This window comes from Streptococcus sp. VTCC 12905 (assembly GCF_049893385.1).
GTDB classification, from domain to species: Bacteria; Bacillota; Bacilli; order Lactobacillales; family Streptococcaceae; genus Streptococcus; species Streptococcus suis_AA.
In genome coordinates, this window is sequence record NZ_JBMVJC010000001.1 from 1 (window position 1) to 169,957 (window position 169,957).

Below are 169,957 nucleotides of genomic sequence, written 5' to 3' on the forward strand. Positions count from 1 at the left end.
GAGATAAAAAGAAAAACACAGATAGTTCGGCTGAATTTCATCAAAATCAGCTTGAATCTATCTGTGTTTTTTATTTACTGGCTAGTTTTTGCCCAGCCTCGTCGTTTCCCCAAAAAAACAGAAGGAAACGAACATGGCGGATTGAGTTGGCGCTCAATCCCTTTTTCAAACTTATTATACAATAAACTAAAATTGTTTGACAATTTTTTATCTACATCATCAAAAAAGTGTTACTCCCGAGTTTGTCAGTTGAAAAACAAAAAAGCTCTCTAAATGCTATCAAATAAACGTTTTGGGAGATTTTTTGAGTTATAAATTGTGTTGTGCATGCAGTTTTTCCCTAACTTTTGAATATCTTCATATCCGACAGTTCGACAATCCCAAGTTATTCCTAATAAATGAAGTAACTTACTTGCTTCCTGGTTCTGCTTGACTATATATCCCTTGTCCCATATCTGCAGCTAACATACTGACTTAGCCTTTAACCAATCTAGTAGGCCTCATTTTCTTACCGGTAATGTAATAATGTGTATCATCAATAATTTGATAAAGCACTTTAAAAAACTAGTATACGATGTTTTTCTATCTAGACATAAATAAGATGATTTCCAATTCTATTTTAGATTCTAGAAAATAAACCTAAACTTTCGTAAATTCTTGTAGGAAGCAGATTGCAATTATATTAGCCCCAAAAGAAAGATTCAGTTTTATCAAACTGTTGAAGTTCAATCGAAAATAACAGATGAGAATACTTATGAAGACTGGCTAATAAAAAGAATGGTGGAGCTTAACAAGGCCAAGCGCGACTGGATAGAAGACATACTTTCAAGGTATGGAGACTTGGATGAGGTTGCGACAGGTCAGAGACAGATTAGTGAAGTTGATAAAGAAGATGGTAGAAAGATTCTTAACCCTTATCGAAATATGTTATTAGATACTGAAAAGCTTACAGATTCGGATCAGGAAAACTATTATTTGGATTCTCATCAAGAAATAATTTCTGATTTGGAAGATATTTTTCCACAACCTCATATCGAATAAAGTAAAACGGAAGCAGCTGTTCAAAACTGTTTCCGTTTTTTCTTTATTCATCAATCGCAAAGACCAGAACCATAATTTGGATAAATGTAAATCCTAAAATAAATGGCAGAGCTTCCCATGAAATAACATCGATCATTTCATTGACAACGACAGTTGGTCGTGTAAAAATGTCCCAGGAATTCAGTCGAGCATAGCGACCAATATGGATTGCAAAGCTAGAGAGAAAGGACAGGCCACCAATTAGGACTAGGCGGAGCCAATAGGACTTGATGGCAAAAGCGGAGAAGATAAGTCTTAAACTCTCCACGCCGCTCATGACCCCAAAGAAAATACTTGGGACATAAAGCATAAATAGAATCATACTTTCTCTTTGCCATAGAACTGTGTTGGCAAAGTGCATATGAACAATATCTGTCACCATGTAAAATGTGTTAGGATAAAAGAAAAGCCAAAGGACAACGGTGATGAATTTGATGAATCCGTTTTTAGAAAAATGGGTCAGAATGGCAAAATCTAATGAAACCAAGGCCAAAAACATATTCCATGTTAAATCAGGCGCCTTGATACCGTAACGATAGAGTCCAGCAGCGATAACAATGAAGAAAAGGTGGATAAGACAATTTTTCTTAGTAAACATAGCATACCTCTTTCTATTTGGATTACAGTGATTACAGTATAGTATAGCATAGATGGAAGAAGAATAATAATGAGAACCATTTTGTGATTTAGCTGAAATTATGATAAAATGAAGTATTGTCAATAACAGAGTTTCATTTGCTCTGAATTTGAAAGGAAAAAAAGCATGACAAAAACACCGTTTTATATCACCACACCGATTTATTATCCGTCTGGAAAACTTCATATCGGTTCAGCTTACACGACCATTGCCTGCGATGTATTGGCTCGTTACAAACGCCTTATGGGGCATGAGGTCTATTATTTAACAGGTCTTGATGAGCACGGTCAAAAGATCGAAGAAAAGGCAAAAGATGCTGGATTAACTCCACAAGCTTATGTAGACGGCATGGCGGTCGGCGTGAAAGAACTTTGGAAACTTCTTGATATTTCATATGATAAGTTTATTCGCACAACAGACGATTACCATGAACAAGTGGTGGCAGATGTTTTTGAAAAATTGCTGGCTCAAGATGATATTTACTTGGGTGAATATTCTGGTTGGTACTCTGTTTCAGACGAAGAATTCTTCACAGAAAGCCAATTGGCAGAGGTATTCCGTGATGAAAATGGTAAGGTAACAGGCGGGATTGCTCCAAGTGGACATGAGGTTGCTTGGGTATCAGAAGAATCTTACTTCCTCCGCCTCAGCAAATATCAAGATAAATTGGTTGAATTCTTCAATGCTCACCCAGACTTTATCCAACCTGATGGTCGAATGAATGAAATCATGAAAAACTTCATCGAGCCAGGCTTGGAAGATTTGGCAGTATCCCGTACATCCTTTACATGGGGAGTACCTGTTCCGTCTAATCCAAAACACGTTGTTTACGTATGGATAGATGCTCTGCTTAACTATGCGACTGCTTTGGGCTACGGTCAGGAAGAGACAGCCAACTATGATAAGTTCTGGAATGGAACTGTTTACCACATGGTTGGAAAGGACATTCTTCGCTTCCACTCTATTTACTGGCCAATCATGCTTATGATGTTGGATATGAAGCTGCCAAATCGCTTGGTTGCTCACGGCTGGTTTGTCATGAAAGATGGCAAGATGTCTAAGTCTAAGGGAAATGTTGTTTACCCAGAAATGTTAGTCGAGCGTTACGGCTTGGATCCACTGCGTTACTACCTCATGCGTAGTCTACCAGTCGGTTCTGACGGAACCTTCACGCCAGAAGACTATGTTGGTCGTATCAACTACGAACTAGCCAACGACCTTGGAAACTTGCTCAATCGTACGGTTGCTATGATAAACAAGTATTTTGGTGGTCAGGTGCCAACTTTTGTTGCCGACGTGACTGATTTTGATGCAGACTTGGCGGCAGTAGTAGCTGACAACTTGGCAAGATACCACAAGTATATGGAAGCAGTTGACTATCCACGCGCTTTGGAAGCTGTTTGGAATATCATCTCCCGTACCAACAAGTACATTGATGAAACTGCACCTTGGGTCTTGGCAAAAGAAGAAGCTGACCGCGACAAGTTGGCAGCGGTTATGGCTCACTTGACAGCAGGTCTTCGTGTGGTGGCGCACCTCATTCAACCATTCATGATGACGACGTCTAATGCCATTATGGAACAGCTTGGTTTGGGTACTGTATTTGACCTTGAAAACCTTGACTTTGCAGGTCTTCCAGCTGGTTTGACAGTGGTCGCAAAAGGCACGCCTATCTTCCCACGACTGGATATGGAAGAGGAAATCGCCTATATCCAAGCCCAAATGGGTGGCAGCTCTGCTATTTCCCAAGAGGAAGAAAAAGAGTGGGACCCAGCTGACGTAGAACTCGAAAATAAGAAAGCTGCGATCAAGTTCGAGGACTTCGACAAGGTAGAAATCCGTGTGGCCGAAGTCAAAGAAGTAGCCAAAGTAGAGGGATCTGACAAGTTGCTCAAGTTCCGTCTGGACGCAGGTGACGGTCAAGACCGCCAAATCCTGTCCGGTATCGCCAAATACTATCCAAATGAGCAGGAGTTGGTCGGTAAGAAAGTCCAAATCGTTGCCAACCTCAAGCCGCGTAAGATGATGGGCTTGCTCAGCCAGGGCATGATCCTCTCAGCCGAACATGGTGACAATTTAACACTCTTAACTGTCGATCCATCTGTGCCAAACGGCAGTCAGATTGGGTAAGATAACTCAAACACTCAGTGAATCTGGGTGTTTTTTTGCGAACTAATATAGAAAGGAGGTTCTATGTTAATTGCACTTGATGAAGATGGGCAAGTTTTTAATGTCTTGGAAAATCCTGCGCCACAAGGTCGATATTTTTGTCCAGGTTGTGGAGGCCTAGTCCGATACAAATCCGGAAAAGTTCTGCGTTCGCACTTTGCCCACGTCACCCTGCGGGACTGCCACTATTTTTCCGAGAATGAGTCCACCCAACATCTGTCACTCAAGTCTTGTCTGTACAGGTGGTTAGTCAATACCGAACGAGTTGAACTTGAAAAATGCCTGCAGGAGTTAGGTCAGATAGCGGACTTATTTGTCAATGATTGTTTAGTCATGGAAGTCCAATGTTCCAGTCTGCCGATTTCTCGTTTGCAGCTGAGGACGCAAGCCTATCGTGAGGCTGGTTATCTGGTTCTTTGGTTGCTTGGCAAGGATTTGTGGCTCAAGGAACGACTGACCAATTTGCACAAGCAATTTCTCTCTTTTAGTATGAATATGGGTTTTCACCTCTGGGAATTGGATGACGAGAAAAAAGAATTGCGGCTCCGTTACCTTATTCATGAAGACTTACGAGGTAAGGTCCACTGTCTGACAAAGGTTTTTCCATTTGGCGAGGGAAATTTATTGGAAATCTTGCGTCAGCCCTTTGCCAAGCAAATCCTATCTAGCATGACTTGTCCTATGGATGAGGATTTGCCTCGCTACATTGCTCAACAGCTTTTTTACAAATCCCCCAAATGGCTCGCTCTGCAAGCGGAGGCTTATGGACGTGGAGAAAATCTACTGACCAAGACAGTATTTGACTGGTTTCCCCACATCCGACTGCCCCGCTCTGCCATTGGCTTTGCCCAGATACAGGTAAATTTGAACTCGGTTTACCAGGACTTTGATGGCTATTATGCTAGGGTTAAAGACAAGAGAAATCAAGTCCTTTATCCACCAGTTATTTACCTTAAAAAATAATGCAATCGTTCTCACCTCCCGTTGGAAAGTGGGGCATTTTTATGTTAAAATATGGAATACGGAGGATTTATTATGTCTAAACAACGTCATGAAATTGAAGAAAAATACCAGTGGGATTTGACCACTATTTTTCCAAGCGATGAAGCTTGGGAAGAAGAATTAGCTTCATTACAAGCAGAAACTGAAACGGCAAAGGATTTTGCTGGCCACTTGCTTGATTCGGCTAAAAGTCTCTTAGATATTAGTGAAACACAACTCGGTCTCATGCGTCGCATTGAAAAACTCTATGTCTATGCGTCTATGAAGAACGATCAAGATACTCGTGAAGGTAAATACCAGGAATTTCAGGCTAAAGCCATGGGCTTGTATTCGGCCTTTTCACAGGCTTTTGCATTCTATGAACCTGAATTTATGGCTATTACTGAGGAACAGTTGAAAGCATTCATGGATGAAGAGCCAACTTTGGTGCAGTACAGCCATCAATTTGAAAAACTCTTAGCAGCTAAGGACCATGTTTTGTCACAAGAAATTGAAGAAGTATTGGCTGCTACGAGTGAGATTTTTGAATCTCCAGCTGAAACTTTCTCTGTTTTGGATAATGCAAGTATCCTATTCCCTGAAATTGCGGATGAAGAGGGACATTTGGTACCACTTTCTCACGGTAACTACATCCACTTTATGGAGTCTAAAAACCGCGACGTCCGTCAAGAAGCATATGAGGCTATGTACGGAACCTATGAGCAGTTTCAGCATACCTACGCTAAGACTCTGCAGTCAAACGTTAAGGTCAATAACCTGAAAGCACGTTTGCGGAAGTACGACTCAGCCCGTCACGCATCTCTTGCAGCCAATTTTATTCCAGAATCTGTTTACGATACATTAGTTGAGGCAGTCAACAAGCACCTCCCGCTCTTGCACCGTTATATCAATCTGCGAAAGAAACTCTTGGGTATTGACGACTTGAAGATGTACGATATGTACACGCCATTGTCAGATTTTAGCACCAAGATTTCCTATGAAGATGCACTCAAAAAATGCCAAGAAACCTTGGAAATCTTCGGTGAGGATTATTCGGCTATTGTAAAAGAAGCCTATGAGAATCGTTGGATTGATGTCCATGTCAATGAAGGAAAACGCTCAGGAGCATATTCAGGTGGTGCCTACGACACAAACGCCTTCATGCTTCTCAACTGGCAAGATAACTTGGATAACATGTACACCCTTATCCATGAAACAGGACATTCTCTTCATTCCATGTTGACTCGTAAGACTCAACCCTATGTCTATGGCCATTATTCACTTTTCTTAGCTGAAATTGCGTCAACTACCAACGAAAACCTTCTGACAGAAAAACTATTGGCAGAAGTAGAAGATGACAAGGAACGCTTTGCTATTCTCAACCATTACCTAGATGGTTTCCGTGGTACAGTCTTCCGCCAGACACAATTTGCCGAGTTTGAACAAGCTATCTATAAGGCAGACCAAGAAGGTCAAGTCTTGACGGCTGATTTCCTCAATAAATTATACGCTCAGACTAACGAAAAATACTACGGACTTTCTGCAGAAGAAAACCCAGAAATCCAGTTTGAGTGGGCTCGCATCCCACACTTCTATTACAATTTCTATGTCTATCAATATGCGACAGGTTTTGCGGCAGCATCAGCTCTCGCAAACAAGATTGTCAATGGTAGTCCAGAAGACAAAGAAAACTATCTCAACTACTTGAAGGCTGGTAGCTCAGATTATCCCCTCAACGTCATTGCAAAAGCTGGTGTAGATATGACCAAGGAAGACTATCTTAACGATGCTTTCAAAGTTTTTGAAGCACGCCTAACTGAATTGGAAGAGCTTGTTGAAAAAGGGTTACATCTCTAAAATGATTTCCTATAAGCGTTCGATTGTGATACCAGTTGCAGTCAGTATTGGTTTGGTTTTAATTGGAATTGGCTTAATGACAAAGCCGGAACCAGCATTGGTTTCGGGATTGTGTTATTTATTGCTGAGCATTCCGTTAGCATTATATGTTTATTTCTTGCGCAAACAGGGAGCTGTCTTTGTCTTGAATGAGCAGTATTTAGAATATCAAAGCAAAGCAGCAGGAGACTATCAGCGCCATTCTTTAGATGAGATTGCGGAGATTCGCTACCTTGTTTCTCCTGTCTATCGTGGCTATCAGTCGAAACGTCTGCGAATTGTAGGAAATAAGGGAGCACTACTTGCAGTCGTCAATTTGAATAAGCTTGATGGTTCAGATTTTAATGATATATACCATTTTGTAGAGCAAGTAGCACCGTATATAAAATGGGACTTTTCAAATTCATAAAGTGGAGGTACTATGTTAACGGAAGAACTGCTACAGGATATTTTTGAACTGGCGGACCTCATGTCAAATGGTGATAGGGAGCTATTTCTCCAGCTTAGAGATGTGGTTTTTGCTAGTGATCCGAATCAGATTTTAAACTCTATTGAACGCATCCTAGAACCAGATTCATTTGATGATTTCTTGGACCGTGTTGGGGAGTCTGAAAAGGAAAATCTTTGGATAATCTTGATAAAATTACTAGAGCATTTTGATTATATTTGTGTGCGTGATTATAAGGACAATCTTGAAGATTTTATCTACTTTTTTGACCGTCTTCATCAAGTCCGCAATGCAGGGATTTCTCTCAAATTGGATTCGGATGGATTAAATCCAGCTGCCTCTATTTCAGAATGGGCAAGAGTCATTGATAGCAAATATCTTGATGAACATTTTTGTCTAGGGGCAGTGGATATTGACACCGATAATTACTATCTCTTTTTCAGTAAGCAAGCGACTTTTGTTCGACTTCAAGAACTAGCTGGAAATTTAGGGTATCGAATTGATTACGCCAAAAAAATGTAAAGAAAAGGTGGGGAAACCTACCTTTTAGTGTGTTGATGAAGAAAATCTTGTCGGCTTATGATATAATGGATTCTATGGTCGAATCATATAGTAAAAACGCAAATCACAATATGCGCCGTCCTGTCGTTAAGGAAGAAATTGTGGACTTTATGCGAACACGTCAGGCGCAAAATACAGGGTTTTTGAAAGAACTGGAAGAGTTCGCTCGTCAAGAAAATATTCCAATTATTCCACATGAAACAGTTGCTTTCTTTCGGATTTTGATGCAAACCTTGCAGCCTCAAGAAATATTAGAAATTGGAACAGCTATTGGTTTTTCGGCGTTATTAATGGCTGAGAACAGTCCCAAATCACACGTTACAACAATCGATCGAAATGAAGAAATGATTGGTTTTGCTAAGGAAAACTTTGCCAAATATGATCAGCGCCAGCAGATTGAATTGCTGGAAGGGGAAGCAATGGATTTGTTACCAACTCTCCCTGATGATACCTATGACTTTGTCTTCATGGACTCTGCTAAGTCTAAATACATTGTCTTTTTACCGGAAGTATTAAAAAAGGTAAAAGTGGGTGGTTTGATTGTTCTTGATGATATTTTTCAAGGTGGTGATATCGCAAAGGACATTAAGGAAGTGCGTAGAGGACAACGAACCATCTACAGGGGTCTACAACGCTTGTTTCAGGCAACCTTAAATCATCAAGATTTGACTGCTAGTTTGGTTCCAATGAGCGATGGATTACTGATGATTCGTAAGAATAGTGCTAATATTACCCTTGAAATAGAAGAAATTTAAGAAAAATTAAAGCTTTTGTGTTATAATATAGAGGTTATTGAATAAAAGGAGACAGTTTTTCTATGAAGAAAACTAAAAAATTTCTTGCAGGAGCGGTAACTTTATTGGCTGCTGCAACTTTAGCAGCATGTTCATCAAGTGCCGATAAAGACATCATCACGATGAAAGGTAGCACCATCTCTGTTTCAGAATTTTATGATAAAGTAAAATACAATTCTCAAGCACAGCAGGTTTTGCTTTCTATGATTATTAGTGACGTATTCGAAAAAAAATACGGTGATAAAGTTTCTGCTCAAGAAGTAGATGATGCATATAATGATATGGCAGAGCAGTATGGTGACTCTTTTGCCTCTGCACTTGCATCAGCTAGTTTGACTGAGGAGACATATAAAGATCAAATCCGTACAAACAAATTGGTTGAATATGCAGTTAAGAAAGCCGCAGAAAAAGAGTTAACGGATGATGCATATAAGAGTGCTTATGAAGCTTATACACCAGAAGTAACAGCTCGTATTATTAGGTTAGATGATGAGACTAAAGCAAAAGAAGTACTTGCATCTGCACAAGCAGAGGGCGCAGATTTTGCTCAATTAGCGAAAGACAATTCTACTGATACTGATACAAAAGATGATGGTGGAAAAATTACATTTGACTCATCATCTACTACTGTTCCAACTGAAGTAAAAACCGCTATCTTCGCCTTGGATGCTGGTCAAGTCGGTGCATCAGTTATATCCGTTTTGGATACATCAACATATACAACCAGCTACTATGTTGTAAAATTAGAGTCTAAGACTGAGAAATCTGATAACTGGAAAGATTACAAAGACAAATTGAAAGAAATCATTCTTGCTGAAAAACAAGCAGATTCTACTTTTGTCTCTAACGTCATTAAGACTGCTCTCCAAGACGCGAATGTGAAAGTAAAAGACTCAGCATTCCAAAACTTGTTGTCACAATACATCACAACTGAAGAAAGTAGTTCATCTACTGAATCTTCTAGTTCATCTTCATCAACAACTGAATCTTCAACAGAATCTTCATCATCAACGACTGAATCTAGTTCATCTGGTGAATAATGAGCAACATATATTAAGATTAGATACTTGACACCTTAGTTCAGAAAATTGGCGGTTGTTGCGAGCCATCTAAGCCAAGTATTTTGCTACTTAATACTACAATTGAATAGTGGAACCTGGATTCACAGTTTAGCCGATCTATCTTTCATAAGAAATGCTTTACTACTGAATACTGGTTCTTAAATGAGAATGACAAGTCATTGAATGAAGGTGGTACCGCGGTTCTTCGCCCTTCGTTTGATTTCTTGTTATTTTTTTGAGGTGATTATGAAACAATTTCTAGTGAAACAACGGTTTACGTTTGGCGGTGAAAAATTTGACATCCAAGATAATTTTGGACAATTGGCCTATCAAGTTAAAGGAAGTTTTTTAGAAATTCCGAAACGCTTTACTGTTACCAATGACCAAGGTATTGAAATTTGTCAGATTACGAAAAAAGTGTTTTCTTTCCTGCCTCAGTTTACAATTGTTATGGCTAATGGCCATTCTTTCTATTTACAAAAGAAATTAACATTTTTTAAAGACCGGTATACGGTCGAAAATTTAGGTTTGCTTTTAGAAGGCAATCTTTGGGACCTTGATTTTCGTTTGAGAACTCCGGATGGTCAACTAGTTGCTGAAATTTCCAAAGAACTTTTTCATTTAACTTCCCATTATTCTGTAACGGTTGTAGATGATGGTTATGCTGATTTAGTTATTTCTTTAGTAGTTGCCATTGACTATGTGGAAATGATGGAAGCTGCATCTAGTTCTTAATAGTTTATCACTGAAAGTTTTTCTAAAAACAAGCAATCTATTGGTGTTGGTTCCTGTTCCCTGGAACCATATGTGTTTTGAAAACAAATTGAAATTTTTAACAAAGGAATGGTTCGGTTAGGATATTTTCGAATAAAAGCCAACCTAAAAACAAATGAAAGAAAACGTTCAGTTCAGCTAGTTAGTTAAATTGAACCCGCCCGGAAGGGTTGCTTCTTTCAATTGCTGACTTCTCAAAATATCTAAACGAAAGGAAAGGGTATCGAGTTTATTATGAAATGAACTCGGGCTACGGACTTTCCCCTCAATTATTACTATATGAAAGGAAACGTTCAATTTAGATAATTTTCTGAATTGAACCCGAGCTAAAAGCGTCGAGAAAAAAGATAGACCGACTAGTGCGCTGGCGCACAGCGTTGGTCTCCTATTTTCTTCTCGCTTTCTTAACGCTCTTGGTATTTTAATTATGCATCAATTATCTTCTGCTCAAATCCGTCAAATGTGGTTGGATTTCTGGAAATCTAAGGGACACGCAGTTGAGCCTTCTGCAAATCTTGTTCCGGTGAATGATCCGACTTTGCTTTGGATTAACTCTGGTGTGGCAACTCTTAAAAAGTATTTTGATGGTTCTGTGATTCCCGATAACCCACGTATCACTAATGCTCAAAAATCAATTCGTACCAACGATATCGAAAATGTTGGTAAAACTGCTCGTCACCATACTATGTTTGAAATGCTTGGGAATTTCTCTATTGGAGATTATTTCCGTGATGAAGCAATCGAATGGGGTTTTGAATTGCTAACTAGCCCGGAATGGTTTGGTTTCCCTAAAGAAAAATTGTACATGACATATTATCCAGACGATAAAGATTCATATAATCGTTGGATTTCACTTGGTGTGGAACCAAGTCACTTGATTCCACTGGAAGACAATTTCTGGGAAATTGGTGCTGGCCCTTCTGGTCCAGATACAGAAATCTTCTTTGATCGTGGTACTGAATTTGACCCTGAGAATATCGGTATTCGTCTTTTGGAAGAAGATATTGAAAACGACCGTTACATCGAGATTTGGAATATTGTACTTTCACAATTTAACGCTGATCCAGCAGTTCCTCGTTCAGAATATAAAGAATTACCTAATAAAAATATTGATACGGGTGCAGGTTTAGAACGTTTAGCAGCTATTTTCCAAGGAGCTAAAACAAACTTTGAGACTGACCTCTTCTTGCCTATTATTCGTGAAGTTGAAAAACTATCTGGTAAAACATACGATCCAGATGGTGATAACATGAGTTTCAAAGTAATTGCGGACCATATTCGCGCTCTTTCATTTGCCATTGGAGATGGGGCTCTCCCTGGTAATGAGGGACGTGGCTACGTTCTCCGTCGTCTTCTCCGTCGTGCTTCAATGCATGGTCAACGTTTGGGGATTTCTGGACCATTTTTATATAAGTTAGTTGAAATTGTGGGTCACATTATGGAGAGCTACTATCCTGAAGTACTTGAAAAACGTGATTTTATTGAAAAGATTGTAAAACGCGAGGAAGAGACTTTTGCCCGTACTATTGATGCTGGTAGTGGTCACTTAGATCAATTATTGGCTCAGTTAAAAGAGGCAGGGAAGGATACACTTGAAGGTAAGGATATCTTTAAACTGTATGATACTTATGGTTTCCCAGTGGAGTTAACTGAAGAATTGGCTGAAGATGCAGGATATAAAATTGACCACAAAGGTTTTAAAGCTGCGATGAAAGAGCAACAAGATCGTGCGCGTGCAGCAGTTGTCAAAGGTGGTTCAATGGGAATGCAAAATGAAACATTGGCTGGAATTACAGAATCTTCAACTTTTGTATACGGGCAAACCAAGCTTGACGCGACATTATCTGTAATCATTGCAGAAAATGAGCGTACAGAAGCAGTTTCAGAAGGTCAAGCATTATTAGTATTCAATCAAACGCCATTTTATGCGGAGATGGGTGGTCAGGTTGCCGATCGTGGTGTTGTTAAAAATGCCAATGGCGATATTGTAGCGACTGTCCTTGATGTTCAAAAAGCACCAAACGGGCAACCATTGCATAAGGTTGAGCTACATGCTAGCATTTCACTTGGTCAGGTGTATACACTTGAGCTTGATACAAAACGTCGCAATGGTGTAGAGAAGAACCATACTGCAACTCACCTGCTCCATGCAGCTCTTCACAACATCATTGGTGAACACGCAACACAGGCTGGTTCCTTGAATGAGCAAGACTTCCTACGCTTTGACTTCACTCACTTTGAAGCGGTTACGGCAGAAGAACTTCGTCGCATTGAAGAAGAAGTCAATGAACAAATCTGGAATGCTATTCCTGTTGTGACAGTAGAGACTGATATTGATACTGCTAAAGAAATGGGAGCTATGGCACTCTTTGGGGAAAAATATGGTAAAGAAGTTCGAGTTGTTACAATTGGTGATTATTCTATCGAACTTTGTGGTGGTACACATGTAAGCAATACGTCTGAAATCGGTATCTTCAAGATTTTAAAAGAAGAGGGTATTGGATCAGGTACTCGCCGTATCATCGCAGTGACTGGCCGTGAAGCCTTCTTTGCCTATCGTGACCAAGAAGATGCTTTGAAAGAAGTAGCGGTGACTATCAAATCCCCACAAATCAAGGAAGTACCAAACAAGGTTGCAAGTCTTCAAGAACAAGTTCGTGAATTGCAAAAAGAAAATGCTTCTCTGAAAGAAAAAGCAGCCGCAGCGGCAGCTGGTGATGTATTCAAAGATGTGAAAGAAGCTAACGGAGTTCGCTTTATTGCCAGCCAAGTTCAAGTTTCGGATGCAGGTGCTCTCCGTACTTTTGCGGACAACTGGAAACAAAAAGACTACTCAGATGTATTGGTGCTAGTCGCTTCTATCGGTGACAAGGTCAATGTCCTTGTAGCTAGCAAATCAAGTAATGTACATGCTGGTAATCTTATCAAAGTTCTTGCGCCTATCGTAGCAGGTCGTGGTGGTGGTAAGCCAGACATGGCCATGGCAGGTGGTAGTGATGCTTCTGCAATCCAAACACTCTTAAACAGTGTAGCAGAAAACTTATAATATCTTATTCCAAACTCCATTGGGAGTTTGGTTTTTTCTATGGCTTGTGATACAATGAAGGAAATCCATCAGCAAAAGGGAAAAGATATGAATTTATTATTTGTAATTGATGATGCTTATGTTGAACAGGTTAAAGTAGTCTTATACTCCATCGTTCAACAGATGCCAAAACAGGCATTTCAGGTGTTCTTAATGCAGCAGGTTCTTTTGAAAAAGCACTCTGAAATCAAGCGTTTTGTGGAGAATCTGGGAATGACTTATCATCCAATCGTGGTCGGAGAGGATACTTTTGCAAGTGCTCCTACAACAGACCGTTATCCTCAAACCATTTATTACCGTCTTCTTGCACATGAATTTTTACCAGAAGAAGTGGATAAAGTCCTTTATTTAGATGCGGATTTGATTTGCCTAAATGGTTTTGGGGAGCTTTATGAGATGGAGATGGGGGAGCAGTACTATGTGGCTGCTAGTCATAATGAAGATGGTAAGCTTTTAGATTATATTAATAAGCTTCGACTGAAAAATTTTGAAATGGATTCTTCTTACTTCAATTCAGGTGTTCTCTTGATGAACTTAAAAGCTATTCGTTCCCATGTGAAACGAGAGGATATTTTAAACTTTATCAAAAATAATCGTAATCGATTGATTTTACCTGATCAGGATGTACTTAATGGTCTTTATGCTGACAAGGTGATCCCGATTCCAGATGAAGTGTACAACTATGATGCACGCTACAGTTTGATTTATCAAATAAAAAGTCAGGGAAAGTGGAATTTGAATTGGGTGATTGACCAGACAGTTTTCTTACATTTTGCTGGTCGAGATAAGCCATGGAATCAAAATTATTTAGGACGTTACTCTGCTCTTTACAAATTTATTTCCAGTTTGGCACGTAAGTTTGAAGAAACTCTCTCCTAAATTTGAATTGGTTAAACCTAGAAATTTGTTGAATTAGACAAGCGGGAATAGCAAGGCGCACGTCAGGCTGAAACAGTTCACTGAACGGTTTCACTCCCCCTGACTGTTGAAGCCAATCACCCACTGCGTTGAAGTGTTGATATGAACTCTGAGAAGTGGTTCTGGTCTTGAGCCCAGCCTCTTCTCTTACGTTGAATTAAATAAATATAATTAAAATGACTTTATTCTGGATGAATGATTTTAGATGCGGGAGAGAATTATGGGAAAATGTTTGGTCATAGGATCAACAGTCTGTGATGTAATGATATATTTGGATCAACTACCGGGTCGTCAAGGAGATACGCACATAAGAAAACAAGTTATGTCTCTCGGTGGTTGTGCTTTCAATGTTGTTACTATTCTCCACCACCTCGGGGTAGATTATGATTTTATTTCACCGGTTGGCTCAGGTCTTTATGGAACATTCGTTAAAAGTGAATTAAAGAAACTAGGTATTGAAACGTCAATTGCTTTAGATGGAGAAAATGGCTGTTGCTACTGTTTTGTAGAGTCAGATGGTGAACGAACATTTTTATCGCATCATGGAGTAGAATATCGTTTTGATCCCTCTTGGTTGGAAGGACTTGATTTATCCTCTTATGAATATATCTATGTCTGTGGATTAGAATTGGAAGAGGAAACGGGGCAGCTATTGGTCGATAGTTTGACAGATTGTCCGCTTCCCATTATCTTTGCGCCTGGACCGCGGGGAAATAAAATTGCTTCAGAAAGAATGCAACAGTTACTGGATTTGTCTCCAATCTTGCATGTAAATGAGCAGGAATCAATTGATTTAACTCATGAGGTAGATGTGGAGAAGGCTACAATACAGCTATTCAATCGGACTGGCCGAGCAGTGATTGTGACCAGAGGAAAAAATGGGGCGATTGCTTTTGATGGGGGCTGGCATAAAGTGGCTAGTTTTCCAGCAACTGTAAAAGATACGATCGGAGCAGGTGATAGTCATGTTGGAGCTTTGATGGCTGCACTGGCAATCGGAAAAAACCTAAAACAAGGCTTGAAATTTGCCAATCTTGTCTCTAGCTATATCGTATCTCAGGAGGGCGTCCATCTTGAAGAGATACAGTATAAAGAATTAAAAGAGCATTTAACGAATATAGGAGAATGGGAGTGGGAAAGAACTCGACAGTCTAAAAAAAGTTCGTCAACAAGTCTTTATTTCTAGTTGTTGAGCTGAAACAGTCTATTCCTAGACTTCAATTTATGTGAGCTGACTGCCGTCAGCTTATATCTCCAACTTTAAAAGGTCTCCCAGACCTTTTAAACTCCCACCCCCGCACAGCTCAAACTGTCTGGGAGACAGTTTGAGGTTGGAGATAAAGCGAACTTTGTTCGCAACAGTCGTAATGGTCAGATTTGGAGTGTGAAACACGAACTGCTGAGATTTGCTGTGCAAATCTTATCTCCTACCTTTAACAGTCTCCCAGACTGTTAAAGCCAATCAACCACTGCGCTGAGATGTTGACACGAACTCTGAGAAGCGAGGATGGACTTTCTGCCCAGCCTCTTTTTTTATTTTTTACGAATAACTAGATAGAACGATGACAAGGTTTTATTACATTATGACTATCATCATAAACTTTTTGACAAAAATTAATGTTTTTTTGACAAAGATAGTTGTCAAAAAGAAAAAGAAGTGTTACAATGATATCGAGATAAAATGATGGAAACGAATTCATCAATCAAAAAAATAAAGAAAGAGAATATTATGAAAAAGATCAATACTATTCCCATGGCTCAATTTGTACATGTATCTGCAGTTGCCTATTTAGTTTTTGTCATACTATCAGATGTTATGAAGTGGCAACAATTGGATCATACTCAAGTGACCCTTGCCATTTGTCTAATTGTAATGACAACTGATATTTTTGAAAAAAAGAGCAAAAGAAATAGAAATGTAGCAGGAGAACAGTAATATGGAGAAATGGAAAGAATTTTGTAAGGGTGTCTATTTTGGTTTATTAGCAATTGGATTTTTTATCTTCCTCCTGAATGATTTCTATTGGTTGATGAAGGAGCCATCTTATCAAGTTGACTTCCAACTATACCTTTCTATCGCTGTTGGATTCCTTATTATTCCGTTTTTTATAAAGGTAGGTTTTGGTTTAGAGAAAAAATTCCAAAACAACTAGATAATGTCTGGGAAGGTAGATATGAATATCAATAATAAGAAAAAAACTCTTGTCGCAGTTACAGGTTTTACAAGGTGAATCCAGTTTGCCTTTCTTATTCGCTATACTCTATTCTTTCGTTCGGAAGCTCATATTCGGTTATGAAATGCCTATGGTGCTTCTTTTAATAATGACGTGTTTTTGTTGAAGTTAGACTTAGCTATTTGCAAAGAAAGGGAGAAGAAAAATGGAAGCTAAAAAGAAATTATTTGAAGTCAATATCAAGGAAAATAAGAAGTTTGTTTGGGGATTGAATATTCTTGCTGTGGCACTCATCTTTCCATTTGCGTACATATTTGGAAAGATAGGATCTTTGTTGCTCGTTGACGGTGCACAAAATCTTGAAATGGACTTACTTGAATTATGGTTAGGTTTGCTACTGTATTTTCTTTTAATAGCCGTGCATGAGGCTATCCACGGAATATTCTTCAAAGTTTTTTGTCCTGAAAATCCTGTTAAATTTGGTTTTAAATGGAAATCGGGCATGGCCTATGCGACCAGTCCAGGCTCACTCTACAATCGAATGCAAATGCTAGTAATCAGCCTGGCTCCCTTTGTTGTGATTAGTTTGGTTTTGACTATGGTAACAGGTTTAGGGATGATGAATACCTTTCTTTACTTCATGTTAGCAACCATGCACGCTGCCTCTTGTGCAGGCGATTTCTACTATACCTATCTTTTATTGGTTAAGTTTGCCAAGGGAAATATAGCTGTCGAAGACACAGAAACAGGCTTGATTATCTATCAAGCTTAGAAAGGAAATATCATGGAATATGTCTTAAAAAATCGGCTCAAGGAATTGCGAGCCAGAGATGGTCTCAATCAGACAGAGCTAGCAAAGTTAGCAGAAGTATCGCGGCAGACCATTAGCTTGATTGAGCGGGGCGAATACACGCCCTCGGTGGTCATTGCCATGCGTATAGCACAGATTTTTAATGAAAATGTGGAGAATGTCTTTCAATTAGTGGAGGTAGAAAAATGAAACAAGGAAAACAAATTTCAACAAAACAAAGATGGATGAGATATTCAGCGTATATGCTGATTTCAGCAATTTTGGGTGGCTCTATCGGTTTCTTTGGAGTATTAATCTTTAAATTCAGCCTACCTTCTTATCTCAATTTGGATAATTTTCTAATTTTTTTGAGGATTATTACATTTGTAATTTTCGCTGGAACCGTATATTTTGGTGTTAAAGCTAATCAAAATTATAAACTTTATCATTCCATTTCAGATGAGGATGAAGAACGTGTTGATAAACTATATAAGAAAATGTATCGTAACCTAGAGTACGCGACCATTTCATTCAATGTTGCTGTATCATTGACATTGTTAAATTTGGTTTTAGGATTCGGGGTCACTTTCTTAGAAGAGAGTGCAGTTATGTACGGGTCCATTCTTGACGTAGTTTTCTATGTTATCCTTCTCATCTCTCAGGTTTTTATTGTGAAACTAACTCAGAAAATTCGTGACTATAAGCTTTCTGCTTTTGCAACGGTAAAAGAGGTGAAGGAATTTATGGAGGCTATGGATGAGGGAGAAAAACAAGCTAACTACGAAATGAGTTTTCAAATCGTTTTTACTCTGAATCAAATTGTGTTACCAGGTTTGTATCTATTCCTATTTGTAGTTAGCATGCTATTGCAGGAGCGACAAATTATTGCCTTTCTAGTTGTTGCATTTTTACATATTTACATCAATGTGATGCAGGTTCGCATGATCCGTCGTTACTTTAAATAATTAAACATCAAATCCGTTGATGTGAAAAGAATAAATGACTCGGGAAACTTTTTAAGTGAGTAAATATCTGTTTCCTATCAGTTTTGTTTTTCTCAACTTAGGCAATATTTTCGGAGAATGGCTAGCTACTGGGCAGATTGATTTGTCAAACCTGAATATCCTCTTACCAGTGGTTTTGGGCTTGCCAGCTCTGCTATTGTCATTTAGTTTTCTCTTTTATTACTTCGACGTAAGTGGAAACTCCGTTTCCTTATTTCCAACTTCAAACACTCCACTGGATTGTTTGAACTCACCTTGCCTAACTCAAGTTATGCCTGTGGCTAGTTGCCTTGTACTAAAAGTAAACTAAAAGACTTTATCTTTCAACAAACGAAAAATAATTGTTTATATTAAGGAGATTGCTATGAATAGACTTGGAAATGTGAGATACTGGAATGTGGTAAAAATTGGAGGTTTCTCTTAGTGGGACTGGCTGTCGTTGCATTAAATGTTTTGAGTCAGATGGCGATGTACGCCTTACCAAATTTTGATGGGGATAATTTACTGATTGTCGCATCTTTCTTGCTGGTTGCTGTTGTTCTTGGTCTAATCTTAACGGGCAAATTAGGCCTATGGAAGGGTGAGCAGAAGTGGGGAATAGTTGCGAATATTGGTTTTGTTGTACTTACTTTTATCGTTATGTTTGGTCTGAAAATGATTGGCTGGTAATTGATAATGCTAGAAGAGGGTTATGGTCAAACGACTGCCAATCAGGAAGTCCTCAATCGTTCATGTTTGCCGACCTTACTTTTATTTATCTTTACAGGATTATTTGCTCCTGTTTTGGTGGAACTGCTTTTCAGAGGAATTGATATGGGAAAAGTCTTTGGTAAAGATTCTATTGTTGGTCTGTTGCGATGAAGTTTTCTATTTGGTCTTATTCATGTACCGACTAATATCGGATCTTGGTTTATTTATAAGTGGTATGGGCCTAGTACTAGGGCTCGCCTATCAAATTTCTGGCAAGTATACCAATGCACTCATCCTACATAGTCTCAACAATTTTATTGGATTTTTGTTTATGTTGCTAATGCAAAGTATTGGCTTGATTTAGGAGGAAAGATGGAAGTATTTTTGTGGATAGCCTTTGTTTATTTATTATTAAGCTACCTGTCAGATAGAAAAAAAGTGAAGCAGTTGCAAGTTAGGGTAAAAAAGTTGCAGAAAAATACCAAAGGAGAAAATCAGATGTCTGTTTTATTGAAAGAATTGGTCGGAAGAAAAGCCAAAATCCGCTTTGATGAAGAGTTTCTAACTATGTATGAATACACTATTTTAGCAGTTGACGAGGAATGGGTTAAAATTTCTCGTGAATTTGCGGAAGGAAAGATTGAAACCAAGTTGGTTCGAGTAGATAATATAGTCGATCTGACATTCTAGCTAAGAAAAAAAGAAGGGAAAAGGTGTCATGTTAAAATTTATCAAAAACACTGCATTATTGTTTTTATTTTTTGTTGCTTATCAAATTATTACTGGATTTTTGATGGTAGGTCCGACATTACAAGCAATTCCAGAATTTCCAGCTCAATTGATTGAGAATATGATTTGGGTTTGTGCGATTATTGGTATCGTACTCGGAATTGCATTTACAATTGTATTATGGAAATTTGTGTTTTCTCGGCAGACCATTGACTATAGTGTATCTTCATCATGGTTTCATAAGATTTATTGGCCAATTTTACTTTATATTGTATTCTTCATCGTCCAACTTTTAGTGCCAGTATCTGAAAGTCAGAATCAAACTTTGGTCATCCAATTTGTATCTGCCTACCCTTTGGTTGCGTTTTTAGCAGTCGTAGTCTTTGCACCAATATTAGAGGAGTTGATTTTTAGAGGTTTGTTGGCAACCTATTTCTTCCCCAAAATGGCTGATATGAAAACTGTGAGCTTGTATCTGATTGTAACAGGATGTTTGTTTAGTTTGGTGCATGTTCCAGCAACCATTCCACAGTTTTTGATTTATTTCACTATGGGTCTTAATCTTGGTTGGCTTTATCTAATTAGACGAGATATTCGTTATCCAATGGCGCTACATATGATAAATAATGGAATTTCCTATTTGATGATACTATTTTTGGTATAAAAAATAAGCAGCTCAGATGAACTGCTTTTTTTATGTATCTTTTTATAACCCATATAGATAATCATCATCTGTCATGGCTTCCACTTCGCCGAGCAAGTAGCCATTACCGACTTGTGAGAAGAAGTCGTGGTTAGATGTACCGGTTGAGATACCGTTCATGATGATTGGGTTTACATCATCTGCTGAATCAGGGAAGAGTGGATCTTGTCCCAAATTCATGAGGGCTTTATTGGCATTGTAACGAAGGAAGGTTAAGACTTCCTCAGTCCACCCAACTGCATCATAGAGTGAACGTGTATAGTCCTCTTCATTCTCATAAAGTTGGTAAAGAAGGTCATACATCCAGTCGCGGAGTTTGTCTTGTTCTTCGTCGGACAATTCATTGAAACCAAGTTGGAATTTGTAACCAATATAAGTTCCATGAACAGACTCATCACGAATGATTAGTTTGATAATTTCTGCAACGTTGGCCAGTTTGTTGTTACCAAGATAGTAGAGCGGTGTAAAGAAACCAGAATAGAATAGGAAAGTTTCTAGAAATACGCTGGCAACTTTCTTTTCAAGCGCCGTACCATTTTCATAAATTTCGTTAATGATTTTTGCCTTGCGTTGTAAGAATTCGTTGCTATCTGTCCATTCAAAAATTTCCTCAATCTCAGTTTTGGTATTCAAGGTTGAGAAGATAGAAGAGTAGGATTTCGCATGAACAGACTCCATGAATTGGATGTTGTTGTAGACTGCTTCCTCGTGCGGTGTGCGAATATCGTTGCGGAGAGCTTGAACACCTGTTTCAGATTGAAGGGTGTCCAAGAGGGTCAATCCACCGAAGACTTTACCAACCAAGTCTTTTTCTTCCGCTGTGAGTTTACGCCAATCATCCAAGTCATTTGATAAGGGAATCCGCGTATCGAGCCAGAATTGCTCAGTCAATTTTTCCCATGTAGACTTGTCGATTACGTCCTCAATGGCGTTCCAGTTTATGGCTTTGTAGTAGGTTTCCATCATGTTCTCTTTCTTTTTCTTGTATTTCTAATAGTATATCACAAGTAGATAGTAGCCTGTAAAAAAATCCCCCACAAGGGATTTTTAATCGAGCGCTCAATAGTCGCTTCACATCATGAACGCGACAGTGTCGTAAGGTAGCTAGCTAATCCGCCGATAGCGGTTAGCGTAGATTAGCTAGTTGGCTTGCCAACAGCTAATCTTGCTACGTCAGATCACACAACTTTCACATTGGTTTGCTCCGACTTCTTCGCCGTCATCTGTAAAGGTGCGGACGTAGTAGATTGACTTGACGCCCTTGTTGAAGGCGTAGTTACGGAGGATTGAAAGGTCACGGGTGGTTTGTTTGTTCTCCGTTTTCCATTCGTAGAGTTCTTTTGGAAGCTCACTGCGGAGGAAGAGGGTGAGGGACAAACCTTGGTCGACGTGCTCTGTTGCGGCAGCGTAGACATCAATGACCTTACGCATATCCATATCGTAGGCAGACTTGTAGAATGGAATGGTTTCTGTTGACAAGCCGGCTGCTGGATAGTAGATTTTACCGATTTTTTTCTCTTGGCGTTCCTCAATCCGCTGTGTGATTGGGTGAATAGAAGCAGAAACATCGTTGATATAGCTGATAGATCCGTTTGGTGCAACAGCTAGACGGTTTTGGTGATAGAGGCCGTCAGCTTTTACTTTTTCACGGAGGTCAGCCCAATCTTGTCCACTTGGAATGAAAATTCCTTCAAAGAGTTCTTTAACACGGTCAGATTGTGGTTGGTAATCACCCGTAACATACTTGTCGAAATAAGTGCCGTCTGCGTATTTTGATTTTTCAAAGTTATGGAAGGTTTCTTTTCGTTCCCGAGCGATATTATTTGATTCTACCAAAGTCCAATAGTTAAGGAGCATGAAGTAGATGTTGGTAAATTCTACGGCAGTTTTTGAACCGTAATCAATCAAGTTCTGAGCCAAGTAAGAATGAAGTCCCATAGCTCCAAGACCGATTGAATGCGCCTGACTGTTTCCTGCTTCAATAGATGGTACAGCAGAGATGTGTGAATGATCTGTGACATAAGTCAAAGCGCGTGTCATTGTACGAACAGAACGTCCAAAATCAGGTGACTTCATTAAGTTAACGATATTAGTTGAACCAAGGTTACATGAAACGTCTGTACCCATAGTCAAGTATTCCTGAGAGTCGTTGATAACGCTTGGTGTCTGAACTTGAAGGATTTCTGAACAGAGGTTGGACATGATAATCTTGCCGTCAACAGGGTTGCTACGGTTAGCTGTATCGATGTTGATAACATATGGATAGCCAGACTCTTGCTGGAGTTTGGAAATTTCTGTTTCCAAGTCACGTGCCTTGATTTTTGTCTTACGAATGCGAGGGTTCGCCACCAATTCATCGTATTTTTCAGTAATATCTAGGTAGTTGTAAGGGACACCGTATTCCAACTCAACTGAGTATGGGCTGAAGAGGTACATGTCTTCGTTTTTACGTGCTAATTCGTAGAATTTATCAGGAACGGTGATACCGAGTGATAAGGTCTTCACGCGAACTTTCTCATCGGCATTTTCTTTCTTAGTCGAAAGGAAGGAAATAATATCTGGGTGGAAAACATCAAGATAAACGACACCAGCCCCTTGGCGTTGTCCAAGCTGGTTAGAATAGGAGAAGCTGTCTTCGAAGAGTTTCATAACAGGAACAACCCCAGAAGCCGCCCCCTCATAGCCCTTGATTGGTGCACCAGCCTCACGCAAGTTACTAAGAGAGATACCGACACCTCCACCGATACGGGACAATTGTAGAGCAGAGTTGATAGAACGTCCGATCGAGTTCATATCGTCAGTGACTTGAATCAAGAAACAAGATACTAACTCACCACGGCGAGCACGACCTGCGTTTAGGAAAGAAGGTGTTGCTGGCTGGTAACGAAGGTGAATCATTTCATTGGCTAGGTTTAATGCCAATTCTTCGTTGCCCTCAGCAAAATACAAGGCGTTGAAGAGAACGCGATCTTCCATGCTTTCCAAGTAATAGGCGCCATCGTTTGTTTTGAGGGCATACTGATTGTAGAACTTGTAGGCAGCCATGAAAGACTTGAAGCGGAAATTTTGGTCTTTCAGGAATTGATCAATCTTGATGATAAATTCTGGACTGTATTGGTCCAAAAACTCTTTTTCAAGGTAATTTTCTTCTACTAGATAAGCAATCTTATCTAAAATATTATCAAATTGCTTGGTATTTGGGAGGACGTTTTCTTTAAAGAAGGCCTTAACCGCTTCTTGGTCCTTGTGGAGTGGGATTTGCCCATTGACAGGACGGTTGATTTCGTTATTTAAACGGAAGTAGGACACATCGCCTAGCTCTTTTAAACTCATAGTTGCAATCTCTTTCTTAATTATAGTAGGGTAGATTAGGAATTAAACCAAGGCTTTTAGTTTACCTGGTTGGAAACCAGAAAAGACATCATTTTCCGTTTCAATAACAGGTGCTGCTGAGAAACCGAGTCCTTTTACATGATCGATGAATTCAGGTTGTTCATCTAGATTGATTTCATTATATTCTACATTGTGTTGGTCCAAGAATTTCTTGGTCATTTTACATTGAACACAATCATTTTTTGAATAGATAGTTACCATTCAGTTTCTCCTTTGTCTCTCAAGGATAAAAATATCCCATTTTTGTTACTAATCTAGGATACAAAATTTTGAAGTTAAAGTCAAGGAGCTTGTTTGAATAAATCACTAAATATTGTGCAATCAATTTATCGACAACACCAAATATAGTATGCGGGCAGGCCAAAACCTATTTCTATCGTTAATTTTTGGTAGGGTTTTCAATGGTTACGCTTGATGTACAATAGTAGGTGCAGGACAAAAAATAAAGAGTATATTAGAATCAGATACGGTTGATATGATTATTAAATAGTACTCAATATGTCATATGATATAACATGTTTGGTTAGGTATTGATTGAATAAATATTACAATCTATACTATACTAAATAATAATGTTGAAAGAGGGCAGAGCAGATGAGTCTATCGTATAAAAAACGCTTACTTCATAATGAGAATGAATACTCTTACTATGCATTGAATTCGGTTGCAACCGAAAATGGTGTGGATATTCATACACTTCCATATACCATCCGAATTTTATTGGAAAGTCTTCTTCGTAAGGAAGACGGAGTTGATGTTACTAAAAATCACATTTTAGATTTATTACATTATCAGGCTTCTTCACCATCTGGAGAAGTCCCTTTTAAACCTAGTCGTGTCATTTTACAAGACTTTACTGGTGTACCTGTAGTGGTTGACCTTGCATCCATGCGCGACGCTGTTGTCAAAGCTGGTGGAAGCCCAGACTTGATAAATCCAGAAATTCCTGTTGATTTGGTCATTGACCATTCTGTTCAGGTTGACTTTTTCGGGACAGATCAGGCGCTTGAGCAAAATATCGCCTTAGAATTTAAACGAAATAATGAGCGCTATGAGTTTCTTAAGTGGGCAGAAAATTCATTTGAAAACTACCGTGCTGTACCGCCTGCAACTGGGATTATTCATCAGGTAAATATTGAATTTCTAAGTGACGTTATCATTAATAAGGATGGTTTGCTTTATCCAGACTCTATGTTTGGTACTGATAGCCACACAACTATGATCAATGGTATTGGTGTACTTGGTTGGGGTGTCGGTGGTATTGAGGCGGAAGCAGCAATGTTGGGTGAAGCATCTTATTTTCCAATTCCAGAGGTGATTGGAGTTCATTTAACTGGACAGTTACCGAAAGTAGCTACTGCGACGGACTTGGCTTTGAAAGTGACACAGCTGCTTCGTCAAGAAAATGTAGTTGGAAAATTTGTGGAATTTTTTGGACCTGGCTTATCCTCCCTTGCTCTTGCAGATCGTGCGACAGTCTCAAATATGGCTCCTGAATATGGTGCAACCTGTGGATATTTCCCAATTGATTCTGAAACCCTCAATTACATGAGATTGACCAACCGTACAGAGGAGCAAATTGAGTTAACAGAAGCATATGCAAAGGCAAATCACTTATTCTATGACAGCACAGCTATTCCAACCTATACTAAGGTACTTGAATTGGATTTGTCTACGATTGTTCCATCCATTTCTGGTCCGAAAAGACCACAAGATTTGATTGAATTGTCTAATGCTAAAAATGAGTTCCAAGCAAGTGTAACACGTGAAGTTGGTGTTCGTGGATTTGGTTTGGAGAAAGAAGAATTAGATAAGACAGCCACGGTTAAATATGCAGACGGCGACGAACTGATTCAAACAGGACATGTTGCGATTGCAGCGATTACCTCATGTACCAATACTTCGAACCCCTATGTTCTATTGGCGGCTGGTTTATTAGCTAAAAATGCAGTTGAAAAAGGTTTGACTGTTGCGAAGACTGTCAAAACGTCCTTGGCGCCAGGTTCGAAAGTTGTAACAGGCTATTTGAAAAATTCAGGTTTACAGACCTATTTGGATGCCTTAGGGTTCAATTTGGTGGGCTATGGCTGTACAACTTGTATTGGTAACTCAGGTGATTTACGACCTGAAGTAGCAGAAGCCATTAAAGATGAAGACTTATTAGTTTCAGCAGTATTATCTGGGAACCGTAACTTTGAAGGACGGATCAACCCACTGGTGAAAGCCAATTTCTTAGCGAGTCCACCACTAGTTGTTGCCTATGCTATTGCGGGTAATATGAATGTTGATTTGACAAGAGACCCACTGGGATATGATAAGGATGATCAGCCAGTCTATCTTGCAGATATTATGCCAAGTCGTGAAGAAGTTGACGCATATATTGACCAATACGTTACGCGCGATCTCTTTAAACAAGAATATCAGCAAGTTTTTACAGATAGTCAAGCATGGAATGCGATTGAAACAAAGACAGATAAGAATTATGCTTGGAATCCATCTTCTACCTACATTCAAAATCCGCCATATTTTGACAACATGCAGGAAGATTTATCTATAAAACCACTGGAAAACTTATCTGTTTTGGCTAAATTTGGAGATACAGTAACAACAGACCATATTTCGCCAGCCGGGAATATTGCCCGTCTAAGTCCTGCTGCACGATACCTAGAGGAGAATGGAATTTCTTATGTGGATTTCAACTCTTACGGAAGTCGTCGTGGTAACCATGAGGTCATGATGCGTGGTACGTTTGCAAATATTCGTATAAAAAATGAACTCGCAAATGGGAAAATTGGTGGATGGACCACGTATGAGGGAGAAATCCTTCCTATCTATGATGCAGCCATGAAATATAAGGCCGCTGGTATCGGTACTATCGTCATTGCTGGTAAGGATTATGGAATGGGTTCTAGCCGCGACTGGGCAGCGAAAGGTACAAACTTGCTTGGTGTGAAAGTTGTACTTGCTGAATCATTTGAGCGAATTCACCGTTCAAACTTGGTCATGATGGGCGTTCTACCTCTTCAATTTTTGGATGGTGAAACAGCGGAAAGTCTGGGTTTAACTGGACATGAACACTATACGATTGATTTACCAGAAGATGTAAAAGTTGGACAAGTTGTTACCGTCCATGCAAATTCTGAAAAAGGTTCAAAAGAATTTCAAGCCCTTGTGCGTTTCGACGCAGAAGCGGATATTCGTTATTACCGCCATGGTGGTATTTTACCAATGGTGGTAAGAAAAAAACTGGGGGGAAACGTATGACAGAAACGAATGGGTTAAAAGATGCGATTGCTTGCGATACGCGAATCAGCGCAATTGAAGATGACCGCTTGTCTTATGCAGGATACGATATCGCAGAGTTAATGGATAATAATGTTTCCTTTGAGGAGGTCATTTATCTACTGTGGAATTTGCATTTACCTACTCAAATTGAATTAAATTGTTTTGAGAAAAAGTTGCGTGAGGAGTATGCAATTTCTGATGCTGTCGAACAATGTATTCTGATTCAATCTCGTCGGCACTTGCATCCGATGAGTGTTCTACGTTCAACTGTGTCTCTCTTAGGTGTTTACAATGTGCATGCTGAAGAAAATTCCTTAGAGGCTTTGTATGATCAATCTATTCAAATTATGGCAAAGGTCCCAACTATCATTGCAACATTTGCTCGTTTGAGAAGAGGATTGGTTCCAATTGAACCGCGTTCAGACTTGGGATTTGCCGCAAATTTCCTTTATATGTTAAATGGTGAAGAACCTTCTGAATTGCAAGTGAAAGCATTTAGTAAAGCACTAGTTTTGCATGCTGATCACGAATTGAATGCATCAACCTTTGCTGCGCGTGTCACTGCATCAACTTTAACGGATTTGTATTCTTGTGTCACAACTGCGATTGGGACTTTAAAAGGTTCTTTGCATGGTGGTGCAAACGAGCGTGTATTTGACATGCTACTAGCGATTCGTGAAAGCGGTGATACGGAAGGATACTTGCAGGAAAAGTTGGATTCGAAAGAGAAAATCATGGGATTTGGTCACCGTGTTTATAAAACTGTGGACCCTCGCCAACAGTATTTGAAAGAAATGGCGCGTGATTTGACACTCGGAACTGACGATGAAGCATTTTATCAGTTGTCAGAGGAAGTAGAGAATTTTATTAAACACAAAAAAGGGTTGATTCCCAATGTCGACTTTTACTCTGCAACTGTTTACCATGTATTAGGAATTGATAGTGACATTTTTACTCTCATTTTTGCAATGAGTAGAATGGCAGGATGGATTGCTCATGTTCAAGAGCAACGGAAGAATAATAAGTTAATCCGTCCGCGTTCTTCCTATATTGGTAGCAGAAATCTAAAATATATTCCTATTGGAAAGAGGTAAGTATGACAGAGAAGATTAGATTGGAAAATGGAAGGCTTTTAGTGCCTGACCAACCAATTATCCCCTATATTGAGGGGGATGGGGTAGGGCAAGATATTTGGCCAGAAGCTCAAAAAGTCATCGATGCAGCAATTGAAAAAGCATACAATGGTCAGCGTTCTATTCAGTGGAAAGAAGTTCTGGCGGGTGAGAAAGCTTATGCTTTAACCGGGACGTCTTTACCTGATGAGACGTTGAAAACGATTCGTGAGCATTTGTTGGCCATCAAGGGACCTTTGGGTACACCTGTTGGAAAAGGCCACCGGTCACTGAACGTCGCATTGCGTCAGGAACTAGATTTGTTTGCTTGTGTTCGTCCAGTTCGGTATTTTCAAGGGGTTCCAAGTCCATTAAAACATCCAGAAAAAACCGATATTACTATTTTCCGTGAAAACACAGAAGATATCTATGCAGGAATCGAATGGGATGCTGGTACAGAAGAAGTTGCAACTGTCATTTCATTTCTTCAGGAGAAGATGGGAGTGGCTAAAATCCGTTTTCCAGAGTCATCAAGTATCGGTATAAAGCCCATTTCTGAAGAGGGAAGTAAACGCCTCATTCGTTCTGCTATTGAATATGCACTAAAACACCAATTAAAAACAGTAACTTTGGTACACAAAGGGAATATTCAAAAATTTACAGAAGGCGGATTCCGAAAATGGGGTTATGAATTAGCTCAAGAGGAATTTTCGAATGAGCTAGAAAATGGTTCATTGGTTATCAATGATATTATTGCGGATAACTTCTTACAACAGATTTTATTGGCACCTGAAAAATTTGATGTTGTGGCCTTGACCAACCTGAATGGAGACTATGCATCAGATGCTTTAGCTGCTCAGGTTGGAGGGATCGGCATTTCTCCTGGAGCTAACATTAATTATCAGACTGGTCATGCAATTTTTGAAGCGACACATGGAACTGCTCCAGATATTGCAGGTCAAAATAAGGCAAATCCTAGCTCAGTACTCCTGTCTGCTTGTATGATGTTAGAGTTTATGGGATGGAATGAAGCTGCTGACAAAATTATTGTCGCTCTAGAACAGGCTATTTTACATCAACAAGTGACGATTGATTTTGCCAGTGCATTAGGTGTTGAAAGCCTGTCAACTAGCCAATTTGCTGAAGCACTTATCGCTCGTTTTTAATAGAATAGAAAGGAACTCACCATTCGGTGGGTTTTTCGGCTTGAAATACTGAAAGAATAATAAAAAATTCTTGAAAATGATTTCAAAAAATGATATAATGTTCTTTGTAAGGGTTATCACATTGACTCGAAATAATTGTAAAAATAAAGGAGAAACCAACTATGGCTTCAAAAGACTTCCACATTGTGGCAGAAACAGGTATCCACGCACGTCCAGCTACTTTGCTTGTGCAAACAGCTAGCAAATTCGCTTCAGACATCACTTTGAACTACAAAGACAAATCTGTAAACCTTAAATCAATCATGGGTGTAATGAGTCTTGGTGTTGGTCAAGGCGCTGATGTAACTATTTCAGCTGAAGGTGCAGATGCTGACGATGCAATTGCAGCTATCACTGAAACAATGGAAAAAGAAGGATTGGCATAAAAAGATGACAGTAATGCTTAAAGGAATTGCAGCATCTGATGGTGTTGCCGTTGCTAAGGCATATCTACTCGTTCAACCCGATTTGTCCTTCGAAACGATTACAGTTGAGGACACAAATGCAGAAGAAGCTCGTTTAGATGCCGCTCTTACAGCATCACAGAACGAGCTTTCTGTTATTCGTGAGAATGCAGTAGCGAGCCTTGGAGAAGAAGCTGCAGCAGTATTTGATGCACATTTAATGGTACTTTCTGACCCAGAAATGGTAGGTCAAATCAAAGAAACGATTCGCGCCAAGAAAACAAACGCAGAGACTGCTTTGAAAGAAGTTACGGATATGTTTATCGCTATCTTTGAAGGTATGGAAGATAACCCATACATGCAAGAGCGTGCAGCAGATATTCGTGACGTAGCAAAACGTGTCTTAGCTCATTTGCTTGGGGTTCGTTTGCCCAACCCAGCAACAATTGATGAAGAATCTATTGTGATTGCTCATGACTTGACTCCTTCAGATACAGCTCAATTGAACAAACAATTTGTAAAAGCCTTTGTAACAAACATTGGTGGTCGTACAAGTCACTCAGCTATCATGGCTCGTACACTTGAAATTGCTGCTGTATTAGGTACTAACAACATTACAGAAATTGTTAAAGATGGCGATGTCCTGGCTGTTAACGGTATCACAGGCGATGTTGTTATCAACCCTACAGAAGATGTCATTGCAGAATTCAAAGCAGCTGGTGAAGCGTATGCTAAGCAAAAAGCTGAATGGGCATTATTAAGAGACGCTCAAACAGTGACGTCAGATGGCAAACACTTCGAGTTGGCAGCTAACATCGGTACACCAAAAGACGTTGAAGGTGTAAATGATAATGGTGCAGAAGCTGTTGGTCTTTACCGTACAGAATTCTTGTACATGGACTCACAAGACTTCCCAACAGAAGACGAGCAATACGAGGCTTACAAGGCAGTACTTGAAGGTATGAATGGTAAGCCAGTTGTGGTTCGTACAATGGATATCGGTGGTGATAAGGAGCTTCCTTACTTCGATCTACCACACGAAATGAACCCATTCCTTGGTTTCCGTGCCCTTCGTATCTCTATCTCTGAGACTGGTAACCAAATGTTCCGTACTCAGTTACGTGCTCTTCTTCGTTCATCAGTACATGGTAAACTTCGTATCATGTTCCCAATGGTTGCTTTGTTGACTGAATTCCGTGCAGCAAAAGCAATCCTTGATGAAGAAAAAGCAAACTTGTTGGCTGAAGGTGTAGCAGTTGCAGATGATATCCAAGTAGGTATCATGATTGAAATCCCTGCAGCAGCAATGCTTGCAGACCAATTTGCCAAAGAAGTTGACTTCTTCTCAATCGGTACAAACGACCTTATCCAATACACAATGGCTGCAGACCGTATGAATGAACAAGTTTCATACCTCTACCAACCATATAACCCATCAATACTTCGCTTGATCAACAACGTTATCAAGGCTGCACATGCAGAAGGCAAATGGGCTGGTATGTGTGGTGAGATGGCTGGTGACCAACAAGCTGTTCCGCTTCTTGTAGGTATGGGCTTGGATGAATTCTCTATGAGCGCAACTTCTGTACTTCGTACACGTAGCCTTATGAAGAAACTTGACACAGCTAAGATGGAAGAATATGCTCAACGTGCCTTGACAGAATGTGCAACGGCAGAAGAAGTTCTCGAACTTCAAAAAGAGTATGTTGATTTCGATTAATCATTAAAAGAGTAATAATCATCTGACATTGTTGGAGTTGTCAGATGATTATTGGCTCTTTTTTTCTATGTTTTGCATCAAAATCCGAAAGAATATTGGAAATTTTCAAAAAATTCTTGCAAATATTTTCTGACTATGTTACAATGTTCACATTATCCAGAAGGAGGGAATGAATGAAGCAGTATCAGAATTATATTGATGGGAAATGGGTTGATTCCGAAAAGAAAATAACCATTTATTCGCCGATTAATCAAGAAGAGTTGGGGAATGTTCCTGCCATGTCACAGGAAGAAGTCGACAAGGCTATGGAAGCAGCAAGAAAGGCTTTGCCAGCTTGGCGGGCTTTATCTGCATACGAACGTGCCCAATATTTGCACAGAGCTGCGGATATTTTAGAAGAACGCAAAGAAAGCATTGGTGAGATATTAGCGAAAGAAGTTGCGAAAGGGATAAAAGCATCGATTGGAGAAGTAGATAGGTCAGCTCATTTGATACACTATGCTGCTGAAGAGGGTCTACGTGTTTATGGGGCCTCTTTAGAAGGGGGAACGTATGAACCAGCTGCAAAAACAAAAATATCGTTGATTCGTCGTGAGCCTGTTGGTATTGTTCTAGCTATTGCACCTTATAATTACCCAGTCAACTTATCAGCCTCTAAAATTGCTCCGGCGCTTATCGGTGGGAACGTAGTGATGTTTAAACCACCAACACAAGGATCGATTTCGGGGTTGCTTTTGGCTCAAGCTTTTGCTGATGCAGGCATTCCAGCTGGTGTTTTCAATACAATAACTGGTCGTGGTTCAGAAATTGGTGACTATATTATTGAACATCCTGAAGTGAATTTTATCAATTTCACAGGTTCGACACCGATTGGTCAAAAAGTTGGGAAATTAGCTGGTATTCGTCCAATTATGCTTGAGTTGGGTGGAAAGGATGCAGCTGTTGTTTTAAGCGATGCGGATTTAGATCATGCAGCGAAGGAAATCGTTAGTGGGGCCTTTAGTTATTCTGGTCAACGTTGTACTGCTATTAAGCGAGTATTAGTTGTAAATGAAGTTGCAGACCAATTGGCTGAGAAACTTCAGACTGAAGTTGAAAAATTAACGGTAGGGGATCCATTTGAAAATAAGGATATTACGCCTGTCATTGATGAACAGTCTGCTGTCTTTATCGAAGGTTTGGTACAGGATGCACAATCAAAAGGGGCAGTAGAGTTAACTCCGTACAAACGTGAGAAAAATCTAATTTGGCCAACCTTGTTAGACGAAGTCACTCCTGAGATGGACATTGCTTGGGAAGAGCCGTTCGGTCCAGTGCTTCCAATTATTCGCGTATCATCTATTGAAGAAGCACTTGAGTTATGTAATCAATCAGAATATGGTTTACAGTCATCTATATTTACGAAAAACTACCCATTAGCCTTTGAATTTGCTTCAAAATTGGAGGTCGGTACTGTGCATATTAATGCTAAAACGCAACGTGGTCCTGATAATTTCCCATTCCTAGGGATCAAAGGCTCTGGTGCTGGAGTTCAGGGGATTAAATATAGTATTGAAGCCATGACTAAGCTAAAATCTGTTGTGTTTGATATACAATAAGAAAAAGGAAGTTTCCAATTAATGGATACTTCCTTTTCTCGATTATTTTGCTTGATAAAATTTATTGTGTTGGTAAATTGGATCAAATGTTAAATTGATTCCAAGCTTACGTAGGACACTCTTGTCTTCATCTGACAGAATAACGGTTGAGTGGGCTTCGCTACCATTTAATTGGCCCAATTCTTTCATGGCACTCGCCGCAATTGGGCTATCTTGTGCAGTAATCGCCAATGCGTTGAGTATTTCGCTGGCATCCAGTCTTGTATTGGTTTTATCGAGGTAATCTGATTTCAATTCCTGGATTGGGCGTATGTAGGTTGGTTCGATTAAGAGGGTTTCATCTTCGATTGCCGCAATTTGTTTGATGGCATTTAAGAGGACAGATGCAGTTGGTTTAAGTAGGTCGGATGTTTTACCTGTTACAATATCTCCAGTTGGCAACTGAATAGCAAGGGCAGGGCTAGTTGTCAGCTCTGCTTTTTCGCGCGCAGCGATAACAACCTTACGATCTGCTGGTGTCACACCGACTTCATTCATGAGGAGTTCGATTTTCTTCACAGCCTGTTCGCTAATCCGCTCTGCCTTGAAATCCACCAAGGACTGGTAGTAGCGACGGATGATTTCCTGTTTGGACGCTTCGATAGCAGCTTCTTCATTGATGATGGAATAACCTACCATGTTGACACCCATATCTGTCGGAGATGCGTATGGTGATTTACTCAAAATCCGTTCAAAGGTACGGTTGAGGACAGGGAAGACTTCGATGTCACGGTTGTAGTTGACCGCAGTTTTGCCATAAGTTTGAAGGTGGAAAGGATCAATCATGTTGAGGTCGTCCAGGTCGGCAGTTGCTGCTTCATAGGCTAAGTTTACGGGATGGTGAAGTGGTAAGTTCCACACTGGGAAGGTTTCAAACTTAGCATAGCCTGATGTTACGCCATGCAGTTGGTCGTGGTAAAGTTGGGAGATACAAGTTGCCAATTTACCTGAACCAGGTCCAGGTGCGGTGACAACGACGAGATTGCGACTAGTTTCGATGTAGTCATTTTTGCCCATACCTTCTGGTGAGATGATGTGGTCAATATCAGAAGGATAGCCCTTGATTGGGTAATGGAGATAGGACTTGATACCATGTTTTTCTAACTGCTTGCGGAAGGCATCCGCAGCTGGTTGGTTGCGGTATTGGGTAATGACGACAGAACCAACATAAATATCAATATCATTAAATGTATCAATCAAGCGGAAGACTTCTTGGTCATAAGAAATACCCAAGTCACCGCGTGCCTTAGAGTGTTCGATGTTGCTAGCATTGATGGCGATGACGATTTCTACTTGATCTTTTAACTCTTGGAGAAGTTTGATTTTATTATCAGGTTCATAGCCAGGAAGTACACGAGCTGCATGGAAATCTTCCAACATTTTCCCACCAAATTCCATATACAATTTGCCTTCAAACTGAGCAATGCGCTCTAAAATATGATCACGTTGTAAATTCAAATACTTACTTGAATCAAATGCGATTTTCTTCATCCAATAAGTCCTCCAAATGTGTATTAATCTCTGGGAAAAACAAAAAATAGCTCCCTAAAACTAGGGAGCCTTTTCTCCGACCTCTCAAAAGAGGTGCCCGAACAATACTATAACAAACTGTGCTTCGCTTGTCAAGAAAGAATCTGAGCAGAAAATATTAAATATCTATTAATATAGTTGAATGAAGAGCTTTCAGAAAAAAACTGATACTCAATGAAAATCAAAAAGACTAGCTCCAAAGGTTTGGGGAATCTTTGGAGGTTGGAGATAGAGCGAACCAAGTTCGTTTCTCCATTCGCAGATATACCCCTGCTTTAAGGTAGCAGGCTATCAAGCTCCACTGGAGCTTGACACTCATCAAATAAATTCAACAAGGTCTGCTTTTGATTTTCGAAGGGTATAAGGAGCTCAGTTCTAGGTCGGAAATAAGACGTGCGAAACAAGTCGATTTCGTGGAGTAGGGCATGCCGAAAGTGACGTTGTATCAAAGTTAATTCAAATGTCTATAGCTTAGTAGGAAATGAGGCTGAGATAGGAAGAGTGGTCGAAAATATGTTATAATATTGGGACGGAGTGTGAAAAAAATCTCCTGTTTATCAATTGCTTTGAGTTTGTATAGAAAGGAACAAATAGATGAAAGATTTACATGCAAAATTATTGACTGATTTTGGGATTGATTTTTCAGATTTGAATTTATTAGAAACGGCTTTTACCCATACTTCCTACGCTAACGAGCATCGCCTTCTAAAAATTTCACATAATGAGCGCTTGGAATTTTTAGGAGACGCTGTACTCCAGTTAATGATTTCCAAATACCTCTACCAGAAGTATCCCAACAAGCCTGAAGGAGAAATGTCTAAATTACGTTCTACCTTTGTTCGTGAGGAGTCATTGGCTGGTTTTTCTCGTGCCTGTGGCTTTGATCGGTTTCTTCGCCTTGGGAAAGGGGAAGAAAAGTCTGGAGGACGGAATCGTGATACCATTTTAGGAGATGCTTTCGAGGCTTTTTTAGGAGCTCTGCTGTTGGACAAGGGAGAAAAGACCGTAGAGGAGTTCATCCATCAAGTCATGATTCCTCGTCTGGAAGAGGGGAACTTTGAACGGGTAACGGACTATAAAACAGCATTACAGGAAATCTTACAGGTTAATGGGGAAATTGTCATTTCTTACCAAGTTGTAGCGGAAACTGGTCCAGCACACGATAAGACTTTTGAAGTGGAAGTGTCTGCGGATCAGCGTGTGATTGGACGTGGTCGTGGTCGCTCTAAGAAATTAGCTGAACAAGCCGCCGCAAAAAATGCTGTGGAGGCTAGAGCATAAGTATGTATCTTAAATCGATTGAAATGCAGGGCTTTAAGTCCTTTGCGGATAAGACCAAAGTCGTCTTTGACCGTGGAGTGACGGCTGTTGTAGGACCAAATGGTTCTGGAAAGTCCAATATCACTGAAAGTCTGCGTTGGGCCTTGGGAGAGTCGTCTGCTAAAAGCCTACGTGGAGGCAAGATGCCTGATGTTATCTTTGCAGGAACGGAAAATCGTAAGCCACTCAATTTTGCTTCTGTGGTGGTAACCCTAGATAATAGCTCAGGCTTTATTGTAAATAAAAATAAAGAAATTAAAGTCGAGCGCCATATTTATAGATCTGGTGATAGTGAGTACTTGATTGATGGGCAAAAGGTTCGTCTGCGAGATATTCATGATCTTTTCATGGATACTGGCTTAGGGAGGGATTCATTTTCTATCATTTCACAAGGGCGGGTTGAAGCAATTTTCAATTCCAAACCTGAGGAACGCCGTGCAATTTTTGAAGAGGCTGCAGGTGTTTTAAAATATAAAACTCGTAAAAAGGAAACAGAAAGTAAGCTGGCTCAGGCTCAAGGCAATTTGGATCGCTTGGACGATATTATCTACGAATTAGATAATCAGGTCAAGCCATTGGAGAAACAGGCACAAACTGCTAAGAAGTTTTTAGAATTAGATGGACAGCGCAAGGAATTATACTTAGATGTTTTGGTGGCTCAGTTGTCGCTTGGTAAGGAAAAGTTGTCGGAAAAAGAAGCCGAACTAGAATCTGTCAAAACTGAATTGACCAGTTACTACAAACAGCGTTCTGAGCTAGAGCAAGAAAACCAGTCTTTAAAAGAGAAGCGCCACCGCTTGTCAGTACAATTAGACCGCGAACAGGCAGTTTTACTGGATGTGACCAAGTTAATCAGTGATTTAGAGCGAAAAATTGAGGTCCATAAACTGGAATCTAGTCAAAACGAATCAAGTCGTCAAGAAGCGCAGGCGCGTTTGGAAAACTTGTTGACTAGACGAGAGCAGTTGGAAGAACAAATTGAACAAAAGCAGGGTGTTCTTGAGCAATTAGAGAATTCATTGTCTAGTTTGAAAGAAGATATTGCTGCGGTAAACATAGAAATTTCCTACTTTTCAGAAGATCCTGATCAGGTTTTAGATCGTCTGCGGGAACAGTACGTGGCTCTGATGCAAGAAGAGGCAGAAGCTTCAAACCGTCTGACCAAGATTCAGCAGGATATTGCCAATCAAATCAGTCTTTCTGAGAGTAAATCTGAAGACTTGGCACGCTTGCAGACGGAAAAACAAACAGCTCAAGAAGAACTTGATAAGAGTCGGAAAAGTTTAGAAGAAGCTGATCACGAGTTACGCCAGTTACTTGAGCGCTATCAGACCAAAAAATCAGAATTGGATCAAGTTCAGGCTACTTATCAGTCTGAACAAGGTCGTTTGTTTGATTTGTTGGATCAGTTGAAAGGCAAACAGGCTCGCCAATCTAGTTTGGAAGCCATTTTGAAAAATCACTCCAATTTTTACGCGGGGGTTAAGGCTGTCTTACAGGAGGCACCAAGCTTAGGAGGAATTATTGGAGCAGTCAGTGAACAATTGACCTTTGACACTCGCTACCAAACGGCTTTGGAAATTGCTCTTGGTGGTGCTAGTCAAAATGTCATTGTTGAAGATGAAGCGACTGCTAAACGAGCTATCGCATTTTTGAAAGAAAAACGGCAAGGACGAGCAACCTTCTTACCTCTGACAACTATCAAGCCACGTCAGCTTTCTGGACAGCAAATCTCTTTACTAGAATCTTCCGATGGATTTTTTGGTTTAGCAAGTGATTTGGTGACTTATCAGCCAAATTTAGATGTGATTTTCCAAAATTTGCTAGGCACTATCGCGATTTTTGATACCATTGACCATGCTAATAAGGCAGCGCGGGCAACCAAATTTCAAGTACGTATGGTGACCATGGATGGAGCGGAAATCCGTCCTGGTGGAGCCTTTGCTGGTGGTAGCAATCGAAATAACAGTACGACCTTTATCAAACCCGAACTGGATGCTCTTTTAGGAGAAATAGAAGAGCTGTCTAGCCAGTTGCAGGAGCAAGAAAGCTTGGTTGCAGCTAAGAAAACTAGCTTAGACCAGACCACAGAAGCCTTGGAAACGATTAAGGCTGAGGGGGAAGAAGCTAGATTGAACCAGCAGAGCGCAAGGATTCATCTGGAACAGGCAGAAAATAGACTGGCTCAGCTTTCAGTCCAGTATGACCTGCAAATGAGTCAGGTTAGTCCGACCATTTTGACTGAGCTAGATGAAGAAGCTACTAAGGAAGCAGCAAACGTTCAAGCTTTGAATGAGAAAAAAATTGCCTTGGAACAACAAATCAATCAAGTCCGTGATAATCGTGATAGTATTCAAGAAAGCTTGCAGAAACTACAGACTCAGAAGGGGCAACTAACTTTGGTACAGGCTGAAGCGATCAGTCAACTTCGTTTTGAACAGATAGATCTGAGACGCTTGCAAGAAGAAAAAACAACTACCGAAAAGGATATTGCTATCCTTGAAGATTTGATCAATCAGAAAGTAGTGGCTCTAGAAGATACGACTATAGAGCTTCTAGAAGAGCAGTTGCAGGCAGCATCTGATAAGCAAAGCCAGACCAATCAGATCCTAATTCGCTTAAAATTTGAATTGGAAGATATTGATGGGCAGTTTGAAGACCTGGAAAAAAGATTGCAACAAGCTCGGACTAAGAATGATGATTTGATTCGTAAGCAGGCTAAGTTAGAGGCGGATTGTGAGCAAGCGGGCGATATATTACGGACTTTACTTGGTAATTTGACCGAGCATTTTAAATTAAGTTTTGAAGCTGCTCAGTCTCAGGCCAAGGCAGTTGAAAACCTTGCTAGTGCCGAACAAAATCTTAAGAACTTGGAAAGAGCTATTCGAGCTTTGGGTCAAGTCAATTTGGATGCGATTGAGCAGTATGACGAAGTCAATAATCGTCTAACCTTCCTCAATGAGCAACGGACTGATATTTTGACAGCGCGTGATCTTCTTCTTGATACCATTCATGAGATGGATGATGAGGTGAAAGAACGCTTTAAAGTCACATTTGAAGCTATTCGTGAAAGTTTCAAGCAAACTTTCAAACAAATGTTTGGCGGTGGTTCAGCTGATTTGATTTTGACAGAGAATGATATTTTGACTGCAGGTGTTGAAATATCTGTTCAGCCTCCGGGTAAGAAAATCCAGTCTCTCAACCTCATGTCCGGTGGCGAAAAGGCACTTTCGGCCCTCGCTCTGCTATTTTCCATTATCCGAGTGAAGACCATCCCGTTTGTGATACTTGACGAGGTGGAGGCAGCCTTGGATGAGGCCAATGTCAAACGCTTCGGAGACTATCTCAATCGCTTTGATAAGGAAAGTCAGTTTATTGTCGTGACACACCGAAAGGGCACAATGGCTGCAGCGGATGCCATTTATGGGGTAACCATGCAGGAATCTGGTGTATCAAAGATTGTATCTGTCAAATTGAAGGATATGGAGAAATTATGATAAAAAAAATTTATGCCAGTGATATGGATGGTACGTTTTTACGTGAGAATCATAGCTTTGATAAAAAAAGTTTCCGACGGATTCTGGATCAGTTTAAGGAAAAAGACTATTTATTTGTGGCGGCAAGCGGGAGATCTTTGCAGAGTCTAAAGTTAGTTTTTGAAGAATTTGCAGATGAAATCGGGTTTGTTGCTGAAAATGGTTCTATTGTTGAGTATCAAGGTCAGATGATTTTTCTGGATGAACCGATTCGTCCAGAAGTTTACTTGCCTATTATTGCTGGAATTGATGCCGGTCCTTATGGAAGTAGTCGTTCCATGGTATTGTCTGGACTCGAAAACTTTTATTTGTTAAAAAATGCTGAGCCTCAATTTTTAGGAGCAATGACAAATTATTATGCTCATTTTCAATTGGTCGACTCGTTTGAAGATGTCCAGGAAAAAATAATAAAGATTAATGCCAAATTCACCCCAGATGAGATGGACCAAGCAAGATTGTGGCTCAATCAGACCTTTGAAGGTGTGACAGCCGTGACAACAGGTTTTGACAATATTGATATTATTCCTAATGGTTCAAATAAATCAGTTGGATTGAATCATTTGTGCAGTCATTTTGGAATTACAGGACGAGATGTAGTTGCCTTTGGGGATAATCAAAATGATTTAGATATGTTGGACTTTGTCGGTCTTGCCATTGCAACAGAAAATGCAAGAGAGGAAGTGAAGGCACTAGCTGATCAGATTATTGGTCATTGCAATGATGGAGCTGTACTGGCTTATTTAGAGGAGGAAGTATATGGCAATTAAAATGATTGCACTAGATTTGGATGGAACTCTTCTGACGTCGGATAAACGAATTTCAGAAGCCAATAAGCAGGCCTTGTTAGCAGCTCGGCAACAAGGTGCTTATGTTGTCTTAACAACAGGACGGCCTTTACAAGCTATTGGTGCTTTTTTGGAAGAATTAGACCTCTTAGGTGAAAATCAATATTCCATCACCTTTAATGGTGGATTGGTACAAGAAAATACAGGGCGCATTTTAGATAAAACTGGCTTCAGCATTGATGATGTTCGTGCAATTCGACAAGTAACCAATCAATTGGACCTACCTCTGGATGTCTTGTATGGAGGAGATGTTTACTCATTACCAGCGGTCAATGAATCTCTGTATCTAACGGCCAATCCTTTGCTGAATAAAATTGATGTGACAGATGAGGAGATGCCAGAAGATTTTGTCTATAATAAGGCGGTGACAGCTGTAGCAGCTGATTTTTTGGATGGACAAATTCCAAAAATTCCTAGAGAGTTGTACGATCGTTTTGAAATTTTCAAATCGCGTGACATGCTTCTAGAATGGAGTCCAAAAGGAGTCCATAAGGCAAATGGATTAGCAAAATTGATTGGGCATTTGGGAATTAATCAATCGGAAGTGATGGCCTGTGGTGATGAAGGTAACGATCTTTCGATGATCGAATGGGCTGGTTTAGGCGTTGCAATGGCTAATGCAACAGACGAAATTAAGTCTGCTGCAAACCTTGTTTTACCAAAAACAAACGATGAAGATGGCATTGCCTGGGCTATCCAACAGTATGTATTAAATGAGGACTAAGTATGGGATTATTTGATCGATTATTTGGACAAGAATCGCAGGAACAAAAACAAGTTGAAGTTGGTGAAGAAGTTGAAACGCACCAGACAGCTGAAAATGAACAAGTGGCTGTGGTTGCGACCAATTCTGATGATAGTTCAGCAGAAGGTGGAGAAGCTGTACCCTTGACTGCTGAACAAGAAGCGCAAAAACAACGGACACTTGATATGATGGCTCAGTATTATGCGGCCAAAGAAGCAGCAGCTGCCCGCGTGAAAGAGGCGCAAGAGAAAGGTTTTGATCCTGCTATTCAGACAAAACCAAAAGAAGAGCCAGTTCAAGAAATTGTACAAGAAGTACAAGAAAGTGAGCAAGACAAGTACCAGCGGACTTTGAAGAAAACAAGAACTGGATTTGGTGCAAGGCTCAATGAATTCTTTGCTAATTTCCGTTCAGTGGATGAGGAATTTTTCGAGGAGTTAGAAGAATTGTTGATTTTGTCAGACGTTGGCGTGCAAGTAGCTTCGACTCTGACTGAGGAGCTCCGCTATGAAGCCAAGTTACAAAATGTCAAGAAGACAGAGGAACTCCGTCGTGTCATCATTGAAAAATTGGTGGATATTTATGAGAAGGATGGTCAGTTTAGTGAGCAGATCAATTTCCAAGATGATTTGACAGTGATGCTCTTTGTGGGTGTCAACGGCGTTGGGAAGACGACTTCAATTGGTAAGTTGGCCTACAAATACAAGCAAGCTGGCAAGAAAGTCATGCTGGTTGCGGCGGACACCTTCCGTGCGGGGGCGGTAGCCCAGCTGGTCGAGTGGGGGCGCCGTGTCGATGTGCCTGTAGTCACAGGACCTGAAAAATCAGATCCAGCTAGTGTGGTCTTTGACGGTGTCCAACGTGCCGTAGCAGAAGGCGTAGATATTCTCATGATTGATACAGCTGGTCGCCTGCAGAATAAAGACAACCTCATGGCAGAGCTGGAAAAAATTGGTCGCATCATCAAACGGACTCTTCCTGATGCACCGCATGAAACCCTCTTAGCCATGGATGCTTCCACTGGTCAAAACGCTCTCAGTCAGGCAAAGGAATTTGCAAAGATTACCCCGTTAACAGGTCTTGTCCTGACCAAGCTAGACGGAACAGCCAAAGGTGGTGTCGTCCTTGCTATCCGTCAGGAGTTGGATATTCCTGTTAAACTGATTGGTTTCGGTGAGAAAATCGATGATATCGGTGAGTTCAAATCTGAAGAGTTCATGCGTGGACTTTTGGAAGGATTGATATAGAATGAAAAAAAGTAGTTAACTGAGAAAGTTAGCTACTTTTGTGTTTTCATTTTTTCCGCAATAAAGCCTCAATCCAGTCAGGTGCATAGGCTGAAGTACAACCTTTGGCAACTTTCATTTCAGAATATACTCCTAATTTCTGTCCGATTGCCCGCCCTTTTTCTAGATAGTCAGGATATGTAACTGCAATTTCTACCAAGCACTGGTTCATGGTCCACTGGATAAGTGGATCCGTAGTTTTTAAATGCTCATTGATATAAGTAAGTGTTTGTTCAATTTCTTGGTCTGTAGCGGTTTTTCTAGCAAAATATTTGGCCCGAAGGAACCATCCAAGTCGTTGAAAAATAGCTTGGTCTTGGGTGAGTAAGTATTCTTCCCAGTCTTTGCTATCCCTTCGTTTACTAAGAATAAGGGAGGCAAGTTTATCTAGAACATTGTGGGAGGCTTGTTTACTAATACTACTTTTTAGGTCAGAAGCTTCAAGTTGGTCTGGCTTGTTTTTGACAATTTGAATGGCTAGGTATTGAGCTTCAAGAATGCCGGTTTGCCAAAGCGGTACAAAGAGATCGGATTGATTCATGTAAGTCTTTGCGATTTTTGAGAGGGCTCCCATTGGTACACCATAATATGGCTTTGTCTCACCATTTTTATCATAGCGTTTGAGAGTTCCAGCATGGCTGGCTTCCTCGAGTTGGCTCAGAATTGTCTCTATTTCAGTCATTAAAATATTTCTCCGAAAAAAACTGGAGTAATCCAGTTTTGTACATGATTTATTATAGGAGGCCACGCTCACGATACCAAACATCCGGCGTCCATACCCACTTGCATCCGTAATGATCTAGTAAATCGAATGCGGCCTGTGGCCCCATTGTCCCAGCAGAATAGGTATGCAATGGAACCTGATTACTTGACCAAATATCGATTACCCGGTCAATCAGACTCCAACTTGCTTTTACTTCTTCCCAATGGCTAAAATTAGTGGAATCGCCATTTAAGACATCGAAAAAGAGTTTTTCATAGGCTTCAGGTGAATTGCCAAGAGCAGTAGCATTGTGACGGAAGTTGAGTTTGGCAGGAGCAAGGGCAAAGTGCGGACCAACTTCTTTTCCATTTATGGATAACATAAAGCCTTCAGTAGGCTGAATATAGATTGTCAATACATTTGCTTCAGAAGGCTGACCAAAAATATTTTCCGCATGTTTAAAGGTAATTGTAACACGAGTCCCTTTCTCGGTTAGTCGTTTACCTGTACGGAAGAAGAATGGGACATCGCGGAAACGGTCTGTATCGACAAAGAAGACACCGCTAGCAAATGTTTCAGTCTGTGAACCATCGGCAATATTAGGTTCATCTAGGTAGCTGACATAATCTTTCCCATCAATAGAACCTGCAGTATATTGGCCACGAATAAAGTTTTGTTTCAATTCTTCATCAGTTTGATGGCGAAGGTGTTGGAAAACTCTAATTTTCTCAGCTCGAACATCTTCTTCTTTGAAAGTAGCTGGTTTATCCATTGCTAAAAGTGACAGAACTTGAAGTGCGTGATTTTGTACCATATCTTTTAGTGCACCAGAATGATCATAGTAGGCACCACGGTCCTCAACCCCAATTGATTCAGCAAAAGTAATTTGGACATTATCGATATAATCACGGTTCCAGACATGTTCAAAAATAATATTGGCAAACCGAACTGCAAAGATATTTTGCACCATTTCTTTACCTAAGTAATGGTCGATACGATAGATTTGGTCTTCATTAAATGCAGCAGCCAACTCATCATTGAGCTTCGTAGCAGTTGCAAGACTTGTTCCAAATGGTTTTTCAATAATCAAACGTTCAAAACCTTGTCCGTCAACAATCTGCTCAGATTTGAGATGTTTGGCAATTGTACCGAAAAATTCCGGCGCCATAGAAAGGAAGAAGACCTTGTTGTGCTGAGTATCGTATTTTTCACACAAGTCTTCCTGCAATTTACGTAATGCTACATAATGCTCCGTATCATTAACGTCATGACTTTGATAGTAGAAATGGCTGGCAAATTCATGGGCTTGGCGTGGAGTATCTGGTAAGTCTCCAAGTGATTCAATAACAGTTTGTTCAAAAAATTCTTTGGTCCAAGGTCTTCGAGCGGTACCAATAACGGCAAAGTTTTCCCTGATATGTCCAGCCTTGTAGAGACGGAATAATGAAGGATAGAGTTTGCGTTTGGCAAGGTCGCCACTAGCACCAAAAATAGTAAACAATACATGTGATGACATAATTTCATTCCTATCTGTTGAGTATAAAAACTATTATAGCATAAATTGTCAGAAAATTCACTTTTAAGGCGAAATTATTAGAAAACACGGTAAACATATGGAGAGTCCGGTTGTTCAATCTGGACAATAGATTGCAATTCTAATGTTGGAAGATTTTGTTTCAATGAGGTATGGTAAGTAACCCTGATTATGCCTTTGGCTTTAATCCAGGTGTTATTTGAAAATGGAGTATCAGATCCAGTAGAGAGCAGGCCATATACCCCTGAGTCTGCAATGCAGTGTATAATTCCGAAGCGAAAGATGAATTGTTGATGAACATTGTCAGGATCATTATAGACAAAACCTACCATCTCAACAGTTTTTCCTGAAAATTCCGTAGGATAGTCATAGATTGCCTCCATCACCTCCATGTAATTTTCACTAGTGACAATAATCTGATCTTCAGCGAGGTAGTGATTGGCAATTTCACGCATCTGACTCTGATAGGCAGATTTTGTAAAATAAATAGAACTGTCTGGTTTGAGATACTGAACCGTCGTTCCTTCTTGCGTCTGAGTCGTCGTATCATTTTCCGCAGCTAACGGGAAATGGTAGCCTTTTGCTGCGACAGTAGTTGAATCCAAGCTGACGGTCGGGAAGAGCCAGGCAACTAAAAGTGGTATCAATAAGAGGGCTACACTGGCAAACTTGGCTGATTTCTTTGACAGATGGCTGTGTGTCTCTATCTCTTTTACCCAAATATACAATTGTACAATAGCTAATATAAAGGATAAGACCATGGATAGAAATGCTAAGTAACTATAGTGTAGGTTGATGTATTGGTTTAATTTTCCAGAGACATAAAGATACATGGTCATCTCAAAATAGCCTGCAAGAATTAAAAATCGAATCATGCCACACCTCCAAGTAGGAGACTATACCCTAGAATGACTAGAGTTATAACCGAGATAAATCCAATAATAAATTTACCTGTAAAGTAATGTTTCATCATGAGTAAATTTTTGACATCAATCATTGGTCCGATGACCAAGAAGGCCATCACCGGAGCAAAGCCAAAACTTGATAAAAGAGATGCAGCGATGAAGGCATCTGCCTCTGAGCAAAGTGAAAGAAGAAACGCCAATAACATCATCAGCAGAATGGCAGATAATGGATTGTGACCAATGGTCGTCAGGACAGCAGTTGGAATATAAACCTGAACCAAACTAGCAAAAAGGCAACCGAAAACCAGATAGCGACCCGTATCAAAAAATTCATCAATAGCATGAATAAGTGCAAAACCGACTTTTTGCCAGCTTGTCTTATTGGAATAATCATGTTGGTGATGGCTTAACTTATTTTCTTTCAGTATCGGATTTTTTACAAAGAAACCTAGAATGATCCCCAGTACGACTGAAACAAGGATTGCTCCTAAGGCACGATACGTGGCAAAAAGCATAGAATTACCAAATGCAGTATACGTTGCAAATAGTACAATGGGATTGATTACAGGAGCAGTAACTAGGAATGGGATAGCTGTGTATTGGGGAACTTTTTTCTCCAATAATCGATTGACAATTGGAACAATCCCACATTCGCAGGAAGGAAAAATAAAACCAATAAAGGTGCCAAAAAGAATGGCGAGAACCCTGTTTTGGGGAAGGAGTTTATGTACTTTCTCAGGGGTGATAAACACATCGATAAAACCAGAAATCATTGCTCCAATCAATACAAAGGGTAAGGCTTCAATGATAATAGACAGGAAAATAGCCCCTGCCTGCAGAACGGAGGTAGGAAGTTGATTGAAATCAAACATACTATTTATCATCCTGCTTCAAGTTGTTTTTTCCGGAATTTATTTTTGATTTTGGATCTGGATACTCAATTTCTTCTAGATTTTCAAATGAAGCAAATTCTTCGAGCATTTTTTCTAAATCATCTTGTCGTTTATATGTTACAGCCATGGGGCACCTCCAAAAATAATATATGCTCATTATACCTTTTTTACCCAAAAATATCTAAAAGAATCTGATTGATTTGAAGTCCAAAATATACTTAGCAACTTCAAATCATGTTATAATACTCTTATGGAAACAAGAATAACAGAATTAGTTAGCTTGCTGAATCAGTATGCTAAAGAATATTATCAATTGGATCGACCAAGTGTATCGGATGCCGAATATGACAAGCTCTATCGTGAGTTAGTTGAGCTCGAGACAGCACATCCAGAACTGATTTTACCAGATAGCCCAACCCATCGAGTGGGTGGGAAAGTATTAGATGGTTTTGAGAAATATAGCCATGTTTATCCTCTTTTTAGTCTGCAGGATGCATTTTCGCGTGCAGAATTAGAAACGTTTGATCAGCGTGTACGCAAGGAATTTCCACAGGCAAGTTATATTTGTGAGCTGAAGATTGATGGCCTTTCCATTTCCCTTACCTATGAAGCTGGAAAACTTGTTGTTGGAGCTACACGCGGGGATGGCAGTATTGGTGAAAATATTACTGAGAATTTAAAACGTGTAGCTGATATTCCTTTGACCTTGCCCGAGGCGATTGATATTACCGTTCGAGGGGAATGTTATATGCCCAAAGCTTCTTTTGCTCGTGTTAACAAACAACGTGAAGAGGCTGGAGAAGCTGAGTTTGCTAACCCTAGAAATGCCGCTGCAGGAACCCTCCGTCAATTAGATACAGCTGTCGTTGCTCAACGTGGACTTGCTACCTTTTTTTACCAAGAGGTGAGTCCATCTGATGCAGTCAGTCAATCAGAGGTTCTTCATAAGCTAGATACCCTTGGTTTTACGACAAATCACGATTATCATTTGGCAAATACCATTGATGATGTGTGGGAGTTTATTGAAAAAATGGCAGAGCGCCGAGATGATCTCCCCTATGAGATTGATGGCATAGTCATTAAAGTAAATGATTTATCTGCACAAGAAGAGTTGGGTTTTACGGTCAAGGCACCACGATGGGCTGTTGCCTATAAATTCCCAGCCGAGGAAAAGGAAGCTGAAATCTTGTCGGTTGATTGGACTGTTGGTCGTACGGGTGTCGTAACTCCAACTGCAAACCTCAGTCCTGTTCAATTAGCGGGGACGACGGTCAGTCGAGCGACCTTGCACAACGTAGACTATATCGCCGAAAAGGATATTCGTATTGGTGATACAGTTATTGTATATAAAGCAGGAGACATTATTCCAGCAGTGTTGAAAGTGGTGGACAAGTATCGTACCATTCAAGAACCGATGCCTATCCCAACTATCTGTCCAAGTTGTGCTGGTATCCTACAACATTATGAAGATGAAGTTGCCCTGCGCTGTATCAATCCTTTGTGTCCAAGTCAGTTGATGAGTAAGTTGGAACATTTTGCTAGTCGTGATGCCATGAATATTGCAGGATTGGGAACGTCTATCGTTGAAAAATTGTTCCTGTCACAATTAGTTCATGATGTTGCAGATATTTATCAATTAACGGTCAACGATTTACTGACTGTAGATGGGTTTAAGGAAAAATCAGCTGAAAAATTATATCAAGCAATCCAAAGTTCCAAAACAAATTCAGCGGAGCGCCTCTTATTTGGGTTGGGAATTCGTCATGTTGGTAGCAAAGCAAGTAAAATATTATTGGAAAAATTTGGCGATTTGGAATCGTTAGCAAAAGCTGATCAAGATACTATTGCCTCGTTAGAAGGATTAGGACAAGTCATTGCAAAGTCAATTACAACTTATTTTACTAGTCAAGGAGCTCAACAACTTTTACACGAACTTAAGGAAGTTGGGGTAAACTTAGCTTATCTTGGACAGGTAGCAGATGAAAATGCTGCCTTATCCGGTATGACAGTTGTATTAACGGGCAAATTGGAAAGAATGAAACGCAATGAGGCTAAGGCTAAATTAGAATCCTTAGGAGCGAATGTAGCTGGCTCAGTTTCTAAGAAAACAAATCTTGTTGTCGCAGGAACGGATGCTGGTAGTAAACTGGCCAAGGCACAAGAACTCGGGATTGAAATAAAAGATGAAGCTTGGCTAGAAAACCTTTAAAAGGAATGAACGATGAAAAAAAGAAAACGTGCGCGATTGATTTATAATCCGACTTCGGGTCAGGAAATTATGAAAAAAAATGTAGCAGAAGTTTTGCACATTTTTGAAGGATATGGATATGAAACGTCTGCTTTTCAAACTACTCCTGAGCCAGATTCTGCAAAAAATGAAGCAAAAAGAGCCGCACTTGATGGATTTGATTTAATCATTGCTGCAGGTGGTGATGGTACTATCAATGAAGTGGTCAATGGCATTGCTCCACTTGAAAAAAGGCCTAAAATGGCTATTATTCCTACAGGAACAACAAATGACTACGCGCGTGCATTAAAAATTCCAAGAGGAAATCCAGTCGAGGCAGCAAAGATAATTGGCAAGAAGCAGACCATTTTAATGGACATTGGCTTAGCAAAAAATAAAAAAAATGGTACTCAACAAGAGCATTATTTTATAAATATTGCAGCTGCTGGAACCTTAACTGAGCTTACTTATAGCGTTCCAAGTCAGCTTAAGACTATGTTTGGCTATTTGGCATATGTGGTAAAAGGGGCCGAGTTGTTACCAAGAGTCCAATTTACACCAGTTAGAGTGAAGCATGATCAAGGGGTATTTGAAGGATCTGTATCCTTAATTTTTGTAGCCCTTACCAACTCAATTGGGGGGTTTGAACAAATTGTTCCAGATGCAAAATTAGATGATGGTAATTTTACACTATTGATGGTTAAAACAGGCAACTTATTTGAAATTTTGCATTTAATTCGTCAGGTTTTAGATGGTGGAAAACATATCGGCAGTAAATTAATTGAGTACATTAAGACTAAGAGTTTGACAATAGAAAACCTTCAATCTACAAACAGACTGATGATTAATTTGGATGGTGAGTTTGGAGGAGAAGCGCCTGTTGAACTGAAGAATTTAGCAAATCATATTGAATTCTTTGCAGACACAGACCTTGTATCAGATGATGCCATCACACTCGATATGGATCAAATCAATCGAGAAAAAATGGCTAAACGATTTATTGAAGAATCTGATCATATGGATGAAACTATTAAAGATGAAACTATTAAATAGGTAGAAAAGATGAAAAGTCTTTTCTTTTTCTTTTAGAAATGCGAATTAAACGCTTCCAACAGCGATATTTTCTTGACAAATAGGTTTTTTAGGAGTATCCTTACATGGTATTAAATTTTAAAAGGAGAATTCGTTATGAATTTAGGCGCATTGGCCCTTGGTTTGGCCTGTCTTGGTGTAAGTATCGGTGAGGGACTTTTGGTATCTTCTTATATTAGTTCGTCTGCACGTCAACCAGAAATGCAAAGTAAATTGATGTCTGGTGTTTTCTTGGGTGTTGCCTTTATCGAGGGAACTTTCTTCGTCACTTTGGCTATGACATTCGTCTTGAAATAGTAGAAAATAGAGAAATAGAAAAGGGGGGAACCTCAATTGGAAGAAACCTTAAGCCCAACCCTTACCCTTGGTCCCGTAACCTTTGACTTGACCATGGTATTGGTTTCAGTCATTATCATTTCGGTTATTTTCTTACTTGTGTTTTGGGCTAGTCGTCGGATGGAACTTAAGCCAAAAGGAAAACAAAATGTTTTGGAATATGTTTACGAACTAACGATCAACTTTACAAAAGGAAACCTTGGTGAAGAGGAAGCAAAGCGCTATTCTTTGTTTTTCTTTACAGTTTTCACTTTTCTTTTGCTTGCCAATAATTTGGGATTAATGACGAAGTTGGAAACACCAGAGGGACAAAATTTGTGGACATCTCCAACTGCTAATATGGCATACGACTTTGGTCTTGCTGGTATAGCAATACTTTTTTGTCATTTTGAAGGGATTCGCCGTCGTGGCTTTAAAGAATACTTTAAATCTTTTGTTACACCTTGGGCAATGGCTCCAATGAATATTTTGGAAGAAGTGACCAGTCTTGTGTCGCTTGCTCTTCGTTTATATGGTAATATTTATGCCGGTGAAGTGCTTGTTTCTCTTCTTCTACAATTATCTCAACAAAATGCATTTGCATACCCAATAGCCTTTGTTCTAAACATTGTTTGGACAGGTTTCTCTGTATTTATTTCATGCTTACAGAGTTATGTATTTGTTATGTTGGTATCTATGTATCTGAATAAGAAAATAAATGGAGAGAGTGAGTAAGAGAGGGATAAATAATGACGACACAAATTACAATGCAGTCAAGTACTGTACTAGGAAATTTTATCCTCGTTACAGCATCTTTTGCAGTTTTAATTATTTTAATTCGTGTATTCGCTTGGAATAAAATTACTGGAATTTTTGAAGAACGTGAAAAGAAGATTGCAGGTGATATTGATGCGGCTGAAGAAAAATTAGCAGTTGCAGCTGACCTTGTGAAACAACGAGAAGATGAATTAGTGCAAGGTCGTATTGAAGGACAAAAAATCATTCAAGACGCAGTAGAACGTGCTAAATTGGAGAAAAAACGAATTCTTGAACAGGCTGAAGTTGAAGTGCAAGGCTTGAAAACAAAAGCACAAATGGAAATTGAATCTGAAAAACGTGAGGTTCAAGAAACACTTCGCGTTCAAGTTGCTAATTTGGCAGTCGATATTGCAGGAAAAATTATTTTTGAAGATTTGGATCAACAGGCACACAGCAATTTGATTGATCGGTATTTGGACAAATTAGGAGTCAAGTAGATGAACGCTAGAGAAAATGCCCTCGTGCAAAAGTATGCTCTATCATTTGTTGAAAAAGTCAGTGACAGTTCAGAAATTTGGAACATGTATGATCAGATTTCTGAGTTGATAACTATCATTCATGATAGTAAATTGAACCGTCTCTTATTGTCGGCTACAGTTTCAAGAGAAGAAAAAGCAGCTTTTGTACGCACTGTTCGTCAATCTAGTTATTGGCAAATCAATGATTTAATTGAAGATGTGATTCGAGATGGACATGCAGATTTACTTCTGGAAACTCTTGAACGCGCTCAACTTCAAATCAGTAAATTAAAAAATGAGTTTGATACACATATTGCATCAGTTTATCCATTAACGGAACAACAAAAATCTCGTTTACGTCAATTAGTCGAGGAACGGTTTGGTTTGCGTGTTCATAATATTGTTGAAGAACTGGATGCTTCATTATTAGGTGGTTTTGTTTTGACAATTAACCATAAAGTAATTGACGCAAGTGTTCGTACACAATTAAAGGATGTTAGAAAAAAACTATAGAAAGTGGTGTTCTTTTGATAAATGCACAAGAAATTAGCGCTTTACTAAAACAACAAATCGAAGAGTTTCAACCTAACTTTGATTATACAGAGACTGGTGTAGTTACCTACATTGGTGATGGTATTGCACGTGCGCAAGGTCTTGATAATGCCATGAGTGGAGAGCTGTTAATCTTTGAAAATGGCACCATTGGTATGGCTCAGAACTTGGAGACAAATGACGTCGGTATCATTATTCTTGGCGGATTTACAGATATTCGTGAGGGTTCAGTTGTTCGTCGTACAGGAAAAATCATGGAAGTACCAGTTGGGTCTGGATTGATTGGTCGTGTCATTAATCCTTTGGGGCAACCAGTCGATGGATTGGGCGAAATTCGCACAAGCAAAACTCGTCCGATTGAATACCCAGCACCAGGTGTTATGCAGCGTAAATCAGTAAATGAACCCCTTCAAACTGGTCTGAAAGCGATTGATGCCTTGGTACCAATTGGTCGTGGACAACGTGAATTGATTATCGGTGACCGTCAAACAGGTAAAACTTCTGTAGCTATTGATGCTATCTTGAACCAAAAAGGTCAAGATATGATTTGTATCTATGTAGCAATCGGTCAAAAAGAATCTACAGTTCGTACTCAAGTAGAAACACTTCGTCAATATGGCGCGTTAGATTATACTATTGTTGTGACAGCATCTGCTTCACAACCATCCCCATTACTTTTCTTAGCACCTTATGCTGGGGTTGCAATGGCGGAAGAATTTATGTATGAAGGCAAACATGTTTTGATTGTATACGATGATTTATCAAAACAAGCGGTAGCATATCGAGAATTGTCTCTCTTGCTTCGCCGTCCTCCAGGTCGTGAAGCATATCCAGGGGATGTATTCTACTTGCACAGTCGTTTATTGGAACGTTCCGCAAAAGTTTCTGATGAATTGGGCGGAGGTTCCATTACAGCCTTGCCATTTATTGAAACACAAGCTGGTGATATCTCTGCTTATATTGCAACCAACGTGATTTCCATTACAGATGGACAAATTTTCTTAAAAGACGATTTGTTTAACTCTGGTATTCGTCCAGCGATTGATCCCGGATCTTCTGTATCACGTGTTGGTGGTTCCGCCCAAATTAAGGCCATGAAAAAGGTTGCTGGTACCCTTCGTATCGATTTGGCTTCTTATCGTGAATTGGAAGCATTTACGCAATTTGGGTCTGATTTGGATGCAGCAACACAAGCAAAACTCAATCGTGGTCGACGTACAGTGGAAGTTTTGAAACAACCATTGCACAAACCACTTCCAGTTGAAAAACAGGTTTTGATTTTGTATGCTTTGACAAATGGATATTTGGATTCAGTTCCGATTGATGATATTTTAGCATTTGAAGAAGAGTTGTATGCATACTTTGATTTGCACTATGATAATCTTTTGGATGTCATTCGTACAACGAAAGATCTTCCAGATACGGATGAGTTGAATACTGCTATTCAAACATTCAAAGACCAATCAATCTTTAAATAAAGGAGTATAGGATGGCAGGTTCTCTTAATGAAATCAAATTAAGAATAGCATCAACCAAGAAAACCAGTCAAATCACAGGTGCCATGCAGATGGTTTCTGCATCAAAGTTGGCGAAATCAGAGCAGTTGTCGAAATCATTTCAGATTTATGCTAGTAAAGTTCGGGCGATTACGACGGATTTGTTACGTGGTGAACTAATGACATCAGATACTAGTAATCCGATGCTCATTCGACGTCCTATTCAAAAAGTGGGTTATATTGTCATCACCTCAGATAGTGGCTTAAAAGGTTCTTATAATTCTAGTATTTTAAAAGCTGTTATGGAAATGATTAATCAGGACCATCAGTCAAATGGAGAGTTTGAGATTATTGCTATTGGGGGGATGGGTGCTGATTTTTTCCGCGCACGTGGTATCAACCCTGTGTTTGAATTGCGTGGAATTGCTGATAATCCTAGCTTTGAAGAAGTCCAAAAAATCATTTCTAAATCTGTAGAAATGTATAAAAATGAGCTGTTTGATGAACTTTATGTTTGTTACAATCATCATGTAAATAGTTTGACTAGCCAAGTACGTGTACAGCAAATGCTTCCTGTTGAAGATTTAGACCATAATGAAGTAGATGGCTATACGGCGACATTTGAATTGGAACCAAATCGTGAAATGATATTGGACCAATTGTTGACTCAATACGCAGAATCAACCATTTACGGGGCGCTTTTGGATGCTAAGACTGCTGAAAATGCTGCTGGTATGACTGCGATGCAGACTGCGACAGATAATGCGAAGAATGTTATTTCGGATTTAACAATTCAATACAATAGGGCGCGTCAGGCTGCTATTACTCAGGAAATCACTGAGATTGTTGCCGGCGCATCAGCTCTTGAGTAGGTTAGGAAAAGAGGAAATAGAATGAGTTCAGGTAAAATTACTCAGGTTGTTGGTCCTGTTGTAGACGTCGCGTTTGCAGCAGAAGATAAACTTCCTGAGATTAACAATGCACTTGTTGTATATAAAAATGATGATTCTAAACAAAAAGTTGTGCTAGAAGTTGCACTGGAGCTTGGTGACGGGGTTGTTCGGACAATTGCTATGGAATCAACTGACGGATTGACTCGTGGAATGGAAGTGCTTGACACAGGTCGTCCGATTTCAGTTCCAGTTGGCAAAAAGACGCTTGGTCGTGTCTTTAACGTTTTAGGGGACACAATTGACCTTGAGGAACCGTTTCCGTCAGATTTTGAGCGTGAACCGATTCACAAAAAGGCTCCTTCTTTTGATGAATTATCGACTTCAAATGAAATTTTGGAAACAGGTATTAAAGTTATTGACCTTTTAGCTCCATATCTTAAAGGTGGTAAAGTTGGACTTTTCGGTGGTGCCGGTGTTGGGAAGACAGTTCTTATCCAAGAATTGATTCATAACATCGCTCAAGAACATGGTGGTATTTCTGTATTTACTGGTGTTGGTGAGCGTACTCGTGAAGGGAACGACCTTTACTGGGAAATGAAAGAGTCTGGTGTTATTGAAAAAACAGCCATGGTCTTTGGTCAGATGAATGAGCCACCAGGTGCACGTATGCGTGTTGCCCTTACTGGTTTGACGATAGCTGAATATTTCCGTGATGTTGAAGGTCAAGACGTTCTCTTATTTATTGATAATATTTTCCGTTTCACTCAAGCAGGTTCAGAAGTGTCAGCCCTCTTGGGTCGTATGCCTTCAGCCGTTGGTTATCAGCCAACCCTTGCTACTGAGATGGGACAATTGCAAGAACGGATTACTTCAACTAAGAAGGGTTCTGTAACTTCTATTCAGGCGATTTATGTTCCTGCGGATGACTATACTGACCCTGCTCCAGCAACAGCGTTTGCCCATTTGGATTCTACAACCAACTTGGAGCGTAAGTTGACTCAATTAGGTATTTATCCAGCGGTTGATCCATTAGCATCATCTTCTCGTGCCTTGGCTCCTGAAGTTGTAGGTGAGGAGCACTATGCTGTAGCGATGGAAGTAAAACGTGTTCTTCAACGTTACCAAGAATTGCAAGATATTATTGCCATTCTCGGTATGGATGAATTGTCTGATGAGGAAAAGACTTTAGTTGGTCGTGCACGTCGGATTCAATTCTTCTTGTCTCAAAACTTTAACGTTGCTGAACAATTTACAGGTATGCCAGGTTCCTACGTTCCTGTTGCAGAAACCGTTAAAGGTTTTAAGGAAATTTTAGATGGTAAACATGATCATTTGCCTGAAGATGCTTTCCGAAATGTTGGTTCAATTGAGGATGTAGTCGCTAAAGCTGCTAAAATGAAATACTAGAGGTGGCATATGGCACATATGACTGTTCAAGTAGTGACACCAGATGGAATAAAATATGATCACCATGCAGCCTTTGTTTTGGTTAAGACCAAAGAGGGAGAATTGGGGATTTATCCAGGTCACTTAGAATTGATTGCTGTTTTAGAAATTGATGAGATGAAAGTACGACGTGTTGATGATGATAACCACGTGGATTGGATTGCAGTCAATGGTGGTATCATCGAAATCAACAAAGATTTGATAACAATTGTCTCTGATTCTGCTGAGAGGGAACGAGACATTGATATTAGTCGAGCAGAACGGGCCAAATTGAGAGCGGAGCGTGAATTAGAAGAAGCTCAGAACGCTCGGAATATTGATATGGAAAAACGAGCTACAGTTGCACTTCAACGAGCAATCAACCGTATTCGTGTTGGCAAACATTGATAAAATTGGGATTGAACTTGGTTCAGTTCCTTTTTTTAATTTCATGATATAATGGAGATATGATACAATCAATTTTGCAATTTATAAGTCATCTACTCTTTATCTATATAAGTTATCATCTATTGATAACGACAGTAGATTGGGCACGATGGTTAAAAGTAACGGGAGATAATCAGCCAAAAATCAACATGCTGATATTATTTATTTCTATTGCATTAGGTTATTTAGTCTCAACTTTCTTTTTAGAGTTGTTACTAATTGGACGTTCTTTTGCAACTATGTTTTAATAGGTTAAGAAGAGGGAAGTGAATGGAAACAATCATTGTTAAAGGAAGTCAAGCTGGATTAAAAGGTCAAGTTGAGATTGAGGGTGCAAAAAATGCAGTTCTACCCTTGTTAGCAGCGACAGTTTTGGCAAGTAAGGGTCAGACTCAGCTGACACAAGTACCGATTTTATCTGATGTGTTCACAATGAACAATGTTGTTCGTGGTTTGGGTGTTCGTGTAAAATTTGACGAGGAAACGAAGACAATTGATGTTGATGCGACTGGAAAATTAGGTAGTGAAACTCCCTATAAATATGTTAGTCAAATGCGTGCATCCATTGTCATTCTTGGTCCAATTTTAGCTCGTAATGGCTATGCGAAAGTATCTATGCCAGGTGGTTGTACAATCGGTAGTCGTCCAATTGATCTTCATTTGAAAGGCCTACAAGCGATGGGAGCAAGAATTAAGCAAAGGGCTGGTTACATTGAAGCCAGTGCGGAGGCCTTGCAAGGTGCTCATATTTATCTTGATTTTCCAAGTGTCGGTGCGACACAAAATTTAATGATGGCAGCAACGCTTGCTCATGGTACGACTATACTTGAAAATGCTGCGCGCGAACCTGAAATCGTTGATTTGGCTATTTTTCTAAATAAGATGGGTGCGAATGTTAAGGGAGCAGGTACTGAGACAATTACCATTACGGGTGTAGAAGAATTGGTAGGAGCAGAGCATCAAGTTGTTCAAGACCGTATCGAAGCAGGTACATTTATGGTGGCTGCTGCTATGACCGGTGGAGATGTTTTAATTAAGGATGCTATCTGGGAGCACAATCGTCCGCTTATTTCTAAAATGATAGAAATGGGAGTTGAAGTAACGGAAGAAGCAGAAGGGATTCGAGTGCGTTCAAAGGTGGACAAACTCAAACCTGTGACAGTAAAAACCCTTCCGCATCCAGGCTTTCCGACCGATATGCAGGCCCAATTTACCGCTCTGATGGCAGTTGCCAAGGGCGAATCAACTATGATTGAAACGGTATTTGAAAATCGCTTCCAGCACTTGGAAGAAATGCGCCGGATGAATGTGCATTCGGAGATTTTGCGTGATACAGCCATTATTACAGGTGGTCAGCCTTTACAAGGTGCAGAAGTGATGTCTACGGACCTTCGAGCAAGCGCTGCCCTGATTTTAGCTGGATTGGTTGCTGAAGGACAAACCATTGTTGGGAAATTGACCCACTTGGATCGTGGTTATTATCGTTTTCATGAAAAATTAGCTGCCTTAGGTGCGTCGATTGAACGTGTGAGTGGAGAAGTTGAAAATGGATAAGGAAAATCTAGGCAATATGGGTAAAAATTTACTCTTTGTAGTGATAATTTTACTGTTTGCAATTTTAATCTTTGCCTTTGGACTGATGGTTGGATACGGAGTCGTAGGTGATGGTGACAATATGTTTTCAATACTATCGGTAGAAAAATGGAAAGATTTCATTTCTAAATTTACTGGAAAGTAGGCTAGTCCTACTTTTTTAATGGGGATTTTATGGCGAAGAAAAACGTAAAAAAACAAGCAATGAGTTTGCTCAGCTTATTGGCTACGATTGTTGTAGTAGCGGGTGGCTATCTTTTAAGCGATAACAAGAGCAGTAACGTTGCTGATTATTCCTATTATGTCAATCGGTCTAAGGCAAGTGAAGGCACACCTAGTCAGGAACTGGCTAATTCGGTATTGACAGAAGATGTAAAAAAGCAACTGGGGAATTCGATTGAATGGAATGGCGCTGGAGCATTTATTATTAACGGGAATCAAACGGATTTAGATGCATCGGTTGCCAGTGTGCCTTATGGTGATAATAAGACAAAGACAGTTCAGGGAGAAACGGTTCCAACGGTAGCCAATGCGCTTTTAGCCAAATCTACACGTCAGTATAAGGATCGTGAAGCAACAGGTAATGGACGTACGTCATGGACTCCTGCAGGCTGGCACCAAATTCATGATTTGCCAGGGGAATATGATCATGCAGTTGATCGTGGACATCTTTTAGGCTATGCCTTGATTGGTGGTCTTGCTGGATTTGATGCCTCAACAAGTAATCCCAAAAACATAGCGGTTCAAACTGCCTGGTCTAATCAAGCTAACGACCAAACTTCAACTGGGCAGAATTATTTTGAAAGTCAAATTCGGCGGGCCTTGGATAAAAATAAGCGTGTCCGCTATCGTGTGACCTTGGTGTATGCTGAGAGTGAAGACCTTGTTCCTGTCGGAAGCCATCTAGAGGCAAAAGCAGCAGATGGTAGTCTAGAGTTCAATGTGTTCGTTCCAAATGTGCAGAGCGGTCTCAGTATCAACTATCATAGTGGGGAAATTGCAGTGAATGAGTAAAGAAATCAATTGCCAAAAACTCTTATTTTTGATAGAATATTCTTAATTGAATAGAAGTCTGTGAGACTAGTACACCTATGGAAACTGCCCAGGGAGTTGAGCCGTGACTGCAAGCTCAATCAGTGAAAGTTGGTCGAATTCACTCACACAAGGACTTAGAAACAAGGTCTGCCTAGCAGATGAAAACGGATGGTACCGCGTGACAACGCTCCGATACGAGTGGTGTCATGCGTTTTTTTATTGGAGGAATTATGTCAAACATTGAACAACAGTTGGCTGAATTAAGTCAAACTACACTTGAAAAGTTAAAAGAAATCCAGCACCAAGGAGAGAAAGAACTACAAGACCTGCGTGTCGCGGTTTTGGGTAAAAAAGGGTCCTTGACTGACTTGTTGAAAGGCTTAAAAGACCTGTCTAACGACATGAAACCAATCGTTGGTAAGCAGGTCAATGAGGTGCGTGATGTGCTGACGGCTGCTTTTGAAGAAACCGCTCAGAAGGTTGCAGCAGCAAAAATCCAACAGCAACTAGCTTCAGAAACTATTGATGTAACCTTGCCAGGTCGTCAGGTTAAGGTCGGAAAACGCCATGTCTTGACCCAGACTTCTGAAGAAATCGAAGATATTTTCTTGGGCATGGGCTTCCAAATCGTTGACGGATTTGAAGTGGAGAAAGACTACTATAACTTTGAGCGCATGAATTTGCCAAAAGACCACCCAGCACGTGATATGCAGGATACCTTCTATATCACAGAAGAAATCCTTATGCGGACCCATACATCACCAGTTCAAGCACGTACAATGGACCAACATGATTTCTCAAAAGGTGCTTTGAAGATGATTTCGCCAGGCCGTGTTTTCCGTCGTGATACGGACGATGCGACCCACAGCCACCAGTTCCACCAGATTGAAGGCTTGGTTGTCGGTGAAAATGTATCCATGGGTGATCTCAAAGGTACACTTGAATTGATTATCAAGAAAATGTTTGGTGAAGAGCGTCAGATTCGCCTGCGTCCATCTTACTTCCCTTTCACGGAGCCTTCTGTTGAGGTGGATGTTTCCTGCTTCAAGTGTGGTGGTGACGGCTGTAACGTATGTAAGAAAACAGGCTGGATTGAAATCCTCGGTGCCGGCATGGTCCACCCGCAAGTATTGGAAATGAGTGGCATTGACTCAACCAAGTACTCTGGCTTTGCCTTCGGTCTTGGTCAGGAACGCATTGCCATGCTCCGTTACGGTATCAACGATATTCGTGGATTCTATCAAGGAGATGTACGATTCTCTGAGCAGTTTTGATGTGAGACCTGTTTCTGATACTGAAAGTATCTAGAAACAGGACGGTAGCCGCTATGGCGGTCTACCTACTCCCCTCACTAGTTCTAAAGTTGAAAAAATGTCGTTTTCAACCTTAGAACGTCGTAATCTCGAACTATTTAAGGTGTGGGAATCGCTGCTCTGCGACTTTCCTAGCTACCTTATTAGGATTTCAAGCTAAAAATATCGTTTTGCTTGAAATCCGTCGTGATTTAGTAAGTTTGTCAGGTTGTTTAAGGTGAAAAACGGTAGCTGCTCTGGCGGTCTACCTACTCACCTCACTAGGTTTAGAATTGAAAAAATATCGTTCTCAACATTAGAACGTCGTAACTCCGCTGGAGTAGGTGAACGGAAATCGCGATCAAGCGACTTTCCTAGCTACCTTACTAGGATTTCAAGCAAAAAATATCGTTTTACTTAAAATCTGTCGTAATCCGATAAAGTTAGTAGATTGTTGTTTGAGAGAAACGGTAGTCGCTCTAGCGGTATACCTACTCCCTCACTAGATTTCTGGATGAAAAAATGTCGTTTTCAATCTTATAACGTCGTAATTCCGCACGAGTATAGTGAAGGAAAATCGCTATTCTGCGATTTTCCTAGCTCAGTTAGAAATGAGAGGCAATGAGATGCAGATTGATCCTATACGTTTAGAAGAGGTTTCCGCTTTGCAGGAGCTGGCTACACAGACTTTTGCCGAGACCTTCGCTCACGATAATGACCCTAAGAAACTGAAGGCATTCTTTGAGGAAGCGTATTCACTCGAAGTCTTGACTAGTGAGTTATCGGATTCCAACTGCCAGCACTATTTTCTAAGAGTAGATCATCAGATAGCTGGTTATCTTAAGCTTAACCAGGGTCCTGCTCAGACAGAACATGAGCTGGAAAATGCCTTTGAAATCCAGCGTATCTATCTCTTAAAGGCCTATCAAGGTCAAGGGTTGGGTAAGAAACTTTTTGAGTTTGCTTTGCAAAAAGCAGAGCAGTCAAGCTGTGATTGGGTCTGGCTGGGAGTTTGGGAACATAATTACAAGGCTCAGAAATTCTATTCCAAATACGGATTTGAAAAATTTGGCCAGCATGAATTTGCGGTCGGTGATAAGATAGATGTGGATTGGCTACTAAAACGGCCTTTGCACCAGAAAGGATAATATGTTAGTAAGTTACAAATGGTTAAAAGAACTCGTTGACTTTGATGCGACAAGCCAAGACTTGTCTGAAAAAATGTCAACAACAGGGATTGAGGTAGAAGGGGTTGAGCAAAAGAGTGCTGGCCTGTCTAAGTTGGTTGTTGGTCAGGTTGTGTCTTCTGAGCCAATTCCAGATACCCACCTCAACATCTGCCAGGTCAATGTCGGTGAGGAAGTCACGCAAATCGTTTGCGGTGCTCCAAATGTCAAGCCAGGCATCAAGGTGATCGTCGCTCTGCCAGGTGCGCGTATCGCTGGAAACTACAAGATTAAGAAAGGCAAAATCCGTGGAGTTGAATCCTTGGGTATGCTCTGCTCATTGAGCGAAATCGGAGTGTCCGACTCTGTGGTACCAAAAGTATATGCGGACGGAATCTACCACCTGCCTGAAGATGCAGTCGTGGGTGAGCCAGTCTTTTCATATCTGGACCTCGACGACGAGATTATCGAGCTGTCTATCACGCCAAACCGTGCCGATGCACTCTCCATGCGTGGCGTGGCTCACGAAGTGGCTGCTATCTATGACAGCAAGGTCAACTTCAAGCCTGTGACCTTGGAGGAAAGTGACAAGAAGGCAAGCGATGTGATTGAAGTGGCCATTGAGTCAGACAAGGTGACTGCCTACACGGCCCGTGTCATTGAAAATGTGACTATCGCACCGAGCCCACAGTGGTTGCAAAATCTGCTCATGAACGCAGGTATCCGCCCGCTCAACAACGTGGTCGACATCACCAACTACATCTTGCTCTACTTCGGTCAGCCCATGCACGCCTTTGACTTTGACAAGTTTGACGGCAAGAAAATCGTAGCTCGTCAGGCAAAAGAGGGTGAGAACTTGGTAACGCTTGACGGCGAAGAGCGTGACTTGGTTGCCGATGACATCGTCATTTCCGTTGGGGACAAGGCGGTTGCCCTTGGTGGTGTCATGGGTGGTGCCAACACAGAGATTGACAACAACTCTAAGACCGTCGTGCTGGAAGCAGCTCTCTTTGACGGCAAGTCTATCCGCAAGACCTCAGGTCGTCTCAACCTTCGCTCTGAGTCCTCTTCTCGCTTTGAAAAAGGAATCAACGTGGCGACTTTGACGGAGGCTATGGACACAGCAGCTGCTATGATTGCGGAACTGGCCGGCGGTCAGGTATTGTCTGGCATCGTTTCTGCAGGCAGCGTGGACACTTCGGATGTCCCAGTCACAGCGACCATTGATTATGTCAACCGCTCGCTCGGGACCAATCTGGACTATGCCCAAATCGCAGATATTTTCCGTCGTTTAGGTATGGAAACAACTGGCGATGCAAGTCAGTTTACAGTCGCAGTACCGCGTCGTCGTTGGGACATTCGCATTCCTGCGGACTTAGTTGAAGAAATCGCACGTATCTATGGCTATAATAATCTGCCGACCACTCTTCCAAAAGAGGACGGAACAGCAGGTGAGTTGACCCTGACCCAGAACATCCGTCGCCAAGTACGTAGCCTGGCAGAAGGTGCAGGCCTGACAGAAATCATTTCCTATGCCTTGACAACGCCTAAAAAGGCTGTGGAGTTTGCGGTTCGTCCAACCACAGTCACCGAACTCATGTGGCCAATGACTGTTGACCGCTCTGCCCTTCGTCAGAATATGGTATCTGGTATGCTAGACACAGTTGCCTACAACGTGGCTCGTAAGAACAAGAACTTGGCTCTTTACGAAATCGGTAAAATCTTTGAACAGTCTGGCAATCCAAAAGAAGACCTGCCACAAGAAATCAATAAGTTCGCTCTTGTCTTGACTGGCTTGGTAGCTGAGAAAGACTTTCAGACGCCTGCTGTACCCTTTGATTTCTTCCATGCTAAAGGTATCTTGGAAGCTATCTTTGGTCACTACAAGTTGTCAGTTGACTTTGTGGCAACCAGTGAGATTGCTGCCTTGCACCCAGGTCGTACTGCTGAAATCCATTTGAATGGGGCGGTAATCGGCTTTGTCGGTCAAGTACACCCTCAAACGGCTAAGGACTACGGTATTCCTGAAACTTATGTGGCTGAAATCAACCTGGATGCGATTGAAGAAGCTCTCCAGCCTGCTCAGCCATTTACCGAAATCTCCAAATTCCCAGCGGTCAGCCGTGACATTGCCCTGCTTTTGAGCAGTGATGTCAAGCATCAGGATGTCTTGGATGCCATTGCGGCTGCGGGCGTGAAACGCTTGACCAAGGTGACCCTCTTTGACGTCTATGCGGGTAACAATATCGAGGCCGGTAAGAAGTCTATGGCTTATAACCTGACCTTCCAGAATCCTGAGGATAGCTTGACGGATGAGGAAGTGGCTAAGTACATGGAGAAAATTAGTAAGGCTTTGGTTGAGCTTGGTGCTGAAATTCGTTAAACTTTAGTCTTTCATTTTATCTTTTATTACTTCGACGTATGAGGAAACTCTGTTTCCTTATCTCCCACTTCAAATAATTTCAGATTATTTAAACTCGTTTTGACGTACTCGACAGCTATGACTTGCTATCGTAAGTAATATTTTCAGCCTTGGACAGACGGTTGGTCTGTGCAAGCTGTCTGCAGCTTTTGATGCGAACTTTATTCGATCTATTTCTCAGCTCTAAAGGTTTCCTAAACCTTTAGAGCTGTACAAAAGCAAATTGAAAGAATATACTACTAAATCCTAGTCTGAGGGCTAGGATTTTTGGGAGGGTGGTATGAATGTTCAAGAGATTCAAGAAAAATCTTTCCGAGAAGGCAAGCTTATCGCTTTTCCTAAAAAATTAAAAAGTAAGCAGGACTTGTTTGCCTATTTACAAGAAGAATTAGCTAAAAAAGGCTCGACCTTCACAGAAAAAGAAGTTAATGCCTTTCTAGCTGAGACTTATGATGACTTTGCTATATTGAGACGCTACTTGGTGGATTATGGCTACCTGTCGCGTGATCAGGATGGTTTAGAATACAGAATAGAAGAAAAGAGATGATTGCGGTCATCTCTTTTGTCTTACAAAATAAAGGGTTCAATCTTCAACTCTATCTGGTTGCCATACTTGGCTAGTAAATCGTCTGCCAGGGGATGATAGAGTGCTCGTAGTTGTTCAATCTTGTCAGGGAATTGCTTGCCGATGTAGTCAAACTTGCATTCGATGGTTAAGAAAAGTTGGTGGAAGAGTTCGTTAATCTCATTCAATCGGGCAATCATTTCTTCATCCTCTTTGAGAAAATCAGGGATTTCTGAGCGATTGTTGACAAAACCATCGCTGAGTTTTACGGGGAAAGAGCCGTATTCTAGGACAAATTCGTACATGGGATTCTCCTTGCCTTACTATTGATAGGACTATTGTAGCATAGATTAGAATGTGACAAAAGAATTTCACCTTCCTTCAGTTTAAGTTTACCGTTATCGTTAATATATTCAGGAGCTCCATATTCTGCTAGTAAATCTTGTTCAGCTTTAGTCAGCTCCCCAACCAACTGTTTGTATTCTCGCATATCTTTGATGTCATTGGTTCCGACTTTTTGGCGCTCTATTCCTAAAGATTGTAATTTTTCTTCAAGGCAAAGAATTTCTTTATCTCGAAATTCTTTTAATTGCTCCCTGCCTTTTTCTTTATATCCTTGCGTTTTGCAAGGCTTTTTTAAAGCTAGGTTGTTTTTCTAGACCTTTTTTGTAGCCGTCTGCCACTGGAACAATATTAAAATGAGCATGCGGAGCTCCTGCTTCATCCATATGAATGACGGCATTATAGATATGCAAATGAGCATGCCTTTGCTCAAATTCATTAATATAGGCCTCTAATTGCCTTGCTACGGCTTTTTTATCATCTAGCGATAGATTTTCCCAATCTTCTTTTTTACCGACCGTTACGACGATTTCTCGTTGTAAATCAAGCGTCTTACTTTTTTTGACATGTTGGTAATAGTCAGTAATTTTTCGGTCAGCTCGTTTTTGTTTAGCATTATATTTTTCGAGAGCTTCTCCAAATAGTTCATCGTAAGTTTCTTTGAGATTTCCTCTCTTGATATAAATGTTTTCGTTAGAACGATCTTGTTTGATGTGCTTGTGTGCAGGTTCTTGGTATTCTGCTTCCGTTAATTCACGGTTATTATGCTTTAAGCTCGTCATATTTGTTTTAGTGACGAATGAAATGCTCATCTTCATACAGATTCTCCTTAAAAGCTTCAGTCGAGTAGCGACTGATTGGCGAGCCGACAAAGTCTATTGCTCGCCTTTGAGTGATATAATTTGACTAAATTATATCACATTTCTGTTACTCTTTGACGAAAGAGTAACGTTTTTGCTGTTTTGACACTACGTATCAAAACGAAAACGCTCTTCGAGGACTCTTGCAGAGAGCAAACGTGCGAACCAGCGCACAAAAAAAGCTCTTCAATAAGAGCTTAAAAATAAAGGATAGTATGCTGTCATTATAATAATTGGAAACACGTTTAATTTTGGGGGGTAAATACGAAAATACAGCATACTATTAGTTTTTAAGACGTTTATATTTTTAAATAAGAGTTCTTAGGACAATTCTGATAACTGTTTGAAGCATATAACTCACCTCTAGTCACAATTAGAGTATGTTCCCAATTTTTAACAAAACTAATGTTTTTTATTCCATTTGAACGCCCATATAACAGCTATAGTTAATGCAATAATCCAAATAATTGTTACAAAGATAGAGCCATCGCTTATTTGGAAATTATTCATATCTTGGAAAAACTTATTATGAGCTCCTAAAAGAGAGTAATCAGTGATTTTTTTGATAACTTCATTGTCATATGAGAACATCGGCAAAGTCATAATTAATAAATAAAAAATCAAACTAATTGCTGATGCTTGAGTCTGTGTTTTACATATTAGTGCAATTGTTAGATTAACAAGTATAAAACATGTAATAGATAAAAATGTGACTACATAATAAGTTCCAATATTAGGTATTTTCACATTGAATAGAAAAGGAAATATAACAATAGCTAATGTAGAAAAAATTATAGGAAAAAGGATAGTTGAGATAAGGTATTCTGAATATCTTACACCAGTCAATATAAGTGTTCTTAAATTTTTTCTTTCTTTTTCTTCACTAATGATAAGAGTAGTAAAAGTTCCAGCCGTTAAACTATAAACTGCAATTATTCCCATATTTAGGAAAAAATATTGTCCTCGTACATCTGGTATTAATGTTAACAAAGCAAAATCAACTATCGGAACAAAAACGCAAACAAAAAGTAACATTTTATTATTTAGTAAATATCTATATCTAAGCCAGACAAGGCTTTTAAATTTATTAATCATTTAATTCATCTCCCGTCAATTGAACAAAAATATCTTCAAGATTATTTTCTAAAGTATTAATCGTCTTAGTATTAATGCCTAAATATTTGTAAGTTTCCTCTTTAGGGATAATTTTTTCAGTACCATCAAAGAACACAACTTTGACCTTATCAATTTGACTATATTTATCAATTATCGATTGAGGGCTTCCTTTTTCTATAATCCTTCCTTTGTACAATAAGGCAATATTATCACAAAGTTTAGTAGCTTCTTCCATGTTATGAGTTGTTAAAAAAATCGAAACACCTTTAGATTTAAGTTCTAATAACATATCGTGGACTTTTTTAGCTAAGGTAGGATCCATACCAGAAGTAGGTTCATCTAAAAAGATAATTTTAGGAGTATGCAACATCGCTCTAATCAAAAGCATTCGTTGTTTCATACCGGTAGATAGTTTATTTGCTTTTTTTAGTCTATCATCATATAAGTCAAGACGTTTTAAAAGTGTATCAAGATATTTAATATCAACTTCATGGAATTTCGCAAAAAATTTTAAATTATCGTACAAACTTAAGCGTTCATAAAAACCGACGTTATCGCTCATAATTCCAATTTTTAAGAAGTCATTATATTTTAAATCTTTACTATTTTTCCCAATAATTTTAACTTCTCCGCTATCAGCGTCGAGTTGCCCAGTTAAAATATTAATTGTTGTTGTTTTTCCAGCTCCAGAAGGACCTAGGAAACCAAATATTTCCCCTTCTGACACCTCAAATGAAACATTTGATAGTGCTACTGTATCTTTAAAACTCTTATTAACTTTATTAAAAATTATTATTTTCTCCATAAATTTCCCAACTTTCTTATGTAAGCCTTTACATTTTGTAATTAAAGTTCTATAATGACCCTATAAACTAAAGAAGGAGGTAGTTGCTATGTCTGCAGCAGTCGGTGTTGGTATCTACACTGCCGTCAAAGTAGGTGGAGCCATTGCTTTTGCTTACTGGTATAATCACAGATAAGTGATTCGTTTTCAAAGCCCTTTTGGGCTTTTTTTATTCAAAAATAAACACCTCTTCAATATATTTATCAAAATAACGAGCTATTTTATGTGCTAACAATAAAGAAGCTGTATACTTTCCATTCTCAATAGAAACAATCGTCTGTCGACTAACTCCTATATCATTTGCTAACTTATTTTGAGTTATACTTTTTAGTTGGCGTAACTGTTTAATTCTATTTTTCAAAAAACTCACCCCTTTTTGTGTAATCGTTTCCATAATTGTAATTCTTTTCTTTTTTATAGTCAAGAAAACTTTACAAAAAGACAAATCATTACTCATTCGAGCTTTCTCATAAGTTTCTGGATCCATACGGATATATTCTTTTCCGAAAGCTGTTTTTTTCAACTCACCAATTCCTTTGTTTAATGCTATTTTCAGTTTTGTTTAAAGCTTGGTCGGTAAACTATATTTTGTATACAAGACAGGAACCTGTCAAAATTCAAGATTTAGGATAGAAGAGGCAAAGCAATGAAAACAAGAATCGTACAAAAGCAATTTAAACGTAAAGAAACCAAATATATTGTTGATATGGATGTATTTGTAGAATTTGAGAAAGAACTTCGTCAACATATGACCGAAGATGAATTTGCTACATCAACGATTACGAATATTTACTTTGACAATGAAGATTTTGATATGATTCAAGATTCTCTTGCTAAGAAAAATGGACGTGAAAAAATTCGTATGCGTGTGTATGATGAAATTCCATCAGAAACAAGTCAAGCCTTTTTGGAAATCAAGAAAAAGGAAAATAAAATTGGCTATAAATACCGTCTAACATCTAATCCAGTATCTGTTACAAATTACATTAAAAATGGTATTATTGATGCTACTATCAAAGATGAAAAAGTAATATCAGAACTTGAACAGTTGAGAAAACGTTATGGTGTCATCAAACCCAAAATGTATATTTATTATGATCGCGTATCATATAAGGGTATTAAGGACAAAAAAGTTCGCTTAACCATTGATAAAAACCTCCTATATCGTGACTATAATGTCAATGTAATGGTAGGGAAATTTGGTAAAGCCTTGCTAGACCCTAAAAAGGTCATCATGGAAATCAAAGTTCCAGAGGAACGTCCAGATTGGTTGGTTGCCTTGTTGGAAAAATACAATATCGAAAAACAATCGTTTTCAAAATATGGGAATGCTTATAAGCTAGCCCACGACATCGTAGAAGAGGAAGTCATTCATCATGCAGCTGTTTAATAGTATCTTTTCAACAGCCAATAGTAGTATCACCCTAGTCCAGATGGTCCTGGTTTTCGGAGTCAGTCTATCCATGGGGGTACTCTTAGCGGCTGTTTACAAATATAAATCGAATTATACAAAGGAATTCGTTATCACTCTAAGTCTCATGCCGGCCTTGATTGCTGTTATCATTGCTTTGGTAAACGGGAACTTAGGTGCAGGTGTTGCGGTAGCGGGGACCTTTAGTCTAATTAGATTCCGCTCGGCAGCAGGTTCATCAAAAGAAATGCTTGCAGTCTTGCTGGCGATGGCTATTGGTCTTGCAACAGGAATGGGCTTCCTTGGTTTAGCCGTATTTACAACAGTCATCTTATCAGCTTGTATCTTGATTTTTGAAAACATCAGTTTTGTTCAAGTCAATCAAAATCGTCGCCATCTCTTAGTGACAGTTCCTATGAATTTCAATTATGATCAGTTTTTTGAAAATCAATTTGGTAAGTCTTGTAAGCAGTCTGATTTATTATCCCTTAAATACAAAAAGAAAAAAGAAGCACTTGTTTTAGAATATCAAGTCCTTCTTGATAAGAAAATTACAGATAAGCGTTTGGTAGATACAGTCTTATCAGCGGGTCCGCTGGATGTTGTATTAAATAAACAAATGCCTAAGAAGAAATTCTTATAATACAGAAAACCTTGGTTTGTGTGTCTACCAAGGCTTTTTTTCTATTATGAAATAGACTGATGGGATAGCCTACTCACCATAAAAATCGACACTATAATCGACGAGTGTGTCTCCATCATATTGAAAACTAGCAGAGAAAAAGGGGCGATTTTCCAGAAGCCACTGTTGAAAATGACGGTCGCCTTCCCAAGTCGGCTTTGATAAAACCTGATCGTAGGGAACCCATTCCAAATCACCTTCATTACACTCAATAATTGTTCCTTCAAAGCCTGTTATTTTAAAGACATAGGTGTACCAATCACAATTAGGGGTGAAATCTGGAAAGGTGATAATTCCTTTTAAGGCATGCTTTGTGACAGTTAGGCCTGTCTCCTCAAAGACTTCACGAATGGCGCAGGCTTGAGGGGTTTCACCTGGTTCAAGTTTGCCACCCACCCCAATCCACTTCCCTTCATGGACGTCATTTTCTTTCTTATTTCGATGAAGGAGGAGAAATTCCTTTCCATTATCAATGTAACAAATTGTCGCTAATTGGACTGGTTTCTTAGTCATAGAGGGCTCCTTGTAAATGAATGATTCCATTATACCACAAAGAAGAATGGAGAGAAATCTTTGGGAGGTTTTCTGATTGGGTACAGTCTTGAAATTGAGAAGATGAAAGGTCTTTTCTGAAAATCTAATTTAGGGTATAATAAAGAATCAAATGATTTAGGATGTATTATGTCAAAACAAGAACAAATCGAACAAACTATTTACCAATTATTGGAATTATTGGGTGAAGATCCAAACCGTGAAGGTCTACTTGATACACCGAAACGGGTAGCTAAGATGTACTTGGAAATGTTTAATGGGCTAAAAGAGGATCCAAAAGATCAGTTTACAGCCGTTTTTTCAGAAGGTCATGAAGAGGTTGTTTTGGTGAAGGATATTCCTTTCCACTCCATGTGTGAGCACCACTTGGTGCCTTTTTATGGGATTGCTCATGTAGCCTATATTCCTAGCAAGGGCCGTGTAACTGGCCTGAGTAAGTTGGCGCGTGCAGTGGAGGTGGCAAGCCGGCGACCTCAATTGCAGGAACGCTTAACTCATCAAGTGGCTCATGCTCTTCAAGATGCCCTTGAGCCAGAAGGTGTATTTGTCATGGTTGAAGCGGAACATATGTGCATGAGTATGCGTGGAATACGCAAGCCTGGTAGTAAGACAGTGACCACAGTTGCTCTTGGAAAATATAAAGAAGATGCTGTTTTGCGCCGAGAACTCTTGTCCATGATTCACAATAAATAGGAGGTTCTATGTCTATTGAACAATTAGCCCATCAAATATCAATTATGGGAATACTCAATGTGACACCGGATTCTTTTTCAGATGGTGGTAACTATAATGAAATTGAGTCTGCTCTAGCCCAAGTTGAAAAGTTGTTGTTGGAAGGAGCGACTGTCATCGATGTTGGAGGGGAGTCCACGCGACCTGGTGCAACATTTGTGTCTGAAGAAGATGAGATCGCACGAGTGGTTCCGATTATCCGTGCAATAAAAGAAAATTACGATTGTTTGGTCAGCATTGACACCTATAAAACGAGCACGGCCCGTGCAGCCTTAGAAGCGGGTGCGGATATCTTGAATGATGTTTGGGCTGGACTTTATGATGGGGATATGTTGGCTTTAGCCGCAGAGTATAAAGTACCAATCATTCTCATGCACAATCAAAAAGAAGAAGTCTATGACGATATTGTAGGAGAAGTAAAAAACTTTCTGGTGGAGCGTGCGCAAGCAGCCATAGAGGCTGGAGTTGCAGCAGATAACATTTGGTTGGATCCTGGATTTGGTTTTTCAAAAAATGTCCAACATAATCTGGACCTTCTACACGGATTGAACCAAATTACCAGTCTTGGTTACCCAGTATTGTTTGGTATTTCTCGCAAAAGGGTGGTTGATTACCTAATAGGTGGAAATAGTTTACCTGTTGACCGTGATCAAGCAACAGCAGCCCTGTCTGCATGGGCAGTGCAAAAGGGATGCAAAATGGTCCGTGTTCATAATGTGGCAGCCAACAGAGATATTGTAAAAGTTTGGGCTCAGTTAACTGCAGGAGGGCAGAATGGATAAGATTTCGCTGAAAAAATGTCGATTTTATGGCTATCATGGAGCTTTTAAGGAAGAACAGGTCCTTGGTCAAATTTTCACTGTAGACTGTGATTTGTTTGTTGACCTAACTGCGGCCTCAAAAACTGACAATTTAGAAGATACAGTTCACTATGGTATGGTTTTTGAAACGATTAAGGCAGTCGTGGAGGGAAAGCCTTATCTTCTTATTGAAAAGGTAGCAGGTATCATTTGCCAAGAAATTTTTAGTCAGTTTCCAAAAGTGGAAAAGATTCGTTTGGCCATTTACAAGGAAAATCCACCAATTGCTGGCCATTATGATGCTGTTGGGATTGAATTGGAGCGTGAGCGACCATGAAACATCAGGCCTATCTGAGCATTGGGAGCAATATGGGGGACAGACTGGCTTATTTGCAAGCCGCTTTGGAGCAATTAGACAACCATCCAGACTGCCAACTTGGTTTGGTTTCCCCCATTTATGAAACTCCAGCATGGGGAAAGACAGATCAAGCAGATTTCCTAAATTTAGCTTGTTCGGTATATACCAATTTGCCAGCAGAAGATTTTCTCAGTCTTTGTCAGGAGATCGAACTGGCCCTAGACAGAGTAAGGATTGAAAAATGGGGTCAACGAACCATTGATTTGGATATCGTGTTCTGGAATAAGGAAATGATTCAGGAGGAGAATTTAATCGTTCCTCACCCCTATGCCCATGAGCGTGGCTTTGTACTTAAGCCACTTTCTGATATAGCGATAGATTATCGCCACCCTGGTTTAAACAAGACAGTTGGAGAATTGTTAAGAGATCTTGGGGGACAAAATGAGAAAAGGAGATACGTTTTAAGAGATTTATGACAGTTTTAGCGACTTTAGGAGTGTTATTGGCTATTATTGCCATTATTTATTGGACATCAAAGAACTTACATGTGATTATCGCTGCCCCGCTTGCTAGTTTAATCATTATCTTGACAAACCAAATGAATGTTTTGGAAGTCATGTTGGGGAAAGAGCAGTCTTATATGGCTGGTTTAGCTGGTTTTTTAATCAATAATTTTGCTATTTTTATGTTAGGGTCTATTTTAGCCCGGTATATGGAAGCAAGTGGAGCTACGCAGACGATCGCTAATAGTATTTTAAAAGTGATGGGCAAAGATAGTCCTTATAAAGGTTTGTTGGCTATTACATTGATTGCTTCTATTTTAACCTATGGTGGCGTGAGTATCTTTGTAGTGATTTTTACTTTACTCCCCTTGTCTCGCCCCCTTTTTAAGGAATTAAATATTAACTGGGCGCTTTTTCCGCTACCGGTCTTTTTGGGAGCAGGGACCTACACAATGACTACTTTACCAGGTGCCCCCTCTATTCAAAATGTTATTCCAACAAAGGTATTAGGAACCAGTTTGACAGCGGCACCAGTTATCAGTTTGGCAGCTAGTTTAACACTATTAGTATTCGGAATGCTCTATATGGCCTATTGTTTAAAGAAAAGTCTAGCTAATGGAGAAACTTATACAGAGGAAGAGGATGATACTTCAGTAGCATTAGCTGATAAGGCACCAAATCTGTTTCTATCAGTTTTGCCTTTAGTGAGTTTGATTGGAACGATTTTCCTTATGAACCAAACTCCCAATGTCTTAGCAATTGGATTACTTGTCTCTATCATCCTATCAGCCTTGATTTTCTTTCCATACTTACCAAACCAAAAAGAGATTTTGAATACTGCAACCATAGCATCTGTTGTACCAGCATTTGCGACTTCTAGTACTGTAGCTTTTGGGACAGTGTTAACCCTGTCTGCTGGATTTGCTGTTATACAAGAATGGATTCAACAAATTCCTGGCTCCCCATTGATTAGTTTGTCTGTCTCGACAGCATTGGTTAGTGGTATTATTGGCTCTTCATCAGGGGCTGTTGGTATCGCCTCCAGTCATTTTTTGCCTACTTATATGGAAATGGGTATCAATCCAGAATTGCTTCATCGTGTGGTAGTTGTTGCGTCAGCTATCTTGACAGTAGTGCCTCAGTCTGGTGTGATGATTACCTTCCATAATCTATCAAGACTAAGTATGAAACGTGGGCTTAAGTATTCCTTTATTCTGGTGACAGTAGGTCATATTTTAGCTTTGTTGGTTATCTTGCTATTGGCCCCTATTTTCTATTAAAAAATAGAATCCTTAAAAGAAGGGAAGTATTGATTATGGAAAAATTTTGTCAATCTTGTTCTATGCCGCTTGAATTGCATGGTCAAGATGTCCGCGGAAGTGAAAAGATGGGAGTCGATCACAGATTTATTGCTCCTATTGCTATGTAAATGGTGCATTTGTTGAACCTGATATTACATTTGAACAAATGGTAAATAAGGGGAAAACAGCGATTGCCAACGGGCAAGGTAATGCCCTTGTTAAATTCTTTATGAAGGCAAGTTATCCTATGATGTTGAAAAAATCGCAACGTTGGAAAGCTTAATTTTTCGCTCCTTGTGTATTTCAAGGAGTTTTTCTATTTCATTTTCCAACGATTTCGAGAATCGTGGTATACTATTATTTAATTAAAGTTAGTGATTTTAATTGAGTATAGTCGAATGAATTAGCTTTCAGACAAGGAACTACGGTGCAGACAGTACTAGAGTACGGCAAGCCGAAAGTGACGATGCATCTAAGCTAATTCAAATGACTATATTAGCATTTAAAGGAGGTTCTTATGTCTTTACTCTTATCACCAGTTGAAATGGCAGGTTTGTCATTAAAGAATCGTGTGGTTATGCCACCTATGTGCATGTACGAGGTTAAAAATGAGGATGGCTTACCCACGGCTTTTCATCATGTTCATTATGGGGCGCGTGCGATTGGTGGGGTTGGACTCATTATCCAAGAGGCTACTGCGGTAGAACCAGATGGGCGCTTGTCCAATCGTGATTTGGGAATATGGTCTGATCATCAAGGTAGGGCCTTAGCGGACTTAGTAATGGAGTTGAAATCATTTGGAAGTAAAGTTGGAATTCAGCTTAGCCATGGTGGGCGAAAAGCTGCTGATGCTATACAGCCAATCGGCCCAAGTGCTGTAGGGTACAGTGAAGAATATCAAGTACCAAAAGAAATGACCTTAGACGATATTCAACGTGTTCAGTCAGCTTTTGTATCTGCTGCTCGAAGAGCTCAAGAAGCTAGTTACGATATGATTGAAATACATGGTGCACATGGTTACCTGGTAAATGAGTTTTTGGAGCCGTTAACTAACCTACGTTCTGATGAATATGGCGGAACTTTAGAAAATCGTTTCCGGTTTTTGAAGGAGATAATTGAAGGAGTTAAAACGGTATTTTGTGGACCAATTTGGGTGCGTTTATCAGCAACAGCTTATGATGAAACAGGAACACAAAATACTCTTCAAGATTACCAACAAATTGCCAAATGGCTAGAGGAACTTGGGGTGGCTTGTTTAGATATTTCTACGGGTGGTTTGATGGATGTGAAGCCCAATATTCCTATTTATGGAGGCTATCAAGCTACATTTTCAGCACAAATCAAACAAGCAGTCTCCATTCCAGTAACAGCAGTTGGTTTGTTACATAATCCGGAGTTAGGTGAGTATCTATTGCAAACAGGACAAGCTGATCTCATTCAAGTGGGACGCGGTTTAATACGAAACGTCAATTGGTTGGCTGATGCAGCAGAGACGCTGCACGATCATGATTTTCAGGTCTATAACAACTCCTACAAACGAGGACAGGTGAGGTAATTTCCTAGTACATTACGAGACAAATTGTCTATGCCTCCAAGCTAAAAAGCATTATCATGGATTCAACTATTACTAAATAAACAATTATCAGCTATCTACCTTTGTGGATGGCTTTTTTGATCCTCCCTTTTCTTCTAAGTTTATGGTACAATAGAAAAGATACAGTTTAAGCTTTTAAAACATTAAAATAATTGACTATTTAGTACGTCTCAATTGTTTTATAGATACATCACAAGGACTTCAAACCCTTGCTACGAAAGGAATGATACACTCATGGCAATTATTCAATGGTTGAATGGGAGCGATGTGGAATTGCAAAATAAAAAAATAGGGAATATAGCCCAAAAGCCTTGACTTATCAGGGCTTTTACTATGTTACTCTTTTGTAAGTTATTTTAGTGTAAAGCAATAATACGCAAAAATAATCAATTTTTGGTGCCTAGTTTGGTGCCTAGAATTTCACGAGAACAATTTAATAAGTGTTCTCGCTTTTTTTTATTTTCAGGAGGAAAATAATGCAAAAGAATGAACAGTCATCACGACAAATTGGGATGTATCATCTCATGGCTATCATGGGAATTGATATCGAGAAAGCAAAGAATATAGTTTCTGAAATGGAGGAGAAAGGACTCATTCAATTTGATGAGTTGGGGTATGATGTCGAATGGCAGGTGCTTAACAGTAAAGATTTCCAAGCGCCGCAAAACCGTGAAAGAATTTTTATTATAGGACATTCTAGAAGATACCGTCCCCGATTCTTATTTCCTCTCCGATGAGAAAAGAGCTCAACTGGTCTTGAACGATTAGGTAATGTTAATTCGTCAGGTAAAGGGATGAATAGAGAAGTCTATTTATCACGTGGGCTAGCACCAACTTTAACCAGAGGAAAAGGTGAAGGAACTAAAATTGCCATTCCAGTTTTAACCCCTGATAGACTAGAAAAACGCCAACATGGGAGACGCTTTAATGGGAACGATGATACGATGTTTACTTTAACTAGCCGAGATCGACATGGGGTAGTTGTCGCAGGAACTTTACCAATCTCTTTCATCCAAACTGGACGAGTCTATGACCTTTCAGGGCTTTCTCCAACGCTGACAACCATGCAAGGAGGGGATAAAGTTCCTAAGATTCTCTATCGTGAAGAAGCGCCGCATTTGAAAATTATTCTAAACCTGACAATCAAGAAATACAAGTTAATTTACTTCAGGTGCTTAATAAACAAATGGCGCTGCTTAGTCAGTTTCATAATCACTATACACGAAAAGAGAAACTATTCTTTTCCCTTATGGAAGGTCATGGACATGATTCACCTCCAAAAGTAATGTGGGGATTAGATGATAATATACGTGAATTATTCGAAGTGGTTCAATCTGATGTCAGTCGGATTCCTCACGAATCTATTGAAGATGTATCTAAGAATTTTGAAGGATTTGCTCTAGAATTTGAAGAGATGATTTTCAAGGAAGAGTCCATTCTTCTTATGATTTTACTTGAGACACTCACTCAAGATGATTGGCTGTCTGTTGCTAGAGAAAGTGATGCATACGGTTATGCCATAATTAAGCCCACGGCGGAATGGGTACCTGTTTGAGAGAATTTTGTAGAAAATATTGAATCTGAGGATTCCGAAATTGTTTCTAACACACGTGTCATCGATACCCCTGAAGGCCAGTTTACTATTTCCTTTGCACCGAAAGAAAGGGAAACTGTTATAGATCGTTCTACTCCACCCATTTGGAAATGGTTTTCTATCAGTTGAACAGGCTAATCTTATTTTTAACCATCTACCTTTAGAAATTACTTTTGTCAACAAAGATGAGATTTTCCAATATTATAATGATGGCACACCAGCTGAAGAGATGGTTTTCAAGAGGACACCGTCACAAGTTGGTCGGAATGTTGAACTATGTCATCCGCCGAAAGTTTTGGATAAGGTTAAAAAGATCTTTGCACTCTTACGAAATGGCGAAAGGGATAAGGTAAGCATGTGGTTTAGGTCAGAAAAAATCGTAAATTTGTCTATGTCACCTATGCAGCAGTTCGTAATGATAAATATGAGTTTGAGGGTGTGCTTGAATACGTCCAAGATATTCAAGAATTTTTGGATTTAGATAGCGATGTTAATAGAGATATCTAAGATTTTTTACTAGATAAGTTTAATATCTTTTAAACTTGAATTGGTAATAGAATTCGTCCGATTTTAAGTTTCTGATAAAAGGATGAATCATGATAGTATAATTCTGAACAGGTATAAAATATATAAGCTCATAAGCAGTGCAGAAAAAGTATTTGAGTACATATAACTCCAATAATAATGAGAAAAACACCAAAGTATTTAATCCTTTGGTGTTTTTGAAAAATAGTAGATATAATCTCATTAAACTTTTGTTGTTATCAGTTTAGTAAGCTGTTCTTCAATGCACTTCAAATCTTCCTCCTCCGACTGAGTTGAAATTTCAAGAACAAATCGTTGAAAAAAGTATGCAAATAGGAGTCCTAAGCCTGTTCGGATAACCTCACAATCTTCCTGATAAGTAACAATATTGGGGTTATCATTTTGTAACCGGTTTAGCTGCATTTTCAAATCATCAATAATAGTATCTTGAATAGCAACCATTAGACTCTGACGTAGTTCTGAATTAACTAAGATTTCCTGAAGTATTATTTTTATTATATCTGCATTTTGAGCTAAGAAACGAAAACGATTCTGGACAATAAAGTGAACAACATCTTCAATTTTACTATAGGTCTTCAATTTGGGCAGAAATTCTTTTTTCAACTCAGGAATGAGAGGCTCAATAATTTCTGATAAAAGCTCCTCTTTGGTTTTGAAATATTTAAAAATGGTGGACTGACTAATACCAGCTTTTTCTGCAATTTGGGCAGTCGAAGTTCCATTGTAACCTTGCCGCGAAAACAGTTCAATAGCAGCAGAAAGGGTTTTCTTTTTTCCAGCAGGCATTTTTTGTGCTTCCAGCCAATTCTGATAGCTATGCAAAATCGTGTTGTTATCCATTATTACCTCATTCTTTTCTTCTCTATTATACCTTGCGGTAGCGTTTTAGTCCAACGATATTCAAAATTGTTAAAATGACTAGAAACAAGGAAAGGACAAGTAGGTCATTTCCAAGATAGACAATGCTGGTACCGTTCAGAACAATTTTTGATAAGGCGTTCCCGGCATAATAAAGTGGGAGTACTTTCCCAATAGATTGCACCCAGCCTGTCATAGAATCTAAAGGAATAATACCTGAAAAGAAAAGTTGCGGAGTGATAATAAGCGGGATAAATTGCATCATTTGGAATTCGGACTTGGCCAAAGTGGACAGCAGGAGACCAAATGCCAGAGCGACTAGCGCAAAAAGAATATTGACAATGATGACATCTCCTATATTGCCAAGAACTTCCAAATCCAAGAGCCAGATGGTTGATAAGACAATAACAACTGTCTGAAGTGCTGCAATAAAACCGTAAGCCAGCATGTAGCCATAGACGATATCAGATCGCTTGACTGGTGTGGCTAGGAGGCGATCCAGTGTTCCCGTGGTACGTTCTTTCAAAAGAGCCATCCCTGAGATGAGAAAAACAAAGAAGAAGACAAAGAAGCCCATCAGAATAGGAGTCATTTTGGTAAAGAAAGTGGTGTCCTCATCTCCATAAATATATTGTTCAGAGAGGTTGATATCATCACCTTGAGAACTATAAATTTCTTCTGTTTCGGCTTGATCAATATTTACTTCATTAGAATCGCTGGCTTGTAAATTGCCAGACTGGCTTTGTGCCTTTTTAACAGCTTGAGCACTGGCTTCTTGTGCCTTCTTGAGATTTTCGATTAGGTCCTGAATTTGCGCTTGCTTGAGGGTGCTCGTTATGACCTGACGGGTCAAGTTTGTTTTGCCGGGATCGGTATTGGCATAAGTTACCTGGTAGTCGTTTTCGTCCTTGAAAATAAGGACGGCATCGACTGTCTGATTTTCTAAAGCCTGATTTGCCTTGCTTTCTGTTTTATAATCCTTGGCCTTAATTTGTTTCACATCGTCTAGGGATTTGACAATACTATCGGAAACATCGACGGCCGCGATGCTGACATTTGTTTCAGTATTAGCAGAAAAAGCAGCATTCATGAGCCACATGATAAAAACAGGCGCTATAAATAATAGGATCAGGGTTCGTTTATCACGTAATAGTTCCAGGAATACTTTTTTTGAAATGGCCAAAATCTTCATTCTAATTCTCCCTCTGCTTTCAAGAAAACTTCCTCAACTGTATTGACACCATATGATGACTTAAGGGCAATGGGGCTGTTAAAGGCGATCAATTTGCCATCAAGCAACAGTCCAACCTTATCTGTCAGCTCCGCCTCATCCATGACATGGGTGGTAATCAATATGCCAACCCCTTCAGACTTCAATTGATGTAGTTCTTTCCAAACCTGACGGCGCAGAGCAGGGTCAATACCAACAGTTGGCTCATCAAGAATGAGGAGTCTAGGATTCCCTAAAAGTGCAATGGCTAAAGACAATCGACGTTTCATACCGCCAGAGTAGCCTGAAACGGACTTATTGAGGTGCTCCGTTAGTTCGACAACTTGTGAGACATGTTTAATGGCTTCAGGAATCTCAGCGCGAGACAGTCCCTTCATCCGGGCAAAAAATTGCAGATTCTCGAAACCCGTCAGTGACTCATAGAGGGCATCCGATTGTGCCATATAACCAATTTCTCCCAAGACATAGCGGTTGGGCATATGATGCCCTAGAACAAGCGCCTCTCCCTGATCCGCCTTTTCCATCCCAAGCATGGTTTTAATCATGGTTGATTTTCCAGCACCGGATGGGCCGATTAAACCGATAATTTGACCAGCTATCAAGTCAAAATTGATCTTGTCAAGAACAAGCTGCTGCCCAAAGTTTTTAGAGATTGCTTGTAAATCTAATAATTTTTCCATAAGAGCCTCTTTCTAAGTAAGTGAGTAATCACTCACTTTTTTTATTATAGTGGATAATCACTTACTTGTCAAATTATTTTTTAAAATTTAAATTGAAATTTGCTAACAAAATTGAGAAGCATCAAGTTTTCCCTCATACAAAGATGCTACAATATAGTAATAAAGAGAAAGGACGATTTGAATGAGCTATTCAAAACTTTTAAAAGAAATCATGTACAATGAAGATAATATTTCATATACAGAAAAAGGGATAAAACCACTTTTTTCTGCTCCAGAGACTGCTCAAATTATAATCATAGCACAAGCACCGGGTATTCGTGCTCAAGAGTTAGGTATATTTTTCAATGATTTAAGCGGCAATAAGCTTCGTGAATGGTTAGGTATTGATAGAGAATGTTTTTATGATTCTGGTTATTTTGCAGTGGTCGCAATGGATTATTATTTTCCTGGAAAAGGTAAAACGGGGGACTTACCTCCAAGGAAAGGATTTGCAGAAAAATGGCATAAGAAAACATTAGATCTCATGCCAAATAAACAATTAATACTTTTGATTGGTGCCTATGCTCAACGATATTACTTAAAACAGAGATCGACGGAAAAATTAACCAATACTGTAAAGAATTTCGATAGATATCTACCTGAATTTTTCCCCCTTGTGCACCCTTCGCCACGTAATAATATTTGGCAGTCTAAAAATCCTTGGTTTCTAGATCAGGTTATTCCTGTTTTGCAGGAACGTGTTAAAGCAATTCTTAAATAAAGATTCGGAAATATACAGAAGATCGTTTTTCAACAATCTACCTAGAATGGTAGGTTTTTTTATAGTCAAAATTTTTAGAACTGACACTATCGTAACCGAATAGAATTATAAAGATATAAGTCTATGATTAATATCATTAAATCAATTGAACATAGTTAGATGTATTTGAAACAATCTAGACATTCTAGTATTTTTAAAACTTGATATAAATCAATTCTTATATTTTTATACTCATTTATACTAGAGACAATAAGGGAGGTAGAAATCATGCAAAAATGGTTATCAGGTTATCGAAATTGGTTGACAGCAATAACTGGTGTTCTTATTATACTTGCTTTTTCATCCAAATGGGTTTTTAGTAGTGAGCAGGGATCAGCTTATCTACTGTTTGTAGCTTCATTAGTTGGCGGTTTACCAATTTTTGTTCAAGCCTATCAAGCTCTTAGAGTTAAGGTCATTAGCATCGATCTTTTAGTGACCCTTGCTATTTTAGGGGCATTTGTTATTAAAGAGTTTGAAGAATCAGCTATTGTAGCTTTTCTCTTCTTGTTCGGTGCATACTTAGAACAAAGAACATTAGCCAAGACACGTTCTGCGATTAAGAATCTTGTCGAGTTGGTGCCAGAGACTGCATTTCGGAAAGCACACAATGGTGACTTTGAAGAGGTGTCGGTTGAAGAAGTTGAAGAAGGTGACATTCTTATAGTAAAAACAGGTGGTAAGATTCCAGTTGATGGTGAAGTTATATTTGGCGCTGGTACCACAAATGAATCCAGCATAACAGGTGAGCCTATTCCAGTCTCTAAAGGTCTAGGAGATAAAGTTTTCGCTGGTACTATTCTCGAAAATGGGACCATACAACTTCGTACTGATAAAATTGGGGAAGACACAACTTTTGGGAAAATTATTGAATTAGTCGAAGAAGCACAAGACTCCAAATCAAAAGCTGAAAGATTTATTGATCAATTTTCAAAATACTATACACCTGCAGTTTTGGTGCTTGCTATTCTCGTTTGGCTTATTAGTCGCAATATTGAGTTAGCCGTTACTATTTTGGTTCTTGGATGTCCTGGTGCATTGGTTATTGGGGTACCAGTTTCAAATGTGTCAGGGATTGGAAATGGTGCACGACATGGTATTTTATTTAAGGGTAGTGATGTCATTACAAACTTTAGTAAAGTTGATACAATGCTATTTGATAAAACAGGAACATTAACTTATGGTAACCCTCAGGTTGCACAGACAATCTACTATAGCAGTGATAGGAGTCTTGCTGAGAGCTTACTGGCTAGTGTTGAGAGAGAATCAGATCATCCGCTCGCGAAAGCAATTGTGAACCATTACTCGGGTTCTGTAGTAGAGGTAATTGACTCAACAGAGGTTGTTCAAGGTGGAGGAGTTGTTGCTCGTATTCAAAATCACCAAGTTCTCGTAGGGAACTCTTATTTGATGAATCAATATAATATTCCTTTCACTAACCAGATGAAGAGCGACATAGCAGGGATGGAAGCAGAAGGGAATTCAATTGTCCTAACTGCTATTGATGGACAAATAGCTCTTGTTGTAGGGATTCGCGACCAGATTAGACAAGGAGTCAAGGAGGATTTAGAGACGCTTAAGAATATGGGAGTAAAAAATCTCATTCTATTGTCTGGAGATAATCAAGGTACAGTTGATTTAGTTGCTAGTCAGTTAGGCTTAACCGAGGCTTATGGTCATCTACTACCAGAGGACAAGGCAGAATTTGTGAGAAAACGTCAGGCAAGTGGAGAAATAGTAGCATTTGTCGGAGATGGTATTAATGATAGCCCATCATTGGCCTTGGCAGATATTGGAATTGCCATGGGAAACGGTACAGATGTTGCCATTGAAACTTCAAATGTTGTTTTGATGAATTCGGATTTTCACAGAATCCCTCATGCGATCGGATTGGCTAAAGCTACACGACGTAATATGATTGAAAATATCTTCATTTCATTGGTAGTCGTAGTAGTTCTTCTTATCAGCGTTCTCTCAAGTTCGTGGATGAATATGGCTATTGGCATGTTTGTTCATGAAGGTAGCATTCTCCTGGTTATTTTGAATGCTATGAGGCTTTTAAAATATAAAAGAAAATAGAGATTCTTGATATAAATCAATTTTTTATTCTAAATATTGTACTATACTAAAGATATAATAAGGAAAGGAAGTAAAGATGATGAAAAAAGCTATACTACAGCTTGAAACACTGGCTTGTCCTACATGTATGCAAAAAATTGAGGGAGCCATTAAAAGTGTGGCAGGTGTTGATAAGAACAGTGTTAAGGTTCTCTTCAACGCTAGCAAGGCAAAAGCAAATTTTGATACAAGTCTGACAAATATTGAAGAAATTGCGAATGCAGTACGAGCAATTGGCTATGATGTTCTAAAAGCATCAGAAAAATAATAGGGGGGAAGTTGTAATGTTAAAACAATTTTTTGAAGCAAATGATGAGATGCTTGATTTATATACTAATGCTATCACAAAAGCTCATGGGAAAAATCATCCAGAAGTTTTTGAAGTTCGCAAACTTTATGAAACAATTCAGCATAAAATTCAGGGTAATAATATGGACCTATCAAATGAATTTTCGGAACTAAGGGGTGTCACAAAAGATTTTGCGATTCCAGATGATGTTTGTGAGACATTTACTAAAACCTATCAGCTCTTAAAACAATTTGTCGAATTATCTCAAGAGTAGGTTTCGTCAATTAGAAAGAGGTTATCCATGGTTCAACATCTTTGCGTAACACTTGTACCATTATTTAATTATCTGTCAGAAGATGAGCAGATTGTAATCAATCAATTGGCGAGACACCAACAATTTAAAAAAAATGAGATTATTTTCAAACCAGGAGATGAAAAACTAGATATTGTAGCTCGTGGAAGTATGAAAGTATTCCAACTGTCCACAAATGGTGATGAACAGATTTTACGGGTCGTTGAACCAGGTAGCTATGAGGGTGAAAATCAGTTGTTTGGTATAAAAAACGAGACGCTTTTTGGTGAAGCTCTCGAAACAACTGAAATTTGTAGCTTGAGCAAACAAGCTTTTAATCAAGTAATGCTTAGGAATCCACAAATAGCTCTTAAATTATTTGAATTAAGTGCGCAAAAGATGATTCAAGTAGAGAAGCAGGCCCAGATTTTATCTATGGAGCGTGTTGAGGAACGTTTGTCGAACTACCTCTTGGATTTGTCAAAAGTAGCGAATGATTATCAGTTCAGTTTACCTATGAAGATGATTGATATCGCGAGATATATAGGAACTACCCCTGAAACTCTTTCTAGAAAATTTAGATTTCTTGAGGATAATAGATTGATAAAACGTTCAGGTAGAAGAATAATTATTCTTAACGGAGATGGCTTACTTGATTTATGAGGTAAAAAATGTCGTTTGACAAATTAAAGGAATATCTACCCTATCGAGGAGAAAAATATATTAAGCCTGAAAAGGCTGGTAATTATCGCCGGTATATGATGGAGTTAAGGGATCTAGCTCGACAGGCCCGGGATGAATTCAGTTTAATCAGTAAATTTTTTGAAGACAGGGTAAAGCCATTTAAAGCAGAGCGTGTTAGTCAATGGATGAATCAATCTCAGCTATGTCGTCCACATTTTTGGTGTTACTTCCGATTGCCTTCCGATGGTTTGGATGATTCGGCATTGGCTATTCGTCTATATGGGGAATCTGATAATTTCGGAATTTCCGTTGAGGTTAGTTTTGTAGAAAGAAGAAGGTCTGAAAACAGTTTAGAGAAACAAAATAAAGTTTTGAATCTTCTTCCTTTTGGAGCCATGTATTATTTTGTACAAAAAAATGGTATAAGTTTCAAAATGGATGCAACAGAAGAAAATCGAAAGAGTTTACTAAAACAGGTCAAATCAGGTGAGGTTCGTAAGGTCTTGGTTAAACAGGATATTCCAATTGAGACTGACCACTCATTAGAACGGTTAATTGATGATCTATTAAAAAGTTTTGATGAATTACTGCCATTTTATAAGGAAACAAAGAAATAAACTAAAGGATAGGTAGAAGTAACACCTATCCTTTAGTTTATAAAAATTATAGAAAGTCAAATTTATCCCAAAAAGAACGAAATAGTATAATTTTCTTTCCATTTCTATTTATTAATCCTTCTTCTTGAAAAGCTCTTAATTTACGGGACATAGTTTCAGGACTGGTAGCCAGATAGCTGGCTAGTTCTTTCAGTGAGACTGGTATCGTAATGGTCTCTTCAGTCATTACCTCTGAAGGGAGAGAGAGCTGACTGAAGTAGGTAGCTAAACGATCCTCTATTGAATCAATTGCCAGTAGTTGCAGTTGCTTCTCAACCTCTAAAGATTTGTAGGCATTTAATTGAAGTAGTTTGCAGCTTAATTGTGGGTAAAGATTGATTAACTTATTGAAATCTGACTTATATAGGATACATACTTTTGTTTCTTTAATGGCCTCTCCATAAAGAGAATCATTTGAGAGACCAAAGAGATAATTCTCTCCGTCATATTCTCCCTCATTAACAATACGAATAAGCTGTTCCTTACCAGTTTTGCTCAGTTTATAGATTCTCATAGCACCAGCTGAAATAATCGATAGCTGCTCTGGATCATTGGGAGAAAAAATAATTTCTCCCTTTTCAAAGGTTTTATGATATAGCAATTTTTGAACCTCACTCTGTTCATCGCAAGCAAGATTATTAAAAAGAGGAACCCGATGAACGCAGCCAATTTTTGTCATATTTTTAATCTCCCTTGCATTCTTTTATATTTCCTAAAAAATTGACCATGGTCAATTTTTTTTAATTAGGAAAGATATATAATTAAAACACTATATGTAGTGTCTGTTTTTAACATCAAATACAGTATATAGGAATTATACATATTGGGAGGGAAAAATGCAAGTGATTAGAATATACTATATCAGTCTTAGCGGGAATACAACTAATTTTCTTGAAAGATTAGATCATTATCTCCAGAAGGAACTTCAAGAGAAATTGGATTATGTTAATGTCAAGGATCTAGTAAAAAATAATGAATCATTGGAATTTGAAATCAAAGAACCTTACTTTGCTTTTCTACCAGCCTACCTTGAAGGAGGAAATGGTGTTACTACTGGTAATATCGAAATATTAACAACACCCCTCCGTAGGCTTATTGCATATAAAGAAAATAGTAAATATTGTATGGGCATTATCGGAAGTGGTAATCGAAATTTTAATAAACAATTCTGCCTGACAGCTCACCAGTATTCTGAGGAATTTGGATTTCCAGTATTAGATGAATTTGAATTACGAGGAACTGAGGAAGATGTTATTCGCATTTCAAATCGATTGAATACTAGGTTAATAGAGTGGAGATACAGTTCAGAGCTTGTATCATATAGGCTCTTACCTAATATGACACCACATCATATGCCTCATACCTTGCGGCACAGTCATCATATTAAAGATGGGACTTGGGAAAAGTTAACTATTTGGTCCGGAAAGATAAAGATTTTCGAATTAAGAGAGAATGGAGATGTTCTCAGAGAGTGTACTTATGACACTAGCAATCAACCACCATTTATTGAACCCCAAACATGGTATAAACTCTCTCCGTTAACAGAAGACCTAGTATTTTCCATTGATCTCTTTTGTAAAAAATCGGATTTTTTACATCAATAAAGGTAAAAATATAAAAAATAGAAAGAAGACTAAAATGACAAAAGATTATTTTATTCTGAATAATATGTTAAATGTACTAGTAGAGGGACAGATTCCACTTCATTATGACAGGGAGGCGTTAGAGGAATATTTAAATACAGAAATTAGGGATAACTTGAAAACCTTTGATAGTATTGATGAAAAATTGGATTATTTAATTAGTCATGATTATATTGATGAAAGTGTCCTTAGTATTTATGGTGAAAATAATAGAGAGTTCGTCAAAAAGCTGTTTATCTTTGCCTATAACTATGGTTTTAAGTTCAAAAGCTTTATGGCTGCCTATAAATTTTATAATCAGTATGCAATGAAAACAAATGATTTGAACTACTACTTAGAAAACTTTGAGGACCGTGCTGTATTTAATGCTTTGTATCTTGCGAATGGGGATAGGAATCTTGCTCATAAGATACTTGAAGAACTTATTTCCCAAAGATATCAACCTGCAACACCAACATTTCTAAACGCAGGTAAGAAGAGACGGGGGGAAATGGTTTCATGTTTTCTTATTGATATTAATGATTCTATGCTATCGATTGGTCGGAATATTAATTCAGCTTTACAGCTTTCTAGAATAGGGGGAGGCGTAGGGGTTAATCTATCCAATCTACGTGCGACAGGATCTCCTATAAAAGAAATTGAGAATACTTCTTCGGGTGTGCTGCCTGTTATGAAATTACTGGAAGATTCGTTTTCCTATAGTAATCAACTTGGACAACGAAATGGTGCAGGAGTAGTTTACCTTAATGTTTTCCACCAAGATATTTTAGAATTTCTATCTACTAAAAAAGAAAATGCAGATGAGAAGATTCGAGTTAAAACATTATCACTAGGGTTAGTAGTACCCGATAAATATTATGAATTGCTTAAAACAAATCAACCCATGTATCTTTTTAATCCTTATCACGTTGAGCGAGTTTATGGTATCCCGTTTTCTTATGTTGATCTGACGAAAGAGTACGATACTATGGTGGCTAATAGTGAAATAGAAAAGACTGTAATTAATGCTCGTGAATTAGAACAGGAAATTTCACGTTTACAACAAGAATCTGGTTATCCATACATTTTAAATATTGATACAGCTAATCGAACTAATCCTGTAAAAGGAAAAATTATTATGAGTAATCTTTGCTCAGAAATCCTTCAACCACAAGAACCGTCTATATTAAATCCAGATTTAAGTTATAAAAAGGTGGGGACCGATATTTCTTGCAACCTTGGTTCAATGAATATGGTAAATCTTATGGAAGCTAAAGATTTTGGAAAGTCTATAGAATATGCGATTCGGGCGCTCACTACTGTTACTGATCGGGGTGCAATCAGTGAAGTTCCAACTGTGGCTAATGGAAATTCGCTCTATCATACAATTGGGCTTGGTGCAATGGGACTTCATACAGTTTTAGCTCTTAATGGTATTGACTATGAATCTGATGAAGCCTTAGAATTTGTAGATGCTTTCTTTCTGGCTATGAACTATTACTCTTTAAAGGCCAGTCACCAAATTGCAGTGGAAAAGAACGAAACTTTTCATGATTTTGAATATTCTCGCTATGCTGATGGAAGCTATTTTGATCATTATCTAGCGAAGGAATTTCATTTTACATCTGAAAAGGTGGCAAAGATATTTGGAAATATTTTATTACCAACTATTGAAGATTGGCAGTTATTAAAAGAAAATGTCATGAAAGATGGTCTCTACCATCGAAATAGACTAGCTATTGCTCCTAATGGTTCTATTTCTTATATCAATGAGACTAGTGCATCTCTTCATCCAATTACTCAATTAATTGAAAATCGTCAAGAGAAAAAAGTTGGTTCAATCTTCTATCCTGCTCCATACTTGTCAAATAAAACACTTAGATATTATAAGACGGCTTACAACATGGATCAACGAAAAATTATTGATATTTACGCTAAAGCTCAGCAACATATTGATCAAGGAATGAGTCTGACACTCTTCATGCGTTCTGTATTACCTGAAGGTATCTATGAATGGAAGAAGCAAGGAAGTTTAAAATTAACAACTCGGGACTTAAATCGTCTTCGTAATTATGCTTGGACAAAAGGAATTAAGTCACTCTACTATGTTCGGACATATACGGAAGATGACGAATTCAACAGTGTAAATAATTGTGAATCTTGCATGATTTAAGGAGATACCATGTCAAAAAACTATTTATATTATAGGGCTATTAACTGGAATATTGTCGAGGATGAATTTGACAATGCAGTATGGGAAAGAGCTACATCACTGTTTTGGTTAGATACCAGGATACCAATTGAAAATGATTTTACGAATTGGATAAAGCTTAATTTTGAGGAACAAGGACAGTTAAGGCGTTTACTGATACTTTTAACGAATCTGTCTACCAATCAATCCATAGAGGTAGGTGAAATTGTTCGAAATGGTAAGTGTTCGCAACAAGAAGTTGCTATTTTAAATAATATTCAATTTATCGAGATGGTCAATACCAAAGCTTATAATCGAATATTGCTCACCTTTGATAAAGAGATTAATCTTGAAAAGTCATTTGAGTGGGTTGATAATGACTCACGTGTACTGGAATATTTAAATGATATTAATACCGTTTATAGAGAATCGAGTCTAGTTAAAAAAAGGTTCATAGCGTTATGTGTAGAAGGTCTTCTGAACTATGCTTATCTTTCATACCTTTTTGAGTTATGGATTAATAAAGAATTTAATAACCTCGGAACTATGTTGGAAATGATTATCCGTAATGAGTCCTTGCATTGCTTTTATTTTAGTCATAAGGTAAAGCTTCTACTAAAAGAATCAGATCCGCAAGAGGTTGAACGGTTCAAAGCATGGTGTTATGAAACTGTCAACCACTTCGTAAAGCTTGGACTTAATATAATTGGTGACTTCTATTATTTAAAGGAGAGTAAAAAAATCGCCAAAAACTTAATATTGCAGGAAGCTAATAATATTCTCATGGGGATTGGATTGAAAGAGCAATTTAGTTTTAATGATGAGGTGTTGAAAGAAATAAATTATCGGTTAAATAACTTACGCAGGCATCATCTATCCATCTCTAGTAATAAATCAACTTCAACTAATGAAGAGATTATGGAAGAATCTGATTACGAGTTCTAGAGGGGAATATGAAATATAGGGACATAGACTTAATTTGGTAATTAAACTAGAAATTAGGATTAATGTCATTGATTTGGAATTAGTCTATGATACACAATTTAAAGAAAAGGTGTGAAAGATACCGTTATCATATTAATGACAAAGGATAACAATAGATTGATCGATCTTATTGCTGACTAGATATATATCGTATTAAAAAATAGAGGTTTCAAGTATTTATGATTAAGTAGGGGTAGGAACTTGCTCAGTAATTAGAAGGATAAGTTATGCATAGATTGCATTAGGGACTTGTTAGAAAAAGTGAGAATAGAAGGTAGAAATAAATAAATCTACTGCTTAAGAAAGGAATTATACTATGACAACATTTTTTGGGAAAACCGTTACAGTTTCAGCAGAGAGACAACTGCATGTTGGTGATACAATGTCAGATTTTACACTAATGTCAAGTGATTTAACTTTTAAAAGTTTAAGTGAGTTTGAAGGGAAGAAGAAAGTTATCTCAATTGTTCCTTCACTGGAGACTGATTTATGTTCAACACAAACACGTACATTTAACAAGGAATTATCAGAACTAGAGGATACTGTTGTTATCACTGTATCAGTTGATTTACCATTTGCTCAGGCGCGGTGGTGTGGTGCTGAAGGATTAGATGTCGTTTTACTTTCTGACTATTATGATAATAGTTTTGGTAAAGCATTTGGTGTTCTCATGGAGGAGTGGCATTTACTAGTTAGGGCGGTCTTGGTTCTAGATTCTCAAAATACTGTTCAGTATACAGAATATCTTGAAAATATCAATGAATCTCCTAATTATGAGAAGCCCGTTGGGGTTGTTAAATCACTATAAGTGTATATTTTACGTACATCATATACTATTGATATATTAGTAATATTAATAAGTACAAAGGTAAGGGGAAAAGAATGCTAAATAAAACAATGAATTGGCAGCTTATTGAAGATGAATTAGATGAATATGTCTGGGATAAGGCAACTGCGCAGTTCTGGTTGGATACAAGGGTTCCTGTTTCGAATGACCTATTAGATTGGAGAAAACTTTCTGATATGGAAAAGGAGGTGGTGAAAAAAGCAGTTGGAGGGCTTGCCTTATTAGATACGTTACAATCTGAAGAGGGCTTATATGCATTAAAGAAAAATGCAAGAACCTTAAAAGAGAGAGCTGTGTTAAGCAACTTCACCTTTATGGAATCCATCCATGCCAAAACATATGGAACTATTTTAATTTCACTTAATACATTCAAAGATATAGAAGAAATATATAATTGGATGAATAATGACCGTAGAATGCAATTCAAAGCTAAAAAGATTAATGATATCTATCAGAATGGCACACCTATGCAGGTTAAGGTTGCAAGTGTCTTTTTAGAAGGAATATTGTATTATAGCAATTTCTTTATCCCCCTTTGGTACCGAGGTCAGAATAAATTAGCTAACTTAGCAGAACTTATTAAATTGGTTATACGAGATGAATCAGTACATGGTACATATTTAGGGTATAAGTTTAGACAGGACTTTAACGAGTTATCGATTACTGAACAAGAAAACTTTACTAATTGGATGTATTCCTTTCTAGAGGATCTGTTAGATAATGAGTTTGCATATACTAAAGAAGTGTATTCTGAAATCGGACTAGTGGAAGATATTAAAACATTCGTGAAGTACAATGCAAATAAATCTCTGCAGAATATGGGATTTGATATATATTTTAAAGACGCCTCAGCAAATGATGTAAATCCAATTGTAATGAATGGCATTTCTATTGAAACAGCAAATCATGATTTCTTTTCACAGGTTGGTGCAGGATATCTAATGGGAGAGGCGGAGGAAATGCTAGATGATGATTATATTTTTTAAAAGGAACAACAAAAACGGGAGCTCCATTAGATGAAAACAACTAAACAACACAAAAAAGTTATCCTTGTTGGTGACGGTGCCGTAGGTTCTTCATACGCCTTCGCTCTTATTAACCAAGGAATTGCTCAAGAACTTGGAATTATTGAAATTCCTCAACTGTTTGAAAAAGCTGTAGGCAATGGACTTGATCTTAGCCATGCGCTTTCGTTTACCTCGCCTAAAAAAATTTATGCTGCATAATACTCAGACTGCGCAGATGCTGACCTTGTTTTCATTACTGCGGGTGCACCTCAAAAACCGGGTGAAACCCGTCTGGATCTTATCAACAAAAAACTTGCAATCAACAAATCCATTGTTAGTCAAGTAGTTGAGTCTGGATTTGATGGCATTTTCCTTGTGGCTGCTAATCCAGTTGATATTTTAACTTACTCAACATGGAAATTTTCGGGTTTCCCTAAAGAACGTGTTATTGGGTCAGGGACATCACTTGATACTGCTCGATTTCGTCAAGCCCTTGCAGAAAAAATTGGAAATGATGCCCGATCTGTTCATGCTTACATAATGGGTGAACACGGAGACTCTGAGTTTGCTGTATGGTCACATGCGAATGTTGCTGGTGTGAAACTGGAACAATTGCTACAAGAGAATCGTGATATTGATGAAGAAGGGCTTGTCAGATTGTTTGAATCTGTTCGTGATGCTGCTTATTGCATCATCAACAAAAAAGGTGCTACATTTTATGGTATTGCAGTGGCACTCACTCGGATTACGAAAGCTATACTGAATGATGAGAATACTGTTCTTCCCTTATCTGTTTATCAGTATGAGCAATATCAAGGTATCAAAGATGTGTTTATTGGACAGCCAGCAATTATTGGTGCTCATGGCATTGTTCGACCGGTTAATCTGCCATTGAACGATGCTGAATTACAAAAGATGCAATCTTCTGCAGGACAAGTAAAACAAATTATCAATTATTTCTTTTAGGATAGGTATTTCTTAACATTATAAAAGTGAGTTTTACTAAGAAATAATATAGAGGAACACATCTGATCTATCACTGTCCACGCTGAGATAGCGTGGAATTAAAATCTATCATATTACAGTGTTGAATAAAATATTCAATGAAAGGCTAAGTGCAGCTAGATATGAACTATCCAAAAGTACTACTCTTGTGACTAAATTAGGACGGCACCCGTTGAGCTATGAAACTTAATGAGTGCTTTTTTTATTTTCCTTTCATAACCTCGTTCTGTTTATGCTCTAGTACTCTTTATTAATTATTTGAGCGATCACGTTAAGCTCGATATTAAAAATATGCCAATTTAGAATAAATCACACACTTCACTCTGTACCAAACTATAATTTTAAGTAGGGGTGAACGAATATATAGGCGTCTCAGAGATTTGAGAGAGGATAATGATTATTCACAAGAGTATCTTGCCGAATATTTATCTTGTAGTCAATCGTCTTATTCAAAGATAGAGGCTGGTAAACGTCAATTACCTACCGATTATCTTATTAAATTATCAAATTTATATGGCGTGAGTACGGGTTACCTATTGGAGTTAACTAATTATCCTCCTCGTTTGAAGAGTATAAAATAGTTCTCCATTAATTTGACCATTGACAATTGAATAAACCGAGGTGGGACTTTCTTATTTGTCGAGCAATTTAGTGAGATACGCCGTGATAGGAGCGAAAATTAGTAGCTATAAAATAGAGTGGTTCTCTATCTGCCATGACCACAAATAAGGACAATGATACTTCTGAACGTTCAGGTTGCCAAAGTAAAAGGACAGCGGGTGAGATGCCCATGAGTGATTTAACCAATCATACCCACGCAGGTTAATAATATGATATAGAGAGAAACTATTAAGAAAATTAAATTTGTATCGGTTTATAATAGTATAGCTGAGTGGGCAGATAAAAAAGTTATATTGAGGAGATGGGAAGGTCTGAATCAATATACACTGAATAGATGGTTAGGTGAAATGAGAGATAATAAGCAGTTTAAAGATTATGTGATCAACCCAACTCATAAACTAGTCTTTATTAATTTGGAAGGCTTTGAGGAGATTTTAAGATGGAAGCAGAGGGCGGTAAAATAAAGAGAATCATGATATAATATAAAATGGTTATATTTCTATGATTGATTTTTCTTTTCAAGTTTAAGGAAACGAAAATGTACTATAGAACAAAAACTAATTCAAAAGGAGTTACTCGATACGAAGTTGTGGATAAATATAAGGATCCACTAACTGGCAAGTGGAAGACAGCTGTTGTTAGTTATCATAAAAACACGAGTCGCGCTCGAAAACAAGCAGAACGCGAGCTCGAAGATAAAATTGAGAGATTAGTTAATGGCAGTGAAGCTCAATTTAATCCCCAGTTGATAAGAACTTTCGGAGAGTTAAAGATGAGTTGGTTAGAAACCTTGTCAGTATCAGTAAAACCTCAGACAGTAAAAAGAGAGGCTTTTGTGATAGAACGTCTTGGTGAAATTATTGGTGTTGATTATTTACTCTAACGTTTAACACCGTTATTGTTGAAAAAGTGTTTGACTACCTATATGGAGAAATATAATGCGTCACAATCTACTATGATACATATAATAAGCACTTTTAACAAAATTTTTAACCATGGTGTTCTTTATAATGTTATTCAGTTCTCACCAATGTCTGTAATAAAGCTAGAAACGTCCCTTGAGAAAAAGCGTGAAACAAAGAAAAAACGAGAAGCAAAGTTTTTAGAAATTCATGAATTAGAGCTTTCTTTGAAACACTAAGTCAAAGAAGAAACGCGAATTACTATGACTTGGTTATAGTTTTACTGTTTTCAGGACTGCGATTCGGGGAAGCTGCTTTTACAAAGGAAGATTTTGATGCTCAGAGAGGTATACTACATATTGCTAAGGCTTTGCAATATCATGATTTGAAAGTTTCAGAATTCTACTTTGATGAAAATAAAACAATAAATGGTGATCGAGATGTTGCTTTACCTAAAGTGGCTTGTGATGCTATATTAAGAGCTATACAACGAAGTGAAGACTTTGACCGCTATGCGATTGAAAATCCTTGCGAAGCATTTACATTCTCTGAGAGTGTTTTTTAGAACAGAATACGGTTCACCAATAACTTCGCATTCTTTCAGAGAAGTACTTGCTCGTGTTGAAACTGATCTTATTAAAAACTGCGAAGACAGATACGGTTTCAAATGGACAAAGTATGTAACCCCTCAATCCTTTAGGCATATGCATATTACCTATTTAAAAGGTGAGGGGATGAAAGTTGCTATAAAAGAAATTATGGAACGTTTTGGGTATGCCAATTATGAAACAACTATGTTGTATACTCATAGTCAAGGAATATCTCAAAATCAAACAATTAAAGCCTTAGATAAATTTATTGATAGGAATAATTTTAGATTTGAAGCATTAAAATCTTGGTCTAGCAAATATTCCAAAATCTTAAATGATGAAATAGAAAATAATCTTGATTCAAAAATAATTGAATTTTCTTTAGATGTTTTTAGAGACAAACTTGGTCTAAAATCAACTTATACACCTAGGCATATAACTGTAAATATAATTCCTAAGCTTAAGAAAGATTTATCAAAATATTACAAGTCATTTGATATTTCTTATTTAAGAGAAGGGAAGCAAAAGGTTGTTGGTTATAGGTTAACTTGGTGAATAAAAAATCTTGGTGCCTGTTTGGTGCCTAATAAAAAATAGACAGGTTTTTTAAACAAAAAATCTTGCTACGAAAGGAATGATACACTCATGGCAATTATTCAATGGTTCCCGGGCCATATGTCAAAAGCTCGCAGGCAGGTGCAGGAGAACATCAAGCACGTTGATTTCGTGACTATTTTGGTCGATGCCCGCTTGCCCCTATCCAGCCAAAATCCTATGCTGACCAAGATTGTTGGCGACAAGCCCAAGCTCATGATTCTAAACAAGGCCGATTTAGCAGACCCTGTTCGTACCAAAGAATGGCAGAGCTACTTTGAAGAACAGGGCATCCGTACCCTTGCCATCAACTCAAAAGAGCAAGCGACGGTGAAAAAGGTGACCGACGCAGCCAAGAGTTTGATGAAAGACAAGATTGAACGCCTCCGAGAAAGAGGAATTCAAAAAGAAACCCTGCGTACCATGATTATCGGTATTCCAAACGCTGGAAAGTCCACCCTAATGAACCGTCTGGCTGGTAAGAAAATCGCCGTTGTCGGCAACAAACCAGGTGTGACGAAAGGTCAACAGTGGCTCAAGTCCAATAAAGATCTTGAAATCCTTGATACACCGGGTATTCTCTGGCCTAAGTTTGAGGACCAGGAAGTTGGACTTAAGTTGGCTCTGACAGGAGCCATTAAGGATCAGCTCTTGCCTATGGATGAAGTAACTATTTTTGGTTTGGAATATTTCAAGGCCAACTACCCAGAACGTCTACAAGAGCGGTTCAAGGGCATGGATTTGGAGCAGGAAACGCCTGAACTCATCATGGACTGGACCAAGAAATTGGGCTTCCGTGATGATTATGACCGTTTTTACAACCTCTTTGTCAAGGACGTTCGAGATGGGCGTTTGGGAACCTATACATTAGACAGGGTGAGTGACTTAGATGGTAACGATTAAGGAAGTGATTGCTCTGCTGGCTCAGGTAGACAATCTAGACAGCCCTGTCTGGGCGGACTTAGCTCAGGATGATCGAACAGGGATCCAGGCTGCCATCAAGAAACGCCAAAAGGAGTTGGAAAAAGAAGCAGCAGAAGACGCTCGCTTAGAAGCTATGCTATGTTACGAAAAAGCCCTTTATGAAAATGGGGTGGAGTTAATCGCTGGCATCGATGAAGTCGGCCGGGGGCCTCTAGCAGGTCCTGTGGTGGCAGCGGCGGTTATCTTGCCCAAGGGCTGCAAAATCCGCTACCTCAACGACTCCAAGAAAATCCCCAAGTCCAAGCACGAGGCAATTTACAATGAAATAATTGAGCATGCTGTAGCAGTCGGTGTAGGCGTCAAAGATGCAGCTGTCATCGACCAGGTCAACATCTACGAGGCGACCAAGTTAGCTATGCTGGAGGCTTTGGGGCAGTTGGTCCAAGAACCTGAACACCTTTTGATAGATGCTATGAAGTTGGATACCTCCATACCGCAAACTTCTATCATCAAGGGAGATGCCAATAGCCTATCTATCGCAGCTGCCTCTATCGTGGCCAAGGTGACGCGGGACAAGATGATGGCGGATTATGACAAGGAATTCTCAGGCTACGGATTTGCTAAGAATGCTGGTTATGGAACGTCAGAGCATTTGGAAAGCTTGAACAAGCTAGGCATCACGCCAATTCACCGTAAGACCTTTGAGCCGATTAAGTCTATGGTGCCTGGGGTGGACTAGTCTTGACAGTCTTTTTCTGGTTATTTTTAGCGGCTATCGGTTTGTTTGCTCTCATCTATTTCTGGGAACGGCGGTCGATTTTTATCTCACTGTTTGCCTTGAACATCCCCGTCTGGGCCTTGGCATGGATTATCTCAACAGGCATTCTCGAAAACAATGAAATCTTGCGCTTGCTGGCTATAGCAGTGGTTATGGTGCTCTTTTTAGGCTTGTTAAGTGGTCCATTTGTCTTGATTTTCACACTTTATATAAATGGTTTTCAGATTTTGAAGAGAGAAGGGGTTCACTTACATAATTTCCTATCCATGGGACTGGCGGTTGCCCTGACTTTCTATCTCTTCATCGCTCCCTTTGTGGTTCAATCCCTTTCAGACATCAGCTTTTTCAATATGGTGTTCATCTACGTTGGTTTTTTGGTGTCCTATGCCATTATCATCAGCATGCTCTATACCACGTCTAGCTTTGTCGATTTGCCCTTGTGACCAATTACTATCACGTTTTCAGAGCTCTGCTATTAGCGCAACAATTGAAAATCAAGTGTATCGGTTATGGCGCAAAAACCAGATTTTACTTTAGCCTTAATGCCTTATTCGGGAATTTGTCGGCTATGTGGTCATGAGTCGAAAGGCGCATCTAGTTGTAATAGGTATTGTTTCAGTGATTTATCTGTGTGGAATGATTGTCAGTTTGATGTTATAAGAAAACAGCTTCTAGTCAAACTAGAGGCTGTTTTCTTATAACATAAAGTAGACAATGGCGATATATTGCAGTGCCGAAGCTAGTAGGATAAAGAGATGCCAAATCATATGGAAATAGGGCTTTTTCTTGGCGTAGAAGAGGGCTCCAATAGTATAAGATAAACCACCAGCTAGCATCAGAATTCCGAAAACAAGTCCAGTCTTTTGAAGAATGGCTGGCAAGATAAAGAGAACCAACCAGCCCATAAAGAGATAGAGAAAAAGGCTGAATTTTTCATTGATTTTTTTGGCAAATATTTTGTAGAGAATACCAAAAATAGTTAATCCCCACTGCAAACCAACAATTAGATACCCCAACCAACCACCGACCAAGGATAGGGCAACAGGTGTGTAACTTCCAGCGATAGCAATGTAAATCATGCTGTGGTCGATGATACGCAGGATGTATTTGTGGATCGATCCGTAGGGCATGGAGTGATAGATGGAAGAGGATAAGAACATGAGAAAGAGGCTGATGACAAAGATAGACATGCCAACTACCGCTGTCACATTATATTCTTGAAAGGAATGAATAGCTGTAACAGGAAGCAAAGCAAGCATCAATAGAGCTCCAACCGCATGTGTGACACTGTTAGCAACTTCTTCACCAAAGGAAAGTTGTAGGCTTAATTTCAAACTAGGATTCATGTTGGCTCCTTTCTAAATCAACTGTGAGCTGACGGGTTTTATAATAAAGTTTGACGGACTGACAAGCAAATCGGATAATATCAGGTGTTTTTTCGTTCTCTTTATCCCTCATACAATCTACAAAATGATTGTATAGGCTTTCTGAATCACTAGAATTGAGTAACAAGTTTAAGGTTTGACTAATTTCTTGAATAGAAAAGACATTTTTTAATATGGTCAAGGCTATCAACCGTGCCACCTGGTGTTTCTGATATTTTTTCTTAATTGGTTTTTCAATCTGTTTGTGTTTGACGTAGTTATTGATCATTGCAGCTGTTAATACTCTTCGAAAATCAACATTATCCGTTGTCAACTTGCCTTGATGAACCCCAGTTCTGTCATCGGCTTCGTTTCCTAGGTTACTATTGATTTTCATTGAGGATAAACAATTCTGTTCAAGGCTTTCCTGAGAATTGACTACTTGATTAACATAAAGCAGAACTTGGTCCAAATACAAATCTAAATCAGGTAATTCGTGCCAGTAGGGGATAGTTTGTTTCATAATTATCTACTTCCTATTATCTAGTATTAATAACTAGATTGTAAGACAATCCTTTTCTATTGTCAAGAAAAAAGTATCTGCATTCGGAAATGACAGATACTTTTTTCTTATTTTGGTACAACAATTTTTTCTGGTAAGGCCATTTTGTAAAGTGAATAAGCGCCATCCAAATTTTTCACGGTGAATCCCATTTCTTTCAAAAGCCGTTCGGCAATGTAAGAACGGAGTCCGCTGTGACAGCTGACGATGTATTCTTTTGCAGGGTCCAACTCATCAATTCGATCACGTAGTTGATCCAGGGGGATATGAAGAAAGTCCATGAATTGTCCACTTGGAAGCTCTGCTGGATTACGAACATCCAGCAAGATTTTTCCAGCAGCGAGCTCTTCCTCTAACTGGTGCCATTGGATGTTTTGGCTAATTCCTTCAGCGATATTCATGGCAGCATATCCAATCATATTGACAGGGTCTTTGGCTGAGCCAAATGGCGGAGCATAAGTCAATTCTAATTCTGGCAAATCAAAAATTGTTAAACCAGCTTTGATGGCTGTGGCCAGTACATCGATTCGCTTGTCAATCCCTTTTTTTCCAACAGCTTGAGCACCAAAGATTTTACCATCAGTTGGTGAGAAAATGAGTTTTAGAACAATTTCTGTTGCACCAGGATAGTAATTAGCATGGTCTTTACCTGTTGTATGTACAACGGCATGTTTGTAACCTAATGCTTGTACAGCACGTTCGCTTAATCCTGTTGAAGCAGCAGCAAGGTCAAAGACCTTAACGATTGCAGTTCCGATTGAACCTCTATTCTTGCGAGGGAGACCTGTAATGACATCGGCCACTTGTCGCCCCTGACGGTTTGCAGGTGAAGCTAATGAAATTAAGGTATCCTGACCAGTGATTTCTTGTTTGACGATGATCGCGTCTCCAACAGCATAGATATGTTCTTGACTAGTTTGATAGTTCTGATCAACTAGTATGCCCCCTCGAAGACCTAGTTCGATTCCTGCTTGTCTTGCTAATTCACTATCTGGTGCAACACCGACTGAAAGAATTGTAATATCTGAAGCTAAGGTTTGACCATTAGACAGTTCTAATATTTGTCCCTTATCATGAAAAGCGGTAACAGATTGACCTGTTATCACATGCACGCCTTTTTCACTTAACTCTGTCTCAATGTACCGAGCCATTTCCAAATCAAAAGTTGGTAAGACATGAGGAGCTTGCTCAACTAGAGTAACTGTCAGTCCTTTTAGGGCCAAGTTTTCAGCCATCTCTAAACCGATAAAACCAGCACCAATTACAACTGCCTTTCCTGAATTTATTTGTTCTAATTTTGCCATAATCTTATCTAAGTCAGGTACATTCCGCAAGGTAAAAAGATTTTCAGCTTCAGCAATCCCTTTTAGTGGCGGGATGACAGGCTTAGCTCCCGGTGACAAAATGAGTTTATCATAGGATTCCGTGATTTCACCATTAGGTGTTTGAACGGTAACTGTTTGAAGGTCAGGGTTGATGTTGACCACCTCGTGGTAGGGGCGGACATCTAAGTTAAATCTATTTCGTAAACTTTCTGGCGTTTGAAGTAATAAGCTATCGTGCTCAGCTATTTCTCCAGAGATATAATAGGGTAGACCACAGTTGGCAAAGGAGACAAATGGCCCTTTTTCAAAAACGATGATTTCTGCATCTTCCATGAGACGACGAAGACGTGTGGCAGCGGACATTCCACCTGCAACACCACCTACAATAATGACTTTCATTTCTTTCCTCCTTTAATTGGTCCATTCCATGCACTCATACCACCCTGAATGTTAGTTGCTTGATAGCCTTGTTCCTTGAGAAAATCTGTCGCACGCTGACTGCGCATGCCTGATTGACATATGATAACATAATGTGTATCTTTATTACCTTTGAAAGAATCAAGTTGGCTTAATGGCATATTTTTCGCCTGTGGTATATGACCATTGATAAATTCGTCCTCTTCACGAACGTCAAGTAAAATGGTGTTATTCTCTGTTAGTGTTTGCTCTAAGGCAGAAATTGGAATTCCTTCTCCTGTTGAAAACATTCCTGAAAAAATTTCTTTAAACATATCTACTCCTTTTCTACTCCTTTTTCATACCCCGTAGGGTATATAAAATATAACAATTATATCAGTATGTGTCAAGTATTATAATTGACATTTTGTAAAACTAACTGTACCATAGTTAGTATGAAAACAGAAAAAAAGAACATGATAAATCGTCTAAAACGAGCAGAAGGTCAACTTCGTGGTATCCAAAAAATGATTGATGAGGAGCAAGAATGTATTGATATCGTGACTCAATTGAGCGCTGTCCGTTCAAGTATTAATAGTATCATGGGGTTAGTGATTGCCCAAAAAGTACAAGCTTGTATTGAGCATCCATCTGATAATCCTGAAGAACAGGAAGCTCGGTTACAAGAAGCAATCAACTTGATTGTTAAAAAATAGGGGGGTAGGGTATGAAAACTGAGAGAGAAAAAATGGTTGCTGGCCAATTTTACATTGCAGCGGATCCAGAATTAAGACATATGAGGAAAACCGCCCGTCAACAGATGCAAGTCTTTAATAATGAACTCGATGGAGCTAAACGATCTGAGATTTTGAAGACTTTGTTTGGAAAGACTGGCAATCGCATTTACATGGAAACTAATTTCTATTGTGATTACGGAAGCAACATTCATGTCGGAGAGGATTTTTATGCTAATTTCAACTGTACTATGCTTGATGTCTGTCCGATACGAATTGGGAAAAATGCTATGCTCGGTCCCAATGTGCAACTGCTGACTCCTTTACATCCCTTGGACCCTGTCGAACGCAATTCTGGCTTGGAATATGGCGCACCTATTACCATTGGTGATAATTTCTGGGCTGGTGGTGGTGTGACAATATTACCAGGCGTGACCTTGGGCAACAATGTCGTTGTCGGTGCAGGTAGTGTTGTTACTAAATCTTTTGGCGATAATGTGGTGTTGGCTGGTAATCCTGCGCGTGTTATCAAAGAAATACCTCATCACTAATTCTCCCTTTGGGAGATTTTTTCTTTCCCTTGCGAATAGTATAAGTGAGGTGAAGAAAATGAATAATTTTGAATTGTTTAAATGGAAAAAAGCAGGCTTGTCCAATCTTAATATTAATAAAGTTTTGGCCTATCAAGAAAAACAAGGTAAAAAATTAACTTTACGGAATGTCGCTGTAGTATCTGAATGTAAAAATCCAATTCTTTTCATGGAAAATTATAAGAATTTAGATGCTAAGGCTTGCCGGGAGGAATTTAATAAGTATCCATCTTTTTCAATTTTGGATGATATTTATCCCACAGCTTTAAAACAAATTTATAATCCACCAGTTCTCTTATTTTATCAAGGTGATCTTGAATTACTTGAAAAATCAAAATTGGCAGTGGTAGGTACACGCAATGCCAGTGAAAATGGCATTCAATCTGTTCAGAAAATTATCAAAGAACTCAATAATCGCTTTGTCATTGTGAGCGGTATGGCCAGGGGGATTGATACGGTAGCTCATATTGCGAGTTTGAAAAATGGCGGACAAACCATTGCAGTGATTGGAACAGGATTAGATAAGGTATATCCTAAGGAAAACAAGGAGTTACAACACTATATCGGAAAACATCAATTAGTGCTAACAGAGTATGAACCAAATGCCCAGCCTTTAAAATACCATTTCCCCGAACGAAACCGCATTATTGCCGGATTGGCTGAAGGTCTGGTGGTCTGTGAGGCAAAAATACGGTCTGGTAGCTTGATTACTTGCGAACGTGCCTTGGAAGAAGGAAGAGAAGTTTATGCCATTCCTGGTTCTATTGTGGATGGAAAATCAGATGGCTGTCATCATTTGATACAGGAAGGGGCAAAGTGCATTACATCAGGCTTGGACATCCTTTCAGACTATCTATTTTAAAACAAGTTTTCCTATAGGAAAATAAAAATCTTGACACTGACTAAAAAATAGTATATTCTTTGTGAGATTAACAATAGCAGTAAGGTAAAAGAATGGCTAAAAAAACAGTTAGTAAGAAAAAATCAACAACCAAGAAAAATCTTGTGATTGTGGAGTCGCCTGCTAAGGCGAAAACAATTGAAAAGTATCTTGGGAAAAATTATAAGGTTGTTGCTTCAGTAGGACATATTCGTGATTTGAAAAAATCGAGTATGTCTATTGACTTTGACAATAATTATGAACCTGAGTATATAAATATTCGGGGAAAAGGTCCACTGATTAATTCATTGAAAAAAGAAGCAAAAAATGCCAAACAAGTCTTTTTAGCGAGTGACCCGGACCGTGAAGGGGAGGCTATTTCTTGGCATTTGGCTCATATATTGGGCTTGGATGAAAAAGACAAAAACCGTGTTGTCTTCAATGAAATCACAAAAGATGCCGTTAAAAATGCCTTTCAAGAACCGCGTGCTATCAATTTAGATTTAGTAAATGCCCAACAAGCGCGTCGCGTTTTGGACCGAATTGTCGGCTACTCTATTTCTCCCATTCTATGGAAGAAGGTTAAGAAAGGTTTGTCTGCTGGACGTGTCCAATCAGTTGCTCTCAAGCTCATTATTGACCGCGAAAATGAAATTAGAAATTTCAAGCCAGAAGAATACTGGATAATTGACGGAACTTTTAAAAAGGGCAGTAAGAAGTTTCAGGCTTCTTTTTATGGCTTAGATGGTAAGAAGGTCAAAATTGAAACCAACGACCAAGTTAAGGAAATACTTGCTCGTCTGGATGGAAATGACTTCCTTGTCGAGCAGGTTGAACGCAAAGAACGCAAACGAAATGCGCCTTTGCCATACACAACATCCACCATGCAGATGGATGCGGCCAATAAAATCAACTTCCGTACTCGTAAAACCATGATGGTTGCGCAACAATTATACGAAGGGGTAAGTCTTGGTACAGGCGGTACACAAGGTTTGATTACCTATATGCGTACGGATTCAACTCGTATCAGTCCTGTTGCTCAGGCGCAAGCTGCTGAATTTATTACTGAGCGCTTTGGTTCTAAGTATTCAAAACATAGCAATAAAGTCAAAAATGCTAGTGGTGCACAAGATGCCCACGAAGCTATTCGTCCATCAAATGTAAACCTAACACCAGAGTCGATTGCTAAGTACTTGGACAAAGATCAATTACGACTTTATACTCTTATTTGGAATCGTTTTGTTGCTAGTCAGATGGCTGCGGCAGTCTTTGATACCATGAGTGTCCGTTTGGGACAAAATGGCGTTATCTTCGCTGCTAATGGCAGTCAAATCAAGTTTGATGGTTACATGGCTGTTTATAATGATGCTGATAAAAATAAAATGTTACCAGAAATGTCGGAGGGAGACACTGTTGTTAGAACAGCTACAACTCCTGAGCAACATTTCACTCAGCCACCAGCTCGTTATTCAGAAGCCACTTTGATTAAAACCTTGGAAGAAAATGGAGTAGGTCGTCCCTCAACTTATGCACCAACGATTGAAACCATTCAAAAACGGTATTATGTCAAGCTTGCTGCGAAACGATTTGAACCGACAGAGTTGGGTGAAATCGTAAATAAACTGATTGTTGAATTCTTCCCTGATATTGTCAATGTTAAATTTACAGCAGAAATGGAACAAAAATTGGATGATGTAGAAATCGGGAAAGAGCAGTGGCAGAAGGTCATTGACAGTTTCTATCAGCCATTCAAGGTAGAATTATCTAAGGCAGAAGAACAGATGGAAAAAATCCAAATTAAGGATGAACCAGCTGGCTTTGATTGTGATGTCTGTGGACATGAAATGGTTATTAAATTAGGACGTTTTGGAAAATTCTATGCATGCAGCAATTTCCCAGATTGTCGCAATACCAAGCAAATCACTAAAGAAATTGGTGTGACTTGTCCTGTTTGTCAAATAGGGCAAGTGATTGAACGCAAGAGTAAACGCAATCGTCTTTTCTATGGTTGCGATCGCTATCCAGAGTGTGAATTTACTTCTTGGGACAAGCCAATCGGGCGTTCTTGTCCGAAATGTGACCATTATCTCGTAGAGAAAAAAGTTCGTGGTGGTAGTAAACAAGTCGTTTGTCCAAATGGTGATTACGAAGAAGAAAAAGTAAAATAGTATCAGTCTGGTGACCTAGAAGTTGTCAAATTTGTGAAAGCCCTGCATAATAATAGCTTAAGGTCACTGTATTCAACGACAGGATTTTAAGCTTTTTCTATTTTAGAGTAAATGATTAGCTGACTTTAACGACGCCTTTCAGTGAGAAATAGAAATTTATTTAAAAAAACAGTAAAAAGTTCTTGCGTTCTTAGGATTTGTATGGTATTATGAATAAGGTTTGAAAAAACTGACCTAAGACAGTAGGGGAGCTAGACTCATAAACATCCTACCGAGGCACAAAACGATTATTGATTTATAAACGTATTTGTACTTTCGTGTCTAGGTTTAGGTGCGATTTTTTTGTGCCTAGCCCAAAATAAAAACGGAGGTAAAAAAATGAGTGAAGCTATTATCGCTAAAAAAGCGGAATTAGTAAATGCCGTTGCTGAGCAAATGAAAGCTGCAACATCTATCGTTGTTGTAGATGCTCGTGGTTTGACAGTAGAACAAGATACAGTTCTTCGTCGTAACTTGCGTGGTGCTGAAGTTGAGTACAAAGTTATCAAAAACTCAATCTTGCGTCGTGCTGCTGAGCAAGCTGGTCTTGAAGGTCTTGCAGAATTGTTTGTAGGTCCATCTGCTGTTGCATTCTCAAATGATGCAGTTGTTCCAGCTAAAACAATTTACGATTTCGCGAAAACTGCTGATGCTCTTGAAATCAAAGGTGGAGCTGTAGAAGGTAAAGTTTCTTCTAAAGAAGAAATCGAAGCACTTGCTACATTGCCAAACCGCGAAGGCATGCTTTCTGTGTTGCTTTCTGTACTTCAAGCACCAGTTCGCAACGTTGCATACGCTGTCAAAGCTGTTGCAGAAAAAGAAGAAGACGCTGCTTAATGTGTCAGAGCGTAGCTGCTTAGTGCTACACACTATTTAAAAAAACCAAAATTGGAGGAAAATCACAATGGCATTGAACATTGAAAACATTATTGCTGAAATTAAAGAAGCTACTATCCTTGAGCTTAACGACCTCGTTAAAGCTATCGAAGAAGAATTTGGTGTAACTGCGGCTGCTCCTGTAGCTGTTGCTGCAGCTGGTCCAGTTGAAGAAGCTAAAGATTCATTTGACGTTGAATTGACATCTGTTGGCGACAAAAAAGTTGGCGTTATCAAAGTTGTACGTGAAATCACAGGTCTTGGTCTTAAAGAAGCTAAAGAACTTGTTGATGGTGCACCAGCTGTCGTTAAAGAAGGCGTTGCAACTGCAGAAGCTGAAGAAATCAAAGCTAAACTTGAAGAAGCTGGCGCTTCTGTTACTCTTAAATAATAGAGTATCGCAATTTGATTGCGGAAGCCCGATTTACCAGTCTTTTAGAGCTTATAGCGATTTAAAGAAACTGATAATTTGATTTGGTTTCCTGCCAAAAATCCTGCCAAAAAATCTTTGGCAGGATTTTTTTAAAATTGGGAATAAATAAACTTTACAGACTGGCTATTTCTCAAACATTTTTGTTTGTAGGAATATATTTTTATGTGAGCGAGAACATTTTAATAAGTGTTCTCGCTTTTTTTATTTTCAGGAGGAAAATCATGCAAAAGGAAGAACAATCATCACGACAAATTGTGATGTGTCATCTCATGGCTATTATGGGAATTGATATCGAGAAAGCAAAGAATATAGTTTCTGAAATGGAGGAGAAAGGACTCATTCAATTTGATGAGTTGGAGAATGTTGGTCTATTAGTGTTGGAGGGACAATCATGAAACGTATTACCGCAAATCACTATCAAACGTCAGAACGTTACTATAAGCTCCCAAAACTCTTGTTTGAGAGTGAGCGCTATAAGGATATGAAGTTAGAGGTTAAGGTTGCTTATGCTGTTCTATAGTAAAATGAAACAAAAATAGTACATTTGTGGTATAATGTACTTATGGCATATTCATTAGATTTTCGTAAAAAAGTTCTCGCATACTGTGAGAAAACCGGCAGTATTACTGAAGCATCTGTTGTTTTCGATATTTCCCGCAACACCATCTATCAATGGCTAAAATTAAAGGAGACTACAGGCGAGCTTCATCACCAAGTTAAGGGAACCAAACCGAGAAAAGTTGATAGAGAAAAATTAAAGAACTATCTTGATGCTCATCCAGATGCTTTTTTGACTGAAATAGCTTCTGAATTTGGCTGTCATCCAACAGCTATTCATTACGCTCTCAAAGCTATGGGATATACTCGAAAAAAAAGAGCTGTACCTACTATGAACAAGACCCTGAGAAAGTAAATCAGTTCCTTAAAGAATTTAATAACTTAAGTCACTTGACACCTGTTTATATTGACGAGACAGGGTTTGAGACATATTTTCATCGAGAATATGGTCGATCTTTGAAAGGTCAGTTGATCACTGGTCAGGTCTCTGGAAGAAGATTCCAGCGGCTATCTTTAGTCGCAGGTCTTATAAACGGTGAGATTATAGCCCCAATGACCTACAAAGAAACCATGACTAGTGACTTTTTCGAAGCTTGGTTTAAAACATTCTTACTACCCACTTTAGATAAACCATCTGTTATCATTATGGACAATGCAAGGTTTCATAGGATGAATAAGCTAAAAGAGTTATGCAAGGAGCAGGGTCATAGACTTTTACCACTTCCTCCTTACTCACCTGAGTATAATCCCATTGAGAAAACATGGGCTCAAATTAAAAAACACCTCAGAAAAGTATTGCCAAATTGCGATACTTTTCTTGAGGCACTTTTGTCCTGTCCTTGTTTCAATTAACTATAAAAGACCGTTTGAAATTGTCCTTGAGTAAAGGTTGGATAGATGATGATGGAGCTATTTATTTAGTTTATTCCAACTCAAAACTCATGGCACTGCTTGGGTGTTCCAAGTCGAAATTGCTGACGATTAAGAAAACCTCACGAGAGTATGGCTTGATAGATGAAGTCCAACAGTCTTCCAGTGAAAAAGGACGAATGGCAATAAGATTTATTTGGGGGAGTTGGAACATGAACCTACCCCAGTCTCAAATTCAAATGGGGGTAGTGTTCAAAAAAACTAGGGGGGTGTCAAAATCAGCCGGGGCCAGTCTTAAATTCAGCCACTAGAGAGACTGAAGTTAGTGAGACAGATGTTAGTGAAATTAAAGAGAGTGAGTCAGTTATTGAGGACGAGGAGGAGAAAGAAAGTCTAATAGGAAGTTGGAAATATTTGTCAAGATTCTCAATACTAATAAACAGACAGAACACGAATTTTAAGGAGATATTTCCCTAGAATAAACAAAACCAGTCAATTGACTGGTCAAAAAATATTATATTGAAGTTAAAGTAATCGGTAGACTAGTTCTTTTAAGTCTTTAGCAGTTTGAACTTCATGAATTTTAGTATCAATAGGTAGTTTGCGTTTCCTGTGATTAAACCAAATGGATTTCCAACCAGCATTTAAGCTTCCTTCAATATCATTTTTAAAGTTATCACTAATATAAAGTGTTTGATTGGGGAGAAAATTGAAATTCTTAGAAGCGAGATTAAAAATTTCAATTTGAGGTTTTTGGAAACCTGTTGCTTTGCTAATGATAATTTTCTCTTTATCAAAGTATTTTAGAACGTCTAATTGTGATAATTTTGTTTAACTGGACCATTTGTTATGATTCCAATAGGAATCTTTTTTACAGAACAGTATTCAAGAATCTCTTTTAATTCAGGAAACAAGGTAATTGAACTGAGTTCTTTTTCGTATGTTTTTTGCAAAGAAAGTGCTAAATCATCAGAAATACTAAAAAATCCAAATTCACTTATTATCTGTTTACAACGAAAAATACGTAGTTCTTCAATTGAAATTTGCTTATTAGTGTATTTTGGAAAAGCAATATCAGACCAATACCTGAATCGTCTATAGATAAGTTCAATTTCAGAAATATCAAGTTCAGGAAAACATTGTATGATACTATTTTTGAATGGTAAAAGATGATCATACAAGGTATCATCAAGATCAAAAACGATATTTTTATAAGTCATAAGTTAGTTTAATTAGCTTGAATAATAGTTGTTAGTTGGCCAAATTCATTTAATTGGTCTTGGGATATTTGATTATCGGTGATAATGGTATCAATTTGTTCTAGAGTATAGAAATTAAAGAAATCATAACGATTGAATTTGGTACTATCAACCAATAAGATTTTTTCAACAGAATTGTCCAGTGCTAATTGTTGAATTTCTCCTTCAACATCACTGTATGTTGCGATAGTGTTATCTGATACGGCGTTAGCACTTACAAATGCTTTAGAAAAACGTAAGGTTTTTAAGTTGGTTGTAGCCATTGAACCAACGAAAGCACCTGTAATTTCTCTGTACTCTCCGCCAATCAATAATAAGTCAACAGTTTTACTCTTATTCAATATAAGGAAAACAGGAAGACTATTTGTAATTACACGAATATTACGAGTCTTTAACTCAACTGCTAGATGTTCTAGAGTTGTTCCAGGACCAATAAAAATGGTTTCACCATCTTTAATGATTGAATTGGCTTTTTGTGCAATAAGTTTCTTCTCTTTAGTTTGAAGTACCTTTTTTTCAATATGAGTTTTTTCGTGCGGTTCTTCATCTTTATAGAGTCGTTGTGCTCCTCCATGTATACGAGTCAGGAATCCTGCTTCAGCAAGTTCATCTAAATCTCTTCTTGCAGTCATATCAGAGATATTTAGCTCTTTCATCATATCTTTGACAGTAATAACACCGTCAATATTTAACATATCTAAGATACGTTCGTGCCTTTCTTTCTTTATCATAACTATATTTCCTTTCTGTACTTATAAAATAACTATCTGTTAGTATTTTATCATAACAAAAAGATAAAAACAAACAAAATAGAACACAATAAACACAAAAACAGTTGACAATATAACAAAAAATGATTATATTATATGTTTGTAAACGTCATTGAAAGTGTAACAGAGGAGGAATAAGTTATGACGAAAAAAATAATAGGCGTTGATTTAGGTGGAACATCAGTAAAATTAGCCATTTTAGATGTTTTAGGAAATATAGAATATCAATGGTCAATCCCAACAGATATAAGTGATAATGGCAAAAATATTGTACCTGACATTATCAGGTCCATTCAAGAATATCTATTAGAAAATAGCTTATCTTTAGGCGATATTAAGGGCATAGGCATGGGAAGTCCTGGCAAGATTGATTTTGAGAAAGGAACAGTAACAGGAGCTTATAACTTAGGGTGGTCGAAAGAACAAAACATCAGAGAACAATTTGAAGAAGCATTTGGTCGTCCTTTTTATATAGATAATGATGCTAATGTTGCTGCACTTGGTGAACGATGGAAGGGGGCCGGAGATAACGCACCTGATGTTATTTTTGTAACACTTGGAACAGGTGTAGGTGGAGGAATTATTGCTCAAGGTCAATTACTTCATGGTGTCAATGGAAGTGCTGGTGAGATTGGTCATATGGTTGTTGATGAAGATGGATTTTCATGTACTTGTGGAAATATTGGATGTTTGGAGACCGTTGCTAGCGCCACAGGGATTGTCAATATTGCAAAAAGCTTTGCTAGTCAATTTGATGAAACAAGTGAATTAAGGAGGTTAATTTTAGAACATCAAGTAACTGCAAAGGATGTTTTTGATTACGCTAAGAAAAACGATTCTCTTGGCCAAAAAATTGTATGGCAATTTGCCAATTATTTAGGTAAATCATTGAGTCAATTGGCTAATGCACTTAATCCCAATTATATTGTTATTGGTGGTGGTGTTTCTGCTGCAGGAGAATTTCTTTTAGATAAAGTAAAAGAAGAGTTTGATAAATTTGCTTTTCCAACAGTTAGAAATTCTACTAAACTGGCTTTGGCTACTTTAGGGAATGATGCTGGAGTGATTGGAGCTGCAAGCCTAGTTTTATAATAGTTATACCAACAAATATTAAGTTTGTTGGTGTTTTTTTTTTTTTTTTTGCAAAACAAACAAAATAAACACTGTCGGTTTTAAAATAAAAAAAAAAAAAACACATAAAGTTGTTGACTTTTGTTTTTAATGGTGATATTATAATGGTGTAGAAATAATGAAAGCGTTATTTCAAACAGTTTTGCAAAAAAATATCGTCGATGTAGCTACATTCAATTATTTTCTAATGTAACAGGAGAAAGAAAATGGCAGTAATTATTGGTGCTGATAAAGCAGGTACAGAACTTAAAGAGACAGTTAAATCATACTTGATTGAACTTGGTAAAGAAGTTGTTGATGTTAGTAAAGAGGGTCAAGACTTCGTTGATGTAACTTTAGCAGTAGCTAAAGAAGTAACATCAAATGAAGAGAATTTAGGAATAGTGATTGATGCTTATGGTGTTGGTCCCTTTATGGTTGCAACAAAAATTAAAGGAATGATTGCTGCGGAAGTTTCTGACGAACGTTCCGCTTATATGACACGTGCACATAATAATACGCGTATCATTACAGTTGGTTCTGAAATTGTTGGTCCTGGTGTTGCTAAAAATATCGCTAAAGGATTTGTTGAGGGAGACTATGATGGAGGCCGCCACCAAATCCGTGTTGATATGTTGAATAAAATGTGTTAAGAATTCGAAAGTTAGATTTTGTGTTAAGAATTCGAAAGTTAGATTTAGGGGAGAAAACAAATGAAAATTGCTGTAGGCTGTGACCATATTGTAACAGACGATAAAATTGCTGTCGTAGATTATTTGAAAACACAAGGTTATGAGGTAATTGACTGTGGAACTTACGATCACATTCGCACACACTACCCAATATTTGGTAAAAAAGTTGGTGAGGCAGTTGCGAGTGGTGAGGCAGACCTTGGTGTATGTATTTGTGGGACTGGTGTTGGAATTAACAATGCTGTTAATAAAGTTCCTGGTATTCGCTCTGCTCTTGTTCGTGATATGACATCAGCTATCTATGCCAAAGAAGAACTGAATGCCAATGTAATTGGTTTTGGTGGTAAAATCACTGGTGGTTTATTGATGACAGATATTATTGAAGCATTTATCCATGCAGAATATAAACCAACAGAAGAAAATAAAAAATTGATTGAAAAAATTCAACATGTTGAAACGCTCAATCAAGGACAAGCGAATCCACACTTCTTTGATGAATTCCTAGAAAAATGGGATCGTGGTGAATATCACGACTAAGGGGTAAGGTTATGATTCTGACAATAACAATGAATCCGTCAGTTGACATTTCTTATCCGCTTGAACACTTCAAATTAGATACCGTGAACCGTGTTGCTAAAACGCATAAAACTCCTGGTGGAAAGGGCTTGAATGTTACTCGAGTTCTTTCCCAACTGGGAGATGATGTGATTGCAAGTGGTTTGTTAGGCGGTAAAATTGGAGAATTCATAGAGAGTGAACTAGATAAGTCAAGTGTGAAACACTCCTTTTATAAGATTGCTGGAGAAACGAGAAACTGTATTGCCATTTTGCATGATGGACATCAAACAGAGATTCTTGAACAAGGTCCAACGATTAGTGAAGAAGAAGCAACAGGATTCTTAAGCTATTTTGAAAAGTTGGTTCCAGATGTAGGGATTGTAGCCATCTCAGGTAGTCTTCCTAAAGGTCTCAATACAAACTTTTATTCTCGTATGATAGGAATTTGTAATAAATATAATATTCCAGTTGTATTAGATTGCTCAGGAAACGCACTATTGAGCGTATTGGATGGAGACAATAAACCGACAGTTATTAAACCAAATACTGAGGAACTTTCTCAGCTAGTTGGCATTGAAGTAACAGATGATATTGGTAGTTTGAAATCAGTTCTTGAAAATTCTCTTTTTGATGGGATTGAATGGGTGGTTGTCTCACTTGGTTCAAAAGGAGCCTTTGCAAAACATCATGATGTTTTTTATAAGGTATCTATTCCCAAAATTGAAGTGGTCAATCCTGTTGGGTCTGGCGATTCAACTGTTGCAGGGATTACGTCAGCTTTAGTTCACGGTGAGGATGATAAAGACTTATTGAAAAAAGCGAATGTACTTGGTATGTTGAATGCTCAAGAAGCACTAACAGGCTATGTCAATCTTAATAATTACGATAGTTTATTTAATCAGATAGAAGTAACAGAGGTATAAAAATGGTATTAACAGCACAAAAACGTTCATTGATGGAAAAAGTCAGCGATAAAAATGGTGTTATTTCAGCATTGGCTTTTGACCAACGTGGAGCTCTTAAAAAAATGATGGCAAAATATCAAACTGAAGAACCGACGGTTGAACAGATCGTAACATTGAAAACAATTGTTTCAGAAGAATTGACAAAGTATGCGTCCTCTATTCTTCTTGATCCAGAGTACGGTTTACCAGCGTCTAAAGCTCGTGCAGATGAAGCAGGACTATTACTTGCTTATGAAAAAACAGGATACGATGCAAGCACAACAAGTCGTTTACCAGATTGTTTGGATGATTGGTCAGTCAAACGCCTTAAAGAACAGGGTGCCGATGCACTGAAATTTTTGCTATACTATGATGTAGATGGTGATGAGCAAGTAAACCGTCAAAAACAAGCATACATTGAACGTATTGGTTCTGAATGTAAGGCGGAAGATATTCCGTTCTTCCTTGAGATTCTGTCTTATGACGAAGGTATTGCAGACAACACAGGTGTTGAGTTCGCCAAAGTAAAACCTCGTAAAGTGAATGAAGCGATGAAAGTCTTCTCAGATGAGCGTTTCGGTATTGATGTTCTTAAGGTTGAAGTTCCAGTCAATATGAATTTCGTTGAAGGTTTTGGTGATGGAGAAGTTGTCTACACTAAGGAAGAAGCAGCACAACACTTCCGTGACCAGGAAGCTTCAACACACCTACCTTATATCTATTTAAGTGCGGGTGTTTCTGCTAAATTATTCCAAGATACCTTAGTATTTGCGGCAGAATCAGGTGCAAAATTCAATGGTGTTCTTTGTGGACGTGCAACATGGGCTGGATCAGTTCAAGTTTTCATTGAACAAGGGGAAGAAGCAGCTCGTGAATGGTTACGTACAACTGGATTCCAAAATATGGATGAATTGAACAAAGTTTTGGAAAAAACTGCTAGTCCTTGGACTGCAAAAGTATAATCATAAAAATTTTCGGAGGAAACTAGAATGAATAGAGAAGAAATGACTCTTTTAGGTTTTGAAATCGTAGCATATGCTGGAGATGCCCGTTCAAAATTCTTGGAAGCGCTTAAAGCAGCACAAGATGGGGATTATGCCAAAGCAGAAGAATTGATTGCTGCAGGTAGCAAATGCTTAAACGATGCCCACAATGCTCAAACAAGTCTTCTACAAAAAGAAGCTGCGGGAGAAGATTTGGCATATAGTGTTACTCTTATGCATGGTCAAGATCATTTAATGACTACCATTTTATTACAAGATTTAATGAAACACATGATTGAACTTTATAAGAGAGGAGAAAAATAATGAATGGATTAATTGCTCAGATTGAGAAAGGGAAACCTTTCTTCGAGAAAATATCTCGTAACATCTATCTTCGTGCTATTCGTGATGGCTTTATTGCCAGCATGCCAGTTATCTTATTCTCAAGTATTTTCCTTCTGATTGCTTTTGTTCCAAACATCTTTGGATTTAATTGGAGTGAAGAAGTAGTTGGGATGTTGATGAAACCTTACAACTACACAATGGGTGTGGTCGCACTTTTGGTTGCTGGAACAACTGCAAAATCATTAACCGATTCTGTAAACCGTGATCTTGAAAGTACAAACCAAATCAACTTCTTGTCGACTATGCTTGCCTCAATCACTGGTTTCTTGATTTTGGCATCAGATGCAATTGAAGGAGGCTTTGCAAGTGGCTTCTTAGGGACTAAAGGTCTTCTTTCAGCCTTCGTCTCAGCTTTTGTCATTGTCAATATCTACAAAGTCTGTGTAAAAAATAACATTTCTATTCGCATGCCAGACGAAGTTCCACCGAACATTTCGCAGGTTTTCAAAGACTTAATCCCATTCACATTATCAATTGTAACTCTCTATGTTCTTGATATCATTGTTCGTAATACTGTTGGTACAAGTGTTGCTGAAGCAATCGGAACATTACTTGCACCGCTCTTTACAGCAGCTGATGGTTATCTTGGAATCACGATTATCTTTGGTGCCTATGCTCTTTTCTGGTTCGTTGGTATTCATGGGCCATCAATCGTTGAACCTGCTATTGCTGCTATTACTTATGCCAATATTGAAACAAACTTCCAATTACTTCAAGCTGGACAACACGCTGATAAAATCTTGACTCCAGGAACTCAAATGTTCATCGTTACCATGGGTGGTACAGGTGCAACTCTTGTGGTGCCATTCATGTTCATGTGGTTGACAAAATCAAAACGTAACCAAGCAATCGGTCGTGCATCAGTTGTTCCAACCTTCTTCGGTGTTAATGAGCCAATCTTATTTGGTGCACCTCTTGTTTTGAACCCAATCTTCTTTATTCCATTTATTTTTGCTCCAATTGCAAACGTATGGATCTTCAAATTCTTCGTTGATGTTCTTGGTATGAACAGCTTTAGTGTGAACTTGCCATGGACAACACCTGGTCCTCTAGGTATTATCATGGGTACTGGTTTTGGTCTTTGGTCATTTGTTCTTGCTTTGACTTTGATTGTTGTAGACGTACTTATTTACTACCCATTCTTGAAAGTCTATGACGAACAAATTTTGGAAGAAGAACGTTCAGGTAAATCATCTGATAGTTTGAAAGAAAAAGTTGCTGCTAACTTCAACACAGCAAAAGCAGACGCTATTCTTGAAAATGCTGGCGTTACCAAAGAAATTAAAGAACAAACAAACGTTCTCGTTCTTTGTGCCGGTGGTGGTACAAGTGGTTTATTAGCAAATGCTTTGAATAAAGCAGCTAAAGAATATGGTGTTCCAGTTACTGCAGCAGCAGGAAGCTATGGTGGTCACCGTGAAATCTTGCCGCAATATCAGCTCGTTATCCTTGCTCCTCAAGTAGCGTCAAACTATGAAGATTTGAAAGTAGAAACAGATAAACTTGGTATCAAATTAGCTAAGACTGAAGGTGCACAATACATCAAATTGACTCGTGATGGACAAGGCGCATTGGACTTTGTTAAACAACAAATTGAAAATTAAAATAGACAACATTAGGGAAGGTTGGGGGAACTCAACTTCCCTTTTTAGATGAAGAGGAAAAACAAATGTCAAAAACATTACCTAAAGATTTTATTTTCGGTGGTGCAACAGCAGCATATCAAGCTGAAGGTGCTACTAAAACAGACGGTAAAGGTCCAGTTGCTTGGGACAAATACCTAGAAGATAATTACTGGTATACCGCTGAGCCAGCAAGTGATTTCTATAATCGCTATCCTGTTGACTTGAAGTTAGCTGAAGAATTTGGTGTTAATGGAATCCGTATTTCAATCGCTTGGTCCCGTATTTTCCCAACAGGATTTGGACTAGTCAATGAAAAAGGAGTGAAATTTTATCATGACCTTTTTGCAGAGTGTCATAAGCGGGGCGTTGAACCTTTTGTAACACTTCACCACTTTGATACTCCTGAAGCATTACATTCAAATGGCGATTTCTTAAATCGTACAAATATTGATCACTTTGTTAACTATGCAGAATTTTGCTTCAAAGAATTTACAGAAGTTAATTATTGGACTACTTTCAATGAGATTGGACCAATTGGTGATGGACAATATCTTGTAGGGAAATTTCCTCCAGGGATTAAATACGATCTTGCAAAAGTCTTTCAATCACACCATAACATGATGGTTTCTCATGCTCGTGCTGTTAAACTGTTTAAAGATGGTGGTTACAAGGGCGAGATTGGTGTGGTTCATGCTCTTCCAACAAAATATCCGTTTGATAAAAACAATCCTGATGATGTTAGAGCAGCAGAACTTGAAGATATTATCCATAATAAATTCATTCTTGATGCAACTTATCTAGGTGGTTATTCAGAGAAAACGATGGAAGGTGTTAATCATATTCTTGCACTTAATGGGGGGACACTAGATCTTCGTGAGGAAGATTTTGAAGTACTTGAAGCTGCAAAAGATTTGAATGATTTCCTTGGTATTAACTATTACATGAGTGATTGGATGCAAGCCTTTGATGGGCCAACAGAAATTATCCATAACGGTAAAGGTGAAAAAGGAAGTTCTAAGTACCAAATTAAAGGTGTTGGACGCCGTGTGGCACCAGTTGATGTCCCTAAGACTGATTGGGACTGGATTATTTATCCGCAAGGTTTGTATGATCAAATTATGCGAGTAAAAAGAGACTATCCAAATTATAAGAAAATTTATATCACTGAAAATGGTTTGGGATATAAAGATGAATTTGTCGATAACACGGTGTATGACGATGCACGCATTGACTACGTGAAGAAACACTTAGAAGTCATTTCAGATGCCATTGCGGATGGGGCAAATGTTAAAGGATACTTTATTTGGTCCTTGATGGATGTCTTCTCGTGGTCAAATGGTTACGAAAAACGATATGGTCTCTTCTATGTAGATTTTGAAACACAGGAACGTTATCCGAAAAAATCAGCCTACTGGTATAAACAAGTAGCAGAAACTCAGGTTATTGAATAGATAGTATTCTTCTTAAAAATTTCTAACGCAAGATAAGAGCGTGGGTTTAATACTGACGCTCTTGTTTTGTTTAACGGAGTGAAAAATATGGTTATTGAATTAAAAAATGAACAGTTAACGGTACAGTTTTCGGAGTTTGGTGGTGCTTTATCTTCTATTAAAGATAAAGATGGAGTTGAATACCTTTGGCAAGGTAATCCAGAATATTGGAGTGGACAAGCGCCAGTTTTATTTCCGATTTGTGGAAGTTTGAGGAATGATTGGGCAATATATGGACCAGCAGAAAAACCTCATTTTACTGGAATTATTCCACGACATGGATTAGTTAGAAAGGAAAATTTTGATTATTGTAAGATAGATGACAGCACAGTGTCCTTTAGTTTTAAGGCTAATGAAAAAACACTTAAAGAATATCCTTTTCATTTTGTGTTGAATATTATATATAAATTACATGGTTCAACGATAACAACGGAATATCAGGTGATAAGCAGTGAAATTGAACGTTCAATTCCTTACTTTATTGGAGGTCACCCAGGATTTAATTGCCCTTTAGAAGATAACGAGAAATACGAAGATTATTATTTAGAATTTTCTGAATATGAAACATGTAGCATTCCAAAGAGTTTTCCAAATACTGGATTACTTGATTTACAAGATAGAACCCCTTTTCTTGAAAATCAAAATAAATTAGATTTGGATTATTCTTTGTTTTCACACGATGCTATTACCCTAGATCAACTAAAGTCACGTAGTGTCAGTTTGAAGTCTAAAAAAAGTAATAAGGGAATTAAGGTGGATTTTAAAGATTTTCCACATTTAATTATTTGGTCCACCACTAATCAAAGTCCATTTATAGCCTTAGAGCCATGGAGTGGATTATCAACATCATTAGAGGAATCAGATATATTGGAAGAGAAGCAGGGGGTTACATTTGTAGAACCAGGTCAAACTAGTATTAAATCATTTGATATTACTATTTTGTAAATTAAAGTTAGCTGAACGGAATCTAGAAATAGGGACTTTAGAAATTTACAAAAATCCAATATAAAATTTGTATAATCTAATGTCAGGTGGTTTGAGGTAGTAGTCAATCTAGAATATATTCAAAATAGTATTGAAATATTTACAAAAATAATTGTTGGTTTTAACTAAACAATAATTACTGTCATATTATGATAATTTCCCAGCTTTTTTCTGAAAGTGACATATACTTTTCTTAGGAGAAAGCTAGATGTACAACGGATAAGAGATTTGAGGGAAAATCATGATCTCACTCAAAAGTTTGTTACAAATTTACTTTCCTTATCTGAACAAACAGAAAGCTTTGTATAATTGTATCGAAACGATTGATTATCACAAATATTAGAATTTATTCCTTATTTTTGTTACAATGTAAGCAATGAATGAAAGTTGTGTGATAAAAAAATGAAAAAATACATGTTCGGAATGGTGTGTTGTTTAGTATTAGCTGGTTGTAGCCAGCAGAATAATTCTACACAAGCAAGCTCCTCAACTTCAATTGAAATTACTAAGGCTAAAACTCAGACAAATAGTAGCTCCGCTCAGAGCTCTTCAACGGGAGAAGAAACGATTGAATCTTCTTCTAGTAGTTCGGAAACAGGAACATCCTCAAAAGCAACCTTCAATGGTTCTTATTATAGTGTTCAAGGGAAATATGGTGAAGTAGTTATTGCCAATAAGAAACACCCTCTTGCGAAAGACTATGCACCAGGGGAAAATCCAGAAGCTCTGGCTGCTTTTCAACAATTAGTTGCAGACATGCAAGCGAAAGGATTTGATGTTTCAAATAATTACAGTGGCTTCCGGTCATATGAAACCCAGGCCACACTTTACCAATCCTATGTCAATCAAGAAGGGCAGGCTGCAGCAGACACTTATTCTGCTCGACCAGGCTATAGTGAGCACCAAACTGGTTTAGCATTTGATTTGTTGGATTCTGCAGGTAATTTGTTAGAAGAACCTACAGCTTCAAAATGGCTAGCAGAAAACGCGCATTTGTACGGATTTATAGTACGCTACCAACCAGGAAAGGAAAGTAGTACTGGCTATATTGCAGAAGCGTGGCATGTTCGCTACATTGGTCAAGAAGCAACGGATATTTATCATTCTGGTTTAACTTTAGAAGAATATTATGGTGTTCCTGGTGGCGATTACCAAGAATAAACTTATCAAAATAAAAATTTTAAGACTGAAACGAACGATTTGTCCGTATGATTCACTCGTGTTATAATGAATCATCAAACAGTTGGAGGTCCATCATGCTTAAAGCAATGGAAGTATATTTGGTAACAAATGGTAATGGTTTGGAAGCTATTGAGTTTTAGAAAGAAGCACTCGGTGCATCTATCGAACAAGTGAATTTATTTAAAGATTTCTTGCCAGATTGCCCTGCAGAATTGGAAAATTATGTTATGAATGCTCAGTTCCGTTTGTCTAGCGGTCAACGATTCATGTTATCAGACAACAGCCCAGAAATGCCTTATACAGCAGGCGATAACATTACGGTTGCCTTGATTACCGATGACGCAGAAACTGCCAAGGATTTCTATGACAAATTATCACAAGATGCTAAAGCGATTAATATGGAACTTCAAGCAGTTCCATGGTCACCAGCCTATGGTAATGTAACGGATAAATTTGGTATTTCATGGCAAGTGAATGCTGAAGTTGCAGGCTATGGTCAAGAATACTACGCAGAACAAGAATAAAAACAATTCAAAACGACACAGTCTGAACATGCTGTGTCGTTTTTTTAATCTATTTTGTCTTTCTTATTGCGGTAGTTTGCTCCAATATGCCTTGTGAAGAAATACTTGGAGTAAGGTTGCTGAAACCAAAATAAGGGTTAGTAGAGCTGCACTAACATAAACAGCATTATAGGCATTTGCGACGAAAATGCTGATGGTGACTAATATAGCACCAACCATCATGGTCAAGAGTATGCTTCCAGCTATCAACCATTGCCCACTTCCACGGCCAAATAATTGATTGCTATTTTGCCAATTGAGAACTAACAGTCGTTGATCGCGCCAATAGTAAATCTGGCCAACCAATAGGGCAGAAAGTAGAAGCCCTATTGTAAAGAAAATGGATAAAAGAAGGTGAACTTTAAATAGCACAAAGGCTAAGGTGAAGTATAAAATAGTTGGAAGTAGGAATTGTACAAATGCAATGACTTTAAATTTTTGAATAGTAAATTGTTTAAAGGAGAGAGGTAATGTACGGATAAAATGATAATTTTCCTTCTCTAGGGACATCGCAACTCCTAAAAATGTTGTTGGACCAGCAAACATATTTCCTAATAGGATACCGACTAACATAGCAATGCCAAAATAATCAGGTGATATTGTACTCAATCCTCCGTCATTAGCAAATCGTGAGACACTCGGATACAATGCAAAACCAATCACAACAGGCTGGACAAAACTTTGAACCAACAGGTTGCTATCTTTCAGTGTAGATAGATGGTGTTTTACCAAGGTTTTTTGTAAATTGCTTGGTAGTTTTGCGGTTTTTTTCTTGCGGGTTTGGCCAGAAACGGCATCAATTTCTAATAACTGATCGAAATAGTGAGGCATTATCTCTTTTACGATATAGTATGCTAAGCCAAGTGTGATTGCGAGCGGTAGTAGGAAGTTGATGGCAGTTCCTAGTGATAAAGGTTGGCTGACGATGTAATGAAATCCTACAAAAATTGGTATTTTTGGGAAGTTGACAAACCCATTAGATTCTAATGAAACAATTTGTTGAGATTGAAGAAATAGCATTGCACCAATCGCAATGAGTGTGGACACCGTCATCAGGATTGTTGAAATCATGGTTTTTTGTGAACTTTTACGCAATACTTGACCGATAAAATGTAAAAGGACCAAGTTGATAATGTTTATGAACAGCCACAATAGGATAAATGATGGTAAAACGGCAATGAGTGCAGGAGCTCCGCCTATTTGCCAATAGGTAATCGATAAAAGAGAAAGACAGGGCATTAGGAAAGGTAGAACCATGCCTTGTGCAGACAAGACTTTCGCGATGAATACGTCCTGTGAACGCAGTGGCAAAGCGAGGTATAATTTTGTATCCTTACTGTCGTAGAACACTGAGAAAAATCCAGTGAATCCATAGACAATCGACATAATGGCAAAGATGGAAAGTTGGAGTGAGAAAAATCCAACTGATTCTGAATAATCTACGCCTAAAAAGAAAACAGTGTAAATAAAAGCGAACATGATCATCATAAAGATTTGTTGCCGTAGGATACTTTTATAGGCTGAAAATGATGCATTTTTCTTTTTATTCTGTTTCTTTTTGACAGAGGCCAGCAGTTGTGGGTTGGAATATAAAATATTAATTTTTATCAGTTCCCAGATGATGGACTTCTTCATACTTCCTCACCTGCCTTATCTTGTTGGCGTCCTGCTAATTCCAGATAAATTGTTTCTAAATCTTTATCTGGATATTGTGATTTCAATTCGTCAAGGCTTCCAAGAAAAATCAAGCGGCCTTTTCGCAGAATTCCGATACGGTCACATAATTGTTCTGCAACTGACAATACATGTGTTGAGAATAAGACGGTATTGCCAGCAGCTGCATGTTCTTTCATCATCTGTTTCAAATCAAAGGAAGCCTGTGGATCCAGTCCAGTTAATGGTTCATCCAATATCCAAATATCAGGATTGGAAATAAGCGCGCCAATGATAATTGTCTTTTGCCGCATACCATGAGAAAAACTGTCAATGGTTTCGTGCTGACGAGTTGTCATATCGAACAGTTGTCCTAATTTGCTGATTCGTTCATCAATCAAATTCTGAGGAACCTCGTAGACTTTACCCATAAAATTCCAATACTCATATGCAGTTAGGTGGAGAAAGATATCTGGAGAGTCTGGAACGTAAGCGATACGTTTTTTTATGGTATTGCGGTGTTCAGCTAAATTTAACTGATCGACTAAGATGAGCCCCTCAGTGGCTTCAATAATAGAGGTTAATAGACTAATCGTGGTTGTTTTACCAGCACCATTGTGTCCAATCAAACCGAAAATCTCTCCACTTTCAATCCTTAAATTAAGATCGTCAAGTGCAAGAGTTTCGCCATAAGCTTTTGTAACGTGGTCAAATTGTATCATATTTTTCTCCTCATATTTCCCTAGGCTTGCCTATTCTACAAACTTTAAAATGGCTTTTCTTTTAGTCATCGAATAGTAAACCAATGTATCGTAAAGCCATTTTGGAAGTGTAAAAGAATTAACATATTTATATTTTTAATGTTATTATACTACTTTATTAATACAAAATCAATTATTTTTTGTAGGTAGTGACTATACAGCTGTTTTAAAGAATTTGAGAATATAGCAGTTTGATGATCAATAGTAGACTTACTATTTTTAATTCTGATATAATTAATCTATGAACGAAATCATTAAACATAAGTTAGAGTTACTTCCAGATAGTCCTGGCTGTTACCTCCATAAAAACAAGTACGGAAAGATTATTTATGTTGGTAAGGCCAAAAACCTGCGTAATCGGGTGCGGTCTTATTTTCGTGGGGCTCATGATACCAAGACTGAAGCTTTAGTATCTGAAATTGCCGATTTTGAATTTATCGTAACAGATTCCAATATCGAGGCGCTCTTACTGGAAATCAATCTGATTCAGGAAAACAAGCCTCGCTATAACATCATGTTAAAGGATGACAAGTCCTATCCCTTTATCAAAATTACCAAAGAACGTCATCCACGTCTGATGATTACACGGCAGATTAAAAAGGATGGCGGTCAGTATTTTGGTCCCTATCCAGATGTGGGTGCGGCTAACCAGACCCTCAAACTATTGGAGCGTCTGTATCCTTTCCGCAAGTGCAAATTGCCTGAGAACAAGTACTGTATGTATTATCACTTGGGCCAATGTTTGGCCCACGGGGACAAGATGCCTAGTCTTTCTGATTATGATAAGATGAGTAAGGAAGTTGCTCAATTCTTAACAGGACACGATGATAAGATTGTTAAACAGGTGCAAGAAAAAATGAAAGTTGCTGCAACTAATCTTGAATTTGAAAGAGCTGCGGAATATCGAGATATTCTTCAATCTATTTCAACTCTGCGAACCAAGCAACGGGTTATGGCTCATGATTTGCAGAATCGGGATGTCTTTGGTTACTATGTTGACAAGGGATGGATGTGTGTGCAGGTTTTCTTTGTTCGTCAGGGGAAATTGATTGAGCGGAATGTCAATCTTTTTCCATATTATAATGATGCGGATGAAGACTTTTTGACCTACATCGGTCAGTTTTACAGGGACCAGCAACATTTGATTCCGTCAGAGGTCTTGATACCCCGGGATATTGACCAAGAAGCCGTAGAAGCACTGGTAGATACTAAGGTCATCAAGCCTCAGCGTGGCGAGAAGAAGCAACTCATCAATTTGGCAACCAAGAATGCACGTGTCAGTCTGGAGCAGAAGTTTAATCTTTTGGAGAAAAATCTGGAGAAGACGTACGGTGCTGTAGAAAATATCGGTCAACTTTTGGGGATTCCGACGCCTGTGCGGATTGAGGCTTTCGATAACTCCAACATTATGGGAACCAGCCCTGTATCGGCTATGGTGGTCTTTGAAAATGGGGTGCCTAATAAAAAAGAATACCGCAAATATAAGATTAAGACGGTGGAAGGCCCAGATGATTATGCTTCCATGCGGGAAGTTTTGCAGCGGCGGTACAGTCGAGTACTGCGGGACGGTTTGACACCGCCTGATTTGATTATCATTGACGGTGGTCAGGGGCAGGTCAACATTGCCAAGCAGGTCATCGAGCAGGAGTTAGGCATGTCTATACCAATTGCAGGTTTGCAGAAGAATGACCAGCACCAAACCCATGAATTGCTCTTTGGAAATCCGTTGGAAGTAGTTGAGTTGCCTCGTAATTCACAGGAATTTTTCCTCCTGCATCGGATTCAGGATGAGGTTCACCGCTTTGCCATTGAGTTTCATCGTCAGGTCCGGTCTAAAAATTCTTTCTCATCCAAATTGGATGGTATTGATGGCTTGGGACCAAAACGAAAGCAGGCATTGATGAAACACTTCAAATCAATTGGAAAAATCCAATTGGCAAGTGTCCAAGAAATTGCAGATGTAGGTGTTCCCTATAAGGTGGCGGCCAAAGTCAAAGAAAGCCTTTCTTCAAAGGATGAGATTTGAAAACATTCCCATAATGTGTTAGAATAAACTATCAATGACTGAATAAGGAGAAAGCAATGGCTTTTGGTGAAGAAAAACACAAGAAATCAACATTTGAAATAGTTACTTTAGTAATTGTTGTCGTGATGGTAGTCGCGACATTAGCAGGCTTGATTTTACCAGCAATCAATGCATTGATGAATTAAGAAACTGTATTCATAGTTCAGCTCTTCTATCTAAGGCTAGTTTTTAAGCTACTCAACGTTTGTTTTTCCAAGATACTGTCAGTATTTCTTAAAAAAACGGCATTGATACCTTAAAAATGGTTTCTTATTTATTAGCACTTTGTTTGTGAATACAGGATATAAAACGCTATTAAGCTTTTTTTCTAGAAAAGAATAGGTTATTTATGAGTATGTTTTTAGATACTGCTAAGATTAAGGTCAAGGCAGGTAAGGGAGGCGATGGGATGGTTGCCTTCCGTCGTGAAAAGTATGTACCAAATGGCGGTCCTTGGGGCGGTGACGGTGGTCATGGTGGGAATGTTATCTTTGTTGTAGATGAAGGCTTGCGTACCCTAATGGACTTCCGTTATAACCGTCGCTTTAAGGCTGACGATGGCGAAAAAGGGATGACCAAGGGCATGCATGGTCGTGGTGCGGAAGATTTAATTGTTCGTGTACCGCAAGGAACAACTGTGCGTGATGCTGATACAGGAAAAATTATTACAGACTTGGTTGAGAATGGGCAGGAATTCGTTATTGCCCACGGTGGTCGTGGTGGTCGAGGAAATATTCGTTTTGCGACACCTAAGAACCCAGCACCAGAGATCTCTGAAAATGGGGAACCTGGTGAGGAGCGGAACCTTGAATTGGAATTAAAAGTTCTTGCTGATGTTGGTCTAGTTGGTTTTCCATCTGTCGGGAAGTCAACTCTCCTCAGTGTGATTACAGCAGCTAAACCTAAGATAGGTGCCTACCATTTTACAACCATTGTTCCCAACTTAGGAATGGTGCGGACCAAGTCCGGCGAATCATTTGCAGTGGCAGATTTACCTGGTTTGATTGAAGGTGCTAGTCAAGGTGTTGGATTGGGAACGCAATTCCTGCGTCACATCGAGCGGACACGTGTTATCTTGCATGTTTTGGATATGTCCGCTAGTGAAGGTCGGGATCCTTATGATGACTATGTGGCTATCAACAATGAGTTGGAAACTTATAATCTTCGTTTAATGGAGCGCCCTCAAATTATTGTTGCCAATAAGATGGACATGCCAGAGGCAAAGGAACATCTGGAAGAGTTCAAGAAAAAATTAGCAGCCAACTATGATGAGTTTGAAGAATTGCCACAGATTTTCCCAATTTCTGGTATTGCTCATCAAGGTCTGGAAAATCTACTAGAAGCAACAGCAGAATTACTTGAAAAAACACCAGAGTTCCTGCTTTATGATGAAGATGACTTTCAAGAGGAAGAAGCATATTATGGCTTTCATCCTGATGAACCAGAATTTGAGATCAGTCGTGCAGATGATGCAAGTTGGATTCTATCTGGTGACAAGTTGGAAAAACTCTTTACAATGACGAACTTCGATCGCGATGAGTCAGTCATGAAATTTGCTCGCCAGTTACGTGGCATGGGTGTTGATGAAGCTCTTCGAGCGCGTGGAGCCAAGGATGGGGATATCGTCCGTATTGGCAAATTTGAATTTGAGTTTGTGGACTGATACAGTCTGGGGATAGACTGTATCAGCTGGTCGCCTTGAAATACGAAAGCGACCATATCTGGGGGACAGTTTTAACCCGAGCCTAAAAATTCAAAAGCGAGGAAGCCAGGGATTTTTTCAGCCCGAGCCCGAAAATTCGAAAGTGAGGTAAGCAGTTTGACTGGGAGTTAACTGCTAGTCAAACTACGCCAAGTCCTAGGGGAACTTGGCTAGCTAATTTACTAATTTTGTTCCGTTAGGGACGGTTGATTGTGAATAAGTAATAATAAATTGGAGGTCTTTATGGGTGATAAGCCGATATCCTTCAAGGATAAAAATGGGAATTTTGTTTCGGCAGCCGATGTTTGGAATGCTGAAAAATTAGAAGAACTTTTTAACAAGCTCAATCCCAATCGCAAGCTACGATTGGAACGCGAGCGTTTAGCTAAAGAGCAAGAAAAGAGTAGTTAGATAGTTTTATCTTTCCGAAAAATGGTCCATTGGACCATTTTTTTGTTAGATTTTGATATACTAGACATAGTATATTCAGGAAAGAATGAGAACGAAAGATGGAATTGGTCTATACAGATATTCGAAATCCTCTGACGCAGTATTTAACGGATACCGCAGCAGAATTTGCTAAGGTAGGTAAGCGAGTTTTTTACATTGCTCCAAACTCTCTATCCTTTGAGATGGAGCGAAAGGTCTTGGAATACCTGCCTGAACAGGCAACTTTTGATATTATCGTGACCCGTTTTGGGCAATTGGCCCGCTATTTGATGATTGATAGGAAAGAAGCAGGTCAACCGCTGGATGATGTTGGTCTGGCTATGATTTTCTTTCGTGTTCTATCGCAATTTGATGATGACGACTTGAAAGTCTATGGTCGTTTACAGACAGATTTTGGTTTTATTAACCAGCTAGTTGCTTTATACAAAGAATTGCAACGGGCAAATATGTCTATTCTGGACTTGGAAGCCATGGAGTCACCAGATAAACAGGCTGATTTGGTAAAGATTTTTCTGGCTGTAACTGACATTTTGTCCAAAGAAGGCTTTGAGCATCAGTCTAAGTTAGCACAGCTGACTAGCTTGGTGGAAACTGGTCAGTTGGATGAGCAGTTGAAGAACATTGTGTTGGTGGTAGACGGATTTTCTCGTTTTTCGGCAGAAGAAGAAGCTTTAGTAAGTGCTTTAAATGAACGGGTGTCGGAAATCCTGATTGGTGTATATGCCAGCAAGAAAGCTGTGCAAGCCGCCTATGCGGAAGGGAACGTTTATCAAGCTAACGTTGACTTTTTACGTCAGTTATCAGCGCAGTTCCAGACTAAGGCTACTTATATTGGTCAAGAGCCAGTCTTGGACAGTATCGGTAAATTTTCAAAGAATATGGAAGCCTATTATGACTACAGCGGGACCATGCTTGACTTGACTCCAGCAGACCAAGAAAAAATACAACTCTGGGAGGTTGTTAACCAAAAAGAAGAGGTGGAGCAAGTTGCGACTGCAATTCGTCAGCATGTGCATCAAGGTGCTCGCTATAAAGACATCTTGTTGCTCTTGGGTGATGTAGATAGCTATAAGTTGCAGATTGGCAAGATTTTTGACAAGTATGATATTCCTTACTATTTTGGCAAGGCAGAGGAGATGAGTCATCATCCCTTGGTCCATTTTGTGGAGTCCTTGGAACGCTTACGTCGCTATCGTTTCCGTGCGGAAGACCTGCTCAATCTCCTCAAATCTGGTTTGTACGCCAGCATCTCCCAAAAGGAGCTGGACCTATTTGAGTCTTACATCCTCTTTGCAGATATGAAGGGGCAGGCTGCTTTTTCGAGGGCTTTTTCGGTCAATGGCAGAGCAGACTATGATGCTGAAGTCATCAAGGAGAAAAGGCTTGTCTATGATTTGAATATCTTGGAACCTCTACGTGCTAAAATTATGGAGCCTTTGAACCAGCTGTTTAAGGCAGGTCCCCAATCAGGTGCCAGTTTGCTTGAAAAATTCATGGCCTTTTTGGAGGCAATTGAGCTTCCTAAAAATATGGAAAAAATGTCTCGAAATTTGAGTGAAGTAGAGCAAGAAAAAGAAGAGCAGGTCTGGAAAAGTTTTACCCATATTCTAGAGAATTTTTATCAGATTTTCGGAAAAGAAAAATTAAAAATAGATGATTTTCTGGCTATTTTACAGGCTGGTATGCAGGCCAGTCACTATCGTACCGTTCCTGCAACGGTTGATGTGGTCAATGTTAAATCCTATGATTTGATTGAGCCGCACACTGCAAAGTATGTTTATGCTATCGGGATGGGACAGTCTAATTTTCCAAAAGTTGCTAAGAATACCAGTCTATTGACAGAAGAAGAGATGGAAAAAGTCAATCTTGTTTCGGCTAGTTCTTCACGTTTTGATTTGGTCAGCCGAGAGAATATCAAGAAGAACCATGCTGCTATGATGTCTCTGCTTAATTCTGCGACGGAACAGTTAGTTATTTCTACTCCTCAGATTTATAACGAAGGTGAAGATAGTCTCTCCCCTTATATTAAAATTCTCCAAAAAATGGGGCTGAAATCCGAAGAACGTGGTCGGATTAAAAGACTTAGTCCGCAAGACATCGGTCACTACAAGAGTCTCTTATCCCGATTGATTGAGTCGGAAAGACCATCTCTTGATAATGAAGAATGGGAAGGGCAGACGGCCTTCTGGACAGTCTTGGTTCGCCATTTGAAGAAGAAATTGGAGTCGCAAGGCATTGAAATTCCGGCCATTACTGGCGAAATTACTTCTAAACAACTTTCAAATGAAACCTTGGCTGCTTTATATCCAGAGGATAAGCCGCTCAATCTTTCAGCATCCAGCTTGACCAATTTCTACAATAACCAATATCTTTACTTTGTCCGTAATGTTCTTCGCCTGCGGGAACAGGAATCCATCCATCCGACTGCCTTTCAGCATGGTTTGTTCTTGCATCGGATTTTTGAACGAGTGGTCATGGACCAATCTGAGCTAGATTTTGATCAAAAAGTGGACAAGGCCATCCTGCGTACGCGTGACGAGGCAGAATTTGCTATGTTTTATAACCAGGATGCGGATGCTCGCTATACGGAGGAGGTGCTGGATAGGATTGCTCGCTCCAGTGCGACTATTTTGCGGGATAATGATTTGGTTGAAATTGATGGTCAGGAAAAGAGTTTCCGTCAGGATAAGGCGTTAGTTTTTGACCTTCAAAATGGCAAGAGTGTGCATGTAAATGGTACCATTGACCGCTTGGATACCTTGCAAATCAATCAGGCTGTCGGTGTTGTGGATTACAAGTCCAGTGACCAAAGCTTTTCAATCGGTGATTTTTACAATGGTCTCAAACCTCAGTTGGTGACCTACTTGGCAGCTTTACAAGAGCTGGATGAAACCAAGGATAAACCTGTTTTTGGAGCTATGTATTTGCATTTGCAGGATCCGATTATTAAATTAAAAGACACGAAGAATTTAGAACAGCTAGAAGTAGCTGCCAATACGAGCTTGGTTTACAAGGGACTTTTCTTGAAGGAGGAAAGTCTGGGTCTCAATCATTTTTATCAGACTCGTAACCAACTCTATACGGAAGATGAGTTTGTAGTTTTATTGAACCACAACCAAAAACTCTACAAACAAGCTGCCATGGACATCCTGGATGGTCGCTTTGCTATTAACCCTTATACCAAAGATGGGCGTTCGGTGGCAGGTGAGCAGCTGAAGGCAATCACTGGTTTTGAGGCGGATCGGCACATGGGAATGGCGCGGCGGATGATCAAAGAGGCCAAGCGTCAAGATTGGATGGAACGAATGAAAGGAGGTCAGGACTAATGGCTTTTGAAGAATTTTTAAGTGCTGAAGAAATCAAGGCTATGCAGGTGGCGGAAGCCAATTCTGATAAGCAACAAAAACGCACACCTGAGCAGATTGAAGCCATCTACACACACGGTCAGAATGTTCTGGTCTCTGCATCGGCTGGGTCAGGAAAGACCTTCGTCATGGTTCAACGGATTTTGGATAAGTTGAAGCGTGGCGTCGGGATTGACCAGCTCTTTATCTCGACCTTTACAGTCAAAGCGGCTGGTGAATTGAAGGAGCGGATCGAAAAAAATCTCAATGAAACCATTGCGAAGACGACGGATATGGAATTGCGACGGCATTTGTCTGCCCAGTTGGCGGATTTGACCAAGGCGGATATTGGGACCATGGACTCCTTTACGCAGAAATTGGTGACAACCTATGGTTATAGCCTTGGTATTTCTCCGCAGTTTCGGATTTTACAGGATGAGACAGAAAAAGCGAGTCTGAAAAAAGAGGTTTTCGATCAGCTCTTTGCAGATTATCTTGAACAGGATGAAAATGGGGCATTCCGCAAACTGGTTCGCAATTTTTCAGGCAACCGTAAGGATAACAGTGGTTTTCGTCAGGTTGTTTATCAGGTGCATGATTTTAGCCAATCGACGAGCAGTCCAACTAAATGGCTGAAAGAGCAAGCTGTTCAAGCTGATTTGTATAGTCAAGAGCGTATTGAGCAGATGTTAGAGCAGGGCTTTAAGGAAAAAGTTTTAGAGAAGCTCTATCAAGCTGCGGATTTCTTCCGCTACCATGTGGAATGGGGCAGAAATGACTTTGGTTCTGCCAAGTATTTTTCAAGCGTTGAAGATGTAATCGAATTGTTAACCGGTATAGACCAACTGGAATCCAAGCAGTTGATGGAGCGGGTTGAAAGAATCCTTCTCATCAATGATCAGTCCAGAGGCAAGGGCCTGACCAATGCCAATCGACCAAAAGATGAGCATTTGATAGCCTTTAAAGAAGAATACAATGCTGGCAAGAGTCAGATTATCTCAGGACTACGAGATTTGGGTCAGGAAGTTTATGAATTGACCCTGCTGAAAGATTATCAGGATCAAGCTGTGCCCTTGCTGATATTATTACGTGACTTTGTCTTGGATTTTTCGCAGGCTTACCTGAATGTAAAAATCAAGGAAGCAGCCTTTGAATTTGGCGATATTGGGCATTTCGCTATTCGTATTTTAGAAGAAAATGCGGACATCCGCCAATTTTTCCAAGAAAAATACCACGAAGTCATGGTAGACGAGTACCAGGATAACAACCATAGCCAAGAGCGAATGCTGGACCTGCTGTCTAACGGTCACAACCGCTTTATGGTGGGCGACATTAAGCAATCCATCTATCGATTCCGTCAGGCGGATCCAATGATTTTCCAAGAGAAATTTGAACTGTATCAGGCAAATCCTCAGGCTGGAAAATTGATTTTGCTCAAGGAAAACTTCCGTAGTCAGATTGAGGTCTTGGAGGCAACAAATGCTATTTTCACGCGCCTGATGGACCGCCAAGTAGGGGAAATCAAGTATGATGACACCCACAGTCTAGTAGCAGGTAGTCCAGGTCAAAAAATTGCCCAGCCAAAGCATGAGATGGAATACTTCATTTACGACCAGCAGGAAAGCGCAAATTCTTCAATAGATGCTGAGGAGGAAACACCTCTGACTGCTGGTGAAATTGAGGTCGTTGCAAAAGAGATTATTCGTCTTCACAATGAAGAAGGAGCAGACTTCAAGGACATCACTCTATTGGTGCAAAAACGGACGCAAAATGACCTCATTATGTCCATTTTTGAAAAACATGGGATTCCTATTGTGGCAGATGGCGGAGCAGCCTCCTATCTGCAATCTTTAGAAGTCATGATCATGCTGGATACCTTGCGAGTTATCAATAACCCACTCAATGACTATGCCCTCGTTGCCTTACTTAAATCGCCTATGTTCCGATTTGATGAGGATGAGCTGACACGTATTTCCTTGCAGACTGGGACAGGATTCTTCTATCAAAAAATTGAAGTAGCCCAGCAAGAAAGTGGGCAACATCCTGAACTTATATCAAGAGAGTTGAAGAAGAAAATCACGGATTTCTTGTCTATTTTGGAAAACTGGCGTGCCTATGCCAAGCTGCATTCTATTTATGACTTGATCTGGAAGATTTTCAATGAAAAATTCTATTATGACTATGTCGGTGCTCTCCCAAATGGCAGCAAGCGTCAGACCAATCTATATGCACTAGGTCTGCGTGCCAACCAGTTTGAAAAAACAGGCTACAAGGGCTTGTCTCGCTTCATCGCCATGATTGACCGTGCCTTAGCAAATGACAAGGACTTGGCAGATGTACAAGAGTTTCTACCGCAAAATGCTGTACAGCTTATGACGATTCACAAGTCAAAAGGTTTGGAGTTTAAATATGTCTTCCTCATGAACATCGATAAGCGATTCAACTTGGAAGACCATTATCAGTCAGTCATCATCAGCCGGAAAAATGGTCTAGGCATTCAATATTTAGCGGATATGAAAGATAAGGTAAATAGCCCATTACCCCAGGTTCGAGTCTTAATGAACACCCTTCCTTATCAAAATAATCTCCAAGAGCTAAAAATTGCCAATCTTTCAGAACAAATGCGGTTGCTTTATGTTGCACTAACGCGTGCCGAGAAGAAGTTGTATCTGGTTGGAAAGGGCAATGCTGACAAGTTAGCTGAAAAATACGATGGTAAGAAGGAAGATGGCGTTCTCGCCCTATCAACTCGTGAAAGTATGGCGACCTTCCAAGACTGGATTCTAGCCATTGATGAGGCCTTCTCAGGAGAAGACTTGCACTTCAAGAAAGTCTTTGTAACGGATGAGGATTTGACGGAGGAGAAGATTGGTAAACTGAAATTGAAGAATAAGCTAGAAGATGCCAGCCTTAAAGATATTCGTCAATCAGAAGACATCGCCCAGGCCTTGGACCAGTTGTCTTCTGTCCAAGAGTTGAACGAACGCTATAAGGCTGCTATAGAATTACCAAGTTTACGGACTCCAAGTCAAATCAAGAAACTCTATGAGCCTGTCTTGGAACAAGAAGGCATGGAAGTCATGGAAAAATACCAGCCAAAACGGACCTTCAACTTACCAGATTTCTCCAAGAAACCAAAAATCACTGGAGCCCAAGTCGGTTCTGCAGTCCATGAACTCATGCAACGCTTGGATTTGTCTTGGTTGGTGACAGAAGATACGGTAAGAGAAGCTCTAGAAACTGTTCATGCTGAGCAAGCGATTAAAGATAAAATCAATCTTCAAATGATTTTGGATTTCTTTGATACAGACTTAGGAAGAGAAATTCTAGCAAATACGGACAAACTTCACCGAGAAGCTCCATTTGCAAGTTTGCAGACAGATTCTTTGTCACAGGAACAATTTGTCCTTCGTGGGATTATCGATGGCTACCTGCTATATGATGATCATATTGTACTCTTTGATTACAAGACAGACAAATATGACCAACCAAGCCAACTCAGCCAACGTTACCAAGCTCAAATGCAACTCTATGCCGAGGCATTGAAAAAAGCCTACAAGATAAATCGTGTAGACTGCCATTTGATTTTGCTTGGTGGGGAGAAGATTGAAGTGGTAGAGGTCAATTTGAAGGGTAAGTCTTCATTATGATAGGTATTGGATAGAGAATAGGAGATCATATGTCACGTAAACAATTGGTTACTCTTACGAATATGTGTATGATAGAGGATCAGGATGAAAATGTAGTAGTTCAGATTCGAGATCCTAAACGGTATAGTTGGTCTGGCGCAGCATTTCCAGGTGGACATATTGAAGAAGGTGAGAATTTCTCTGACTCTGTTATACGTGAGGTTTTTGAAGAGACTGGATTGACGATTTCAAATCCCCGCTTGGTTGGTACTAAGCACTGGCCTGACAAAGAAGGACATCGCTATATTGTCTTTCTTTATAAGGCTACGGAGTTTTCAGGAACTATCCACTCAACAGAAGAGGGAGAAGTTCGATGGGTTAAGAAATCCGAACTGAGTCAATTGGAATTAGCCTATGATTTGCTTGAAATCGTAAAAGTCATGGATGACCCAACCTTATCTGAATTCTTTTACACCAAGAAGGACCAAACTGGGGAATGGGACCGGAATTTTAGGTGAGGGTTATGAACCGCTTCGAAAATGTTTTCGATTCTTGAATGTAGAATACTAATACTCAATGAAATTCAAAATCCGATTTGCTCCAAAGGTTCGGGGAACCTTTGGAGGTTGGAAATAGGCGAACGTAGTTCGTTTCGCTCTGATGAAAATAGAACTCTGTTCCTTTTAAATTTCAAGGAAACAGGCTGTCAAGTTCCGCTGGAGCTTGACACTCATCATGCAAAGTCAACATGGTCTGATTTTGATTTTCGAAGAGTGTAAAAAACAGATTGAGTTTTCCTTGCGATACCCAATCTGTTTTTGATTTCTTGAGGAGATGAATTAAAGGAGTTTTTGACGTTCCTTTTCCAAGTAACGATATCTGTAAACTGCAAAGTGTTCAATAAGACGCTAAGCAAATCTGCCGAGTACGATGAATATTATGATTGCAAATAATTGTATTAAAGTGGTTTGTAAGAAAAATTTCATCACAATGAAAATGACTACAAAACCCAAAACCCACCACCAAAGAGTCTGTAAAGGGGTATAACGCCCATTTTCATCAAAATCTTATTTGAAATATGTATACTAGAAACAGTTAGATCCCCAAGACAAAGAGAAAATAGGACACAAACGGATTTAAAAAAAAAGTGAATATAGGAAAAAATTACCTAAAATTGTTAAAGTGAGTAACCATAAGAAAATTGGCACTTTTAGGATGAAGTATTTCATTCCATTACCTCCTGCAATTAGTATATTAAACATTAAACAGGGAGACAAGTATTTATGTGTTTTTATTGGCCAGAAGTATTTTCAGAAGCTCCGCTAGTCACTTCTGCACTGGAAGTAGTAGTTGAACTTGTTTCACTGCTTGTTCCTGTTGTGGAGGAATCGGTAGGAGAGGAGGAGACTTCTGATGTTGCTGTTGAGCTACTTGTAGTTGTTTGAGTAGTCTCATCTGCTGTTGATGTAGATGAGTCAGTTGAAGAACTACTGGTCGTTCCTTCTTGAGTAGAATTTTGTATATCAGTATTAGAAGGCACTTGTAGAGTAGAGCTGCTTGTATTTGACACTGATTGAGCAGATGATTTGGAGCTAAAGGTGTAGATCGTAATGCATGCAGTGATAATCCCTAAAATGGATCCAATAAAGGTCAGAACCTTTTGGAAATGGGAAAGTCCAGCGACTTTTGTTGTATTTTCTTTTTTTGAACGTGTATTCATGGTATACCTCCAAACCTAGTGTATGAAATGAAGTTTAAATCTAACTTAAAGAGTGGAAACAAGATGTGAAACGTGATAAAATAGGACTATTGCAAACAAAGGAATGAAAATAATGATCTATTTCGATAACGCAGCCACAACACAGACTCATCCAGAAGTTATTAAAACGTACACGGAAGTTGCTACGAAAATTTGGGGAAATCCCTCCAGCCTGCACAACCTTGGCACACAGGCGACACGAATCCTAGAAGCATCCCGTAGGCAAATAGCAGAGCTATTGGGGAAAGAAAGCAAGGAAATCTTTTTTACTTCAGGCGGTACAGAAGGCGATAACTGGGTCATTAAAGGTGTCGCATTTGAGAAAGCACATCTGGGTAAGCACATCATCGTTTCAGCTATCGAGCATCCAGCGGTAAAAGAGTCAGCACTTTGGCTCAAAACACAAGGTTTTGAGGTGGATTTGGCTCCGGTCAATACCCAAGGTTTTGTTGATGTTTCAGCTTTGGAGACTTTGATTCGTCCAGATACCACGCTGGTTTCTGTCATGGCTGTCAACAATGAAATTGGTGCCATTCAGCCGATTCAGGAAATTTCACAACTTCTAGCTGATAAACCCACCATCTCCTTCCATGTGGACGCTGTGCAGGCTATCGGCAAGGTGCCAACGGAACAGTATTTGACAGACCGAGTTGATTTTGCTAGTTTTTCAGGTCACAAATTCCATTCTGTAAGAGGTGTAGGGTTCGTCTATATCAAAGCAGGTAAGAAAATCGCTCCGCTATTGACAGGCGGAGGACAGGAAAGCGATATGCGCTCAACTACGGAAAATGTGGCTGGTATTGCCGCGACAGCTAAGGCGCTCCGCTTGACCCTGGACAAGGCAGCAGATAGCCAGAAGCAACTGGCAGCTATGAAGCAGATTCTGGTGGATGAATTGAGCAAGTATCAAGATGTGACGGTCTTTTCTGGAATTGAAAACTTTGTACCTAGTATATTGACCTTTGGAATTAAGAATATTCGTGGTGAGGTTATTGTTCATGCTTTTGAGGACCATCAGATTTATATTTCAACTACATCTGCCTGCTCGTCTAAGGCAGGGAAACCTGCGGGTACACTAATTGCCATGGGTGTTCCGCAGAAGTTGGCACAAACTGCAGTCCGTGTCAGCTTGGATGGTGACAACGATATGGGGCAAATCGAACAATTTCTCACGATTTTTAAACAAATTTATCACAATACACAGAAAGTAAGGTAGAATGAACTATTCAGAAATTATGATTCGCTATGGCGAATTGTCAACCAAAGGGAAAAACAAGATGCGGTTTGTCAACAAACTCCGCAACAATATCAAGCACGTCCTTTCTGTTTACCCAGAAGTGACGGTTTATTTTGATCGTGACCGTGGTCATGTCTATTTGAATGGGGCGGATTATCAGGAAGTTTCAGCATCTTTGAAAAAGATTTTTGGTATCCAAAATTTTGCGCCATCTTATAAGATTGAAAAGTCTGTTCCAGCTTTGAAAGAAGCGGTTCAAGACATCATGAAAAACATTTATAAGGACGGTATGACGTTTAAGATTGCTGCGCGTCGTAGTGACCACAATTTTGAATTGGACAGCCGTGATCTAAACCAAGTCCTTGGAGATGCGGTTTGCACAGCTATTCCAAATGTGCAGGTGCAAATGAAGTCACCAGATATTACTTTGCGAGTGGAGATTCGTCCTGACGCTGCTTACATTTCCCATGAAGAAATCAAGGGAGCAGGTGGTCTGCCAGTTGGAACATCTGGAAAAGGAACGCTTATGTTATCAGGGGGTATTGATTCGCCTGTTGCGGGCTATTTGGCTCTCAAACGTGGGGTTGAAATCGAAGCCCTCCACTTTGCTAGCCCGCCTTATACGAGTCCAGGTGCACTTAAGAAAGCCCATGATTTGACTCGAAAATTAACTGCCTTTGGTGGTAATATTACCTTTATCGAAGTGCCGTTTACAGAAATTCAGGAAGAAATCAAGGAAAAGGCACCTGAAGCATATTTGATGACCTTGACACGTCGTTTCATGATGCGGATTACAGACCGAGTTCGTGAAGAACGTGGTGCCATGGTTATTATCAATGGTGAAAGTCTAGGACAAGTGGCAAGTCAGACCTTGGAATCCATGCAGGCCATCAATGCTGTGACCAATACACCTGTTATCCGTCCAGTCGTTACCATGGACAAGTTGGAAATCATTGATATTGCGCAAGAAATTGATACCTTTGATATTTCCATTCAGCCATTTGAGGATTGCTGTACCATCTTTGCCCCTGACCGTCCAAAAACTAATCCTAAAATCAAGAATGTCGAGCAATACGAAGCACGTATGGATGTAGAAGGATTGGTAGAACGTGCTGTTGCAGGAATTATTGTGACAGAGATTACTCCAAAAGTGGAAGCGAAAGATGAGATTGACAATTTAATCGAAGATTTACTGTAAACTGTTGATGAAGTTTAATGCCTGACACTGTTGGGAAAGAATAGACAGCTTTAGAAAGAAATTCATTCAGCGCATCAAATGAAGGTTAATTTTGACATGTTTTGATGCGTTTTTTAATTATTTGACTTAGGTGTCGTTACCTTTATAACCTAACGTTCGGAAAAATCGAATTTTTGTGGTATAATGGACTTTCGAAAAAGATAAGAAGGAGTTTTTATGAAAAAAGGAGCCCTAACAGGTTTACTACTGTTTGGTATGTTTTTTGGTGCAGGAAATTTGATATTTCCTCCAGCGCTCGGTATTTTGTCTGGTGAACATTTCTGGCCAGCCATTTTAGGATTTGTTGTATCTGGTGTCGGTATTGCCGTGATTGCTTTGATTGTAGGAACACTTAACCCTAAAGGGTACGTGCATGAGATCTCACGTAAGATTTCACCCTTGTTTGCTACTGTTTATCTTGTTGCTTTGTACTTGGCAATTGGACCATTTTTTGCAATTCCACGTACAGCTACAACGTCATTTGAGGTTGGAATTGCTCCATTGTTGGGCGATGCGAATCTGGGTCCATGGTTGTTTGGTTTTACAGCTTTTTACTTTGTGGCAGCTTATCTGATTGCCCTCAATCCATCTCAGATTTTAAACAGTATCGGACGTATTTTAACGCCTGTTTTTGCGATTTTGATTGTGATTTTAGTGGTGCTAGGTGTTGTTAAATATGGTTCTACTAATCCACTTCCTGCAGCCGATGCTTACTCAGCTGGACAGGCATTTGGTACAGGATTTATTGAAGGATACAACACCCTTGATGCCCTTGCCGCAATTGCTTTTAGCGTTGTAGCGGTGAATACCTTAAAACAACTTGGTTTCTCCAGCAAGAAAGAATATGTTTCAACTATCTGGTCTGTTGGTTTTGTTGTAGCCTTAGCATTCTCAGCACTATATGTCGGTTTGGCTTTCCTAGGTAATCATTTCCCAGTGCCTGCTGATGTTTTGGCTTCCGATACCAACAAGGGTGTTTACATTCTTTCGCAAGCAACACAGGCTATTTTTGGACCAGGTGCACAAATTTTCTTAGCTGTTATGGTTATCGTTACTTGCTTTACGACGACGGCTGGCTTGATTGTTTCTTCAGGTGAATTTTTCGCTGAGCGTTTTCCATGTTTTGGCTACAAAGTATATGCGACTATCTTTACTTTGATTGGCTTTGGGATTTCCAACCTCGGTTTGAACAATATCATCACCTTCTCTGTTCCAGTTCTTTTGGTTCTCTATCCAATTACTATCTGTATTGTCTTGATTACCATTGTTAACAAATTTGTACCGCTTTCGACCTATGGTATGCAATTAACTGTGGGACTAGTGGCAGCTTTGTCATTGGTAGAAGTTTTAGCGAGACAATTCAACTGGACTGCTGTTTCAAAAATCATCTCAGCTCTGCCATTGGCTGGACAATCACTAACTTGGTTATTACCAGCTCTTGTCGGAATCGTCCTCTCTCTATTCTTACCAAACAAGCAGGAGAGCGAAGTTTTTGAAATGTAAGAAAAGTGATACAGAACACTTGCATTTGCAGGTGTTTTTGTTATAATAGGACTGTTGACTATGTATGCACATTTCCTGTGCAACCGCACGAATGCCGTTGCTCTGCAAAAATTAAGCTCTAACGTCGTTGTCTTAACTTGGTGAAACTAAGTTCTACCTGCGACGACACGAACTATGTTCGATACATTTCCAACCTTCAATAGTCTATCCTTAGACTATTGAAGCTAGTCTGAACTTAATTTTTATTGAGCAAGATAAAGTGGTTCGACCCACGGTACTAGGCGAGTCTTCACATCTAATTCGGGCAAGACCCAAAAATCATAGGAGGTGCATAATGAGCACATACGCAATCATTAAAACTGGCGGCAAACAAGTTAAAGTTGAAGTCGGTCAAGCTATCTACGTTGAAAAATTGAACGTTGAAGCAGGTCAAGAAGTTACTTTCGAAGAAGTAGTTCTTGTTGGTGGTGAGAAAACTGTTGTGGGTACTCCACTTGTAGCAGGCGCTACTGTTGTTGGTACTGTTGAAAAACAAGGTAAACAGAAAAAAGTTGTTGCCTTCAAGTACAAACCTAAAAAAGGTAGCCACCGCAAACAAGGTCACCGTCAACCTTACACAAAAGTTGTTATCAACGCTATCAACGCTTAAGGCGTAGCTTGAAGCAATCATTACAGAAATTCGGAGGAATAACATATGTTAAACTTGAATCTTGCTAACTTGCAATTTATGGCCCACAAAAAAGGTGGAGGTTCAACGTCAAACGGTCGTGACTCACAAGCGAAACGCCTTGGTGCGAAAGCTGCTGACGGCCAAACTGTATCAGGTGGTTCAATCCTTTACCGCCAACGTGGTACAAAAATCTACCCAGGAGCTAACGTAGGACGTGGTGGAGATGATACTCTTTACGCTAAAGTAGAAGGCGTTGTACGCTTCGAACGTAAAGGTCGCGATAAGAAACAGGTATCTGTTTACCCAATCGCAAAATAAGGTCTAGAAACCTTATATTACAAGGCTTTCCGAGTTTTCGGAAGGCCTATTTTTTTGATTTGATACTCACCGTGATACCCATATTTCAAAAACCAATGTAGGAAGCGAACTTGTCGGCAATTTCATTCTTTGCTTTTTGAGTAACATGAGCGTAGATGTCCATGGTTGTTTGGATGTTTTCGTGTCCGAATCTTTCTTGATAGTAGCACCAGCTTCAAACAAAAGGGAGCAGTGGGTGTGTCTAAATCCATGTGGGGTAATTCTTTTGAAGTCTGGATATTTTCTCCAAACATTTGAAAATCAATCTTTTGATTGTTATTTTTTTAATGATTAGAAAAAGATACTATACAACTTTGGACTGATGATTGTTGAAATGTGTATTTTAACCCTTGGTCTTTCATCTCTTTATAGGTTGGTATAGAAGTGACGCTTTATGGTGTAATTTGAAGTCTCCCAAAATCTACATATTTCTGGTATAATAGAAAAAGTAGTATAAAAGAGGATTTTACGATGAATATTCAACAATTACGATACGTAGTGGCTATTGCTAATAGTGGAACGTTTCGAGAAGCAGCGGAAAAGATGTATGTTTCTCAGCCAAGTTTATCCATTTCCATTAAAGATTTGGAAACAGAGCTTGGTTTTCAAATCTTTAGTCGAACCAGTTCTGGCACCTTTTTAACGCAAAAAGGGATGGAATTTTATGAAAAAGCTCAAAATTTGGTAAAAGGTTTTGATCAGTTTGAACATCTTTACTTGCAACCTGAAGAAGGCGAGAAAACTTTTTCTATTTCTAGTCAACACTATGACTTTTTGCCTCCATTGATTACCGAGTTTTCTAGACAACATCCACAATATCCTCATTTTCGTATTTTTGAATCAACCACAGCACAAATTTTAGATGAGGTTGCCCAAGGATATAGTGAATTAGGTATTATCTATTTAAATGATAAAAATACTAAAGGTATCATGCAAAAGTTAGATAAACTTCATTTGCAAGTGATTGATTTATCTGATTTCCAAACACATATCTACCTTCGGGAAGATCATCCCTTGACAAATAAAGACGAGATTGAACCAGCAGATTTGGTTGGTTTACCGACTGTTCGATTTACCCAAGAGAAGGAAGCCTATCTATATTATTCAGAAAATCTGATTGACACCTCTGACTCATCAGTAGTTTTTGACGTGACAGATCGAGCTACCTTAAATGGCATTTTAGAACGTACAGACGCTTATGCGACTGGTTCGGGTTACTTGGATGATGAGAGTGTGAATGGGATTACAGTGATACCATTTAAAGGAAAAGTTGACAATCGCATGGTCTACGTTAAACGTGCGAGTGATGAATTGAGTCAATGCGCACAGGATTTTGTGGAGACTTTGCATTCATATTTTGATAAAAAGAAGGAAGAACATGCGTAAATTTGGGTTTCCGCTCCTTGCGGCGGTTTTAATTGCTATTGATCAATATGTGAAAGCTTGGACAGTTGCGAATATTGAGTTAGATTCAGTAAGAAAATTTTTACCTGGTTTCATGAGTTTGGCCTATTTACGCAACTATGGTGCAGCTTGGTCGATTTTGCAAAATCAACAATGGTTTTTTACGATAGTAACTATTGTTGTAATGATTGGGCTGGTTTGGTACTATATTCGACAAATAAAAGGAAGTCTATGGACATTATTCAGTCTTTCTTTGATGATGGCTGGAGCTTTGGGTAACTTTATTGACCGTGTTCGTTTGGGGTATGTTGTTGATATGTTTCACCTGGATTTTATAAATTTTCCGATTTTTAATGTCGCTGATATGTGCTTGTCGGTTGGGGTTGGATTGTTATTTATATGTATATTGAAAGAAGAGTATGATGAAAATAAAGGTTGAAGCAGGCGGTGTTCGTCTGGATAAGGCATTGTCAGAATTGACAGAGTTATCTCGTTCGGTGGCAAATGACCAAATCAAGGCTGGTCAGGTATTGGTCAATGGTCAAGTAAAGAAGGCAAAATATACTGTACAAGAAGGGGATATCATTACCTATCAAGTACCAGAAATTGAAGAAATGGATTATGTCGCTGAAGATATTCCTTTAGATATTGTTTATCAAGATGAAGATGTCGCTGTTGTCAACAAACCTCAAGGAATGGTTGTGCACCCTTCAGCTGGACATACTTCCGGGACCTTAGTTAATGCTCTTCTATACCATGTCAAAGACTTGTCTGGCATCAACGGTGTCCTTCGTCCTGGGATTGTTCATCGAATCGATAAGGATACCTCAGGTTTATTAATGATTGCTAAAAATGATGAGGCCCATACAAAACTTGCAGCTGAATTGAAAGATAAAAAATCCCTTCGCAAGTATTGGGCCATTGTACATGGAAACCTTCCAAATGATCGTGGAGTCATTGAAGCTCCTATTGGTCGTTCTGAAAAGGATCGTAAGAAACAGGCTGTGACGGCAAAAGGGAAAAAAGCGGTCACGAGATTTCAAGTATTGGAACGGTTTGATGACTATACCTTAGTTGAATTAACATTAGAAACAGGTAGAACCCACCAAATTCGGGTTCACATGGCTTATATTGGTCATCCAGTTGCTGGGGACGAAGTTTATGGTCCGCGAAAAACTTTAAAAGGAAATGGCCAATTTCTCCATGCCAGAACTCTTGGATTCACTCATCCTAGAACTGGAGAGGTAGTTGCTTTTACAGCAGAAGCGCCAGCTATTTTTCAGGATACACTAGAATATCTCCGCCGAACTGTTAAAGGCCAAGGGGCTCTAGAACAGACTATTCTCTGAAAAAATAGTGAAAATTTCAGTTTGGTGAATGGTTTTGGTCTACTTGCTCATTTTTTAAAAAGATGATAGACTAGTACAGATAACATTTGAGGAGACAATGAATGGAAACTTTACCAAAATGCCCAAAATGCAATTCTGAATACGTTTATGAGGATGGAGCACTATTAGTTTGCCCTGAATGTGCCTATGAATGGAACCCAGCTGATGTGGCTGAAGAAGAAAACGGTCCAGTGGCAATCGATGCAAATGGCAATCGTTTGGCTGATGGGGATACTGTTACACTTATAAAAGACTTGAAAGTCAAGGGTTCACCTAAGGATTTGAAACAAGGTACACGTGTAAAAGGGATTCGTATCGTCGAAGGTGACCACAACATTGATTGCAAAATCGATGGGTTCGGTGCGATGAAGTTAAAATCTGAGTTCGTTAAGAAAATTTAGTATAGATTTGGAAAGGACTGGTTCACCAGTCTTTTCGCGTTTTTGAAAGGATATTATGAAACATCAAAGTATTTTGTTTTACAGTAGGTGTCTGCTGGCTATTTTAGCTGTTACTGGTACAGCTTTAGAGATTATAAAGTACGGCATCGGTATGCTTATGTATTACACAGTGCAGTCTAACTTACTGGTCTCCCTGTTTGCTGTGTATATGGTTTATGCCATGTTCAAGGGAAACGATTTACAAGGTCCTCAGTTCCTTCGAATAAAGGCTGCGGTAACAATGTCAATAATGATTACCTGTGTGGTCTATCATTTTATGTTGGCACCACTGGCCGAAGATTTTTGGCGTGTTGAAAATATACTTTGCCACTATATTGTTCCTTTATACTTTTTGCTGGATACCATCTTACTGGATCATCAGCGCCAGTATAAATGGTTTGATCCGATTTGGTGGACGTTATTACCAGTTCTGTATATGATTTTTGGGTTAGTCAATGGCTTTTTACTCAAGATTCCAATTCCGGATGCCAAGGATAGTCCATTTGCCTATTTCTTTTTAAATGTGCCAAAATATGGCTGGTCGTATGTATTGACCTATGTAGGAATTATTTTTGCAGCCTATCTTATCTGCGGATTTGGATTAGCTGGAATCAAGTGTCTACGTGTTGCACCAAATAAACAGTTTAAAAATAATTTCCACTAAAAACCGAAAGTTAGTATTTTTTTCAACAAAAAAATTGTCAAGGACAGTATTTTATGCTATACTCTGCTTAATAAATCCTTTAATACCTGTCCAGAGAGGCAGACAAGGAGTCGGATGATCATGAGGCTGGTTTTGATTGTCTTTTAGTTTACTTTTGATAATGAGCAAGATTCTCAGGATTGGGAAATAGGAAACAATGTTTTTTATTCGTTGCCATAATAATCGTAGGACTCAAAGACCATATTAGCTGATATTTTCAAAGTCTCCTTGGAAAAGGAGACTTTTTCTATATTTTTTGGAGGTCTTATGAAGACAAAAGAAATCGTTGATGATATGACCATGAAGCGGGCGATTACCCGCATCACATATGAAATTATCGAACGCAACAAAAATTTAGACAATATCGTTCTTGCTGGCATTAAAACACGAGGTGTTTTTATAGCTAAGCGAATTCAAGAAAGGCTGAAGCAAATTGAGGGGATTGATGTACCTTTGGGTGAATTAGACACCAAGCCTTTCCGAGATGATGTGAAAGTTGAAGAAGATACAACGAATTTTACTGCGGATGTCAATGATCGGGATGTTATCTTGGTAGATGATGTACTCTATACTGGACGTACCATTCGTGCAGCAATTGATAATATTGTGTCACTTGGAAGACCCGCTCGCGTTAGTTTGGCTGTATTGGTTGACCGCGGTCATAGAGAATTACCGATTCGTGCAGATTATGTTGGAAAAAATATTCCAACAAGTCGGACAGAGGAAATCATCGTTCATATGACGGAAATTGACCAACAAGATGCTGTTTTATTAGTAGAAGCGGAATAAGTCAAGTAGATTAAAGGCGGTAAGTATCATGACAATTGTAGATGGTAAAGTATCTCTAAAACATTTGGTGACTATGGAAACACTTTCAAATGAAGAAGTGCTGGGACTTATCCAACGGGGATTAGCTTTCAAAAAAGGTGAGCCTGTTGCTTTATATCGTAAATATTATGCCTCAAATTTGTTCTTTGAGGATTCAACACGCACTCACAAATCATTTGAAATGGCTGAACTTAGATTAGAAATGGGAATCATAGATTTCGATGCCCGCACGAGTTCGGTAAATAAAGGCGAAACCCTTTATGATACAATTCTAACCATGTCGGCATTAGGGGTCGATATTTGTGTGATTCGACACTCAGAGGTAGATTACTACAAACAATTGATTGATAGTCCGACAATACAGACTTCAATTGTCAATGGAGGAGATGGTTCAGGTCAGCATCCGAGTCAATCTCTGCTTGATCTGATGACAATCTATGAAGAATTTGGCAGCTTTGAACAGTTAAAAATCGCTATTGCAGGGGACATCACTCATTCGAGAGTTGCTAAATCAAATATGCAAATTCTCAAACGATTGGGAGCTGATATTTACTTTACTGGTCCTGAAGAATGGTATGCGGAAGAATTTGATATTTATGGTAAACATGTAAATATTGATGATATTATTGAAGAATTAGATGTCTTGATGTTGCTCCGTGTTCAACACGAACGACATGATGGGTCAGAAAGTTTTTCAAAAGAACATTACCATCGTTTGCATGGATTAACTGAGGATAGGTATAAACGACTAAAAGAACAGACAATTGTAATGCATCCAGCACCTGTTAATCGTGATGTAGAAATTGCTGATCTCTTGGTTGAGGCACCTAAATCTCGCATTGTTCGACAAATGCAAAATGGTGTATTTGTCCGAATGGCTATCTTAGAAGCGATAGTGAATGGCAAGGCATAAAAGTTTCCCTTGCACTAGCTTAACAGTTCATCTATTATCGAGCTGAACTGTTAAGCGTCGGACTTATCTTATTTAATGTCAACCTGTGAGTTGACAAATAGAAAGGAGAAGGGGTGTTCTGTTGCTCGGATTTTGTAATTGAATTCGGGCTACGGACTGGGTCAAAAAGATAGTTTTTCCTCGAACGCAAGTGTTCTTGAACAAACTCCTATTTTGACTGTGTCCGCTTAACGCCCTTAATATCTTATTATTATGTCAAAAAGACGATTAATTTTGGAAGATGGAACTATTTTTGAAGGGGAAGCCTTTGGTTCCGAATTAGATGTGACTGGTGAACTGGTTTTTTCAACGGGCATGACAGGTTACCAAGAGTCCATTACAGACCAATCATATAATGGTCAAATTTTAACATTTACATATCCTTTGGTAGGGAATTATGGTGTCAACCGTGATGATTATGAGTCCATTAATCCAACTTGTAAAGGAGTAGTTGTTAGTGAGTGGGCCAGACGGGCAAGCAACTGGCGGAACCAACTAACACTAGATGAATTTTTAAAAGCAAAAAATATTCCAGGGATTTCTGGTATCGATACGCGTGCCTTAACAAAAATTATTCGTAAACATGGGACTATGAAGGCAACAATTGCAAATGTGGGTGATTCCATTGAGCATTTGACAGATCAGTTGCGTGCGACAGTATTACCGACCAACAATATTGAGCAAGTATCAACGAAAACAGCTTATCCTGCTCCAGGAATTGGGCGTAGCGTGGTCTTGGTTGATTTTGGTTTGAAGCATTCAATCTTACGTGAATTGTCTAAGCGTGAATGCAATGTTACTGTAGTTCCATTTGATACGACAGCAGAAGAAATCTTAGCACTCTCTCCAGATGGTGTGATGTTGTCAAATGGTCCAGGAAATCCAGATGATGTACCGGAAGCGTTGGAGATGATTCGTAGTATCCAAGGGAAAATCCCTATTTTTGGAATTTGTATGGGCCATCAACTGTATGCCAAGGCAAATGGTGCTAAGACGTATAAGATGAAATTTGGACACCGTGGTTTCAACCATGCCGTTAGAGAAATTGTAACTGGTCGTGTAGACTTTACAAGCCAAAACCATGGTTTTGCGGTTTCGCGTGAAGATTTGCCGGATTGTCTCATGATTACGCATGAAGAAATCAACGATAAATCGGTCGAGGGTGTGCGTCATAAATACCTTCCAGGATTCTCGGTACAATTTCACCCAGATGCAGCACCTGGTCCTCATGATGCTAGCTATCTTTTTGATGAATTCATGGACTTGATGGACTCATTTAAACAAGAGCACGAGTGACAAACAAAATGTAGTGCGACTTCAAGATTACATGCGCGTATGCAATTGTCCACTAAGCTGAAAAGTTGAGTCGAATTTTGAGAACTAGTGCTGAATTCTCGATCAATTGCTAGCTTAGACACTAGTTTTAAAACCTCAATTATGATTGAATCGAGATTTCAGACATCGGTTGTTTATTTCATTCTATCCGGAGAGATAGAAAATAGAAAGACAAGGGACAGGTCAATGGTTGCGAGCAACTCATTTCTCTACGCCTGCCTCTATTGGAGGTCGACTATCCCTTGCACTACAAAGATGGGACTGAGTGGCTGAAAACCCTATTTGCGGACCCTGCCTCTATTGGAGGTCAGGCTATCCCTTGTACTAGCTTAACAGTTCATCTATTATCGAGCTGAACTGTTAAGCTTCGGACTTATCTTATTTAATGTCAACCTGTGAGTTGACAAATAGAAAGGAGAAGGGGTGTTCTGTTGCTCGGATTTTGTAATTGAATTCGGGCTACGGACTGGGTCAAAAAGATAGTTTTTCCTAGAACGCAAGCGTTCTTCGTCAAACTCCTATTTTGACTGTGTCCGCTTAACGCCCTTAATATCTTAAAATTATGCCTAAACGTACGGATATTAATAAAATTATGGTGATTGGGTCTGGTCCCATTGTGATTGGTCAGGCTGCTGAGTTTGACTATGCTGGGACACAGGCTTGTCTAGCTTTGAAAGAAGAAGGCTATAGCGTTGTCTTGGTCAATTCAAATCCTGCAACAATCATGACAGATAAAGAAATCGCTGATAAGGTTTACATTGAACCTATCACGATTGAATTTGTTACACGTATTTTGCGGAAAGAGCGTCCAGATGCTATCTTACCAACACTCGGTGGTCAAACTGGTCTAAATATGGCTATGGAACTTTCTAAAGCTGGTATTTTAGAAGAACTTGGTGTTGAGTTATTGGGAACTAAGCTGTCAGCAATTGATCAGGCTGAGGATCGTGATTTATTCAAACAGTTGATGGAGGACCTGAAGCAGCCTATTCCAGAATCTGAGATAGTAACAACAGTTGAAGAAGCTTTATCTTTTGCTAAGACTATCGGCTATCCAGTCATTGTTCGTCCAGCTTTTACCTTAGGAGGTACTGGTGGCGGTATGTGTAGCAACGAATCAGAGTTGAAAGAAATCGCTGAAAATGGATTGAAACTTTCACCTGTTACTCAATGTTTGATTGAGCGGTCGATTGCTGGATACAAAGAAATTGAGTACGAAGTGATGCGTGATGCTGCGGATAATGCCCTTGTTGTATGTAACATGGAAAACTTTGACCCTGTTGGAATTCATACAGGTGACTCGATTGTATTTGCGCCAACTCAGACGCTTTCAGATATTGAAAATCAAATGCTACGTGATGCCAGTCTGACAATCATTCGTGCCTTGAAAATCGAAGGTGGTTGTAATGTTCAGTTGGCTTTAGATCCACATAGTTTCAAATACTACGTCATTGAGGTAAATCCACGTGTTTCTCGTTCATCAGCCTTAGCTTCAAAAGCAACAGGTTATCCAATTGCCAAATTAGCTGCTAAAATTGCTGTCGGTTTTACCTTGGATGAGATGGTTAACCCTGTAACTGGAACAACTTACGCTATGTTTGAGCCAGCACTCGACTACGTTGTTGCTAAAATTCCTCGCTTCCCATTTGATAAATTTGAAAAAGGGGAACGTCGCCTTGGTACACAGATGAAAGCAACTGGGGAAGTGATGGCAATAGGTCGTAACATTGAAGAAAGTCTTCTGAAGGCTTGTCGTTCCTTGGAAATTGGTGTTTACCACAATGAAATGCCTGAGCTAAGTCACTTGTCTGATGATGCTTTAGTAGAAAAAATTGTTAAGGCTCAAGATGACCGTCTTTTCTATCTTTCAGAAGGTCTAAGACGAGGATACACTGTTGAAGAGCTTGCTCAATTAACGAAAATTGATATCTTCTTCCTTGATAAACTGCTTCATATATTAGAAATCGAGCAGGAATTAGCCATCAATCATGATAATATTGATTTGCTGAAAAAAGCTAAAAAATATGGCTTTTCAGATCGTAAAATTGCAGAACTTTGGGGTAGAACAGTATCCTATATTCGTCAGTTGCGTACAGATCATAAGATTATTCCTGTTTATAAGATGGTGGACACTTGTGCAGCTGAATTTGAAAGTTCAACACCTTATTTCTATTCAACATATGAGTGGGAAAATGAATCCATTCGGTCTGAAAAAGAATCTGTCCTTGTGTTAGGTTCAGGTCCGATTCGGATTGGGCAGGGTGTTGAGTTTGACTACGCGACAGTCCATTCGGTAAAAGCCATTCAGGACGCAGGCTATGAAGCGATTATTATGAATTCAAACCCTGAAACAGTTTCGACAGACTTCTCTGTTTCTGATAAGTTATATTTTGAGCCTCTGACTCTTGAAGATGTCCTCAACGTGATTGACTTGGAACAACCAAAAGGTGTTATCGTTCAATTCGGTGGACAGACTGCGATCAACTTGGCAGAACCATTGGAAAAAGCTGGTATTCCTATCCTGGGTACGCAAGTGGCTGATTTGGATCGAGCTGAAGATCGCGATTTGTTTGAAAAAGCCTTGAAAAATTTGGGTATTCCACAACCGCCTGGGCAAACTGCAACAAATGAAGAGGAAGCGATAGAAGCAGCTCGCAAGATTGGATTCCCTGTGCTTGTACGGCCATCTTATGTTTTGGGTGGTCGCGCGATGGAAATTGTTGAAAATGAAAATGACCTACGTTCTTATATGCGAACAGCAGTTAAGGCATCGCCAGAACACCCTGTCTTGGTCGACTCATATATTGTAGGTCGTGAATGTGAAGTGGATGCTATATCAGATGGTACTGATGTTTTAATTCCTGGTATCATGGAGCACATTGAACGTGCTGGGGTTCACTCAGGAGACTCAATGGCAGTTTATCCACCACAGACTTTATCGAAAAAGGTGCAAGAAACGATTGTGGATTATACTAAACGTCTAGCTATCGGCTTGAACTGTATTGGTATGATGAATATTCAGTTTGTCATCAAAGACGAAATAGTTTATGTCATTGAGGTAAATCCACGTGCCAGTCGTACGGTTCCATTCTTGTCAAAAGTAACAGATATTCCGATGGCGCAAGTGGCAACGAAATTGATTTTGGGGCAACGCCTTTCAGAACTTGGTTATGAAGATGGACTCTATCCTGAAAGTCAACAAGTCCATGTCAAAGCTCCTGTCTTCTCATTCTCAAAATTAGCTAAAGTAGATAGTCTTTTAGGCCCAGAAATGAAGTCAACTGGTGAAATTATGGGTTCAGACGCCACACTCGAAAAAGCCCTTTATAAGGCTTTTGAAGCAAGTTACCAGCATTTAGAAGAATTTGGGAACATCGTCTTCACTATTGCAGATGAAGATAAGGAAGAGGCCCTTGCTCTTGCAAAACGGTTCTACGAATTGGGTTATGGTCTATTTGCGACAGTTGGTACTTCAGACTATCTTATTGAGAATGGCTTACCTGTTACGCTCATTGGAAAATTAGGAGATCCTGAAAATCAAGATATTCCTAGTCTCGTTCGAGCTGGGAAAGTCCAAGCTATTATTAACACAGTTGGTAAAAAGCGTGTAGCAGATAGTGCTGGACAAGTGATTCGTAGTTCTGCTATCGAAGGAGGAATTCCTCTCTTTACAGCTCTTGATACTGCTGAAGCCATGGTTAAAGTTCTAGAAAGCCGTAGCTTCATGACACAGGCGATTTAATAGGACCTAAAAACAGGATGAATGTTGAGTTCATTCTGTTTTTTGAGTATACTAGATACAGTATGAAAGTAATAATCACTACGAGTCTGAGGATGGACGATAATCTTGTTGCAAAGGCGAAACAGCTGGCTAAGGATTTAGGTATAGAATACTTGAAAAGAAACAAGCGGTCCGTTTCGTCGTTATTAAAGGAAGTAGAAAAGGTGCTTGTGCTCTATCAAAATAAGCTTGTTTTAGAGCAGAGAAATGGTCAAACCTTCTTTTTCCACCCTGACACAGCGATGTTGCGAATAAAAGCAGGACATGATCCGCTATTAGATCTAATTGGGCCATCAAAGAAAACGATTTTAGATTGTACCATGGGACTAGCTTCTGATAGTATCGTATTAGCTAGTGCAGGTCATCAGGTGACATCCTTGGAGAGTTCACGGCTTATTCATTTTATTGTTAGTCGTGGTTTACAGGATTTCAACAGTAGTATTGTGCTGGTGGATTGTGCTATGCGATCCATTCAAACCAGATGGATAGATAGTTTGACCTATCTGAAAGAACAAATAGATAAGTCTGTTGATGTCATTTACTTTGATCCCATGTTTTCAGAAGAAATTAAGGAATCAAACAATCTTGCTGGTTTAGTGGAGATGGCTGACGGAAGTCGATTGTCAGAAGAGTTGCTTCTTGAGGCAAAACGGGTTGCAAGGGAAAAAATTCTTGTCAAGGCTCATTTCAGAGATAGTGTTTTTGAAGAATTTGGCTTTAAACGTCATGTAAGACCCAATCAAAAATTTCATTATGGAGAAATTCATTTGAAGGAGTGAGAACAGAATGAAAATATTAGTAACTGGTTTTGATCCATTTGGAGGTGAGTCTATCAATCCTGCACTGGAGGTCATTAAATCTTTACCAAAGCAGATTGCAGGCGCAGAGATTCTTCTTGAGGAGATTCCAACTGTTTTTTATCAAGCCGCAAGTGTTCTTGAAAAAGCTATGGCTAAGTATGCACCAGATAATGTGCTATGTATTGGACAGGCTGGTGGAAGAATGGAATTAACACCTGAGCGTGTAGCCATTAATCAAGACGATGCTCGCATTCCGGATAATTTAGGACAACAACCAATTGACACCATGATTCGCGAAGATGGGCAATCTGCTTATTTTTCAACTTTACCCATCAAAGCAATGGTTGAAGCCATTCGTGCAGCAGGTCTTCCAGCCTCTGTTTCTAATACAGCAGGGACCTTCGTTTGCAACCATCTCATGTACCAAGCTCTTTACTTAGCGGAGAAACAATTTCCAAAGACTAAGGCTGGCTTTCTTCATATTCCGTTTCTACCGGAACAGGTTCTTGACAAACCAGGCTTTGCCTCTATGTCTCTAGCCGATATTGTTAGAGGAGTTGAAGCAGCCATTGGAGCAATGGTTGCATTTAGAGACAAAGAGGATGTGAAGAACGTTGGAGGTGCAACACATTGATGGGGGATTGTATGGAAGCTAGGAAACGTGTCAAGGAGATGGAAAAATTTTTTATATGCATCTGGAGATGAACAAGTCCCTTGCTGATAGTGTTACCCAGCTCAATCAGGCACAATCAAGTTATTTACGGTTACTAGAATTATTATCAAAGCCAGACCTATATGGAAGATCTTAATTTATCCAATATGGGTTGTTTTGATGTTATTCCTTGCGGTGTATTGAGTGAAGATGGATTCTATAATTTGCTTTTTGACCGCTCGAATTTAGCAAGTCAACTAAGAGAACTATCGGATATGCTGGAGCAATAAAATTTTTAAAAAGTGTCAAGTTTTTTTCTTGACACCCTATCAAAGTGTGTTATAATAGAACATGTGCTAAATAGCTCTGCTATTTCACCGAATAATAAAAATTAAAAGAAAAGAGACATTAAAAAATGGCAGTAAAAATCCGTTTAACTCGTATGGGTTCTAAAAAGAAACCATTCTACCGTATTAACGTTGCAGACTCACGTGCACCACGTGATGGTCGTTTCATTGAAACAGTTGGTACTTACAACCCACTTTTGGCTGAAAACTCAGTAACTCTTAAAGAAGAACGTGTACTTGAGTGGTTGGCAAAAGGTGCACAACCATCTGACACTGTTCGTGCTCTTCTTTCAAACGCTGGCGTATTGAAAAAATTCCACGAACAAAAATTCTCTAAATAAGAACAGTAAGCGAGAACACTTATGGACATGATTGAAAATCTCATTATTGCGATTGTGAAGCCTTTGATTTCACAGCCTGAAAACTTGACGATTAAAATCGTTGATACACCTGAATTCTTAGAATACCATTTGGATTTAGAACAATCGGACATCGGCCGTGTCATCGGTAAAAAAGGACGTACCATTTCTGCAATCAGAACGATTGTTTATTCTGTCCCTACAAGTGATAAAAAAGTTCGTTTAGTGATCGACGAGAAAGAATAGAAAGTCACCTTTTGGTGGCTTTTAAATTTTCAGTCAGGGGCCTTGCCCCTTTTAACATATAGAAAGGATGAAAAGATGAATCTGATTTGGACTTATTTGAAAAAATATCCAAAATGGTTAGCATTAGATTTGTTGGGAGCTATTTTATTTGTTGTAGTAAACTTAGGCTTGCCTACATTTTTGGCAAGGATGATTGACCAAGGTATTACCAAAAATGATGCCAGTCAGCTCTATTTCTGGGCTGGGATGATGGGGTTTGTTGTCTTATTAGGAATTGCTGGTCGGGTGATTTTGACTTATGCAGCTGGTAAGTTAACGACAACTATCGTAAAAGATATTCGGAATGATATGTATGAGAAAATTCAAGACTATTCTCATCATGAATACGAGCAAATTGGTGTTTCTTCCCTAGTTGCCCGTATGACAAATGATGCCTTTGTTTTGATGCAATTCTCTGAGATGGTTTTGAAATTGGGAATTATTACTCCGCTGATGATGGTAGCCAGCGTTGTGATGACCTTGGTTACGAGTCCAAGTTTAGCATGGACAGTGGCGGTCGCTATTCCCTTCCTTATTTTCGTTATCTATTATGTTGCGACTAAAACACGTCCCTTATCCGAAAAACAACAAAAACTGTTGGATACCATTAACCAGTATGTTCGTGAGAACTTAATGGGACTTCGTGTCATTCGTGCATTTACGCGCGAGGAGTTTCAGGAAGAGCGTTTTTCAGATGTCAATGAACAATATACAGAAACATCTAAAAAGCTTTTCAACCTTACTGGGTTGACGGAGCCCTTGTTTGTGCAGATTATCATTGCTATGATCGTGGCAATCATTTGGTTTGCTTTGACTCCTCTACAGGAGGGCAGTTTACAAATTGGGGATTTGGTAGCCTTTATCGAATATAGTTTCCATGCACTTTTCTCTTTCTTGCTCTTTGCTAACTTGTTTAACATGTATCCACGTATGTCGGTATCGAGTCATCGGATTCAGGAAGTCTTGGATATGCCCATTTCCATTTCTAAGAATGAAGATGGCATAACTGAGACTGATTCACATGGTTATTTGGAATTTGAAAATGTGACCTTTGCTTATCCAGGGGAAACGGAGTCCCCTGTTCTACACAATATTTCATTTAAGGCTAAGCCCGGTGAAACCATTGCCTTTATTGGTTCAACAGGTTCTGGCAAGTCTTCCTTGGTCAACTTGATTCCACGTTTCTACGATGTGACACTTGGTCGTATCTTGGTGGACGGTGTGGATGTCAGACGTTACAATCTAAAAGCACTTCGTAGTAAGATTGGTTTTATTCCGCAGAAAGCTCTGCTATTTACCGGAACTATCGCGGAAAACTTAAAGTACGGTAAGGTAGATGCTAGTCTTATGGAGCTTCACGAAGCGACGGATGTGGCTCAAGCTAAAGAATTTATCGAGAGCAAGGAAGAGAAATTTGACACCCACCTTGCTGAGGGCGGAAGCAATTTGTCTGGTGGGCAGAAACAACGTCTTTCGATTGCGCGTGCTATTGTGAAGAAGCCGGATATTTACATTTTTGATGATTCCTTCTCAGCATTGGATTATAAAACGGATGCAATTTTGCGGAGTCGTTTGAAGGAAGTAACGGAAAATGCGACAGTGCTGATTGTGGCCCAACGTGTTGGAACCATTATGGATGCAGACCAAATCATTGTACTGAATGAAGGTGAAATTGTTGGTCGCGGAACCCACAATGAATTGATGGAGAACAACGAGATTTATCGTGAAATCGCGACTTCTCAGCTCAACCGTCAATCTTTGACAGAAGAATAGGAGGAATTATGAAGAATAGATCAGTATTTATCCGTGTTTGGGACTATTTACGTCATTATAAATCTTCAGTATTTTTGGCTGTTTTTCTAAAAACCATTAGCGCAGTGATGAATGCCCTGGAACCCTTCGTTTTAGGACTGATTATTACAGAATTGACTAGAAATCTGTTAGATATAGCAAATGGAGTAGAAGGTGCCCATATCAATGCTTCCTATATTGCCATCATGCTTGCGCTCTATGCCCTTCGTGCCCTTATGTATGAAATCGGCGCCTATGGTTCTACCTATTTCATGACTAAGGCGGTACAGGGAGCAACCAAAGAACTGCGTCAGGATTTGAGTCACAAGATTAACAAAATTCCCATTTCCTATTTCGATAAACACCAGTATGGTGACCTATTAGGTCGATTTACAAGTGATGTGGAGACAGTCTCAAATGCCTTGCAACAAAGTTTTCTTCAGCTCGTCAATGCTGTACTAACCCTTTTTTTAGCCATGTTTATGTGTTTTTGGTTGGATATATCCCTGGCTCTCGTAGTCGCAACCTTGGTTCCAGTGACCTATTTGGGTTCCAAGTTTGTCATGGGCAAGTCCCAGCCCTACTTTAAACAACAGGCGGATGCATTGGGACGATTGAACGGTTTTGTGCAGGAAAATCTAACAGGTTTTAACGTCCTCAAACTCTATGGACGAGAGGAAATCTCTACAGAAGAATTTCGCCAGATTACCGCAGATTTGCAGGAAGTCGGCTTCAAAGCCAGTTTCGTATCAGGTTTGCTCATGCCTTTAGTTCACGGTTTTTCTAATATTGCCTATGTTGTCGTAGCCTTACTTGCTGGTTTGAAAGTCCTAGCAGGTAAACTAACGGTTGGTAACATGCAGGCCTTCGTCCAATACGTTTGGCAGATTTCTCAGCCTGTCCAAACCTTGACCCAGTTGGCTCCTCAGTTACAGTCTGCTAAATCTTCCCTTGAACGCATCTTTTCAGTCTTAGATGAGCCTGACGAAGAAGACGCCAATGCGCTGGAGTTGACAGCTACTCTGACCGGACAAGTTAGCTTTGAACAGGTCGAATTTGGCTATTCAGAAGACAAGCCACTTATCCGTAACTTTAATCTTGAAGTTAAACCGGGTGAAATGGTAGCTATCGTTGGACCAACGGGGGCTGGTAAGACAACCCTCATCAACTTACTCATGCGTTTCTATGATGTCACATCCGGTGCTATCAAGGTGGATGGTCAGGATATTCGTAATATTTCTCGTCAATCCTATCGTAGTCAATTTGGTATGGTCTTGCAGGATGCTTGGCTTTACGAAGGGACGATTAAGGAAAACTTACGTTTTGGGCGTCTGGATGCGACGGATGAGGAAATTGTGGAGGCTGCTAAAGCCGCAAACGTAGACCATTTTATTCGTACCCTGCCTGGCGGTTATAATATGGAAATGAACCAGGAATCCAGCAATATTTCCCAAGGTCAGAAACAGCTTTTGACCATTGCGCGTGCCTTGTTGGCGGACCCAGCCATTCTTATCCTTGATGAAGCGACTTCTTCAGTTGATACTCGCTTGGAACTTTTGATTCAAAAGGCTATGAAACGATTGATGAAGGGGCGGACAAGTTTCGTCATCGCCCATCGCTTATCAACTATTCAGGAAGCTGATAAGATTTTGGTCTTGAAAGATGGGCAGATTATCGAACAAGGTAATCATGAAAGTCTTTTGGCTGACAAAGGTTTCTATTATAACCTCTATCAAAGCCAGTTCAGCCAGTCTAAATAGGGGATAATAGTGTACAGTGAAAAGTATCGATTCAATTGGTACTTTTTCTAAACCTTGTGCATTCTTCCGCTACATGTTAAAATAAATGGATAGAAATACAAAGGAAGTTATCATGAATTATTTTAATGTCGGTAAAATTGTTAATACTCAAGGTTTACAAGGAGAAATGCGGGTTTTATCAGTAACAGATTTCGCGGAGGAACGGTTTAAAAAAGGTTCAGTCCTAGCACTTTTCGATGAAAAAGACCAATTTGTTATGGATGTGGAAATTGCTAATCATCGCAAGGCAAAGAATTTTGATATTATCAAGTTTAAGGGAATGAACTTTATTAATGATATTGAAAAATATAAAGGGTACAGTTTAAAAATCGCTGAAGAAAAACTGACAGATCTTGAAGATGGTGAATTTTACTATCATGAAGTTATTGGTTTAGATGTCTATGAAAATGATCAAGTTATTGGTCAAATAAAGGAAATTCTTCAGCCAGGTGCCAATGATGTTTGGGTGGTTAAGCGAAAAGGAAAGAAAGATTTGCTTTTACCATATATCCCACCAGTTGTGTTGAATATTGATATTCCAAACAATCGTGTAGATGTCGAATTACTTGAGGGTTTGGACGATGAGAATTGATATTTTAACGCTGTTTCCTGAGATGTTTGCCCCGTTAGAGCACTCAATTGTCGGAAAGGCGAGAGAGAAAGGAATTCTCGAAGTAAACTACCATAATTTTCGAGAAAAAGCAGAGAAAGCGCGACATGTTGATGATGAGCCGTATGGTGGCGGGCAAGGGATGCTATTAAGGGCTCAACCAATTTTTGATACAATGGATGCGATTGAAAAGACAAATCCTCGCGTTATTTTATTGGATCCTGCTGGTCGGACATTTAATCAAACCTATGCAGAAGAATTATCAAAAGAAGACCAGTTAATTTTTATCTGTGGGCATTACGAGGGCTATGATGAGCGTATCAAGACACTAGTCACCGATGAAATTTCACTAGGTGATTATGTCTTGACAGGTGGAGAATTGGCGGCGATGACCATGATAGATGCGACTGTTCGTCTCATACCAGAGGTCATTGGGAAAGAAGCCAGTCATACAGATGATAGTTTCTCTTCTGGTTTATTGGAATACCCACAATATACTCGTCCCTATGAATATCGTGGCATGGTCGTACCTGATGTGTTGATGAGTGGTCATCATGAAAATATTCGGAAGTGGCGACTGGAACAAAGTATTAGAAAAACCTATGATCGACGTCCAGATTTACTAGCTTGCTATGAATTATCGGATGAAGAACGCTTCATTTTGGATAAGATCATAGCAGAACAATAATTAGATGAGTTCAAATGAGATGCCTAAATGGGTATCTCTATTTTTTTCAGAAAATGTGTATCATCAGCAATTACAAAAAGAAAAAACCAAACCCCTTTGAAAGGACATGGTTTGAAAAAAGTATGGTATCTATCAGTGGATATTATGGTGTTATTTCATTTAGGAGTCCTTCTGCACTTGTAGTTGGAAGAACGCGAACACGATTAAGACTTAATAAGCCATCCGCTAGACTAGCTAAGCCATTATTTGTAGTTAAACCTAATTTATAACCGGCTTGCTCACTGATGTTTAGGGTATCTTGTGAGTAGCTACCAGATGGATAAGCTACTGCAATAGTCTCTTGATTAAGTTGGCTATCTAAATAATTTTTGGATTGGATCAATTCGCTCATCTGATCATCAGTGCTGCTTACCTCTAAGTCAGGATGATTGACTGTATGTCCTTGGAAAGACATCCCATTTGCTTGCATCTCTTTCATCTGATCAAGGGTTAAATATCCTTCAATTCCATTTTCGGTAAAACCAGTTATTACATTGTTTGTCGCCTTCATGTGGTATTTCACCAAAAGAGGATAGGCATAAGAATAAAAATCCCAAATGCTATCATCAAAGGTTAACCAAACGACCTTTTTGTCCTGTGGAAGAACATTTTCAGTTAGAACTTTATAGGCTTCTTCCGGTGTAAGAGTGTAGTAGCCATTTTCTTCTAAAACTTGCAAATGACTTTCAAAAATTGCTGGTGAGACGATTAAGTTGGCATTTGCTTCCTCTTCAGGAGCCATTTCGTGAATCGCATGGTACATGAGAATCGGTATTTGGACAGGCTCATCCACTTTAACCCAGTTTACAGAACTTGTTTGGGTTGATGAATTGGAATCAGCTGTAGTAGTATTTTGAGTAGATGCTTGACTGCTTGATTGGCTAGAAACAGTAGTCTGTGAAGCATTTGAAGAGCGAGGAATCAAGGTGGGAAGTAGAAGATAAATCAAACTTAGTACAAAAATTGTAAGAAGAGAGAGAAAAATATAATGAATATATTTCTTGGATGGTTTAGGTTGTTTTTTACGTCTACGCGACATGATTGTTCTCCTTTGAGTCTAGATAAATTAATTATATCAAATTATTTGGAAAATTATCAGAATATTTGGTATAATAGTCGAAATACATTTAAATAAGGAGAGAACATGGCTATCAAGGTAGGATTATTGGGATTCGGTACAGTAGCAAGTGGTGTACCATTTCTATTGAAAGAAAATAAAGAAAAAATTGAAAAAGCTGCTGGGGATTCGATTGAAATTGATAAGGTATTGGTAAAAGATGAGGCTGAAAAAGAACGTTTGGTAGCTGCTGGTCACCAATTTCATTTTGTGACCGATATTGATGATATTTTAGATGATGCAGAGATTGCTCTTGTTGTAGAATTAATGGGGCGAATTGAACCGGCAAAAACATTTATCATTCGTGCTTTACAAGCTGGCAAACATGTTGTAACAGCTAACAAAGATTTATTGGCCGTTCATGGTACAGAGTTGCGTTTACTTGCTGAAGAGAAAGGGTTAGCACTTTATTATGAGGCAGCAGTAGCTGGGGGCATTCCTATCTTGCGTACGCTTGTGAATTCATTTGCTGCGGATAAAATTACCCGCATTTTGGGTGTCTTAAATGGTACATCAAACTTTATGCTGACCAAAATGGTAGATGAAGGTTGGACATATGAGAAAGCATTGGAAACAGCCCAAGAGTTGGGTTATGCTGAGTCTGATCCAACAAATGACGTAGAAGGAATTGATGCTGCCTATAAAGCAGTTATCTTGAGTCAGTTTGGTTTTGGGATGACCGTTGATTTTGATGATGTAGGACATAAAGGAATTACCACTATTACGCCTGAAGATGTTGCGGTAGCTCAAGAGCTGGGGTATGTCATCAAACTGGTAGGTGATGTTCGAGAAACAGCTTCAGGAATAGCTGCTGAAGTCTCACCAACCTTTTTGCCTAAGAACCATCCGTTAGCAAGTGTGAATGGAGTAATGAATGCGGTCTTTGTTGAGTCTATCGGTATTGGCCAATCCATGTATTATGGGCCAGGTGCGGGGCAAAAGCCAACTGCAACCAGTGTGATCGCTGATATCATTCGAATTGTACGCAGGATGAAAGATAAAACTGTAGGTAAACCATTTAATGAATATTCTCGCCCTCTTCAATTAGCTATACCAGAAGATGTGACAAGCGAATACTATTTCTCAATTCTGACTCCAGACACAAGTGGAAAAATGTTACGAATTGCAGAGATTTTCCATTCTGAGGGAATTTCATTTAAACAAATCCTACAAAAAGGTACAAAGGACGACACTGCTCGCCTTGTAATTGTTACACATGCGATGAACAAAACACAGTTGGAGCAGGTAACTAGAAAATTAGCAGAAGCGACTGATTTCACACTCGTTAACACCTTTAAGGTTTTGGGGGAATAGTCTATGAAAATTATTGTTCCAGCGACATCAGCAAATATTGGACCAGGGTTTGATTCTGTTGGTGTAGCACTCTCAAAATATCTTGCGGTTGAAGTTCTAGAACATACTAATGAGTGGATTGTTGAGCATCAATTAGAACATGTTCCCTCTGATCAAAATAATTTACTCATCCGGACTGCCCTGACAGTTGCAAAACATATACAACCACATCGTTTAAAAATGGAAAGCGATATTCCCTTAGCTCGTGGCTTAGGTTCATCTAGTTCAGTCATTGTTGCAGGTATCGAACTGGCCAATCAGTTAGGGAAACTTAACCTGAGCCAAGATGAAAAGTTGCAATTGGCTACAAAGATTGAAGGACATCCAGATAATGTAGCTCCAGCTATTTATGGAAATTTGGTCATTTCAAGCTATGTCAACAAAAAAGTTCAAGCAGTTGTAACTGATTTTCCACCAACAAGTTTTGTTGCGTTTATTCCAAATTATCCTCTTCGTACAAGTGAAAGTAGAGGTGTTCTTCCTACACAAATGGGCTATAAAAAGGCGGTTGCTGCTAGTTCGATTGCTAACGTTGCAATTGCAAGCCTTATGTCAGGAGATATTGAAAAAGCGGGTCAACTGATTCAGTTAGATATGTTTCATGAACCCTATCGGCAACTACTTGTTAAAGAGTTTTGTCCGATTAAGCAGTTAGCGCAAGAAATTGGCGCTTATGCAACCTATCTCTCTGGAGCTGGACCGACCGTGATGGTATTGGCACCTGCTGAGAAAGAAGCTGAACTTATTGCGGCGATTGAAGCTCTGCAACTAGATGGCTCTGTCCATTCCCTAACAGTTGATACAAAGGGAATTCAAGTTATTTTATAAATGAAAGTCCAGTTATGGGCTTTTTTTATTTAAAGCTTCAATTTAATATATTTTATTTTCTATTCGTTTTTTATCCGAATTTTTGGTATAATATTCTCCGTATATAACTTGGAAAAGAGAAGGATATGAAAAATAAAATAAGAGTTGAACTTGAAGGCATCGATATCCGTTTTGATGAGCCTTTGAAAGAGTACACATACACAAATGTCGGCGGAGCAGTTGATTATTTAGTATTTCCTCGTAACCGTTATGAAATTGTTCGTGTCATTGAATTTGCGAAACGTGAAGGGATTCCCTGGCAAGTGCTTGGAAATTCAAGTAATGTCATCGTTCGTGATGGTGGTATTCGTGGTTTTGTTATCCGAATGGATAAATTAAATACGGTAACTGTTTCTGGCTATACTATCGAAGCAGAGGCTGGAGCTAACTTGATTGAGACAACTAGAGTTGCGCTATTTCATTCACTGACCGGTTTCGAGTTTGCTTGTGGAATACCTGGTAGCATCGGTGGAGCTGTCTATATGAATGCTGGCGCTTATAGTGGCGAAGTATCGCATATTTTAGTATCTGCACAAATTTTGACGCCTGCTGGCTATGTAGAAACATTAGATAATCGTGAATTACGCTTTGGCTATCGTTCTTCTATTTTACAGGAAAATGGCGCAATTGTTTTATCTGCAAAATTTGCTCTTCGTCCTGGTAATTACACAGTTATCGAGCAAGAAATGGCCCGTCTGACCCATTTGCGTGAGTTAAAACAACCATTGGAATTACCATCATGTGGTTCTGTCTTTAAACGGCCACTTGGCCATTTTGCTGGTCAACTGATAATGGAAGCAGGCTTAAAAGGCTATCGCATTGGTGGTGTAGAAGTTTCTCAAAAACATGCAGGTTTTATGGTAAACGTTGAAAATGGGACTGCAAATGATTATGAAAGTCTCATTAAACATGTCATTGAAACTGTAGAAAAATCTTCAGGCATTACCTTAGAGCGTGAAGTACGTATTATTGGCGACCCTGCCGAAACTCTTTAGCCAATTGGCTACTGTATAAAGAAGGAATTTATGTGAATTGAAAAAGCCGATTATTGAATTTAAACATGTATCTAAAGTTTTTGAAGATAGTGGAACAACTGTTTTAAAGGACATTAATTTTGAATTAGAGGAGGGCAAATTTTACACTTTGTTAGGCGCCTCTGGTTCTGGAAAATCAACTATTTTGAATATTATCGCTGGCTTATTGGATGCAAGCTCTGGCGATATTTATTTGGATGGCCAACGGATAAATGATGTGCCAACCAACAAACGTGATGTCCATACCGTTTTTCAGTCTTATGCCCTTTTCCCTCATATGACTGTCTTTGAAAATGTGGCTTTTCCTCTAAAATTGCGTAAGGTAGATAAGTCAGAAATTGAACGTCGTGTGACAGAAGCCTTACAAATGGTTCGCCTCTCTGGTTATGAGAAACGTTCCATTCAGAAATTGTCTGGTGGACAACGGCAGCGTGTTGCAATCGCGCGTGCCATTATCAATCAACCACGCGTTGTCTTGCTGGATGAACCCTTATCTGCCTTAGACTTAAAACTTCGGACTGAAATGCAGTATGAATTGCGTGAGTTGCAACAGCGCCTTGGAATCACGTTCGTTTTCGTAACGCATGATCAAGAAGAAGCATTGGCCATGAGCGATTGGATTTTTGTCATGAATGAGGGTGAGATTGTCCAATCTGGAACACCTGTAGATATCTATGATGAGCCAATTAACCATTTTGTTGCAACCTTTATCGGTGAGTCCAATATTCTTTCCGGACGTATGATTGAAGACTATCTTGTAGAATTCAATGGCAAACGGTTTGAAGCTGTTGACGGTGGTATGCGACCGAATGAGGAAGTTAAGGTAGTCATTCGCCCAGAGGATTTACGAATTACCTTACCTGAAGAAGGAAAACTACAGGTTAAAGTCGATACACAGCTTTTCCGTGGTGTTCACTACGAAATTATAGCCTACGATGATTTAGGCAACGAATGGATGATTCATTCCACTCGTAAAGCCATTGTGGGTGAGGTGATTGGTCTCAGTTTTGAGCCAGAAGATATTCATATCATGCGCCTCAATGAAACTGAAGAAGAATTTGATGCCCGTATCGAAGAGTATGTTGAGGTGGATGAAGTGGAAGATGGTTTGATTAATGCCATCGAGGAGGAACGCAATGAAGAAAACCTCTAGGCTCTTTGCAATTCCTTATGCCTTATGGGTCTTTCTCTTTGTACTAGCACCCGTTGCTTTGATTATCTTTAAATCTTTCTTTGATATTCATGGCAATTTCACTTTGGCTAACTATCAAACCTATTTTAATTCACCAAATATTACCTATCTGCGAATGAGTTTCAACTCCATTTTTTACGCAGGTATTATTACTTTGGTCACCCTTTTGGTATCCTATCCGACTGCCTATTTCTTGACCAAGCTCAAGCATCGACAACTCTGGCTCATGTTGATTATCTTGCCAACCTGGGTAAATCTTTTGCTGAAAGCCTATGCTTTTATCGGTATTTTCGGTCAACATGGTTCCATTAATCAATTTTTAGAGTTTCTGGGGTTAGGGACTCAACAAATTCTCTTTACAGATTTCTCCTTTATTGCTGTTGCAGCCTATATTGAGATTCCATTTATGATTTTGCCAATCTTTAACGCTTTGGATGACTTGGATAAGAATCTTATCAACGCTAGTCGTGATTTGGGTGCAACTTCTTGGCAAACCTTTTCAAAGGTTATTTTTCCTCTCTCTATGAATGGCGTCCGTTCTGGGGTACAGGCTGTTTTCATTCCAAGTTTAAGCCTCTTTATGTTGACTCGTTTGATTGGAGGTAACCGAGTGATTACTTTGGGTACTGCCATCGAGCAGCATTTCCTCACAACACAAAACTGGGGAATGGGTTCAACCATTGGTGTGGTCTTGATTTTAGCCATGCTCTTGATTATGTGGATGACGAAAGAGAGGAAGAAATAATGAAGAAATTTGCAAATGTCTACTTAACCATTGCCTTCCTCGTGCTTTATTTACCCATTTTTTATCTCATTTTCTATTCCTTTAATGCTGGAGGAGATATGAATGGTTTTACTGGCTTTACCTTGGAGCATTTTTCTTCGATGCTTGGTGACAGCCGACTGATGCTGATTTTAGCTCAGACATTCTTACTTGCTTTCTTAAGTTCTTTGATTGCAACCATTATAGGGACATTTGGAGCAATTTATATTTATCAGGCAAAACTTCGTTTTCAAAATGCCCTCTTGTCTATCAATAATATCTTGATGGTGGCACCTGACGTTATGATTGGGGCAAGTTTCTTGATTCTCTTTACCATGATTGGATTTCAATTGGGGTTTGTTTCTGTTTTACTCAGTCACATTGCCTTTTCGATTCCAATCGTCGTCTTGATGGTTTTACCCCGTTTGAAAGAAATGAACGCGGACATGATTTCAGCTGCATATGATTTGGGCGCAACTCAGCCACAAATTCTGAAAGAAATTATGTTGCCTTATCTGACGCCGGCAATTATCGCGGGTTATTTCATGGCTTTTACTTACTCTTTGGATGACTTTGCTGTAACCTTTTTCGTAACAGGAAATGGCTATTCAAATCTTTCGGTTGAAATCTACTCAAGGGCTCGACAAGGTATTTCTTTGGAAATCAATGCCTTGTCAGCGGTTGTGTTCCTTTTCTCTATCTTGTTGGTAGTGGGTTATTATTTCCTTTCACGTGAAAAGGAGGCCAACTAATGAAACGACTGTATTCATTTTTTGTAGGTATTGTAGCTATTATTCTTGTTTTATGGGGAATCAGCTACAAGTTAGAAGCTGATTCGACACAAGGAACGTTAGATAAATTGGTTATCTATAATTGGGGCGATTATATTGATCCTGAATTACTAGATGAATTTACTGCCGAGACAGGAATTCAGGTTGATTATCAGACTTTTGATTCCAATGAGTCCATGTACACAAAGATCAAGCAGGGGGGAACAATCTACGATTTAGCAGTTCCATCAGAATATATGATTTCCAAAATGACGGAAGAAAATATGCTGGTTAAGCTCGATAAGTCTAAAATCGAAGGTTTGGAGAACATTGACCCTCAATTTATGGGATTGAGCTTTGATAAGAATAATGACTATTCTATCCCCTACTTCTGGGGAACCTTGGGGATTGTGTACAATGATACTATGGTTGAAAATCCTCCTCAAGAGTGGAAAGACCTATGGTCCGACGAATACCGTGATAACATCATGTTAATTGATGGCGTGCGTGAGGTTATGGGCTTTGGTCTACAATCCCTAGGTTATAGCCTGAATTCTAAAAATCCTGTAGAGATTGAAGAAGCAGCTGAACATCTCTACAATCTGACACCAAATATCAAGGCTATTGTTGCTGACGAAATAAAGGGCTATATGATACAAGATGCAGCAGCCATTGCGGTGTCTTTCTCAGGTGAAGCCAGTGAAATGTTGGATGGAAATGAACATCTTCACTATGTCGTGCCATCGAAAGGATCGAATCTTTGGTTTGATAACATGGTAATTCCCAAATCAGCTAAAAACATTGATGGCGCCTATGCTTTTATGAGTTTCATGCTTCGTCCTGAAAATGCATTGCGTAATGCAGAATACGTGGGTTATTCCACTCCAATTCCTGCAGCCAAGGCTATGTTGGATGAAGAAACACAAAGTGATGAAGCTTTCTATCCTTCTGAGGAAACGATGAAGCAGATGGAAGTTTATGATAATTTAGGAAAAGAACTACTTGGTACTTACAATGATTTGTACCTCCAATTTAAAATGTATCGTAAATAATTTGATTGGACAGGTAGCAACATAAATATAAGAATGGGAGTGAGGTTCTTTACTAAGTACTTATTGCTCCCATTTTTTGGGCGTGTATACTATAGAAATAATGGAAAGGAAATTCCAATGGAAAATCACCGGAAAGAAGTTAGTTTTATTTCGCAATCAATCCTCTATTCGGTTCTGCGTGGTAGTATAGTTGGTATTGCTGCTGGTTTAGTGGTTGTTGTATTTCGCTTAGCCATTAAAAAACTATTTGGTGTTTTTTCACACCTCTATCCTCTGGCAACAGACAATCCAATCTATTTACTTCTTATTGGAGGGCTTTATCTGGTTATAGCTTTACTTGTTGGCCACTTGATTAAGTACGAACCCAATGCAAAAGGTTCCGGAATTCCTCAAGTTGAAGCGGAACTAAAAGGATTGATGGATTTAAGTTGGTGGTCAATTCTTTGGAAAAAATTTATCGGTGGCGTTTTATCTATTGCATCGGGCTTAATGCTGGGTCGAGAAGGTCCCAGTATTCAACTAGGTGCTGTAACAGCTAAAGGTGTATCAGTTCTTCTTAAATCCAGTGAAAAGGTGTATCAGTTCTTCTTAAATCCAGTGAATTGGAAAGAAGGAGTTTAATTGCTAGTGGTGCCGCGGCTGGTTTGGCAGCGGCTTTCAATGCCCCAATAGCTGGACTTTTATTTGTTGTAGAGGAAGTCTATCATCAGTTTTCGCGGCTGGTTTGGGTCTCAGCCTTAGCTGCTAGTATCACTGCAAACTTTATTTCCTTACATGTTTTTGGATTAACACCTGTTTTGCACATGCCGGAAGATTTGCAGCTACTATCTCTTGACCAATATTGGATCTATATCTTACTTGGCATTTTCCTTGGGTTTGCTGGATATGTATATGAAGTTGTTATCCTCAACATACAATTTTTCTTTACCATGCTTGCAAAAATCATTCCTCTACCAGCTCCGTATTATAGTGTATTTGCCTTTTTGTTCATCATGCCGATTGGTTATTATTTCCCAAATCTATTGGGTGGCGGGCATCATTTGATTTTAGAGCTTCCACATCTGGATCAAGGGCTACTGACATTAGCAATCTTGATTTTAATACGATTTGTATGGGGTATGATTTCTTATGGTTCTGGTTTACCAGGGGGAATCTTTTTGCCTATATTAACCTTGGGAAGTCTCCTTGGTCTATTTGTTGCACGGTTCTTCCTTGATATTGGTTTCATCAGTCAGGGCCAGATGCTATTGTTTATTGTATTGGGAATGGCAGGCTTCTTTTCAGCGATTTCCAAAGCCCCTTTAACTGCTATTATTCTTGTAACTGAAATGGTAGGAAGTTTGAATCAATTGATGGTCATTGGGTTGGTGGCTTTGAGTTCCTATGTGATAATGGACATCTTAGGTGGCGCGCCTGTCTACGAAGCGATGTTGGAAAAAATTCTGCCAGAAGAAGTAGAACAGCAAGAACATATGACCTTAATAGAGGTTGTTGTCAACGAAACTTTGGATCAAACCTTTGTAAGTGAGTTACGTTTGCCGGATTCATGCTTGATTACCAGCCAAATTCATCACGGAAAGTCTAGGATTGTGAAAGGAAACAGCCAACTTTTTATGGGTGATTCCTTGCTCGTTGCAGTTCCAATTTCACAAATTCATGCCGTTCGTAGGATATTTGAGGGAGATTAGCATTTTTTTAGATTGTCTTAACAAAGAGATGAGAAAAGTCCCAATATTATAATGTTTCTGTTGTCTGGTCAACTTTCTCAATTCTGGAATGATTACATCGGGAACAAAACTCCGAGGTAGCAGACCAATCCGCATTTATTTGGCAATCCAGTAAGCATCTTGCTTGTCAGTTTTCTGACCTGTAATGGCCTTCATGTGGGCTGGTTGAGCAAGTATTACCAGCATGCCAGACAGGTCACCAATAGACACCTGTGCTTTCCATACCAACAGCTTCCACATGAAATTGACTGAGAAAATCGTGGTAAGCACGTAGACCTTTAGTCGTTGTATCAAATGTAGCTAAGTAACACTTTGGACAAGTTGAGGGGAATACAAACGACAATGTCGACTTTATCTACACATGATTATCTATAACAATTCCTTCCTTCTTAAAATTAGAGAGCCTATCTACTGAATTTTAGTCATATTCTTGAGCGCATATTGTGGTTCTTATCAGTAGGGTGGAGTAGTTTTGTCATCATAATTAACATTAATAATGCACCAACAACAAGGCACTCATTAGGTATATAATCTTAGTGAGGGCTTTATGCTTATTTTCATTAAGGACGGAGCCATCATGAATGTCTTGCTCACTCCCTTTTTAGTGTGCATTATCTGTATCTATGGTTATAGATATTATTGATAGCTAGTTATAGTTTGAAGAAATAACTGAATTTTCAGAATATACTTGCGATGCCGACAATTTTATGTTTTAATATATTTATTGGTTTTGCCAATAATGAAGGAGAAAAACTAGGAGGAAAAGTTATGAAAAAGAAAGAAACTTTCTCACTCCGGAAGTATAAAATTGGAACTGTGTCTGTTCTTTGAACAGCTCCCTGTCAAGTGGACAATGAAATAATAAAATTTTAGGCGACGGCCTTGTTCCTCATTTCAAGAGGG

At 39.1% G+C, this 169,957-nt stretch carries 162 protein-coding genes, 13 pseudogenes and 1 other annotated feature; of the genes and pseudogenes, 141 read left to right on the forward strand and 34 right to left on the reverse strand.

The annotated features are described in order from the left end of the window. Window positions 1–273 (forward strand): hypothetical protein (locus ACPC58_RS00005; RefSeq protein WP_434064878.1); only part of this gene is annotated, 273 nt, incomplete at its 5' end. A 504-nt stretch (window positions 274–777) separates the two neighbouring features. After that, the gene (locus tag ACPC58_RS00010; protein WP_434064879.1) at window positions 778–1,041 is read left to right on the forward strand and encodes a hypothetical protein; all 264 of its coding nucleotides are present in this window, start codon (window positions 778–780) and stop codon (window positions 1,039–1,041) included. A 43-nt stretch (window positions 1,042–1,084) separates the two neighbouring features. Here ACPC58_RS00010 and ACPC58_RS00015 read toward each other — a convergent pair whose 3' ends face one another. Continuing rightward, window positions 1,085–1,678, reverse strand: a complete 594-nt coding sequence (locus ACPC58_RS00015) for a DUF1361 domain-containing protein (protein ID WP_434064880.1) — start codon at window positions 1,676–1,678, stop codon at window positions 1,085–1,087. A gap of 165 nt (window positions 1,679–1,843) precedes the next feature. Between ACPC58_RS00015 and metG the strand changes: the two genes are divergently transcribed. From metG to ACPC58_RS00110, 19 genes and pseudogenes are all read left to right on the forward strand, one after another. Then, window positions 1,844–3,847 (forward strand): methionine--tRNA ligase, encoded by a 2,004-nt coding sequence (metG, locus tag ACPC58_RS00020; protein WP_434064881.1) that lies wholly within the window; start codon window positions 1,844–1,846, stop codon window positions 3,845–3,847. A 63-nt stretch (window positions 3,848–3,910) separates the two neighbouring features. Beyond that, the gene (locus ACPC58_RS00025) at window positions 3,911–4,849 is read left to right on the forward strand and encodes a competence protein CoiA (RefSeq protein WP_434064882.1); all 939 of its coding nucleotides are present in this window, start codon (window positions 3,911–3,913) and stop codon (window positions 4,847–4,849) included. 72 nt (window positions 4,850–4,921) lie between these two features. Next, window positions 4,922–6,724 (forward strand): oligoendopeptidase F, encoded by a 1,803-nt coding sequence (pepF, locus tag ACPC58_RS00030; RefSeq protein ID WP_434064883.1) that lies wholly within the window; start codon window positions 4,922–4,924, stop codon window positions 6,722–6,724. Between the two features lies 1 nt (window position 6,725). After that, window positions 6,726–7,172, forward strand: a complete 447-nt coding sequence (locus ACPC58_RS00035; RefSeq protein ID WP_434064952.1) for a hypothetical protein — start codon at window positions 6,726–6,728, stop codon at window positions 7,170–7,172. 12 nt (window positions 7,173–7,184) lie between these two features. Further along, the gene (locus ACPC58_RS00040; RefSeq protein ID WP_277837029.1) at window positions 7,185–7,733 is read left to right on the forward strand and encodes a DUF6630 family protein; all 549 of its coding nucleotides are present in this window, start codon (window positions 7,185–7,187) and stop codon (window positions 7,731–7,733) included. 74 nt (window positions 7,734–7,807) lie between these two features. Continuing rightward, complete coding sequence (locus ACPC58_RS00045; RefSeq protein WP_217373923.1) at window positions 7,808–8,527, forward strand: O-methyltransferase; 720 nt, start codon at window positions 7,808–7,810, stop codon at window positions 8,525–8,527. A gap of 62 nt (window positions 8,528–8,589) precedes the next feature. Continuing rightward, the gene (gene prsA / locus ACPC58_RS00050) at window positions 8,590–9,606 is read left to right on the forward strand and encodes a peptidylprolyl isomerase PrsA (RefSeq protein ID WP_217373922.1); all 1,017 of its coding nucleotides are present in this window, start codon (window positions 8,590–8,592) and stop codon (window positions 9,604–9,606) included. Window positions 9,607–9,873: 267 nt separating this feature from the next. After that, complete coding sequence (locus ACPC58_RS00055) at window positions 9,874–10,362, forward strand: LURP-one-related/scramblase family protein (protein ID WP_217373921.1); 489 nt, start codon at window positions 9,874–9,876, stop codon at window positions 10,360–10,362. A 466-nt stretch (window positions 10,363–10,828) separates the two neighbouring features. Then, the gene (gene alaS, locus ACPC58_RS00060) at window positions 10,829–13,447 is read left to right on the forward strand and encodes an alanine--tRNA ligase (RefSeq protein ID WP_434064884.1); all 2,619 of its coding nucleotides are present in this window, start codon (window positions 10,829–10,831) and stop codon (window positions 13,445–13,447) included. Between the two features lie 87 nt (window positions 13,448–13,534). Continuing rightward, window positions 13,535–14,365 (forward strand): glycosyltransferase family 8 protein, encoded by an 831-nt coding sequence (locus tag ACPC58_RS00065; protein WP_217373919.1) that lies wholly within the window; start codon window positions 13,535–13,537, stop codon window positions 14,363–14,365. A gap of 259 nt (window positions 14,366–14,624) precedes the next feature. Further along, on the forward strand, window positions 14,625–15,590 hold the full coding sequence (locus ACPC58_RS00070) for a carbohydrate kinase family protein (protein WP_434064885.1): 966 nt from the start codon (window positions 14,625–14,627) through the stop codon (window positions 15,588–15,590). Window positions 15,591–16,085: 495 nt separating this feature from the next. Continuing rightward, the gene (locus tag ACPC58_RS00075; protein ID WP_434064886.1) at window positions 16,086–16,340 is read left to right on the forward strand and encodes a hypothetical protein; all 255 of its coding nucleotides are present in this window, start codon (window positions 16,086–16,088) and stop codon (window positions 16,338–16,340) included. 1 nt (window position 16,341) lies between these two features. Continuing rightward, on the forward strand, window positions 16,342–16,557 hold the full coding sequence (locus ACPC58_RS00080) for a hypothetical protein (protein ID WP_130554268.1): 216 nt from the start codon (window positions 16,342–16,344) through the stop codon (window positions 16,555–16,557). A 226-nt stretch (window positions 16,558–16,783) separates the two neighbouring features. Continuing rightward, window positions 16,784–17,350 (forward strand): DUF3267 domain-containing protein, encoded by a 567-nt coding sequence (locus tag ACPC58_RS00085; protein WP_318150388.1) that lies wholly within the window; start codon window positions 16,784–16,786, stop codon window positions 17,348–17,350. A 12-nt stretch (window positions 17,351–17,362) separates the two neighbouring features. Further along, entirely contained in the window at window positions 17,363–17,578 is a 216-nt protein-coding gene (locus ACPC58_RS00090; protein ID WP_024418001.1) for a helix-turn-helix transcriptional regulator, read from the forward strand. After that, the gene (locus tag ACPC58_RS00095; RefSeq protein WP_318150387.1) at window positions 17,575–18,333 is read left to right on the forward strand and encodes a DUF3169 family protein; all 759 of its coding nucleotides are present in this window, start codon (window positions 17,575–17,577) and stop codon (window positions 18,331–18,333) included. The genes ACPC58_RS00090 and ACPC58_RS00095 overlap by 4 nt, the downstream gene beginning before the upstream one ends. Before the next feature lie 403 nt (window positions 18,334–18,736). Continuing rightward, window positions 18,737–19,426, forward strand: a pseudogene (locus tag ACPC58_RS00100) (lysostaphin resistance A-like protein). Between the two features lie 8 nt (window positions 19,427–19,434). Continuing rightward, a complete protein-coding gene (locus ACPC58_RS00105) occupies window positions 19,435–19,752 on the forward strand; it encodes a hypothetical protein (RefSeq protein WP_318150386.1) in 318 nt (105 codons plus the stop codon). Between the two features lie 28 nt (window positions 19,753–19,780). Beyond that, the gene (locus tag ACPC58_RS00110; protein WP_434064887.1) at window positions 19,781–20,455 is read left to right on the forward strand and encodes a lysostaphin resistance A-like protein; all 675 of its coding nucleotides are present in this window, start codon (window positions 19,781–19,783) and stop codon (window positions 20,453–20,455) included. Between the two features lie 42 nt (window positions 20,456–20,497). Here the strand turns inward: ACPC58_RS00110 and nrdF (ACPC58_RS00115) are convergent, their stop codons facing one another. From nrdF (ACPC58_RS00115) to nrdH, 3 genes are all read right to left on the reverse strand, one after another. Further along, entirely contained in the window at window positions 20,498–21,457 is a 960-nt protein-coding gene (gene nrdF / locus ACPC58_RS00115; RefSeq protein ID WP_217375170.1) for a class 1b ribonucleoside-diphosphate reductase subunit beta, read from the reverse strand. A 210-nt stretch (window positions 21,458–21,667) separates the two neighbouring features. Further along, on the reverse strand, window positions 21,668–23,827 hold the full coding sequence (gene nrdE / locus ACPC58_RS00120) for a class 1b ribonucleoside-diphosphate reductase subunit alpha (RefSeq protein WP_277837021.1): 2,160 nt from the start codon (window positions 23,825–23,827) through the stop codon (window positions 21,668–21,670). Between the two features lie 42 nt (window positions 23,828–23,869). Beyond that, a complete protein-coding gene (nrdH, locus tag ACPC58_RS00125) occupies window positions 23,870–24,088 on the reverse strand; it encodes a glutaredoxin-like protein NrdH (RefSeq protein WP_277837020.1) in 219 nt (72 codons plus the stop codon). Between the two features lie 393 nt (window positions 24,089–24,481). Between nrdH and acnA the strand changes: the two genes are divergently transcribed. The 6 genes from acnA (at window position 24,482) to ACPC58_RS00155 (ending at window position 33,211) form a co-directional block, all read left to right on the forward strand. Then, window positions 24,482–27,151: an aconitate hydratase AcnA gene (gene acnA, locus ACPC58_RS00130; RefSeq protein WP_434064888.1), complete on the forward strand. Its 2,670-nt coding sequence runs from the start codon at window positions 24,482–24,484 to the stop codon at window positions 27,149–27,151. Further along, entirely contained in the window at window positions 27,148–28,266 is a 1,119-nt protein-coding gene (locus tag ACPC58_RS00135) for a citrate synthase (protein ID WP_274503995.1), read from the forward strand. The genes acnA and ACPC58_RS00135 overlap by 4 nt, the downstream gene beginning before the upstream one ends. Before the next feature lie 2 nt (window positions 28,267–28,268). Next, entirely contained in the window at window positions 28,269–29,450 is a 1,182-nt protein-coding gene (gene icd / locus ACPC58_RS00140; protein WP_277844638.1) for an NADP-dependent isocitrate dehydrogenase, read from the forward strand. 161 nt (window positions 29,451–29,611) lie between these two features. Further along, the gene (locus ACPC58_RS00145) at window positions 29,612–29,875 is read left to right on the forward strand and encodes a phosphocarrier protein HPr (protein ID WP_024378446.1); all 264 of its coding nucleotides are present in this window, start codon (window positions 29,612–29,614) and stop codon (window positions 29,873–29,875) included. A 4-nt stretch (window positions 29,876–29,879) separates the two neighbouring features. Beyond that, the gene (gene ptsP / locus ACPC58_RS00150) at window positions 29,880–31,613 is read left to right on the forward strand and encodes a phosphoenolpyruvate--protein phosphotransferase (RefSeq protein ID WP_434064889.1); all 1,734 of its coding nucleotides are present in this window, start codon (window positions 29,880–29,882) and stop codon (window positions 31,611–31,613) included. Window positions 31,614–31,786: 173 nt separating this feature from the next. Further along, on the forward strand, window positions 31,787–33,211 hold the full coding sequence (locus tag ACPC58_RS00155) for an NADP-dependent glyceraldehyde-3-phosphate dehydrogenase (RefSeq protein WP_277837014.1): 1,425 nt from the start codon (window positions 31,787–31,789) through the stop codon (window positions 33,209–33,211). 42 nt (window positions 33,212–33,253) lie between these two features. On the opposite strand, the gene ACPC58_RS00160 is transcribed toward ACPC58_RS00155, so the two are convergent. Further along, entirely contained in the window at window positions 33,254–34,741 is a 1,488-nt protein-coding gene (locus tag ACPC58_RS00160; RefSeq protein ID WP_217373906.1) for a DUF1846 domain-containing protein, read from the reverse strand. Window positions 34,742–35,374: 633 nt separating this feature from the next. On the opposite strand from ACPC58_RS00160, the gene rnc reads away from it, so the two are divergent. From rnc to ftsY, 5 genes are read left to right on the forward strand one after another with little or no spacing between them, the layout of a single operon-like run. Beyond that, the gene (gene rnc, locus ACPC58_RS00165; protein WP_277837013.1) at window positions 35,375–36,061 is read left to right on the forward strand and encodes a ribonuclease III; all 687 of its coding nucleotides are present in this window, start codon (window positions 35,375–35,377) and stop codon (window positions 36,059–36,061) included. 2 nt (window positions 36,062–36,063) lie between these two features. Continuing rightward, window positions 36,064–39,597 carry a chromosome segregation protein SMC gene (gene smc / locus ACPC58_RS00170; RefSeq protein ID WP_434064890.1) on the forward strand — a complete coding sequence of 1,178 codons (3,534 nt, stop codon included), beginning with the start codon at window positions 36,064–36,066 and terminating at the stop codon, window positions 39,595–39,597. Next, window positions 39,594–40,403 (forward strand): Cof-type HAD-IIB family hydrolase, encoded by an 810-nt coding sequence (locus ACPC58_RS00175; protein WP_434064891.1) that lies wholly within the window; start codon window positions 39,594–39,596, stop codon window positions 40,401–40,403. The genes smc and ACPC58_RS00175 overlap by 4 nt, the downstream gene beginning before the upstream one ends. Then, window positions 40,393–41,205 (forward strand): Cof-type HAD-IIB family hydrolase, encoded by an 813-nt coding sequence (locus ACPC58_RS00180; RefSeq protein WP_434064892.1) that lies wholly within the window; start codon window positions 40,393–40,395, stop codon window positions 41,203–41,205. The genes ACPC58_RS00175 and ACPC58_RS00180 overlap by 11 nt, the downstream gene beginning before the upstream one ends. A 2-nt stretch (window positions 41,206–41,207) precedes the next feature. After that, window positions 41,208–42,473 carry a signal recognition particle-docking protein FtsY gene (gene ftsY, locus ACPC58_RS00185; protein WP_434064893.1) on the forward strand — a complete coding sequence of 422 codons (1,266 nt, stop codon included), beginning with the start codon at window positions 41,208–41,210 and terminating at the stop codon, window positions 42,471–42,473. 46 nt (window positions 42,474–42,519) lie between these two features. On the opposite strand, the gene ACPC58_RS00190 is transcribed toward ftsY, so the two are convergent. From ACPC58_RS00190 to ACPC58_RS00210, 5 genes are all read right to left on the reverse strand, one after another. Further along, a complete protein-coding gene (locus tag ACPC58_RS00190; RefSeq protein ID WP_434064894.1) occupies window positions 42,520–43,194 on the reverse strand; it encodes a DNA alkylation repair protein in 675 nt (224 codons plus the stop codon). Between the two features lie 52 nt (window positions 43,195–43,246). Further along, a complete protein-coding gene (zwf, locus tag ACPC58_RS00195) occupies window positions 43,247–44,731 on the reverse strand; it encodes a glucose-6-phosphate dehydrogenase (protein ID WP_434064895.1) in 1,485 nt (494 codons plus the stop codon). A 77-nt stretch (window positions 44,732–44,808) separates the two neighbouring features. Next, window positions 44,809–45,624 carry a TIGR03943 family putative permease subunit gene (locus ACPC58_RS00200; RefSeq protein WP_434064896.1) on the reverse strand — a complete coding sequence of 272 codons (816 nt, stop codon included), beginning with the start codon at window positions 45,622–45,624 and terminating at the stop codon, window positions 44,809–44,811. Further along, window positions 45,621–46,526, reverse strand: a complete 906-nt coding sequence (locus tag ACPC58_RS00205) for a permease (RefSeq protein WP_434064897.1) — start codon at window positions 46,524–46,526, stop codon at window positions 45,621–45,623. The genes ACPC58_RS00200 and ACPC58_RS00205 overlap by 4 nt, the downstream gene beginning before the upstream one ends. Window position 46,527: 1 nt before the next feature. Further along, a complete protein-coding gene (locus tag ACPC58_RS00210) occupies window positions 46,528–46,674 on the reverse strand; it encodes an SPJ_0845 family protein (protein WP_172035713.1) in 147 nt (48 codons plus the stop codon). Window positions 46,675–46,797: 123 nt separating this feature from the next. Between ACPC58_RS00210 and ligA the strand changes: the two genes are divergently transcribed. From ligA to ACPC58_RS00300, 18 genes are all read left to right on the forward strand, one after another. Next, window positions 46,798–48,756 (forward strand): NAD-dependent DNA ligase LigA, encoded by a 1,959-nt coding sequence (gene ligA, locus ACPC58_RS00215; RefSeq protein ID WP_434064898.1) that lies wholly within the window; start codon window positions 46,798–46,800, stop codon window positions 48,754–48,756. 12 nt (window positions 48,757–48,768) lie between these two features. Beyond that, on the forward strand, window positions 48,769–49,827 hold the full coding sequence (locus tag ACPC58_RS00220) for a diacylglycerol kinase family lipid kinase (protein ID WP_289648696.1): 1,059 nt from the start codon (window positions 48,769–48,771) through the stop codon (window positions 49,825–49,827). Window positions 49,828–49,962: 135 nt separating this feature from the next. Next, a complete protein-coding gene (locus tag ACPC58_RS00225; protein WP_171988714.1) occupies window positions 49,963–50,163 on the forward strand; it encodes a F0F1 ATP synthase subunit C in 201 nt (66 codons plus the stop codon). A gap of 36 nt (window positions 50,164–50,199) precedes the next feature. Next, window positions 50,200–50,916, forward strand: a complete 717-nt coding sequence (gene atpB / locus ACPC58_RS00230; protein ID WP_289648697.1) for a F0F1 ATP synthase subunit A — start codon at window positions 50,200–50,202, stop codon at window positions 50,914–50,916. A gap of 14 nt (window positions 50,917–50,930) precedes the next feature. Then, on the forward strand, window positions 50,931–51,437 hold the full coding sequence (gene atpF, locus ACPC58_RS00235; RefSeq protein ID WP_289648698.1) for a F0F1 ATP synthase subunit B: 507 nt from the start codon (window positions 50,931–50,933) through the stop codon (window positions 51,435–51,437). Next, window positions 51,438–51,971, forward strand: coding sequence for a F0F1 ATP synthase subunit delta (locus ACPC58_RS00240; protein ID WP_434064899.1), 534 nt, complete (start codon window positions 51,438–51,440; stop codon window positions 51,969–51,971). Continuing rightward, window positions 51,968–53,488, forward strand: a complete 1,521-nt coding sequence (gene atpA, locus ACPC58_RS00245) for a F0F1 ATP synthase subunit alpha (RefSeq protein WP_434064953.1) — start codon at window positions 51,968–51,970, stop codon at window positions 53,486–53,488. Before ACPC58_RS00240 ends, atpA begins: the two co-directional genes overlap by 4 nt. Before the next feature lie 11 nt (window positions 53,489–53,499). Then, a complete protein-coding gene (locus ACPC58_RS00250) occupies window positions 53,500–54,378 on the forward strand; it encodes a F0F1 ATP synthase subunit gamma (RefSeq protein ID WP_217373890.1) in 879 nt (292 codons plus the stop codon). A gap of 21 nt (window positions 54,379–54,399) precedes the next feature. Beyond that, window positions 54,400–55,806 carry a F0F1 ATP synthase subunit beta gene (atpD, locus tag ACPC58_RS00255; RefSeq protein WP_434064900.1) on the forward strand — a complete coding sequence of 469 codons (1,407 nt, stop codon included), beginning with the start codon at window positions 54,400–54,402 and terminating at the stop codon, window positions 55,804–55,806. Window positions 55,807–55,815: 9 nt separating this feature from the next. Continuing rightward, window positions 55,816–56,232, forward strand: a complete 417-nt coding sequence (locus ACPC58_RS00260; RefSeq protein ID WP_434064901.1) for a F0F1 ATP synthase subunit epsilon — start codon at window positions 55,816–55,818, stop codon at window positions 56,230–56,232. Between the two features lie 59 nt (window positions 56,233–56,291). Continuing rightward, window positions 56,292–56,519: a DUF1146 family protein gene (locus tag ACPC58_RS00265; protein ID WP_289648705.1), complete on the forward strand. Its 228-nt coding sequence runs from the start codon at window positions 56,292–56,294 to the stop codon at window positions 56,517–56,519. A 22-nt stretch (window positions 56,520–56,541) separates the two neighbouring features. Beyond that, the gene (gene murA, locus ACPC58_RS00270; RefSeq protein WP_274503968.1) at window positions 56,542–57,825 is read left to right on the forward strand and encodes a UDP-N-acetylglucosamine 1-carboxyvinyltransferase; all 1,284 of its coding nucleotides are present in this window, start codon (window positions 56,542–56,544) and stop codon (window positions 57,823–57,825) included. Continuing rightward, on the forward strand, window positions 57,818–58,009 hold the full coding sequence (locus ACPC58_RS00275) for a DNA-directed RNA polymerase subunit beta (RefSeq protein WP_434064902.1): 192 nt from the start codon (window positions 57,818–57,820) through the stop codon (window positions 58,007–58,009). Before murA ends, ACPC58_RS00275 begins: the two co-directional genes overlap by 8 nt. A gap of 29 nt (window positions 58,010–58,038) precedes the next feature. Further along, window positions 58,039–58,878 carry a DNA/RNA non-specific endonuclease gene (locus tag ACPC58_RS00280; protein WP_274503965.1) on the forward strand — a complete coding sequence of 280 codons (840 nt, stop codon included), beginning with the start codon at window positions 58,039–58,041 and terminating at the stop codon, window positions 58,876–58,878. Between the two features lie 251 nt (window positions 58,879–59,129). Then, entirely contained in the window at window positions 59,130–60,173 is a 1,044-nt protein-coding gene (gene pheS / locus ACPC58_RS00285) for a phenylalanine--tRNA ligase subunit alpha (RefSeq protein WP_174845671.1), read from the forward strand. Window positions 60,174–60,817: 644 nt separating this feature from the next. After that, the gene (locus ACPC58_RS00290) at window positions 60,818–61,339 is read left to right on the forward strand and encodes a GNAT family N-acetyltransferase (RefSeq protein WP_217375167.1); all 522 of its coding nucleotides are present in this window, start codon (window positions 60,818–60,820) and stop codon (window positions 61,337–61,339) included. A 1-nt stretch (window position 61,340) separates the two neighbouring features. Next, window positions 61,341–63,740, forward strand: coding sequence for a phenylalanine--tRNA ligase subunit beta (gene pheT, locus ACPC58_RS00295; protein ID WP_434064903.1), 2,400 nt, complete (start codon window positions 61,341–61,343; stop codon window positions 63,738–63,740). Between the two features lie 319 nt (window positions 63,741–64,059). Then, window positions 64,060–64,326 carry a DUF2087 domain-containing protein gene (locus ACPC58_RS00300; RefSeq protein ID WP_434064904.1) on the forward strand — a complete coding sequence of 89 codons (267 nt, stop codon included), beginning with the start codon at window positions 64,060–64,062 and terminating at the stop codon, window positions 64,324–64,326. 20 nt (window positions 64,327–64,346) lie between these two features. On the opposite strand, the gene ACPC58_RS00305 is transcribed toward ACPC58_RS00300, so the two are convergent. The 6 genes from ACPC58_RS00305 to ACPC58_RS00330 all read right to left on the reverse strand — a co-directional run bounded on the left by ACPC58_RS00305 (window position 64,347) and on the right by ACPC58_RS00330 (window position 67,867). Then, window positions 64,347–64,649, reverse strand: coding sequence for a hypothetical protein (locus ACPC58_RS00305; protein WP_171988699.1), 303 nt, complete (start codon window positions 64,647–64,649; stop codon window positions 64,347–64,349). Then, window positions 64,631–64,834, reverse strand: coding sequence for a hypothetical protein (locus tag ACPC58_RS00310; protein ID WP_434064905.1), 204 nt, complete (start codon window positions 64,832–64,834; stop codon window positions 64,631–64,633). The genes ACPC58_RS00305 and ACPC58_RS00310 overlap by 19 nt, the downstream gene beginning before the upstream one ends. A 118-nt stretch (window positions 64,835–64,952) precedes the next feature. Continuing rightward, window positions 64,953–65,504 carry a plasmid recombination protein gene (locus ACPC58_RS00315; RefSeq protein ID WP_434064906.1) on the reverse strand — a complete coding sequence of 184 codons (552 nt, stop codon included), beginning with the start codon at window positions 65,502–65,504 and terminating at the stop codon, window positions 64,953–64,955. 444 nt (window positions 65,505–65,948) lie between these two features. Further along, window positions 65,949–66,641, reverse strand: a complete 693-nt coding sequence (locus ACPC58_RS00320; protein WP_074567362.1) for an ABC transporter permease — start codon at window positions 66,639–66,641, stop codon at window positions 65,949–65,951. Continuing rightward, window positions 66,634–67,467 carry an ABC transporter ATP-binding protein gene (locus tag ACPC58_RS00325; protein ID WP_074567363.1) on the reverse strand — a complete coding sequence of 278 codons (834 nt, stop codon included), beginning with the start codon at window positions 67,465–67,467 and terminating at the stop codon, window positions 66,634–66,636. Before ACPC58_RS00325 ends, ACPC58_RS00320 begins: the two co-directional genes overlap by 8 nt. Window positions 67,468–67,675: 208 nt before the next feature. Further along, window positions 67,676–67,867 (reverse strand): helix-turn-helix transcriptional regulator, encoded by a 192-nt coding sequence (locus tag ACPC58_RS00330; protein ID WP_074567364.1) that lies wholly within the window; start codon window positions 67,865–67,867, stop codon window positions 67,676–67,678. Window positions 67,868–68,152: 285 nt separating this feature from the next. Between ACPC58_RS00330 and ACPC58_RS00335 the strand changes: the two genes are divergently transcribed. Both ACPC58_RS00335 and ACPC58_RS00340 read left to right on the forward strand, forming a co-directional pair. Beyond that, window positions 68,153–68,896 carry a polyphosphate polymerase domain-containing protein gene (locus ACPC58_RS00335; RefSeq protein ID WP_434064907.1) on the forward strand — a complete coding sequence of 248 codons (744 nt, stop codon included), beginning with the start codon at window positions 68,153–68,155 and terminating at the stop codon, window positions 68,894–68,896. After that, on the forward strand, window positions 68,883–69,560 hold the full coding sequence (locus ACPC58_RS00340) for a DUF4956 domain-containing protein (RefSeq protein ID WP_217373878.1): 678 nt from the start codon (window positions 68,883–68,885) through the stop codon (window positions 69,558–69,560). The genes ACPC58_RS00335 and ACPC58_RS00340 overlap by 14 nt, the downstream gene beginning before the upstream one ends. A gap of 69 nt (window positions 69,561–69,629) precedes the next feature. Here the strand turns inward: ACPC58_RS00340 and ACPC58_RS00345 are convergent, their stop codons facing one another. Continuing rightward, the gene (locus ACPC58_RS00345) at window positions 69,630–70,112 is read right to left on the reverse strand and encodes an NUDIX hydrolase (protein WP_172037148.1); all 483 of its coding nucleotides are present in this window, start codon (window positions 70,110–70,112) and stop codon (window positions 69,630–69,632) included. Between the two features lie 168 nt (window positions 70,113–70,280). Between ACPC58_RS00345 and folE the strand changes: the two genes are divergently transcribed. From folE to ACPC58_RS00395, 10 genes and pseudogenes are all read left to right on the forward strand, one after another. Continuing rightward, a complete protein-coding gene (gene folE / locus ACPC58_RS00350) occupies window positions 70,281–70,844 on the forward strand; it encodes a GTP cyclohydrolase I FolE (protein ID WP_024392312.1) in 564 nt (187 codons plus the stop codon). Window positions 70,845–70,852: 8 nt separating this feature from the next. Beyond that, complete coding sequence (folP, locus tag ACPC58_RS00355) at window positions 70,853–71,665, forward strand: dihydropteroate synthase (protein ID WP_277844589.1); 813 nt, start codon at window positions 70,853–70,855, stop codon at window positions 71,663–71,665. Beyond that, the gene (folB, locus tag ACPC58_RS00360; protein WP_130555304.1) at window positions 71,658–72,020 is read left to right on the forward strand and encodes a dihydroneopterin aldolase; all 363 of its coding nucleotides are present in this window, start codon (window positions 71,658–71,660) and stop codon (window positions 72,018–72,020) included. Before folP ends, folB begins: the two co-directional genes overlap by 8 nt. Beyond that, window positions 72,017–72,517 (forward strand): 2-amino-4-hydroxy-6-hydroxymethyldihydropteridine diphosphokinase, encoded by a 501-nt coding sequence (folK, locus tag ACPC58_RS00365; protein ID WP_434064908.1) that lies wholly within the window; start codon window positions 72,017–72,019, stop codon window positions 72,515–72,517. Before folB ends, folK begins: the two co-directional genes overlap by 4 nt. Continuing rightward, a complete protein-coding gene (locus ACPC58_RS00370) occupies window positions 72,514–73,824 on the forward strand; it encodes a GntP family permease (protein WP_434064909.1) in 1,311 nt (436 codons plus the stop codon). The genes folK and ACPC58_RS00370 overlap by 4 nt, the downstream gene beginning before the upstream one ends. A gap of 124 nt (window positions 73,825–73,948) precedes the next feature. Next, the gene (locus tag ACPC58_RS00375) at window positions 73,949–74,128 is read left to right on the forward strand and encodes a zinc ribbon domain-containing protein (protein WP_434064954.1); all 180 of its coding nucleotides are present in this window, start codon (window positions 73,949–73,951) and stop codon (window positions 74,126–74,128) included. A gap of 234 nt (window positions 74,129–74,362) precedes the next feature. After that, entirely contained in the window at window positions 74,363–75,400 is a 1,038-nt protein-coding gene (locus tag ACPC58_RS00380) for an NADH:flavin oxidoreductase/NADH oxidase (RefSeq protein ID WP_277836959.1), read from the forward strand. A 635-nt stretch (window positions 75,401–76,035) separates the two neighbouring features. Beyond that, a pseudogene (locus tag ACPC58_RS00385) lies at window positions 76,036–76,566 on the forward strand (DNA cytosine methyltransferase); the annotation flags it as partial. Between the two features lie 122 nt (window positions 76,567–76,688). Then, window positions 76,689–76,994 carry a hypothetical protein gene (locus ACPC58_RS00390; protein WP_434064910.1) on the forward strand — a complete coding sequence of 102 codons (306 nt, stop codon included), beginning with the start codon at window positions 76,689–76,691 and terminating at the stop codon, window positions 76,992–76,994. A gap of 229 nt (window positions 76,995–77,223) precedes the next feature. Continuing rightward, window positions 77,224–77,514: a PAS domain-containing protein gene (locus ACPC58_RS00395; protein WP_434064955.1), complete on the forward strand. Its 291-nt coding sequence runs from the start codon at window positions 77,224–77,226 to the stop codon at window positions 77,512–77,514. A 266-nt stretch (window positions 77,515–77,780) separates the two neighbouring features. Here ACPC58_RS00395 and ACPC58_RS00400 read toward each other — a convergent pair whose 3' ends face one another. Genes ACPC58_RS00400 through ACPC58_RS00410 form a run of 3 tightly spaced genes read right to left on the reverse strand, consistent with a single transcriptional unit; the run spans window position 77,781 to window position 80,348 of the window. Further along, a complete protein-coding gene (locus ACPC58_RS00400) occupies window positions 77,781–78,419 on the reverse strand; it encodes a TetR/AcrR family transcriptional regulator (RefSeq protein WP_217375166.1) in 639 nt (212 codons plus the stop codon). Window positions 78,420–78,444: 25 nt separating this feature from the next. Beyond that, window positions 78,445–79,629 (reverse strand): ABC transporter permease, encoded by a 1,185-nt coding sequence (locus tag ACPC58_RS00405; RefSeq protein ID WP_434064911.1) that lies wholly within the window; start codon window positions 79,627–79,629, stop codon window positions 78,445–78,447. Next, window positions 79,626–80,348: an ABC transporter ATP-binding protein gene (locus ACPC58_RS00410; RefSeq protein ID WP_171989970.1), complete on the reverse strand. Its 723-nt coding sequence runs from the start codon at window positions 80,346–80,348 to the stop codon at window positions 79,626–79,628. Before ACPC58_RS00410 ends, ACPC58_RS00405 begins: the two co-directional genes overlap by 4 nt. A gap of 181 nt (window positions 80,349–80,529) precedes the next feature. Here ACPC58_RS00410 and ACPC58_RS00415 point away from each other — a divergent pair, with 181 nt between their 5' ends. The 6 genes from ACPC58_RS00415 to ACPC58_RS00440 all read left to right on the forward strand — a co-directional run bounded on the left by ACPC58_RS00415 (window position 80,530) and on the right by ACPC58_RS00440 (window position 85,147). Continuing rightward, complete coding sequence (locus tag ACPC58_RS00415; RefSeq protein WP_434064912.1) at window positions 80,530–81,108, forward strand: uracil-DNA glycosylase family protein; 579 nt, start codon at window positions 80,530–80,532, stop codon at window positions 81,106–81,108. Window positions 81,109–81,375: 267 nt separating this feature from the next. Next, entirely contained in the window at window positions 81,376–83,226 is a 1,851-nt protein-coding gene (locus ACPC58_RS00420; RefSeq protein ID WP_312950677.1) for a heavy metal translocating P-type ATPase, read from the forward strand. Between the two features lie 79 nt (window positions 83,227–83,305). Further along, a complete protein-coding gene (locus tag ACPC58_RS00425) occupies window positions 83,306–83,533 on the forward strand; it encodes a heavy-metal-associated domain-containing protein (protein WP_171989977.1) in 228 nt (75 codons plus the stop codon). A gap of 16 nt (window positions 83,534–83,549) precedes the next feature. Then, window positions 83,550–83,828 (forward strand): hypothetical protein, encoded by a 279-nt coding sequence (locus tag ACPC58_RS00430; RefSeq protein WP_031367081.1) that lies wholly within the window; start codon window positions 83,550–83,552, stop codon window positions 83,826–83,828. A 27-nt stretch (window positions 83,829–83,855) separates the two neighbouring features. Further along, window positions 83,856–84,509, forward strand: coding sequence for a Crp/Fnr family transcriptional regulator (locus tag ACPC58_RS00435; RefSeq protein ID WP_434064913.1), 654 nt, complete (start codon window positions 83,856–83,858; stop codon window positions 84,507–84,509). A gap of 8 nt (window positions 84,510–84,517) precedes the next feature. Next, on the forward strand, window positions 84,518–85,147 hold the full coding sequence (locus tag ACPC58_RS00440; RefSeq protein ID WP_434064914.1) for a hypothetical protein: 630 nt from the start codon (window positions 84,518–84,520) through the stop codon (window positions 85,145–85,147). Between the two features lie 46 nt (window positions 85,148–85,193). Here ACPC58_RS00440 and ACPC58_RS00445 read toward each other — a convergent pair whose 3' ends face one another. After that, entirely contained in the window at window positions 85,194–85,865 is a 672-nt protein-coding gene (locus ACPC58_RS00445; RefSeq protein ID WP_289648719.1) for a Crp/Fnr family transcriptional regulator, read from the reverse strand. Window positions 85,866–86,022: 157 nt separating this feature from the next. Here ACPC58_RS00445 and nrdI point away from each other — a divergent pair. The 13 genes and pseudogenes from nrdI to ACPC58_RS00510 form a co-directional block, all read left to right on the forward strand. After that, a pseudogene (nrdI, locus tag ACPC58_RS00450) lies at window positions 86,023–86,460 on the forward strand (class Ib ribonucleoside-diphosphate reductase assembly flavoprotein NrdI); the annotation flags it as partial. Between the two features lie 63 nt (window positions 86,461–86,523). Next, window positions 86,524–86,790: a DUF1971 domain-containing protein gene (locus ACPC58_RS00455; protein ID WP_318151021.1), complete on the forward strand. Its 267-nt coding sequence runs from the start codon at window positions 86,524–86,526 to the stop codon at window positions 86,788–86,790. A 34-nt stretch (window positions 86,791–86,824) separates the two neighbouring features. Next, complete coding sequence (gene nrdE, locus ACPC58_RS00460) at window positions 86,825–88,981, forward strand: class 1b ribonucleoside-diphosphate reductase subunit alpha (RefSeq protein WP_434064915.1); 2,157 nt, start codon at window positions 86,825–86,827, stop codon at window positions 88,979–88,981. A gap of 9 nt (window positions 88,982–88,990) precedes the next feature. Then, the gene (locus ACPC58_RS00465; RefSeq protein ID WP_434064916.1) at window positions 88,991–89,944 is read left to right on the forward strand and encodes a ribonucleotide-diphosphate reductase subunit beta; all 954 of its coding nucleotides are present in this window, start codon (window positions 88,991–88,993) and stop codon (window positions 89,942–89,944) included. Window positions 89,945–90,299: 355 nt separating this feature from the next. Next, window positions 90,300–90,791 carry a thiol peroxidase gene (gene tpx / locus ACPC58_RS00470; RefSeq protein WP_434064917.1) on the forward strand — a complete coding sequence of 164 codons (492 nt, stop codon included), beginning with the start codon at window positions 90,300–90,302 and terminating at the stop codon, window positions 90,789–90,791. A 74-nt stretch (window positions 90,792–90,865) separates the two neighbouring features. Beyond that, window positions 90,866–91,816: a class 1b ribonucleoside-diphosphate reductase subunit beta gene (nrdF, locus tag ACPC58_RS00475; protein WP_434064918.1), complete on the forward strand. Its 951-nt coding sequence runs from the start codon at window positions 90,866–90,868 to the stop codon at window positions 91,814–91,816. A gap of 30 nt (window positions 91,817–91,846) precedes the next feature. Further along, window positions 91,847–92,803: pseudogene (locus tag ACPC58_RS00480) on the forward strand (L-lactate dehydrogenase). A gap of 398 nt (window positions 92,804–93,201) precedes the next feature. Then, the gene (locus ACPC58_RS00485; RefSeq protein ID WP_434064956.1) at window positions 93,202–93,423 is read left to right on the forward strand and encodes a helix-turn-helix domain-containing protein; all 222 of its coding nucleotides are present in this window, start codon (window positions 93,202–93,204) and stop codon (window positions 93,421–93,423) included. Between the two features lie 267 nt (window positions 93,424–93,690). Further along, a complete protein-coding gene (locus ACPC58_RS00490; RefSeq protein WP_434064957.1) occupies window positions 93,691–93,927 on the forward strand; it encodes a DNA-binding protein in 237 nt (78 codons plus the stop codon). A 74-nt stretch (window positions 93,928–94,001) separates the two neighbouring features. Continuing rightward, window positions 94,002–95,510, forward strand: a pseudogene (locus tag ACPC58_RS00495) (tyrosine-type recombinase/integrase). A 90-nt stretch (window positions 95,511–95,600) separates the two neighbouring features. After that, window positions 95,601–96,452 (forward strand): ribosome biogenesis GTPase YlqF, encoded by an 852-nt coding sequence (ylqF, locus tag ACPC58_RS00500; RefSeq protein WP_434064919.1) that lies wholly within the window; start codon window positions 95,601–95,603, stop codon window positions 96,450–96,452. Then, window positions 96,439–97,212, forward strand: a complete 774-nt coding sequence (locus ACPC58_RS00505; RefSeq protein ID WP_434064920.1) for a ribonuclease HII — start codon at window positions 96,439–96,441, stop codon at window positions 97,210–97,212. The genes ylqF and ACPC58_RS00505 overlap by 14 nt, the downstream gene beginning before the upstream one ends. 2 nt (window positions 97,213–97,214) lie before the next feature. Then, a pseudogene (locus ACPC58_RS00510) lies at window positions 97,215–97,911 on the forward strand (hypothetical protein). A 35-nt stretch (window positions 97,912–97,946) separates the two neighbouring features. Here the strand turns inward: ACPC58_RS00510 and trhA are convergent. From trhA to ACPC58_RS00530, 4 genes are all read right to left on the reverse strand, one after another. Further along, window positions 97,947–98,597: a PAQR family membrane homeostasis protein TrhA gene (gene trhA / locus ACPC58_RS00515; protein ID WP_312249345.1), complete on the reverse strand. Its 651-nt coding sequence runs from the start codon at window positions 98,595–98,597 to the stop codon at window positions 97,947–97,949. After that, entirely contained in the window at window positions 98,587–99,138 is a 552-nt protein-coding gene (locus ACPC58_RS00520; protein ID WP_434064921.1) for a DUF1836 domain-containing protein, read from the reverse strand. The genes trhA and ACPC58_RS00520 overlap by 11 nt, the downstream gene beginning before the upstream one ends. Window positions 99,139–99,245: 107 nt before the next feature. Next, window positions 99,246–100,901, reverse strand: a complete 1,656-nt coding sequence (locus ACPC58_RS00525) for an FAD-dependent oxidoreductase (RefSeq protein ID WP_434064922.1) — start codon at window positions 100,899–100,901, stop codon at window positions 99,246–99,248. Then, complete coding sequence (locus ACPC58_RS00530) at window positions 100,898–101,233, reverse strand: rhodanese-like domain-containing protein (RefSeq protein ID WP_434064923.1); 336 nt, start codon at window positions 101,231–101,233, stop codon at window positions 100,898–100,900. The genes ACPC58_RS00525 and ACPC58_RS00530 overlap by 4 nt, the downstream gene beginning before the upstream one ends. 120 nt (window positions 101,234–101,353) lie before the next feature. Here ACPC58_RS00530 and ACPC58_RS00535 point away from each other — a divergent pair, with 120 nt between their 5' ends. The 10 genes and pseudogenes from ACPC58_RS00535 to ACPC58_RS00580 all read left to right on the forward strand — a co-directional run. After that, window positions 101,354–101,614, forward strand: coding sequence for a metal-sensitive transcriptional regulator (locus tag ACPC58_RS00535; protein ID WP_024392295.1), 261 nt, complete (start codon window positions 101,354–101,356; stop codon window positions 101,612–101,614). Window positions 101,615–101,625: 11 nt separating this feature from the next. Next, entirely contained in the window at window positions 101,626–102,183 is a 558-nt protein-coding gene (locus ACPC58_RS00540; RefSeq protein WP_434064924.1) for a sugar O-acetyltransferase, read from the forward strand. Between the two features lie 58 nt (window positions 102,184–102,241). After that, complete coding sequence (gene dprA / locus ACPC58_RS00545) at window positions 102,242–103,084, forward strand: DNA-processing protein DprA (protein ID WP_434064925.1); 843 nt, start codon at window positions 102,242–102,244, stop codon at window positions 103,082–103,084. A 92-nt stretch (window positions 103,085–103,176) separates the two neighbouring features. After that, window positions 103,177–105,270, forward strand: a complete 2,094-nt coding sequence (topA, locus tag ACPC58_RS00550; protein ID WP_434064926.1) for a type I DNA topoisomerase — start codon at window positions 103,177–103,179, stop codon at window positions 105,268–105,270. Between the two features lie 215 nt (window positions 105,271–105,485). Next, window positions 105,486–105,622 (forward strand) — a sequence feature (ribosomal protein L10 leader region). A 26-nt stretch (window positions 105,623–105,648) separates the two neighbouring features. Beyond that, complete coding sequence (gene rplJ, locus ACPC58_RS00555; RefSeq protein ID WP_434064927.1) at window positions 105,649–106,146, forward strand: 50S ribosomal protein L10; 498 nt, start codon at window positions 105,649–105,651, stop codon at window positions 106,144–106,146. 67 nt (window positions 106,147–106,213) lie between these two features. Next, window positions 106,214–106,576, forward strand: coding sequence for a 50S ribosomal protein L7/L12 (rplL, locus tag ACPC58_RS00560; RefSeq protein WP_171989410.1), 363 nt, complete (start codon window positions 106,214–106,216; stop codon window positions 106,574–106,576). 263 nt (window positions 106,577–106,839) lie between these two features. Further along, window positions 106,840–107,013, forward strand: coding sequence for a hypothetical protein (locus ACPC58_RS00565; RefSeq protein WP_434064928.1), 174 nt, complete (start codon window positions 106,840–106,842; stop codon window positions 107,011–107,013). Continuing rightward, a pseudogene (locus tag ACPC58_RS00570) lies at window positions 107,010–107,135 on the forward strand (replication initiator protein A); the annotation flags it as partial. The gene ACPC58_RS00565 and the pseudogene ACPC58_RS00570, both read left to right, overlap by 4 nt. A 45-nt stretch (window positions 107,136–107,180) precedes the next feature. Further along, window positions 107,181–108,028, forward strand: a protein-coding gene (locus tag ACPC58_RS00575) for an IS630 family transposase (RefSeq protein WP_340725797.1) whose coding sequence is annotated in 2 segments (ribosomal slippage) — window positions 107,181–107,484 and window positions 107,484–108,028 — 849 coding nt in all. Because the reading frame shifts where the segments join, the coding sequence is not laid out codon by codon here. 2 nt (window positions 108,029–108,030) lie between these two features. Further along, a pseudogene (locus tag ACPC58_RS00580) lies at window positions 108,031–108,442 on the forward strand (replication initiator protein A); the annotation flags it as partial. A 129-nt stretch (window positions 108,443–108,571) separates the two neighbouring features. Here the strand turns inward: ACPC58_RS00580 and ACPC58_RS00585 are convergent. From ACPC58_RS00585 to ACPC58_RS00595, 3 genes are read right to left on the reverse strand one after another with little or no spacing between them, the layout of a single operon-like run. Then, on the reverse strand, window positions 108,572–108,829 hold the full coding sequence (locus tag ACPC58_RS00585; RefSeq protein ID WP_434064958.1) for an HAD-IA family hydrolase: 258 nt from the start codon (window positions 108,827–108,829) through the stop codon (window positions 108,572–108,574). 29 nt (window positions 108,830–108,858) lie between these two features. Continuing rightward, window positions 108,859–109,266, reverse strand: a complete 408-nt coding sequence (locus tag ACPC58_RS00590) for an HAD family hydrolase (RefSeq protein ID WP_434064929.1) — start codon at window positions 109,264–109,266, stop codon at window positions 108,859–108,861. 8 nt (window positions 109,267–109,274) lie between these two features. After that, the gene (locus ACPC58_RS00595) at window positions 109,275–110,036 is read right to left on the reverse strand and encodes a DeoR/GlpR family DNA-binding transcription regulator (protein WP_014294668.1); all 762 of its coding nucleotides are present in this window, start codon (window positions 110,034–110,036) and stop codon (window positions 109,275–109,277) included. A gap of 180 nt (window positions 110,037–110,216) precedes the next feature. On the opposite strand from ACPC58_RS00595, the gene ACPC58_RS00600 reads away from it, so the two are divergent. The 11 genes and pseudogenes from ACPC58_RS00600 (at window position 110,217) to ACPC58_RS00650 (ending at window position 120,572) form a co-directional block, all read left to right on the forward strand. Beyond that, window positions 110,217–111,167 carry an ROK family glucokinase gene (locus ACPC58_RS00600; protein WP_434064930.1) on the forward strand — a complete coding sequence of 317 codons (951 nt, stop codon included), beginning with the start codon at window positions 110,217–110,219 and terminating at the stop codon, window positions 111,165–111,167. 245 nt (window positions 111,168–111,412) lie between these two features. Next, the gene (gene lacA, locus ACPC58_RS00605; protein ID WP_312221614.1) at window positions 111,413–111,838 is read left to right on the forward strand and encodes a galactose-6-phosphate isomerase subunit LacA; all 426 of its coding nucleotides are present in this window, start codon (window positions 111,413–111,415) and stop codon (window positions 111,836–111,838) included. 60 nt (window positions 111,839–111,898) lie between these two features. After that, window positions 111,899–112,414 carry a galactose-6-phosphate isomerase subunit LacB gene (gene lacB / locus ACPC58_RS00610; protein WP_312249053.1) on the forward strand — a complete coding sequence of 172 codons (516 nt, stop codon included), beginning with the start codon at window positions 111,899–111,901 and terminating at the stop codon, window positions 112,412–112,414. Window positions 112,415–112,425: 11 nt separating this feature from the next. Continuing rightward, window positions 112,426–113,358, forward strand: a complete 933-nt coding sequence (gene lacC / locus ACPC58_RS00615) for a tagatose-6-phosphate kinase (RefSeq protein WP_434064931.1) — start codon at window positions 112,426–112,428, stop codon at window positions 113,356–113,358. Between the two features lie 2 nt (window positions 113,359–113,360). Continuing rightward, window positions 113,361–114,341, forward strand: coding sequence for a tagatose-bisphosphate aldolase (lacD, locus tag ACPC58_RS00620; protein ID WP_434064932.1), 981 nt, complete (start codon window positions 113,361–113,363; stop codon window positions 114,339–114,341). 27 nt (window positions 114,342–114,368) lie between these two features. After that, window positions 114,369–114,686, forward strand: a complete 318-nt coding sequence (locus tag ACPC58_RS00625) for a PTS lactose/cellobiose transporter subunit IIA (protein WP_434064933.1) — start codon at window positions 114,369–114,371, stop codon at window positions 114,684–114,686. After that, the gene (locus tag ACPC58_RS00630; RefSeq protein ID WP_434064934.1) at window positions 114,686–116,371 is read left to right on the forward strand and encodes a lactose-specific PTS transporter subunit EIIC; all 1,686 of its coding nucleotides are present in this window, start codon (window positions 114,686–114,688) and stop codon (window positions 116,369–116,371) included. Before ACPC58_RS00625 ends, ACPC58_RS00630 begins: the two co-directional genes overlap by 1 nt. A 65-nt stretch (window positions 116,372–116,436) precedes the next feature. Beyond that, window positions 116,437–117,843 carry a 6-phospho-beta-galactosidase gene (lacG, locus tag ACPC58_RS00635; RefSeq protein WP_434064935.1) on the forward strand — a complete coding sequence of 469 codons (1,407 nt, stop codon included), beginning with the start codon at window positions 116,437–116,439 and terminating at the stop codon, window positions 117,841–117,843. 87 nt (window positions 117,844–117,930) lie between these two features. Next, window positions 117,931–118,827 carry an aldose 1-epimerase family protein gene (locus ACPC58_RS00640; RefSeq protein ID WP_434064936.1) on the forward strand — a complete coding sequence of 299 codons (897 nt, stop codon included), beginning with the start codon at window positions 117,931–117,933 and terminating at the stop codon, window positions 118,825–118,827. A gap of 441 nt (window positions 118,828–119,268) precedes the next feature. Continuing rightward, window positions 119,269–120,027 (forward strand): LD-carboxypeptidase LdcB/DacB, encoded by a 759-nt coding sequence (ldcB, locus tag ACPC58_RS00645; protein WP_254451577.1) that lies wholly within the window; start codon window positions 119,269–119,271, stop codon window positions 120,025–120,027. A 95-nt stretch (window positions 120,028–120,122) separates the two neighbouring features. Next, window positions 120,123–120,572 (forward strand): annotated as a pseudogene (locus tag ACPC58_RS00650) (VOC family protein). A 63-nt stretch (window positions 120,573–120,635) separates the two neighbouring features. Here the strand turns inward: ACPC58_RS00650 and ACPC58_RS00655 are convergent. Together ACPC58_RS00655 and ACPC58_RS00660 are read right to left on the reverse strand one after the other, a co-directional pair. Then, a complete protein-coding gene (locus tag ACPC58_RS00655; RefSeq protein ID WP_434064937.1) occupies window positions 120,636–122,246 on the reverse strand; it encodes a permease in 1,611 nt (536 codons plus the stop codon). After that, window positions 122,243–122,986, reverse strand: a complete 744-nt coding sequence (locus ACPC58_RS00660) for an ABC transporter ATP-binding protein (protein ID WP_434064938.1) — start codon at window positions 122,984–122,986, stop codon at window positions 122,243–122,245. The genes ACPC58_RS00655 and ACPC58_RS00660 overlap by 4 nt, the downstream gene beginning before the upstream one ends. 280 nt (window positions 122,987–123,266) lie before the next feature. Between ACPC58_RS00660 and uvrC the strand changes: the two genes are divergently transcribed. The 7 genes from uvrC to ACPC58_RS00695 all read left to right on the forward strand — a co-directional run bounded on the left by uvrC (window position 123,267) and on the right by ACPC58_RS00695 (window position 134,733). Next, window positions 123,267–125,051 (forward strand): excinuclease ABC subunit UvrC, encoded by a 1,785-nt coding sequence (uvrC, locus tag ACPC58_RS00665; RefSeq protein ID WP_434064939.1) that lies wholly within the window; start codon window positions 123,267–123,269, stop codon window positions 125,049–125,051. Window positions 125,052–125,107: 56 nt separating this feature from the next. Then, window positions 125,108–125,236 (forward strand): DUF4044 domain-containing protein, encoded by a 129-nt coding sequence (locus tag ACPC58_RS00670; RefSeq protein WP_024397062.1) that lies wholly within the window; start codon window positions 125,108–125,110, stop codon window positions 125,234–125,236. A 203-nt stretch (window positions 125,237–125,439) separates the two neighbouring features. Continuing rightward, entirely contained in the window at window positions 125,440–126,753 is a 1,314-nt protein-coding gene (gene obgE / locus ACPC58_RS00675; RefSeq protein WP_174846018.1) for a GTPase ObgE, read from the forward strand. Between the two features lie 282 nt (window positions 126,754–127,035). Continuing rightward, entirely contained in the window at window positions 127,036–127,203 is a 168-nt protein-coding gene (locus ACPC58_RS00680) for a hypothetical protein (protein ID WP_024392259.1), read from the forward strand. 98 nt (window positions 127,204–127,301) lie between these two features. After that, window positions 127,302–130,568: an ATP-dependent nuclease subunit B gene (rexB, locus tag ACPC58_RS00685; RefSeq protein ID WP_434064940.1), complete on the forward strand. Its 3,267-nt coding sequence runs from the start codon at window positions 127,302–127,304 to the stop codon at window positions 130,566–130,568. Next, on the forward strand, window positions 130,568–134,236 hold the full coding sequence (gene addA / locus ACPC58_RS00690; RefSeq protein ID WP_434064941.1) for a helicase-exonuclease AddAB subunit AddA: 3,669 nt from the start codon (window positions 130,568–130,570) through the stop codon (window positions 134,234–134,236). The genes rexB and addA overlap by 1 nt, the downstream gene beginning before the upstream one ends. A gap of 29 nt (window positions 134,237–134,265) precedes the next feature. Then, window positions 134,266–134,733, forward strand: coding sequence for an 8-oxo-dGTP diphosphatase (locus ACPC58_RS00695; RefSeq protein ID WP_217373843.1), 468 nt, complete (start codon window positions 134,266–134,268; stop codon window positions 134,731–134,733). Window positions 134,734–135,506: 773 nt separating this feature from the next. Here ACPC58_RS00695 and ACPC58_RS00700 read toward each other — a convergent pair. After that, window positions 135,507–135,935, reverse strand: coding sequence for a DUF6556 family protein (locus tag ACPC58_RS00700; protein WP_434064942.1), 429 nt, complete (start codon window positions 135,933–135,935; stop codon window positions 135,507–135,509). Window positions 135,936–136,047: 112 nt separating this feature from the next. On the opposite strand from ACPC58_RS00700, the gene ACPC58_RS00705 reads away from it, so the two are divergent. From ACPC58_RS00705 to rpmA, 5 genes are all read left to right on the forward strand, one after another. Further along, window positions 136,048–137,190, forward strand: coding sequence for a cysteine desulfurase family protein (locus tag ACPC58_RS00705; RefSeq protein WP_434064959.1), 1,143 nt, complete (start codon window positions 136,048–136,050; stop codon window positions 137,188–137,190). A 1-nt stretch (window position 137,191) separates the two neighbouring features. Beyond that, window positions 137,192–138,409 carry a tRNA uracil 4-sulfurtransferase ThiI gene (gene thiI / locus ACPC58_RS00710; protein ID WP_130554778.1) on the forward strand — a complete coding sequence of 406 codons (1,218 nt, stop codon included), beginning with the start codon at window positions 137,192–137,194 and terminating at the stop codon, window positions 138,407–138,409. Window positions 138,410–138,625: 216 nt separating this feature from the next. Beyond that, window positions 138,626–139,951: a branched-chain amino acid transport system II carrier protein gene (gene brnQ / locus ACPC58_RS00715; RefSeq protein WP_434064943.1), complete on the forward strand. Its 1,326-nt coding sequence runs from the start codon at window positions 138,626–138,628 to the stop codon at window positions 139,949–139,951. Window positions 139,952–140,285: 334 nt separating this feature from the next. Beyond that, window positions 140,286–140,600 carry a 50S ribosomal protein L21 gene (gene rplU, locus ACPC58_RS00720; RefSeq protein ID WP_216806759.1) on the forward strand — a complete coding sequence of 105 codons (315 nt, stop codon included), beginning with the start codon at window positions 140,286–140,288 and terminating at the stop codon, window positions 140,598–140,600. A 45-nt stretch (window positions 140,601–140,645) separates the two neighbouring features. After that, the gene (gene rpmA / locus ACPC58_RS00725; protein ID WP_009909754.1) at window positions 140,646–140,939 is read left to right on the forward strand and encodes a 50S ribosomal protein L27; all 294 of its coding nucleotides are present in this window, start codon (window positions 140,646–140,648) and stop codon (window positions 140,937–140,939) included. A gap of 85 nt (window positions 140,940–141,024) precedes the next feature. On the opposite strand, the pseudogene ACPC58_RS00730 reads toward rpmA, so the two are convergent. Beyond that, window positions 141,025–141,224, reverse strand: a pseudogene (locus ACPC58_RS00730) (tyrosine-type recombinase/integrase); the annotation flags it as partial. 225 nt (window positions 141,225–141,449) lie between these two features. Between ACPC58_RS00730 and ACPC58_RS00735 the strand changes: the two are divergent. The 18 genes and pseudogenes from ACPC58_RS00735 (at window position 141,450) to trmD (ending at window position 159,140) form a co-directional block, all read left to right on the forward strand. After that, complete coding sequence (locus tag ACPC58_RS00735) at window positions 141,450–142,364, forward strand: LysR family transcriptional regulator (protein ID WP_434064944.1); 915 nt, start codon at window positions 141,450–141,452, stop codon at window positions 142,362–142,364. Beyond that, window positions 142,357–142,821, forward strand: coding sequence for a signal peptidase II (gene lspA, locus ACPC58_RS00740; protein WP_217373838.1), 465 nt, complete (start codon window positions 142,357–142,359; stop codon window positions 142,819–142,821). Before ACPC58_RS00735 ends, lspA begins: the two co-directional genes overlap by 8 nt. Next, window positions 142,805–143,731, forward strand: coding sequence for an RluA family pseudouridine synthase (locus ACPC58_RS00745; protein WP_434064960.1), 927 nt, complete (start codon window positions 142,805–142,807; stop codon window positions 143,729–143,731). Before lspA ends, ACPC58_RS00745 begins: the two co-directional genes overlap by 17 nt. A gap of 101 nt (window positions 143,732–143,832) precedes the next feature. Next, window positions 143,833–144,171 carry a zinc ribbon domain-containing protein YjdM gene (locus tag ACPC58_RS00750; protein ID WP_434064945.1) on the forward strand — a complete coding sequence of 113 codons (339 nt, stop codon included), beginning with the start codon at window positions 143,833–143,835 and terminating at the stop codon, window positions 144,169–144,171. A gap of 55 nt (window positions 144,172–144,226) precedes the next feature. Next, a complete protein-coding gene (locus tag ACPC58_RS00755; protein WP_217373836.1) occupies window positions 144,227–144,874 on the forward strand; it encodes a Pr6Pr family membrane protein in 648 nt (215 codons plus the stop codon). A 306-nt stretch (window positions 144,875–145,180) separates the two neighbouring features. Next, window positions 145,181–145,702: a bifunctional pyr operon transcriptional regulator/uracil phosphoribosyltransferase PyrR gene (gene pyrR / locus ACPC58_RS00760; protein WP_024392245.1), complete on the forward strand. Its 522-nt coding sequence runs from the start codon at window positions 145,181–145,183 to the stop codon at window positions 145,700–145,702. Window positions 145,703–145,730: 28 nt separating this feature from the next. Next, the gene (locus ACPC58_RS00765; RefSeq protein WP_130555268.1) at window positions 145,731–146,654 is read left to right on the forward strand and encodes an aspartate carbamoyltransferase catalytic subunit; all 924 of its coding nucleotides are present in this window, start codon (window positions 145,731–145,733) and stop codon (window positions 146,652–146,654) included. Window positions 146,655–146,906: 252 nt separating this feature from the next. After that, entirely contained in the window at window positions 146,907–147,989 is a 1,083-nt protein-coding gene (locus tag ACPC58_RS00770) for a carbamoyl phosphate synthase small subunit (RefSeq protein ID WP_277843794.1), read from the forward strand. Between the two features lie 601 nt (window positions 147,990–148,590). Then, window positions 148,591–151,770 carry a carbamoyl-phosphate synthase large subunit gene (gene carB / locus ACPC58_RS00775; protein WP_217373834.1) on the forward strand — a complete coding sequence of 1,060 codons (3,180 nt, stop codon included), beginning with the start codon at window positions 148,591–148,593 and terminating at the stop codon, window positions 151,768–151,770. 62 nt (window positions 151,771–151,832) lie between these two features. Next, window positions 151,833–152,588, forward strand: a complete 756-nt coding sequence (locus tag ACPC58_RS00780) for a class I SAM-dependent methyltransferase (RefSeq protein ID WP_277843792.1) — start codon at window positions 151,833–151,835, stop codon at window positions 152,586–152,588. Between the two features lie 7 nt (window positions 152,589–152,595). After that, on the forward strand, window positions 152,596–153,243 hold the full coding sequence (pcp, locus tag ACPC58_RS00785) for a pyroglutamyl-peptidase I (RefSeq protein WP_434064946.1): 648 nt from the start codon (window positions 152,596–152,598) through the stop codon (window positions 153,241–153,243). 149 nt (window positions 153,244–153,392) lie between these two features. After that, window positions 153,393–153,551, forward strand: a pseudogene (locus tag ACPC58_RS00790) (DUF4298 domain-containing protein); the annotation flags it as partial. 125 nt (window positions 153,552–153,676) lie between these two features. After that, a complete protein-coding gene (gene rpsP, locus ACPC58_RS00795; RefSeq protein ID WP_024392238.1) occupies window positions 153,677–153,949 on the forward strand; it encodes a 30S ribosomal protein S16 in 273 nt (90 codons plus the stop codon). A 21-nt stretch (window positions 153,950–153,970) separates the two neighbouring features. Then, window positions 153,971–154,213 carry a KH domain-containing protein gene (locus ACPC58_RS00800; protein ID WP_217373831.1) on the forward strand — a complete coding sequence of 81 codons (243 nt, stop codon included), beginning with the start codon at window positions 153,971–153,973 and terminating at the stop codon, window positions 154,211–154,213. A gap of 75 nt (window positions 154,214–154,288) precedes the next feature. After that, window positions 154,289–156,025, forward strand: a complete 1,737-nt coding sequence (locus ACPC58_RS00805; protein WP_434064947.1) for an ABC transporter ATP-binding protein — start codon at window positions 154,289–154,291, stop codon at window positions 156,023–156,025. Between the two features lie 8 nt (window positions 156,026–156,033). Next, a complete protein-coding gene (locus tag ACPC58_RS00810) occupies window positions 156,034–157,803 on the forward strand; it encodes an ABC transporter ATP-binding protein (RefSeq protein WP_274503878.1) in 1,770 nt (589 codons plus the stop codon). 112 nt (window positions 157,804–157,915) lie between these two features. Next, window positions 157,916–158,434 (forward strand): ribosome maturation factor RimM, encoded by a 519-nt coding sequence (rimM, locus tag ACPC58_RS00815; protein WP_274503877.1) that lies wholly within the window; start codon window positions 157,916–157,918, stop codon window positions 158,432–158,434. Beyond that, window positions 158,424–159,140, forward strand: a complete 717-nt coding sequence (trmD, locus tag ACPC58_RS00820) for a tRNA (guanosine(37)-N1)-methyltransferase TrmD (RefSeq protein WP_172036186.1) — start codon at window positions 158,424–158,426, stop codon at window positions 159,138–159,140. Before rimM ends, trmD begins: the two co-directional genes overlap by 11 nt. 142 nt (window positions 159,141–159,282) lie before the next feature. On the opposite strand, the gene ACPC58_RS00825 is transcribed toward trmD, so the two are convergent. Next, a complete protein-coding gene (locus ACPC58_RS00825) occupies window positions 159,283–160,218 on the reverse strand; it encodes a polysaccharide deacetylase family protein (protein WP_434064948.1) in 936 nt (311 codons plus the stop codon). 105 nt (window positions 160,219–160,323) lie between these two features. Here ACPC58_RS00825 and ACPC58_RS00830 point away from each other — a divergent pair, with 105 nt between their 5' ends. The 8 genes and pseudogenes from ACPC58_RS00830 to ACPC58_RS00865 all read left to right on the forward strand — a co-directional run bounded on the left by ACPC58_RS00830 (window position 160,324) and on the right by ACPC58_RS00865 (window position 169,015). Then, entirely contained in the window at window positions 160,324–161,610 is a 1,287-nt protein-coding gene (locus ACPC58_RS00830; protein WP_434064949.1) for a homoserine dehydrogenase, read from the forward strand. Between the two features lie 3 nt (window positions 161,611–161,613). Beyond that, the gene (thrB, locus tag ACPC58_RS00835; RefSeq protein WP_217373825.1) at window positions 161,614–162,477 is read left to right on the forward strand and encodes a homoserine kinase; all 864 of its coding nucleotides are present in this window, start codon (window positions 161,614–161,616) and stop codon (window positions 162,475–162,477) included. A gap of 125 nt (window positions 162,478–162,602) precedes the next feature. Then, on the forward strand, window positions 162,603–163,511 hold the full coding sequence (gene murB / locus ACPC58_RS00840) for a UDP-N-acetylmuramate dehydrogenase (protein ID WP_217373824.1): 909 nt from the start codon (window positions 162,603–162,605) through the stop codon (window positions 163,509–163,511). A gap of 37 nt (window positions 163,512–163,548) precedes the next feature. Then, a complete protein-coding gene (locus ACPC58_RS00845) occupies window positions 163,549–164,703 on the forward strand; it encodes an ABC transporter ATP-binding protein (protein WP_277837752.1) in 1,155 nt (384 codons plus the stop codon). Continuing rightward, window positions 164,687–165,487, forward strand: a complete 801-nt coding sequence (locus ACPC58_RS00850) for an ABC transporter permease (protein ID WP_171989453.1) — start codon at window positions 164,687–164,689, stop codon at window positions 165,485–165,487. The genes ACPC58_RS00845 and ACPC58_RS00850 overlap by 17 nt, the downstream gene beginning before the upstream one ends. Beyond that, entirely contained in the window at window positions 165,487–166,257 is a 771-nt protein-coding gene (locus tag ACPC58_RS00855) for an ABC transporter permease (RefSeq protein WP_434064950.1), read from the forward strand. Before ACPC58_RS00850 ends, ACPC58_RS00855 begins: the two co-directional genes overlap by 1 nt. Continuing rightward, complete coding sequence (locus tag ACPC58_RS00860; RefSeq protein ID WP_434064951.1) at window positions 166,257–167,327, forward strand: ABC transporter substrate-binding protein; 1,071 nt, start codon at window positions 166,257–166,259, stop codon at window positions 167,325–167,327. The genes ACPC58_RS00855 and ACPC58_RS00860 overlap by 1 nt, the downstream gene beginning before the upstream one ends. Window positions 167,328–167,444: 117 nt before the next feature. Beyond that, window positions 167,445–169,015: pseudogene (locus ACPC58_RS00865) on the forward strand (ClC family H(+)/Cl(-) exchange transporter). Window positions 169,016–169,063: 48 nt separating this feature from the next. On the opposite strand, the pseudogene ACPC58_RS00870 reads toward ACPC58_RS00865, so the two are convergent. Further along, window positions 169,064–169,379 (reverse strand): annotated as a pseudogene (locus ACPC58_RS00870) (IS110 family transposase); the annotation flags it as partial. 443 nt (window positions 169,380–169,822) lie between these two features. Here ACPC58_RS00870 and ACPC58_RS00875 point away from each other — a divergent pair. Further along, complete coding sequence (locus ACPC58_RS00875) at window positions 169,823–169,885, forward strand: YSIRK-type signal peptide-containing protein (protein ID WP_354318863.1); 63 nt, start codon at window positions 169,823–169,825, stop codon at window positions 169,883–169,885. Window positions 169,886–169,957: the final 72 nt, after the last annotated feature.

Bases quoted from the DNA above. Each gene is read 5' to 3' on its own strand.
- ACPC58_RS00010 (WP_434064879.1), top strand. From the start codon at position 778: ATGGTGGAGCTTAACAAGGCCAAGCGCGACTGGATAGAAGACATACTT.
- ACPC58_RS00015 (WP_434064880.1), bottom strand. From the start codon at position 1,678: ATGTTTACTAAGAAAAATTGTCTTATCCACCTTTTCTTCATTGTTATC.
- metG (WP_434064881.1), top strand. From the start codon at position 1,844: ATGACAAAAACACCGTTTTATATCACCACACCGATTTATTATCCGTCT.
- ACPC58_RS00025 (WP_434064882.1), top strand. From the start codon at position 3,911: ATGTTAATTGCACTTGATGAAGATGGGCAAGTTTTTAATGTCTTGGAA.
- pepF (WP_434064883.1), top strand. From the start codon at position 4,922: ATGTCTAAACAACGTCATGAAATTGAAGAAAAATACCAGTGGGATTTG.
- ACPC58_RS00035 (WP_434064952.1), top strand. From the start codon at position 6,726: ATGATTTCCTATAAGCGTTCGATTGTGATACCAGTTGCAGTCAGTATT.
- ACPC58_RS00040 (WP_277837029.1), top strand. From the start codon at position 7,185: ATGTTAACGGAAGAACTGCTACAGGATATTTTTGAACTGGCGGACCTC.
- ACPC58_RS00045 (WP_217373923.1), top strand. From the start codon at position 7,808: ATGGTCGAATCATATAGTAAAAACGCAAATCACAATATGCGCCGTCCT.
- prsA (WP_217373922.1), top strand. From the start codon at position 8,590: ATGAAGAAAACTAAAAAATTTCTTGCAGGAGCGGTAACTTTATTGGCT.
- ACPC58_RS00055 (WP_217373921.1), top strand. From the start codon at position 9,874: ATGAAACAATTTCTAGTGAAACAACGGTTTACGTTTGGCGGTGAAAAA.
- alaS (WP_434064884.1), top strand. From the start codon at position 10,829: ATGCATCAATTATCTTCTGCTCAAATCCGTCAAATGTGGTTGGATTTC.
- ACPC58_RS00065 (WP_217373919.1), top strand. From the start codon at position 13,535: ATGAATTTATTATTTGTAATTGATGATGCTTATGTTGAACAGGTTAAA.
- ACPC58_RS00070 (WP_434064885.1), top strand. From the start codon at position 14,625: ATGGGAAAATGTTTGGTCATAGGATCAACAGTCTGTGATGTAATGATA.
- ACPC58_RS00075 (WP_434064886.1), top strand. From the start codon at position 16,086: ATGATGGAAACGAATTCATCAATCAAAAAAATAAAGAAAGAGAATATT.
- ACPC58_RS00080 (WP_130554268.1), top strand. From the start codon at position 16,342: ATGGAGAAATGGAAAGAATTTTGTAAGGGTGTCTATTTTGGTTTATTA.
- ACPC58_RS00085 (WP_318150388.1), top strand. From the start codon at position 16,784: ATGGAAGCTAAAAAGAAATTATTTGAAGTCAATATCAAGGAAAATAAG.
- ACPC58_RS00090 (WP_024418001.1), top strand. From the start codon at position 17,363: ATGGAATATGTCTTAAAAAATCGGCTCAAGGAATTGCGAGCCAGAGAT.
- ACPC58_RS00095 (WP_318150387.1), top strand. From the start codon at position 17,575: ATGAAACAAGGAAAACAAATTTCAACAAAACAAAGATGGATGAGATAT.
- ACPC58_RS00105 (WP_318150386.1), top strand. From the start codon at position 19,435: ATGGAAGTATTTTTGTGGATAGCCTTTGTTTATTTATTATTAAGCTAC.
- ACPC58_RS00110 (WP_434064887.1), top strand. From the start codon at position 19,781: ATGTTAAAATTTATCAAAAACACTGCATTATTGTTTTTATTTTTTGTT.
- nrdF (WP_217375170.1), bottom strand. From the start codon at position 21,457: ATGGAAACCTACTACAAAGCCATAAACTGGAACGCCATTGAGGACGTA.
- nrdE (WP_277837021.1), bottom strand. From the start codon at position 23,827: ATGAGTTTAAAAGAGCTAGGCGATGTGTCCTACTTCCGTTTAAATAAC.
- nrdH (WP_277837020.1), bottom strand. From the start codon at position 24,088: ATGGTAACTATCTATTCAAAAAATGATTGTGTTCAATGTAAAATGACC.
- acnA (WP_434064888.1), top strand. From the start codon at position 24,482: ATGAGTCTATCGTATAAAAAACGCTTACTTCATAATGAGAATGAATAC.
- ACPC58_RS00135 (WP_274503995.1), top strand. From the start codon at position 27,148: ATGACAGAAACGAATGGGTTAAAAGATGCGATTGCTTGCGATACGCGA.
- icd (WP_277844638.1), top strand. From the start codon at position 28,269: ATGACAGAGAAGATTAGATTGGAAAATGGAAGGCTTTTAGTGCCTGAC.
- ACPC58_RS00145 (WP_024378446.1), top strand. From the start codon at position 29,612: ATGGCTTCAAAAGACTTCCACATTGTGGCAGAAACAGGTATCCACGCA.
- ptsP (WP_434064889.1), top strand. From the start codon at position 29,880: ATGACAGTAATGCTTAAAGGAATTGCAGCATCTGATGGTGTTGCCGTT.
- ACPC58_RS00155 (WP_277837014.1), top strand. From the start codon at position 31,787: ATGAAGCAGTATCAGAATTATATTGATGGGAAATGGGTTGATTCCGAA.
- ACPC58_RS00160 (WP_217373906.1), bottom strand. From the start codon at position 34,741: ATGAAGAAAATCGCATTTGATTCAAGTAAGTATTTGAATTTACAACGT.
- rnc (WP_277837013.1), top strand. From the start codon at position 35,375: ATGAAAGATTTACATGCAAAATTATTGACTGATTTTGGGATTGATTTT.
- smc (WP_434064890.1), top strand. From the start codon at position 36,064: ATGTATCTTAAATCGATTGAAATGCAGGGCTTTAAGTCCTTTGCGGAT.
- ACPC58_RS00175 (WP_434064891.1), top strand. From the start codon at position 39,594: ATGATAAAAAAAATTTATGCCAGTGATATGGATGGTACGTTTTTACGT.
- ACPC58_RS00180 (WP_434064892.1), top strand. From the start codon at position 40,393: ATGGCAATTAAAATGATTGCACTAGATTTGGATGGAACTCTTCTGACG.
- ftsY (WP_434064893.1), top strand. From the start codon at position 41,208: ATGGGATTATTTGATCGATTATTTGGACAAGAATCGCAGGAACAAAAA.
- ACPC58_RS00190 (WP_434064894.1), bottom strand. From the start codon at position 43,194: ATGACTGAAATAGAGACAATTCTGAGCCAACTCGAGGAAGCCAGCCAT.
- zwf (WP_434064895.1), bottom strand. From the start codon at position 44,731: ATGTCATCACATGTATTGTTTACTATTTTTGGTGCTAGTGGCGACCTT.
- ACPC58_RS00200 (WP_434064896.1), bottom strand. From the start codon at position 45,624: ATGATTCGATTTTTAATTCTTGCAGGCTATTTTGAGATGACCATGTAT.
- ACPC58_RS00205 (WP_434064897.1), bottom strand. From the start codon at position 46,526: ATGTTTGATTTCAATCAACTTCCTACCTCCGTTCTGCAGGCAGGGGCT.
- ACPC58_RS00210 (WP_172035713.1), bottom strand. From the start codon at position 46,674: ATGGCTGTAACATATAAACGACAAGATGATTTAGAAAAAATGCTCGAA.
- ligA (WP_434064898.1), top strand. From the start codon at position 46,798: ATGGAAACAAGAATAACAGAATTAGTTAGCTTGCTGAATCAGTATGCT.
- ACPC58_RS00220 (WP_289648696.1), top strand. From the start codon at position 48,769: ATGAAAAAAAGAAAACGTGCGCGATTGATTTATAATCCGACTTCGGGT.
- ACPC58_RS00225 (WP_171988714.1), top strand. From the start codon at position 49,963: ATGAATTTAGGCGCATTGGCCCTTGGTTTGGCCTGTCTTGGTGTAAGT.
- atpF (WP_289648698.1), top strand. From the start codon at position 50,931: ATGACGACACAAATTACAATGCAGTCAAGTACTGTACTAGGAAATTTT.
- ACPC58_RS00240 (WP_434064899.1), top strand. From the start codon at position 51,438: ATGAACGCTAGAGAAAATGCCCTCGTGCAAAAGTATGCTCTATCATTT.
- ACPC58_RS00250 (WP_217373890.1), top strand. From the start codon at position 53,500: ATGGCAGGTTCTCTTAATGAAATCAAATTAAGAATAGCATCAACCAAG.
- atpD (WP_434064900.1), top strand. From the start codon at position 54,400: ATGAGTTCAGGTAAAATTACTCAGGTTGTTGGTCCTGTTGTAGACGTC.
- ACPC58_RS00260 (WP_434064901.1), top strand. From the start codon at position 55,816: ATGGCACATATGACTGTTCAAGTAGTGACACCAGATGGAATAAAATAT.
- ACPC58_RS00265 (WP_289648705.1), top strand. From the start codon at position 56,292: ATGATACAATCAATTTTGCAATTTATAAGTCATCTACTCTTTATCTAT.
- murA (WP_274503968.1), top strand. From the start codon at position 56,542: ATGGAAACAATCATTGTTAAAGGAAGTCAAGCTGGATTAAAAGGTCAA.
- ACPC58_RS00275 (WP_434064902.1), top strand. From the start codon at position 57,818: ATGGATAAGGAAAATCTAGGCAATATGGGTAAAAATTTACTCTTTGTA.
- ACPC58_RS00280 (WP_274503965.1), top strand. From the start codon at position 58,039: ATGGCGAAGAAAAACGTAAAAAAACAAGCAATGAGTTTGCTCAGCTTA.
- pheS (WP_174845671.1), top strand. From the start codon at position 59,130: ATGTCAAACATTGAACAACAGTTGGCTGAATTAAGTCAAACTACACTT.
- ACPC58_RS00290 (WP_217375167.1), top strand. From the start codon at position 60,818: ATGCAGATTGATCCTATACGTTTAGAAGAGGTTTCCGCTTTGCAGGAG.
- pheT (WP_434064903.1), top strand. From the start codon at position 61,341: ATGTTAGTAAGTTACAAATGGTTAAAAGAACTCGTTGACTTTGATGCG.
- ACPC58_RS00300 (WP_434064904.1), top strand. From the start codon at position 64,060: ATGAATGTTCAAGAGATTCAAGAAAAATCTTTCCGAGAAGGCAAGCTT.
- ACPC58_RS00305 (WP_171988699.1), bottom strand. From the start codon at position 64,649: ATGTACGAATTTGTCCTAGAATACGGCTCTTTCCCCGTAAAACTCAGC.
- ACPC58_RS00310 (WP_434064905.1), bottom strand. From the start codon at position 64,834: ATGCGAGAATACAAACAGTTGGTTGGGGAGCTGACTAAAGCTGAACAA.
- ACPC58_RS00315 (WP_434064906.1), bottom strand. From the start codon at position 65,504: ATGAAGATGAGCATTTCATTCGTCACTAAAACAAATATGACGAGCTTA.
- ACPC58_RS00320 (WP_074567362.1), bottom strand. From the start codon at position 66,641: ATGATTAATAAATTTAAAAGCCTTGTCTGGCTTAGATATAGATATTTA.
- ACPC58_RS00325 (WP_074567363.1), bottom strand. From the start codon at position 67,467: ATGGAGAAAATAATAATTTTTAATAAAGTTAATAAGAGTTTTAAAGAT.
- ACPC58_RS00335 (WP_434064907.1), top strand. From the start codon at position 68,153: ATGAAAACAAGAATCGTACAAAAGCAATTTAAACGTAAAGAAACCAAA.
- ACPC58_RS00340 (WP_217373878.1), top strand. From the start codon at position 68,883: ATGCAGCTGTTTAATAGTATCTTTTCAACAGCCAATAGTAGTATCACC.
- ACPC58_RS00345 (WP_172037148.1), bottom strand. From the start codon at position 70,112: ATGACTAAGAAACCAGTCCAATTAGCGACAATTTGTTACATTGATAAT.
- folE (WP_024392312.1), top strand. From the start codon at position 70,281: ATGTCAAAACAAGAACAAATCGAACAAACTATTTACCAATTATTGGAA.
- folP (WP_277844589.1), top strand. From the start codon at position 70,853: ATGTCTATTGAACAATTAGCCCATCAAATATCAATTATGGGAATACTC.
- folB (WP_130555304.1), top strand. From the start codon at position 71,658: ATGGATAAGATTTCGCTGAAAAAATGTCGATTTTATGGCTATCATGGA.
- folK (WP_434064908.1), top strand. From the start codon at position 72,017: ATGAAACATCAGGCCTATCTGAGCATTGGGAGCAATATGGGGGACAGA.
- ACPC58_RS00370 (WP_434064909.1), top strand. From the start codon at position 72,514: ATGACAGTTTTAGCGACTTTAGGAGTGTTATTGGCTATTATTGCCATT.
- ACPC58_RS00380 (WP_277836959.1), top strand. From the start codon at position 74,363: ATGTCTTTACTCTTATCACCAGTTGAAATGGCAGGTTTGTCATTAAAG.
- ACPC58_RS00390 (WP_434064910.1), top strand. From the start codon at position 76,689: ATGGAAGGTCATGGACATGATTCACCTCCAAAAGTAATGTGGGGATTA.
- ACPC58_RS00400 (WP_217375166.1), bottom strand. From the start codon at position 78,419: ATGGATAACAACACGATTTTGCATAGCTATCAGAATTGGCTGGAAGCA.
- ACPC58_RS00405 (WP_434064911.1), bottom strand. From the start codon at position 79,629: ATGAAGATTTTGGCCATTTCAAAAAAAGTATTCCTGGAACTATTACGT.
- ACPC58_RS00410 (WP_171989970.1), bottom strand. From the start codon at position 80,348: ATGGAAAAATTATTAGATTTACAAGCAATCTCTAAAAACTTTGGGCAG.
- ACPC58_RS00415 (WP_434064912.1), top strand. From the start codon at position 80,530: ATGAGCTATTCAAAACTTTTAAAAGAAATCATGTACAATGAAGATAAT.
- ACPC58_RS00420 (WP_312950677.1), top strand. From the start codon at position 81,376: ATGCAAAAATGGTTATCAGGTTATCGAAATTGGTTGACAGCAATAACT.
- ACPC58_RS00425 (WP_171989977.1), top strand. From the start codon at position 83,306: ATGAAAAAAGCTATACTACAGCTTGAAACACTGGCTTGTCCTACATGT.
- ACPC58_RS00430 (WP_031367081.1), top strand. From the start codon at position 83,550: ATGTTAAAACAATTTTTTGAAGCAAATGATGAGATGCTTGATTTATAT.
- ACPC58_RS00435 (WP_434064913.1), top strand. From the start codon at position 83,856: ATGGTTCAACATCTTTGCGTAACACTTGTACCATTATTTAATTATCTG.
- ACPC58_RS00440 (WP_434064914.1), top strand. From the start codon at position 84,518: ATGTCGTTTGACAAATTAAAGGAATATCTACCCTATCGAGGAGAAAAA.
- ACPC58_RS00445 (WP_289648719.1), bottom strand. From the start codon at position 85,865: ATGACAAAAATTGGCTGCGTTCATCGGGTTCCTCTTTTTAATAATCTT.
- ACPC58_RS00455 (WP_318151021.1), top strand. From the start codon at position 86,524: ATGACACCACATCATATGCCTCATACCTTGCGGCACAGTCATCATATT.
- nrdE (WP_434064915.1), top strand. From the start codon at position 86,825: ATGACAAAAGATTATTTTATTCTGAATAATATGTTAAATGTACTAGTA.
- ACPC58_RS00465 (WP_434064916.1), top strand. From the start codon at position 88,991: ATGTCAAAAAACTATTTATATTATAGGGCTATTAACTGGAATATTGTC.
- tpx (WP_434064917.1), top strand. From the start codon at position 90,300: ATGACAACATTTTTTGGGAAAACCGTTACAGTTTCAGCAGAGAGACAA.
- nrdF (WP_434064918.1), top strand. From the start codon at position 90,866: ATGCTAAATAAAACAATGAATTGGCAGCTTATTGAAGATGAATTAGAT.
- ylqF (WP_434064919.1), top strand. From the start codon at position 95,601: ATGGCAATTATTCAATGGTTCCCGGGCCATATGTCAAAAGCTCGCAGG.
- ACPC58_RS00505 (WP_434064920.1), top strand. From the start codon at position 96,439: ATGGTAACGATTAAGGAAGTGATTGCTCTGCTGGCTCAGGTAGACAAT.
- trhA (WP_312249345.1), bottom strand. From the start codon at position 98,597: ATGAATCCTAGTTTGAAATTAAGCCTACAACTTTCCTTTGGTGAAGAA.
- ACPC58_RS00520 (WP_434064921.1), bottom strand. From the start codon at position 99,138: ATGAAACAAACTATCCCCTACTGGCACGAATTACCTGATTTAGATTTG.
- ACPC58_RS00525 (WP_434064922.1), bottom strand. From the start codon at position 100,901: ATGAAAGTCATTATTGTAGGTGGTGTTGCAGGTGGAATGTCCGCTGCC.
- ACPC58_RS00530 (WP_434064923.1), bottom strand. From the start codon at position 101,233: ATGTTTAAAGAAATTTTTTCAGGAATGTTTTCAACAGGAGAAGGAATT.
- ACPC58_RS00535 (WP_024392295.1), top strand. From the start codon at position 101,354: ATGAAAACAGAAAAAAAGAACATGATAAATCGTCTAAAACGAGCAGAA.
- ACPC58_RS00540 (WP_434064924.1), top strand. From the start codon at position 101,626: ATGAAAACTGAGAGAGAAAAAATGGTTGCTGGCCAATTTTACATTGCA.
- dprA (WP_434064925.1), top strand. From the start codon at position 102,242: ATGAATAATTTTGAATTGTTTAAATGGAAAAAAGCAGGCTTGTCCAAT.
- topA (WP_434064926.1), top strand. From the start codon at position 103,177: ATGGCTAAAAAAACAGTTAGTAAGAAAAAATCAACAACCAAGAAAAAT.
- rplJ (WP_434064927.1), top strand. From the start codon at position 105,649: ATGAGTGAAGCTATTATCGCTAAAAAAGCGGAATTAGTAAATGCCGTT.
- rplL (WP_171989410.1), top strand. From the start codon at position 106,214: ATGGCATTGAACATTGAAAACATTATTGCTGAAATTAAAGAAGCTACT.
- ACPC58_RS00565 (WP_434064928.1), top strand. From the start codon at position 106,840: ATGCAAAAGGAAGAACAATCATCACGACAAATTGTGATGTGTCATCTC.
- ACPC58_RS00590 (WP_434064929.1), bottom strand. From the start codon at position 109,266: ATGACTTATAAAAATATCGTTTTTGATCTTGATGATACCTTGTATGAT.
- ACPC58_RS00595 (WP_014294668.1), bottom strand. From the start codon at position 110,036: ATGATAAAGAAAGAAAGGCACGAACGTATCTTAGATATGTTAAATATT.
- ACPC58_RS00600 (WP_434064930.1), top strand. From the start codon at position 110,217: ATGACGAAAAAAATAATAGGCGTTGATTTAGGTGGAACATCAGTAAAA.
- lacA (WP_312221614.1), top strand. From the start codon at position 111,413: ATGGCAGTAATTATTGGTGCTGATAAAGCAGGTACAGAACTTAAAGAG.
- lacB (WP_312249053.1), top strand. From the start codon at position 111,899: ATGAAAATTGCTGTAGGCTGTGACCATATTGTAACAGACGATAAAATT.
- lacC (WP_434064931.1), top strand. From the start codon at position 112,426: ATGATTCTGACAATAACAATGAATCCGTCAGTTGACATTTCTTATCCG.
- lacD (WP_434064932.1), top strand. From the start codon at position 113,361: ATGGTATTAACAGCACAAAAACGTTCATTGATGGAAAAAGTCAGCGAT.
- ACPC58_RS00625 (WP_434064933.1), top strand. From the start codon at position 114,369: ATGAATAGAGAAGAAATGACTCTTTTAGGTTTTGAAATCGTAGCATAT.
- ACPC58_RS00630 (WP_434064934.1), top strand. From the start codon at position 114,686: ATGAATGGATTAATTGCTCAGATTGAGAAAGGGAAACCTTTCTTCGAG.
- lacG (WP_434064935.1), top strand. From the start codon at position 116,437: ATGTCAAAAACATTACCTAAAGATTTTATTTTCGGTGGTGCAACAGCA.
- ACPC58_RS00640 (WP_434064936.1), top strand. From the start codon at position 117,931: ATGGTTATTGAATTAAAAAATGAACAGTTAACGGTACAGTTTTCGGAG.
- ldcB (WP_254451577.1), top strand. From the start codon at position 119,269: ATGAAAAAATACATGTTCGGAATGGTGTGTTGTTTAGTATTAGCTGGT.
- ACPC58_RS00655 (WP_434064937.1), bottom strand. From the start codon at position 122,246: ATGAAGAAGTCCATCATCTGGGAACTGATAAAAATTAATATTTTATAT.
- ACPC58_RS00660 (WP_434064938.1), bottom strand. From the start codon at position 122,986: ATGATACAATTTGACCACGTTACAAAAGCTTATGGCGAAACTCTTGCA.
- uvrC (WP_434064939.1), top strand. From the start codon at position 123,267: ATGAACGAAATCATTAAACATAAGTTAGAGTTACTTCCAGATAGTCCT.
- ACPC58_RS00670 (WP_024397062.1), top strand. From the start codon at position 125,108: ATGGCTTTTGGTGAAGAAAAACACAAGAAATCAACATTTGAAATAGTT.
- obgE (WP_174846018.1), top strand. From the start codon at position 125,440: ATGAGTATGTTTTTAGATACTGCTAAGATTAAGGTCAAGGCAGGTAAG.
- ACPC58_RS00680 (WP_024392259.1), top strand. From the start codon at position 127,036: ATGGGTGATAAGCCGATATCCTTCAAGGATAAAAATGGGAATTTTGTT.
- rexB (WP_434064940.1), top strand. From the start codon at position 127,302: ATGGAATTGGTCTATACAGATATTCGAAATCCTCTGACGCAGTATTTA.
- addA (WP_434064941.1), top strand. From the start codon at position 130,568: ATGGCTTTTGAAGAATTTTTAAGTGCTGAAGAAATCAAGGCTATGCAG.
- ACPC58_RS00695 (WP_217373843.1), top strand. From the start codon at position 134,266: ATGTCACGTAAACAATTGGTTACTCTTACGAATATGTGTATGATAGAG.
- ACPC58_RS00700 (WP_434064942.1), bottom strand. From the start codon at position 135,935: ATGAATACACGTTCAAAAAAAGAAAATACAACAAAAGTCGCTGGACTT.
- ACPC58_RS00705 (WP_434064959.1), top strand. From the start codon at position 136,048: ATGATCTATTTCGATAACGCAGCCACAACACAGACTCATCCAGAAGTT.
- thiI (WP_130554778.1), top strand. From the start codon at position 137,192: ATGAACTATTCAGAAATTATGATTCGCTATGGCGAATTGTCAACCAAA.
- brnQ (WP_434064943.1), top strand. From the start codon at position 138,626: ATGAAAAAAGGAGCCCTAACAGGTTTACTACTGTTTGGTATGTTTTTT.
- rplU (WP_216806759.1), top strand. From the start codon at position 140,286: ATGAGCACATACGCAATCATTAAAACTGGCGGCAAACAAGTTAAAGTT.
- rpmA (WP_009909754.1), top strand. From the start codon at position 140,646: ATGTTAAACTTGAATCTTGCTAACTTGCAATTTATGGCCCACAAAAAA.
- ACPC58_RS00735 (WP_434064944.1), top strand. From the start codon at position 141,450: ATGAATATTCAACAATTACGATACGTAGTGGCTATTGCTAATAGTGGA.
- lspA (WP_217373838.1), top strand. From the start codon at position 142,357: ATGCGTAAATTTGGGTTTCCGCTCCTTGCGGCGGTTTTAATTGCTATT.
- ACPC58_RS00745 (WP_434064960.1), top strand. From the start codon at position 142,805: ATGAAAATAAAGGTTGAAGCAGGCGGTGTTCGTCTGGATAAGGCATTG.
- ACPC58_RS00750 (WP_434064945.1), top strand. From the start codon at position 143,833: ATGGAAACTTTACCAAAATGCCCAAAATGCAATTCTGAATACGTTTAT.
- ACPC58_RS00755 (WP_217373836.1), top strand. From the start codon at position 144,227: ATGAAACATCAAAGTATTTTGTTTTACAGTAGGTGTCTGCTGGCTATT.
- pyrR (WP_024392245.1), top strand. From the start codon at position 145,181: ATGAAGACAAAAGAAATCGTTGATGATATGACCATGAAGCGGGCGATT.
- ACPC58_RS00765 (WP_130555268.1), top strand. From the start codon at position 145,731: ATGACAATTGTAGATGGTAAAGTATCTCTAAAACATTTGGTGACTATG.
- ACPC58_RS00770 (WP_277843794.1), top strand. From the start codon at position 146,907: ATGTCAAAAAGACGATTAATTTTGGAAGATGGAACTATTTTTGAAGGG.
- carB (WP_217373834.1), top strand. From the start codon at position 148,591: ATGCCTAAACGTACGGATATTAATAAAATTATGGTGATTGGGTCTGGT.
- ACPC58_RS00780 (WP_277843792.1), top strand. From the start codon at position 151,833: ATGAAAGTAATAATCACTACGAGTCTGAGGATGGACGATAATCTTGTT.
- pcp (WP_434064946.1), top strand. From the start codon at position 152,596: ATGAAAATATTAGTAACTGGTTTTGATCCATTTGGAGGTGAGTCTATC.
- rpsP (WP_024392238.1), top strand. From the start codon at position 153,677: ATGGCAGTAAAAATCCGTTTAACTCGTATGGGTTCTAAAAAGAAACCA.
- ACPC58_RS00800 (WP_217373831.1), top strand. From the start codon at position 153,971: ATGGACATGATTGAAAATCTCATTATTGCGATTGTGAAGCCTTTGATT.
- ACPC58_RS00805 (WP_434064947.1), top strand. From the start codon at position 154,289: ATGAATCTGATTTGGACTTATTTGAAAAAATATCCAAAATGGTTAGCA.
- ACPC58_RS00810 (WP_274503878.1), top strand. From the start codon at position 156,034: ATGAAGAATAGATCAGTATTTATCCGTGTTTGGGACTATTTACGTCAT.
- rimM (WP_274503877.1), top strand. From the start codon at position 157,916: ATGAATTATTTTAATGTCGGTAAAATTGTTAATACTCAAGGTTTACAA.
- trmD (WP_172036186.1), top strand. From the start codon at position 158,424: ATGAGAATTGATATTTTAACGCTGTTTCCTGAGATGTTTGCCCCGTTA.
- ACPC58_RS00825 (WP_434064948.1), bottom strand. From the start codon at position 160,218: ATGTCGCGTAGACGTAAAAAACAACCTAAACCATCCAAGAAATATATT.
- ACPC58_RS00830 (WP_434064949.1), top strand. From the start codon at position 160,324: ATGGCTATCAAGGTAGGATTATTGGGATTCGGTACAGTAGCAAGTGGT.
- thrB (WP_217373825.1), top strand. From the start codon at position 161,614: ATGAAAATTATTGTTCCAGCGACATCAGCAAATATTGGACCAGGGTTT.
- murB (WP_217373824.1), top strand. From the start codon at position 162,603: ATGAAAAATAAAATAAGAGTTGAACTTGAAGGCATCGATATCCGTTTT.
- ACPC58_RS00850 (WP_171989453.1), top strand. From the start codon at position 164,687: ATGAAGAAAACCTCTAGGCTCTTTGCAATTCCTTATGCCTTATGGGTC.
- ACPC58_RS00855 (WP_434064950.1), top strand. From the start codon at position 165,487: ATGAAGAAATTTGCAAATGTCTACTTAACCATTGCCTTCCTCGTGCTT.
- ACPC58_RS00860 (WP_434064951.1), top strand. From the start codon at position 166,257: ATGAAACGACTGTATTCATTTTTTGTAGGTATTGTAGCTATTATTCTT.